We start from the raw sequence: 227,235 nt of genomic DNA, 5'->3' as shown, positions 1-227,235 counted from the left end.
CGGCCGTCCTGGCCGCCCTGACGACGACTGCTGCCTCGGCCGAGACGATCGGCGTGTCCATGCAGAGTTTCGACAATAATTTTCAGACGCTGCTGCGCGAGGGGCTTCAGGCAAGGGCATCGAAGCTCACCGGCGTCAATCTTCAGATCGAGGACGCGCAGACCGACGTTTCCAAACAGCGCAGCCAGGTGGACAATTTCATCGCTTCCGGGGTGGACGCGATCATCATGACGCTCGCCGATACCTCGGCCGCCACCGGCATCAGCGAGGCAGCCCGGAAGGCAGGCATCCCGCTGGTCTACCTCAACCTCGAGCCGGAAAATATCGACAAGCTGCCGGAAAAGCAGGCCTATGTGGGTTCGAAGGAAACCGACTCCGGAAGGCTCGGCGCCGAGGCCGCCTGCGATCTGTTGAAGAAAAACGGCAAGGCGAACGACGCGCAGGCCTATATCCTGATGGGCGATCTGGCGCATCAGGCATCGCGCGACCGCACCTCGTCGGTCAAGGCAACGCTGGCGGCAGGCGACTGCAAGGGCGTGACCATCGCCGACGAGCAGACCGCCGCCTGGACGCGCACCAACGCCATGGATCTGACCACCAACTGGCTGACGGCGGGTCGCCCGATCGACGTGATCTTCGCCAATAATGACGAAATGGCGCTCGGCGCTATTCAGGCGCTCAAGGCATCCGGCGTGTCGATGGACGATGTGATCGTCGTCGGCATCGATGCAACGCAGGACGCGCTCGCTGCCATGGCCGCAGGCGATCTCGATGTGACGGTGTTCCAGAACGCCAAGCAACAGGCGGCAAGCGCCGTCGACGCGGCCGTCGCACTCGCACACGGCAACAGCGTCGACAAGGAGGTCTGGGTGCCGTTCGAACTGGTCACACCGAAGAACATGACCGAATACGCCAAAAAGAACTGATCCTCCCCGGCCGGCGTCTCCTCCTCACGAGCGCCGGCCGCCTTTTTCACGGAGAAAACATGGACGGTATGGTCATCATCGGTGCCGGCGAATCCGGCACCCGGGCAGCCTTTGCCCTGCGCGAGGCGGGCTATTTCGGAGCGGTCACGCTGGTCGGCGCCGAGCCCCACCTGCCCTATGAACGGCCGCCTTTGTCGAAGACCGTCGACGGCGCGGTGCAGATGAAGCTGATCTGCGCGGCAGAAGCGCTTGATGCGGCCGGCATCACCTATCTCCAGGGCCTGTCGGCTTCGAAGCTCGATGCCGGTGCCGGCACAGTTGGGTTGAGCGACGGACGGGTGCTGCACTACGACAAGCTGCTTCTGGCCACCGGCGCGCGGCCGAGACGGCTCACATGTCCCGGCGCGGCGCGCGCACTCGACCTTCGCACCCACGCCGATGCCGAAGCGATCTTCGCGCGTGTCGTGCCGGGCCGGAGCGTGGCGATCATCGGCGCCGGTCTGATCGGGATGGAACTTGCATCGGTCCTTCACCGAAAAGACGTTTCGGTCGACGTGATCGAAGCCGCACCGAAACCTTTGGGCCGCGCTGTCCCTTCCCGCTTTGCCGAAAAGCTGCACGCCAGACATGCTGCCGAAGGTGTGCGCTTTCACCTCGATCGGGGCGTGGCGGCGATCGGCGACGACGGGGTCACCCTGACCGATGACAGGCTGGTGCATGCCGATCTCGTCGTCAGCGCCATCGGAGTCCTGCCTGATATCGCTTTGGCGGAAGCAGCCGGACTGGCGACCGGCAACGGCATTCTGACGGACGCCGGTCTTCGCACCAGCGCACCGAACGTCTTCGCCGCAGGCGATTGCGCCGCGGTGGCCCAGCCCGGCGGCGGACATATCCGCTATGAAAGCTGGCGGAACGCCAGGACGCAGGCCGAGACCGCGGCGCGAAACATGGCCGGAGCCGCCGAGACCTTCGGCGCCCTCCCCTGGTTCTGGTCCGACCAGTACGATCTTGGCCTGCAGGTGGCGGGACTGCCGCAGCCCGCCCATCAGATCGTCCTGCGCTCGGCCGCGGAGGGCGAATTGGAATTTTATCTCGATGACGGGCGCCTTGTGGCGGCGGCGGGCCTTGGCATCGGCAATGGCCTGGCCAGGGACATCAAGCTCGCCGAGATGCTGATTGCCGCAGGCATCAGCCCCAGCCTCACGGAACTGGCAGACCCTCGTGTGAACCTCAAAACCTTGCTGAAGAGCGCAAGGGCCGCGTGATGCAGAAGCTGCTGGTCTTCCAGTCGCTCTGGGCCATGGAGCGCCGACACACGGATGGGCTCGAGCGCACACTCGAAGAGAACATCGCGATGATCTCCGAAGCCGGCTTCGACGGCATCAGCGCGCATTACACCAACCGCCTGGATGTCGTTGCCCTCAACGAGGTAATCCAGGCCACCGGCTTGAAGATCGAGGCGGTCTGCTTTCCTCGCTGCGTCGAGGATCTACGCCTGCCGCTGGAACTGGCAGCGGAGTTTCCGGTCAGCCACATCAACCTGCAACCCGATATCCGCCCGCGCCGCATCGATGCCTGCCTGCCGCTTCTCGATGGCTGGATGCGGCTCGCTGAAGATGCCGGCATTCCCGTGTTCATCGAAACGCATCGCGACAGGATGACAGCGGACCTGTTCTTTACGCTGGATCTTCTGGACCAGCGCCCGGAACTCCCGCTGCTGGCCGACCTCTCGCATTTCCTGGTCGGCCGCGAATTCGCCTTTCCGGTCGATGAGGAGAACCATGCTCTGATTCGGCGCATCCTGCAGAATGCCCAGGCCTTTCACGGCCGGATTGCCTCGCGCGAGCAGGTGCAGATCGAGATCTCCTTTCCGCATCACCGGCCGTGGGTCGATCTCTTCCTCGAGTGGTGGGAGCATGGCTTCCGCCACTGGCGATCACGCGCCGCCGAGGACGCCGCGCTTGTTTTTACCTGCGAGCTGGGTCCCAAACCCTATGCGATCACGGGCAGAGACGGCAACGACCAGACGGACCGATGGGCGGAAGCGCTGGCGCTTCGGCAGATGGTGCATGAGCTGTGGACTGCCACAGCCTGAGCCTCTTATCTCAGCGCCCCAATCGTGCAATTCCCCCTTTTGGATCAGTGTAATGCGCCCTAGATCGCAAGCGTATCGGGAGAGGTTTGGGATTGTTAATCAGGCATGCCTAATGTAAATCTTGACGTGCACAAGTTGTGCGCCAGCTGATTTGCTACGATATCTGGTTAGGACATTCGATTGGAGAGGCCCGAAGATGCGGAAAATTCGTGCGGCCAGCTCGGCCCTCGGACAAACACAGGCAGAAGCTTCGAGTTCGATCGACCGGCTTTTGTTCTTTGACCGCGACTTCAATCCCGTCGAGAATTTGCTGGGCAATGAGCTGCCTGCATCCGTCAAACCGGCAGTCTCACTTTGGGAACATTTTCCACAGCTGGACAAATCGGCGATTACGCTCGCTTTCCGCTCACTGGATGACAGTGCCCAGCCGTTGCGAATATCGGGCGATCTGGGCGGGCCCGGGTCGCACGGGCTGACGATCTATCGGATCGGAGAGCTGTTTGCCGTGGTTCGCTCCGAGGAACTCGTTGACGACGAACGTGCGACCCTTTTGCATCTGGCGACCCACGATCCGCTGACGGGACTGCCGAACCGACGCCAGTTCAGCGACGACCTTGCTGTGCTGCTGCAGGAGACCGCGGGCTCGAACGAGACCCTGTCTCTGATGCAGCTAGACCTTGACGATTTCAAGCCGGTCAACGACACGCTTGGGCATCCGGCCGGTGACAAGCTTCTTCAATTTGCCGCAAGGCGCATTCAAGACTGCCTGACCAGCGATGACAGAGCCTATCGACTGGCCGGCGACGAATTCACGGTCATTTCCGTGGGCGCGGGACATCCGGCCAAAGCGCACCGGTTGGCGGACGCTTTGGTTGCCGCATTCAAAAAGCCGTTCACGATCGATGGCATCGCGGTCTTTGTCGGCACCAGCATCGGCATATCGACAGCTCCTCCGGACGGGACAAGTCCCGAGGCGCTGATGAAGGCGTCCGACCTCGCGCTTTATGCCGCCAAACAAGAGGGGCGCGGCCGGGCAAAAGCCTTCGATCCCGCAATGCTTGAACTGCTGGAGCAACGCGAATTGCTGCGCCGCAGCCTCCGCATGGCTTTGGACCAACAGCAATTCTTCGTCGAGTACCAACCCCTTGCCGAAGGCGGCCGCATCGTCGGCTTCGAAGCGTTGCTGAGATGGCACCACCCGCTGCTTGGAAAAATTCCACCGGCGGCATTCATTCCGATGGCCGAGGCTGACGGAATGATGCCTGACATCGGCGCGTGGGTTTTGGAACAGGCATGCCGCGAGGCAATGAAGTGGCCTGAGAATTACATCGTCGCCGTTAACGTCTCGGCGGCGGAATTCCTGACGAGCGGCCTCACGGATCGCATATCGCAGACACTGGACATGGTCGGGCTGCCGCCTGAGCGTCTGGAGCTGGAGATCACCGAAAGCGTCCTGCTCGAGCGCACCGTCAACAACATCGACACGTTGAATACGCTCAACGTGCTGGGGATACGGATCTCGCTGGATGATTTCGGGACCGAATATTCTTCGCTCAGCTATCTCAAGACATTCCCATTCGACACGATCAAAATCGACAAATACTTCATCACCGATCTGGAAAGCGATGCGAAAAGCCAGACGATCGTCCGCTGCGTCGTCAACCTCGCACATGGCCTCGACATGCAGGTGACGGCCGAGGGGGTCGAGACGCCGGCCCAGGCGGAATGGCTGCACAGCGTGGGCTGCGACAGGCTTCAGGGCTACCTGGTCAGCAGGCCGCTTCCGGTCGAGGCGATCGGAGAGTTCATCACCCGGGCCGAGACATCCGTGAGCCACGCGCTGGTATAGCAAACGACCGTTTTTCGCCGTGCTTGCTGAGAGCATCTGACGCTCCAGACGAACTGATGGAGGCTGTATTGGAAGAGGACGCATCCGGCTTCGATGACCATGCATTGGCGCCGATGGTGTCGCTGGAACTGAATGTTGCGATGTTCAAATCTCAATGGCAGTTCTGCGACAGGATTACCGAATATCTTTCTGACATCCTTGGCCAGGGTCACAGCGATCCGGCTCGATATTCGAATTTTCTTTCCGTCGCGGCCAACGAGCTCATCGAACTTGCTTTCCGTTCGACCGGCGAGCCGGGGCGGATCAGTTTCAGTCTCTATCGGAGCGCGACACTCAACCGGCTGAGAATTGCCTTTGCCCGCGAGGATCGCGAGAGCACCGGTTTGAGGTCGGGTGAACGCCAGTCTCCCCAAAGCGCCGGATCCGAGCTGAAGCCCGATGGGGCGATTTTGCTCAGCGATCTGGCGACCATATTCCGCGCCGCTATCCGCATTGAGAAGAACGGCGCCCAAGGGCTTCAAATCATCGCGGACTTCCCCTCTGCCGAGGATTTCCAATGAACATGCTTCCCCTGCCCTTCACCGTCCATTTTGATCCGACAAATCAGGAGCTGCTGCTGTCCGGCAAGCTGCGGCCGGAAAGTGCAAACGAGATTGCCGATGCCCTCAAACTGGTGCGGCAAAGTTTGGAAAAATACAGCGGCATCGTTTATCTGAACGTCAAACGCCTGACGCACATCAACATGACGGCTTTCTCGGCCCTATCCGATATTCTGACGGCACACTGCCGAACCAGGCCGGAGCGGAAGATTGTCATTATTACTTCGAGTGTCGTCGCCTGGTCGACTTCGCTGTTCCAGACCCTGGCGGCCTCGCAACCGAACCTGTCGGTTGAAGTCTACGATTCGGCATTTTATCCGGGCCAGAGCTTTGTCGAGGATGAGAGTTTCATTCCCATTCTGCGCACGCAGACGAAGATGACGTGGAGGCACGAACGCGAACTGCTGCCGCGCCACGGTCTGCGCAACGGTCTTGTCATGGCGGATATCTGTTGCGGAATTGGGGATTTCGCCGCCCTGGTCCAACGGGAATTCAAACCGGAACGGCTTGTCGCGCTGGATCATTCGGTGCGCAGCCTCGACTATGCGCGCAGGGTCGCCGCCGACTTCGACCTGCAGGGGATAGAGTACACCTATGGCGACGCCTCCCAGATGCTTCTTCGCGACAATCAGTTCGACTTTGTCACCTGCCGGCATTCGCTGCAGATTTTCAACCGTCCCGAGATGCTGCTGCGGGAGCTTTACCGCATCTGCAAGCCCGGCGGCCGTGTCTACATCACCAATGAAAAAAATTCGCATTGCCTGGGCGAGCCGCATGCGGAGACGATAAAATGGACGTATGAGGAGGTCGCCAAACTGTTCAGGCACTTCGACATGGATGTCGAGATGGGGCCGAAAAGCCGCCATCTCCTCGCCGACGCAGGATTCGACAGCATCAAGGTCGATTGCTTCATGGTGACGAACCTCGACGGGGATCCTCAGGACTTTGCCGACATCATCGAAGCCTGGGAGAACGTCTATGCCGGCGAGATGGCGGTGCGGCGCGGCGACTCCGTGGATTTTATCCGCAGGTTCCGGCAAGGGTTCAAGGATCACGTCTTTGCCGCCCTTCATCCCAAGGGTTATGCAGGCTGGCCGATCTGGGCAGCTTCCGGGCGAAAGCCGCTGTGATGGACGCGAGATCACCGAAGACCCCGGCAGGAATAGGCTTTCGGACGAAATTCATCCTGGTCGTCGGCGGAGCTGTGCTGTTCGACCTGCTGGTCAGCGGCGGGCTGGCGCTTTGGAACGTTCAGAGGCTATCGCGCGACGCAACGCTGGAGGTCGGTCAGGGTCTCGAAGCGGCAAGCCAGGAATATATCCGCACCTATGCCGATTCGACCGCCGCACAGGTCAGTCTGCTGCTGCGGCAGGTTCATAGCGACGTGAGTACGCTGGCAGGCGTGCTGCAGGCACAGATCGACGATCCCGCGCGCAACTCGGATGTCGGCGCAGCAATCGCCCGCACATCTCCCGGCAGCGTCAGTCTTTCTTACGATCAGCAGGGAAAGTGGTCTCAGAACGCTCCGGGCTCCGTCTCGGTCGTCAGCGTCTGGGGTTACCTGCTCGGACAAGACCAGAAGCCGAGACCCGACGTCGAGAACGATATCCGCACAAGCGCGGTTCTGGACCTTGTTGCGCCGAGCCTGCTGCAGCACGGCGCTTCGAAGCTGCAGATGTATTACATCGGCTCGAAAGAACGGCCGATCTTCCGAACGGCGCCCTATACCGACCAGGCCCAGACCTTCGACCGCCTTTATCCGGGCCACAACGAGGCCAATTTCTGGGATTTCTTTTTCCCCGGACTCTACGAATCCTGGCAGGGTTGGGCCAAGGATATGAAGACGCGGCCGGTCGCCGGCGATATCACCCAGACAGCGCCCTATACGGATGCCATTACCGGCAAGCTGATCGTCAGCTTCTTTCATCCGCTCTGGACAGCCGATCGGAAGGATGTCGCCGGAACGGCCGGCGCCGATATCACGCTCGATCAGCTGGCGCAGACGGTTGAAAATGTCAAAGTGGCGCAATCCGGCTTTGGGTTTCTGGCCATGTCCGACGGCAATGTCGTCGCGATCAACAGCACGGGCGAAAAAACTCTCGGCCTGCGTTCGGCCAGCGGTGCGAGCGGAACCGGCGTGACCGGCCTGGAGCGCTCGCTGAAGGGAAGCACCCAGCCTGCGATCGCCAAGCTGGCCCTGGACCGCGAACAGGGCATTCAGCATTTGCTGTTGCAGCAGGACGGCAACGAGGTCCCCTATATCGTCATCGTCAAGAAACTGCCCGCGACCAATCTCTGGATCAGCGGCCCGGTTCGGCAGGAGGCGATGCTGCTTGGGGTGGTTGTACCCGAGCGAGAAATCGATGCCTCGCTCTATGCGGCCCAAGCCAAAATCTCAGACGCGACGAACCGGATCGTGCTCTACCAAATTCTGGCGATCCTGATGTCGCTGCTGATCGTGACGATCGCGGTATTTGCCGCCTCGAAACGAATAACCAGCGGAATCAGCGCTCTTGCCGGTGCTGCCAAACGCATTCAGACGAAGGATTATTCGGTCAGGGTGGCCATATCGAGCAAGGATGAAGTCGGCGAGGCCGGTGAAGCGTTCAATCGCATGGCCGAAGAGATCAGCTATCACACCGAAAATCTCGAGCAGCTGGTTGAAGAGCGAACCGCTCAGATCGAAGATGCGAAGGAAGAGATTTCGACGCTGAACGCGCAGCTGCAGCGGGAAAACAGGCGCCTTGGAACGGAGCTCGCCGTCGCCGAGCGAATCCAGCTGATGGTTCTTCCGCTCGATCAGGAACTCGAGGACTATCAGGCGCTCGAGATCGCGGCCTATATGAGACCTGCGGAAGAAGTCGGCGGCGATTATTACGACGTATTGAAGAACGGCAGCCGGTTGAAGATCGGCATCGGCGACGTCACCGGGCACGGGCTGGAAAGCGGCGTGCTGATGTTGATGGTTCAGTCCGTCGCCCGCGCCCTGCAGGAAGCCGGCAACACCGATGCCGTGCAATTTCTGACAAATCTGAACAGCGCCCTGTTTAAGAATATCGTCAGGACAAAAATCGATAAGCACCTCACTCTGGCGTTTCTTGACTACGACGGAAAAGAGATGATCCTGTCGGGACAACACGAGGAAGTTGTCATCGTCAGGGCAAACGGCGAGGTCGAACGCATAGACACCATGGATCTGGGCATACCGATCGGGCTGGAGGCCGATATCTCAGCCTTCATCAAAACCCGTCAGATCGCCTTCGACAAAGGCGACCTTATCCTCTTGCATACCGACGGGGTAACCGAAGCCGAAAATGATGCCGGAGAACTATTTGGCATGGAACGCCTGTGCTGCGAAGCAGTTCGCCTGAAGGATCTGAGCGCCGAGAAAATCGTTGCCGAAATTGTCGCGACGCTCATGGTCTTTATTGGATCACAGAAGATTTACGACGATATCACGCTTCTCGCAGTACGGCATAGGTGAGACATGAGGCCAACGGTATTCGGGATCGAATCTCTGACAGATATAAGCCTGGATTCGGGCACCCGCCTCACCCTGACCGATGGACCGCTTCAGCTTGGATGGAAGCATTCGGGAATGACGGCCGACTTCATCGCCGAAGTCATGGCCCTGCCCTTTTCACGGTCGAGAAAAGACTACATGCAGGCGCACCACGATATCGGCTACCTCAGCAACGAGCTGATCGAAAACGCCGTCAAGTTTCGCCAGCCCGGCGAGATCCTCATTGAAGCCGGCATATCCGAAGGCAGCTTCCTGATACGAGTGCAGAACACCATCGACGGCGCGACAGCCTCGCGCTTTCAGCAACTGCTGCATCGCCTGCAATCGAAAGATCCCGGGGAACTTCTCCTTGAGCAAATCGAAACCAACGCCATATCGTCTGCAAGCGGTTCGGGCTTGGGTTTGCTGACCCTTCTCAGCGACTACGACGCAAAAATGGCATGGGCATTCGACGAAAATAATGGTGAACATATCACACTGACGACGACTGCAGCCGTGGCGATGCCGCCCTCCTCCAATCCGTGAGCGAAGAATGGAAATCAGCGACGAAAACTTCCGTGTATGGGCGGAACAAAACGAAGTCTATTTCGACGGCGTCTTCCGTCTGGCAGGACCGGACGCCTATGCGCCGATCTACTCGTTGATCTCAGCCCTTCTCCACGACGGGCACAAACAGGTGACGTTCAATCTGACGGGCCTCGAATTCCTCAATTCCTCCGGCATAAATCTCCTGGCCAAATTGACCATCGAAGCCAGAAAAATGGGTGACCTGCTGCTCGTCGTCAAAGGCACGCATCAATACCCCTGGCAAGCCAAATCCCTTCCAAACCTGAAGAAGCTGCATCCGCTTCTCGATTTGCGCCTGGCGTGAGTTGAGGAGCCTCTTCGGCTCTGCGGCGTGAATAGCTGCTTGTGCCCGCTGTCATGCTCGGCCTTTGAGCCGGCATCCACATGGCGCCCGCCGGCGTCGTGGCATGGATCCTCGGCTCAAGGGCCTGGGATGACGGAGAGTGGGGTCGGCCTCTCACCAAACCTCGCCGGCGCACGAGGCATGCCGCATCTCGGATGCTAACCGGTGCTCCGCTGCCACGTTATCCTCGCCGCCCCAATCTGTGATCGCCTTTCGGTGGATCGGGAGCTTTTCCATGGAACGGCATGCTGCATCGCCGGCACGATCCCTCACCCAACCGGATGATTGCAATCACTGGTCCGGACTATAGTTTAGAGCAAGTTTCCGGCGACCTCACCCGAGAATGTCGCCGGTTGGGGCTCGATCTTCGCGACGAACTCTTTGTTCAAAGAGCATGCCCGAGCAAGCAGATGTGGCTGGTGTAAAGGAACGTTCATGGCTGCCAGCCCTGATCGGTCCACAGGCTCATCGGACGATGTTCCAAGGGTAGCGACATGCGCAAAACGGTAGCAGTCGGCCTGGCCGCCTTGATCGCATTGTATTTTGTCGGCGGCGTGAGCGCGAGACATGAGGTCTTTCCCTGGCCGCAGCTTTCGGCGCTGAGGAAAATGGTTGTCGCAGAGAAGGCAGCGGCTCCAAGCCGGTATACTTTCGACGACAAGGAGCGACTCATCGGGGATGAATCAAAAACGCCTGTCGCCTGCCCGGCTCAAACGGATCGAACGGCTGTCTTGCTGCTTCTTGGCCAGTCGAACGCTGCCAACGACGGTGGACAACGGCACCGGTCAAATTATGGCGCTCGCGTCGTAAACGCTTTTGACGAACGGTGCTTCATCGCGGCGTCGCCGCTTCTTGGATCGACCGATACCAAGGGAGAGTACTGGACGCTTCTCGGGAACGAATTGATCGCGTCGGGACAAAATGACAGCGTCATCCTCGCACCGCTCGCATATTCCGGATCCGAGGTCGCCCGTTGGGCGGCAGGCGGCGACCTCAATTCCGTGCTGGTCGAAACCATGAAACAGCTTCGGGACTCCGGCTATCGGGTAACGAGCGTCCTCTGGGTGCAAGGAGAGAAAGACCTCGTTATCGGCACGACTGCGGAGGCCTATCGGGAATATTTCCTGTCGATGGTCGACACATTGCGTCAGCACGGCGTCGAGGCACCCGTTTACATTTCGATCGCATCGAAATGCCTCGAACCGAGCAACGGCGGCTTCAAGGAGCATATTGCAGACAATGCGATCGTACGGGCGCAACTGGCTCTGTCAAAAAGCGGCCACGGTATTCAAGAGGGCGTAAATTCCGACGCGCTGCTCGATGGCGACGACCGCTACGACGATTGCCATATCGGGGGCAATGGCGCGGAGAAATTGTCGCGGGCTTGGCTGAACCTTCTGCGCGGCGATCGCCACCTGGCAACCTCGCGATAGCCTGCCCCGAACCGGTTTTCGCGCCCGCCAGATCGGCCAGCCCGCACGCCAGCGGCCCGGAGCGACCGGGCGGGGACGAGGGCGAAGCCCGCCGTGCACAGCGGTACCTCTAAGACCATAGGCCGGGGCCTCTCACCGGACCTCAGTCCGATGTGCGATGCGCGATCCGCGTCTACTCTTTCAAAACTGCTTACGCCGTGCCGTGCACGACGCCTATTGATCTCATTCGGAGGAAATTATGCGGATAGCAACCTTAGCGTCCCTGGCCGCACTCTCGCTGGCTCTTGCCGCAGGCCCGGTCACGATTGCCGGTCTCGATATGGCCGCACTGGCGAAGGACGGCGGAAACGGTGGTGGCAATGGCGGCGGCAACGGTGGCGGCAATGGAGGCGGAAACGGAGGCGGCAATGGAAACAGCGGCAGCCATGGCGGCGGCAACCACGTCAGCGGCAACCACGGCAGCGGTTCGGCCAACAGCGGCTCCAAATCGACAGGCTTGAAAGGCAAATCCTCCGAGGCGGCAGGCAAGTCCAAGTCGGCAAAAGCAGACCGGCTGGCCGCCGCGCCAAAAGAGAAAAACCTGTCGGCGCAGCTTGCGGGCCTGAACTCCTTGAAGCGGAATTACAGGGCGTTGATGCATACGTCGGACCCACGCATGGCCGCCATCTCGGCCTATGCCGTGGCCTACGCCCAATATGAAATCGACAACGGTATCGAGCCTGCGGCGACCGACCCTCTGCTGGGGGATGCGGCGCTGGAGGAGGCATTGTCTTCCGCAACGAAATCCGGTCAGGTGAGCCCGGCGGTCCTGGCAGAAGCCAAAAACATTCTCGGAGTGGGCGAAGCGAACGGCAAGATCGATCAGATCCGCACCTCACTTGAGGACGCCGCGCCGGCGACGTCAGACGAATAGCCACGAGTGGGTTGCGTGAGGTGCGCCGCCGTTTCGGTTACAGCTGCGCACCAGACTATGAGAGCATTTCCGTCTCTGTTTGAGTGACGGAATGCTCTCTTTTTTTGAGCAATTTTCGGGCGCAAGACGTGCTCTGAGAGATCGGCAGGGATGCCCCTCATCCACCTGCCGGCACCGACCGGAGTCGAGCCACCGGCCTCGACTCCGGTCGGGTTAGGGTAACGGGCAGTTACCTGACGCACCGTTCGGCGCACAGGCGGGGTGGCGTCTCAAGCCGCCTTGCTCGACGGAGACGTCCGCTACGACGATTGTCATATCGGGGCCACAGGCGCGGAAAAATTGGCGCGGGCCTGGCTGAACCCGCTGCGCGGCGATCGCCGCCTGGAAACCTCGCGATAGTCTTCCCTCAACCGGTTTTTCGCGCCTTCGCGAGTTTCGGCCTCGGGCTTGCGCGAGAAGCCAGGCGGTTTACGTGCCGCCTGGCTACGAAAATCAAAATAGCAGCTATTCCACCGTAAGCGTTCCGCCCCCCTTGGAGTATCTCTTACCTCCAAGCGAATTGATCGTTGCGCATTTTTCCTTATCGAACTTCTCGCACATCTTGTTGCCTTTGATGCTCCATGTGCCCTTGTAAGTGGCCTTGTCCCCGTCGACAGTCGCTTCAATCGTTCCGTCTGGTTTATAAGTTGTAATGCCCGATTGCGTCTTTGACTTCCAGTGGATTGGGTGGCCTACCAACTCGCCTTTCAACTGCTCCCCGGTCAAGGTTGCGGCATATGCACCAGGTGCGAAGGCTAGCATAATGAGGCCAGAAACCGTGATCGCTTTCATCGTCCACTTCCTTCTTCCTAAGCCGCGTCTGCCGAAACCGCGATAGAGCACGGCGAACTCCCCGAGCGCGGTGAGCGTTGGACAAGGGTCGTTACTCGCACCAGTGATTCCTATGGTTAGGTCGCGTGTAGCCTTCCTGCGGTACGGGAGATCCGTAAGGAAATGCCCCGCCAGGACGGGGCATTTCGTATTACCTGATGCCGCTTTAAACAGCGATACCGCACGGAGGGGCGCGGCAGGTCGAAGGATGACAGAGTTCGGAAAATCTTCAATTTACCTGAACTTACTAATCCTGCTGCGGAGCCCGTTACCTTAGCCATGGCCGGATTGACGGGTCAACACAGAGGCGGCGCTCTCCGTAAATCCTTCTTTTTTAGCCGGAGAGATCGACCGAGACGATCGCCGCAGCGCGCTGGCGGTCAGGAGCGGCTGCGTAGCCTGGGACCGTAGCCGAGGCCCCGAACCCGACCTCAGCCCGATGTGCAATGCGCGACAGCAATCTATCTTTCATCAGCTTAAAATGGCATTCACATTGGGCGCCAAAGCAGCCGCCGACCAAGATCTTACATTTCGCCAAGATTATCTGAAATCGCTTAAAGAGACCGGCCGAGAGTTCGCATCTCGGCAAACACGTGAAAGAATTGCTCTCTCATGCTGTCAAAGCTGGACGGTAAATCGTCGCCGACCCTTGCCTCAAACTGATAGTCATCGGACGTATCCCTGGTGTGTCGCGTGAGCGAGCCCGAGATTTTCCTTCCACCGCTTTCAGCAGCGTAACTGCTTGACTGTTTATCGTCTGGGCTCGTGAAACGGTTCTTGATGAACTCACATTGAAGTCCGATGAGTGCTGCCGGCACGAATTTTCGTCCCAAGAAAATTGCGACCTCGCTTCCGGCGACGGTCTGAATGAGCACCTCGCTGCTGCTTGGATGGACAAATATCTTGTATTCGAGACGCGGGGGCAGTGCGTTCATAGGTTCCGCCCATGCTCCGTAAACGGAGCGTATCCGTTTAAGACGCCGCATCCGGGATTCCCGGTCGTAACCTGGACTTTCGTGCTCGTAGAAGCCAACATTGAAACGATGAACCGCCCTGGTGAACTCGATCCTGTCGGCAAGGTCCGGGCTTCGCGTCTGCTGCCAACTATCGAACTTAAGATGGTTCTCGGCCGCACCTAGCGCTGACAATAAGATCTCCATTGCGCTTTCGAAGACCTTGATCTCAGGTTCCGAGAGATCGTTATAGTGGGGGCGCTCGACAGAGGCCGGCCGATATCGCAGCACCGGTTCGAACGGCTTTCGACGCCTTTCCAGCTCACTCAAGCGCTGCAACAGCCTGTAGCCTTCTTGCCTATCCATCGGCACCTCCGCCTTTTATAGAACCGGCTTCGGTCAAGCCGCCTTCTCAACCACCGGCTCGCTCATCGCCTGCGGCTTGCCGAGCAGGTAGCCCTGCGCCTCGTCGCACTGTTCTTCAGACAGCGTATCGAGCTGCGCCTGGGTTTCCACGCCCTCCGCCAGCACCGGCACCTCCAGGCTGCGGCCGAGCGCCAGGATGGCGCGGACGATCGCCTTGGATTGGGGGCTGGTCTCGACCTCTGCCATAAAGCTCTTGTCGAGCTTGATCTTGTCGAAGGGGAAGGAACGCAGCGTCTCCAGCGACGAGTAACCGGTGCCGAAGTCGTCGATCGCGATCGAGACGCCGAGCGCCTTGATCTCTCGCATCGTCCGCAGGGCCTTGTCCTTGTCGACGATGATCGAGCTTTCGGTGATCTCGATTTCGAGGCGACGCGCGCTCAGACCGGTTTCCAACAGAATGCCAGCGATGACGGTCGCCATGTCGGCGTGACCGAGCTGGATGGGCGACAGGTTGACGGCGATCTTGTGGCTGTTGTTCCAGCTCGCCGCCTCCCGGCACGCTTCTCGGAGCACCCATTCGCCGATCGGCAGGATCGCGCCGCACTCCTCGGCAAGACCGATGAAATCCATGGGCGGGATGTTGCCGCGTTCGTGATGCCGCCAGCGCAGCAGGACTTCGTAGCCGGTGATCTCGCCCGTCCGCACCGATTTCTGCACCTGATAGTGCAGATGAAGCTGGCTGCGGTCGATCGAGGCCCAGAGGTCCTTGGCAAGCGCGCGGCGGCGGCGCGCATGCTCGTCCATGGCAGCCTCGTAAAAGCAGACCTTCTGCAGCAAGGAATGTTTGGCGCGGTACATCGCAAGGTCGGCATTGGCGAGAAGCCCGTCAACGCTTGCCGCGTCGCTCGGATAGACCGCAACACCGAGGCTGGCGCCGGTCTTGATCTCGAAGCCATCGATGGCGACCGTCCCGGTGAGAGCGCTTTCCAACCGCGCGATGAAATCGTGCAGGCTGCTCAGTTCATCGAAGCGCTTGGTCGCGGCAAACTCGTCCCCGCCGAACCGGGCGATGAACTCGCCCTCCTGCCGCGCCTCGTCGAGACGCCGGGCGAGCTCGACAAGCACCTTGTCGCCGGTCCCGTGGCCGTGCTGGTCGTTGATCTCCTTGAACTTATCGAGATCGATGCCGATGACGGCGACATTGCCCCTCACCCGGTCGGCGATCATCATTTCCTCCGAGACGCTTTCGCCGAACTGCAGCCGGTTCGGCATGCCGGTCAGGCCGTCGTGCTTGGCAAGGAAGGCCACCTGCTCCTCGGATTTCAGGCGGTCGGTGATGTCTTCGAAGGTAACGACCCAGCCGCCATTGGCGAGCATGTTGACATTCTGCTGGATGCATATGCCGCTCGGATATTTGTGAACCGCGCTGCCGGCGCCGGATCGGATCAGCGCCATGTTCCTGAGATAATGCGCCTCGGCCTGCGCGGCCGCCTCGGCCGCGTCTTCCGCATGGGCGGCATAGCCGACGTCGACGATCTGCCGGTAGCCCATGCCGGGACGCACCGACCCTTCCGGAAACCGGAAGATTTCGAGATAGCGCTTGTTGCAGAGCAGCAGGCGTTCGTCCCTGTCGAACATGCAGATGCCCTGCCCAATATTTTCCAGCGCGACGTCGAGATTGCGGGTGACATCCTCGATCCGGTCGGCATCCGCCTTCTGCTTGCTGTTGTCCTTGGTGATCTTGGCATAGCCGATCAGCGCGCCGGTCTCGTCATAGATCGGGTCGATGACGACATAGGCCCAGAAGGAGGAGCCGTCCTTGCGGTAACGCCACCCCTGCGCTTCGAACTTGCCCTCGGTGCGGGCCGTCTGAAGCGCCCGCTGCGGCAGCCCGTTGCGGCGATCCTCTTCCGAATAGAACAGCGAGAAATCCTTGCCGACGATCTCATCGGCGCCATAGCCCTTGGCGCGCTCGGCGCCGGCATTCCAGTTGCTGACCTTGCCATCCGGATCGAGCATATAGATCGCGTAGTCGGTCACCCCCTGCACCAGGAGCTTGAAGTTACGCTCCGCCCCGGCGGTCCTCGCCTGCGAGCGCACCGCAAAGATGGCGGCCGCAAAACCAGCCGCCAGCAGCGAAAAGGTGACGGCGGCGATCGTCACCGCCATCAGCGCCGGCGAAAGCAGCATGTCGGGGTCGAGCGCGGTGATGCCGGGAATGACCGTCACCCCCGCCGTCGCGGTGAAATGCAGGGCGACGACGCCTGATGTCAGCAGAAGGGTCGGAACCAGCTTGGCCAAAGTCGACCGGCCGCTCCTGTCGGCAAATCGAAAGGCGGCGATCGAAAAGGCGACGCCGAGAGCGACGGAGGCCATGATGTAGCCCGCGTCCCACGAAATCTCACCGGGGAATTCGATGGCCAGCATGCCGCTGAAATGCATCAGACCGATGCCGGCGCCGAAAAACACGCCGGCCAACATATTGGCCACCCACCTGCTATAGCCAATCTTGGCGGCGACCGCCACCGTCGTCGCCACGATCGCGACCAGCAGCGAGACCAGCGTCAAGCCGGCATGATACCCGACGACGACACCGGGGTCGTAGGCCAGCATGGCGATGAAATGCGTGGCCCAGATGCCGAAACCGCCCGCCGCCCCCGCCGTCAGCAGCCACACCCACCGAACCGCGCCATCGGACAACGTCGCCCGATCGAGCAGGACGAGCTCGCAATGGCTGGCGAGAAAGCAGATCAGACCCGCAAGCCCGACCAGCGTGAGATCATGCTGCTCGGTGATGCACGTCAGGACGGTGAACATGGAAGAGGCCCTCGATTGGAGGGGCACGCTAATCAGCGGTCGCTTAAGGAAGGTTGAAATGGGTGGGGTGGTTGGCGGGGAAATGGGGCTGTTCGCTGGGTTGTTCGGTGGGTTGTGGGATTAGGGTTTATGGTGGGTGTTTTGGTATGGTGAATGGATTTTCGACTGACGCGGAGGGCGAGGCCCCGCAAAAGAGGACTTCCCTGCCCCACCGCGACGGGGTCCAGGCAGATCCAATATGCGTCGATCCGGCCAAGTTCGGTCAGGCTGTGGGCGAGTTCGGGCCGGCGACTTCGATCTCCCCAATTTCACCCAAGCACGGTGGTAGCGCACTTGAATGAGGGGAATCTGGGATGTCGATCTTGCTAAGAAATCTGTCGCTACTGGTTGGAATAACATTGGCGGTGCCGGCCTTCGGCAATTGCGTAACCGCCAATGAGACCAAACAGGGCGTGCTGCTGACCAGAGAAGCGCCTTTCTATTCCGTATTCTACAAGCCGGACGGCCCGGGTCTCGCCGAACAACGGCTGATGGAGCGCGACGGCTCACTGCAGCCGGTGTCGGCTGTCTATGTGCACCCCTTGCTCGTCGAAAAGAGAGTGAGTGCCAGCGGAACGCATGAGCTGAAATACGCGAATGCGATTGCGTTAGACGATCTGCCACAGAAGAAGAACTGGAAATCAGACACGACGCTTTTCATCAATGGCAAAAAATCCGTTTCGGGCACGACTTTTATGAGGTTCGACGGCTTGGGAGAGGAAAGGATTGCATCTTGTTCCTACAAAGTCTGGGCCATCAACAGCCGCCTGGAACTGACGGAATTGCCGCCGATCATTTTCGAACAATACTATTCCCCCGAGCTTCATCTCGTTCTTCGTTCGGTAAGGCTGAGCACCGCCAATCGGCCGTTGAGCGAGGTTCGATTTGATCGGTTCCAAATTGGCTGGGGCAACTAGGCGGACGTCCCTCTATCATCCCAGAAAACCCGTTCTCTAAGGGCTTCTAAAGGGGTAGCGCGACTGGACAAAGACCGCTGAAAGTGCCTCGGAGACTCAGAGTCTACCTTGCCCCGTGGACAGACTGGCCTGCCGCAGAGGAATTCGAACGCCTGCTGGAGCAACGCACACGTTCCACTTGATGCCGCTGTTTAACGCATTATTGCCTCGATGTCACAGCCGAAGGAACCTCTCAGCCGAGGCCTTCCCCAATCCGCATTCACGCCAGAGCGACTGTACGCCGCAAATCTACGATGTTGCCTCATCAATCACACGCCCCATGGCATATGACGGCTGGTAACCTGGCAACACGTTGCCGGTGGGTCTGATGGAACGCATCAACGCGTCTCGGGACTTGCCTACGATTGCACCTGCTTTTCGCAAGCCAAAAACGTAAGGACCCACGTCAGCAGGCAGTGAATTGAGCGACAATCCCAACTCTTTATCGGAAAGATGGGCGACAGATGCTGCCAGTTCAGCGACCTTCCTTTCCATCGCCGCGTATTCCTTCGTCAGGAGGAGTACGATGTTGTCAAAATCGCTCCAAAACTCTTCCGGCAAATCACGACGAATCGCGGCCATGTCGTCCCCAGCGGCCATTGCTTCCCACAGTGCCAATGGCGTGCAGCGTGAGATCAATGCATGGATACGACGGTACTCGGAGCCTTTAAGTTTGAGGCGCAAGCCATCTGTGAATCTAACGACAAATCCCTCGTTGTCGCGTGGGAGCGTTGCAGTATGGAGCATCATGTCCGCCATATTCCCGAACTCATGGCGTTCGGCCGCACGCCATCCCAACGCTTGGCTGGTCGTTCGAACCTCGTCGTAGGTTACTTCAAGACCTGAAGCGTGGTAGGCCGCCAACATCACCATGGCAGGCTCCGCATATCGCACGACCATTCTGTTTTCCGGATATATCGCCTCGAACAGATATGTCGTATCCGGCGACAGACCGGAGAGATCGTGGGCATCCAAGCGTGCTTGAGCCCATAGGGCCTGCTCGGAGTCGAACGCGCCTTTGGTGGCTGCGTGCCATCGGCCAGCATCATTGAACACGATTATCAGACTACCATCGAGCTTTTCGAACGCCTCAAACGGCAGATCTGGTACTTCGCCATGCCGCTCGCCGACATTGAAAAACTTCGGAAACGGCGTGGCAACGACCCGACCAGCGCCCTCGTCCACAATGAGACCGCGAGCGATCAGCGAAAACTGATCCCAACCATCCTCATATACGCACCGGGGCGTATAGATGTAGAGCTGCAAAGTATTGGTTGCGTTCGGACGGCGATGGACATGGCCGAGCCCCTGGGCTCGCTTCAAGCCAGCGATAAGGTCGGGAAACGGGATTTGGCGTGCAGGGTGTATCGGGTCGTTCATCTTTTCACTTTTATCGCCTTCAGAATTAATTTTGGCCAATTTATCAATTGTTCAGCCGTTCCACGCCGTCAAACGCGATTTACTAATAGATTTGATCGTCCGCTCTGATGGATGCAACGCCTATCGGGTTCGGACCCAGCACAGCCTTTGCCAATGATTTCGCTGCTGGCGTTCGCGATCCCCGCCATCATCAGCTTTTATGTTGCCGCCTGAACCTCGCCCACGACCCAGTTGCGGAATGCTTTGACTTTCGGGTGGTCCCCATTTCCCGTTCGATAGACGAGATCATAGCCCCACTCGACGTCCAGCCTGGCTTTCGGGAACAGGGCAACGAGGCGCCCCTGGGCAAGGTCCTCGGCGACCAACACGCTTCGTCCCAGTGCGACGCCTTCGCCTCGAATAGCAGCTTCGATGGACATGCTGCCGTGGCTGTATCCCGGGCCGCGTGTTTTTGAATAGGGCAATCCCACCAACGCGAACCACCGCTCCCAAGTCGTGGTCATGCCGATCTCATGAATGAGCTGGCATTTGGCTAGATCGGCGGGATCGGAAAGCCCGCCCACCCGATCGAGATATGACGGGGCGCATACCGGCGACACCGTCTCGTTCATGATGCGCTCGGCCGTCGCTGCGGGATAAACGCCCGCTCCATAGCGGAGAGCAACATCAACCTGGCTCTTTGTGAAATCCACCCAGGTGTCCGTCACTTCCAGATGCACATCCAAATCAGGGTATTGCGCCATCAGCCTGTGAAGACGGGGCGTCAGCCACTTGCTGGCGAAAGAGATGCCGGAACTGACCACGAGACGCGTTGTATCGCTGCGGCTTCGGATGGACTCCGCCTCGCGGGCAAGCTCGGACAGTAGCCGCGTCACGGTGCTGAAGAAGGACGCGCCGGCTTCGGTCAACTCGATCTTTCGAGTCAGACGGCGGAAGAGCGGAACCCCCAGATGGACTTCCAGCGCCTTGATCTGTCGGCTGACTGCCCCGTGCGTCAGGTGCAGCTCATCGGCCGCTCCTGTCATGGAAAGCCGTCGCGCCGTCGCCTCGAAGGCGCGAAGGGTTTGTAACGGAGGGAGTTGATCGGCCATAGCATCCATGCGTGAACCAGGATCACGCATCCTGTGAGGAACAATCGTTTGTCAGCGGCAATTGAGCCGCGCATATGGATGATAGCTTTGCACGCTTCTTCCAACGATTGAAACCGCTTTATGACCCAAGACGTCGCCATTGCCTTCAAAGCGTCTGCTTCCACCAGAAGCATTTCAGCGATGTTGCTGCTTGCCGTGATGTGGGGGCTTTCGATCCCGATAACGAAGCTCGGCATGGAAACGGTCCCACCATTGATGTTTACGGCGATGCGCTTCCTCGTCGCTGTTCCCTTGCTGCTCATCCTGGCAAGCGGTCGCCTTCGGGTGCCGCTCCGGGCCGTGCCAAGCATCATCGCTCTTGGGGTGATGGGCATCACGCTCGGCAATGTCGCCCAGTCGTTCGGGGTGCAGGGAACGTCGGCTTCCGTCGGCACCATCGTCTCGGCGACAATACCCATCTTCATCGTGATCTTTGCCGCATTTCGGCTTGGTCAGCCTGTCGCCGGCAGGCACTGGGTCGGACTTCTCGCTGCCTTCGGGGGCATTGCTCTGGTAGCCGTCGGAAGCGGCTCGGGCGTCGACGATCTGTCGAAGACAACGGTGACAGGGGTCGCCTGGATGCTGGCTTCGGCGGTCGCAATTGCCTTCTACTACATTTGGAGCGCAGAACTGACGGACAGGTACGGCATCTTGCCGGTTGCAGCTTGGAACGCGCTGGCAGGCCTCATCGCGATCCTGCCCCTAGCGGCTATCGAGATGGCAAACTCGCCATACCAGCTCACCGTTCAGGCGCTTTGGACAGCCGTCTATCTTGGTGTCATGGTGACGGTCGCGGGGCTGTTGCTGTGGCTCTACATTCTTCGCGTTGTCCCTGCCCGCGTTGCGGCGAGCGTCCAATATCTTCAACCCGTATTCGGGATCGCCGCTGCGTCGCTCATGTTCGGCGATCGATTGGGCGTTTTGTTCGTTGCAGGCGTGATCGTGATTCTGGTTGGCTTGGCTCTCGCGGTGTCGAACAAGCGGTCCGTTCCGGAAGGAGTGGTCACGCACGCGTAATCCCAGTTCCCCTCGCTCTGTTATTCCAGGAGCGAATTGGCCTGCCCTTCGGGGCGGGCCTTTTTCATGCAGTTTTGCTTCGAGAGCCTCACTTGGGTGCTCCGAGGGGCTTAACAGGACAAGCCGCCGGAACAGGCGTCAGCCGTCACGCGCCCTCACCGCCCATGAGCCGGTATCGTGATCGGGGTGCTGGTTGTTGCTCTGCTTGATGGCCGCGGCCCAGTCGGCGCCGTTGGTTTCGGTCGCGCCGGTATTTTCGATGCTCGTGATCGTATCGAACCATGCCACCATGTTCTCGGTGCAGGTATTGGCATGCGGCGGGAAGAGGTTTGGGTCGTCGAGCGAGCCGATCATCAGGTTGGTGCGGCCATTTTCGAGGTGGTGGAAAAACAAGGGCGTGCCGCAATCGGCGCAGAAGCCACGCTCCACAAGCTCCGAACTCTTCCAGATGCCCGGCTTGCCGCGAGTCCAGGTGAGCACATCATCGGGCGCGGCGACGAGCGCGGCAAAGACGTTGCCCGAGGCTTTCTGGCACATGCGACAATGGCAGAGATGCGAATAGTCGAACATCGCGGTTGCGTGATAGCGCACGGCACCGCACTGGCAGCCGCCGCTCACCTCCATCTCGATGCGCTCCATTTTTCTTCTCCTTCAAGAGGCGGGTGGGGCTTCATCTCTTTTAGGTTGTCGTTTTTTGATCGTCCAGCCTGGCCTCCCACGAGAGCCTCATTCTGAGGCGCTCCGCAGGGGCCTCGAGGACGAGGCGGGCGCGCTGGTGGTGGATGGTGGAGCCCGTTTGTGTTGAGTGCTGCGGCGATGGCGGGATCGGCGGTGACGACGGTTGGTGTGACGCGGGGGGGGGAGACGTGAGGCGGTGGCCGCCTCCATTGTCACTGCTTGATGACGGGAGGCTGGCGGCGATATCGGTCGGACTTATAAGCGCCGGCGCGCCGTGTGGCCCCCTCATCCGGCCCTTCGGGCCACCTTCTCCCCGCTGGGGAGAAGAGAAGAGAATGCCGCTTCGCCATCGACCCCATTGGATCAAGTGCTTATGCGCAGGCGGGTTCGTTTGCCGGTTTCGGAGCGACTTGCTCCCTCTTCTCCCCAGCGGGGAGAAGGTGGCCCGAAGGGTCGGATGAGGGGGCCGCACGGCACAACTTACACCATCACTGTTCTGCGCCTCACCCCTCCAACTCGACAATCGCACAGCCGTACCCTTCAAGCTCCAACCTCCCCTTCACCGGCTTCTCCCCATCGAGCAGATCCCGCCCGGCCGGTACGCCGCCGATTGTCGCGGGCTGGTCGGTATAGTTCTGCACGAAGAGCAGCCGCCGCTCCGCGTTCATCCGCATCGTCACCTCCACGCCCTCCGGCAGCCCGCCGACCAGCGGTTCTATACCGGCCTGGGGGAAGAGGCGTTCGGTGAGTGCTTCGGTCAGTTCAGGCGTGAGGTAGGTGCCGAGATAGACCACCTGCCCCTTGCCGACCTTGCGGGAGGTTGCCATTGCCTGACCCTCGGCATAGCGGTTCGACCAGGCGGCGATCACCTCGACATCACGGTCGACGGTCAGGTTTTCGTAGAAATGGCCGCCAGTCAGTTCGCGGTTGCCGATCTTGAAGCGGCGCTGGCGGCGCTGGGATTCGGCCGGTTTGTTCGGTGGGATGACGAGGCCGCCCGAGCGCTCCATCACGTCGAACAGACCGTTGGCGCCGGGCGCGGTCAGACGGCCGAAATCCTCGACACGCACGCCGGTCAGCTTCGAAAGTGCTGCGCCCGGGGCGGTCTCGCGGATGACGTGGTTGTCTTCATTGCGGGTGCCGGTGCGGGCGCCGATGACGACGGTGCCGCCCGAGGCGGCGAAGGCTTCGAGCTTTGCCGTCCATTCGTCCTTCCACATCACCCAATGAGGGACATAAAAGAGCTTCAGCTTCGAGAGATCGTCCTCGGGATGGATGAAGCCGCAGGCGATGCCCCTGTCATAGCAGTGCTGGTGCATGAGGATCGCATCGTCCTGTGGGCTCGGCAGGCCGATCGGATAGGTCTTGTGGGCTTCCTGATTGTCGAAATCGGAGCCGGCAATGCCGACATCCATGCGCACATAGGTGCCGAGAATCCTGGGCTGCAGCGCGATCATCTCGGTCGCGAAGCGCTTGGCCTCCTCATAGCGGTGACGGCCGATATCGTCATGGTCGATGATGCCCATCCAGTAGATTTCGGCGCCGAAATGGGCCGGGCGCCAGCGGAAGAACATCAGGCCGTCAGCGCCATGCGCGACCGAGGAAAGCGCCATGCGGCGCAGTTCCCCCGGCTCCGGCGTCAGCGTGCAGAAACCCGGCTGGCTGCCGAAGCCCGACTGCTGCTCGGGCACGATGTAATTGCCGGAGAAGCCACGGCAGATATCGAGATGCAGCGCCTGCACCTTGGCGTGGTTGCCGAGCCGCATGAACTCGTCATAGAGCATCGGATAGATGTCGTAGCCGACGAAATCGAGATCCTTGCTGAACTGGCCGCGGAAATCGATATCCCTCAAGCCCCCGAGATTGTGGAAGACGAACCAGGAAGGTTTGACCGCGCGCAGGATCTCCACCTGGTCGTGCTGGAAGCGTGCCGTGGAGAAGGCGAGGAAGCGGTGGTAATCCTGCAGATGGCCGGGGCTCGGGAAGGTCGGGCCGAATTCGATCGGCAGCACCACCTGATCGAAACCGTCATAGGCCGTCGCCCAGAAATCGCCGCCCCAGGCCCGGTTGAGCCTGGCGATCTCGCCATATTTATCGGCGAGGAAGGCCTGGAATTCGCTGAGCGTCGCCTGGGAAAAGCTCTCCGGCATGCTGGTGTTCAGCTCGTTGTCGGTCTGCCAGCCGACGACATGCGGAGTGCCGCGATAATGCTCGGCCATCGCCCGGGTGATGCGCTTGCTGTGCTCGCGCAACACCGGGCTTGCCGTATCGCAATGCTGGCGTGAGCCGTGGCTCATCGGCCGACCCTTGCCGTCGACCCTTAGAATTTCAGGGTGGGCTGCGGTCAGCCAGCGCGGCGGCGTTGCCGTCGGCGTGCACATGATCGTATCGATGCCATAGCGCCCGAGCATTGCTATGGCGCGGTCGAAGAGATCGAAATCATAGGTGCCGAGCCTGGGTTCCAGAATGTGCCAGGCGAATTCGGCCATGCGCACGACATTGAAGCCGGCTTTCGCCATGCGCTCGGCATCGCGCTCCCAATAGCTTTCATCGACATGCTCGGGATAATGCGGCACGCCGACCAGGAAGCGGTCTGTTTTGACGGGGTTCCATACGGAGAGGGTCTTGTCGGACACGGGCGTGGTCTTTCCTGATTACTTGTCGAGGATGGTTTTGCGGGCGCTGATCGTGCGCCCGCCATCGGATGAAAAGAGATAGAGTTCGCGGGCATCGAGCTTCAGCGCCACTTTCTGCTCGGGGCCAAAGGGCGCGACGTAGCTGAGCTGCACGGTGATGTTGCCGGTGCCGCTTTCGGACGCGATGGTCTGGAGATTGCCGGCATCGACATAGAGAATGGTCTCGCGGCCGAGATGCTCGACGAGCCGCACGTCACCCTCGATCGCCGCGCCCTGCCCGCCGTCGGCGACCATCGATATGTTCTCCGGGCGAACACCGAGCGTCAGCCCGGCGCCCTTGGAAAGCGCCGTCGGTTCCGCCAATTCCACCGTCACCGGCACGAGACCGGGCGCCGAGACGGTAATGTTGCGGCCGGATACCTCATCGACGCTGACGCCGAGGAAATTCATGCGGGGCGCGCCGAGGAAACCGGCGACGAAGAGATTGTCGGGGTTGCGGTAGAGCTCCAGCGGCGAACCGACCTGCTCGATGATCCCGTGGTTGAGAACGACGATGCGGCTGGCCATGGTCATCGCCTCCACCTGATCGTGGGTGACATAGACCATGGTGGCGCCGAGTTCGGCATGCAGGCTGCTGAGTTCGACGCGCATCTGGGTTCTGAGCGCCGCATCGAGGTTCGACAGCGGCTCGTCGAACAGGAAGACCTCCGGCGAGCGGGTGATCGCCCGGCCGATCGCCACGCGCTGGCGCTGGCCGCCGGAGAGTTGCTTCGGCCGCTTGTCGAGCTGATCGGTGATCCGGAGGATCTTGGCGGCGCGGGCGACGGCCGCGTCGATCTCGGCCTTCGGGCGCTTGGCCATCCTGAGGCCGAAGCCCATGTTCTCCGCCACCGTCATATGCGGATAGAGCGCATAGGACTGGAAGACCATGGCGATGCCGCGATCGCCCGGCTCCTGGCTGCTGACGTCGCGGCCATTGATCAGGATCTGGCCCGACGAGATCGTCTCCAGGCCGGCGATCGACTTCAGAAGCGTGGACTTGCCGCAGCCCGACGGCCCCACCATGACGATGAACTCGCCTTGCGCCACGGAAAGGTCGATGCCGCGCAGCGCATGGTAGGCGCCGTAGTTCTTGTTGATCTCACGAAGTTCGAGACTGGTCATGCCCTGGCCCTCTCTGGTTGAAACGAAAGACGCAGCACTCATCCCTTCACCGCCCCCATGGTGAGGCCGGCGATGAAGTGCCGTTGCATCAGGAAGAACATCACCACCGGCGGCACGGCGACGACGATCGTGCCCGCGGAAATCAGGTTCCAGGCCGAGACCCATTCGCCGCGCAGATTGGCAAGGCCGGCCGTCACCGGCTTGACGCTGTCGCTGACGGTCAGCACCACGGCCCAGAAATAGTCGTTCCAGATGAAGGTGAAGATCAGGATGGCAAGTGCGGCGAGCGCCGGCCGCACCAGCGGGATCGCCACATGCACCAGCGTCTGGAAGGGAGAGGCGCCTTCGGCGCGAGCCGCCTGGAACAGTTCGTCCGGAAGGGCGGCGATGAAATTGCGCATGAACAGCGTCGCAAAGCCGGTCTGGAAGGCAATGTGGAAGATGATCAGCGCCGCCGTGGTGTCGATCAGGTCGAGCCGCACCATCAGGTCGCGCACCGGGATCATCATGATCTGATGCGGCAGGAAATTGCCGCCGACGAAGAGCGCGAAGATCAGCATATTGCCGCGGAAGCGGTAGCGCGACAGCACGTAGCCGGCGAGCGTCGACAGCGTCAGCACGCCGATCACCGAGGGGATGGTGATGATCAGACTGTTGAGGAAATAGCGCGCCATCGGCGTCTGGGTGAAAACCGCGGTGTAATTGTCGATGACGCCGATGCCGGTCGGCCAGCCCCACAGATTGCCGCCCATGACATCCTCGGTCGAGCGGAAGGAGGTGAGAATGATGGCAAACAGCGGGCAGAGCCAGAGCAGCAGCACGATGACGACGGCGAGCACATAGAGGCGGCGCTGCCAGACGGCGCTCTCGGGAATGGGACGAGGATACATCAGCCTCCCCTCTCTTCGGTTCGGATGATGCGGGAGAGATACCAGACGATGAAGACGGCCATGATCACGAACAGCACCGAGGCGATCGCCGCGCCGTAACCGAAGCGGTAGGAGAAGATCGACTGTTCGAACATCTGGTAGGCGAGGACCGAGGAGGAGCCGAACGGCCCGCCCGAGGTCATCACCGACACCATGTCGAAAGAGCGGAGTGCGCCTACGACGGTGACGGCAATGGCGATGAAGGTCACCTGGGTCAGCTGCGGCAGCACGATATGCCACAGCATGTTCCAGCCCCTCGCCCCGTCGACCCGGCCGGCGCCGATCAGTTCTTCGCTCAGATTGTTGAGGCCGGCGAGATAAAGCACCATGCAGAAGGTGACCTGCGGCCAAAGCGCGGCGATGACGATGGCGAAGGTGACGAAATGCTCATCGGATAGTACCGCCGGCGCCGTCGCCCCGAAGGCTTTGAAGATCAGCGCCAGCAGCCCGAATTCCGGCGTATAGACCCAGGTGAAGACGACGCCGACGGTGACCGACGCCAGCACCAGCGGAATGAAGAACAGCGACTTCAGGAAACGCATGCCGCGGATTTTCTGGTTGACCAGCAGCGCGATGGCGAGCCCGATCGGCGGCGCCGCCATGAACATGACGAGCCAGATCAGATTGTTCTTCAGCGACACATAGAATTGCGGATCGTTGTAGAGCTCGACGTAATTGCCGAGCCCGATCCAGACCATCTCGCCGAAACCGTCCCATTCGTGAAAGCTGATCCACACGCTCCGCACCGCCGACAAGAGGATGACGGTGAAGAACAGCACGATCGCCGGCGCGATAAGCAAAGTCGGGGTAAGCCACCAACGCTGGCGGCGCCATAATGTCTGCATGTCTGGAGCCTCATGTTAGAGGTGCGAGGTCTTTCCGCTCGAGCCGCCGGCAAAGCCCGCCAACCTCTCTTTCGTCATGCTCGGGCTTGTGCCCCAAGCATCTGCACACGTCGATGCGCAGCAGATCCTCGGCACAAGGCCGAGGATGACGTCGAGTGGAGGCGGGCGTCGCCGGGAGTAGAGCGACGCCCTCGGTTTGCTGGCAAAGCCTGCCAACTCCCCCTTCGTCAGGCTCGGGTTGTCCCGAGCACCTGCAACCAATCGATAGGGCAGCAGATCCTCGGCACGAGGCCGAGGATGACGTCGAGTAAGGAGCGCGGTCCGTCACCAAACCGGTTGCAAGCTCAGATCTTATAAATCCGCTTCCGCGTCCCCTCGAGGCGCGTGAGGATCGCCTTGCGCCGGTCGGGCTTGGCCATGAACTCCTGGAAACCGACGAGACCGGCCTGCGCCATATCCGGGTCGCTGTCGCGGTCGTAATATTGCGACGTGCCCTGCACCGTTTTCATCGTTTCCACGGCGACGTTGACGAGGTCGTCCTTGCTCGGCGGCAGGTCGTTGCGCGGCGGCACGTTGCCGCCGGGCTCCAGATAGGCCGCCAGGTTTTCCGGCCTGTAGAAATAGGCGAGGAAGTCGCGCGCGCCCTGCTTGTTCTTGGCCTTGGCGGGAATGTGGATCGAATTGACCGAGAATTCCTCGAAATGGCCGACCTTGGCGTCGAGCACCGGGAAGGTCGCGTAAGCGAGCTGCGGCAGATCCTCGGCAGTGAAGGCCGAGCGCAGGAAGGCGCCGAGGTTCATCATGCCGGCCTTCTTCTGTGCCAGAAGGGCAGCCGCCTCCTGCCAGCCGAAGGAGGTGTGGTTCGGAGTGAAGAAGCCCTTTGATATCATTGCTTCCCACTGGTCGAAGACAGGGGTCAACGACGGGTCGAGATAGCTCATCTCGCCGTTCATCAGCGCCATGTGCTTGTCGAGACCGCTGATGCGCAGGTTCATCTGGTCGAACCAGCCGGCCGCCGGCCAAAGCTCCTTGGTGCCCATCGCCACCGGCGTGATGCCGGCCGCCTTGCATTTTTCGCCATAGGCCATGAACTCTTCGGCCGTCGTCGGCACGGTCAGCCCATGCTCGGCAAACACGTCCTTGCGGTAGAACATGCCCCAGAGCGTGCCGCCTGTCGGCAGGCCATATTGCTTGCCATTGTCAGTGACGGCATTTGCCGTCGCACCGAGCACGTCCTTGTACTTTTCCTTCTCGAAAAGATCGGAAATATCGTCGAACAGGCCGCGCTTGACGAAGGCGCGCATGCGGTTGCCGGAAAACCAGGAGCAGACATCGGGGGCGCCGGCGACGAGATAATTGCGGATCGCCGTCTTGTGGGCCTCGTGATCCATATTGTTGATGACGACCTTGACGCCGGCTTCCTTGCTGAAGCCCGCAGCGATCGCCCTGAGCGCGTCGAGCGCGGCACCATTGTTTTCATCGGAGATCATCGTGACCTCCTGCGCCTGCGCGATCGCCGGGATCGGGAAGCTGCCGGTGACGGCCGCGGCGGAGACCAGGCCCGCGCCCTTCAGGAAGCGTCTGCGGGTGGTCGACGGAAATTGCTTCAAAAATGCCATTGAATTCCTCCCAGTTGATCGATCAAAACCGCCCGGCCCAAGCCGCCCCCTCCTTGGAACGCGCTCGATCAGGCATCGACGCCGATCCCTCCATGATCCCAAGCGTACATTTGGCCCGGCCTCGGTTGATCAGCGGCCGAACTTATGCATAGATTATTCTAGCCCGCAATAATTAATTTACAAAATTAAGGAATGCATCGTGAAGCTCAAAGGCGACCAGACCACGGCGAGAGCCATGAACCGACGCCTCATTCTCAACCTTCTCCGCCGCGAAGGGCCGAGGAGCCGGGCCGATATCGCGACGGTGATCGGCCTCAGCCCGGCCGCCGTCACCTTCGTCGTCGCCGATCTTCTCGAGGAGGGCATCGTCATCGAAGGCCAGGCCGTGCCGGGCCTCGCCGGCCGCCGGCCGATCCCGGTCGAGATCAATTACCAGCATGCGCTCGCCGTCGGCTTCAAGCTGATGGTCAATTCGGTGGAATGCGTGGCGACCGACCTTGCCACCAGCCCGGTCGCCGCCATGCGGGTCAATCTCGACGGCCACGATCCGGACGATGTCGCCGATCTTCTGGCCGGCACCGTCCCCGAGCTGGTGAAGCTCGCCGGCCGCCCGGATGCGAAGCTTGCCGGCATCGGCATCTCCATGCCCGGCGTCATCAATCACGAGCAGACCGCCTGCGTGCGCAGCCACCGCTTCCAATGGGATAACGTGCCGCTGGCCTCGCTGCTGGCGGCCCGCGTCCACGTGCCGGTCTGGCTGGAAGACGACACCAACGCCTATGCCATCGCCCAGCAGCTCTTCGGCCTCGGCCGCCAGCACCGCAACATGGCGGTGCTGGCCGTCGGCGTCGGCATCAGCTGCGCCCTCGTCATCGACGGCAAGCTCTATCGCGGCGCCAATGGCGCTGCCGGCAAATTCGGCCATACGCTGTTCGAGGAAGGCGGCCGGCTTTGCGAATGCGGCAAACGCGGCTGCCTGATGGCCTATCACTCGGAACTGTCGATGCTGCGCCGCTGGCGCGAAGCGACCGGCCGCGGCGAGGAGCTCGGCCTGCCCGAACTCTGCGAGGCGCTCGCCTCAGGCGATGCCACCGCCCTCACCCTCGTCGGCGATGCCGGCCGCGGCATCGGCACCGCCCTCGCCAACCTCGTCAACATCACCGACCCCGAAGTCATCGTCGCCGGCGGCGAAGCCGTTTCCCTCGGCGACCCTTTCCTGACGCCGCTGCGCGAGGCACTCGCCGCCCGCACCTTCCGCACCGCTCCGCCGCTTTTGCCCGATTGGGAAGACAATTCCTGGGCCCGGGGCGCGGCCGCGCTGGTGACCCAGAAGATCTTCGACTTCGAGTCCTCGGGCGGAGTGACGGATATTGCGACGCTGGCAGGGGTTAGAGGCTCGACGTCGGCGGCTTGAGCGGCGGGAGATAGGCCGGATAAGTCATTCCGTGCAAGCCCCGCTCTGCCCTGCCGGGCATCTCCCCACAGGTGGGGAGATCGGCTGGGCGTAAGGTCTTCGTAAAACAACAAACGTCACGAATGCCGAAACGGTTGAAGGGCGGGAAGGTTTAGCCACTTGCCGATCTCCCCACCTGTGGGGGAGATGGCCGGCAGGCCAGAGGGGGCTTGCACGGCACAACAGAGGGACAGCCCAAGCAACCCGCCGTATCCTGGATACATTCGCTTACAAAAATGCCGGTTTCCCGACACATCCCTGGTTCAATCATCGACTGAAATGCCAGTGCGGCCAACGAGCCGGCAATGGTCAATTCAAGAAGGATGACACGATGAAAATGATCCAGGCTATGGCGCTCGCCCTCGCTCTCGGTGCTGCCGCGACGGCGCATGCGGACCAACCGCTCCAGCGCACCGATCTGATCAAGAGCGATATCGACGTGCCCGGCCACGAGGCCGTTCAGGTGCGCGTGGATTTCGCCCCAGGCGTTCTCGCCCCCAAACATTCACATCCCGGCGAAGAAATCGCCTTCGTTCTCGAAGGCACGCTGGAATACCGGCTCGAAGGCAGGAAGCCGGTTACGCTCACGGCCGGCCAATCCCTGTTCATCCCCTCCGGCGTAGTGCACTCGGCCAAGAACGTCGGCAACGGCAAGGCTTCGGAGCTGGCGACTTATATCGTGCGCAAGGGCGAGGCGCTGGTCGTGCCCGCCAAGTGAGGCTGCGTCAGGATTGGGGCGGGCGCGGGCAGCGCTCGCCGCCCAGACTTTTAGCCCGCCCCATCGTTCCAGGTTAAGGCTACTGCTGCGGCTGCGCCGGCGGCGGCGTGCCGATCTTTTCCAGAACCTTCTTGGCCAGCGCCGGGTCGCTCTGGGCGGCCGTCAGGATCGAGGAATATTCCTCGACGGAGATATCTTTGGAGGCTTCGACGGTATCGACCATTTGCTTCTTGGCTTCTTCCTGCAGCTTTTGCTTGCCAGCCTCGTCCTTCGTCGCGCCGATCTTGGCCGAATATTCCTGCCTGACCTTGTCGACCTGCAGATAGGCGACGGCAAAGGCCTCGAGTTTCTGATCGCTGACGGCCGCCGGCGCAGCCGTGCCGCCGCTCTGGCCCTGCATCGGCGCCTGGCCTTGTGCGGCCGGCTGCTGCCCTGCCTGAGCCGTCTCCGCAGCCGATGCCGGGCTCAAAGCCAGCAGGCTGAAGACAGCAGCGGTCATCATTGCCAGGGATGTGTCACGAGTGATCATATTCGTTCCTTTTCACGTGCATGATTGATCGGCAGCAAAACCGCCTCGGTCGATCGCTCAGCCGCTAAAGGGCTGGCGAGGTCGCGACGATGGACCTTTAAGAGGGCACGGTGCGGCGGCAACGGGGCCATTTGCTGACGATTGCGCGGCGGCTTTGTGACGGGATTTGCCCGACCGCGCCGCCGCCCGGCGGCGTATGCATCACCTGACAGCAGCATTCTGGCTGTATTGAAAGGCGGAGTTGTTGGACCCGGGCGCCAATCGTATGGTCGTGTCCTAGGCCAAACGGAGAAGCCCAAATGTCCATCGCCGCTTTACCCGAACCGCCCTATTACATGGTCAGTTTTTCCTCTCAACGAACCAAGGTCGACGATGGCTATGGCGAGATGGGATATGCGATGACGGAACTCGCAAAACTGCAGCCCGGATATCTCGGCTTCGAAAGCGCGCGCGGCGCGGACGGTTTCGGCATACTCATTTCCTATTGGAAGGATGAGGAGAGCATTCGAGCCTGGAAATCAGTCGTCGACCACATCGAGGCGCAAAATCGTGGTCGGTCGGATTGGTACACCCGCTACGAAATTCGCGTTGGGCTCGTCGAGCGAGCCTATGGCTTCAACATTGAAGAAGCGTGAGCGGGCTTGGTGAAAGACACTCCGCGACCGGCCTCCCCGTCAGCGGATCCTTTCCTACCGCGCAAACCTCTTTGCACCGGCGACACACAGAATAACGGCAACCGTCACAGCCAGCATGCTCCACGTCACAGACTCGTGCAGCAGCGTGGCGGCGAGCGCCAGGCCGAAGAACGGCTGGAGCAGCTGCAACTGACCGACGGCGGCGATGCCGCCCTGCGAGAGGCCGCGATACCAGAAGATGAAGCCGATCAGCATTGAGAACAGCGAGACATAGGCGAGGCCGATCAGCGCCGGCGTTTCTATCCCCGCGAAACTCGCCGGCCGGTAAAGAAACGCCACGGCGGCCATCACCGGCAGCGACAGAGCCAGCGCCCAGGAAATCACCTGCCAGCCGCCGAGCGTGCGCGAAAGCCGGCCGCCCTCGGCATAGCCGAGGCCGCAGACGACGATCGCCGCCAGCATCAGAAGGTCACCGACCGGTGACGCCGTCAGACCCTGCATCAATGCGAAGCCCGCCACCAGCGCACTGCCGAGAACGGAGAAGAGCCAGAAGGCCGGCTTCGGCCGTTCTCCGCCGCGGATCACGCCGAAGATCGCCGTCGAGAGCGGCAGCAGGCCGATGAAGACGATGGAATGGGCCGAGGTGACGTGCTGCAGCGCCAGCGCCGTCAGCAGCGGGAAACCGACCACGACCCCGAGGGCGACGACGGCAAGGGAAAGGACATCGCGCCGGCTCGGCCGCTTCTCTCTGAAAGCGATCAGCAGGCCGAGCGCAAGAATGCCGGCAATCGCCGCGCGCGCAACGGTTAAGAAGACGGGATCGAACTGCATCACCGCCACGCGGGTGGCCGGCAGCGATCCGCTGAAGATCACCACCCCGATAAAGCCATTGATCCATCCCGATGCCATGCGGTCCATGATGCCTTGCACTCCCTAATTGCCGTCCCTTTATCGGCCAACACAGATGGTCAGGATAGTGACAGTCTGATACGGTTTGGCGAAACTGTTATGGTTCGGGAAGCAGTACAGATGGACGAAGCACGTACACGCGTGGAGACGGTCATTGCAACGATCCGGCAGCGCATCGCCGGCCGCAGCTTGACGCCCGGCGCAAAGCTGCCCTCTGTGCGGGGTCTGGCGGCGACACTGAAGCTGTCGACCTCGACGGTGGTCGACGCCTATGAGCGCCTCGTCGCCGAAGGCGCGATCCTGGCAAGGCCGGGCTCGGGATTCTACGTCGCCAACCAGGCAGCCCCCTTTGCCCTTGCCGAGGCGGGGCCGAAGCTCGACCGCGCCGTCGATCCGTTCTGGATATCGCGGCAATCGCTGGAGGCCGGCGAGAATGACCTGAAGCCCGGCTGCGGCTGGCTGCCGCCCTCCTGGTTGCCTGCGGAAGGCATGCGCCGCGGGCTGAGAACGCTTGCCCGCGCCGAGGGGGCCGCCCTTGCCGATTACGGCTCGCCCCTCGGACTGCCGCCGCTGCGCCAGCTGATTTCCCGACGCATGGGCGAACGGGGGATCGAAGCCTCCCCCGACCAGATCATGCTGGCCGATTCCGGCACCCAGGCAATCGATCTGCTCTGTCGTTTCCTGCTGGAGCCTGGCGACACGGTGCTGGTCGACGACCCCTGCTACTTCAATTTTCACGCGCTGCTGCGCGCCCATCGGGCAGAGATCGTTGGTGTGCCCTACACGCCCTCCGGCCCCGATATCGAGCTGTTTGCCCAAGTCGTCGCCGAACACCGGCCGCGGCTCTACATCACCAACTCGGCCATCCACAATCCCACCGGTGCAACGCTTTCCCCGGTGACGGCCCACCGGCTTCTGAAGCTTGCCGATCAGCACGATCTGACCATCATCGAGGACGATATCTTCGCCGATTTCGAATATACGCCGGCGCCGCGCCTGGCCGCCTTCGACGGCCTCGAGCGAGTCATCCACATCGGCAGCTTCTCGAAAACCCTGTCGGCCTCGGCCCGCTGCGGTTTCGTCGCCGCCAAACCGGAATGGATCGATGGCCTGATCGATCTCAAGATCGCCACCTCCTTCGGCGGCGGCCGGTTGACCGCGGAACTGGTGCTGAACGTCTTGAGCGACGGCAGCTACCGCAAACACGTGGAGACACTGAGACAGCGGCTCGCCCGGGCGATGGGCGATGTGTCGGCTCGGCTGAAGAGTCTCGGGATCGTGCCCTGGTTGGAACCGCATGCCGGCATGTTCCTCTGGTGCCGCCTGCCCGAGGGGATCGATGCGGCCGACGTGGCGCGGGCCGCGCTGGAAAGAAAGATCGTGCTGGCCCCCGGCAACGCCTTCAGCCTGTCGCAAACGGCAACGAATTTCATGCGGTTCAATGTGTCGCAGACGCTCGATCCGCGGGTGTTCGAGGTGCTGGGGGATGTGTTGGGGAGGCGCGGGACTTGAGGTGGGGAACCGAGACGCTGCGGCAACGGCTTGCGGCATCCACGGTCAGCTTGCACCGACCTCTCCTCCGTCATTCCTGTGCTTGTCACAGGAATCCAGCGCGCCCAAGTCCTTGGGCGCGGGAGACTCTTCTTCAAGGTCGCGTTGAATCATTCACGGCGCAGACGCGCCGTGGCTGGATTCCTGTGACAAGCACAGGAATGACGGAGGAGAGGTGAGGCGCCAGTCGATGCTGCCCGGCCAGGGCCTCGCGCGGCACGCCCCTTCATCATCCCCCACACCTCAAAACGATCGATTGACCGCCTTGTCGTTTTCCAGCCGCGTCACGCAGCCTTCGAGTTTGGCGAGCAGCAGGTCGAAGTCGAGCGGCTTGGTGAGGTAGTCCGCCGCCCCGGCGCGCAGGCCGGCGAGCGTGTTTTCCCGGTCGGTCAGCGCCGTCAGCAGGATAAAGGGAATGTTGGAGAGTTCCGGGTGGTTGATCTGAATTTCGGCCAGCAGCTGGTGGCCGTCCATGACCGGCATCGAAATATCGCTGATGACGATGTCGGGCCACTTCGACAGGATCATCTCCAGCCCTTCGGCGCCGTTCGAAGCCTCGAGCGTCCTGTAGCCGGCTTCGTTCAACTCTTCGACGAGGAGGTTCCGGATCTCGACTTCATCTTCTATGCACAGGACTGTAACCATAAACTTTCCCTAAGCTGCAACGTGTTGGTCTGCCGATAGAAACTCTATTGGCAGAAAAATGGTAAATGATGTGCCCTTGCCGAGTTCGCTCGTCACCTCGACGGTGCCGCCATGCAGTTCGACGACCTGCTTGACGACGTTGAGGCCGATGCCGGTTCCGGCAATGCCCGTGGCGCTGCGGGCGCGATAATAGGGCTGGAACAGCTTCGGCAGATCGTCCGCATCCATGCCGATGCCGCTGTCGGCGATCGAGATCTCCACCGTCTTTTCATCAACCCGGGCGCGAACATGGATATCGGGCGCATTGGGCGAATATTTGACGGCGTTCGAAATCAGGTTGGTGAAGACCTGTTCCATCGCGCTGCGGTCGAAGGTCAAACGATCCGGTATCGGCTCGAGATCGAGATGGAAGAGATGCGAGCGGCTGAGGTGGCGCTGTCTGTCGCAGCACGTCACCAGCAAGGCTTTCAGATCGCCTTCGCTCCGCTTCAGCGTAATCTGTCCGGTTTCGAGCCGGCCGCTGGCGAGGATGCTCTCCATCAGGTCGACCATCCGCACCACCGCGCTGCGGATCACGCCAGCCTTTTCGTGAACATAATCGCCGCTGACATTGGCGGTCGAGCGGCAGAGTCGCTGGGCGGCGGCGTCGATGATTGCGAGCGGCGTGCGAAACTCGTGCGACGCCATGGCGACGAACTGGCGCTGCAGCGCATTCACCTGGCGTTCGTGCGCCAGCAGCCGGTCCAATTCCTCCCGCTGCCGTTCGATCTCGGCCGTACGATCGGCCACCATTTCTTCCAGATGATTGCGGTGGTGGGTGAGCTCAGCCTGGCTGTCCAGCAGGGTCAGCGAGGTGCGATGCAGACCGCGCCCGAGCCAGAAGACCACAGCGATCAGCAGCGCCAGGCAGCCAAGGCCCGCCGGCGCGATCTGTTGAAGCAGCATGAATCCGGGCAGGATCGGCGGCCATACGAGATAGCCGATCGTGCCGCCGTGATGAGACGAAACCGGCACCTGCGCCCGCTCGTCCTCGCCTTTCGTAGGCGCGAAATGCAAGCCTTCGAGCCGCGCATAATGGGCGATGCTTTCGGCGGCTTTTCCATCGATGAATTTGACTGAGACGGCGATGAACTCCTGGCCCGCCTCGACCTGCATTCTGGCTGAGCTCGGCAGAATGGGACGCGCGCTTGCGATCGCCGGCCTGTTGCCGATCATCATCGTGCGAACCGTCGCCAGTTGGCCAAGCGGTTTGGTGCCGGGCTTTTGAGCCTGCTCGACAAGAACTACGCGCATCTCCCCGGCGAGAGCGGTCATTTCCTGGCCGTCGTCGCTGCCAAGCCGCGGCGGCATGGCATCCGCCCCGTCGCGAAACGCAAACATCAGGCGATTGCTGTCGTCGAAGATATAGGTCCGGTCATGCCCGAAATACCGGCTGGTCCACAGGCCGACATTGTCGAGCAGCCATTCATGGTTCCGCTGCTTGGCGTAAAGGAAGGCGTCGTCCCATTTGGCAACGCTTTCCTGTTCCCGGGGAAGCGCTGCGATCTGCTCTTCCAATCCTTGGGTGACAAAGTCTGCCTGCCGGCGCAACGAGAGATCGTCGACCTTCACGGCGGCAAGCCAGGCAAATCCGCACAGCAACACAGCCGCAGCACTGGTGAGCGTCACCAACACGAATGTAATGTGGGATGTTAGCCTGACCTTCAATATCTGCAACCTTTTGACGGCGCCCGCTGCCGAGAAATTGACACGCAAAGGTTGACGGACCGTGAATTGTGCGCTCCCCTCAGGTCTGCGGGATGTCTTTTGAACGCGCATAGCCTTTAAGAGAGCCTCATCCTGTGCCCCCCGCAAGTGGCCTCGAAGGACGAGGCGGGTGTGGCCGCGTCAGATGGATGCAAGAAGCAGCGTTGGAACGTGTCCTTCGAGGCTCCGCCCTATGGGCTGCGCGCCTCAGGATGAGGGAGGTTGGAGGATGCCGCGCCCCAATAAGAGGCAGTGGAATACCGTGATTTTGCTCTCACCTACTGTTAGGTCGCCGCTCGCGCCAGCGCCCCAGAGAGCCTCATCCTGAGGTGCCCCGCAGGGGCCTCGAAGGACGAGGCGGGTGTGCCGACATCAGACGAATGCAAGGAGCACCGTTGCGGCGTGCTTCGAGGCTCCGCCCTGCGGGCTGCGCACCTCAGCATGAGGGAGGTTGGAGGGTGGCGCTCCGCCCTACCGCGCCGGCACCACCCTCACGCCGGCCGGCGCACCGCGCGGATCTTGCCGCTGCCGCCGCCTCCGCAGAAGAAGCGGTCGGCGCCGTCGGATTCGAGGCCGGAGACGCCGGTGCCTTCGGGCATGTCGAGCCGCTCCAGCACCTCCCCTGTTTCGGGGTCGATGCGCCTGACGTCGCTGTCGTCGCCCTCCCAGGTGCCGTGCCAGAGCTGGCCGTCGACCCAGCTGACGCCTGTCACGACGCGGTTGGATTCGATGGTGCGCAGGATCTTGCCGGTTTCCGGGTCGATCTGATGGATCCTGCGGCCGCGGTGCTGGCCGACCCAGAGCGTGCCCTCGGCCCAGGCAAGGCCGGAATCGCCGCCATTGCCGGGTGCGGGAATGGTGGAAAGGATACGGCCAGTCTTCGGGTCGATCTTGTGAATGACATCCTCGGCGATCTGATAAAGGAATTCGCCGTCGAAAGCCGTCCCCGCGTGCGACGCGACCTCGATCGAGCGTACCACCTCGCCGCTTGCGGGATCGAGCGCGTTCAACCGGTCGCCCGAGGCAAACCAGACGTGCTCGCCGTCGAAGGTGACGCCGTTGACGCGCTCGGCGCCGGGAAAGGGTCCATATTCACGCAGAATATTCGCAGCCGATTTCTTCATCTTTTCCATCCCTGTGGTTCGAGCATCACGATCAGTCAGCCCACATTAATCGCTCGGCAGCGGCCCGGGGAGTAACAAGATCGTCGGGAAACCCGGCAGCGGCGGGCTCATCCAGCGCCGTGCCCGCCCGCGCCCCAGCGATTGCACCTTGCCTTCTCCAGCCAGGGAATCCAGCGCCCGCTGCACGGTGCGGGGGCTGGCGGCAAGCGCGATCGCCAGCGCCGAACTCGACCACGCCTCCCCGTCGGCCAGAAATGCGAGCACCGCCCCGTGAGGACCTTCGACGAGCGGCGCCAGCACGGCAATCTCTAGGGCACCGAGCGGCGAAAGCGCAAAGCCGCGCTTCGTCGCCGAAACTTCCGCCAGCCCCCGCAGTTCGGCGCGCAACCGGCCGATCTCGACCCGCAGCCGGGCGCGATGCGATTCATCGGCGTGTTTGCCGCGGAAGGCACGCGCAATCAGCGTGCCCCTTGCCACATCCCCCGGCCAGGCTTCGGCCAGCGTACGGGCAAGTGCAAACAGCACCGGCCGCGTCGCCAGCGACACGGCGGTGCCCGCGTTCCACACAACATGGCGGCAGGCATCGACGACGAGCGTGCCGGAGGAAAGCAGCGCTTCCACCTCGGCCAGCAGCAGCGGCCGTTCCCGCCCGCGCGACATCAGCCGCGCCGCCGGAGTGTCGAGCACGAGCGCGGCGGCTTCGACCTCCGCCGTCAAAGCGGGGATAGCGGCCGCGCGCGCCGCAAGCCCCGCCCGATCGAGGGCGGCGCGAGCGGCCTGCGTCTGCAGCCGCCGGGCGGCGATGCCGGCCGCCACCAGTTCGTGGGCAGCCCGCAGAGCCGGCGGCAGCGGTGTCGGATCGAGCGCTGCGAGCGCGCGTTCAGCCTCGTCGAGGCGGCCGATCAGCACCAGCCGGCGGATCGTGACATTGCCCGCATGGGCGGCATTGACCCTGTCGCCATGCGCTTCCAGCACCCTGCGCGCAGATTCCAACGCCTTCGGCGGCCAGATGAGATCGCGCGAAACGAGCGCGATCTCGGCCTCGGCGACCACGCAGCGCGCCCGCGCCACCGCCTCCCGCGGGCCAAAGGCACGCGCCGCACTCTTCAAAAGCGCCTTGGCGCGGACGAGATCGCCGAGCTGGGCCATCGCGATGCCGCGCAGCGCCAGCGCCGGCGCATCGTCACGCAATGCCACCCGCTTCAGCGCGCCGAGTGCATCGCCCGTCGCCAGCGCTCGCGCCGCGGCCGTGATCAGCGAGTCCATTCAAATCCCGTCACACTTGTCACTCCCGCCATATCCCTGCCCGGCCGTAATCTGCATGAGACCGGCAGGCAACACTGCGCCGGATGCTACGACGATAGACAGGCAAAGGAGAAGACCCCATGACGGCACAGCTCAACGCAACACGCCAGCAATGGCTGGCAGCCAGGCTCGATCTGCTCGAGGAGGAGAAGGAATTGACGCGGCGGAGCGACGCGCTGGCGCTGAAGCGCCAGCAATTGCCGCGTGTCGGGATCGATAAGGAATACAGCTTCGACACTGAAGGCGGAAACATCTCGCTGAAAGACCTCTTCGGCGGCCGTTCACAGCTTCTCGTCTATCACTTCATGTTCGGGCCTGATTATACCGCCGGATGCCCGTCCTGCTCCTCGATCGCCGACGGTTTCAACGGCGTCTTCGTTCATCTCGAAAACCACGATGTCGCCTTTTGGGCGGTGTCGCGCGCGCCGCTCGCGAAGCTTCAGACTTTCAAACAGCGCATGGGCTGGAGCTTCCCCTGGGCCTCGTCCTTCGGCAGCGATTTCAACGGCGATTTCAGCGTCTGGTTCAGCGCCGAAGATCAGCGCCGGGGCGATATAGAATACAACTACCGGCGTGAGCCGCCCGCCCCTGAACCGCTTGCTGGTAAAACAGTGCAGGAATGGCAGTCGAGCGGCGGCGAAGGTCCGGTCGGCCAAATCGCATCCATGACCGGCACCGACGTCATGACTTATACCCGCGACCGGCCCGGAGTCAGCGCCTTCGAGCTTATCGACGGCGCCGTCTACCACAGTTATTCCAGCTATGCCCGCGGGCTCGACGGGCTCTGGGGCATGTACCAATGGCTCGACCGCGCACCCAAGGGCCGCAACGAAACCGGCATCTGGTGGCGCCATCACGACCGCTACGGCAAGGAGTAACGGCGATGCTGCGTTCGGCCCACACTCCAAAGAGAGGCGACGGCAACGCTTCTCTCAACAGCGCCGAATGGCTCTCGCTGGCCGCCGCAGCAGACGGATCAGCTGCTAAGTCGAGCGCTGCTCGCCCAGGCGGCGGGATCGTCGCCCATGCTGCGGATTGGCTATCACTCGCCGCCGCCCCAACCTTCGCGCTTATGGCGCTGCTGACGGCCGCCACCGGCAGCGCCGACATGATCTGCACCACGACGCGGAATGCCTTCCCGATCGACGGAATGGTTGCGATGTACCTGTTGATGAGCAGCTTCCACCTCACGCCCTGGCTACGTCTGGCTGTCGGCTGGCGAGGTTTGAGCGGGCGGTGATTGCGCCAAGCGCCGCCACATCCTCCTCCGTCATTCCTGTCCTCGGGCTTCGACCCGAGGAGTGTCACAGCAATGACGGAGATTGCGTGTGCTTGCCAAACCTTCTTCTGGCGGGCCAGGGCGGGGCGATAGATTCCTCGTTCCGCACTGCTCCACTCCGCCGTCTCTGGCTCTCCACCTTACCGACGCGCCGCATTCATGCCTTTATCTCGATGAAGTCGATCGGCCCGCCGGCAACGTCATCATTAAAGACCGCGCATGATAGCTTGCCGCCGAAGACGCAGCCGCTGTCGATGTTGGTGCGGCTTCCTGTCGTCACCGGATTGGACAGTGAGGGAGTATGGCCGTGGACCAGATGTTTGCCCCAATAGTCGCTGGACCCACCGGGAGGGAACCGTAGCCAGAGAAGATCGCGCTTGGTCTGCCGTTCCAGCGGAAATTCCGGAACAACGCCGGCATGGACAAAGATGCGATATCGATCAACATGCATAAGGGGACGATCGTCAGCCCATTGCAAATGCTGAGGCGGAACCCTGCCATCATAGGACATTTCGGTTTCAAGTCCGCCGTTGCTGATCCACAAGTCTCTGCTGTCGCTGTCGGCATAAGCGGCAACCATCATGTCCTCATGATTGCCTTTGAGGCAGATCCATCGCCACCGGTCGGACGCACCGGCAATGACCCGGTCGAGGACACTTTTGCTGTCTGGCCCGCGATCGATATAATCGCCAAGGAAGACGACCGTGCCTTCGGACGCATAAGCCTCGATACGATCGATCATCCTTTTCAGTGGATCGATACAGCCGTGGATATCACCGATGGCGAACGTGTAGCGCATGTTCCAAGCCTCTTGGCTGCAATGTAACCGCCGGCGGCCAAGGCTGAGAATGCGGCAAGCACATGGCACGGAGGCGCACCCTCGCCGTCCGCCGCATCATAGCAAACCCAAACCCCGCCGCCATCGCGAAAACCGACTCCATATCCGGCATTTACCGCAATTGCTTCTCCTTCCGCTTGAGGAGATCGGCCGGCGCGCCTATGGGCTCTTTCCGACTTCATCTTGAGGTGCCCATGAGGATCTCGAAGGACGAGGGCTGATCGGTGTGCCCCAGGACGGCAGAGAATTGCAGCAACCGGCGTTTGGCGTGCCCCGCCGAAAGGCCAACTCGCGGCACGCCGATACATCACACCCTGCCAGTTCCGATTGTCTTCCGGGCCAAAACTGTGCGATGACCCATCGACCACAAATGCAATCGCTCAAGGTGCGGCATCGGCATGAAGAAGATCGGTTTCCTCTCGTTCGGGCATTGGACGCCCTCGCCTCAATCGCAGACGCGCTCGGCAGGCGACGCGCTGCTGCAATCGATCGACCTTGCCGTCGCGGCCGAGGAACTCGGTGCCGACGGGGCGTATTTTCGGGTGCATCATTTCGCCCGCCAGTTGGCCGCGCCCTTCCCGCTGCTATCAGCGGTCGGCGCAAGAACCAGCCGGATCGAGATCGGCACCGCCGTCATCGACATGCGCTACGAAAACCCGCTCTACATGGCCGAGGATGCCGGTGCCGCCGATCTCATCGCCGGCGGCCGGCTGCAGCTCGGCATCAGCCGCGGCTCCCCCGAGCAGGTGATCGATGGCTGGCGCCATTTCGGCTATGGCCCGCCCGAAGGCCAGAGCGAGGCCGACATGGCGCGGCGCCACGCCGAAGTATTCCTCGAAGTGCTGCGCGGCGAAGGTTTTGCCAAACCCAATCCGCGGCCGATGTTTCCCAATCCGCCCGGCCTCCTGCGCCTCGAGCCCCATTCCGAGGGCTTGCGCGAGCGGATTTGGTGGGGCGCAAGCTCCAATGCCACCGCCGTCTGGGCGGCCAAGCTCGGCATGAACCTGCAGAGCTCGACCCTGAAGGACGACGAGACGGGAGAGCCGTTCCACGTCCAGCAGGCCGACCAGATCCGCGCCTACCGCGAGGCCTGGAAGGCAGCCGGTCACACGCGCCAGCCGCGCGTCTCGGTTAGCCGCAGCATCTTCGCGCTGGTCGACGACCGCGACCGCGCCTATTTCGGCTACGGCAACGACGAGGGCGACAAGATCGGCTTCATCGACGAGAAGACCCGGGCGATCTTCGGCCGCAGCTATGCCGCCGAGCCCGATGCGCTGATCAAGCAGCTCGCCGAAGACGAGGCGATTGCCGAGGCCGACACGCTGCTGCTCACCGTCCCCAACCAGCTCGGCGTCGCCTACAACGCCCATGTCATCGAGGCGATCCTGACCCACGTCGCCCCGGCGCTCGGCTGGCGCTGACGCCCGCCATTCTCAAACCCGCGGATATCGCGCACGGAACTCACGGGGACTGCAGCCCTCGCGTTCGTGAAAGATACGCGAAAAATAAAATGGATCGTCCAGGCCGATCATGGCGGCAATCGTTTCGATCTTTTCGTCGGTCGTTGCCAACAGCTGTTTGGCATGATCCATGCGCGCCCGAAGCTGAAATGCTTTGGGAGGCAATCCGGTTTGAAGCGTGAACCGCCGGCGCAACGTGGCCGGCGACATGTCGTGCTCGGCGGCAAAGGCAGCGAGATCGAGCGGCTGCATCGCCCGCCGCCTGAGCGTTTCGACGATATCGGCCATGCCAGGCCCTGCCTGGCGCCGATCGGTCGCGCCGCTTGCCTGTCTGGCCGCTGCGATGACGATGTGATGCAGCGTCAGTGCCGCCGAAGCCTGCCCGAGATTGGTATCGTCAAGCAGATCGGCATGAAGCTTGCCGAAGAGCCGCGCCAGCTCATCGAGATGATGCAGCGCCACGATAGGATGGCGCTCGGCAATGATCCTTAGCCTCACGAAATCCCGCGTGAAGGATCCTTCGAAAAGCGCCCAGCGCTCGTCCCAGCCGCCTTCGTCGGGAGCGTAGGAATGCACACGGTTGGGAAACAGCCAGAACAGAGCAGGCCCACTCAGGCTGAGGTGGCCGTTGGCCTGGGTTTCCAGCCAGCCCTGCCCGCGCTCGACCAGCACGACGGCGAAACTCGGGAGTTTTCGGTCGGTCACCGCATGGCGGGCATGCTGCCTGCCGCTGCCTGTGACCGCCAGTCCACCGGCCGCGTCGAGCGGCGTTCTATAAATGGCCTCGGCGTCTCTCATGGTGAGCGAAAAGTCCAGCTACCAATTTCGTCCATGTCAGTTATCCCTGCAGATCAGCTAATTAATGGCAAATCAATTCAGACCGAGGAAGGCTGAAATGTCGGTTGCCGACAAAATCACGCAGTCAAGAAAGCCGGATTTTCCCCTTGCCGCCCACGGCAGGACCTTGCCTGCGGAACGGACGGGCTGGCTCAGGCCGACCGACCCCGCCATCGGTGTCGACGCCATCCGCCGCCGTTACCAGAATGATGGCTATGTCTGGCTGAAAGGTCTTCTGCCGCGGACCGACGTCATCGACTTCCGCGGCTGGGTGTTCGAACGCCTCGCAGTGACGGGACTGGTCGAGCCCGGCAGCGATTTTTCAGAAGGGATCGCGTCGGCCGCCGGCCTCGACTGGAGCCTGGCAAACCGCCGCCTGATGTCGCTTGTCCGCTCCGCCGCCTATGAGGGCTTTTGCGCGCAACCGCCGCTCACCCGCTTCATGGACGAATTTCTGCAGGGCATCTCCTATCTGCACAAGCGCAAGATCATGCGTTTCACCCAGCCGGCATCGGCGACGGCCACACCTGCCCATTACGATCTCGTCTATCTCCGCGGCGGCACCAGCCGCCTGGTGACGGCCTGGATCCCGATCGGCGATATCCCGGCCGAGATGGGCGGCCTCGTCTACCTCGAAGGCTCGCACGCGCTGGGCGTCAAGATGGAGGCCGAGTTCCAGGCCGCAAGCGGCGATCTTTCGCCTGAAGAGCGGATCAGCGCCTATAACAGCCATATGACCGAAGGCGGCTGGGTCTCGAAGGATCTCCCCGATATGGCGGAGCGTTTCGACACCCGCTGGCTCGCCGCCGATTATGAGGCCGGTGACGTGGTGCTCCACTCGCCCTACATGATCCACGCTTCGACCACCAACCAGGATCGCGGCCGGCGGCTCCGCCTCTCCACCGACATCAGATATCAGAATGTCGACGACGAGATCGACGCCCGATGGAACAACCATTGGAGCCTCGGCGATATGCTGTAGCCCGTTCCAACACCTCAGTTGCGAAGTGTCGGGACCTTACTGGCGCGGTGAGCGTTGATGGTCCGAGCCTTGAATCGGTTGCATGACTGACCGACTTATGGCTGGGACCGAAACGCTCGAGTTGCCTGATGCCGCGCACGAACCTGAACGATATCCTGATCTTCATGGCCGTCGTCGATGCCGGAAGCTTTATTGCCGGCGGCCAGGCCATGGGCCTGTCCCGCTCGGCGGCGGGAAAGGCCGTCATCCGCTTAGAAGAGCGGCTCGGCGCACGTCTGCTCAACCGCACGACGAGAACGCTGGGCCTGACCGATGAGGGACGGGTCTTCTACGAGCGCGGCCTGCAGATCCTCGCATCGGTCGACGAGGCGGAAGCGAGCGTGGGAGGCCAGAGCGGCATGCCGCGCGGCGTTCTCAGGCTCACCCTCCCCGATGCCTTCGGACGGCTCGTCGTCCTGCCGCTGCTGGAAAAATATCTTCGGACCTGGCCCGATATCCAGGTGGAGATGAGCTTCACCGATCGTCTCGCCGACATCATCGAGGAAGGCTTCGATCTGGCGATCCGGATCGGCGCAGCGGCGTCGGACTCCCGGCTGGTCTCGCGCGTGATTGCCTCCTACAGGACGCGCCTCTGCGCCTCGCCCTCCTATCTCGCCGCGCGCGGCGAGCCGCGCGATATCGATGATCTCGCAGCCCACGACTGCCTGATTTTCACCAGCCGCAACCAGAGGCAGGGCTGGCGTTTTCGCGGCAACAGCAGTTCCTGGATCAAGGCGCAGGGGCGCAGCCGCCTGAGGCTTGACAGCGGCGAGGCGATCCGCGACGCTGCCCGGGCGGGATTGGGCATCGCGCTCCTGCCCGATTTCCTCATCGCCGGCGATCTCGCCGCCGGGCATCTTCGGCAGGTCCTGCCCGAGCTGGAAGCCGATGACACCAAGATCGTCACGCTTTATCCCGACAAGCGCCTGCTGGAACCGCGCATCCACCGTTTTATCGATCTGTTGGTCGAGGCGCTGGGGCAAGAGAGATCGGGCGCGCGCTCATCGCCTTGATACGGAAGCACCGGCATCGGCAACCGATCTGTCGAAACCGCGGAAACTTTTCAGGCCAAGGGGAAGGAGGGTTGCGGCGAGATAGGCAAACCCGGTGAGCAGCAGCGCCGCGGCAAGACCGATGGTGCTGATCAGCGCGCCGCCGACGAGGCCGCCGAAAGGAATGAGGGCGAAGCAAAGAGCGGCGTTCATTGAGGTGACGCGGCCGGTCAGCGGCTTGGGGACGCGCTCGAAGATCACCGCCGAGAGGATTGGGTTGAGGAAGCCCGAGGCGAATCCCGCGATGGCCAGGGTCGTAAAGACAAGGCCGAGCGGCGCATCCAGCGCAGCAACGAGAAAACGCGGAAAACCGGTCAACAGAAACGCCACGGTGTAGACCATCAGGCGCGGCATGCGTTCGCCGATTGCTGCGGCAATCGCCGCACCTACGATCGATGCGCCGGCGAATGCCGCAAACATCGCCCCCAGCAATTCCGGACCATGGCCGGAATCGCGTGTCCAGACAGGCAGCAGCACGGCATGATAGGCCTGGTCCAGCAGATTGGTGATCGCCACCATGGCGACGATGCTGACAAGCACGACATCGCCGCGAAGAAAGCGCCAGCCTTCCCGGAGATCGCCGAGATAGGAAGTCTTTTCGGCCGGTCGGGCGCCGGGTGCGCCGGATAGCTCGGGCGCGCGCATCATCCCGGGGATGCCGACTGCGACGATCAGCGCGGCGGCGACAAAGGTGGCGGCATTGACGAGCAGCGCCTGGCCCGGGCCGATCAGCCCGATCAGCGCGCCGGCGCCGGCGGCACCCGCCGTCGAGGCCAGCCGCTCGATGGCGCTGGCGACGCCGGTCACCCGTTCGAGCGGCACGTTCGCGAGCCTGGCGATATCGGGAACCATTGCCTGCTTGGCGGCGTCGGAAGGCCCACGCAGCACGCCCATGGCAAAGACAACGGGCAGCAGCACCGGCATGCCGAGCAGGCCGAAAAAGTCGAGCAGCGGCACCAGCCCTACCACGGCCACCGACGCGGTATCGCAGATGATGGCGATGCGCCTGGCGCCGACGCGGTCGATCAGCGGCCCGCCGAGCGCCTTGGCGACGACATAGGGCAGCATCTCCATCATCGCCGTCAGCCCTGCCAGGACGGGGCTGCCCGTCGTGCTCAGCACCAGCCAGGGAATAGCGATCGTCGATAGCCGCGTGCCGGAAAGCGAACACGTCTCGGCAGCGGCGAGCGCCAGGAAAGGCCCGCCCCTCCTCACGGCTCATCCTCCCCCTCGCGATGCGGAAGACGGCCCGGATAGGGGAAGGCGTGCAGCATCACACAGAACGGAACCATGCCGGGACCGAGAGACGCCGCCTCGCCCAGCGGCGGGGCGGCCCGCATCGCCTCCAGGATCACGTCGGTCAGCCGCTTCGTCAGAGCCTCGGCCTGATCAGCCGTCATCGGAATAATGATGTCGTCGGCTGCCGTCGCCTTGCGCCACTCGGCCGGCAGTTCGGCATATTCCTCCAGCGCCTGCTGCATCTGGCCGACCTGCAGCGAAAGTGCCGCCTGATTGAAGGCGAGGTCGAGATCGAGCCCCTCCCCTTCGGCTTCGCTTGGCGGCACCGAGGTCAGCTCATGGCTGGCGCGCCACCAGCGGTCGCGACGCGAGGCATGCGGCGCCTCCTCGATGAAGCCGTATTGGGCAAGCTGGCGCAGATGATAGCTCGTCGCGCCGCTGTTCAGGCCGAGCCGCGCGGCGAGCTGCGTTGCCGTGGCAGGCCCGTCGATCCTGAGCATGCCGAGCATGCGCAACCGGACGGGATGGGCCAGCGCCTTCAGCGCGGTCGGGTCGGGCACGACCCGGCTGACGGTACGGGAGGCGGCGGCATCTGGTTTCGGCTGCGGATGTTTCATGAGCTAAGCATATAATCGCAAACATATCTTTGCAAAGATTTATTTGCGAAGATAGTGGAGCGCCGAAAGACGCTTGAAAAGCAAGCTCATGATCTAGCCAAGCAGGATCACGCCCCCTAAGACCGTCACCGAATCCGCATGAAAAAGAGGGCAAGGGATGGCTGAGGAAGCGCAAAAAAACATCGGCACGTGGTATATCGACCCCGACGCCGAAGACAGGATGGCCGATGGCCATGCGCCGATCTGGCGCCACCTGATCGACCTCATGCTCGAGCGAGACCTGACCGACAAGAGCGTGCTCGATTTCGGCTGCAATCAAGGCGGCCTGCTGCGGCATCTCTATGCGATCCGCCCCTTCCGCAAGGCGCTCGGCATCGACATCGCCGAAACCTCGATCGCCAAGGCCGAGACGCTGAAAGGCAATTTGCCGATCCAGCATCAAGTCGGCGCCCGGCTGGACGGCTGGAGCGAAGAATTCGATCTCGCCCTCAGCCATGAGGTCATCTATCTCATTCCCGATATCGACGCCCACGCCGCCGATATCAGGCGGGCGCTGAAATCCGGCGGCGTCTATTATGCGGTGACGGGATGCCATACGGACAACCCGCTGTGGCCGAAATGGCGCGAACTGGTCGCCAACCGCACCAACACCGTCGTTCAGGACCGGTCGATCACCGACTACGGACGCGCCTTCAAAAAAGCCGGCTTCGAGGTCTCTGCCCGCAAGCTCGAATATGGCGGCTTCATCCCCTTCGTGGCGGACGGCTGGACGCCGGATTTTGCCGATGCGCTGAACTATTATACCCAGACGAAAATCGTCTTCAGGCTGGTAAAGCGCTGAGTTCCGGTGTCGCCCACGGCTGAAGCTTCGTCAGCTCGACGTCAAAATGCGGCGGACTATCAGGCGCAACCTGGACAAAGCGGCCCCTGACGCGGAAGATCTCCTGGATCAGCCCGCGTTCGGCAAGCTCGCGCGGGGCGCCGTCAAATCTCAGCTGGCCTTTTTCCAGTAGCGAGATGCGGTCGCTGACGGCGATGGCCTGGTTGATGTCATGGATCGCCATGACGACGGTCACGCCCTTTTCCCGGCTCAGCCGATGAACGAGATCGAGCACTTCGACCTGGTAGCCGATATCGAGGAAGGAGGTCGGCTCGTCGAGCAGCAGGATCTCCGCTTCCTGGGCGAGAGCCGCCGAAATCCAGGCCCTTTGCCGCTCACCGCCGGACAATTCGCTGAGGCTGCGATCGGCAAGCCCGGCAAGGCCGGTGCTTTCGAGCGCCCATTCGATGGCTTTCTCGTCGCCGCTGCCATAAGAGCGGAACAGGCCGACGTGTGGATAACGGCCCTGCCGGACGAGCTGGGCAACGGTCATTTCATCCGGGGCAGCCGGCTGCTGCGGCAGGAAGGCGAGCTGCTTTGCCAGCATCCGGCGCGACATCGAGGCGACGGCAACACCGCCCAGTGACGTCGTGCCCGTCGAAGGCTTGATTAGGCCCGCCAGCGCATGCAGCGCCGTGCTTTTGCCCGAGCCGTTCGGGCCGATCAGCGCCCGGATCTCGCCTTTTTCGAGCGAAAGCCTGAAACCATCGAGGGCCTTTCGCTGGCCGTACATCACCGAGAGGTCGGAGCAGGACAATGGCATTTCGGCCTCACATGGATTTGCGCAGCAGCGCGAGCAGAAGCGGCACGCCGAAAACCGCCGTGACCACGCCGATCGGGATTTCCTCGGCCTGTCCGAGCAGCCGGCCGATGAGATCGCCAAGCGTGACGATGACGGCGCCGAGCACGATCGTTAGAACAAGCGACAGCGTGAAATTCCGCCCCGCCAGGAAACGGGCGAGATGCGGCACGATGAGGCCGACGAAAACAACAGGGCCGACAGCGCCGACGGCGCTCGCCGCAAGCGCTGAGGACACGATCAGCACGAGCGAGAACTGTCTTTTATAGGCAAGGCCGAAGGATCGGGCGACGGGCGCATCGAACTGCAGCAGCATCAGCGGCCGGAAGATGACCGGCAGCGTGACGAGCCCCGCGATCGTGAATGGCAGCAGGAAGAGCGCGTGATCCCAGCTGCGGGCGTAAAGGCTGCCCGACAGCCATTCGAGAATGATCTCGATACGGGCCGATCCCCATCCGGCGATGAGGCCGATCGCCACCGCATGCAGCACCGCACCGACAGCGACGCCGCAAAGCGTAATGCGCAGGGCGCTGAGGCCGAGACGGAAGGCCAGCAAATAGATGACGCCGCCGGCAAGCAGGCCGCCGGCAAGCCCCGCTGTCGGCAGCCAGGCGACCGGCAGTTCGGCCAGCGTATTCGAGCCGGGCTCGAAGATGTAGACGGTGAACAGCAGGAAGATCGTCACCGACAGCGTCGCCCCCTGCGACACGCCCATCAGCGACGGATCGGCCAGCGGATTGCGGGTGACGGTCTGCAGCAGATATCCGGCCAGCGAAAAATGGATGCCGGCCAGAATGCCGGTGGCGATGCGCGGCAGCCGGATATCGAGAATGATCAGTCGCGCTTCCGCCGAGCCGCCGCCGGTCAACACGGCTGCGACATCGGCCATCGGAATATCGGCAACGCCGAGGAAGATCGCCGCCGCAAGCAACAGAATCGCCAATACGGCCAGCGCCGCCGCCATCCAAGGCGTTGCCGCGCGCGTTGGTAGCGATGCCGGAGCGTTCATCGCGTCTCACCCGCAAGGTTCAGCCGCCCGCGCTGGACGAGGTAGATGAAGACGGGACCGCCGATAAGCGCGGTGACGATGCCGACCGGCAGCTCGCGCGGGATGGCGATGCTGCGCGCGAGAAGATCGCTGACCGTGACGATCAGCGCGCCGAGCGCAGCGCTCAATCCGATCTCCCATCCGGTGCCGCGCGGCTTGAGCAGCCGGGCGATGTGGGGAGCGGCGAGACCGACGAAGGCGACCGGTCCGGCCACCGGCGCAACGCCTGCGACCGGGATGACGGCGAGAATGAGGATCAGCGGCTTCCACAGGCTAAGCTGCAGGCCCATGCCGGCCGCCGCATGGTCGCTCAGCATGAACATGCCGATGATGCGCCGGAGCAGGAGCGCGCCGACGACGCCGGCGATCGTCCAGGGCAGCATATAGAAGAGATGCGACCAGCTGCGCCCCTGGAAGCCACCCGCCAGCCAGAACAGCAGCGATGCCGATTGCGGGCCGGTCCGCAGCAGCACATAGGTGGTGATCGCACCGAGGAACAGCGAGACGCTGACGCCGCCGAGCGCAAGCTGCAGCGGCCGCCCCTGCCCGCCGCGCGACACCCAGAATGTCACCGCGGCGGCCGCAAGCCCGCCCGCAAGGCCGATAAAGGGATAATAAGCTGGCGACATCAACGGCATGAAGACGAAACAGCAGACGATCGGCGCAACCGCCCCTGAAGTCACGCCAGTGATGCCGGGATCGGCCAGCGGATTGCGTGTCAGCGTCTGCAGCACATAACCGGAGACCGCTAGCCCCGCCCCGCCAGCTGCCGCCGTCAGGCTGCGCGGCAGCCGCAGCGTCCAGACGAGGATGGAGTCGATCTTGCCGTCGGGCGACAGCAGCACGCGCATGGCCGTCTCGATCGACAGCGTCTTGGCGCCGACCAGCAATCCGAGCATCACCGCCAGCAGGGCGGCGATGATGATGAGCCCTATGGCCAGGGACGATTGCCGGGGGCTCATCGCAGGTCTTGTCCTGAGCTTAATTCTGCAGGTCGGCCGGGATCAGCTTGGCGGCTTCCGCCTTGACGTCTACCGCCGGGAACGTGTCGGGATAGAGATAGTGCGCGGCCTCGCGCAGCACGATTTCGCGGGCGATCGGGCCGTTGGTTTCGACCCACTGGTCGCCGACATAGAAGACCCGGTTGTTCTTGACCGCCGACAGCTGCGACCAGATCGGATTGCTCTCATGCGGGCGATCCGGGCCGGAATCGTAGACGAAAATGACCTCGGGGTCCTTTTCCAGCATGGTTTCGAGGCTGAGATCGATGCCGAACTCGCCGCCCGGGCTCTTCGGCCCCGGAATATTGTCGCCGCCGATCGCAGCGACGATCGAGGCCGAGGTGTTTTCGGTGTGGAAGGCGAAAGGGGTGGCTCCGCCCCACATGATCAGGAAGCGCGGATGAACATCCCTGGGCGCCTTGGTGGCGAACTCCGCCAGATGCTTGCGGAAATCGGCATTCAGCTGCTCGCCGCGCTCGGGCTTGCCGAGCAGCTTCGAAAGGGCGGCGGTTTCGCTGTAGCTCTCTTCGAGCAGTTCCATATTGTAGGCGACATAGGGCGCAATGTTCTGAAGTTGCGCCGCGTTGCCGACGGTATAGCGGCGGATCGCGATGATCAGGTCCGGCTTGGCTTCGGATAGAAGTTCGAGATTGGGCTTGGCACGCTGGCCGATCTGCTTCATCCCGGCCGTCAGGCCGAGCAGGAAGTCCGGCTCGCGGCCAGCCGTCATATAGGTGCTGGCAACCGGCTTGATGCCGAGCGCCAGCCCGACGTCATCGGCGAAATAGGAAATCGAGGCAATGCGCTTCGGCTGCGCCGGGACGTCGACGGTCACGCCGCGATCATCTACGATGACGCCGCGGTCGTCGACGATCGAGACCTTTTTGTCTTCAGCATGCGCCGCCCCCGCCGCCAGCATCGCGGACAGTCCCAGGATGGAGAAAAATCTAGGTGCGTATCGAGTCATGTCTGAAAACTCCCCTCTCGTGCGCAGAGGCTTTAGCCAAAAAAGCGGAGTTTCACAATCATGATTCTTTTGCGCGTTTTCTGAGAAGCACCCTCTTGGGCTCAATCCTCCCGCAAGGTGAAGACCGCGCAAGGATCGGCGATGCCGCGCAAGCTGTGCTCTCCGAGCGGCGTCAGCGTCGTCGCCGTGTTCGCCGCCACCGCGCCGGAGATCAGCACAGTTCGGCCGAGCGGTTTGCAGAGCCCTTCCAGGCGGCTGACCAGATTGACCGCCGGGCCGATGGCGGTGAAGTCCAGCCGGTCGGCAGCGCCGATATTGCCCCAGAGGATCTCGCCGAAATGCAGCGCCGCCCCGAACGGCAGCGCCGCCAGCCCCTGCGCCTGGCGCAGCTGATCAAGATGAACCATGCCGGCACGGCTGGCGGCGACCGCCCGCAATGCTGCCTCGCAGGCCTCACGATCCCCCTGGGCCTCGCCTGCCGCAGCCGCCACCGGAAAGATCGCGAGCACACCGTCGCCGATGAATTTCAGCACCTCGCCGCCAAAGGCGTGCACGGCGCCGGCGACGCGGTCGAAATAGGCGTCGAGGGTCGCGATCATCGCGTGCGGTTCGGTCGCCTCGGACAGCGCGGTGAAGTCGCGCAGATCGGCACAGAGAAGAGCGGCGCGGATGGTCTCGCCGGTGCCGCGGGCAAGCGCGCCGGCCTGCACCCGGGCCGCACTGCGCCGGCCGAGATAGGCCTCGAGCAGCGCGGACCGCGCCTCCCGCGCAGCGAGTGCGGCGAGCGGTGCTGCAGCAAAACGCGCGACCTCGCGCAGCAGGCCGATTTCGGCCGGGCCGAATGCGCTACGCCCTGCCCCGCCGGCTCCCCCCGCCCAGCCGAGCAGCGGGCAGTCCGACGCCTGATTATCCCTTGCAGGCCCGATCCTCTCCTCCCACACCGGCCCGAGCCCGGCCAGCCACTCGCGCCCGGCCTCGTTCTGCGGAGCCGCAGCAAAGGCCAGCGCCTCGATGACGGCCCCGGTCTCGGCCCGCCACAGCCAGGTGCGCCGCGCGATGATCGGATGCGGCACCGAGAGCGTCAGCGCGCCGCCCGATAGCGGCAGGCCGTCCGCCAACAGCCGTCGCCCGAGCTCGGCCAGAAACCGTTCGGGACCGGGCGAGGCCGCGGCCTCGTCAACCAGCCAGGCAAGGGGAGACGGCAGATCCATGCCCTAACATGACATCGCTCCGGGACATCAGCAAGAACGCCTCCCGCGGCCCTCTTCCGGTCGGGAATTCCATCACGGCGCAAAACAGAAAATAACACTTTAAACTTGCGCAGTTTTGCTTTCATTATGCGCCGTTCATCATCGTGTGATTGAGGGGTACGATGGGCACGATATTCTGGCCGAAAGATCCGCTGGATGGCAATGACATGAGGCTGCTGACGTCGATCCTTCGGCGGTGGTGCGAAAGATATCAGGTCGAGCTGACCGCAGAGGAGAGCAGCCGCAAGGCGAAGGAACTCGTCGAATGGTATGAATTCGGCGTCAAGGATCCTGTCGAACTCGAAGAACTGATCGACAGCCAACACTGGCGCGTCAGCACGGTCTGACGCCAAGGCGCCGAAGAAACGTCGATAAAAAGGGCCGGCGAAGATTGCGCCGGCCCCATCGATCTGTCTCTGACTGCGAGCTTAATAGTCATCCCGCCAGCGGCGGCGATACTCGCCGCGCCGCTCATCGCGCCAGCGCGGACCATCCCAATCCCGGTGACGCCGCTCCCAGCCCCAGCGGGGCGGACCGCCGTAGAAGGCCACCGGCGGCGGGCGTCGCCAGTTTCGCCGGCATTCGCCCCAGCGGGTCAGATGCCAGCCGCGGCCGCACGCATAGTCGACCTTTGTAACATCGCTTGTGACATTGCTCTGGACATTGATTGTCCCCATCGGCATCGCCTCAGCTGTGCCGATCGAAAGGCTGCCAGCGAGCAAGGCAGCCGCGATAGAAAGTGCCTTCATCGGAAACTCCATTTCATCCAGCCGCCCTCACCCTAGGGCGGCCAAATTGAACTGGAGATGAATTGCGCGTTCATGTTTGCGGGCAAAAAAGAAGCGCTTTCGGACGGCCGATCGTAGCGCCGGCCAGCCGTTTTCCCGCAACGGCAACCGCTTCGGGACAAGCCTCCGGCCTGCAAAAACCGTTCATGTTCTGCCAGAAAATGAGTCGGGACCCGGGTCACGCCCGGCGGCGACCTCGATCAGCCGCCCGAGGTAATGCGCCCAGCCTTCCGCATGGCCGGCGCATTGATCGGCGCTCGGCAGGCCGCTATGGGTGAGCCGCAGCAGTGTTCCGCCTCCCTGCTCGATCAGGTCGATCTCGACCAGGCTCGACCCCGGCGGCACCACCTCGCTGCCGTCCCAGCCGAAGCTGTAGGCAAGGCGATGAACCGGCACCACTTCGCGAAACGAGCCGCGCGCAAAGCGGGCGCCGGTGACGTTGACGAGATAGAGCCCGCCCGGCTGCGGCTCGACCTGAGCCTCCGTTCCCATCCAGCGCAGGATCTTTTCCGGGTCGGTCATCAACGCAAACACTGCGGCCGGCGGCGCCGCGATATGCGCCTCGCGGTGAACGACGAGGGGCTCTTGCATATCTCTCTCCCATGGTTTGCTATGGTCTTCCCTCGCCTTGCGCGGGAACGGCGCGCTGCTGTTTTGACGGGGTGTCCTCATCGGAAGCATGTAGGCAAAAGTGCACATTCAGCAAGGGCGATGGAGACATTCCCTCCGACGCTGGCTCGTCACCGTGCCCTTCGCGTGCGCCCAATGCACTCGCTCCTGTCGTCGCTCGCCCCCTCAACTGCCTTGCCCTTCGGGCCACTCGCGCCATTCCCATTCCCACACCACAATGAAAGCATTTCACCCTATTGCCAGCCGGCCACCTTCCCCCTATTGTCCCCGCCGTTCTCAGGGCGGGGTGAAAGTCCCTACCGGCGGTATGCAGTTTCGATTGCGAGCCCGCGAGCGCCTTCTAAGGAAGGGTCAGCAGATCAGGTGAGATGCCTGAGCCGACGGTCATAGTCCGGATGAAAGAGAACGCGCGTTCCCACCGCCCTTGCGGCTGTCGGGGACGTTCGTGATCGCCTTGGGTGATGTGTCTGTTCGCCAAAGGAGATTACCATGACACCCACCCGCTACGCCTTTATCAAAGCCAGCTGGCACGCCGACATCGTCGACCGCGCCCTTGAGGGCTTCTATCAGCTCGTGCCGCCCGAACAGGTCGATGTGTTCGATGTTCCCGGCGCATTCGAGATGCCGCTGCTTTCCCGTGATCTTGCCGCAACCGGCCGCTATGGCGCCGTCGTTGCGGCCGCTTTCGTCGTTGACGGCGGAATTTACCGCCACGAATTCGTCGCCCAGGCCGTGGTCGACGGGCTGATGCGCGCCGGCATGGATACCGGCGTGCCGGTGCTGTCTGTTTCGCTAACGCCGCATCAGTATCAGGAAACCGACCACCATAAGCAGATCTACCGCGCGCACTTCATCGAGAAAGGGCGGGAGGCCGCAAAGGCCGCGCTCACCATCGGGAAGACACGCGCCGCTCTTGCCGCGTAAGACGGTTCCTCGGAACCGAGGCGGCGGGACCGATCCCGCCGTCTTCATCAGGTCGGTTACGACAGAATAATTGATTCGACGCCCCCGCCGCGCTGTGATCCACTCGACCGCGACATGTATCGCCATTCTTAATGCATCCAGAACCCCAAGGAGCTGAAGATGAGCAATGCAATGCGCAGTGAACCCCCTATGGCAAATCCGAAAACACGGCCGGTCGACACCAAGCTCGAAGTGGTCGTCATCCCCGTTTCCGACGTCGACCGCGCCAAACGTTTTTACAACGGCCTCGGCTGGCGGCTCGACGCCGATTTCGCCAATGACGCCGATTTCCGGGTGATCCAGTTTACTCCGCCCGGCTCCGGCTGCGCGATCATCTTCGGCCAGAACATCACCGCCGCAGAGCCCGGCTCCGCCCAGGGGCTCTACCTCGTCGTCTCCGACATCGAGGCCGCCCGCCGCGATCTCATTGCCCGCGGCGTCGAGGTCAGCGACGTGTTCCATGACGCATCAGGCGTCTATGCCGGCAGAGACGAACCCTATCTCTTCGGACGGCTCAGGCTCGCCGGCCGCGATCCCGAACACCGCAGCTATCGCTCCTTCGCCTCGTTCAAGGATCCCGACGGCAATGGCTGGCTGTTCCAGGAAGTCACGGAGCGCCTGCCCGGACGCATCGACGCCGACGAGACAGCCTTTGCGACCTCGAGCGACCTTGCATCAGCACTGCGCCGCGCGGCCACCGCCCACGGCGAACACGAAAAGCGCAACGGTGGCAAGCACGACGAGAACTGGCCGGACTGGTACGCCGAATACATGGTCAGCGAACGGGCCGGCCGGGAACTGCCGTTATAGATGGCGGTAGAGGGACGCAGACGCTCGTCGCGTCTGTGTTCCCTCTTGATAATGATGCAATCCGCTTGCCTTTCGCTTGCCGCTCAAGGCGAGGCGAAGGACAATGGAGGACGTGCAGTGTGGCCCCCTCATCTGCCTGCCGGCATCTTCTCCCCGAGGGGAGAAGCGGAATCGCGGCGGCGCCTCGCCTCCCTTGAAACCTCAGCTTGCGAATGAAGGTCGTCCGGCTTGCCCCCTTCTCCCCAGCGGGGAGAAGATGCCGGCAGGCAGATGAGGGGGCCACACAGCACGTCTTTCATTGTCTCTCGCGTCACCCCGAGCGAAAGTGATGGCAAAAAAACCCGTCACCGCTCGAAAAAATCCCGCCACTGTTTCTCGCCAACCAGGCAATCCGTCACGGGCGCATCCCCCGCTATCTCCCGCACCGTCGCCGGCGGCGAAAGGCCGCTGATTTCAAGCACCAGCTTGCGGCGCACGGCAACGGCGAAATCCTCGATCTTGTGGACCGGCAGCACGAAGGCGCCGGGGCCGCCGATGACGCAATCGGCGTAATATTTGTCGAGCCCGTCGGGCGCATCGGAAGGCCGCAGCATGATGGCGAGGCCGTTGATGACCATGCCCGCTTCCACGGCCCTGTCGCGGGCTGGCGTCACGGGATTGCCGGAATTGTTCGGGCCGTCGCCGGAGACGTCGATCACCTCCCGCCGGCCCCGGAAGGGACCAGCGATGATCATGCTGGCGCCTTGGGCGATGGCGGTGGAGATCGATGTGCGCCGCTGCGTGGCGATCGGCCGGGCTTCGAGCTTGCCGGCAAAGGCGATCGCGTCCTCTTCCGTTTCGATCACCTGCCAATCGATCACCGAATCCTGGACGACATAGCCTGCCCATTCGAAATAGCTGATGGCGATGCGGCCGGTCAAGCCGCCCTTCACCGCATCGATGAATTCCTTATGCTTGAGCGCCTCGACATACCCCTCGCGCTGAATGCCGATCTCCTCGAAATCCATCGACCGCGAGGTGTCGACAGCAAGCACGAGGCTGACGTCGACCTCGTTTGCGCCGGCCTGCGCTGCAGGGACGAGGCCGGAAAGACCCATAAGCACCGCAACTGTTGTCAGCATCGGTCAATCCCCACGCCATCCAAGCCCGGCAACTCTAACACAGCTTGATCGAGGAAGGACGCACCGCCACGCGCGCGGCTTCAATTTTCGGTGATGAAGTTGCTCAATGCAGCGGAAGCCACAAGGGGGTTTTCCATGCTTTCAGCGCGTCGAGGAAGACCTGCAGCCTGGCGGGCATGAAGCGGCGTGTGGGATAGACGGCATGGACGAAAATTTCCTCGGACGACCAGTCGGGCAGCAGCCGGATGAGATCGCCGCTTCTGATCTTATCGTCGCAATAGGTGGAAGGCAGCAGACCGATGCCATGTCCACGGTAGGTGAAGGCGCTCACCGCTTCGAAATCGCGGCTCGAGACCGGCCCCGAAACCTGCTGGCGAACCAGCGTGCCACCGCTGACAAGCTGCCACTCCGCTTCGCCGTTGCGGCCGTTCAAAAGCACGCATTGATGCTCTTTCAGGTCATCGGGCCTTGATGGAAGCGTCCTGCCCTTCAGATAGTCCGGCGCGGCAACCAGATAGCGCACGCTTTTCCCGAGCCGCTGCGCGACGATGGAGGAATCCTTGAGTTCACCGAAGCGGATGGCGAGATCGATATTCTCGGCGATCAGATCGAGAAACAGGTTGGTGACGAAGAGATCGACCTGGATCTCGGGATAGGCCTTCAGGAAGGACGAGACGAATTCGTAAAAGACCTCCTGGCCGAAGATGACCGGCACGGAGATCTTCAACAGGCCTTCCGGCTTTCTCTGTGTTTCCGTCAGCGCCTGCTCGGCGTCGATGAGATGGGCGAGCGGTTCGCTGCACCTGTCGTAATAGGCCCGGCCCTGCGCGGTGAGGCTGAGCTTGCGCGTCGTCCTCTGAATGAGCGTCACGCCGAGCTGCTCTTCGAGCGAGGTTACCTTCCGGCTGACGGTCGAGACCGGCATGCCGAGGGAATGGGCGGCGCGGCTGAAGCTGCCATACTGCGCCACCCTCACGAAAACCGCGATGTCATTCAGGTCTGCCACGCAGCCATTTTTGCATGGGTGCAAAAGAGAATCCAGACATTTCCATCTAATCGAAGAATGGGGTTTTCGCCATATTCACCTGGCGAAAACGATCACAATTCGATGGAGGCGCATTCGCAGCAGCCCCATCCCGAGCGACCCCGCCTTCGTGAGGCCCGCGTGGCCCGGCCAAACTATGGAGTTCAACATGACTACCGGAAAGACTGTCATCGTCACGGGCGCGTCCCAGGGTATCGGAGCCGGGCTCGTCAACGCCTTCATCGAGCGGGGCTATAACGTCGTCGCCACCTCGCGTCAGGTCAGCGCCTCGGACGCCTTGCAGGCGTCGGACCGGCTCGCACTCGTCGACGGCGACATCGGCGACGCCGAAACCGCCGCGCGGGTAGCGCAGACGGCAATCGACCGGTTCGGCGCGATCGACGCGCTCGTCAACAATGCCGGGATTTTCTTGGCCAAACCGTTCGTCGATTTCACGATGACCGACTTCAGGCAGCTGTCCTCGACCAATCTCGAAGGCTTCATTCACCTGACCCAACTGGTCGTCGGGCAGATGCTCGCCCAGAAATCCGGCGGCAGCGTCGTCAGCATCACCACACCATTGACGGATCACCCGATCGCCGGTTTCTCCGCCTCGGTGTCGATGATGACGAAGGGCGGCATCAACGCCATCTCCAAGAACCTGGCGATGGAATATGCGAACGAGGGAATCCGATTCAATACGGTGGCTCCCGGCGTCGTCGACACGCCTTTGCACAAGGACAATCCCAAGGCTTTCCTCAGCACGCTGTCTCCGATGCCGGGCATTTCGAACGTCGGGGAAATCGTCGATGCGGTCGTCTTCCTAACCGAAGCTTCGCGCGTAACCGGGGAGGTGCTGCACGTCGACGGCGGCGCGCACCTGGGCAAATGGTAAACCACCCCGCGCGCGCCGTCGGCGCAGAACGACGGCTGCAGGAACTTGGCATCACCCTTCCCCCGCCGCCGACACCCCTAGGGGCCTATGTCGAGGCGGTGAGGGCCGGCAACCTGGTCTTCTTCAGTGGGATGCTGCCAGTTATCAACCGCCAGCCGCGCTTCATCGGCCGTGTCGGCGGCGCGCTGACAACCGAGAACGGCATAAAGGCCGCCGAAACGGCGACGCTCAGCGCATTGGCGGCCGCCAGGGACTATCTCGGCTCGCTGGACAGGGTCGCAAAAGTCGTCAAGCTCGGCGTCTACATCGCCACCGAAGGCGATTTCCGCGATCACCCGAAGGTCGCGGACGGAGCGTCGGAAATGCTGCTCCAGGTCTTCGGCGAGGAAAAACTCTCCGGCCGCGTCGTCCTCGGCGTCGCCAGCCTGCCGCTCGGCGTACCGATCGAACTCGAGCTCGTTCTTCAGGTCGAAGATTAAAAAATGCAGGGCGCGCTTCGGCGCGCCCTGCATTCTTGGCTTAGCTTACCCTCAGCGCCGATCAGGGTGCTTCACCACACACATTCACATCGCCACCAACAGCAGAACGTAAGCGATGACACTCACCATCAGGCCGCGAAACGCAAAGGTGACGCAGCGGTATTTGCTGCGGGCGATGGCGGAGAGGATATTGGCGTTTTCCAGATATTGGTCGAAGAGGTAGCGTTCGTCGCGCCTGAGTGCCGCGTCGAAGAACAGGTCGCGGTGGTTGTGCCAGGCGCCCCAGAACAGCGAGGTCGAGCTATCGAGACGGCGCGGCAGCACGACGAGGATCGCCGACAGGATGGAAAATACCGAGGCTGCGGCAAGCAGGCCCGAGAACAGCATGTTGCCTGACGTGCCGGCGACATAACGTGCCGGGTTGAAAACCGCCCTTACCTCGCTGGAGCTCACCAGGAAGGCCAGCATGAATGTAAAGATATACGCTGCCTTTTGATCGGATATCTTGATCTGATCGTAGAATATATCATTGATTTTCTTGATATGGTCGAAATACTCGACGCCGATATCCGCGCTGGACGGCTGACTTAGCATAACCTCAGTTGCAGTTTCGAATTCGCTCACGTGAATACTCCACCCTCAAGTGTTTCCCTGATATTACACTTGGCGACGAAAGCAAGAACACGTGTGCAACATGCTTGACTTTTCCACGCTACACGGACAAACGGGATGTGGGGATGGGGTCTGGGTCATGCGGGGTTATTCCAAGAACATCTGTCGCGCGGGGATGGCGCTGGCGCTTGCTCTGCCCGGTTTCGGGCCGTCGGCGATGGCCGAGCCGGTGCAACGTGCAACACCGGTCGCCGGTTCGGTCATCGCCCGCAAGGCAGGCGAAGAGGTTCGTTTCATCGACGTGTCGAACTGGCGTGTCGTCGATATCAATCAGGATCTCCTGACCGGGGACGTGCTGCGCACCAATGCCAACGGCCAGCTCGCCATTGTCTTTTCCGATCACACCCAGGTTCGCCTCGGCCGCAATTCCTCGCTGCAGGTCAAGAAAATGGCGGCCACCGGCGACACCACACTGGAGTTGCAATCGGGAACGATCTGGGCGCGCGCCGAGCGCGGCGGCCAGGGATTGACAGTCGAGACCCCTGCGGCAGCAGCCGCCATCCGCGGGACGGACTGGACGATGACCGTCGAGGGCTCCAGGACCTCGATGATCGTGCTGGAAGGGCGCGTGGCGCTCAGCAACCCGCAGGGCAGCGTCGAGGTGAACGAGGGCGAAGGCGCGGTCGCCACCATCGGCCAGGCACCGCACAAGCTCATCAGCGTCAATCCTGATGATCGCGAACAGATGCTCTTCTATCTGGACCTGCGCGACGGCTTCAGCCTGATGCCGACCTCGCCGCTGCGGGCCGACCGCATGGCGACCGAACGGCACCGCCTGCTGGCGCTGCCGCCGGAGCGCCGCAGCATCGAAGACTGGCTGGAACTTGCCGAAGTGCAGAGCGCCTTCGACGGGCGGCAAGCCGCAGCTGCGACGTTGCAGAACATTCGCGGCCGGAAGCTGACACTCGCCCAGCAGGCCCGCGTCGACCTGCTCGATGCCACCATCGCCGGCTCGGAAAAACGCTATGGCGATGCCGCCAGGCTCTTCCAGAAGGCCCTGCCGCATCTCGACCCGACACGCCGCAACATGGCGCAATATGGCGGCTATTTCGCTCGTTCGCTGGCCGACCCCGCCCATTCCGAACTGCCGCCGGCCACCACTGCCGGCCCCTATGGCGCGATCATGCAGGCCTATACGGCAGGCTTCCTGAAAAACCCGCGTGCCGCGATCGACATCATCAGAAAGGCCGAGCAACGCTATCCCGATGATCCGACCCTGCCGGCGGTCCGCGCCGAGCTGGCCCAACTCATTGACGACCGGAAGCAGATGAAGGAAGCGATAGAACGCTCGCTGGCGCTCGACCCCGATCATCCAATGGCGTTCTCCTCTCGCGCCGGCTACAAGGCAGCCTATGAGAGCGACATCGACGGTGCGCTTGCGGATCTGAACCGCGCGATCGAGCTTGCACCCGGCGCATCCGGCACGCTGAATTCGCTCGGCCTGCTGCAGAGTTCGCGCGATGCTAATGGCGAGGCGGAAAAGGCCTTCAAAAAGGCGATCGAACTGGACCCGCAGGATCCGCTGCTGCACGCCAATCTCGCGATGCTCTATCTCGATCAGGCGCGCATGAAGGAAGCCAAGCGCGAGATCGACACCGCGATCGCCCTCGATCCGTCCTTCGACATCGCCCTGCTTGTCCGCGGCCGCTACTACCTGCAACGCGGCGAGAGGGACAAGGCGCTAGAAGACCTGCTCGCCGCCAGCACCGCTAATCCGGCACACTCGCAATCGCAGCTGATGCTCGCCGCCTCCCATTACGAAAAGGGCGACCGGCTTCCCGCCGAGCAGGCGCTCGAAAATGCCGATCGGCTCGATAAAAACGATCCCGTCATTTCCGCCTTCCGCACCGCTGTCGATATCGACGATTACGACGCCGACGGCGCAATCCGCAACGCCCAAGAGTTTCTCCGCCGATCCCGAGCGCGCGGGGGCGATTACAGCGGCCTCGGCGCCAATGCGAGCGCTGGTTCGACGCTCAACAACGCTTTTCGTCTGCAGGGCCTGGACGCCTGGGGCCGCTATTACGGCGATGCGGCATTCGACCCCTTTAAAGGCACCGGCTATATCGACCAGTCGATCAAGGGCAGCATCTTTCCTTACGTGAACGCGACGAGCTTCAGCGATGACAATGTCATCCAGTACCGCGGCAACGCGTCGAGCTACTCGTCCTTCATCCAGGGCCTGCTGCTCTCTCCGCACATGCTGTCGGGCCGTTCGCGCTCGGCATCGCTGTTCGATGTGCCCTTTATCGAAGGCTCGCTCGGCGGCGGCATCAACAGCATCGACGGCCACAGCCGCCGCATCGGCGAAGCCGATATCCAGGGCTATTCAAACGAGACGATCCCGATCAGCTTCTATGGCAACCTGACCTGGGAGGAGCTGGCGCTCGATCGCGACTACCGGGATTTCGGCGGCGTCCAGACGGACAACAAGCTGTTGAGCGCCAACGGTTACCTCACCGCGACCGTCACGCCCGACGATCGCGTGGTGGCCTTCGTCAACCATGGCAAGAATGATGGAACACTGAGCGCATTATCCTCAAACACCGGGTTCATGGAACTCGTGTTCGGTGTTCCTTTCCCGCTGCCGCTCTACACAACAGAAGAAACCGCACGCGAAAGCACATATGCCGGCCTCGGCTGGAGCCACACGTTTGCGTATGAAAACGTGTTGAATGGAGCACTGCTTTATTCAGGAAGCAAGTCGAAGACGAGCAGCGCGCTTGATGTCGACCTGGACCCGCTGTTTATCCGCGCCGGGGTTCCCTTCATCATCCCCTTCACCGACGTCACTCAAGAGACCGAATCCAAAACCTATATCGGCGCTCTCAGCCATTCCATAGGCGCCGGACCTTTGACATTGCGCTACGGCATCGAGGGCGGCTGGATGGACGTCAGCAGCACGGTCGATACGACTCTCCTAGGCTTTACAGCTCCTCCCGATCACACCGAGAATACCATCGATATCGGCCGCGCCTATGTCGATGTGCTGCATGAGATCACGCCCGATCTCAAGGGCGAATACGCCTTGTTCGCCACGCGTCTGGAGGGCGACGGCATCGATATCAGCCGGCTGGAGCCGCGCTTCGGCCTCGCCTGGGCGCCGGTTCAAAACCACTGGCTGCGGGCCGCCTTCATGCGTCAGAGTTTCGATACGGCCGTTCCGACCCTTGCCCCGATCGGCATACTCGGCCTGCAGGCCAATCAGTTTTCCGCCAATCCGCAGGGCTATACGGATACGGTCGCCCTGCAATGGGATGCCGAATGGACTGACCGCTTCTTCACGTCGGTCGAATACCAGCATCAGGAACTGCACGATTTCTCCGTGGATTTTCCGCTGATCTCGCTTCCCTCCGATACCAGCCTGCCGATCTCGCGCGGCAGCATCGATCGCGCCGCCGTCACCGCCAACGTCGCGCTCGGCAACGGGTTCGGTCTTTCGGCCACCTATGCCTATATGGATTCGGAGAACAGGGACCCGCTCGAGCCGATCTATGGCGGCCCCCTTCCCTTCATACCGCAGAATTCAGGGCAGATTGCGCTGACCTGGGTCAACGAAGCCAAGGTCAAGGCCACCGTTGCCGCCAACTATGTCGGCGAGCGCGACGGCGATCGCTTCGGCACCAAGCTCGACGATTACTGGAGCCTCGACGCCCACCTCGTCTGGGAACCCTTCGACAAGCGCATCGAGCTCGAGGCGGCCGCCTATAACCTGCTCGACGAGGATTTCGAGGTTACGCCCGGCGTGCCCGGCTGGGGCCGCGCCTTCAAGGGCACGCTCAAAGTCCGCTTCTGATGCGGGCGGAACACAAGCCTCGGCAGGCCGGGCTGGATGGCGGCCAGGCTGGAAGCCGCCGCCTCCGGCTGCTGGTGCTGTCGCTCGCCGTGCTGATCGCCATTTCGCTGCTGTCGCGCCTGCCCGCCTGGTCGCTGCTGGAGCTCAGAAGCTTCGACTATCTCTCGACCGTCGACGATCCGCGTCCGCCGCCGGGCGGACCCGTCATCGTCGCGATCGACGAGCCCTCGCTCGCCGATATCAACGCGCAATGGCCCTGGCCGCGCAGCCTGCATGCAGAACTTGTCAGCCAACTGCGGGCAGCCGGCGCCCGCGTCATCGGCCTCGACATCATCATGGCCGAACCCTCCAACCCCGGCAATGACGCCGCGATCGCCAAGGCGGTCGGTCCCGACACCGTGCTTGCCGGCGATGAAACACTGATCGAGACGCCGCAGGCCTCGCAGCTGATCCGCGCCACGCCACTGCCGGCGCTGACGCAAGCGGGTGCTGTGACCGGCATCGCCTCGATCGATCTTAGCGGCGACGGCATTTTCCGCCGCATTCCCGGCTATGAGGACGGCTTTGCCGCCATGCTCGCCAAGGCCTCGGGCGCGGAGGCGGAGATCCTGCCGGCCGGGCGGCTGATCCAGTCCTTCGGCCCGGCCCGCAGCTACCCCACGGTCTCCTATTACCAGGCGCTCGACCCTGAAAACCTGCTGCCGCCGGGTTATTTCAAGGACCGCGTCGTGCTCGTCGGGCTCAGCCTGCAGAATGCGCCTGAAATCGACAAGGGCGGCGTCGATGCTTTCGCGACACCTTACACGGTTCACACCGGCAAGCTCGTCCCCGGCGTCGAAATCCAGGCGACGATTTATGACAATATCCGCTACGGCCTGTCGATCCGCGACGCACGCCTGCCGGCGGTCGCCGCCTGCATCCTGATCTCGGTGCTGCTGGCCGCCACGACCGTCTGGCGCTCGACGGGATGGCTGACGATCGTCACCAGCGCGGCCGCCCTCCTCGCCTTCGCGGCCGTCAGCTTCGCCGGCATCCGGCTTGCCCATGTCTTCGTCTCGCCGCTCGGGCCGACGGTCGCCTATATCGCGGTCGCCTTCGGCCAGGCCGCCTTCGACTATGCCGAGGAGCGCCGCAACAAGCGCCAGATCATCCGCGCCTTCGCCCAGTATATTTCGCCTGATCTCGTCCGGCGCCTGTCGAACGACCCCTCGCAGCTGAAGCTCGGCGGCGAGCGGCGCACGCTTTCAGTGCTGTTTTCCGACGTGCGGGGCTTCACCACCATCGCCGAGACGCTGAAGGACGATCCGGAACAGCTGACCGGCCTGATCAACCGACTGCTGACGCCGCTCTCCGACGTGGTGATGGATCACGGCGGCACGATCGACAAATATATGGGCGACTGCATTATGGCCTTCTGGAACGCGCCGCTCGACGATCCCGACCATGCGCTCCACGCCGTGCGCGCCTCGCTCGCCATGCAGGCGGCGATCTCGCGGCTGAACAATCAGCTGGAGCGGGAGGCGGCGACACGCGGCGGCAAGCCGCACGTGCTGAAGATGGGCGTCGGCATCAACACCGGCGAATGCATCGTCGGCAATATGGGCTCGACCCGCCGCTTCGACTATTCCTGCCTCGGCGACAGCGTCAACCTCGCCTCCCGCCTCGAAGGCGCCTCGAAGAATTACGGCGTGGCGCTGCTGCTCGGCGAAGAAACTGCAAGACAGGTCGCCGCCAACTACACGGTGATCGAACTCGACCGCATCATCGTCAAGGGCCGCACCGTGCCCTCGCCCGTCTTCACCGTCGTGCACAAGGCCGACGCGAAAGCGCTGACCAACCACCAGGCTTTCATCGAGGCGAAATATGCCGGGACGCTCGCCCCGTCCGATCCCGTCTTCGACAAACTGGCCGCCGACATTCCCGAGCTTGCCGGCTATTACGCGATCGCGCGGCAGGCGCTGCTTGGCGATGGCGGAGAATGATCGGGCAGCATTCTCCCAGGGCTGAGATTTGTGCCCGGATGCTCAGCTACGAACCGCTCGTTTTACCAAACCGTACATATTGGTGGGTGCGCCGTGCAGCATCACCTCGCGTTCGAAGCTGAAGCCACATGTCTCGAGGATGCGCCTGGACGCGGCATTGACGGGACGAACCAATCCGATCACCCGGTCCGCACGCAGGTCGTCGAAGGCAAAGGTCAGCGTTTCCCGCACCAGCTCCGTGGCATAGCCATGCCCCCAGCTTTCGGGATGCAAATGGTATGAAATATTGAGGCTGCCGAATTCCTTGGAAACGGTCACGCCGCCAAAACCGATCAGCCCCGCCTTCGTCTCGACCGCCCAGCGTCCGAAGCCGTGCTCTCTCCAATGCTCGGTGTCACGCGCAAGCCGCGCGGTGCTTTCTTCCAGCGAGTCCGGCCGGGGCACAGGCCGATGTGCCACCAGTTCCGGCCGGGAAAAAAGGCCGGCGAGGAAATCAATATCTGCGGCCACGGGAATCCTAAGCTGCAATCTCGCGGTATGGCGAATTGCCGGCGGCGCGGCACCATTGAATTCTTTTTTGAACATATCCTCGGCACCTCTCATCCAGACGCGGCATCCTCCAACGCTCCTCACCCTGATCAGGCTGAGACTATCTTGGGCGTTGCCATTCTCTGTTGGCGAAGATTTGCGGGAGACGATAACATTCTTTCGCGCTATGAAAGGTAATCATAATTCCCGCCAATAGCCCTCCGAGGTCACTCCCATGACTTTGAAAATTCTCTTCATTGGCGGCACCGGCCAGATCTCCTATCCATGCGTCGAGCGTGCCGTTGCCGAGGGTCATCATGTCAGCGTCTACAATCGCGGCTTGAGAAGTGCTGCCTTGCCCGCGGGGGTGACCTCGATCGTCGGCGAATTGGGATCGGGCACCTATGCGGATCACGCCAAGGACAATTATGACGTCGTCTGCCAGTTCATCGCCTTCACCCCGGATCAAGTGGAGCGCGACATCGCGCTGTTCTCGGGCAATTGCGGCCAGTATATTTTCATCTCCTCGGCCTCCGTCTATGAAAAGCCGCCGCGTCACTACGTGATCACCGAGGAGACGCCGGCGATCAATCCCTACTGGCCTTACAGCCAGGCCAAGATCGCCTGCGAGGAACTGCTCAAACAGTCTGCGAATCTGGCCTGGACGATCGTCCGCCCCAGCCATACGGTTCGCACCGGCCTGCCGATCATGATGGGCGACAGCGATGTCATGGCGAGACGCATGCTGGACGGTGAACCCATCATCGTAGCGGGCGACGGCCACACGCCCTGGACGCTGACCCGCTCAATCGATTTCGCCGTGCCTTTCGTCGGGCTTTTCGGCAAACGGGCCGCGCTCAACGATATTTTCCACATCACCTCCGATCGCGCGCACATCTGGGACGATATTCAAAAGACGATCGCAAGATTGCTGGGCGTCGAGGCAAAGATCGTCCACGTGCCGACGGACACGCTGATCCGGTACAATTCGGAATGGGCAGGCCCGCTGCTCGGCGACAAGGCCTGGACGGCGATCTTCGACAATTCGAAAGTCAAGCGCGTCGCGGGCGACTTCACCTGCGCCGAGAGCCTCGATGAAATCCTGGCCGAGCCGATCATGCACCTCAAGCAGCGTCTGGCCACAAGCCGTCCGCCGAGGGGTGAGCTCGATGCTCTGATCGACAGGATCTGCGCGGCCCAAGGCGCACTCGGCTAGGATCAGGCTCCGGAGCGCTGGCGCCTGGCAGCCTGGTTATTCCAAGCGCCGTGCCTCCAGCGGCGCGTCCTGCCTGAAGCCTTCGAAATAGCGGCCGCCATGCAAGGCAAGCTCGCCGTCGGCGAAAGCCAGCAATCTCGCGCCCTCGCCCCCTGCGGCCAGCCTGAAGGCCGCGTCGAATTCCGCCGCCAGTTGCGCATCGAGCTTCCCGATAAGACGCGGCGCCCACTTTCCGCGACCGGCCCATTCGCCGCGTCCGAGGAGAATGAGATCGGCGAGCTTCTGATAGAGTTGCGCGGCGATCGCCGCGATTTCTTCGGGCGGGCGCGTCCCACGCAGATCATCGGCAAGATCGCTGACCTGATAGCGCAGCATGTCGTAGCGCGCCCCGGCAAGCGGTTGCGGCCCTGCCGCCAGCATTGCCGCCGCCTTAGCCTGCACGAAATGCGCGCGCTTGATATCCGGTCCCACTACGCGACCCGTGGCGACCATGTTGGCCATGACAGGACAGCCGCTTTCCGCGTCGGCATGGATATAATGCGCCAGCGTCTCTTCATCGTGGACGAAGGCCTCGACCGGGAAGCCCTCATGGGTGAAGGATTCTCGCCAGGCTCGTTCCACCGACGAAAACACGACGACGAGGTCGATATCCGAAAAGGCTGTACCTTCGCCGCGCAGCAGCGAGCCGGTGGCGTAAGCGAAAGCGGCCCCGGTATAACGGTTGGCGAAGCAGCGGCGGGCGGCGGCGAGCGCCCGCTCCGCAAGAATATGTTTCTGGATATCGTCCACGATCTCGTCCTCGAATGGCCACAGACGAGCGGACATGAAAAAACCCGCTCGTTTCCGGCGGGTTGGGTCTCGGCAGCAATGAACGGAATTCAATTCACGCGCCTGCTACCCACCGCCCAGGCGGTGGTGCTAGACATCATCGAAACTGCAAAAATCCCGTTCATGCAGGCAAGGATATCCCCTGCCGGCGGGAGCGTCAATCTGCTGAGAATGCTTCCCCGCCCCGCTGTTTTCCGTCTAAGATGCCGCAAGACTCGTCAACCAGGAAGAGCCCGCCCATGTCCGATCCCGCCACTGTCATCCCGCTTCCCAAACCGGTTCTGCTGCCGGTCCAAGGCAGCGATGAGCGCTTTCCGGTGCGTCGCGTCTATTGCGTCGGGCGCAACTATGCCGACCATGCGATCGAGATGGGCCATGATCCCACCCGCGAACCTCCCTTCTTCTTCCAGAAGAATGCCGAGAACCTGCTGCCGGCAGGCAGCGCTTTTCCCTATCCGCCCCTCTCAAAGGACGTGCATTACGAGGTCGAATGCGTGCTGGCGCTGAAATCCGGCGGCGCGAATATCGAGGCCGGGCAAGCGCTCGACTGCATTTACGGCTATGCCGTCGGCATCGATTTCACCCGGCGCGACCTGCAGGGCGAGGCCAAGAAGCTCGGCCGCCCCTGGGAAGTCGCCAAGGCCTTCGAACATTCGGCCCCCGTTTCGGCCATCATACCGGCGAGCCGCCTCGGCCACCCCGGCGAAGGCCGGATCTGGCTGGAGCAGAACGGCAAGCGGGTCCAGGACGGCAATCTCAACCAGATGATCTGGAAGGTGCCGGAGATCATCGCCGCGCTGTCGAAGCTCTTTACCCTGGCGCCCGGCGATATCATCATGACGGGCACGCCCGCCGGCGTCGGCGCGGTTATCAGGGGCGACCGCATCAGTTGCGGCATCGACGGCGTCGCCACCCTATCGGTCGAGGTCGTCTGAGGAGAGAGCCATGCCCGTCTATGCGCTCGGCGGATCGACGCCGAAACTGCCCGCCGCCGGCCTCTATTGGATCGCACCGGACGCCAATATCATCGGCCAGGTCGAACTCGGCGAGAATGTCGGCGTCTGGTTCGGCGCCGTGCTGCGCGGCGACAATGAGAAGATAACCGTCGGCGAAGGCACCAATATCCAGGAAGGCGTGATGGCTCATACCGACATGGGCTTCCCGCTGACCACCGGCAAAGGCTGCACCATCGGCCACCACGCCATTCTCCACGGCTGCACGCTGGGAGACAACGTGCTGATCGGCATGGGCGCCACGATCCTGAACGGCGCGAAGATCGGCAACAATTGCCTCGTCGGCGCCAATGCGCTGGTGACCGAAGGCAAGCACTTCCCCGACAATTCCCTGATCGTCGGGGCGCCTGCCCGCGCCGTGCGTCTGCTCGACGACGCCGCAATCGACGCCATCCGCCGCTCGGCGGAAAACTACGTGGCCAACTGGCAACGCTTCGCTCGCGATCTCAAGCAGATCAGCTGATCGGGCAATTTGAGAAATGGTGGTCAGCCCCTCCTGCGGGGTGCACCTCCAGATGAGGCCGGAGAGAGGTGGCAGTCCACAGCGCCGGCGTCTTTTCAGACGCGCAAGGGAGGCTGCGGCATTTCGAATTGCTTTCGAGGCCAGGCATCCGGCTGACGGCTTCAGGCCGATCTCGTTAAAGAGCCTTATTCGGCAGCTTCGAGAAACTGGCTGTTTCGCGAGGAAGAGGCAAGCGCCTGAACCCTGGCTTCGGCCTTGGCGATCAGCTGATAGAATTCGTCCTGCGCTTCGACATCCAGTTGAATGACGGCATTGACGTCATCGGGCGTATCGCAAACGCAGGCGACGGCCGAAATGGGACAGATGCCGCCGGGGTAACGCTTGCCGGTTCCGGTATAGGCGCGACGGCCCCAACGCTCGGAATAGACCGTTTCTTCCCGCTCGAGATGAAGGATCGTTCCCTTGCAGGCAGTCACAATCGCCGCCTTGCCGTAGGCGAACCAATGATAGTTCAGCCTCCGGAGAATATATTTGCCGGTGATATCTTCGCCAGCCAGTTCGGCAGGGTTTTCAATCATTCTGATCATGAAGGCTTCCCTCAACGTTTGCAGAATATCCTTCATCTCTGCTTACGCGGCAAGTCAAAAAACGCTGATTTTGGAGGCACTTAGTCACAAAGTGTTTCCGATTCTTACATCAGGCGCGCACCAGGCGCCGGGTTGGACACACAATTCTTCGTCGAATTTACCGCTATCTGCACCCAATTTTGGCGTTATTCGCGGTGGCGCCGGGCATCTTGGCGTCTGAACGGCGACGCGCCTTAAGAGAACTCACCCGCGCGGGGACCGGCAAGCGTCACACGCCAACTCGTCCGCGATTGGAAATCCTGAGTGGCCAGAAACGTATAGCCCGTCGTGCGCCAGGGCCTGACCGCGCTGCTCAGATTGTCGAGCACAAAATCGCCGCCATCCGTCCGGGCAATGAGAACGACATGGTTTTGATCATGCGGCCCAATGACCACCGAAAGCGCCAACCGGTTCGATGGAAAACCAGCCTCGACCAGGTCCTTCATCTTCTGGAGGGCGTAGTCCTCACAGTCGCCACGGCCGGCAACCGGGAGCGACCAGACATCTCCGTGGGAAGACGGACGGTCTTCTGCGGGAACAATGCGTCCGTTTACGGCACGGTTGACCTTTTGAAGAAGCGCTATGCCTGCCGTGTCGTTCCGCTGTAGCCCCGCCGTCCTGCCGCACAGCCACTTGTACTTGGCACAGGCCGCCGCGAAGCCAACGGGCGCGCCGATGCTTCGCGTCACAGGCAGCGACGACCCGGCAACAGCCTGAAAAGGCGCAAGAAAACATAAAATCGCAGCAAGAGAAAAGAGGCGCTTCATAGCCGATTCTCCTTATTTCCTCGCGGACAATAACACGGCAGGAATAAAAATTTATTAAAATTTTATACTTGCGAATTTAACCGTATTATAGGAGCGACACAGATTAACCATCGATTATTCTTCACGTTAATTCATTGTTAGTATAAAAACCCTCCCCATTAACATTCGGTTAACCTTGGGAGACGGTTGAAATGATCAGCAGAGCATCGAAATTCAGCGTCGCCGTTGCTTTTCTTCTGGCAAGCAGCAGCCTGGCAACGGCAGCCCCGGCAGTCGTGAATTGCAATACCGCCGTGCGCGGCACACTCGAATACCGGCTGTGCATGCCGACGCGATCCATCCCGGCCGGCAGCAAGTTCAGCCCGAGGGATAGCGACCCCAACAGCCAGGGCACCGGCGGCGGCAAGAAGTCATCGAGCACCAGCTCGACTTCCGAGAACAGCGGTAAAGGCGGCGGTGATCAGGTTGCGGACGGCGGCGGAAACGGCACTGGCGACAACGGTAGCGACGACAACGGCGACAACGGTGGCGAGGACACCGGCAACAATGGTGGCGACGACAACGGCCACGGCCATGGCCATGGCCACGACCATCATGGCGATGGCAAGGGCGGCAAAGATCATGATCATGGCAAGGGCGGTCATGGCAAAGACAACCACGGCGGCAAGGACCACGACCATCACCGCGGCGACAAAGGCGGCAAGGATCACGGCCACGGCAAGGACGGCCCGGGCAAAGGCGACAAGGAAGGTCACGGCAAAGGTGGCAAGGACGGCCGTGGCAAGGGCGACAATGACGGCCCGGGCAAGGGTGACAAGGACGGTCCGGGCAAGGGTAGCAACGACGGTCCAGGCAAGGGCGACAGTGACGGCCCTGGAAAGAGCGATAACGGCGGCTCTGGCAAGAGCGACAATGGCGGCTCTGGCAAGAGTGACAACGGCGGCTCTGGCAAGAGCGACAATGGCGGTTCCGGAAAGGGCGATAATGGCGACTCCGGCAAGGGCGACAATGGCGGTTCCGGCAAGAGCGACAATGGCGGCTCCGGCAAGAGCGACAATGGCGGCTCCGGCAAGGGCGACAATGGCGGTTCCGGCAAGAGCGACAATGGCGGTTCCGGCAAGGGCGACAATGGCGGCTCCGGCAAGGGCGACAATGGCGGCTCCGGCAAGAGCGACAATGGCGGCTCTGGAAAGAGCGACAATGGCGGCTCCGGCAAGAGCGACAATGGCGGCTCTGGAAAGAGCGACAATGGCGGCTCTGGAAAGAGCGACAATGGCGGCTCCGGCAAGAGCGACAATGGCGGCTCCGGCAAGAGCGATAATGGCGGCTCCGGCAAGAGCGACAATGGCGGCTCCGGCAAGAGCGATAATGGCGGCTCCGGCAAGAGCGACAATGGCGGCTCCGGCAAGAGCGACAACGGCGGCTCTGGCAAGAGCGACAATGGCGGCTCTGGCAAGAGCGACAACGGCGGCTCTGGCAAGAGCGACAATGGCGACTCTGGCAAAGGCGGTTCCGGCAAGGGTGGATCGAACTGAACTTGCCATTACAGCAGCGTAAAAGGTGAGGCCGGTCTCCGGCCTCACCTTTCTCGGCTTCAGCGTCAATCAGCGGCCATTGCCATTCTGAAAAGGAGAAATGGCGACAAACCCGGTAGGCTTGGCTTCTCCCGGCAGATTATTCCCCCGACCATAGCCTGACGATGACCTATGTTTTGCCGCTCGATATGAGTCTGATCAGCCACCACATTCTGTGGAATGGTGTGCCTGGGCCCGGCTCGCAGGCGACTCTCGTGGTCGAGGCTATCGACCCTCCGCCACCCCACGCCCGAACTCGCCAAGGTCGGCACCTCGATCGGTTCGGAACCGCACCTTCGATGACGACACGCCCTTTGGTAAGCGTGAGGCAATTGTCTGGTCTACGGTATAAGGGCTATCTCCCCCCGCCAACAGAAGATCTGGCGGAAAACACCCACCCCACCCTCCTGTGCTCGTCACAGGAATCCAGCGCGCCCAAGGCCTTGGGCGCGAGACACTCTTAGAAAATTAAGGAAGTCATTCACCGCGCGGACGCGCGGTGGCTGGATTCCTGTGACATCCCTCGGGCGAAGCCCGAGGCCACAGGAATGAGGGTGGAGGGAGCGGCGCTCTCCGCCAACTTTCCCCCGTCACATTTCTCTTCTGCTGCCTGTCAGCGAGATGCGACCTGCTAAAGAACGCCGCACGCCCTACGCCGCACAGGCCTCGCACAAACCGCGGATCTCGATCGTCGTCTTCTCGGGCTTGAACTTCTGCCGTCGCACCCAGCCCATCAGCCGGTGGTCGACCTCGTGGTCGTGGAACTCCATCACCTGGCCGCAGCTTTCGCAGATGGCGAAGGCGACGATGCCGTGGCTGTGGCAGTCGTCGCCCGGATGGGCGCAGGCGACGAAGGAATTGATGCTCTCCAGCCGGTGGACGACACCGTATTCGAGCAACTTTTCCAGCGCCCGGTAGACCTGCAGCGGCGCGCGAAAACCGTGATCGCGCAGCTTGTCGAGGATGGTATAGGCGCTGAGCGGCCCTTCGGCCTTTTCGAGCACGTCGAAGACCAGCGACTGGTTCTTGGTGAGTTGCGGTGTCGTCATGAGCCTTGTCCTTGCATGACTGCGCGGTGCCGCCTGAGGGGAAGCAGGCTGAGCATGAAGAGGATCAGCGCCGCGACCACGATCGAGGGACCGGAGGGCGTGTCGTAGGTGAGCGAGCCGAACAGCCCGCCGACGACGGCAGCCGCCCCGATGACCGAGGCGAGCACCGCCATGATCTCCGGCGTCGCCGAAAAGCGCCGCGCCGCAGCCGCCGGAATGATCAGCAGCGAGGTGATCAGCATGATGCCGACGATCTTCATGGCGATGGCGATTACCACGGCCATCAGAAGCATGAAGAACAGCCGCGCCCGCTCCGGCTTTAGCCCCTCGGCCTCGGCAAGCTCGGCATTGACGGTTGCCGCCAGCAGCGGCCGCCAGAGCCAGGCCATCGCCACGAGCACGAAGAGCCCTCCACCCCAGATCAGCGCGATGTCGGTCGTTGAAACAGCAAGGATGTCGCCGAACAGGAAGGCGATAAGATCGATCCGCACCCAGCTCATGAAGGCGACCATGACGAGGCCGATCGCCAATGTGGCATGCGAGAGGATGCCGAGCAGCGCATCGGCCGACAGCGCCTGGCGCTTCTGCAGGAAGAGCAGCAACACCGATACGAGGGCTGCGACGGCAAAGACGGCCAGCGTCAGATTGATTTCGAAGAGCAGCGACAGCGCGACGCCGAGCAGCGCCGAATGGGCGATCGTATCGCCGAAATAGGCCATGCGCCGCCAGATGATGAAGCAGCCGAGCGGCCCTGTCGTCAGTGCCAGCCCGACGCCGGCGAGGATGGCGCGAACGAAGAAATCGTCAAGCATGGCGGCCCTCCCCACTGTGGGAATGAACGTGCGGGTGCTCATCTCCATGATGATCATCATGATCATGGGCGTGAGCGTGACCGTCACGCGCATGATGCCCGTCAAGCTTGTGGTCCCGATCGGGACCATGAGCGGCCTGGCAATGATCGGTGACCGTGCCGTCGGCATGCTGCACGCGACCATCCGGCAGATGGGTATGGTCATGATGATGGCTGTAGACGGCGAGCGTCTGCGCCGCGCGGCTACCGAACAGGCGCACATATTCCGGGCTGCGACTGACGGCTTCGGGCGTACCGCGGCAGCAGACATGGCCGTTGAGGCAGATGACCGTGTCGGTCTCCGCCATGACGACGTGCAGATCGTGCGAGATCAGCAGGATGCCGCAGCCGCTGGCATTGCGGATCGATTTGATCAGATCGTAGAGCGCGATCTCGCCGGAGAAATCGACACCCTGCACCGGCTCGTCGAGCACCAGCAGATCGGGTTTGCGGGCAATGGCGCGCGCCATCAGCGCCCGCTGGAACTCGCCCCCGGAGAGATGCTGCACCTCGGCATTCAGCATATGGTCGATGCCGGCGGCTTCGAGCGCGGCACGCATGTCACGTTCCGGCAGGGGCCCGGTCAGCGTCATCAGGCGGCGCACCGAAAGCGGCAGCGTCCAGTCGATCGCAAGCTTCTGCGGGACATAGCCGACCTTCAGGCCGGCCAGACGCTCCACCCTGCCCTCATTCGGCGTCAGCACACCGATCGCCGCCTTGGCGCTCGTCGATTTACCCGAGCCGTTCGGCCCGATCAGCGTTACGATCTCGCCGCGCGAGACAGAAAATTCGACGCCGCGCACAAGCCAGCGGCCGTTGCGCAGAACGCCGACATTCTCAAGCGAAACCAGCGGTTCGCCCTTCGTATTTGCGGGAGAGAGCATCAAATTTTCCGACAGCGCTGTTGCATCCTGCTATTGCACACGTTATAGCATAACGCAATTGATGTAATAACATAACATCTGCAATTCAAGCGGAGCATCCGATGATACGCGCCCTGGGCCCAGCCCTGAAGACCTTGGCCTTTAGAATTCCAGCCGCCCTCGCCCTCCCGGCGCTGGCCGTGCCCGCCCTGCTCTTTGCCGGCACCATGCGGGCGGCCGACGCGCCCGTGATCGTCACTTCGATCAAGCCGATCCATTCGCTGGTTGCAGCGATCATGCAGGGTGTAGGCGAACCGGAACTGATCGTCGATGGCGCCGCCTCCCCGCATACCTACAGCCTGAAGCCGTCGAATGCGCGCGCGCTGCAGGAAGCCAAGGTGATCTTCTGGACCGGCCCCGGTCTCGAGGCTTTCCTGGAAAAGCCGTTGCAGGCGCTCGGCTCGAAGGCCAGCATCGCCGAACTCGACAATGCCCCCGGCCTCGTCAAGCTGCCCTTCCGCGAAGGCGGCGCCTTCGAGCCGCATGAGGATGGCGATGAGCACCATGGCGCTTCGGCCGAAGGTGAAGACCACGATCATGCCGCCGATACCGGGCACGACCATGACCATGGCGCCTTCGACACGCATCTCTGGCTCGACCCGATGAATGCCAAGGCGATGGCCGCCATGATCACCACGACGCTGGTCGCCGCCGATCCCGCCAATGCGCTGACCTACCAGGCCAATGCCAAGGCGCTGGACGACGAACTGACGGCGCTTGACAAGGAGATCGCCGCCACTGTCGCTCCCGTCAAGAACAAGCCGTTCATCGTCTTCCACGACGCTTACCAGTATTTCGAGCACCGCTACGGCATCCGCGTCGCCGGCTCGATCACCGTCAGCCCGGAAACCATTCCCGGTGCGGAGCGCGTTTCGGAGATCCACCGCAAGGTCGGCGAACTCGGCGCCACCTGCGTCTTTGCCGAACCGCAATTCGAGCCGCGCCTCGTCAGTGTCGTCACCGAGGGCACGAGCGCCAGGTCCGGGGTGCTCGACCCCGAAGCGGCAACGCTGAAGGCCGGCCCCGATCTCTACTTCACCCTCATGCGCGGCATCGCCGAGAGCATGAAGGATTGCCTCTCCAGCGCATGATTGTCATGCGGCACCGCAGGGAGAGCTGAGGCGAAAAGAGGCGGATGACCCCGTTCCGCCTTTTTTCGGGTCAATTGATGTAATGATATAACATTAATAAGTGAGGTTTCATGGACAACAGACTTCCGGTCACGGTGCTCTCCGGCTTTCTCGGCGCCGGCAAGACGACGCTGCTCAATCACGTGCTCGCCAATCGCGAAGGCATGCGCGTTGCCGTCATCGTCAACGACATGAGCGAGGTGAATATCGACGCCGCGCTTGTGCGCGATGGCGGCGCCAATCTCTCTCGCACCGAGGAGCAACTGGTCGAGATGACCAACGGCTGCATCTGCTGCACGCTGCGCGACGACCTGTTGAAGGAAGTGCGCCAGCTCGCTGATCAGGGCCGCTTCGATTACCTGCTGATCGAATCCACAGGCATCGCCGAGCCCCTGCCGGTCGCCACCACCTTCGAATTCCGCGACGAGAACGGTCAGAGCCTTTCCGACATCGCGAGGCTGGATACGATGGTGACCGTCGTCGACGCCGCCAACCTGCTCGCCGATTATGCCTCCGCCGACTTCCTCGCCGACCGCGGCGAAACGGCAGGCGATGGCGATACCAGAACTATCGTCGACCTGCTGGTCGAGCAGATCGAATTCGCCGATGTCGTGGTGCTGAACAAGATCGGCAGGGCAAGCGAAGCGGAACGCGACGCCGCGCGGAAAATCATCACCGGCCTCAACCCGGATGCGCAGCTGATCGAGGCGGATTTCGGCAAGGTGGCGCTGAGAGAGGTACTCGGCACCGGCCGCTTCGACATCGACAAAGCCGAGACCCATCCGCTCTGGTACAAGGAACTGCACGGCTTCAAGGACCATATGCCGGAGACCGAGGAATACGGCATCCGCTCCTTCGTCTATCGCGAAAAGCGGCCCTTTCATCCGGCAAAATTGCAGGCCTTTCTCGACAGGACATGGCCCGGCGTGGTGCGCGCCAAAGGCTTCTTCTGGCTGGCGACGCGCCCGCATCATGTCGGCGAGATCAGCCAGTCGGGCGCGCTCGTGCGCACCGGCAAGATGGGTCTTTGGTGGGCGGCGGTGCCGCGCGAACAATGGCCGCTGGATCCAGGCTTCCTGAACGCCCTCGGCCCCTATCTCGACCCCGTCTGGGGCGACCGCCGCCAGGAAATCGTCTTCATCGGCGCCGATCCGATGGACGAGGCTTGGATCAGGCGAGAACTCGACGCCTGTCTTGTCGAAACCGAAGCCTTCACGCCCGACCGCTGGCGCAACCTGCCCGACCCTTTCGCCAGTTGGAACAGGCAGGCGGCATGAAGGCGACGGCAATCAAATTCTACCGCTGCATCTGCACGGAATGTGAACCGCTGCCGCCGATCGACGGGCTGCATCCGTTGACGCATGAAGGGAATGGCGAGGTTGATCGAACACCAAAGGGATTGCTTGGTATTATTGCCAAGAGGATAACGGCTGCACGGCGGCAGAATTAGGTGGGGCCGCTCCCAATCTCCCTCATCCCTGTGCTCGGGAGCCCGAGGACAGGGATGAGGGAGCATGGGGAGAGCAACGACGCTGGTCGAGACGGCGTTGCACCAGACGGTGTCTTCAGACAAGTCACCAGCGGAAGCTCTACACCCCTCCCAGAATCGGAAAGGGCGGCCAAAGCCGCCCTCCCGCAACCCCCATCAGCGACCCGCAATGATGCTGGAGATCACACCGCTGGTGACGCCGATCAGCAGGTAGTCGTTGTCGGCGCGGACCCAGCGATAGCCGCGCGGCGGCGGTGCCAGCCGGTAACGGCGGTAGTCGTTGACGTCGTGAAAGCGGCGACGCTCGCTGGCGTTGACGCGATAGCCCTTCTTCCAGTGCGGCCGCACGACCGTTTTCTCGACGATCACCTTCTTCTGCACGACGACAGGCGGACGGCGATAATCATCAGCGCTGGCCTGGGAGACAACCATCGGGGAGAGAAGGAAGGAAGCGGATAGGAGAGCTGCAAAAATCTTTTTCATGTCGGGTTCCTTATGTTTGGCGCAGGAGGAAACTAGGCCCGAAAAGATGAACTGAAACTGAAATTTAAATTAAACTTTCGTAATGGAATCCGAGGCCTGGGACACAGGGCTTATATTTCAGGTTAGACTTTTGCACCTTTCTAAACGGGGCTGTGAGCGGCAAGGCGCCCTGAAGATCAGATTCGATTTTCGGAAGGATTGGGCGCAGATTCCATTCATGGAGCATCCTTTGCGCGTCCGATCCAGCGCCCGGCGCTGTCGGATCATCGTGTGGGATCGCTCGATCTAACAATGATGGAGGAAATCATGCCCGGCATCAGCATGCGCTACATCGTCGACGACGTCGACGCTGCCCTGGAATTCTACACGAAACATCTTGGCTTCTCGGTCGCTCTTCATCCCGCGCCCAGCTTTGCCATCCTGACAAGAAATGGTTTTCGTCTGCTCGTCAGCGGCACGACCGGTCCGGGCGGCGCGTCCCAGGCAATGCCCGACGGGCGAAAACCTGAACCCGGCGGATGGAATCGCATCCAGATCGAAGTCGCCGACTTGGAGGCGGAAGTTGCCACGCTGCGCCAGGCGGGCGCTCGTTTTCGCAACGAGATCGTGCAGGGCATTGGCGGCAAGCAGATCCTGCTCGAGGACCCGGCCGGAAACCCGATCGAACTCTTCGAAGCGCCGAAGAGATAAACGCCAGGCGCATCAATCATGCGTGCGACTGCGCATTCTTGCGCGCAGCACCAAGAAACCGCGCATATCATCTGACGACAGCCGGCATCGGCATCACCGCTGGAAGAATGGCGACCCGCGCCTTGCTACCTGTGTGCGAGCGTGTAGTTTCGGGCGAGCAGCAATTCAGAGGTAGGGAAATATGTCCGAATCCGCGGGCGGCGTCTTCGACTATGTCGGGATACTAGCCGTGCTTCTTCTCGTCGCCGCCAACGGCTTCTTCGTCGCCGCCGAATTCGCATTGGTTTCGGTCAGGCGCAGCCGTGTTACCGAACTTGCCGCGGCAGGCCGCATGAACGCCTCCGCCCTCCAGCGCGCCGTCGACAATCTCGATGCCAACCTTGCCGCCACCCAGCTCGGCATCACCATCTCGTCGCTGGCGCTCGGCTGGGTCGGCGAGCCGGCGCTTGCCCACCTGATCGAGCCGCTGCTGTCCTGGCTGCCCGGGCAATGGGCGGCAACCGGCGCGCATACCGTCGCCATCGTCATTGCCTTCGTCATCATCACGGCACTCCACATCGTGCTCGGCGAGCTGGCGCCGAAAAGCCTGGCGCTTCAGCGCAGCGAAGCCACTTCGCTTGCCGTGGTCCGTCCGCTCGGGCTCTTCCTGGTGCTGTTCAAGCCGGCGATCTTTGTTCTGAACGGCATGGGCAATCTTGTGCTGCGGGGCGTCGGCCTTCGCGCCGGAACCGGGGAATCGTCGTTCCATTCACCGCAGGAACTCAAGCTGCTGGTCGCCGAAAGCCAGGAGGCCGGCCTTCTCAACCAGGTGCAGCAACAGCTCGTCGAGCGGGTGTTCAATATCGGCGACAGGCCGATCTCCGACATCATGACCCCGCGTCTCGATATCGAATGGTTCGACGCCGACGACAGCGAGGCCGAGATCCTGAAGACCATCCGCGAATGCAGTCACGAACAATTGCTGGTCGCCCGGGGCTCGATCGACGAACCGATCGGCATGGTGTTGAAGAAGGACCTTCTAGACCAGGTTCTCGACGGCGGCAAGGTCCGGCCGATGGAGGTGATCAAGCAGCCGCTGGTGCTGCATGAGGGCACCTCGGTCGTGCGCGTGCTCGACAGTTTCAAGGCCTCACCTGTGCGCCTCGCCATCGTCATCGACGAATATGGCAGCCTGGAAGGCATCGTCACCCAGACCGACCTGCTCGAAGCCATCGCCGGCGACCTGCCGGGATCCGACGAGGAGCCCGACATCGTCGTCCGCGAGGACGGGTCGCTGCTGATCGACGCAATGATGCCGGCCTTCGACGCCTTCGAACGGCTGGGGCTGCGTGATCGTCCGGATGCCGATTTTCATACGCTTGCGGGCTTCGCGCTGCACCAGCTTCAGCACATCCCTGAAGCCGGCGAAACCTTCGTTTTCGATAGTTGGCGCTTCGAAGTGCTCGATATGGACGGCATGCGCATCGACAAGATGCTGGCGACGCGCATCCCCGCGGAAGGGCCGGAAGGCTGATGCATGTCGCCCAGGATAACGACATGCATAAAATAAGCGTTAGCTGACGGCCAGCGTCCAGAGCATCCCCGATATCGCACAGGCAAGCAGCGTGGTGATGACCGACGTCTTGAACCGGAAGATCGCGATGGCGGCGGCGGCCGACAGCGCCATTGCCGCCGGCACGGCCGATTGCAGCACGGGAATATCGAGCCGCAAGCCGACAAGATGGACGGTCGCGACCTCGGCAAACAGCGTGTGCAGGCCAAACCAGATGGCAAGGTTGAGAATGACCCCGACAACCGCCGCGGTAATTGCCGACATCGCGCCGGCGAGCGCCACATTGCCGCGCAATTTTTCGATGAAGGGCGCGCCGAGAAAGATCCAGAGAAAACAGGGCACGAACGTCACCCAGGTCGTCAGGATCGCGGCAAGTGTGGCGGCCAGCATCGGATCGAGCGATCCGGGATTGCGATAGGCGCCCATGAAGCCGACGAACTGAAGCACCATGATCAGCGGCCCCGGCGTCGTCTCGGCCATCCCCAAACCATCGAGCATCTCGCCGGGTTTCAGCCAGCCGAAACGCTGCACGGCCTCCTGTGCGACATAGGCGAGCGCTGCATAGGCACCGCCGAAAGTGACGACCGCCATCTTGCTGAAGAACAGACCGATCTCGGTGAAAACGTCGTGTGCCCCGAAAGCCGCATAGAGGGCGGCGACGGGCACGAGCCAGAGCGCCAGCAGCATCGCCGATATGCGCAGCGACCAACCGAGATTGGGGCGCGCATGATCGGGTATGCCCTCCCCGAGCGCGGACTCGGCATCGGACAGCACCGCACCGCTTCCGGCCTTATGCCCGCCGCCGGTTTGAAAGGCGGCCAACCCGAGCCTGCCGCCGAGGAAGCCGGCGATGGCGGCTGCAAGCACGATCAGCGGGAACGGCACATGGAAGAAGAAGATGGCGACGAAAGCGGCCGCCGCGATCGCAAGCATGACCTTATTTCTGAGCGCGCGGCTACCGATGCGGATAACGGCCTGTACGACCACGGCAAGCACCGCCGCCTTCAACCCGAAAAACAGGCCGGCGACGATGCCGACGCTGCCATAGGCCGCGTAGATATAGCTGAGGCAGAGGATCGACAGGAATCCGGGCAGGACGAACAGCAGACCGGCAACCAGACCGCCCAGCGTGCGGTGCATCAGCCAGCCGATATAGACGGCGAGCTGCTGCGCCTCGGGTCCGGGGAGCAGCATGCAGTAGTTCAGCGCATGCAGAAAGCGGTGCTCGCCGATCCATCGCTTCTCATCGACGACGATCCGGTGCATGACGGCGATCTGGCCGGCTGGACCACCGAAGCTCAAGGCGGCGACGCGCAGCCACACTTTGAGGGCCTCGCCGAAGGAGACGCCGTGGTGATGCCCCTCGCCCGCATTTCTCTCCATCATTTTGCCCGCGGGGCCGTTGTCCATCATCTCGGCCATCTCATGCCCTCTTCTTCGGATTGGGCCAGTTGTGGGTTTCCTCGGTCGCGTCCCGGCACCAGCGGAAGAAGGCATCGTAGAGAAGCATTCCGGCCTCGAGTTGCTCCAGATCGTCGGAATACATGCGCGACAGGCCGAGTGATGCGGCAAGCAGCCCAGGCGCCTCGGGCGCGAGATCGAGCCTTGCGGTATCCGCCGCCCTGACGATCCGCGCCAGACGAAGGAGCGGCTCCGAAGCCAGGCCGAATTCCTCGACCATCACGTCGAAAGTACAGAACTCGCCGCGATGGCTCCAGAACACCCCTTCGATATCGAAGGGCGCCGCCCCGAAACGCTCGCCGACCGCTAAAACCTCGGGCGCCGGCACGAACAGGAAGACTGCGTTCGGATCGACGAAGCGCCGGATCAGCCAGGGACAGGCGATGCGGTCGATCTTCGGCCGCGCCCGCGTCACCCAGACGGTGCGTCCCTTCGCGTCGCGCCCCGGCAGCTTTTCCTCAGGCACCGCCGCTCCCCCGGCGATCCAGGCTTCGAAGCCGCCTTCGAGGCTCTCGGCAGCGATCCCGGCATGGCGCAGATAGGCCGCCACACCGTGGCTGAGTTTGCTGCCCTTTTGACAGACCACAACGACTGCATCGGCATCGACGCTGCCCACCCAGGACGCGACTTCGGCATGGTCGCGCCGGACCGAGCCCGGAACCAGGCGCGGATCGAGCCCGAAGTCCTCCTGAGCGCGGACATCGATAATGCAAGGCGCACCCGGGGTTCCGATGAGGCGGCTGAGTTTGTCGGCAGAAATTTCCAGAAATGACGGCATGACGCGTCCCTCCGTTGATCGGCAATAGTGGACGCGATTCTTCAGCATGGCGCCTCGTGGGGTGATCGCAACCCCATGGCAAAATCATGCGCAAACAGACCCCATCGTGTCAAGGCGGCGCTTGAAGGGAACAGAGACGCGCAGCCCATTCGGGTCGGTTGCAGCCCGAAAACCCCTGATATCAACCGCTTCCCGGCACCCTCACGGAACAAAATGCGCACTTCCGCATTCTTCCTTCACCGAAAGAGGAGAAAGTACCATGACGTACGACCCCAATAATGCCAACGATCCAAACCGCCCGCTGAACCCTAATCTGGATCTGCGCACCACGCCGAGCGCGCGCAGCAATAATACGTGGGTTGTCTGGGTCGCTGCATTGGCCGTGATCGCTGTCGCTGCATTCGCCTATTCGCAGTGGAGCACCCCCGGCACATCCCCGGATACGACAGCCTCCACGACTCAATCAGAACCGGCGCCGGCACCGGCCAAGCCGATCGCCCCGACCGACAACAGCGCAACGCCCGCACCGGCACCAGCACCGGCCACGCCGCCGGCTGCCCCTGCCCAGCAGTAAGCGCCACTCAGCGAAAGGAAGCCGGTCAGCACCGGCTTCCTTTTCTGCCGTGGGCTCTTGAACATCGTCAAATCGCGATTATATTAGAGACATTGAATTTGTCTCTGACGGCTGACCACGGAGGTACTGGCAGCCGTTATCGAGACAGATTGAGGAAGGGTCGGTGCGAGTTTCGCCCGGCCTTTTTTCTTGACCTGATCATCGATGAATCGAAGTCGGCGCTTCAGACCTGAGCGGCCGCGCTGATCGGCTGTTACTTCGGGATGCGATTATAGAAGGACTGGGGGTCGTATACACACTCGTAGTCGAGAAGGCAGATCTTGCCGTTGGCATCCCTGATCCTTGCCGTGTCGTACTTGTCGCCGAGATTGCACCTGGCCGGCGGATAGCGAAAGCTGCGGCCGCCAAAGCCCATGCGCACGAACACTGCTTTGTCTTTGCGGATGATCTGTGCAAGCGCCTCGCAACTATGATCCCTGGCGTTGACCTCCACCGCCTCGACGGCAAGGGCTGCGGAGGGAAACAGCAGCGCAGCCGCCAGAACAATGCTTTTCATGAAAACTCCTGAATGTGGGAGGACGTTGCGACCAAAGATCATCCCGCTCTATGGAAAATTATAGGGCGACGCGGGGTCGTAGACGCAGGCATAATCGAGAATGCACTGCTTGCCTTGAGCATCGCGGAAATTCGTGCTGGTGCGCTTGTCGCCCATGCTGCATTGAGCCGGCGGATAGCGGAAACTACGGCCGCCGAAGCCGACGCGGACAAAGACCTTTTTATTCTGACGGATGATCTGCGCAAGCTCGCCGCAGCTATACGCGCTGGCCTTGACCTCTTTCGCCCCAGCGGCAAAGGCCGGCAGCGGCAGAGACAAGGCGACAATTACAATGAAGCTTCTCATGGAACCCTCGGTTTGTGAGAGGGAGATAGGGCGTGGTGGTCGATGCGGCGAGCCTTGCTGACGATACGAACGACACCGCCCGTTTATCAAACAGTTTCCGCCGGGCCTGAATATCCGGCTCAACTGCAAAATGTATCGATCTTTCGCGAAATTTGGAGATGGCGACCACGCGGAGAGATCACGAGACAATGTCCCTTCTTGCGAGACCCGCTCACGGACAACGCTGTTTTGCCGCTTGCCGCTGGAATTTCGTCGCCTCTCAGCATGCTCCGGAAACCGCACCTGTCCGTGACGGGTTTAGGACGCGTTTTCTTTCAACGCTTCTACAAAACGGATCACGTCCCCGACCATGCTATCGTTCAAGATATCGTTGTGACCCACGCCATCATAAATCAACATGCGCTTGGGCTCAGGTGCGATGCGGTACAACGCCTGCCCCGACGAAAGCGGGATGCTGTCGTCAAGCCGGCCGTGAAGGAACAACTTCGGCTGATTTACTTTGCCTATCTTGAGGTCCGAGCGAAAGGGATCCTTGAGAAGAAGCTCGACCGGGAGGAACGGATAACACGTCTGCGCAACCGAGAGAACCGACAGGTACGGAGACACGAGAATGACGCCCGCGGCCGGCCGCTGCCCGGCCGTATTCACAGCGACGCCGGTGCCAAGTGACCGGCCCAGCACAACGATCTTGCTGCCGGCGCGTGCCGCAAGCCAGTCGAACGCCGCGAGACCGTCTGTCAGCAGCCCGTGCTGACTGGGCGAGCCGGTCGATCCGGGATAGCCGCGATAGGAAATCGCCAGCAATCCAATGCTCCGCGTGGCCAGCGCCCGTGCGAGAAACGCGTAATTGTCGACGCGGTCACCGTTTCCGAAAAACAGGAGCACGCAGGGCTTGTCGCTGCTGCCCTGGCTGTACAATCCTTGAAGCATCTCTCCGTCGGGCGTCTTGATGTGGACCGTTTCGCCCCAGCTCACGGGCTCCGGAACAGGCGTGGCGCCGGCTCCGGGATAAAGCAGGGCGCGCTGAGAAAGATAGACGAGACTGACAAGCGCCATGTAGGCGATGACCGCCATCAGCGGCAAGATCAACAAGTGCCTTGTAACGCTCACGAAGAATGTACCAGCCGGTTTGGCAATGTCAGAATTCTTTGCAGCAACCGCAGTTGCGGCGTGGTGTGCTCAGCCGAGCAGCGAATATATGCACAAAGCGTTGTCTTAGAGAAGACGGCACCTCCCGTGAACGTCCCGAACGAGATCCCGGGTCCCTGCCATTAAAGCCATGCCGGTCGGCTGATCGCCAGGACAGCGTCGCTCCGAACCGGTCCGAGGAACAGGCTGTCTCCGTCCATCCGTCGGCCATCGCGAGAAGTGCCAAGTATGCGTGGAAAAGAGCGCTTATGCGATGCCGCGCGAGGGGTTTTGATGCCCTCTTTACGCGACGCAGCCTGCACATCAAATTGAGAATTTGGTGGGTGATGTAGGGCTCGAACCTACGACCCGCTGATTAAGAGTCAGCTGCTCTACCAACTGAGCTAATCACCCGTCCGCGCTTGGCTGCGCGGTGTGACGGGGCGTATAAACAGGATCGGCAGGCTTGTCCAGCGCATCGGCGAAATTTCTTTGGTTAATAGCGAAGATTTTTCGGCATGGCTGAAATGCAGGGCATAAGCCGGCAAACCGCAATCGAGTTTCGGCAAGGATTAAGCGCAGATTCAAAGCGATAGAGGGCCACGCGTCTGTCGGACGCGCGGCGTTACGATGAAATCAGAGGTCGAGCGTGCCGCTCGCCAGCCGCACCGCCTGGCCGCCGATCCGGGCATTGGAGATCGCCCCGCCGTCGACATCGATATGCAGGTGGATGAAAGACGGCCGGCCCATCTCGACGCCCTGCTCGATCATGATCGGGTGATGCCCGTCCGTCAGCCGGTCGAAATAGTGGATCGCGCCGGAAAGTGCGGCCGCCGCCGAACCGGTGGCCGGATCTTCGACGATCCCCATGCCACTTGCAAACATGCGCGCATGGAACTTCGCCACGTGGTTGACCCCGCCGCGGCAATAGACATAGGCCGAGGCAAGCGCTCCCTCGACGAAGGGCACGATTTTTTCCCAGAGCTGCGGATCGAATTCCACCCGCTGCGCGGCTCCGACATCGTGCACCGGAATGAGCAGGAAGGGAACGCCGGCGCTCCAGACCGACGGCACGTGATTTTCGAAGCCGATCTCGGTCACCTTCAGCGACAGCGCGTCGGCCATGCCGAGCTTGTCGAGCGGCATGACGGCCGGCTGGGATTTTCGTGGCAGGTCGAATTCGGCAAAGCTCGCCTCGCCCTCCCGCAGCCGCACCGCGCAACGCACCGGCCCGACATTCTCCTCAAGCACCGTCACCAGATCGAGCGTCGACGCGCCGTGCGCCCGCTCGGCCAGCGCCACCGCCGTGCCGACCGTCGGATGGCCGGCAAACGGCAGCTCGCGCCCCGGCGTGAAGATCCTGAGCTTCGCCGCATAGGCGGGATTGCTCGAAGGCTGCACGAACACCGTCTCGGAGAGATTGATCTCCCGCGTGATCGCCTGCATCGCCTCGTCGCTGAGATCGTCTCCGTCGAAGATCACCGCCAGCGGGTTGCCCGCAAGCTTTCGATCGGTGAACACGTCATAGACGCTGTAGCTTCGCGCCACATCGGCCTCCTTGAATCGGTCATCGCGCCGCCAACCTGCCCGACCAAACGGCCGAGTGCAAGGCGCTAAGTCGGATGGAGACAAGGACCAAGCTGGAGTCTGCCCTTCGAGGCTCCCGCTTGTGGCCTCCTATGCGCCAGTCTTGCCGAAATACCAGCTAATCACCGGCAGCATGGAGATGTTATAAGGATGCGCCGAGGGGTCTGCCGAGCGGATCGCCACCGCACCAGCGATCTCCTTGTCCTCGGCGACCAGCATATGGGCCTCGATCCGCTTCACCATCTCATCCGCCGTCATGTCGAAGCGGAAAAGCCGCATGAGCGTTACCGTGCGTCTGGAATAGCTGGCGTAGAGCCGCTGACCTGCCACGGAATCGGAAAGGTCGAGGCCGGTCTCCTCATGGACTTCACGGCGCATATTGGCCTCGATGTCGCAGCGCCCGTCGACGATATCCTCCGGTTCCAGCGATCCGGCGGCGAAATAGACCTGGCCGGGATTGGCGGTATGGGCGCCCATGCGGATCGCCACCAGCGCGCCGTCTGAGCTTTCGAGCACCGGATAGGCAAAGATATGCAGGCCGCCCTGGCGCTGCGGCTGCCGGCGCCACCACATGAAAGCGGAAAAGGGCGTGACATAGCCCTCGCCCGCAATCCCGTCTTCGCCGAACGACAGCCGCTGCTGGAACACCAGGCGGCCGTCGAACAGCGCCGGGTTGGCGGCGGTTTCCTTTGCCCAATTGTCGCGGATCGCCGCTTCCTCGGCGAGGACGAAGGGATGACTGCCGGGCAGCACACGCAGATCGACGCCGGCGATCGGGAAAACCGTCGCTTCCGGCGGCCAGCCGGCGAAATCATCGGAGAAATCGCTGTTTGCAAAATTCATCTTCAAATTGGTTTTCATGTTCGCCTTCAGGGGAGATCCAGTGTCATGACGACGGGGCAGTGATCGGATGCTTTCGGCCGGTCCCAGCCAGTGCGTGGATACCGCTCCACCTCCTGGCCTGGCGGAAAAATAGTGCGATAGGGTTGGCCGCTACGGATGATTTCCGGTAGCCGGCCGGCATTATGGGCGGCGAGCTCCGGCGACAGCCAGAGATAGTCGAGCTGGCAGAGCCACTGCTCCTGCGGCCCGCGCGCATGATAGAGGGTCCAACGGTCAAGGGGCTGGCGGCGGCGCACGACATTTTCGGCAAAGCCGTCATGGCTGAAAACGTCGAGCGCGCTCTCGGCCTCATTGTGATGCTCGAAACGATAGCCGGTCCCGCGGCGGCCGATGACATCGACGCGCTCCTGGTAATCGTTCATGTCGCCGCAGATGGCGAAGCTTTTCTTGCCTGCGTGACCGGCGCGGAAGCGATCCTCGATGATGCGGCGCACGGCGCGCGCCTCGGCGCGGCGGATCGGCATCGTTGATTGCCGCCCGTCCAGCCCGTCGCGCGGATTGCCCATCGACTTGAAATGCACGACATAGAGTGAGAACGGCCGGCCGCCGATCAGCAAATCAAGTTCCAGGCAGTCACGCTTGAAGACCTTGTCGTCGATGCGGTTGGTCAGCGCCAAATCCTCGTCGAACAGATCGAGATCGCGATAGGTCGTCATCGCATGGCTTCTGATGTCCTTGACCTCGATCTTCTGGCCGTCGCGCGTTTCCTCGCGCATCAGCACCGCGACATCGATGCCGCGGCTGTCATTGCCCTCGACCAGATATTTCTGCCGGTAGCCGTTTCCGACCATGCGGAAGAGATAGCCGTATTCGAAAGCCTGAAGCGCGGCCATATTGTCGATTTCCTGCAGGCAGAGGATATCGGCATCCGCGTCGGCGATCGCCAGCGCCGTCATCTGACGGGTATCGTCGGTGGCCGCAATCACCCGCGCCTGCTCGAGCTGCTGATAGACGCCCTCGCTGTTCACCTCGAAAAGCTTGATGACCCGGTCCTGGCGCAGCTGGTTGCGGAAGCCGGTGAAATCGAACCGGGTCAGCAGGTTTTCGACGTTGAAGGTGGCGAGGCGAAGCGACATGGCGGGAGTCCGGTTGCGGAGCGTACCTTAACCGGCAATCGCCGCAGGGAAAGACGGCGGGCCAAGAAAAATGCGGACAAGCGCCGTCTGCGCCTAGATATGGCTGGGCGGGCTTGAAGTGGCGTTGTCGTGAGGTTGGCTGTGCCCGCCATCAGGACTGCTCGACGAGCTCCTATTGCTCGAACCGCGGTATAAGTCATTTGGGCTAAATGCCTTGGTTCGTTCGCCTCGCTCCAGAGACGGGCATCCCTGTAGAACGCTCGCTGCGCCCAACAACGCCGCCGAAAGCAAGAAAACGGATCGAATACGCTTTACTGGAATTGGCATACCAATATGTCCTTTCAACCAATCGATTATCGCGCGAGTTTTACTCTTCTCATGCGCTTCTATTAATTTAGCCCGTTGCAAGGGACCACGAAGCCGGAAGAACTATTCAACTTTATGGTGATTCGAAAGAAGAGAAGGGCAATTTTCAACTTCTACTATCGAGCTTCACTTGCTGTCGTAGACGCCGACTCTCTCTATCCATCAAAGCCGCCAGCCCGCGCGAATGACGACGCGCACCGCTTCACCGGGCACGACGGCCACGCGGCTGTAGGCGCGCAGCGTCTGGCCGTTGCCGAGCGTCAGCTTCACGGCGTAGCGCTCGCCCTCGAACAGCACGGATTCGACTGTTGCCGGAGCCCCCTCGCCGCCGATGATCACGTCTTCCGGCCGCACGAGAATATCGGCGCCATCGGTGTTGGCCGCCTGGAGCGCGTCCTGCAGTTCATCCCATTCCAGCTGGCGTTCGCCGCCCATCGCAGGCAGCCTCAGGATCGCGCCGCGCCCGATCAGACCGCCGACGATGCGGCCCTCCGGCCGGGCATAGATTTCGGCCGGCCGCGCCACCTGCAGCAGGCGGCCTTCAGACATGACGGCGACGTCGGTCGCGAGCGCCATCGCCTCGCTCTGGTCATGGGTGACGTAGATCATCGTCGCGCCCGAGCGCTGGTGGAACTCGCGGAAGGTTTCTTCCATCTCCTGTTTCAGGTGCCGGTCGAGATTGGCGAGCGGCTCGTCGAGCAGCACGACGTCGGGCGATGTCACCAGGCAGCGGGCGAGCGCCACGCGCTGGCGCTGGCCGCCGGAAAGGTCGGCCGGACGCCGCTCGGCGTAATCGGCAAGCCGGACGGTGGAGAGCGCCTCGCCGATCTTCGTCCGGTAAGCCTCGCCCGAAATGCCGCGTACCTTCAAGGGGTATCCGACGTTGTCGGCAACACTCATATGCGGCCAGAGTGCATAGGATTGGAACACCATCGCCATGTTGCGCTTCTCAGGCGGCAGCGCCTGGGCGGCATCGGCCAGCAGCCGCTCGCCGAGATGGATGGAGCCGTCGGAGGGCGTCTCGAAACCGGCAATCATCCTGAGAACCGTCGTCTTGCCGCAACCGGAAGGCCCGAGCAGCGCCAGGAAGCCGCCCTCGCGCACATCGAGCGAGAAATCGCTGACCGCCGCCCGTCCGGTGCCGAAATCCTTGGCCAGCCGGTTGATGATCAGTTGCGCCATGGGACCACTCCCTTCGGCAGGCGTTTCGCCAGGAGTTCCAAGAGCAGCATCATGACGACCACCATCAGGACGACGAGCACCGACAGCGCCGAGGCAAGGTCGGAGCTGCCGCTATCGTCGAGATTATAGATTGCGACACCGAGCGTCTGGGTGCCGGCCGACCAGAGGAGTGCGGAGATCGTCAGCTCGTTGCAGGCGATCAGGAAGACGAGGATGACGGAAGCGCCGGCGGCCGGCGCAATCAGCGGCACGATGATATCGCAAAGCCGGCGGAAGAAGCCGGCACCGGAAAGCCGTGCTGCCTCCTCCAGCGCCGGGTCGAGTTGGTGAAAGGCGCTGACGACGGGCTTCAGGCTGACGGCGAAGAAGGAGGAGAAATAGGCAATCAGGATGATCCAGATCGTCCCGTAGAGCGACACGTGCAGGAACGGGATGGGTGCGGCGAAGACCAGGATGAAGGCAACCGCCATGACGATGCCGGGAAGCGAATAGGGTATCTCGATCAGGCTCGCAATAATGCGGGAAGCCGCATCGTTCCGCCGCGTCAGCATATAGGCCGCAAGCACGGTCACCACCAGGAGACAAACAGCGGTGGCGCCCGCAAGCGAGATCGAGTTGACGAAGGCGATGCGCGTCACCGCCTGCCGGAAGAGGATCTCCTCGAAGGCATGCAGCGACATGGTCTTGAAGGTCAGCGGCACGCCATAGGCCGGAACCAGTGCGCCGGCGACGAGCGCGAAGAAGGGCGCGGCGAGCATGAAGAACAGGATTGCCAAGAGGACCGGCGTGAAGGCGAACCGCCAGGCGCCGAGCACGAAGGCGGCACTCGCCCCGGACAGACCGATGACGCGGTAATCGCGGCCGCGCAGCGCTCGCTCCTGGATCATCAAGCCCGCCACCGAAATCATCGCGATGATCGTCGACAGCACGGCGACATCGCCGAAGGTGCGGCTGGTGAAGGCGGAAAATTTGGTAAAGATCAGAGTCGGCAGGGTGAAAATCGAGGCCGGAATGCCGAGAATGGCGGGAATGCCGAAATTGCCGGTGCAGGAGACGAAGGAAATTGCGGCGCCTGCGATGATGCCGGGCAGCGACAGCGGCAGAATGATGTCACAGAACACCCTGAGGCTGGAGGCGCCGGAAAGGCGCGCCGCTTCGACGCCGTCTCGCGGCAGCGTCATCAGCCCGGCGCGAAGCGCCAGATAGACCAGCGGCGCGTGCTGGACGCCATAAAGCAGCGCGATGCCACCGATCGAATAGAGCGGCTGTGGCGTACCAAGCGGCGGAGCGATGGAGAGCGCCTTCAGCAGCGGGCTTGATGGCCCCGACATCTGCACCCAGGCAAGCGCCGTTACCTGCGGCGGGATCATCATCGGCAGCACGAAGAAGAAGCTGAGCGGGCCCTTGCCGCGAATATCGGTCAGCGTCAGCAGGAAGGCGAAGAGGCAGCCGATGACGAGCGAGATCATTGTGCCAAGAACCGATGTGACGATGGTGTAGTAGGTCGCCGACCAGAGCGACGGCGCGCTCAGCACATCGATCACGCCGCCATTGGCGAAGGCCGCGATACCGACCATGGCGAGGCGGGCGAGCGGCAGCACGCTGAGGATCAGGACGGTGATGACGACAAAGGGAAACAGCCAGGCGGGCTGGCTGTTTCCGGCTCTAACATATCCGTGCATGGAAGGATCAGTTCGAGCCGTAGATGCCCGAGAAGGTCTTCAGATCCTGATCGCTATTCTTGAGCGCATCTGCGGCATTGATCGGCAGGACCTTGATGGTGTCGCGCGCCGGGAAGCCTTCCGGAACCTTCATGCCGTTGCGGGCCGGAATATAGCCGAGCTTCAGGAAGCCCTCCTGCCCCTTTTCAGAGAGCACGTAATCGACGAACTTCTTGGCGGCCTCGGCATTCTTGCTGCTCGCCAGGATGCCGACCGGTTCGGTGACGGCCGAAACGCCTTCGCTCGGGAAGACGAACTCGACCGGAGCGCCCTTGGCCTTCTCGCGGATCGGCAGATAGTCGACGACCATGCCGTAAGCCGTTTCGCCCGAGGCAACCGACTTCAAGACGGCGCCGTTGCCGCCGGCGGCGATCGCACCGTTTTCGGCAAGAGACTTGTAGAAATCCCAGCCGAGGCCGGGAACGGCGGCAAGCGTCTGAGCGTGGATGAGGGCCGCGCCCGAAGCGAGCGGGCTCGGCATGGTGACGAGGCCCTTGGCTTCCGGCTTGGTCAGGTCCTTCCAGCTTGTCGGCTTCATCGCCGCCGACGTGTTGTACATGATGCCGGTGGTGATCAGCTTGGTCGAATAATAGTAGCCGTCGGCGTCATAAAGGGCGGCGTCGTACTGTGCGGCCTCCGGCGACTTGTAGGCCAGCAGCTTGCCGTCTTGCTTCAAGCGCTCCAGCGTCACCATGTCGGCGATCAGCAGGACGTCGGCGACCGGGTTGCCGGCCTGGATCTCGGCCTGCAGCTTGGCGACGATCTTCGGCGTGCCGTCGCGCACCCAGTCGACCTTGATATCGGGATTGGCGGCCATGAAGCCATCGACCGTCGCCTGCGCGTCTTCGTTCGGCTGGCTGGTATAGAGAACGAGGTTTGCGGCCGAAGCCGGGATGGCGAAGAGGCTCGCGGCGACAAGGGCGGCGGAAACGATCGTTTTCATCGGAAGAGTCCTCGGGATTGCGTCACCCCCTCCCTTATTAGGGGTCGTTGACAGAGATGTGACAGGGCGCCGCAACTGCCGAGGCCGCTCGCGACCTCGTGGCAAAGCCGGTCGATCGTGTCCGCATCTTGAGAAGCAGACCGTTTGATCATCCTCGCCTGGACGTGATCGAAAGCGTAAGCTCCAGCAGGCCGAGTGCTTCACGCAGGCGTGAACGTCCCGCCATTTGCCATCGGGCCACTTTGCGGTACGTCATTGACGTTTCGATCAGGCACATTTCGATGAAGGAGGAGTTTCAATGGAATATCGTTCGCTCGGCCGTTCCGGCCTAAAGATCTCCACATTGACCATGGGCACGATGACCTTCGGCGGCGTCGGATGGGCAAAGACCGTCGGGGACCTCGGCGTCTCCGAGGCGCGCAAGATGATGGATATCTGCATCGATGCCGGTATCAATCTCATCGACACCGCCAATGCCTATTCCAACGGCGAATGCGAAAATATCATCGGCGATGTGCTCTCCGGCAAGCGGCCACAAGGCGTGCTGCTCGCCACCAAGGCCCGTTTCGGCATGGGTGACGGTCCAAACGACCAGGGCCTGTCGCGCTATCACCTGATCCGGGAATGCGAAGCGAGCCTCAAACGCCTGAAGACCGACGTCATCGATCTCTATCAGGTGCATGAGTGGGACGGCCAGACGCCGCTCGAAGAGACGATGGAAGCCTTGGACACGCTGATCAAGCAGGGCAAGGTGCGTTACGTCGGCTGCTCGAACTATTCCGGCTGGCACATCATGAAGGCGCTCGGCATCGCCAACGAGCACCGCTACCAGCGCTTCGTCAGCCAGCAGATCCATTATACGCTGGAGGCCCGCGACGCCGAATACGAGTTGCTGCCGATCTCGATCGACCAAGGCCTCGGCGTGCTGGTCTGGAGCCCGCTTGCCGGCGGCCTGCTTTCCGGCAAACACCGCCGCAACCAGGCCGCGCCCGAAGGCACGCGCCAGTTCGCCGGCTGGACCGAACCGCCGATCCGCGACGAGAACCGCCTCTGGAACATCGTCGAGACGCTGGTGGCGATCGGGCAGGAACGCGGCGTCTCCGCCGCTCAAGTGGCGCTCGCCTGGCTGATCGGCCGCAAGGCGGTGACCTCGGTCATCATCGGCGGCCGCACCGAAGCCCAGTTCCGCGACAACATCGCCGCCGCCGATCTGAAGCTCACGGATGAAGAACGCAAGCGCCTCGACGCGGTCAGCCTGCCGCCGGTGATCTATCCCTACTGGCACCAGCTGAACACCGCGAGCGACAGGCTTGGTGAAGCCGATCTCGAACTGTTCGGCCCGCATCTAGAGCGATAGGTGACCCTGACGGCGCCGTAGCCAACCGCATCGACTGCGGCAAGAGCGAAACGACGATCTTCTGATTGGCGCTCTGGCTTGCTCCCTCTTCTCCCCAGCGGGGAGAAGGTGGCCCGAAGGGTCGGATGAGGGGGCCACACGGCACGCCTTTGCTTGCCTTCGCTTACGCACAGTGCACTCGCGGCTGTGCCGCTCACCCCCTCATCTGCCTACCGGCATCTTCTCCCCGCTGGGGAGAAGGGACTCGTGGCAACGTCTCGCCTAACCTACAACGATCAGCCGCTGATCTCGGCCGAGATCAGCGCGCCCAGCCGGCCAATGCCATCCTCGATCATCTTCTCGTTGGCGCAGGAGAAGCTGAGGCGGAAAGTGTTGGCGCCGGAGCCGTCGGCGAAGAAGGCCTTGCCGGGCACGAAGGCGACCTTGGCGGTTTCCAGCGATTTCGCCAGCAGCTTGGCGCCGTCCATGCCCTCCGGCAGCGTGATCCAGATGAACATGCCGCCTTCCGGCTTCGTCCAGCTGGTGCCTTTGGGCATGTATTTCTCAAGCGCCGCCAGCATGCAGTTACGGCGATGGCTGTAGGCGGCCTTGATCTTGGCGACCTGCGCATCGAAGCCGCGCTCGGCGACATCTGATATCGCCATCTGGTTGATCGTCGAGGAATGCAGGTCGGCCGCCTGCTTCATCAGCACCAGCTTGCGGATAACAGGCGCATTGGCGACGATGAAGCCGACGCGAAGGCCGGGCGCCAGCGTCTTGGAAAAGCTGCCGCAATAGATCGTGCGGGTCTCGTTGATGTGGCCCTTCTCGGCGATTTCCAGCGCCAGAATCGGCGGGATCGGATCGCCGTCGTAACGCAGCGACTGATAGGCCGCGTCCTCGATGACGGCGATGTCGAGCTCTTCGGCCAGCGCCAAAACCTTGCGGCGGCCATCGAGATCGACCGTTTCGCCGGTCGGATTGGAGAAGTCGGCGGAGAGATAGGCGAACTTCACCTTGCCGCCGGCTGCCGCTGCGGCCGCACGGTAGGACTCAGGCGTCCGGTTCCCGTTCGGCGTCAGCTGATCGTAGGCCGGTTCATAGGCATTGAAGGCCTGCAATGCGCCGAGATAGGTCGGCCAGGTCACCAGCGCCGTATCACTCGGCGACAGGAACAGCTTGCCGAGATAATCGAGGCCTTGCTGTGAGCCGGAGACGATAAAGACATTGTCGAGGTCGCAGGGGACGCCGAGATCGCCCATCTGCCGGACCAGCCATTCGCGCAGCGGCTTGTAGCCTTCACTGACCGAATATTGCAGCGCCGAATTGACGGCAGCGCCATCGAAGATATCGGCATAGGCCTGCTTGAACTCGCGATCAGGAAACAGCGCCGGATCCGGAATGCCGCCGGCGAAGGAGATGATGTCGGGCCGGTCGAGAAGCTTCAGGAGCTCGCGAATTTCGGATGCGCGCATGCGCGACGAGCGCGATGCAAACATGGTGTCCCAGTTCAGCATGGAGTTTCCTCGTATTTTCTTCTAGACAGCCGACAAACCACGCGGCGAAAATTATGTCAATAATACTGACCTATTTTCTTGTCACGGTGACATGTGGGAAATCTAAGGTTTTGGATGTTCGGGATTTCACTTGAGGTAGACGCCATCCGATACCGAAGACGCTCGGTTGCGAATTTGCTGCTCGACGGCAGCCACAGCAAAGGATTATTCCTCTGATCAAAACCGAAACCGGCTGATTCAGACCTTTCCAAGACCAGCTCGGCGGCGGTAGTGTCGCCGCCACTAATCAATTTACTATCAAGGTGCCAGCAATGAGCGTGACGTCGGCCTCTCCTGAAATCAAAATCGAACTCCACAAGTCTCCCGTATCGGACGCCGATCGCATCCAGGCACTGGAGGCGCCCGGCTTCGGCAAGCTCTTCACAGATCATATGGTTCTGGCACGATGGACTGCCGAGAAGGGCTGGCACGATGCAAAGGTTACGCCCCGGCGGCCGCTGGAACTCGATCCTGCGAGCGCCGTGCTGCACTACGCTCAGGAAATCTTCGAGGGCATGAAAGCCTACAAGGCGGATGATGGCCGGATTCTGCTCTTTCGGCCTGAAGAGAACGCACGCCGCTTCGCGCAGTCGGCGACCCGCATGGCGATGCCTCCCGTGCCCGAAGAACTCTTCCTGAAGGCGGTCGAAGAACTGGTCCGCGTCGACAAGGCCTGGATACCCACAGGCGACGCCAGCCTCTACCTTCGCCCTTTCATGTTCGCCAACGAGGCGTTTCTCGGCGTTCGTCCGGCTCAGGAATATGTCTTCTGCATCATCGCTTCTCCGGTCGGCGCCTACTTCAAGGGTGGCGCGAAGGCAGTCTCCCTATGGGTCGAGACCGAATATACTCGTGCAGCCGCCGGCGGCACGGGTGCCGCAAAATGCGGCGGAAACTACGCAGCCAGCCTCGTGGCACAAGCCGAGGCGACGAAGAAGGGTTGTGATCAGGTCGTCTTTCTTGATGCCGCAGAGCATCGCTGGGTCGAAGAACTCGGCGGCATGAACGTCTTCTTCGTGATGAACGATGGATCGGTGGTGACCCCGCCCCTTGGTGGCACGATCCTGCCGGGCATCACCCGGGCCTCCGTGATTGTGCTCGCAGAAGAAAGAGGCTTGCGCGTCGAGCAGCGCCCCTACTCGTTCGCGGAATGGCAAGACGACGCTGCCAGCGGCAGGCTCGTCGAAGCCTTCGCTTGCGGCACTGCCGCAGTCCTGGCGGGCATCGGCCTGGTTCGACATGCCGGCGGCGAGTTTCTGGTCGGAGACGGACAGACCGGCAAGTTGACCAGCGAACTGCGCCAGCAACTCGTCAGTCTGCAGAAGGGCGTAACGAACGATGAGCATGGCTGGACACGCCTGATCCCGGCCTGAACTTCGGACATTCCACGTAAACGGCGGCGTCAACCAACAGGGTGGGCGCCGCTCTCCGTCGCCCGCAACGCCGTCGGGCCAGAGATATATTCCGGAGCAAGCCTATACCGCGATATGCATGGTGGTGCCTCCGACACGACGCTTGCCCACCGTGCCGCGGAGACAGCCCGCGCACCATGATGCGGATATTCTAACCTGCGACGCCGATTTCAAGGATTTCGAGAGGGTCCTCCATATCGATAAAAAGACTGACCTTGATGTGACCCAAGTGTTCGACGGCGGCGCATTACGCTTCTATCATAAAGCGGGAAATGGTAATCTGGCATCGGGGACGCCGAAACCGGCATGCACGGACGGCACTGAATTCAATGGCGAAAATGACGATCTCTCTTCCGGATGATCTGGCGGACTACGTCGCACGCCGTGTTGCAAGCGGCGGATATAGCGGTGCCGGCGCCTATCTGGCGGAACTCGTCCTGAAGGATCAGAACCACCGCAAGCTCGATGACGAAGAAGTACGCGAGATCCTGAGGCTGGCTGAGGAAAGCGGCATCAGCGACCGGCGCATTGCCGATATTCTGATGGAAACGAAGGCGAAGCTGCGTGACCACCTATAGGCTGACCCGAACCGCAGATGCCGTTTTGTCGGGCATCGACGAATATGCCAGCCTGCATTTCGGCGAGGCGCAGGCGGATGCCTATCTTCTCGATTGGGACAGGATTTTCGTGCTTCTTTCGCGCGTGCCCTCCATGGGAGACGAGTGCGACGAACTTGGCTCCGGCCTCCGCCGCCTCCTCCACATGCGCCACGTCGCCTTCTACCGCGAAATACCGGACGGCATCCTCGTCATCGACATCATCGGCGCCGACCGGCTTCCCGAAAGACATCTTCAATCCAAACGACGCTCCCCAACGGCCGACCCGCATGCCTCGTGACAGCACCTCCACCTTTTACGAAGAAAACGCCGAGACATACGCCAACCGGGCGCGCAGCCTGCCGAAGCAGCAGCTCGATGCCTTCCTCGCCGGTATAACACCGGGTGGCGCAATCCTCGAACTCGGCTGCGGTGGCGGCCAGGATAGCGCCTACATGCTGTCGCAAGGTTTCGATGTGACACCGACGGATGGCTCCGCCGAGCTTGCCAGACAGGCGGAAGCGCTGATCGGCAGGCCGGTGAAGGTCATGCGGTTCCAGGAGCTCGACACCGACAGCGCCTTCGACGGCGTCTGGGCGCATGCGAGCCTTCTCCATGTCCCGAGGCCCGAACTGCCCGATGTCTTCGCCCGCATCCGCCGGGCGCTGAAAATCGGCGGCCGCCTCCATGCAAGCTTCAAGGCGGGCGAAGCGGAAGGCCATGACGGCTTCGGGCGCTACTATAACTACCCCTCCGCCGAGTGGCTGTCGGAGCTTCTGACCAAAGACGGCTGGCGCAACCTCGCCATCGCCGAACACGACGGCGGCGGCTATGACGGCAAGCCGACACGGTGGATCACCGTGAATGCGGAGCGCTAAAGCGAGTCTCGGGCGACAATTCACCGTCGCCGCCGACTCAATCCTGTCGTCCCGTCGATTCAATACGAGAAGGCAAACGCCGCAACTCTGCGATTTCGTCGATCAGACGCTCGACGAGCCAGTGCCGTTGCGGTGGTATCGCATCAATCAAGCCGATGAACGCATTTTCAATGAAATCGCCCTTAAACCATTCAAGGAGGCGAAGGCGCTTCTCAGACGCGATATCATGCCAGTAGCCATTTGCCCTGTGGAGGCTTTTGAGATCTGCTCCGGCGAGTTGCAGGAAAGCGTTCGGCGTCGGCTGCTTTAGCCACAGATTAAGGCATGGCTGGAACTGAAGATCGAGCATCGCCATAGCCACGATCCAGTCCCAAGCCGATGCGCCGGAATCGGGATCCTGCAGCCTCTTATAGGCCCAGGCCGAATAGAAGAAGTTCGCGATGGCTGTCTGCTGGGCAATCGGCCATTGCTGCCAGTCACACAATAAAAGCTTGGAAGCGATGGTCGGCGGCTCGAAGCCAGGTGCGGAAGTATTGAAGAGAGCGCAGTGGAGAATACGTGGCAGAAAGTGCCTGAAGTCATCGACCGAGCCGACCGTCGTTATCGCACTTGCTGCATATGGGCCAAGCTCCGCCGCATTTAATTCCCGCAAAGGCGCCGATTTGAGCGCGGTGAGGATCTTCTCTGCGTCGCGCAACGGCGATGCGTCCAGCGAAGAGGGGAAAGGATATTCTAGGAATGCGGGATAGAGCGCCCCGAGGCTGTCTTCCAAATCCTGCCTTGCAGACCGCATAATCGCTTCAAACACATCAAATCCCAATATGGCGGCGTCGACAACGGAGCCAGCAATAACAAAAGAGGCCGGAGCTTTCACTCCGGCCTCTTGTGCTCAATTCATCGGAACCGCTTAGTTCACGGACTTGTCGACCAGCTTGTTCTTGCCGATCCAGGGCATCATGCCGCGCAGCTTGGCGCCGACTTCCTCGATCTGGTGGCTGTCGTTGTTGCGGCGGATGCCCTTGAAGCGGGCAGCACCGGAGCGGTATTCCTGCATCCATTCGGAGGTGAACTTGCCGGTCTGGATGTCCTTGAGGACGCGCTTCATCTCGGCCTTGGTTTCTTCGGTGATGATGCGCGGACCCGTGACGTATTCGCCCCACTCGGCCGTGTTGGAGATCGAGTAGTTCATGTTGGCGATGCCGCCTTCATAGATCAGGTCGACGATCAGCTTCACTTCGTGCAGGCACTCGAAGTAGGCCATTTCAGGCGCATAGCCAGCTTCGGTGAGCGTTTCGAAACCGGCGCGGATCAGCTCGACGAGACCGCCGCAGAGAACGACCTGTTCGCCGAAGAGGTCGGTTTCGCACTCTTCGCGGAAGTTGGTTTCGATGATGCCCGAACGGCCGCCGCCGACGCCGCAGGCGTAGGAGAGCGCGAGTTCAAGCGCATTGCCGGACGCATTCTGGTGAACGGCCACGAGGCAGGGAACGCCGCCGCCCTTTTGGTATTCGCCGCGAACGGTGTGGCCCGGGCCCTTCGGCGCGATCATGACGACGTCGACCGAAGCCTTCGGCTCGATCAAGCCGAAGTGAACGTTGAGGCCGTGAGCAAAGGCGATGGCTGCGCCGTCGCGGATGTTCGGCGCGATGTCGGCCTTGTAGATGTCGGCCTGCAGCTCGTCCGGCGTCGCCATCATCATCAGGTCGGCCCAGCCGGCAGCTTCGGCAACCGTCATGACCTTGAAGCCGTCGGCTTCGGCCTTCTTGACCGTGGGCGAACCGGCCTTGAGGGCGATGACGAGGTTCTGGGCGCCGCTGTCCTTGAGGTTCAGCGCATGGGCACGGCCCTGCGAACCGTAGCCGATGACGGCGACCTTCTTGGCCTTGATGAGGTTGAGATCGGCATCACGATCGTAATAGACGCGCATTTGAAGTTCCTTCCCTTGTGCTTGTCTTGTTGACTGTCATTAAGGCGAAATCAGCCGAGAACCGGCATTTCCGCCAATACCTTCTCCGTGCCGTAAAGCCGGAGGAAGGCGGTCACCGCCCTCTCCGCCTGGCGCGCGGTATCCTTGAGGCCGGGCTCTCCGAGCAGCATGCGCACATGCAGGTCGGAAACAACCAGGCCGTAAAGCGTGTGATAAGCTTCGTCGGCATCGGAAAACCGCAGCAGCCCTGCCCTCTTGCCGGCGTCGATCAACGCCATGGCGCGGCGGTCGATCTGCCGGCGGCCGCGTTCGAGCAGAAGCTTGCCGAGCTTGGAGCCGTCGCGGTTGGACTGGCCGATCGCCAGCCGGTTCAGCGCCAGCGAGACGTCGCCGGCCAGAACCTCCAGCAGATCGCGCGCGAAGATGACGACATGGTCATGCAGGCTTGCCGCCGTCAGCCGCTCGCCGTTGCGCTCGAAGGTGCGCACCTTGCTCGCCTGATAGGCGATCATCGCCGAGAGCAGCCCGTCGCGGTCGCCGAACCACTTGTAGAGGCTTTCCTTGGAGCAATTGGCGGCGCGCGCCACACCCGAGGTCGTCAGCGCCTTCTCGCCGCCATCGACGAGCAACCGCAGCGCCTGCTCCAGAACGGCGTTCTGGCGCGGCGAAAATTCGCTCGGCTCTGCAGTATCGACAGACAAGAACAGGGCTCCCATGTACGTACCGTACGGTACGGTTCGCGAGCTTTATGCGGCAAACCGATCGAGCCGTCAAGCGGGCTCGGCAGATTTTTATACGGGAAAGCCCGGCACCGCACCAGAATTGGATAGGCGGAGACGCTGCGGGAACTGCATAATGTTGCGGAACCCTATTTGCCGGAGCCTCTATGTCGCGCCTTTCTGCTGCCCTTCTCCTGGCCGGAGCGATGCTCCTCGCCGCGACGCCCTTCACCGGTCGCGCCGCCGCGCAGTCCGACAACGAGGTCTATAATCGCATCGAAGAGCTGCACGGCGATGCCGCGGGCTTCGACCGGCCGCTGCGCCAGCTCGTGCTTGCGATGCGCTCCGGCGATGCCGAGACCGTCGCCGGCCTTGCCGAATATCCGCTAACCGTCAAGGCCAATGGCGAGACCTATGATGTCGAGAACGCCGACGATTTCATCGAGAATTTCGATGATCTGGTGACGTCGGAGACCCGCCGCGCCGTCGGCCATCAGCAATATCAGGACCTCTTCGTCAACAGCGACGGCGTCATGCTCGCCAACGGCGCCGTCTGGATGGGCGCGGTCTGCGACGGCAACGCCTGCGAGGAGAGCCATTGGGCGATCATCGCCATCAATAATTAGCCCCGAAGCGTTTGTCGTGCAGCGATGTCAGGCATCGCTGCGAAGCTTGCGCGCGAGCGCCTGAAGCTCCTTGAAGGCTTCGTAGCGTTTGCCGTGGAGATCCGAAATCTCACCCTCAGATGGCTGAAAGCGTGTTTCCACCCTGGTGAGTTCGCTCATCGCCGCGCGCACATCGGCAAATTGGCGGCCGGCGACGGCGCCGAGGATGGCCGCCCCGAGCAGCACCGGCTCTTCGGCCTTCGTGGCGACCACCGGCTTGCCGCTCGCATCGGCGAGCACCTGGCGCACGAAATCGTGCTGGCCGGCGCCGCCGCTGATGACGATATTCTCGACGGTGACGCCCGCCCCGGCCTGCGTTTCGATGATCTGCCGGAGGCCGTAGCCGATGCCGCAAAGCCCAGCGATATAAAGGCAGACCAGGCTGTCGACATCCCGCTCCATGCCGAGACCGGCAATAACAGCCCGGGCATGCGGATCGGCAAAGGGCGCGCGGTTGCCGAGGAATTCGGGAACGACATGCAGCCCCGCCGCCAGCCTGACGGCATCGGAAGCACGGCCCGCCTTGGCGGCGGCCATGTCGGCAAGCAGGACCGGCAGGGCAACGCCCGAACTCTTCGCAAGCTCCCTCGCCTCGCCGGCTGCCGGATGAAAGGAGAGGAGGTGATCGATGGCGGCGCCGGCAGCACTCTGGCCGCCCTCGTTCAGCCATAGGCCCGGCACCATCGCCGAATAATAAGGCCCCCAGACGCCGGGAACGAAAGACGGTTCTGCCGTCGAGGTCATCGTGCAGGAGGAGGTCCCGAAGACATAGGCAAGATTGGCCTGCGGATCGGCGCCGACGGTACCGACGCCGCCGGCATGGGCATCGATCAGCCCGGCCGCGACGGCCGTGCCCGGCACCAGGCCGAGCTCTTCCGCCGCTGCAGCGGTCAGTCCCTCGCCGAGCGCCGAACCGGGCTCGACGATCGCCGTGCCGATGCGGGCAAAACCTTCGTCTGCCAGCACGCCGAGCCCGATCTGATGGAAATAGCTGCTGTCCCAGCGCTTCTCATGGGCGAGATAGGTCCACTTGCAGGTGACGGTGCAGGTCGAGCGCGAGAGGTCGCCAGTTGCCCGCCAGGTCAGGAAATCCGCAAGGTCAAAGAACTGCCAGGCCGCATCGAACACCTGGGGGCGGTTTTCCCTGAGCCAGAGAAGCTTGGGCGTTTCCATCTCGGGCGAGATGCGGCCGCCGACATAGCGCAGCACGTCATGCCCGAAGGCGTTGATACGCTCCGCCTGCGGGACGGCGCGGTGGTCCATCCACACGATGATGTCCCGGTCCGGATCTTCCGAAGGCCCCACGGGCAGCGGCTTGCCGCCTTCGCCGAGGACGACGAGCGAGCAGGTGGCGTCGAAACCGAGCCCGACCACAGAGGCCGGATCGACCCCGGCGGCAGCTACCGCCTCCCGCACGGCCGCGCACACGGCGCGCCAGATTTCGCTGCTCGATTGCTCGACGATGGAACCGGCTTCACGAAACAGGCTGATATTCCGCTTGGCGGAGGCCAGCATGCTGCCGGCCATATCGAACAGGCCGGCCCGGGCGCTGCCGGTGCCAACATCGACGCCGATGACATATTGGGCATCCGCTTCCGGAGTGTGGAATGTATCGCTCATGGTCTCTCGCTTCAGATCGCCTGTAGTCGGGTTGACGGCAGTTTTCAGCCGGATTTCAAACTCTGTGTCTGGAAAGATCGCCTCCAGGGAGGCTGACATTACGCAGTCGCGGCGCCATGACAAGGAGGCCAACATGCTGGGAAGACGCCGTCACAGTCTTCCTCCGACATTTTCAAGAATGGCGGTAAGTTCCCCCGCCCCTGTCGCGACGGCGGCGGCTCCGGCGGCATCGAGCACCGCGCGGCGGCCGGGCCTCGGATCGGCCGGATCGACGAATCCGATGGCCGTCATGCCCGCGGCAATTGCCGACGCCACGCCGTGGACGCTGTCATCGATCATGACGCATTTGCCCGGACGGGCCCGGAAGCGCTCGGCGCAATGCAGCAGCAAATCCGGCGCCGGCTTCGGCCGCGAGACGGCTTCGGCGCTGAACACATCCTCGCCGAAGGCGCGCCAGAGATCGAGCTTGCCCAGGCTGTTGCGCAGCCGCCGCATTGTGCTGTTCGAGGCGACGCATTTCGGACGGTCGAGGCCGTTGACGACCTCGGCAATGCCGGCAATCGGCGTCAGGGAACGGGCGAATTCGTCGAACAGATGAAGATGCCACCTCTCGAACAGCGCGGTGACATCACTGATCCCGTATTCGCGCCGGCACATCTCGGCAATGATGCTTTCCGAGTTGCCGGTGAATTTGAAATGGGCTTCCGCCGCGCTGATGGCAATGCCGGCGCCTTGCAGCGTGTCCGCAAGCGTACGGCTGGCGATCGGCTCGCTGTCGATCAGCACACCGTCGCAATCGAATATCACGAGGTCGATGCTGTCCATGGCGCCTGGCATGTTGGGATGATCGATGCGGCTATCGAGCATGCCTCACCTCCGTGCCTGCAGGGCGAGATCCGGCCGGTCCGTGGTGATTTGCCGGATCGGTTTGGAGAGCCAATATTCGAGATCGCGCGTTTCGTTCGGAACCCAGGCCCCGAGCCGGTCGACCGGCACGAGCCGGGTGATCTCGTCCCACTTCGCCTCCAGCAGCGATTTTTCCACGGCGATGATGTCCGAATATTGCTTCATCAGGTTGAGGCCGCTCGCAAGGCCGAGGCGCTCGGCCGACTTGGCGTCGAAGGACGACAATGTGCGAACTCCCGGAGCGGCGTTGCGAATATCGGCAAGCACGTCGGGATGAAAGCTCGTCAGGATTGAGCGCTCCACAAGACCAAGCCGCTCGACGGCGGCAAATGCCTTGGCCGCCAGCCCCTCGTAAGGCGTCCCATCGGCATGGTTCTTCAATTCGATATGCAGCTCAAGCGGCCTGTCCTTGAAGACAGCAAGGACCTCTTCCAGGGGCGGGATCGTCTCCGCGTCGCTGTCCTTGAGGCGGATTTCCCGATGTTTTCCGGGGCCTAGGTCGGCAACCGGCCCGCGCCCATCCGTGGTGCGCTCCAGCGTCGGGTCGTGGATGACGAGCATTTCGCCAGACCGCGTCAGGTGGATGTCGAATTCCACGCCCTCGACCGGCATTCGCGCAAGGTTGCGGAAGCCCGAAAGACTGTTTTCAGGCCAGAGATTGCGGCCACCGCGGTGGCCGATGATATGCACCATCGTCTGAATATCCTTGAGATCTTCGTGTTACTTTCCGGAGTCCACCAGCCCCTTGGTGAACCAGCGTTGCATGAAGAGGATGACGGCCGCAGGCGGCAGCATGACGAGCAGCGCAGCGCTCATCGCAATGTTCCAGGCAGGCGCGGAGTCCGAGACCGGAACGAGCTGCTTCAGCCCGAGGACCGCCGTTCCCATGTCCTTGTCGGTGGTGAAGAGCAGCGGCCACAAATACTGGTTCCAGCCGTAGAGAAACAGGATGATCGACAGTGCCGCGATATTGGCACTCGACAGCGGCAGCAGGATATCCTTGAAGAATTTCAGCGGACCGGCGCCATCGAGCTTGGCCGCCTCGCAAAGCTCGTCGGGAACGGTGAGGAAGAACTGCCGGAACAAGAAGGTTGCCGAGGCCGAGGCGATCAGCGGCAGGATCAGGCCGCTATAGCTGTTGACCATGTTCCACTTCAACGACGCTTCGATGCTATATCCCGTCAGCCGCTCGACGATACCGGAAAGGCCGATCGTCCCGGCCAGCCAGCGAAGCGGCCCGGCGGCATCGGCGACCGCTTCATAGGTCGGGATGATGCGGACCTCGACCGGAAGCATCAGCGACACGAAGATCAGCCAGAACGCCGTCATGCGAAATGGGAAGCGGAAATAGGTGACGCCGAAAGCAGCGATCAGCGAGATCGCCAGCTTGCCGACGACGATGCCGGCGGTGACGATGATCGAATTCAGGAACAGTCGGGAAAACTCGCCCTGCTGCCAGGCGGCGGCCAGGTTTTCGAAGAAATGCGAGCCCGGCAGGACCGGGAACGGCGCCTGCTGTACCTCCTGCAAGGTGAGCGAGCCGGCGACGAAGGCGAAGTAGAGCGGCAGGCAGACGAAGACCGCGCCGATGAGCAGCACCGCGTGGCAGAAGATCGATAGACCGAGATGGCGTTCGGGCATGACTACACCTGGTAATTGACCTTGCGCTCGAGCGCACGGAATTGGACGATGGTGAACAGGATGGCGATGAGCATCAAAAGCACCGACTGGGCGGCCGACGAGCCGAGGTCGAGCTGCACGAAACCATCCTGATAGACCTTGTAGACCAGGCTGTTCGTCGCCCCCGCCGGACCGCCGCGGGTGACCGCGTCGATGATGCCGAAGGTTTCAAACAGTCCGTAGACGAAGTTCATCACCACGAGGAAGAAGATCGTCGGCGAGATCAGTGGTAGCGAGATGGTGAAGAAGCGCCGCACGGGCCTTGCGCCGTCGAGCTTTGCGGCCTCGAGGAGAGATACAGGCACAGCCAGCAATGCGGCGACAAGAAATATGTAGTCGTAGCAGACATTCTTCCAGACCGAGGCGATGGTGACCAGCAGTTGCGCATCGAGCGGACGCCGGTTCGGATCCCATTCGAGACCGAGCCCATGCAGGAATTGCGCAATCGGCCCAACCGCAGGATTGAACAGGAAGGCGCAGATCACCCCTGAAATGACCGGTGCGATCGCATAAGGCAGCAGGATGATGCTCTTATAGATCCCCCTGCCCCTGATCACGAAATCGGTCGCGAAGGCAAACAGGCCGGCAAGCAGAAGCGTTGCTGCATTCTGCGCGACGGCGAACCACAGCGTGAACAGCGCGCTGCCGCGATACTCCGGACTGGCGAACAGATTGTAGAAATTCTCCAACCCGACGAAAATCTGCGTGCCGCCGAAAGGATCGACCTGAACGAAGGCCAGCGACAGCGCCTTGTAGGACGGGATGAAAAAGAAGAACAGGAGGATCAGCAGCTGCGGTGCGACCAGGCCGAAGGCGAGCCAAGGCTTGTTGAAATGAGCCGACTTCAACCCGGCCTCAGAGGGCTGCGCGCTCCTCCGGCCTGTCCACGGAAGATCCGGGATGCGAAGGCGCCTGGCGGCGCCCTCCATCTTTCCGAAGGTCCTACTTTGCTGCATGAAGCTGCTCATACTGGCGAAGGATCTGGTTTCCGCGAGCCGCCGCCGCGTCCAGCGCCTGCTGCGGTGTCTTCTGGCCGGTCCAGACACCCTGGATCTCTTCCACCAAAAGCGCCATCGACTGGTTATGGTTGCCGAAGCGGAAGCCGCGCGAATTGTCGGTCGGCGTGCCACGCGTGAGCTGGAGAATGGCGATTTCGCGGGTCGGGTGATCCTTGAAATAGCCTTCGGACTTGGCCTGCTCATAGGCGGCGTTGGTCACAGGCACATAGCCGGTCTGCTTGCTCCACCAGACCTGCGTCTTCGGTGAGGCGATGAAGTTGAGAAAGGCGGCAGCACCGGCATATTCCTCCTCCGACTTGCCTTTCAATACCCAGAGCGCGCCGCCGCCGATGGTGCTGTTCTTGGGCTCAATGCCCTCCTCATGCGGCAGGAACGTTGCGCTCCAATTGAATTTTGCGCCGCTCTCGACGGCAGCATGCGCCGCGGTGGAGGCCACATAGGTCGAGCAGGTGCCAGACGTGAACAACTGGTCGGGCGAGAGGCCCTGGCCGGCGATCTGCAGGATGCCGGCGTCGAGCCACGTCTTCAGGCGCGTCACCTGACCGACGACCAGCGGGCTCTTGTTGAAGATGAACTCGGTATCGAGGCCGCCGAAACCGTTCGCCTTGGTGCCGTAAGGCTGATCCTGGATTGCCGCGTAGTTTTCGATCAGGCTCCAGTAGAAGTCGTTCGCCAGCGCCATCTGGCACTTCGAAACGCCCTTCTCCTTGATGGCGCTGAGCTGCTTGTCGAGCTCCTGCCAGGTCTCGCCCGGCTTGTCGAAACCGGATGCCTTGAACTGATCGGCATTGTACCAGAAGATCGGCGTCGAGCTGTTGAAGGGCATCGCCGCCGGCTTGCCGTCGACGAGATAGAAGCCGGCCACCGGGGCAAGGAAATCGTTCCAGTCGATCTTGTAGCCTTCCTTTTCCATAAGCTCCGGCACCGGAATGACGGCGCCGGAATTGTACATGGTCAGGAAGCCCCGCTCGGCCGCCTGGATCAGCACCGGCTGCTGGTGAACACGGTAGGCGGCCACCATCGCCGCCATGGTTTCCTCATAATTGCCTTTGCCGATGCCGACGACCTCGTATTTGTCCTGCGAGGCGTTGAAGTCGGCAATCAGCTTGTTGGTGATCTCGGCGAGGCGCCCGCCGGCCGCGTTCCACCATTCGACCTTGACGCGATCGGCCGCGCTGGCGTCACCCGCTGCTGCAAATCCGAGCGTCGCCAGTGCTGCACCCGCCGCGAACGAGCGGATCGTCCGCCGCAAACGGGCGCCCATCGAAGACTTTGCCGTCATTTCGTTTTCCTCTCCATAGCCGTTGTTCGCCGACCGGCGCGTTAGCCCCGATCAACCCCTCCCAGAGTGGCGATAAAACAAGGTTGGGGTTACTTGTTACAAATGTCAATAGCGTGTTACAAATGCATGACGACGGCGAAGGAGGATGCCATGGCAGCGATCGAACTCATCGATTTGAAGAAGAATTACGGCGCGGTTCCCGCAGTGAAAGGGATCAATCTCAGCGTCGCCGACGGCGAAATGATCGTGCTGGTCGGGCCTTCGGGATGCGGGAAGTCGACCTTGCTGCGGATGATTGCCGGCCTTGAAGCCATAAGCTCCGGGCATTTGAGAATCGCTGGAAACGACGTCGGCCATGTCGATCCGGCCGATCGCAACATCGCCATGGTTTTCCAGAACTACGCGCTCTATCCCCACATGACCGTCCGGCAAAACCTCGAATACGGGCTCAAGAACCGCCGCGTGCCGCGCGGCGAGATCGACCGGCGGATCACCAACGCCGCCGGCATTCTGGAGATCGGCGAGTTCCTCGAGCGGCGCCCTCGCCAGCTTTCCGGCGGCCAGCGCCAGCGCGTCGCCATGGGCCGCGCCATCGTCCGCGATCCCGCCGCCTTCCTGTTCGACGAGCCTCTGTCCAATCTCGATGCGAAGCTTCGCGTGCAGATGCGCGTCGAAATCCGTAGGCTTCAGCGGCAGCTGAAGACGACGAGCCTCTACGTCACGCACGACCAGCTCGAGGCCATGACGCTGGCCGACCGGCTGGTCGTCATGAATGGCGGCCGGATCGAGCAGATCGGGACGCCGATCGAGGTCTATCGCCGCCCCGATACCATCTTCGTTGCCGGCTTCATCGGTTCGCCGCCAATGAATCTGATCGATCTCGATGAGCTCGCCCCCTGTGACCTCGCGCTTCCCCGAGACACGGATCTCATCGGCATCAGGCCGGGTGCGATCAATCTCGGAGATGGATCGGCGCATGATCTCCGGTTCGACGCTCATGTCGAGTTGATCGAGACCGTCGGTGACGAGAACAACGTGCATCTGCGCATCGACGGCAGCGATAAGCGCATCGTCGCGAGCGTCCCTACCGATCGACATATGCAGGAAGGCGATCGCACTTCGTGCCATGTACGAAGGGACGGTTTGCATCCCTTCAACAGGACGACAGGGCGGCGAACCGATTGAGGGGAGTGAAGCAGATGACGGCTGGCGCTTGCAATTGACAAGCGTCAGGGATTTGAGATCCATGGCCATCGAATTGGAGGCGCAGATTATTGCATGTCACAGAACAGAGGTGCTTCTTTCCAGCCCACCGCGCTCCCCGACGAGCAATTGCAGGTGCGTGTGGTCTGGCTTTATTACATGGAGGGACGCACCCAGGGTGAGATTGCAGAAGCGCTTTCGACCAACCGGCTTCGCGTCAACAAGATCATCGCCGAGGCGCGCCGATCCGGCCTGGTGACGATCACCCTCAATTCCCGGCTGACATCCTGCGTCGCCCTGGAACAGCAGTTGGCGGCGGAATTCAACCTCAATCGGGCGATCATCGTGCCGACGCCGGAAGATGCGGAACTCATTCCCGTGCTGCTCGGCCAGGCCGCCGCCGATTATCTCGTGCAATTGCTGAACGGTGGCAACATTCGCGGCGTCGGCGTCGGTTGGGGCGCGACGTTGCGCGAGATGGTGCGTCACATGCCGTCACTCCGGCGCCCTGATCTCTGCGTCAATTCGGTCATGGGCGGGCTGACGCACGGCATCGAGATCAATACGTTCGACATTGCGAGCGATCTCGCCCGCCAGCTCAACGCGGAATGCGCCTATCTCGCAGCGCCGATCTATGCCGGCAGCCCGGAGTCGCGCGCCGCGATCATCAAGCAGGACGTTTTTGAAACCGCCTTTCGGCAGATCGAGGCCAATGACGTCATCGTGCTCAGCATTGGCGACATGACCGAACGCTCGCTGCTGATGCGCTACGGTCTGCCGAGCAGCATCGATATCGAGGAACTGGTCACAGCCGGCGCCTGCGGCGATGTTCTCGGCCAGTTCGTCGACAAGACAGGGCGGCCGATCGAACACGCGATCAACAGATGCGCGATCGCTCCCGAACTCGAAGCCCTGCGCGCCATTCCGAACGTCGTCTTCGCCTCTGGCGGCCTGAACAAGGCGCAGGCTATCGCCGCCGTGCTGCTGTCAGGCCTGGGCAACGTGCTGATCTGCGATGAAGAGACGGCCCGGCAAGCCCGACAGCTTGCGCTAAATCTCCAGGCAGCTGGCGATTCATAGAGCGGCCGCGCAACCGGCAGGCACCGAAGTGGGCTCCGCCGGCACCGCTTTGTCGATCGCGTAGAGCTTGGCGAAACCGGCATCCTCGACTAGCGTCAGACCGGCCGGCATCAAGGCCCCGACATAGCGGTCGGGAGCATCCGCGTTGACCACGAGGATGAAATCGAAACGTCCCCGCCAGTCCGACAGATAGGGTGTGAAGTTTTCATAGGCCTGCATCATTGCCGGGCACAAAAGCACGCCGATCGACAACAGATTGCCTTCGGGGACCGCGATCTCAGACCATGGCGCCAGAACCGATAGCGGCTGCTTGCCTTTCGCGGTGAAGAGCGTCGGCACGAACGCATGCGCGAAGGGCGTGGCAAGCGTCGGCAGGTGCCAGAAGGTCTCCTCTCTCAGGAAAAAATACCGGCTGGAGTGCGCAAGGCCGCTCACCGTCTTGGGATCATGCTCCAGAGGCAGAACGGCCGCGCCGACCGGCACCTTTTTGAGTACCGTCTCGACGGCAGCAACGTCCTTTTGTGCAAGCCACCAGTTCCAACCGATCCAGCCCGTCCGGCCGAAAACCGCGAGATTGACGACGAGCGCCAGCAACAGCGCCTGGCGGCGCGTCAGATTGGCGAAGGGACATACCATCGCCATGGCGACGAGCGCCGTCATGATCGGAAAGCGCCAACTGATCCATCCGGTTCCGAGCATGTGGCGAGGCGAAACACAAGAGAGCAACAGCAGTCCGCTGGCGGCCACGGCAAGCCCCGCATGCACGCGGATATCGCCCGCGCGTGAGGCACGTGTGCAGATGAGGATAAACGGTAGAACCATCACCACGTCTACCACCGGGATGTATGTGGTGATGGCGGAGAGCAAATTGATGACAATCAGAACGACGCCGTCGTTCCACGCAAGGGCAAGGCCGTTGCCACCGGCATTGGGCAAAGCTGGCGCACGGAGATAGAGTGCCAGCAGCGGCAGGACGCAGGCACCCAGCGCCAGCGTCACCCGGCTGGCGAGCCTCATCAGCCCTGTCTTCGATCGCAGGACGTCGAAACGCCAGGAAAATTCGAGGCCGCAGACAACAGCCATATAGAAGCCGAGCGAGAAGATATGCATCACCGTCAGCATCAGCGCGGCGGCAAGCCGCCAGGCAAAAAGCAGAGCGAAACTTCCGCGCTGCAGCCGCAGGTCGACGCAGCCGAAGACCAAGGCCATGCCGAGGCCGATCTGGAAATTGATGAAGCCGCCGATCATGGTGGCGCACCAGCCAAGCGACAGCATGGCGATCTGCCAATAGTGGCGGCCGCCGAAAAGCGCCCGGTGCAGGCTGATCGCGCCAAGCGACGGCAGCACGATCGCCAGGAAAAGCAACGTCCGTGCCAGCCTATCGGCGCCGACAATAGGTCCCAGCCAGATGGCGAGAAGATCGATGCCGACGTTGGTGAAGGTGCGGCTCCAATCGATCGCGTAGATCTCCGGAAACGGCTGCTCGCTGATCCCGCCGGAAAGGAGCCAGATGCGGGCATAATGATTGGCGTAGTCGAGCACCGGCGGGAAGGGAAAGAGCACGACCAGGATCGCAACAAACCCGACGAAAACGACGATCGCAACGGTAGAATCCTGTCGGGTGATCAATTCCCCAGGCTCGGCCGTGGCAAGACGAGACTCCGCAATCCGGTCCATCAGCCGATCCGACTGTTCTTTTGCAAGCTGCTCTTCTGCTGCGCAGGCGGCTCACCGGCTACGAAGGCCGCATCCAGCGCGGCGCGCTTGTCGCCGGCGCTCATTTCCGAAAAAGCCGTCGGCAGCTCGGCATGTTCGCCTCCGCGCAGGATGGTCTCGATCATGAACATCGGCCGCCTCTTGCTCTCCTGCACCAGACGGCCGAGATATTCGCCGATGATGCCGATGCAGATCAGCTGGATGGCGCTGAAGGCGCTGACGGTAGCCATGATCGACGACCAGCCGGTGACCGTCTCGTCCTGCAGCCAGCGCACGAAGGTATAGACGAGCAGCGCCATCGCGACGCCGGCGCTGATCATGCCGAGCCATGTGGCGATGCGCAGCGGCGTCGTCGAAAAGCTGGTGATCGCATCGAGCGCGAAATTGATCATCTTGCGCAGCGGATATTTCGTCGTGCCGGCAAAGCGGGCGTCGCGCTCGTAGGGCAGCGCCACCTGCCTGCCGCCGATCCAGCTGACCATGCCGCGAATAAAGCGATCGCGCTCCGGCATCGCCAGCAGAATATCGACGACGCGCCGGCGCATCAGCCGGAAATCGCCGGTATCGCGCGGGATGGTCACGGAAGCGAGCCTGGAGAGAGCACGATAGAAAAGCGAGGCGGAGGCGAGCTTGAACCAGGTTTCGCCTTCGCGGCGCGTGCGCTGGCCGTAAACGACATCGGCGCCGCGCTCCATGATCGGCATCATCATCAAAAGCAGCTCGGGCGGATCCTGAAGATCGGCGTCGATCAAAAGAACACGCTCGCCGCGCGCGGCGGAAAGACCGGCCGTTGACGCCAACTGGTGGCCGTGATTGCGCAACAGACGCACGCCGAGGACCTGCGGCACTTTTTCGGCCAGTTCCGAAATGATCTCCCAGGTGCCGTCGGACGAGCCGTCGTCGACGAGAATGAGTTCGAAGGCGTCGCCTGCGACGCTCTGCGCGGCCGCGCCAGCGCGGCGGCAAAATTCGCGCAGGCCCTCTTCCTCGTTGTGGCAAGGCGCGACGATGGAAAGAGATGGTGCTTGAGTCATGCGGCGCAGACTAGCCACGAAACGTCAAACATCCTTTAATGACAGGATGTCGATCGCGCCGAGCGCCCGCGGCGCTTCGTCCCGCCAAACCCGCGGAGCCCTATTCCGCCGCCATGACCTCGCGTGCGCCGTCGACGTCGCGAGCCGGTGAAGCGCCGTAGAGGCGGCTGTATTCGCGGCTGAACTGCGACGGACTTTGATAGCCGACGCGGTGGCCCGCCGTGCCGGCATCGAGCCGCTCGACGAACATCAGCCGGCGCGCTTCATGCAGGCGGAGCTGTTTCTGATACTGCACCGGCGTCATCGCCGTGACTGATTTGAAGTGGTGATGGAAGGACGAGACGCTCATGTTGACGCGGTCGGCCAGTTCTTCGATGCGCAGCGGCCGGGCGAAATTCTCCTTCAGCCAGGCGACGGCGCGGGCGATCCTGTTGCTGTGGCTGTCTGATGTGGCGATGTTGATCAGACGGGCGCCATGCGGGCCGGTCAGCACCCGGTAGAGAATTTCCTGCTCGATCAGCGGCGCCATAGCGGGAATGTCGCCTGGACGATCGAGCAAGCGCAGCAGGCGGACGGCAGCATCCATCAGCTCCGGCGGCGCGACGTTCACCACCATGCCGCGCTGCCCGTCGGTATGAGCGGCCGGGCGGGGAATATCGATGCGGCTGAGCAGCTCCAATAGCTTTTCGGAATCGATCGCCAGCCCCAGGCAGAGATGCGGAAGCTCGGGGCTTGCCTCCGTGACGCGCCAGGCGACCGGCAGGTCGAGCGAGGTGAGCAGATAGTCCCCCGTCCCGTAGCTGATCTGTTCCGTGCCGAGCTGCAGGCTCTTGGCTCCCTGCAGCACGAAGGCAAAACAGGGCCGGTAGCTGCTATGTAAGGGATCGCTGGGCCTGGAGCGGCGGCTGACGTGAAGATTGCCGATGGCAGTGGAAAACTCACCGTCGCGAGGCGCAAAGCGCATCGCGATATCGACGATCTCCTGATAGGGGCTGAAGGGCAAAGTCATGCGGCAACTCTCTCTGTCAGGTGTCTGACTGTCAGCTGTCTGGCGCGGGCGATACCGCCCTTATCTAGAGTGTCTTTGCCATTTCGCAAACAGGCCGGCGTCTGACTTTTGCAGGATTGTGCAAGAAGCTGAGAGGATCGCTCTAACGCCCTTGCCAACATCCGGGCAATAGTCCGCCATCCCGCTCGACCCCTCCCAACCCCAAAGGAAGCTTCAGATGGCTATCGCAAAAGGCTATGCCGCAACCGACGCGTCGCAACCGCTGACCCCCTTTACCTTCGAACGTCGCGAGCCCAACGATGACGACGTCGTCATCGCGGTTCAATATTGCGGCGTCTGCCATTCCGACATTCACCAGGCCCGCAATGAATGGGGCAACTCCATATTCCCGATGGTGCCGGGCCACGAGGTTGCCGGCGTCGTTTCTGCCGTCGGCTCCAAGGTCACGAAATTCAAGGTCGGCGACCGCGTCGGCGTCGGCTGCTTCGTCGATTCCTGCGTCGGCTGCGCCGCGCGTGACCTGGATTACGAACACTACCTGCCCGGCCTCGTCCCGACCTATAACGGCTACGAAGCCGATGGCACGACCCCGACCTTCGGCGGTTATTCCGACTCGATCGTCGTCAAGGAAGGCTATGTGCTGCGCTTCCCCGACAATATTCCGCTCGATTCCGGCGCCCCGCTGCTTTGCGCCGGCATCACGCTCTATTCGCCGCTCGCGCACTGGAAAGCCGGTCCCGGCAAGAAGATCGCGATCGTCGGCATGGGCGGTCTCGGCCATATGGGCGTGAAGATCGGTGCTGCCATGGGGGCCGACATCACCGTGCTTTCCCAATCGCTGTCGAAGAAGGAAGACGGCCTCAAGCTCGGCGCCAAGGACTATTATGCAACGAGCGACGCCGAGACTTTCACCAAACTCGCCGGCACCTTCGACCTGATCATCAACACGGTCGGCGCGGCAATCGATTGGAACGCCTATCTCAACCTGTTGAAGTCTGACGGCACCATGGTTCTGGTCGGCGTTCCCGAGCACCCGGTTCCGGTCCACGCCTTCTCCGTTATCGGCGGGCGCAAGAGCCTTGCTGGCTCAATGATCGGCTCGATCAAGGAGACCCAGGAAATGCTCGACTTCTGCGGCAAACACAACATCGTCTCGGAGATCGAGAAGATCGACATCCAGAATATCAACGAAGCCTACGAGCGAGTCGTCAAGAGCGACGTCCGCTACCGCTTCGTCATCGATATCGCCTCGCTGGCGGCTTGAGGACATCAGAGGCGGCTCCTTCGGGGGCCGCTTTTTTATTGATGGGCCGGCATCCGCCATTCGTCCCCATGCTGAGGTGGGTAGCCCTTAGGGCGAAGCCTCGAAGCATCACCCGCCAACGCCGCCTCTGCCGCCATGTCAGAGCGCCCGCCTCCTTTCTCCGAGGCTCCGGCCTTCGGCCGGCGCATCTCAGCATGAGGCTCGCGTGGACCGCAACCGCAGCAGATATTCGACCGGGTTGAACGGATCAGGCCCTGAACGCCGGCGCAGGCGCGGTGCCCCGGCCATAGCAGCATGGTGATCGAAAGCGGTGTCCATTGTCCCTGCGCCGCTCGTCAGGCCCGGCAATTGCTGCTGGACGCTTTGAACCATCTGAGACGCCAGAGTGCCTTCGAACCGCACCACGCCATCGGCGATCACGGAATGCGACGTCGCCGCAGCGGATTTCGCCAGCAAAGTGAGCACACTGCTCAGGCTCTCGACAGGCGCTTCCAGGTGAAAGCGATAGAAGGGCTCGCAGACGACCGTTTGCGCAGCCGAGAGCGCCGTCGCCAGCACTAAGGGCGTCAACTGCCGGAAATCGGCGGCGGTGCTTGCGGGCGAACTGTGCCGCGCCGCCGTCATCACCACGTGGCAATCGATGACCTGCCAGCCGAAAATGCCCTGTTTCAGCGTCTCGAACGCGGTTTCCTCGACCGCTCGGTAAAAAGCGATGGGCATCTGGCCGACTTCCACCTCCAGCGCGAAGCTGTTGCCGGCGCCGGCAGGACGCGGCTCGACCCGCAAACCGACGGTGGCCAGAAACGGATTCGGCTCCTTGAAGAGGATCTGCAAGCCGGCCCCAGTGCCGGCGGGTCTCTCGACCAGGATGACCGTGCTTTCCTCGAAAGCTGCTTCGAGGCCGAAATCCGTCAGCAGCGTCGATTGGATAACTTCCTTCTGCACCTCGCCATAGAGCGAGACAAAGACCTCATTCGTCTCCTCGGTCCGGCGCAGATTGATCAACGGATCCTGCTCAGCCATCTGGTTCAGCGCCAGCCAAAGCGCCGCGCTGTTCGAGGGCCGCCGGGCAAGCACGCGGGTTTCGAGCGTCGGCGAGGCAAAGTAAGCCCGCCCACCCGAAGCCGGATCGCCGCCCACCGCATCGCCGATCCGGACACCGGCAAGGCCGCTGACGCGGGCGATCTGGCCGGCGCAGAAGCTCGCGACGCCACGGCTGCGGCCGGCTTCAAACACATGGATCGCAGTCACCCGGTCGGCGCCCTTGGGCAGATCCAGATATTGCCGCAGCCGCACGGTGCCCGAAGTCAGGTAGAGATAGGCGTGCTTTTCACCACTCCAGCCACGCTCGATCTTGAAGATCTTGCCGGCGACCGGCCCGTCCGGATCAAGCCGCCGCTCGGGCAACAGCGTCGCGATAGCAGAGCTTAGTGCCGGCACGCCGGCGCCGGTCATAGCCGCCCCTGCGAAGACGGGATGCACCAGGCCCCTTGCCACCTGATCGGCAAGGCTGCGCCCGAGCCTTTCCGTCGTCAGTCGTTCGGGGGCGAGCACATAATCGTCGAGCAGCGTCTCATCGTTCTCGCCGAGCGCCTCGCAAAGCGCCGAAAAAAGCGGCTCGTTTCCCGGCGCCAGTGCCTCCACCCGGGTAAACTTGCTGCCGGCACCGATGACGGAAGACATGGCGATGGGACGCACCGCCAGTTGAGCGGCAAGCGCCTCCAGCACCTCGTGATACCGGGCGCCGAGGCGATCGACCTTATTGACGAAGAAGACGAAGGGAACGCCGAGCCACCGCAACGCCCGCACCAGCACACGCGTCTGCGCCTGCACGCCTTCGATCGCCGAAACGACGACGACCGCGGCATCGAGCAATCCAAGCACCCGCTCGACCTCGGCGATGAAGTCCGGGTGACCGGGTGTGTCGATCAGATTGACGGTCCTGTCGTCGATCGTAAACGAGACCACCGCCGCCCTGATCGTGATGCCGCGTTGTCGTTCGAGTTCGAGCGTATCCGTCTGTGTATTGCCGGTATCGACACTGCCAAGCTTGTCGATGACGCCGGCGTCAAAAAGCAGTCTTTCGGTAAGGCTAGTCTTGCCTGCATCCACATGGGCGAGGATGCCCAGATTCAAAGTGCGCATGAACCACCAACTTCTCAGAAATTCGGATGTGATTTTCGTGAGAAATGAGTCGGCGCATTGGAACCTCTATCCGTTGATGCGGCTGGATGCGGGCACCCCAGGTGGTGGTTGGGAGACGCGGCGGGATGCTAAGGCGGTGTGGGGAGATGTGTCAAGGTTGGGTGTGCGCCCCGGGCACAACGATCAGCCCTCATGGTGAGGGTGAGGAGCAAGCAATCGATCCAGTGAATCGATTGCAGCCTACGAACGCAGGGCCGTCTCGAACCACGAGGGCGGGTGGCTGCATGCCTATCCCTCGGTGAAACGTCGGTGGCCGGCCTCGTCCTTCGAGGCCCCTTCAGGGCACCTCAGGATGAGGCCGGAGAGACGGCACAGGACCCCTACCCCTCCTCCCGCATCGTCTCCCGCTGGGTGATCAGCCGGGCGCTGTGCTGGCCGCTGAGATAGATCCACAGCCAGCTCCAGGCGACGGAGAAACGGGAGCGGGTGCCGATCAGGAAGTAGATATGGGCAAGGCCCCAGATCCACCAGGCAATCCAGCCCTTCAGCTTGATGCGGCCGAAATCGATGATCGCCGCACTCTGGCCGATCGTCGCCAGGCTGCCTTGATGCCGGTAGCGGAAGGGTGCGGGCGCCGGCTTGCCCGACAGGCGGGCGCGGATGACCTTGGCGACGTAGCCGCCCTGCTGCTTGGCAGCCGGCGCGATACCCGGCACCGGTTTGCCGTCCTCACGCATGACCGAAGCCGTGTCGCCAATGACGAAGACGTCCGGCAGACCCGGCGCGCTCAGATCCTTTTCGACGACGACGCGCCCTGCCCGGTCGGCCGGCACGTCAAGCCAGCGGGCCGCCGGCGAAGCGGTGACGCCGGCCGCCCAGACGATCGTGCGGCTGGCGATAAATGTCTCGCCGATCCGGACGCCATCGGCGCGGCATTCGGTAACCGGCTTGCCGAGATGGATCTCCACCCCAAGCTTCTCCAGCGCCTTTTGAGCATAGGCCGAAAGCTCCTCGGCGAAGGCCGGCAGCACCCGCGGACCGGCCTCGACAAGCACGACGCGGGTCTTGCGCGTATCGATGTTGCGGAATTCCTTCGGCAGGGTGAAATGCGCCAGTTCGGCGATGATGCCGGCAAGCTCGACGCCGGTCGGCCCGGCGCCGACGATGGTGAAGGTCAGAAGCGCGTCGCGCACGGCGGGATCGGCCTCCATCTCCGCCTTCTCGAAGGCAAGCAGCACGCGCCGGCGGATTGTCGTCGCATCCTCCAGCGTCTTCAGGCCCGGCGCCACCGGCTCCCATTCGTCGCGGCCGAAATAGGCATGGGTCGCCCCGGTCGCCAACACCAGCGTATCGTAACCGAGAGTCATACCGTTGCGTAGCGACACCGTCTTGGCGCCGGTGTCGACATCGGTGACCTCGCCGAGGAGCACCGTCACATCGGGCCGATCGGCATAGAGGCGGCGGATCGGCCAGGCGATCTCCGAGGTGGAAAGAATGGTGGTCGCCACCTGATAGAGCAGCGGCTGGAAGAGATGATGATTGCGCCGGTCGACGAGCGTGACCTTCACACCCGCCCCCTTCAACCCGTTGACGAGTTGCAGCCCGCCGAAACCGCCACCGACAACGACGACATGATGATCGCTCACGCACTGCCCCTTTTGCGCCATTTCGCTCGAAACCAATGTGGCTTTTGCCGCGAATGTTGCAACCGCCGTTTCGGCATGCCTGCCCTGCGCCGCCGACGGCAGTCGGGGCGCACAGGATTATTGGTTTTCAGGTAATCGGGTCCGGCGAAGCTTATGGAGCGGAGATCAGAAAGAGTTATAGCTGCCCAGGCCGGGCCTCGGTTGAGGTGCAGCCTGGAACCAGTTCACAGCACAGATGCATAACCCGCCGATCAATAGGAACCGACGCACTGGCGACGGGGTCCATGATAGGGCTGGAAGGTATTGTCATAAGCCCTGTACGAACGATAGCGCGCATAGCACCAAGCCTCGTGGCTCCCGCCGCCTCCATAATAGGCTGACGATGCATAGGCGCGATAGGGCCGGCCGTAATAGCGGTAGGGCGCACCGTAATAGCCATAGGGCCGACCGTAGTAACCGTAGGGCCGACCGTAGTAACCGTAGGGCCGACCGTAATAGCCGTATGGCGATCCGTAATACGAGCCGTAATAGGGCTGGGCCAATGCGCCGCCTATGATCGTACCAACGGCCAGACCACCTAAGGCCCAGCCCCAGCCCGATCCATGCCCATGATGATAGCCGCCGTGATGGCCGCCACCCCAGTGGCCGCCTCGGCCACGCCATTGCACCTGCTCTATCTGCTGCTGAGGTTCGATCCTGGGTGGATTGATAGCCGGAAATGCCTGAGCCGGCGTGACGCCGGGGATCCCTATGATCAAGCATAACGCAGCGACGGTTAGCTTTCTCATGACTGTCCTCCTCTACTCCTCCAAGAGGAGAGAGTATCCTCCCCTCCTCCTGAACCAAAGGTGAACGTAGTATGTCAAAAAACTTCCATATAGCCACGAATTAATCGCTATCGATGGCGCGGAGAACTATCGGTTTCTCCTCTGGAGCATGATGCCGAGAAATGTGAGCGGTTTCGGATGGCGCCATGCCCAACTATTTAATGTAGAACAGGATTCAGATTTAGGCCGACCTGGCCTGAAATCATGCTGTTCTGGGCAACGATCACCGGGCATAGCCCACGGGTATCGCCATCCCATGTTTCAATTCTTCCATCGAGATCGACGCTGAGACGTCGAAGAGTTCCAGCTTGCGCACGATCTGCTTATAGATGACGTCGTAATGCTCGACGCGCGGCAGCGCGATCTTCAGGATGTAATCGTGATTGCCGGTCAACCGGTGTGCCTCGACGATCTCCGGGATGTCGCCGATGATCCTGCGGAAGGTTTCCGTCCATTCGTCGGAATGATGCGCTGTCTTGACGAGCGCAAAGACCGTCGTCGGCACGCCCATCCGCTCGCGGTCGAGCACGATGATGCGCCGAAGGATATGGCCGCTTTCCTCCAGCCGCTGGATGCGCCGCGAACAGGCCGAGACCGACAGCGCCACGCGCTCGGCCAGATCGGTCACGGATATGCCTGCATCCCTCTGCAGCATGTCCAGTATGCGTCTGTCGCGGTCATCCAGCATGTGTGTAAATCGTACCTCACGCGGTGATTTTGCGTAATTTACCGAAATTGCGCAAAATCATAGCATACATCCTCCATGGAGGACAAACAACGCAAACACCCCGCGCCGTCATTGCGGCATCATTTTCGAAAGTTCAATGCATAGGAGCATGAAGAGATGGAAACGATCGGCCTGATCGGCGGCATGAGTTTCGAAAGTTCGGCGGTTTATTACCGCCTGGTCAACGAGATGGTGCGCGCCCGCAAAGGCGGCCTTGCCTCGGCCGAACTCATCCTGCATTCGGTCAATTTCGAGGAGATCGTCGCTCTTCAGAAGGCCGGCGACTGGGCTGGAGCGGCCCGCCGCCTCGGCGAGGTGGCGGAACGCCTGGAGGCGGCGGGCGCCGGCTGCGTTCTGATCTGCACCAACACCATGCATCTGATAGCTGACGAGGTTGCGGCCAAGGTATCCGTGCCGCTGATCCATATCATCGACGAGACGGCGAAATCGCTGCGTGCCGCCGGCCGCAAGCGCCCGCTCTTGCTCGCCACCCGCTACACGATGGAGCATGGCTTCTACGCCGACCGCATGAAGAGCCACGGCCTGGATATCCTGGTGCCCGACGCCGCCGACCGCACCACCGTGCACGACATCATCTTCAATGAACTCTGCGCTGGCAGGGTGCACGACAGTTCGCGCGAAAAGCTGATCGACATCATCGACCGCGCCATGGATAACGGCGCCGACAGCATCATCCTTGGCTGCACCGAAATCTGCCTGATCCTCGATCCTAATCGCCTGCCATTGCCGGGCTTCGACACGACCACGATCCATGCCCGGGCGGCCGTCGAGTTCGCACTTGGCGCGGAGGACGCGGAAACGGAAGAGGCAGCGTGAGTGCGCAGTTAATTTAGTTGACCCAGTCAACCAAATGCATGACAAAGGTTTCCATCAGGAGATTTTAGTCAGTTGTTCGGACAGTCGCCAACCTCTCTTCCGTCATGCTCGGGCTTGTCCCGAGCATCTGCCTCCGTTCGATAGGGCAGCAGATCCTCGGCACAAGGCCGAGGATGACGCCGAGCGAGGAGCGAGCCTTATCACGTCTGGCCAGATCTCCATCTGGAGATCACCATGCGCGATATCGCCCTCATCGAAACCGCTCGCGATTTCAACCGCTTCTATACCAATTTCCTCGGCCTGCTGAACAAGGCCTATCTCGACTCTCCCTACACGCTGACGGATGCCCGCATCCTGTTCGAGATCGGCTCGCATGACGGCATCAGCGCCGCAGCCCTTGTCCGCGACCTGCATCTCGACCCGGCCTATCTCAGCCGCATCCTCAAGCGCTTTCGCGCGGAAGGGTTGATCGAGACCAGCCCTGATCCGGCCGATCTGCGCAGCCAGATCATCACTGTCACCGATCGGGGACGACAGCAGTTCGAGGAATTCGGCCGGCGCGCCAATGCCCAGATCGCCGCCCGTTTCGACAATCTGGCGATCGGTGAGCCACAAGCCGTCGTTTCGGCCATGGACACGATCCGCGCGCTGCTCGACCCGGCGGCGAAGCCCGCCCCCGCCATCATCCGCGCCCATCGCGCCGGCGATATCGGCTGGATCGTGCAAAGCCAGGGCCGCTTCTATGCCGAGGAATATGGCTGGGACCTGCGTTTCGAGGCACTGGTCGCCGAGGTTGCCGGCAAATTCCTCGCCAATTTCGATCCTGAAAAAGAATATTGCTGGATCGCCGAGCGCGGCGGCATCAATGTCGGTTCGGTCCTTGTCGCCAATGGCGGTGACGGCATCGCTAAACTGCGGCTGCTTTATGTCGACAAATCAGCCCGCGGCCTCGGGCTCGGCAAACTGCTGGTCGACGAATGCATCCGCTTCTGCAGGAAAAAGGGCTACAGCGAACTCCAACTCTGGACCAACGACATGCTGGAGACTGCCCGCGCCATCTACGTCAAATCGGGCTTCCGCCTTGTCTCCGAGGAGAGACATTGCATGTTCGGCCCCGAGGCGAACGGCCAGAACTGGGCCCTCCCCCTCTGACTTGCTGCGCTGCAAAAATTTCGCTTGATTTGGAAACGATCATTTCCTAATTAGGCGGACATGAACGCAACACCCCTTCACGAGAAGACTCGAAGCCGCGGCCGCCCGCGGGAATTCGACGCGGAGACCGCACTCGATGCCGCCCTGCTTGTTTTTTCCGAGCGCGGCTACCACGCCGCCTCGATCAGCGAGCTTACCGAAGCCATGGGGCTTGCCGCCGGCAGCGTCTATAAGGCCTTCGGCGATAAGCGCGGCATCTTCCTCGCCGCCTTCGACCGCTACCGCGCCGTGCGCCGAGGCTTGCTCAGAGCCGAACTGGATCGTGTCGAAACCGGCCGCGACAAGCTGCGTGCACTCGTCACCTTCTTTGCGGCCTCCTCGCACGGGCAGATCGGCAGGCAGGGCTGCCTCGTCGTCGGCAGCGCCAGCGATCTCGCCCTCTTCGACGAAGAGGCGGCCGAGCGCGTCGCCGCCGCCTTTGCGACCGACGAGACGCTTCTCGCAGACCTGATCTGCCTCGGCCAGTCCGACGGCTCGATTTCGGCGGAGCTCGATATATCAGCGACGGCACTTGCCCTCCTCTGCCTCACCAAGGGCATGCGCGTCATCGGCAAGACAGAGCGCAGCGGCGAAGAAATGGCCGCCGCTGCCGAAGCCGCGATGAAGCTGGTGACCTGACATTCCCCCCAGGGGAATGCCAGCGCCCGGAAACGGGTGGCCGCCGGCAGACCGATTTGCGATTAATCCTTTCAATCATACCGGAGTTTCCGATGAGCATTTCAGCCGCCGCACCGGATAAGGCCATTCCACGGGCACTCTCCCCCTGGCTCACCTTTCTTTTCGCCGCCGCCTGCGGGCTGGTGGCCGCCAATCTCTATTATGGCCAGCCGCTTGCCGGACCGATCAGCGCCGAGCTCGGCTTCACGCCGGCCGCAACCGGACTGATCGTCACGTTGACGCAGATCGGCTACGGCCTCGGCCTGCTGCTGATCGTGCCGCTCGGCGACCTCACCGAAAACCGCCGGCTGGTGCTGATGCTTGTGGCCGTCTCCGCTGTTGCGCTGATCGGCGCGGCGCTGTCGACGACGCCGACAGCCTTTCTCGTCGCCTCGCTCTGCATCGGCCTCGCCTCGGTCGCCGTTCAGGTTCTGGTTCCCTTCGCCGCCAACATGGCGCCGGATGCCACACGCGGGCAGGTCGTCGGCAATGTCATGAGCGGCTTGCTCTGCGGCATCATGCTGGCCCGCCCCTTCGCCAGCTTCGTCGCCGAGGCCTCCTCCTGGCACGTCGTCTATTACCTCACCGCGGGGCTGATGATCGTGCTCGCTATCGTCCTGCGCGCCAACCTGCCGGTCCGCCGGCCGAAGACGAAGCTGCGGTATAGCGAGTTGCTCGCCTCCATGGCGCATCTCGCGCTGACCTCCCGCGTGCTGCAGCGCCGCGCGCTTTACCAGGCCGGCATGTTCGGTGCCTTCAGCCTGTTCTGGACGACGACGCCCTTGCTGCTCGCTAGCCCGGCCTTCGGCCTGACGCAGAACGGCATCGCCCTCTTCGCGCTCGCCGGTGCTTCAGGCGCCATCGCCTCGCCGATCGCCGGCCGGCTTGCCGATCGCGGCATGACCAAGATCGCCTCGACGATCGCCATGCTGCTCGGCATGGCCTCCTTCCTGATCAGCCATTTCGCCGCCGACGGCTCGCTTGCCGCCCTGATCCTTCTGACGGTGGCGGCGATCATGCTCGATTTCGGCGTGACCACCAATCTCGTCTGCGGCCAGCGCGCCATCTATGGGCTGAACCCGGAACATCGCAGCCGGCTGAACGGCCTGTTCATGGCGACTTTCTTTGCCGGCGGCGCCCTCGGCTCGGCGCTCGGCGGCTGGGCCTATGCAACCGGCGGCTGGACAATGACCGCCTGGATCGGCTTCGCCTTCCCGGCGCTCGCCTTCCTGCTGTTCCTGACGGAAGGGCGCAGCAAGTAGGAAAGTCGGAGCCGATTCGGAACTATGCTCGGGTTAAAATAAGAGAACCGCAAGATCTCTCATTTTGACAAGGATGCTTCCCCGCATGGAAATGGATGAAGAAAAGATCGACGATGCCGTACTCGCATTGCTCTGGCTGACGCTGCATGACGGGGATCGGGCCTGGAAGGGTTTCGACTGGGACGTGATGGATCGTCTGCATCAGAAAGGTCTGATTGCCAATCCCGCCGGCAAGGCCAAATCCGTCGTTCTGAGCGACGAAGGCTTGCAGCGATCGGAGGAATTGTTCCGCACGCTGTTCATGCGACCGGAACGATAGTCGCCGGCCAAGGCCGCCCAGCCGCGCTAAAGATCGCGTCGCGCTTTAGCCATCGGCGGAATCGAAACGCGAACGGGCGGCGCGGACGGCATCGTGATTGGCTTCCGCCCAGTTCAACAACTGCGACAGCGGCAAGTAGAGCGAGCGGCCGAGCTCGGTCATCGAATATTCGACGCTCGGCGGCTTGGTCGGGAAGACCTCGCGGGCGATATAACCGTCCCTTTGCAGATCACGCAGCGTCTGCGTCAGCATGCGTTGGGAAATGTCGGGAAGCATCCGCCTGAGTTCGCCGAAGCGGCGGGGCTCGGCGGCCAGCACTTCGAGCAATAGCGTCGACCATTTGCCGCCGATCTGCTGCATCATGTCCCTGACCGGGCAATTGGAAAAATCGAGGCCGGCAAGATTGATCTCGCGCCGCGCCCCCGGCATCCTGTTCTTCAGACTGACGACGGCGCCGCTCATGTGCTGGTTCCCTTTTGGTAACGTAGAGCCGAAAAACTGCCTCCTTTACACCGCCAAGTCAATTCCTATTCTAGTGCTGCTCTCTTTTTGAGACCACCTATCAACACAGAGGCCAACGCAGAAGGAACTATCCATGAGCGAAACCATCTTGGTCACCGGCGCTGCCGGTCAGCTCGGCCAGCGTGTCATCCATCACCTCCTCGAGACCTACAAGGTCGCCCCAGGCACGATCGTCGCGGCCACCCGCAGCCCCGAAAAGCTCGCCGAGCTCGCAAACAAGGGCGTCCTCACCCGCAAGGCCGATTTCGATGACGCCGCCGGTCTGGAAAAGGCTTTCGCCGGCATCGACCGGCTGCTGATCATCAGCACCGATGCGCTGGATACGCCCGGCAAACGCCTCGCCCAGCACCAGGCGGCCGTCGCTGCCGCCGTCAAGGCAGGCGTCAAGCACATCGCCTATACCTCGATGCCGGCGCCGGACGATTCGCTCGTTACCTTCGCACCGGACCATCTCGGCAGCGAAAATGCTATCAAGGCGAGTGGCATCGCTCACGCGATCATCCGCGACGCCTGGTATCACGACAACTACATGCATAGCATGCCGCACAACCTGCAGGGCGGCAAATGGTACAGCGCCACGGGCGACGGCAAGGTCTCGACGATCTCGCGTGACGACTGCGCCCTGGCGATCGCCGCAGCGCTTGCCTCCGCCACATCGGACAGCGCCACCTACACGCTGACCGGTGCGGCGTCTCTGAACAACCGCCAGATCGCCGCCATCATCTCGGACGTCGCCGGCAAGCCGCTCGAAGTCGTCGACGTCAATGACGAACAGCTCGGCCAGGGCATGCGCGGCGCCGGCCTCCCCGGCTTCGTCGCCGACATGCTGGTCTCCGCCGACGCCAACATCCGCGCCGGCAAGTTCGACATCATCACTGGGGATTTCACTAAGCTGACGGGCAGGCAGCCGCAATCGCTGAAGGAGTTCTTTGTCGAGCAGAAGGCTGCTTTGACGGCAGCTGGAGGTAGTGGGCACTAACGCATTTGCGGACAGTGGCTTCCGACGCCCTCTTTCCGCTTTTGCGGAGAGAGGGTTTCATTGCAAGCGGAATTGGCGCGAGGCGTTGCTACACACCTCTTCTCCCCGTTGGGAAGAAGAGGGAGAAAACAGCATCGAGTCTTCTCAAACCGCCTGCCCACACGCCCGGCAGAAGCGCCGCACCGTCTCGGCCATACCATACTCAAGCGCATCGGCGGTCAGCCCATGGCCGATCGAAACCTCGGTAAGCGCTGGAATGCGCTTCACCAGACCCGGCAGGTTTGCGACCGTCAGATCATGGCCGGCATTGACGGCGAGGCCGATCGCCAGCGCCGCATCCGCCGTCCGGCCGAGCGCTTCGAGGATCGGGGCCGCCCGTTCCGGCGCGTCGTAACAGCCGCCATAGGGGCCCGTATAAAGTTCGATCCGGTCGGCGCCGACGGCCTTGGCGATCTCGACGGCTTCAGCATCCCCGTCTCCGTCGGCAAACAGCGAGACCCGGCATCCCATCGTCTTCAGCCGCGCGACGGCATCGGTGAGAAACGCCCGATGTTTGCGGAAATCCCAGCCGTGGTCCGAGGTCGCCTGCGCGGGATCGTCCGGCACCAGCGTCACCTGCTCCGGTGCTGCTCCGGCGCAGAGGTCAAAAAACTCCTCCGTCGGATAACCTTCGATATTGAACTCGGCCTCGGGGAATTCGTCGTCGATAAGGTTGCGGATGATGGGCAGGTCGGAAAAACGGATGTGCCGCTGGTCGGGGCGCGGGTGCACCGTCAGGCCGCTGGCGCCCGCGGCAAGCGCTATTCGCCCGAGCGCTTCGACGCTCGGCCATGGCAGGTCGCGCCGGTTGCGCAGCATGGCGATCGCGTTGAGGTTCACGGAGAGTTTGGCGGGCATGGCTGATATCCATCGGTGCTGAAACAGAGGCCTTGCTTTTAAGCCAAGTGCCTTGAGATGACCAACGAGATTCGCAGATGGATGCGATGTCGATCGTTGATGAGCATTGCTGTCGGTGGGGCATTACCCCTCCCCGCGTACCGCAAATAGTAATTCCCGTCACCCGTGAAGACAGTCGACCCACGCTGCAATGCAGCGCATGTTTTGCTGCAGCACACCCAGAAATCCGGTCGTTACGTTGCTATCCCATTTAAAAGAGATTACTTTTAGCACTTATAAAAAAGATCGTTCACGCATAACGTGGGCATTGTATCGCGTAAACGTAGGCCGCGTACTGCTTCTTTTCCCAATGACAAGAACGCCCAGAGGAAAACCCCACTCGCCGCGCCTGGGAAGCAACTGGCAAATCCGCATGAGGTGCAACACGATGCCCTAGGAGGGTTCATGCCAGACGGTTCCAAAAGCCTGTTTGCTGCCGCCGGTATCGCTTCGGAGGCCCGGTCGAAATACCGGTTCCTGCCTTCGGCCGCGCTGCCGCCGGATCTACCGGACGGTCCGGTGCCGATCGCCGATATGGCCAACGCATTCGGCGTTACGCACAGGACACTGCATTTCTACGAAGAAAAGGGGTTGATTTCCGCCAATCGCATCGGCCTGATGCGGGTCTACGGCCAGGATGACGTGATGCGCATGGCAGTCATCACCGTCTGCCGCGAGACCGGCATGCCGATCGCCGTCATCCAGGAATTGATGGACGAGCTTCGCAAGGCCGATTCGCAGGAAAGGGCCGAGGCGATGTTCCGCGAGGTGCTGCAGGTGCGCAAGCGCGAGCTGACGGCCGAGATGTCGACGCTGCACCGCCAGCTCCAGCAGGTCGGCGACCTTCTGGATTACGACGAGAATATCGAAGAGCCGCCGCTCAACGACAACCAGCACAGCGCAAGCCTGACCCCGCAGGAGCGGCGTTGCCTGGAACTGATGGCGGAGGGCTATTCCACCCAGCGAATCGCCCGGGCGCTCGACCTGAAGCATGATGAGACCAGGGATCTCGAAGCCGGAATCATCCTGAAATTCCGTGCCAACAACCGCTTCCAGGCAATCGCCAAGGCCGTGCTGCTGGGAATCGTGCAGGCCTAGTCCGATACGCGCCCGACGGCCGCCACCGTCGCCTTCCCAGATCGCGAGGCGCGATCGAGGTCAGCGCACGATCGTCAGCGTCTCCGCCGCGCGCGTGATCGCCGTATAGAGCCAGCGTTCCCGCGTATCGCGAAAGGCCCAGCTCTCGTCGAAGAGCACGACGTCGTTCCATTGCGAACCCTGCGCCTTATGAACGGTCAGCGCGTAGCCATAGTCGAACTCATCGTAGCGTTTGCGGGTGTTCCAGGGAATCTCGCCCTCGACATCCTCGAAGGCCTGTTTCAGGAGCTTGATCTTGGCAGCCCCCCGATCCATGTCGTCGTCCTCAGGCCGGACGAGCAGGTTGATGCCGGGTTTCGTCGTTTCCTTGGACGAGGTCATCACCTGCCAGAGCGAGCCGTTGAGCAGGCCTTTGGCGGGATCGTTGCGGAGGCAGACGAGCTTGTCGCCGGTCTGCGGATACTCGGCATTGAAGCCTTTCAACTCGCGCAGGCGCTGATTATAGCGCCGCCGCGTCCTGTTGGTGCCGACGAGCACCTGGTCGGCATCAAGGACCAATTGCTGCGTCACCTCGTTCTTCGAGATCACCTTGGCCGTACCGTAATCGCCATACATCACCTCATTGCCCTCACGCACCTGCATGGCGAGCTTGATGATCGGATTGTCGCGCGCCTGCCGGTGAATATCGGTGAGCAGGTAATCCGGATCCTGATTGGTGAAGTATCCGCCGCCGCTGACGGGCGGCAACTGGCCGGGATCGCCGAGTACCAGGATCGGCGTGCCGAAGCTCATCAGATCCTTGCCGAGCGCCTCGTCGACCATCGAGCATTCGTCGACGATGATCAGCGCCGCCTTGGCGACCGGGCTCTGCCGGTTGATCGAAAACATCGGCGCGATCGAGGTCTTGCCGGTTTCCTCGTCCTCGACTGCCTCCTCGCCGCGCGGCCGGTAGATCAGCGAATGGATCGTCTTCGCATTGGAGGCGCCGCGCGAACGCAACACTTGCGCCGCCTTGCCGGTAAAGGCGGCAAACAGCACGTCGCCGTCGACATTCTCGGCGAAATGCTTGGCAAGCGTCGTCTTCCCCGTTCCGGCATAGCCGAACAGGCGAAAGAGCGGCGAGCGCCCCTCATTCAGCCATTTCGAAACAGCCTTGAGGGCTTCGTCTTGTTGCGGCGCAAATTGCATGATCGGACGACTTGGCAGGATTCGCGGACGTTAGGCAAGGCGGAAAACCGCAAATCGCCCGGCGGGACGATCATCCGTCCCACCGCCGGTCCATGCCGCTGGCGCACATCGACGGGTTCTGCCCGATCGCGTCGGTCAAAAAATCCAGAACCGTCTTGACGCGCAGCGGCATGTTTCGTCTTGAGGGATAGACGACGGTGATCGGCAGCCGGCTCGGCTGAAAATCCTCCATCACGGGGATCAGCCGGCCGGCGGCAATATCGGGCAATGCGATGATATGGGAGAGCACCGCCAGACCCGCGCCGGCAAGCGCCGCCCGGTGAATGGCAACCGCGCTACAGGCGGTCAGCCGCGGCGCGATCCGAACCGAAATGTCTTCCGACCCATTGGAGAACGACCATGTCGCAACATCGCCAGCCCTGTCGTAGCACAGGCACTCATGCTCCTTGATGTCCTTCGGCGTCCTCGGCGGCGCCTTGCGCGCGAGATAGGCGGGCGATGCGGCGAGGAAGGCCGTCGTCCAACCGATCCGCCGGCAGACGAGGCTGCTGTCGGCGACCGAGCCAAGGCGCACTTCGAGGTCGAGGCGCTCCTCGATCATATCGGAACTTTGTTCCCTGAAGAGCAGTTCCACGGAGAGTTTCGGATGGGCGGCGAGAAGATCGCCGAGCCGCTCGCTGAGATAGAGGCCGAGCGGTGCCGGAACACTGAGCCTGACCTTTCCGGAAGCCATGGCTCCATCCGATCCAGTGGCATCGCCGAGCTCCTCCACCGCTGCGAGAATTTTGAGCGCCATCGGCAGCATCCGTTCCCCTTCCGCCGTCAGCGACAGGCCACTGGTCGTGCGGTGCAGGAGGCGGGTATTGAAATGGCCTTCGAGGGATGCGACCTGCCGCGAGACCGCCGGCTGCGTCACATCGAGATCATGTGCCGCCGCCGAAAACGAGCCCGTCTCGACGACGCGCTGGAAGGTCCGCAATGCCGAAACGATATCCATCTCTGCCCCTCATACTTTTGCGCATAGGCTTTATGCAGGCAGCCTAGGCGAGAATGGCTTTACAGTCCAGCAATTAAGGATATCTTTTATCCATAAGGATATTAAACATCCTTAATTAGAGGAGAAATGACATGAGCCAGCGATTGAACTATGCCCAGCAGTCCCCCGAGCTTTTCAAGAAATTCATGGAATTCAGCATGGCGCTGAGAAGCAGCGTCATCGACGAGAAGCTGCAGGCGCTCATCGAAATCCGCGCCTCGCAGATCAACGGATGCGGCTTTTGCCTCGATATGCATGTGAAGCAGGCAAAGATCCACGGCGAGACGGAGCTGCGGCTCCACCACGTCGCCATCTGGCGGGAATCGAACCTGTTCGTTCCCCGCGAGCGCGCCGCCCTTGCCTGGACCGAAGCGCTGACGAAACTTCCAGAAGGCGGCATTCCCGACGAGATTTACGAACGGGTTCGCGGCCAGCTTTCCGAAAAGGAAATCTCCGACCTGACCTTCGTCGTCATGGCCATCAATGCCTGGAACCGCGTCAATGTCGGCTTCAAGACCGTGCCCGGTTCGGCCGACAAGGCCTACGGCCTCGACAAGGCTGGCTTGAACTAAACCTTACAATTTATTGAGAAGATTCACCTTTGACGCCGCCGCACCCCGGCGGCGAACGGAGACCTGTTATGAAAATCGTTGTCATCGGCGGAACCGGCCTCATCGGTACGAAGACTGTCGCCCGCCTGCGCCAGAAGGGACATGAGGTGATCGCCGCCTCGCCGAACTCAGGCGTCAATACGATCACGGGAGAAGGGCTGGCAGAGGCGCTCGAGGGTGCCGAAATCGTGCTCGATCTTGCCAATTCGCCCTCCTTCGAAGACAAGGCCGTGCTCGAATTCTTCGAGACGTCGGGGCGCAATCTTCTCGCCGCCGAGAAAGCGGCAGGCGTCAAGCATCATATCGCGCTCTCCGTCGTCGGCACCGAGCGTCTGCAGGACAGCGGTTATTTCCGCGGCAAGCTTGCCCAGGAAAAGCTGATCAAGGCGTCGGGCATCCCCTATACCATCGTGCATTCGACGCAGTTCATGGAATTCCTGAACGGCATCGCCCAGTCGGGCACGGTCGGCCAGACGGTTCGCCTGTCGCCGGCCTATGTGCAGCCGATCGCCTCCGACGACGTCGCCGACGCCATGGCAGATGTGGCGCTCTCCGCGCCCGCCAACGCCACGATCGAGATATCAGGTCCGGAACGGGCGCGCTTGAGCGAACTGGTCGCCCGATATCTGAAGGCCATGAACGACCCGCGTGTCGTCGAGGCCGATCCGGAAGCGAAATATTTCGGAGTTCGGCTCAACGACCAGTCGCTCGTTTCCGACGACAGGCCGCGGCTCGGTTCGATCACCTTCGAACAATGGTTCGCGAAATCCGCCCAGCCGAAGTGATTTTGTCCCTGGACGCGGCCACTGGGACGCGTCCTGCCACCCCAGCAAAGTTGGAGATTCCCATGATCAGAGCTTCATTCCTCGCCGCCGCCCTCGTCTGCCTGGCGGCCACCGGCGCCGGCGCCCACGACAGCAGCAAATCTGCCAAGGTCACCCTCGTCTATGAGCACCCGCTTCCGAACGTGCCCGGCAAGAGCATCAAGGGCGTGCTGGTCGAATATGGTCCCGGTGGCTTCTCCGAAGGCCATACCCATCCCGACTCGGCTTTCATCTACGCCACCGTGCTTGAAGGATCGATCCGCAGCAAGGTCAATGACGGCCCGGTCAAGGTCTATCAGGCCGGCGAGAGTTTTTCCGAAATGCCGGGCGACCGCCACGGGGTCAGCGCCAACGGCAGCGAAACGAAACCCGCCCGCCTGCTCGCCGTGTTCGTGGTCGACACCAACCAGAAAGAACTGACCTACCCCCTCAAGAAATAAGGCGCCGCCAAACCCGTCCGCGCCGGGCCGATGCTTGCGCGGGCGGCCGACATGCTCAATCATATGCCGCCCGCCCCTCCCGGAGACAGAGACCGATGATCTACGACGCGCTCTTCGGCAAGCCTCTGACATCCCTGATAACAGTCGGCTTCGCCGGTATTGTCGTCTGGTACTGCCTCTCCAGCCAGCGACCGACCACCCGGCTGGTGGTGCAGATCCTCTTTTTTGCCGTGATGACGTTGATCCTCGTCGGCAGCGGCATCGAACCCCACCGGTTTCAAGGATATGGGGCCGAGGATCCGCAGGCCTTGCTCGTCATCGTCGCGAAAACGCTCTGGTGGATTCATCTGGCGTGGGCCGTCATCGGTTTCATCAGGCTGTATCTGGTTCTGGAAGGCAGCCCTCGGGAGGCCCGCCTGCTGCAGGATCTCGTCATCGGCGTCGTCTATATCGGCATGGCGCTGTCGGTTCTGGCCTTCGTCTTCGGCGTGCCGATCGGCACCCTCGTTGCGACCTCGGGCGTGGTCGCCATCATTCTCGGCCTTGCGCTGCAAAATACGCTCGCCGACGTCTTCTCCGGCATCGCGCTGACACTCGGCCGGCCCTATGTCATCGGCGACTGGATTCTTTTGAGCGATGGCACGGAAGGGCGCGTCGTCGAGAGCAACTGGCGCGCGACCCATATCCTGACCAGCGCCAACAATGTCGTTGTGCTGCCGAACAGCTTTCTGGCCAAGCTCGGACTGACCAATGTCAGCCGGCCGGACGAGAGCCATCTGCTGATCCTCACGATCCGCATCGCTCCGACACGGATGCCGGCATCGGTTCGCCACGTCATGGCAACGGCGCTGGCAAGCTGCAATTCCATCGTGCGCGAGCCGCCGCCGGTCGTTGCGTTGAAGGGACTGGACGCCACGGCGCTGGAAGTCGAGCTGCAGTTCCGGGTAACGAGCCCCAGCCAGCGTGTGCCGGCGCGAAACGAAGTGCTTGATCTCGTCTATCGCCACTGCAAATCGGCCGGCCTGCTTCTCGCCGTTCCGGCGGCGGCCTCGGTCCTGACCGGCGATCCGCCGACCGAAGAGAGCGCACGGCCGGCGCGTGTGACGCCGCTCGAACTGATCGAAGCCATTCCGATCTTTGCGACGCTGACGGCCGATGAAAAGCAAAAACTCGCCGAGACCGCCGCCGTGCGTGAATTCCGCAAAGGCGACGTGATCGTGCGGGAGGGCGAAATGCTGCCATCGCTGATGATGGTGCGGGCCGGCATTGTTGCGGCGCGGCACCAAGATGGGGAACGCGGGCGGCTCGCGCCGGGTGATTTTTTCGGCGAGACCGGACTGCTCGCCGGCATGCAGGAAGTCTGTACCCTGGAGGCTCTAACGCCGGTGACCGTCTATGAAATAGATCAGCAGGCCTTCGCGCCGCTGCTGAACGAGCGTCCGGCGTTGGCTGAGGAAATTGCCGAAGATCTCGCCAGCCGCGCGGAGCGCTTTCGCAACGGCGCCGCCCTGCCGGCGGAACCCGCCGCCCACAGCCCGCGTGCCATTCTGAAAACCATCAGGACCATCTTCAGGGGGTAATCAGCCGGCGCGCTTGAGAACCCATTCGAAGGTGCTCCGCCAGAGGTCAGCCGGCACTTCCTCGGACAAGGTGCCGACCAGGTCGGAAAGCCGGACGCGCCTCAGCGTATCGCGCCAGGCCTCGTCGGCTTCCCACATGACGCGGGCGACCGCGCAAGGCTTGCTGTCGCAATAGCCGGCCGGCCGGCAGGGATTGTTCTCCCGGATATTCGTGCAGGTGAAGCTGCGCGCCTTGCCCTCGACCGCCTCGACGATCTCGAGAAAATTGATCTCCGACGGCGCCCGGGCAAGCCTGTAGCCGCCGCTCGGGCCGAGTGTGGTCTCGACCAGCGATGCCTGCGACAGGCTCTGCAGCGCTTTGGAGAGATATTCCTTCGGCAGGCCATGAAGCTCGGCGAGCGCCTTGGTGGAAAGATACCTGCCCTCGGGCAGGCTCGCGAGAATGGCGCAGCAATGGAGCGCCCACTCGACCTGGCTTTTCAGGATCATTCAGCAACTCGCGTGATACTGGTTCTGCGACGGAATTAAGGATATACACTATCCGCAAATCGGCATGATGTAAATGACCGCGCAAACAGGCCTCCGCCCCTGCCCGCGGAATGTCGGCACGGGCTCCCGCGCGCCTCCTGCCCTAAAACTTTCCATGCGTCGGGAATAAAACCGCCGCGTCTCGTGTCTCATCTGAGGTATCGCAAAATTGCGTGCCCAGTTCTCAAGGAGAGACATCATGAAATCCGTGAAATTCCTGTCCGTCGTGGCCGCCGCGGCCCTCGCCGCAACCGCTGCTTTCGCAGCCGCTCCCGTCAAGGAAGTCGAATCGGCCAAGGGCAAGGTTCTTGCCGGCGAAAACGGCATGACCCTCTACACCTTCAAAAAGGACGCCAAGGGCGTTTCCAACTGCAATGACGATTGCGCCAAGAACTGGCCGCCGCTGATGGCCGCTTCCGGTGCCAAGGCCGATGGTGCATATTCGATCATCGATCGTAAGGATGGCACGAAACAATGGGCCAAGGACGGCATGCCGCTCTATTACTGGGTCAAGGACAAGAAGTCGGGAGACATCACCGGCGACGGCGTCGGCGGCAACTGGGACCTTGCCAAACCTTGATCGCGGGGGCCTTGATCATCAGAAAGCGGCTGGCGTGAAAACACCCGCACCCGAAAGTTTCGAGGGCCAGATCCTGGCCCTCCTCCCCTCGCTCAGGCGCTATTCGCGCAGCCTGACGAGTTCGGATGCCGATGGCGAGGATCTGCTCCAGGATTGCGTCGAGAAGGTGCTGGCGCGCCGCGGGCAATGGCGCGGCCTGAACCTGCGCGGCTGGGCCCTGACCATCATGACCAATCTCTACCGCAACGGCCGGCGCGGCAAGGCGCGCGACGCTGTCGTCGAACTCGACGCCGCAGGGGACCTCGCCGCACCCGAACCGCCGGCCGATCCGCTGGCGCGCGCCCGGCTCGACGATGCGCTGAACAGCCTTTCGGAGGAGCACCGCGCCGTGCTGATGCTCGTGGTCATCGAGGGCTACACCTACGGCGAAGTTGCCGCCGCCCTCGACATCCCGATCGGCACCGTCATGTCCCGGCTGTCGCGCGCCCGCCAGCGCGTCGCCGAGCGGCTGAAAGCCGATAACGTCATTACGCTTCGGAGACCGAAATGAACGAGACCAACCCGATCGTCACCGAAGCCGATCTTCACGCCTATGCCGACGGCCAACTGGCCGAAGCGGCGCGCGCGCGCATCGAAGCCTATCTTGCCGACAATCCCGACGAGGCGGCCCTGGTCGCTGAATGGCAAGCGCAGAATAGCGGCATCCGGTCGCTGTTTTCAGGGTATGAACAGGCGAAAGACACCGACGCCCTGCTCGTATCACCCCCGCGCACCGTCTCGTCGGCGTGGAGACGCCTGGCGATCGCCGCCGCGGCCCTCGTCGTCTTCGCGCTCGGCGCCGTCAGCGGCCATTACGGCCCGGCACTTCTGACAAAGCCGGAGCTGCAGCTTGCCGGCTCCGAAACCCTGCCGAAGCAGGCCGAGACCGCTTTCTTGGTTTATGCCGCCGAGGTTCGCCACCCGGTCGAGGTCTTCGCCGACGAGGAGGCTCATCTCGCCACCTGGCTCGGCAAGCGCCTCGCCATCCAGAACCTGAAGATCCCGAACCTGCAGCCGCTCGGCTTCAAGCTGGTCGGCGGCCGCCTGCTGCCCGTCGATGACAGACCGGGCGCCATGTTCATGTACGAGAACCAGGCCGGCGAGCGACTGACCGTCATCGTCGGCCGCAACACCGAAAACCGTACGACGAGCTTCCGCTTCGCCTCATCGGGCAATCTCGAGACCTTCTACTGGATCGACGGCGAACTCGGTTATGCCGTCACCGGCGAAATCACGCGTGAGACCCTGCGCGGTGTGGCCGAGGAATGCTATCGGCAGTTCCCTTCGTGAGAATCAGCGCTTTGGATCGTTGGCAAGTTCGATCGGCTGCCCATGCGGCGTGGCTTCGGCGGCCCGCTGCCAGCTCTGCTGCAGGTCGAGAATGGCAGATGCATCCGCTATGCCGCGGCTGACGAGCAGTTCGGAAAGGGCCACCACCCAGCAGTCGAAATAATCGCTGCCATCCTCGGCGCGATGAGGCTTGTGCAATTCCTTTGACAGGACTTCCGCCCATTCGCCCCAGGCGAACAGCCCCTTCTCGTGCAGATGCACCGTCATGGCGAAGGCGTCCGCCGCCCAAGGCTCGGGAAAGACCGGATCCCCCTCCGGCGACTTCGGTAACCCAAGCGATTGCGCCAGCTGAGACGGCGTCTCACAAATGCTCAAGATAACACTCCCACGCATCGATGGAGACCGTCAGCGACGGATCCGCGTCCTCGCCCCAGATCTCACCGCCGCCGAAGACGACCGTATAGAGCCATTGCGGATTTTCGCCGCGGCCATGCGCATTATCGTCGGGGAAGACGAAAGCGCCTTGCACCGCCTCGACGACGCCCGTCTTGGCGCGCGCATAACGCGGCAGCCGCGTATGGGTGGCCGGATTGAAATTCTTCGTCCTCACCGCCTCGCCGACCGCAAAGCGCGGGGCGGTTTCGACTGAACGATCGCAAGGCCCCCCTTTCGCCAGCGCGCCCGGCACCATCTCTGCCTTCAGCACCCGCTTCGGCACCGTGCCTGCCTGCAGCTTTCGCCCGGAGACCAGCTCCTCGAGCGTAGCAAAACCGTGCCTTGCGAGCAGCGTCTCGACACCGCGGATCCAGATCTCGTAATAGCTGGCGGCGAGATAATCGGCCGGCGGAATATTTTCGCGCGCATGCCGACTTTCATCGATCGTCCAGGCGCCGAAAGCGCCGCAGGAAAGTGTGATGCCGAGCGCCCGCTTTTCCCATTCGGCGTGGAAACAGGGCTCGTCCTTTTCGGGCGCGACAGGCCCGAAACCCATCTGCCCGCCGAGATCGTGCGGTCCGTTCATGTCAAAGCCTCCGGGCTGCCGGCAGCTGAAATCTTCGAGCTGCCGGCAATGGCCGTGCCGATCATCGCATCGCGGCTGACGAGGCCGGCCAGTGCGGCTTCGTCCATTCCGTCCGTGCCCTCAGGCCGCTCGGGGATCACGAGATAACGCAGCTCCGCCGTCGAATCCCAGACACGGATCTTTTTCCCCTCCGGCAGCGTCAGGCCGAATTCGGCAAGCACGCCGCGCGGATCGATGACGGCGCGCGAGCGATAGGCCGGCGCCTTGTACCACACCGGCGGCAGCCCGAGCACCGACCAGGGATAACAGGAGCAGAGCGTGCAGACGATGAGATTATGGGTCTCGGCCGTGTTGAAGACGGCGCGCATATGCTCGCCCTGCCGGCCGGTATAACCGAGGCTCGCAATCGCCGCTGTCGCATCACGCTTCAGCCAGTCGGCGAAATCGGCATCGCTCCAGGCCTTGGCGACGACATGCGCCCCGTTCCTCGGCCCCACCTTGGTCTCATAGGTCTCGACAATCGCATCGATCGCCGCCGGATCGATGAGACCCTTCTCCGTCAGCAGCGTTTCCAGCGCTTTGACGCGGGCCTGCATGTCGGAATAGTGGTTGTCGTGGTGGTGGCCGTGGTCGTCATTTTGGTCGTGGTCGTCGTGCATCGCAATATCCTCCCGGAACGCGGATAAGCGCCCCGTTTCCTCAAAGCTTGCGGCTTGCTCCCTCTTCTCCCCAGCGGGGAGAAGGTGGCCCGAAGGGTCGGATGAGGGGGCCGCACGGCACACCTGTCATGATTGCCCTTCGCTTGCGCTACGAGCATTCGCGGCTCTGCCGCTCACCCCCTCATCTGCCTGCCGGCATCTTCTCCCCGCGGGGGAGAAGGGAATCGTGGCAACGTCCCGCAAAACCCTAAGGCATGCTCATAAAGTCATCTTCCTCTTTCTATCATACACCACAACCCCGCCAAGCCCTTCTATGCGCTCTGATCTTTTCCGCTAATCTCCCGCCATGAACATTCTGATTCTCGGCGCAACCGGCTTCATAGGCTCCGTCGTCGCGGCCCGGCTCGTCGCCGATGGGCATTCCGTGACCGGGCTCGGCCGCAACCCCATGCGTGCCCGTCTGAAACAGCCGGCGATCGAATGGCGGCGCGGCGATCTCTCGCGCATGACAAAGCCCGAGGACTGGCAAGACCTCCTCAAAGACCGGCAAGCTGTCGTCAATTGCGCCGGCGCGCTGCAGGATGGGCTCTCGGACGATCTCTCGGCCACGCAGGCCGAAGCGATGCTGGCGCTCTATGCCGCCGCCAAACGGACATCGCAGCCTCTGATCGTGCAGATATCGGCAAGGACGGCGGGCGCGGCGGGCGACCTGCCCTTCCTCGCCACCAAACGGCGGGCCGACGAGGCGCTGGCAGCAAGCGGCCTGCCGCATCTCATCCTTCGCCCTGCCCTCGTTCTCGGCCGCAATGCCCATGGCGGTTCGTCGCTGCTCAGGGCGCTTGCCGCCCTCCCCCTGGCGCTGCCGCTCGTCCATGCCGAAAGCCCGGTCGAAACGCTGCCGGTGGACGATGTGGCGGAAGCCGTGTCGCGGGCGGTTGCAGTCGGCCTCCGCGGTGATATCGATCTCGCCGCCGACGAGACCCTGACGCTTGCCGATCTCGTCAGCCTTCACCGGCAATGGCTGGGCCTGCCCCCCGCCCGCGTCTTTTCCCTTGCGCCGTGGCTTGCAAAGCCCGTCATGTGGCTTGCCGATGCCGCAGGGCTGCTCGGCTGGCGTTCGCCGCTGCGTTCGACGGCGATGGCAGTCATGTCGGAGGGCATACGAAACGTAAAGGGAGAAAGCGGCCTCGTCGCGACATCCGCTGCGGCAACCCTATCAGCCAATCCATCCGGCGTGCAGGATCTCTGGTTTGCCCGGCTCTATCTGCTGAAGCCGCTCGTCATATCGGGGCTCTCCGCCTTCTGGCTGCTCTCCGGCCTGATCCCGCTGCTGGCGTTGCAGAAGACATCCGCCCATTTCCTGCCGTTCATGCCGGAGTCCACGGCCACCGCGCTGACGCTTGCAACTTGCCTGATCGACGTGACGCTCGGCGCTGCCGTGCTTTTCCGTCCGCTCGCCAAACGCGCGCTTCTCGGCATGCTGGCTGTCTCCTTCGCCTATCTCGCCGGCGCCAGCCTGCTCGAACCGATGCTCTGGCTCGATCCGCTCGGTCCCCTCGTCAAGGTGCTGCCGTCGATCTTACTGACGCTGACGGCCCTTGCCACACTGGATGAACGCTGATGCTCGAGCAATGGCTGCTGCTTGCCCATGTCATCGGCGCGACCGTGCTCTTCGGCACCGGCGCCGGCATCGCCTTCTTCATGGTGATGGCGCATCGCACGCGTGATTCCGTTCTGATCGCCCACGTCGCTGGAACCGTCGTCATTGCCGATACGATCTTCACCGCTACGGCCGCCATTTTTCAACCCGTGACCGGATATCTGCTGGTGCGCTCGATCGGCTGGGAGCTGACGGAGGGCTGGATCGCGCTGTCGCTGCTGCTTTATCTTCTCACCGGCCTGTTCTGGCTGCCGGTCGCCTGGATCCAGATCCGCCTGCGCGATTTCGCCCGCGCCGCAGCAGCATCGGGAGGCGCCCTGCCGCCGGCCTATTTCAGCCTCTACCGCATCTGGTTCGCCTGCGGCTTCCCGGCCTTCTCAGCCGTCATCGGCATTCTCTGGCTGATGCTGGCGAAGCCGTCGATCACCCTATTTTAGCATCGGCCAGAGGCTCGCCACCAGAAGCACCGCCATACTGATATTGAACCATTTCAGCCGCACCGGATCGGAAAGCCATTCCCGCAATGCCGAGCCGAAGCCTGCCCAAGTCGAAACGCTCGGCACGTTGACCGCCGCAAAGGCGAGGCCGACGAGAAGCACGCTGACGAGATAGAGTTCGGGATTGGTATAGGTCGCCATCGCGGTGACCGCCATCACCCAGGCTTTTGGATTGACCCACTGAAAGGCCGCCGCCGAAAAGAAAGACATTGGCTTGACGGCGCTCTTGCCTTCGCTAAGCGATCGCGACGAGGCGATCTTCCAGGCGATCCAGACGAGATAGGCGCCGCCGGCAAATTTCAACGCCGTATAGACTGCCGGCATCGTATGCAGCACCGCGCCAAGTCCAAGACCGACGCCGATGAGCAGCGAGAAGAACCCGACACCGATGCCGAACATATGCGGGATCGTTCTGCGGAAGCCGAAATTCACGCCCGAGGCAAAGAGCATCATATTGTTCGGCCCCGGCGTGATCGAGGTCGTGAAGGCGAAGAGAACGAGGGCGACAAACGTATCCAGCGGCATGAGACCTCCCGAACCGGCCTTTTCCAGCCTGTTCATTTAGGTCAGCATAACTGTCCAAAATTATCCATGCCATTGCATCATTGTCATGGTGACAGGATTACTGGAAAGATGGCGACACAGCCCAATCTTTTGCCGAGGAAGAAACCCATGCAGGACGACCCGATTCCATCCGTCAAATTCCCGAACGGCGCTGAGGTGCCTGCGCTCGGCCAGGGAACATGGGCCATGGGCGAGGATGCCGGCCATGCCAGGGCCGAGATCGAAAGTCTCAAGGCCGGCATCGATCTCGGCATGACGCTGATCGACACCGCCGAAATGTACGGTGACGGTGGCGCCGAGGAGATCGTCGGCCAGACGATCAGCGGACGGCGCGACGAGGTCTTCATCGTCAGCAAGGTCTATCCCTGGAATGCCAGCCTGAAAGGCACGATCGAAGCCTGCGAGCGCAGTCTGGAACGGCTCCGCACCGACCGCATCGATCTCTATCTCCTGCACTGGCGCGGCAGTCATCCGCTGGCCGAAACCGTCGCGGCCTTCGAAATGCTGAAGGCCTCAGGCAAGATCGGCGCCTGGGGCGTTTCCAACTTCGACACCGACGACATGGAGGAATTGCTCACCGTACCCGACGGCGCCAATGTCGCCGCCAACCAGGTGCTCTACAATCTCTCCCGCCGCGGCATCGAATTCGATCTCCTGCCCTGGTGCCAGAGCCGCCGCATCCCGGTTATGGCCTATTCACCGATCGAGCAGGGACATATCCTGCACCATCCCGAGCTGATCCACATCGCCAAGGCCTATCAGGCGACACCGGCGCAGCTGGCGCTGGCCTTCCTGCTCGAACGCGACGGCGTTATCGTCATCCCGAAAACGTCGAATCCCGAACGCGCGGCTGAGAACCGCGACTGCGTCTCGCTTGAGATCACCGATGAGGACTGGCAGGCATTGGACGCCGCCTTCCCGCCGACGGAAAGGAAAAAGCCGCTGGAGATGCTTTGATCTCCAGCGGCTTTCGGCACGATTGCACTGCCGGGCTTACATTCCCTGTGCACCACGGTTCATCGCCGCGATGCCGGTGCGGCAGACCTCGATCAAGCCGAGCGGCTTCATGATCGCGATGAACTGATCAATCTTGGAAGACTTGCCGGTGATCTCCAGAATGAAGTGATCGATCGTCGCATCCACCACCTTGGCGTGGAAGGCATCGGCAAGGCGCAGCGTCTCGGCGCGCATCTCGCCCTCGCCGATCACCTTGACCAGCGCCACCTCGCGCTCGATCGGCCGGTCCTGGCCGAGTTCGCGGGCGCGCACTGTCAAATCGACGACGCGGTGTACCGGTACGATGCGCTCGAGCTGCGCCTTGATCTGCTCCAGCACCTGCGGCGTGCCGCGCGTGACGATGGTGATGCGGGAAAGATGCGCCTGATGCTCGGTCTCTGAAACCGTCAGGCTCTCGATATTGTAGCCGCGGCCGGAAAACAGGCCGATGACCCGGGCAAGGACGCCCGGTTCGTTATCGACGAGAATGGAAAGCGTGTGGCTCTCGATCGCCGCCGTTTCCGGCGAGATGAAGTAGGCGGAGCCCGTGGGCTGTAGGTGTGCGTTCATGGTCTTGAGTTTCCTCTTCCCTGTCGCATAACCCCGAAAATGGAAAACGATTTTCGGAAAGGATTATGCGCAAATTAACAATATCAGACGAGCGCGCGGCCCTTGGCGTCGATCGCATTGGCGACCGCTTCGTCGGTGGCTTCATCAGGCAGCAGCATTTCGTTATGCGCCTTGCCCGAGGGGATCATCGGGAAGCAGTTGGCGAGATTGGCGACCCGGCAATCGAAGATCACCGGCTTCCTGACCTCGATCATCTCGACAATGGCGTCGTCGAGTTCATCGGGCTTTTCGCAGCGCAGACCGACGGCGCCATAGGCTTCCGCCAGCTTGACGAAATCGGGCATCGCTTCCGTATAGGAGTTCGACAGACGGTTGCCGTGCAGCAATTGCTGCCACTGGCGCACCATGCCCATATACTGGTTGTTCATGATGAAGATCTTGATCGGCGCGTCGTGCTGGATCGCCGCCGACATTTCCTGGATGCACATCTGGATTGAGGCGTCGCCGGCAATGTCGATGACGAGGCTGTCGGGATGGGCAATCTGGACGCCGAGGGCCGCCGGCAGGCCGTAGCCCATCGTGCCGAGGCCACCCGAGGTCATCCAGCGGTTCGGCTGCTCGAAGCCGAAGAACTGCGCCGCCCACATCTGATGCTGGCCGACTTCGGTGGTGATGTAGGTATCGCGGTCCTTGGTATGCGCATAGAGCCGCTCCAGCGCATATTGCGGCATGATGACGTCATTGCTCTTCGTATATGCGAAGGAGTTGCGCGCCCGCCAACGAGCGATATCGGTCCACCACTCTTCGAGGCGGTTCTTCTCCGGCTTCTTCGGCAGCGCCCGCCACAGGCGGACCATATCTTCGAGGACATGGCCGACGTCACCGCGGATGCCGATATCGACACGGACATTCTTGTTGATCGAAGAGGGATCGATATCGATATGGATTTTCTTCGAATTCGGGGAGAAAGCATTGAGGCGGCCGGTGATGCGGTCGTCGAAGCGGGCGCCGATGCAGACCATGACGTCGCAGTCATGCATCGCCATATTGGCTTCGTAGGAGCCGTGCATGCCCAGCATCTTCAGCCAGTTCTTACCCGAAGCCGGATAGGCGCCGAGCCCCATCAGCGTCGAGGTGATCGGGAAACCGGTGAGTTCGACCAGTTCGCGCAGCAGCTTCGAGGCCTCCGGACCGGAATTGATGACGCCGCCGCCGGAATAGATGATCGGACGGCGCGCCGTCGCCATCAGCTCGATCGCCGCATGGATCTGGTTGAGGTCGCCCTGGATCTTCGGCTGATAGCTCTTCTGGATCATGTAATCGGCGGGCGGCGTATAGGTGCCGGTGGCAAACTGCACGTCTTTCGGAATATCGACGACGACAGGGCCCGGACGGCCGGACTGAGCGATACGGAAGGCCTCGTGAATGATGGCGGCGAGCTGGTTGACGTCCTTGACCAGCCAGTTGTGCTTGGTGCAGGGCCGGGTGATGCCGACCGTATCGCATTCCTGGAAGGCGTCGGAGCCGATCAGCGGAGTCGGAACCTGGCCGGTCAGGCAGACGAGCGGGATCGAATCCATCAGCGCGTCCTGCAGCGGCGTGACCGCATTGGTGGCGCCCGGACCCGAGGTGACCAGCATGACGCCGACCTTACCGGTGGAGCGGGCGTAGCCTTCGGCCGCATGACCTGCGCCCTGCTCGTGACGGACGAGGATGTGCTTGACCTCTTCCTGCTGGAAGATCTCATCATAGATCGGCAGAACCGCGCCGCCGGGATAGCCGAAGATATGTTCGACGCCGTTGTCCTTCAGCGCCTTGAGAACGATCTCCGCTCCCGTCATCCGATTGCCTGCCGCCTGATTGTCCGTGCTCATCTGTCTGTTCCGTTTATGCTGGGATTTGCGTTTGTGGCCGGAAGCCCGAATTTCGGGCATAAAAAAAGGCCCCGGAGGAGCCTGTCATCTAGCGCATGGGTGGCTACCGCCGGATGGTTACACCATCCTGCCCATGCGCTTTCCCACCACGATAAGAGCCATTGCGATTTTCATGGTCGGAAGTGATAGACAGAAAATTTCGCAGCGTCAACGCATGCCGCAATAAAAATCCGCCCGCAGCCTTTACCCCCTGAAATCCGTGGCCTGAAGAATTTGTTAAAGGATTAACTTTATTCTTTTCCCCCATTGTAGGGAGTAGCCCTTTGCTCAACAACGACTTGCGCGTGTCTGGCAAGGCAGGCGAGCACGATCGCCGCGATGGCCATGCGCCGGGAAATCGCTTTCTCGGCCGCGTCGTTGCGTGCAGCGGATCCAGGGCGACGATCGCCGCCGTCGCCGAAGACGGCGGCACCGATCTGACCGAGCTCTGGTCCGTCGGCCGGCTGATTTCGATCAGCGTCGGCCGCAACCGCGTCGTTGCCCTCGTCTATCAGATGAACACCGGCGGCCATGCCTGGGGCGAAGGCGAGGACAATACGTTCAAGATCGAGACCGAGCTGCTCGGCGAAGTCCGTGTCCATGAGGACGGGCGCGAGGAATTCTCCACCGGCATTTCGCGTTATCCCTATCTCGGCGCCATCGCCCACCGCATCCGCGCCGCCGACCTGATGCGCATCTACGATGCCGGAGAGGGTACGACCGCTGTAATCGGCAAACTGACGCAGGACGAAAGCATCGACGCGGCGATCCACATCCCCTCGATGCTCTCCAAGCATTTCGCCGTCGTCGGCTCCACCGGCGTCGGCAAGTCGACGGCCGTGTCGCTGCTGCTGCATAAGGCGATCGCGGCCAACCCGAAGCTGCGGGTGCTGATCCTCGACCCGCATAACGAATTCGCCGCCGCTTTTCCCAAGCACGCCGTCACCATCGATACCGATACGCTCGACCTGCCCTTCTGGCTGATGCGGCTGGAGGAATTCGCCGAAGTCGTCTTTCGCGGCCGCCCGCCGGTGCCGGAAGAGCTCGACATGCTGCGCGATATCCTGCCCGAGGCCAAGCGCGCCTTCCGCGGCAGCGACAACTCGCTGGTGCGCCGCACCACGGAAAAGAGCTCGATCACTGCCGACACGCCGGTTCCCTATCGCATGGCCGATCTGCTGGCGCTGATCGACGAGCGCATCGGCCGCCTGGAAGGCCGCACGGAAAAGCCTTTCCTGCGGTCGCTGAAAATGCGCCTCATCGCCGCGATCAACGATCCGCGCTATCACTTCATGTTCTCCAACAATACGATCAGCGACACGATCACCGAGACCATCGCGCAGATTTTCCGCATTCCCGGCGAGAACCGGCCGATCTGCACCTTCCAGCTGGCCGGCATTCCCTCCGAGGTGGTCAATTCGGTTGCCTCCGTGCTCTGCCGCATGGCCTTCGAAGTGGCACTGTGGAGCGAAGGCGCCATCCATATGCTGGTCGTCTGCGAGGAAGCCCACCGCTACATCCCCTCCGATCCCAGCCTCGGTTTCGTGCCGACGCGCCAGGCGATCGCCCGCATCGCCAAGGAGGGCCGCAAATACGGTGTCTCGCTGGGGATCATCACCCAGCGGCCGGGTGAACTCGACCAGACGATCCTGTCGCAGTGCTCCACCCTCTTTGCCATGCGCCTGGCCAACAACCGCGACCAGGAAATCATCCGCTCGGCCATCCCCAACTCGTCGATCTCGACGACGAGCTTTATCTCCTCGATCGGCAACGGCGAGGCGATCGCATTCGGCGAGGCGATCAGCGTGCCGATGCGCATGCGCTTTTCCCGCGTCGACGAGAGCTTGCTGCCGAAGGCTGCCAGCGCCAACAGCAAACACAGCGAGGAAGATCCCGATACGGTCGATCTGCGCAAGATCGTCACCCGCATGCGGGCGGTGACCGTCGGACCCGACATTTCGAATTTCCAGCAGAGCTATGCTGCCTCAGCGGCAGCCCCCGAGGAGTTTGACGCGATCGACGAGGATATCGACGACAAGCCCTATGCATCGCCTGCCCCCTCGTCTGCTCCGCTCGAATCCTACCGGCGTGAGCTGCTGCCGCAGGCACCGCGACTCGACCCCGCCGCGCCGCCGGCGATCGATCCCCGGCTGGACGCGCTCCGCCGCGAGATGCGCCGCGAAGAACCGGTCTTTCCCCGGCCGGCACCGCCAACGGATCAGCCCGCGGTCACCCGCCGGGAGCCCGGCACGTCGCTCCGCGAAAGCATCCTGAAGAAACCGCTGAGCAGCCTCTACAACAAGGATTGACGTTCCAGCGCGATCAGCGGCTCGGCCACCTCAAGGACACGCTGCCGGTCCGCGGCTCCGAGCGGCATGAGAGGCCGCGGCAGCTCCGCCCGGGTGAGCAAGAGATACTCGACCAGCATATAGACCACGCGGATGCTTCCGAGTTCCTTGAACATCCTCCAAAGCGGCTCAAGGAGCCCATCGAGCCTGCGTGTTTCGTTGCTGTCGCCTGTAATCGCCGCCTTGGTCAGGGCAAGGGCTGTGCGCGGCAGCAAGCCGCCGACGACGCTGTACCAGGCATCGGCGCCAGAGAGCAGCGCCTCGGCCGCACCCCAGTCGCCGCTATAGCCGATCGCGAGATCGGTCTTCTCGCGCAATGCCGCGAGTTCCCCTCGCACATCGCCGTCGGCCGGCAGAGGCATCTTCACCGCCTTGATCGTCTCGATATCGGAGAGGCGCCGCAGTAGCTCGCGGCTGAAGGTGAAGTGGGTCGTGCCGGGATTGTTATAGATGCAGAGCGGCAGCGCCGCCGCCTTCGTGACCGCCAGGAAATGCTGGTAGGCCTCTTCCTGGGTCAAGGGCGTGTAGGACACCGGCGCCAGCAGAAGCGCATCCGCGCCGGCCATTTCGGCATCCCTCGCAAGGTCGCAGGCGCTGTCTGTCCGCAGAGCGCCAACACCGACAACGATGGGAACACGCCCTTTGACGCATTCGACCGCCGCCTCGATGGCCCGCAACCGTTCCTCGCGCGTGAGGTAGGCATAAATCCCAGTGCTGCCGAGAAGGCCGATGGAGGAGACGCCCGCATCACACAAAGGCTCGAGCAGACGGCAAAGGGCTTCGGTGTCCACCCGGCCATCCGCATCGGCGGGGGTTGGCGGAAAGGCCGAAAGAACATGAAACGGAGATGATGAAGACATGATGCGATCCTGAGAAAAGCGGTCAATGGGAGAACAGCAGGCGCGATCCAGCGCCCGCGAAGAAGATGGCGAGGCTCCCCTCGATCCAGCGGCGCGCCCGAGCATAACCGCGCACCATAGGCGCCGTCGAAAACAGCACGGCATAACCGGAAAATATCGAGACCCCGAGGAGCACGCATCCGCCGAACGCCGTGACGGCGGTCTCGGGCGAGGCGCCGGGCTTCAGACCGAGCGACATAATTGCGACCCAGGCCAGAACCGCCTTCGGGTTTCCGAGGTGCATCAGGATCCCGCGGCGATAGAGTGCGCCGAACTCCGCAGCAGGCCGGGCGAGTTCATCCGCCGGCGCATCCCGGGCAGTCGCCGAGCGGGCTGCTTTCCAGGCGAGCCAGAGGAGGTACAGCCCGCCCGCGATCTTGAGGACCAGCAGCGCGTGGGCGTAGCGAACAAGCAGTGTCGAGATGCCCGTAACCGCGATCAGCCCCCAGCATGTCGACATTGTTATCACTCCGGCGGCAAGCGCCAGAGCCGGCCGGCGTCCTTGCCGCATCGCCACGTTCATGATGGCCATGTTGCTTGGCCCGGGGCTGCCTGCCGCGATGACATAAGCGATATAGACGACGAGAAGATCTTGCATGTCCATGTTTCCGAAATCGGCCAATTCACTTCCTTCTGCGCTAGAATTGGTCCACCATGAAGCACCATTTTCAACAATCTTCATGGACCATTTTATCATGTCCAAGCGGCGCAACTCCATCGAGATCCCATCGCTCAAAGCCATCGACCGAACCGCCGATGTCGGCCGCCAGCTTGCCCAGGCTCTGCGCAGCGCGATCTCACGCGCAGAGCTCAGGCCTGGCGAGCGTCTCCCTTCGACGCGCACCCTTGCTGCTTCCTTGAAGATAGCCCGCGGCACCGTCGTCGGAGTGTTCGATCAACTGACTGCCGAAGGCTACCTCGAAGCGAGGGTCGGGGCCGGAACAAGTGTCGCCTCGGCTCTGGTGGACGCAACGCCGCCGCTTCCCCCCGCTCAGGCAGCGCCGCCGGGCGCGGATGCCTTCGACCTGCCCTCCCCGGCGACCCGGCTGATATCGATCGCCCGCGCCCTCACCCCTCACCCGCCCATTCCCTTCGCCATCGCCGTCCCGGCTGCCGGTATTGCGCCGGACGACAACTGGCGCCGTCTCGGCAATCGCGTGCGCGCATCGAAACAGGCAGCCCCCGCTAGCTATCAAAATCCCATGGGACTGCACGAGCTGCGGGTCGCCATCGCCGACCATGTCCGCCGCGCCCGGGCCGTTCACTGCGAGCCGGAACAGGTGATCGTCACGTCGGGTACCCAGCAGGGCCTCTATCTGGCGGGGCGTGTCCTGCTGTCGCGCGACGATCCGGTATGGACCGAGGATCCGGCCTATCCCGGGCTCACGGCCGTGCTCGACGATCTCGGCGCACGGACGCATCGCATCCCGGTCGATGCGCAGGGAATGAACGTGGAACGCGGCCTCGAACTTTGTCCGCAGGCGCGCGCCGCCTTCGTCACCCCTTCGCATCAATATCCGGTCGGCATGCCGCTCAGCATGGCCCGGCGCAACGCCCTGATCGCCTGGGCCGACCAAAACCGCGCCTGGATCGTCGAGGACGATTACGACAGCGAGCTGCGTTATGCCGGGCACCCCTTCCCCTCGATGCAGGGATTGCGCCCCTCCCGCGTCATCTATCTCGGCACTTTCAGCAAGGTGCTCTTTCCATCGCTGCGGCTCGGCTATGTCATCGCCCCTGCTGCGCTGACGGAAGCCTTCGCCGGCGCGCGCGCCATTCTCGACCGGCACTCGCCGACCGCAGAACAGCACGTCCTCGCCGCTTACATGAGGGAAGGCTATTTCGAAGCCCATATCCGGCGCATCCGCGGCCTCTATGCCGAACGCCGCGCAATCCTGCTCTCAAGCCTCGAGCGAGCCTTGCCTGAGGGATGCCGTATTCAGCCGAGCGACCAGGGCATGCACATTCTTCTATGGCTGCCCGAGGGGACCGACGACGTACAGCTCGCAGCCCAGGCCCTGTCGGCCGGCCTCGCGGTGCGCGCGATCTCGCCCATGTATGCCACGCGGCCGGCGCGCCCCGGCCTGATGCTGGGCTTCGGCGGATTTCTGCCGGACCGGCTGCAGGCGGCGGTTGGCGAACTCGTCAAATTGCTGAACCTGCAGATCTTCGGAGGCGGAGGCGAACGCCGAGGCTAAAGCATCAGCCGTTCCCAGCTCTCGTCCATCTGGTTGCGGAACCATGTCATTTGACGCTTGGCATATTGCCGCGTCGCCGCTGCCCCCATCTCCAGCACCTCGTCACGCATCATCCCGCCATTGAGCATCGCCGCGATCTGCGAGACTCCGATCGCCTTCATCACAGGCGCCTCGGCCGGCAGGTCGAGCGCAAGCAGCGCCCTCACCTCGTCTTCCGCGCCTTGGTCCAGCATCTTTTCGAAACGCCCGTTGATGCGCTGATGCAGCACTGCCCGGTCCGGCAGCACGACGATCTTGCGAGCTTGGCCAGCGTCGATCACCACGGGTCCCGACCGGCCCTGGAAATCGGCGATTGACCGTCCCGTCGCCTTGAACACTTCAAGCGCCCGGACGATGCGCTGCCCGTCCTGGCGATTGAGGCTTGCCGACATGGCAGGATCGATAGCCTCAAGTTCGGAATGGAGCCCCTCCGGCCCCTCCGCAAGCAGCCGCGTCCTGAGTTCCTCCCGCAGGTCCTCCGGGATCTGCGGCATGTCGGAGAGGCCGCCGGTCAGCGCCTTGAAATAAAGACCGGTGCCGCCGACGAAGACCGGCAGCCGGCCGGCGGCCCTGAGCGACGGCAGCAGCGTCGAGACATCGCGCAGCCAGCTGCCGGTGGAATAGGGCGCACCTGCCGGCACGTGGCCGTAGAGATGATGCGGCACACCCTGCATCTCCTCTTCCGACGGGCGCGCGGTCAGCACCCGCAGCGTATCGTAGACCTGCATGCTGTCGGCGTTGACGACCACGCCGTCATGGCGCTTGGCCAATTCGACGGCGAGCGCGGACTTGCCGCTGGCGGTCGGCCCGGTTATCAGGATCGCGTTCACTGTGCTCAGAAGGTTTTCCATCATGGCTCTCGTTGCCACGCTTGTTGCCAATCCGTCAAATCCCGTGCTGACACCCAAGATCGCCGAACAGGCGGCCGAAGCGGTGAACGCTTCCGGCCTCTACTGGCTGGCAGACGGCATCGCCTGCGACATCGCGCTGCGTGACGGCACCGAAGCGCCAGCGGCCGAGGCTAATATTCTTGCCGTCATATCAGGCGCGCCGATCGACCTCGTGATCCAGGAGCAGGAGAGCCGCCGCAAGAAGCTGCTGATCGCCGATATGGATTCGACGATGATCGGCCAGGAATGCATCGACGAACTCGCTGCCGAAGTCGGCCTGAAGGAGAAGGTCGCGACCATAACCGCCCGCGCCATGAACGGTGAGATCGCCTTCGAGCCCGCTTTGCGCGAACGCGTCGCCCTCTTGAAGGGCCTGCCGATATCGGTGGTCGACGGAGTGATCGCCAAGCGCATCACGCTGACGCCGGGCGGCCCGGAACTGATCGCCACCATGAAGTCGAAAGGCCATTACACCGCCCTCGTCTCCGGCGGGTTCACCGTCTTCACCAGCCGCATCGCCGCCACCCTCGGCTTCGACGAGAACCGTGCCAATACGCTGCTCGAAGAGGGCGGCATCCTCTCCGGCTTCGTCGCCGAACCGATCCTCGGCAAGCAGGCGAAGGTCGATGCGCTGAACGAGATTTCGGCTCAGCTCGGCATTTCGCCTGAAGACGCGATCGCCGTCGGCGACGGCGCCAACGACCTCGGCATGCTGCACCTCGCCGGCGCCGGCGTCGCCCTCCACGCCAAGCCCGCCGTCGCCGCCGAGGCCCAGATGCGCATCAACCACGGCGACCTGACGGCGCTGCTCTATATCCAGGGCTATCGGAAGACGGATTTCGTGACGGGTTGAATGTTCAATCGTGCTACAGAAAATGAATGAGAAAGCGAGCTTTGACTGACGAACAGCTAGCAGAACTTCGCGCCTTGGAAGCGCTTGAGGATAAACATATCGTCCGGAAATAAAGGATGACCGCTGGCGGTTCGCGCGAAAGGGCAATCTCCGAAGGCCCTCAAATAGCTCACCATCTCTGGACGGCTAATCCCCCCGGTCGATCCGAGCCATTCGGCACGCTATCCAACGCGTCGGCATGGAATTTGGCGCGAACGCTTACCCCAATCTCCCTCATCCCTGTGCTCGTCACAGGGATCCAGCGCGCCCAAGTCCTTGGGCGCGGGAGACTCTTTCTCCGTGCAGAAGCGTCATTCACGGCGCCGACGCGCCGTGGCTGGATTCCTGCGAGCACAGGAGGGAGGAAAAGTTGCGCGAGAACAGGAAACGCGGCGGCTCGGCACCGCCGCAGTCCCCCTTACTCCATCGGCACCGCCACAAAGCGCAGATCGCCATTCGCCGATGCGATCATTAGCTGGGCGTTCCGGCGGCCCTCCTGCTTCAGCGATTTCACCTTGGCGGCGACCGCGTCCGGCGACTTCATGAACTCCTGCGCCACCTCGACGATCACGTCGCCGGGCTTCAGCCCTTTTTCGGCCGAGGCGGAGCCGGGCGTCACCTCGGTCACGACGACACCGTCGACGCTTTCGGCGATGCCGAAAGCCTTGCGCGTCTCGGCGCTCAAAAGCGACAACGACAAGCCGAGCACATTCTTCGGCGTTGATGCATCCGGTGACACCTGGCCCTGGCCCTGGTGCTGGTCCGGCGCGCCCGGTGCAGGCTGGGCCTGATCGCCGGAATCCGGCTGGTCCATGTCGTTGTTCTCGTCCGGATCCGGGGTGATCACGCCGTCATCCTGCGAACCGTCGGGCGCCGCGTCGCCGGATGCCGCCGCCTGATCGCTGTCCTCGAGCCGGCCAAGTTTCACCTTGACGGTCTGCTCCTTGCCGTCGCGCAGCACCACAACGTCGACTTCCTTGCCGACCGTGCTTTCCGCCACGACGCGCGGCAGATCGCGCATTTCGCTGACGGTCTTGCCGTCGAATTTCAAAATCACGTCGCCCGCCTTGATCGAACCGTCGTCGACCGGGCCGCCCTTGATGACGCCGGCGACCAGTGCGCCCTTGGCACTGTCGAGCCCGAGGCTGTCGGCGATATCGTCGGTCACTGGCTGGATGCGCACGCCGAGCCAGCCGCGCCGCGTCTCACCATATTCACGCAATTGGTCGACGACGCCGGAGGCAAGCTCGGAGGGGACCGAAAAGCCGATGCCGATCGAGCCGCCGCTCGGCGAAATGATCGCCGTGTTGATGCCGATCACCTCACCCTTCATGTTGAAGAGCGGCCCGCCGGAATTGCCCTTGTTGATCGCCGCATCCGTCTGGATGAAGTTGTCATAGGGGCCGGCATTGATATTGCGGCCGCGCCCGGAAATGATGCCGACCGTCACCGAACCGCCGAAGCCGAACGGGTTGCCGATCGCCATCACCCAATCGCCGATCCGCATCGTGCTGGAATCGCCGAATTTCACCGATTTCAGCGGCGTCTTCGGCTCGACCTTCAGCACCGAAAGGTCGGTTTTCGTATCCGTGCCGATCAGCTTTGCCTTGAGCTTCGAACCATTGGCGAAGTTGACTTCAATATCGTCGGCGCCCTCGATCACATGGTTGTTGGTGACGATATAGCCGGTCGGGTCGATGACGAAGCCGGAGCCGAGCGAGCTGACATTGTGGTTGCCGCCCTTGTTGCCCTGCTTCTTGTCGAAGAAGTCGTTGAAGAACTCCTGGAAAGGCGAGCCGTCGGGGGCGCGCGGCGCCGGGCCGACGCCCTCGTCGTCCTTCACGTTCTGCGAGGTGGAGATGTTGACCACCGCGTCGAGCAGCCCCTCGGCGAGATCGGCGACCGACGCCGGGCCGTTGTTCGGCACGCCGGCTTGAATTGGTGCGGCCGGCTGCGGTGCAGGCGGCGTGGGCGCAGGAGCAGTCGTTTCCGGGGTAGCCGGAGCGGGTGCGACAACAGCTGGTGCTGTCGTTTCAGGCGCGGTTTGCGCATAGGCGACCCCGTTCATGCCGGCATGCGCAAGAATTGCAGCGCTGGCCATAAGCGCGAGCGTTCGTCTGAAGGGCGAGCGATTCGTGGGGGCCATCAAGCTTCCTCTTAGGGGGTAAATGCGCACATTGAGCACCAGCATAAGGCGGAATGATGGAGGGCGAAATCACCTTTTCGCGAAATCCCCGTGCAATATGACGTACCCTCGCAAAAGCCTGATTATCTCGACCTTTTCACGAAAAAAAGGCCGGCACTCGGGCCGGCCCTTTCAGGATTGTCGGGATGCCAATGGCATCCCTTTGCCGTCAGTTCGCCGGCTGCGCGGGTGCTGTGGGAGCAGCCGCGCCGGGAACTGCCGCAGCCGGATTTGTCGGCGCTTGCAGGGCGCCGGCGGCATCGTCGAAATAGCGGAAGAATTCCGTATTCGGCGACAACACCAGCGTCGTATCCTGCGACGAAAGCGCCGAGGAGTAGGCAGCCATCGAGCGATAGAACTCGAAGAAAGCCGGATCCTTGCTGAAAGCGTCGGCGAAGACGCGGTTGCGTTCCGCATCACCTTGACCGCGCAGGATTTCCGCATCGCGCTGGGCGCCCGCGGTGAACTCGACGACCTGGCGGTCGGCGACGGCCCGGCGCCGCTGACCTTCTTCATTGCCCTCCGCGCGGATGCGCTCTGCTTCGGCCAGGCGTTCCGAGCGCATGGCGTTGTAGGTGTTGGGCGCAACCTCGGGCGAAAGGTCGGTGCGGCGGATGCGAACATCGTCGATATGCAGGCCGAGATTTTCGGCATCCGTGCGCAGGTCGTCCCGGATCTCCAGCATCATCGCGACACGTTCTTCCGAGAGTGCGGCATTGTAGTCACGCAAGCCGTAGACGCGGCGAAGCGATGAATCGAGCTGCGCCCTCAGCCGCGCTTCCGCGGCCTCGCGATCGCCCGACACCGTTTCGCGGAAGCGGCGAACATCCGAGATATTGTAGATCACGAAGGCATCGACGTCGAAGGTCTGGCCGTCCTGAACCTGAACGCGGATATTGTCGAGATCGAGCCTCAGCGCCTGCTTTTCCACCAGTTGGACGCGGTCGGCATCCATGAAGCCGAAGGGCAGCTTGAAATAGATGCCGGGTTCGGTCTTGACCGACTGGATCTGGCCGAAGCGGACGACGATCGCCTGTTCGCGTGCATTCACCACGAAGATCGACGAATAAAGCCCGACCAGCACGATGGCCAGGATGACGAGAATGATGGGAAGTCTGTTCGATGTCATGGTTCAACCTCCCTGCTGCGCCGGCTTGCCGATCTCGTTGAGCGGCAGATAGGGCAACACACCCTGCTTCTCGTCGATGATGACCTTCTTCGAGTTCTTCAGCACCTGTTCCATCGTTTCGATGAACAGCCGCTTGCGGGTCACTTCGGGAGCCTTCGAATATTCGTCGTTGATCGCGGTGAAGCGCTGCGCCTCACCTTCCGCCTCCTTGACGACACGGTTCTTGTAGGCAGCCGCATCTTCACGGATTCGTGCCGCATCGCCTCGCGCCTGGCCGAGCTTCTGGTTCGTGTAGCGGTTGGCATCTTCGATCGTGCTGTCGCGGTCACGGCCGGCACGCTGCACTTCTTCGAAGGCATCGGCGACTTCGCGCGGTGGCGCCACGTTCTGGATCGTCACGCCGGTCACGGTCACGCCCGCGCCATAGCGGTTCATCGTATCCTGCACGATATTGAGCACATCCACTTCGATCGGCTGACGATTGCTGCGGAAGGCGTCCTGTGCCGGACGGCGCCCGACGATTTCGCGCATGGCGCTGTCGGAAACCTGCTGCAGGGTCTCTGCCGGATTTTCGACGTTGAAGAGATAGGCCTTGGGATCGCTGACCGTGTAGAACACGGCGAACTGCACATTGATGACGCTCTTGTCGCTGGACAGCATCAGGCCGTTCGAGGACGATGCAGAGGTCGCGCCGATATTCAGCTGTTGCACGGTCACCTTCACCGTCTCGACGGATTCCATCGGCCAGAAATGGAAATGCAGGCCGGGCATCGAAATCTCTTCCTTCGGCTTGCCGAAGCGCAGCTCGACGCCGCGTTCGTCCGGCTGCACCACGTAGACGCACTGGATCAGCCAGAAAACCGCAACGACCGCCGCGACGATCACCGCCACGCCGCCGTTGAAACCGCCGGGAACGATGTTGCGCAGCTGGTCCTGACCGCGCCGGATGATATCTTCCAGATCGGGCGGTCCGCCCTTGCCGCTGCCACCGCCCCGCGGGCGGTTCGGCCCCTGGCCCCATGGTCCCTGATTATTACCGCCGCCGCCGCCCCAAGGGCCGCCGCCGCCATTCTGATTGCTCCAGGGCATCAAAACCTCGTTGTTCGTTAAGTCTTCCACGCATCCGGAACCGTGGGGGCTGACCGGTGGATGCGTTGGTGACCGTTATAGGTATCGCCGCATCGGCTTTCAACGCAACGTGAGAAACTTGGTCAATTTAATTGGAAAATAGTTCATTTAGGACCGTCAGCCAAACAGCTTGGATTACCGGTACCGGCTTACTCGAAAAAGTCCAACTGATCGGTATCATCCTGCTCCAGCTTGGCCTCGTATCGATCAAGCAAAACTGCGAAATCAGGCTCCCGCCCCATAAGCTCTTCCTTCACCCGATACCGATGGAAAGGTTTACGACGAACGTATTGAGTTATGCGAAATGCATATTGGTCAAAGTCCGTCTTCGGAAAATCGTCTTCGGACCTGACAATCCATTCGGTTTTTGCGTCGTCATCCCTCTGACCGAAATCAAGCTCGAACTTGGCATCGCCGTTTATGTTTCCGCAAAAAACATCCGTAACAAATATACTGTTAATATATTTCTCGAACACTCTATAAATCTGATCTCCACCAATAACGAAAAACTTCATGTTACCAGTAATAATTGACTCAATATCAGCCAGAAGCAACGCAGTCTCTGGGTCTCTTGCCCACTTAATAGCCGGGAATTCATTGAGAAAGACAGGCTTCGAACGAGATAGTATTATATTAGTTCGTTTCGGCAGAGGCTTCCCAATGGATTCAAATGTCTTGCGTCCCATAATCACTGCATGACCTTGGGTGCGCTGCTTAAAGAGCTGCAAATCCGTGCGCAAATGCCAAGGAAGTGAGTTCTCGATACCGATTATCTTGTCGGGATAGCTGCGCGCAACGATAGATGCGGCGGAAGGCATCCGCACCCTCTTCTCCTTTTTTTTCATAAGCTTAGACCGCACAATCTACCCGTCGACTACGAACAAGACGTCCATAGTCCCCGGACGCATGCACTGCAAGTTAAAATCCAAAGGTTTAGACGGCGATCGGCGCCTTGATGCTGGCATCGGCCTCGTAGCCGATCAGCTCGAAATCGTCGAAGGTGAAGCCGAAGATATCCTTCACATCGGGATTGATGCGCATGAAGGGAAGCGGCTTCGGCCGGCGCGCCAGTTGCAGCTTCGCCTGGTCGAAATGGTTGTGATAAAGATGGGCATCGCCAAGCGTATGAACGAAATCGCCGGGCTTCGACCCCGTCACCTGAGCCACCATCATCGTCAAAAGCGCGTAGGAAGCGATGTTGAACGGCACGCCGAGGAAGATGTCGGCCGAGCGCTGATAGAGCTGGCAGGAAAGCTTGCCGTCGGCGACATAGAACTGGAACAGGCAATGGCAGGGCGGCAGCGCCATCTCGTCGACCTCGGCCGGATTCCAGGCCGAGACTATGTGGCGGCGTGAATTCGGGTTGTTGACGATGCCTTTGACGAGATTGGCGATCTGGTCGATATGGCCGCCGTCAGGCGCCGGCCAGGAGCGCCACTGGGCGCCGTAGACCGGCCCGAGATCGCCGTTTTCGTCGGCCCACTCATCCCAGATCGAAACGCCGTTCTCCTTGAGATAGCGGATATTCGTCTCGCCTTTCAGGAACCATAAAAGCTCATGGATGATCGAGCGCAGATGCAGCTTCTTCGTGGTCAGCACGGGAAAACCTTCCTGCAGGTCGAAGCGCATCTGGTAGCCGAAAACCGAGCGTGTGCCGGTGCCGGTGCGGTCGCCCCGGTCGGAGCCCTTTTCCATCACATGGTTGAGGAGATCGAGATATTGCTTCATGGCGCGCTGATTCCGTTTCGGCCAATTTAAGCTGCCGGCAGCAGGAAACCAATCACCGGTGAGTATTATCCCAATGTTTCTGATGCGGTCCATAACGCTTTTATGACGTTGGCCCTTTCCTTGGGCTGAGGAAACCACTATATCAACCCTGCCGGCTTTCGGGCCGGCTATGGCGATAAACGAGCGGTGTAATAAACCTATTGGACCCGGGGGCGGTACCCGGCGCCTCCACCAAAAACCGGCGGGCTTGAAGGCCGGCTTTTGATGGGGGCGAAACAGGATCGACAAGGGTGTAAAGATCGTCTTTTTGCTCGGCATTGTACCGCCGTTATCGGGCTAAAATTGTAGTTGCAAACGACAACTATGCGGAAGCTCGTCTCGCTGCTTAATCGCGGTGTGACACTTCAATCAAAGCCCTAGTGGTTCGCACCTCTAGGCGGGGTCCGAAGGCACCTGGCAACAGAAGCCTTCACCTTCTCCCTGCCGCCGAAATCATGTATGCTGCTGAAAAACGTGACTCGGCTCCGGTCTTTCCCAAGGCGCCCGGACGTGGCATATAACCTTGTGAAAAGACTTCCGAACCGACGAAAGACAGGAAAAGCATGGGGCAGGATCATATCCGCTACGACATTCTGGCACAGGATGCACTTCGCGGCGTCATCCGCAAGGTTTTGGCGGAAGTCGGAGCGACGGGCCGTCTGCCCGGCGACCATCACTTCTTCATCACCTTCCTCACGGGTGCTGCCGGCGTGCGCATCTCCCAGCACCTGAAGTCGAAATATCCCGAGCAGATGACCATTGTCATCCAGCATCAGTTTTGGGACCTGAAGATCACCGAAACGCATTTCGAGATCGGCCTTTCTTTCTCCGACGTTCCGGAAAAGCTGGTGATCCCGTTCAATGCGATCCGCGGCTTTTACGATCCCTCCGTCAATTTCGAGCTCGAATTCGACGTGCCGCTCGCCGATGGCGAGGAAGCACCGTCCGGCGAGATTACCGCCTATCCCGTCGACGCGGCTGGAAAGCCGGATGAGGCTGCGGGCACAAAACCCGCCGACGGTGAAGAGAAGAAGCCGGGCTCGGTCGTCTCGCTCGACTCCTTCCGCAAGAAGCAGTGATTTCAAAGGGAGGCCTGGTCTCCCTTTTTCATAAGGATTCAGGCCCGCATGAGCGCCGAAATCGTCAATCTGCGCCAGTTCCGCAAGCAGCAGGCCCGCTCCGAAAAGGAGGCGCAGGCCGAGCAGAACCGCATTTCCTTCGGTCGCACCAAAGCTGAAAAGCAGCTCACCCGCAGTCTGAACGAGAAGGCCGACAAGGCCCATCGGGCCGGCCGGATCGAGACGGATGACGACGGAGCCTGACACCTTCATGCAGAGCGTGAGCAGCCGGAATCGATTCCAAAATCAGCCACTTATGCGGTTTTACTGAATCAATCCGCGAGAACCAAACCGAGATGCCGCTTCATGATCCGCAAGCATTCGGCGACATTACACGGCCATCGCACCAGTTTTTCGCTCGAAGACGAGTTCTGGGCTGAGCTCAAAACGATCGCCGCAGGCCGTTCCATGCCGCTTGCTGCACTGATTTCCGAGATAGATGATCATCGACCGCCGGACAGCAACCTGTCCTCGGCACTCCGGCTGCATGTGCTCGCCTGGGCGAAAGCCGGCGCTGCTGCATGAGCGCAACAGCGCCCCGCGCTGTAATGCGTGTTCATTGCGCCTGAACGCCCGGCACCTGGTCGAAATTGAGCGAACCGGGCTGCGGCCCGCTGCGCCGGGCCGCTTCCGCCTCGGCGGCTGCCCTTGCCTGCGCATCCGCCTTGTCTTTGGCCTCAGCCGCGCGTGCCGCCTCCGCTTCCGCCAGAGCCTTCCGCGCGGCCGCGGCCTGCGCCAAGGCGCGCAGCCGCTCTTCCTCGGCCTGCCGTTGCTGCTCGATTTCGGCCGCCCTGATGCGCTCGGCGTCGTTGAACCGGTAGAGCGCCGCCTCGCGCCGCAGCCGCTGCTTTTCGAGCACAATCGCCTGCAGGCGCTCGACGCGCCGGCGTTCGCGCTCAAAGGCGCGCAGCGACAGGAAGCTGGTGATATCTGTCACATCCATCGTCTTGCCTGGCGACGGCAGCATGCCGGAAAAATTCAGCCTGAGCGCCGGCTCGGCGCCGGAAAGCGCTTCCGTTCCGGGAATGAGCCCGACGCCCAACGTCGCGCTGATCCGTTCCTCCGGCAGCGCGATCTGCGCATCGGCGGTAATGCGGGCAAGATCGTTGGCGACGGTGACATTCTGCACGCGCAACGTCCCGTCGGCGATATTGAAGGGGATGCCGAGCGGCGGCAGCTTCGCCTCTCCGTTGCTGAGCAGCGTCTCGACGATCGGATGCACCTTGCCGGCATTGATCTGCTCCTGCATCGTATCGGTCGCGGCAAGCAGCGGCGGGAGGATCGCAAGGTTCAGTCCGCGTATGCTGGTATCTCCGAGCCTCAATTCACCCGAACCATTCAGCGAGCTGGCGATCTCGCCGATGGTCTTGCCGGAGGCTTCCATCGACAGCGACAATCCGAATTTGCCGCTGGCGATCGGCGCCCCGTCGCGCAGCCAGACGACGCCGGCCAGATCGGAGTCGGCAAGCGCAAGCTTCGTCTGCACGAAGCCGGTGCCGTCGGCATTGGTGAACAGCAGATTGCCGGAGAGCTTTCCGCCGTCCCAGTTGCCGGCCATGTCGTTGAGCTGCAATTCGTCGCCCTTGTAGGCGACGTTGCTGGTGAAGTCGGTGACCGCCGTTTCCGGCAAGCCAGGCCAGAACTGCTTGGCCGTCAGCTTCACGTTGACGTCGAGATCCTTGAAGACGGGCAGCCCGAGCGGCGCCGTCGTTAGCGCGCCACTGGCGGGATCGACGATCTGCCCGAATACCGCCTCGCCAAGCCAGCCGGCATCCGCCTTGGAAAGCGTCAACGCGCCGCTCGCCGTCGTCTTCGCAGCCTTCCGGTCGAAGCTCAGCGCGCCTGAAAACTCGTTGTCGGCCGCATGGCCCTTGAGATCGGAAAAAACGATCTTGTCGCTATCGACGCCGGCATTGACCTGCAGGCCGAACGGGAGCCCGGTTCCCGTCTGCGGCAGGGCGATCCCGTTCATGATCAGATAGGGGTCGATATCGGCGCTGTCGAGCGAAAGCGCGATCTGGCCGTGCATGAAAGTCTCCGGCCGGACATCGACCTTGCCGTTGGCGGTAAACGAGGTCCGGTCGGTCGCAAAGGTCAGCGCAGCATCGGCCGGATCGTTGCCCGATGCCTTCACTTTCAGAGTCAGGCGGCCGTTGGCACCGACATCGACCGGCAGCGGGTCGAGCCCGGCCTGGCCGAACAGGATGGACGGCACGGCGTTTTCGAGCGTCGCCTCGAGGCTCGTGGTCCCGTTGCCGGTCAGCGCCAGCAGGTCGGACATGCGGTAATCGAGATTGACGCGGCTGCCGTTCGCCACACCGGCAAGCGTCACTGTCAGGGCATCGCCCTCGTCGCCGCCGAGCGTCAGCGCGCCGCGCAGCGCCGTATTCCCGTACCAGCCAGCATTGCGCACCAGCCGGTCGAGCACCGGATGATGCGGCAGATGCTCGCGCAGCATGGTGAAAAAGCCACCGGGATCGGCCGATTTGAAGGTGATCTCACCCGCACCCTTGTAGTCGAGCAGCGAGCCTTCCGCCCTGCCCGTGGCCGTCAGCTCTGCGCCCGCGATATTCTTGATCGACAGCCGGTCGACGGCAAGCGCCCCGTCGGCGATCGTGAAGGTGGTCTCGACATTCTCGGCCTCGACGCCGAAGGCGGTGAACTTATCGGCCTTGAGCTGGGCGGCAATCTTGTGATCGAGCACATTGTCGCCGGCATCCTGGCCGGTCATCAGCCCGCTCAGCGCCTGTAGCGCGTCCAGATCGAGCGTATCGCCGTTCAGGGCCACCGACAGGGTCGGCGTCTGGCCGGAGATCGCCTGCCGCTCCAGCCGGCCCTTCAGCGTCGCCGGTCCCATGGCGATCTCGAGATTTTCGAAACGCTGCAATTCAGGTGTCAGGCTGACATTGGCGGAAAAGCCCGCCTGCCGCAATTGCCGGATGGCCGGATCGACCGAGCCGGCAAGCCAGGAGGCAAGCCCCGTCGGCTGGCTGGAAGCCACCACGATCTGGCCGTTGAAAGAGGCTTCGCCCTGCAGCAGGAGCTTGCCTTTGCCTTCCACCTGCGTGCGCCCCGGCAACGTGCCGGTGGCGCTGTCGATCATCCAGCCGGTACCGGCCGGTTCGAGTTCCAGCTGCACGTCGCGCAGCGTCGTATCGCCGGCGACGATCGCCGGCAGCTTGACACTCGCCTTTCCAGGCACTTGCGGGATCGGCACCTGCCCGATGACATCGATCAGCGAGTTCAGCCGCTGGCGTGCCGAAACGGCCGCATCGCGCGTCGTCTTGCCGGCCGCGCCCTGATTGCCGATGCGGTTGACGTCGATCTGCTGCCCGTCGGCAGTCAACAGGAATTCCGGTGCATTGCCGGTATCGAGCGTCGCCTCGCCGGTGATGACATAGGGATCGTCCGTCGGGCCGATCTCCATCCGGTATTCGGGAATGCGGATGCGTTCGTTGGTGAGTTCGAAGCGGCCCTTGACGCGGGGCGGCTGCTCTTTCTTGTTGGCCGGTTTGGCGCTGTTGCCGCTTTCGATCGCCGCCGAAAGCTGGCCCTGATAGTTCGGCTTGCTGTCGACGAGTTTCAACTCGCCATCGAGATCGACGCTGACAGGATGTTTGTCCGGCGAAAGCTTCGTGCGCATGCGCAGCACGCCCTTCTCGTCCGGCTGGCTGCTCGCGATCAGAAAGCTGCCGTGCTCGCCGTCAAGCGCCGCATCGCCTTCGATGCGCCAGGGGCCGGCCAGCGACTTGGCCGACATTTCCGCATTGAGGCCGGTGATCCGGCGCGAGCGGCCGGACTGGTCGTCGATGAACTCGACTTCGCCGCCATTGACATGCACGTTTTCGAGAACGACGGTTTTCGCCGGTATTTCGGCATGGCTGCCGCGCATCCAGTCGAGCGTGCCGTCCTTGAGCAATCTCAGGCGCACCTTCGGATTGACGATGCGCATGTCGAAAATCAGCGCCTCGCCCGACAGGAAAGGCGCAAGCTCCGCATCCATGGAGAACTGCTCGACCTTGACGATCGGCGTGCCATCCGCTTCCTGGCCGACGCGCACGTCATGCAGCGTCACCGACGGAAACGGCAGGAGCCGCGCGTCCACGGTGCCGTAGACGGTGACTTTCTTGCCGATGATGCGGCTTGCCTGATCCTCGAAATTCTTGCGGAAATCCGTCCAGTCGATGAATAGCGGCGCAAGCAGCGCCACAAACAGCACTACGACGATCACTCCCCCCAGAAAGACGAGGAACCGGCCTACCAATGCAAGGATTCTCCATTCGGGATACTATTGCCGACACTACCGCTATTCATGCCGGGGGCAAGGCCCAAGTTCATGAGAATATTCCGTTTTCAGCCCTGGTGGAAAATCTTGCCGGGATTGAAGATATCGTCCGGATCGAGCGCCTGTTTCACCTGTCGCATCAAATCCACCGTGCCCCCCAGCTCCTGTTCGAGGAACGCCATCTTGCCCTGCCCGATCCCGTGTTCGCCGGTGCATGTCCCGTCCATGTCGAGCGCCCGCCGATTGAGCCGTTGCACGAAGCTTTCGGCTTTGGCGATGTCTTCGGCGCTTTTGTCATCGAACAACAGCAGCACATGGAAGTTCCCGTCTCCGGCGTGGCCGACGATCGGACCGAGCAGTCCATGCGCCTCGATATCGGCCTGCGTTTGCGAAACACAATCGGCAAGCCGCGATATCGGAACACACACATCGGTCGAAAGTGCGGCAAGCCCGGGCGCCAGCGCCCTTGCAGACCAATAGGCATCGTGGCGCGCCTTCCAGAGCTTGGTCCGCTCCTCGGCATTGGCGGTCCACAGGAACTCGCCCCCGCCGCATTCCGCCGCGATCTCGCCAAAGGCTGCCGATTGCAGCGGCACCGTCTCGTCGGTGCCGTGGAATTCGAGGAAGAGCGTTGGGCTTTCAGCATAGGAAAGCTTGGAATAGGCATTGCAGGCCCGCATCTGCACCGTATCGAGCAGCTCGATGCGCGCCACCGGGATGCCCATCTGGATCGTCATGATGACAGCGTCGCAAGCGGCCTTGACGCTCGGAAAGGCGCAGGCGCCGCCGGCGATCTTCTGCGGGATCGCCTGCAGGCGCAGCGTCACCGAGGTCAGGATGCCAAGCGTGCCCTCGGCGCCGACGAAGAGCCGCGTCAGGTCGTAGCCGGCGGAAGATTTGCGGGCGCGCCGGGCCGTGCGGATTTCCTCGCCATTGGCGGTGACGGCGGTGACGGCAAGCACATTGTCCTTCATCGTCCCATAGCGCACGGCATTGGTGCCGGACGCCCGGGTCGAGGCCATGCCGCCGATCGAGGCATTGGCGCCGGGATCGATCGGGAAGAACAGGCCGGTATCGCGCAGGTGGATGTTCAGCGCCTCGCGCGTCACACCCGGCTCGACGGTGCAGTCGAGATCCTCGGGATTGACCTCGATCACCCGGTTCATGCGGCTGAAATCGATCGAAATTCCGCCATTGGCGGCGTTGACCTGGCCCTCCAGCGAGGTGCCGACGCCGAAGCCGATCACCGGCACCTTATGCGCCGCGCAGACCCTGACCGCCGCCTTCACATCCTCGGCGCTCTCGGCAAAGAGCACGCCGTCCGGCAGCTGCGGCGGGATGTAGGTAGTCGTATGGGCATGCTGTTCGCGGAAGGATTGGCCGGTCTGGAAGCGCTCGCCGAAGCTCTGCTTGAGAATGCCGAGCACGGCTGATATCCCCGCCTCGTTGCGTGTGCCGGCCTTCGCGTCCTTCAGCGCCATCCCTTTGATCTCCCTGCCGTTTCACAGAAACCACATCGTGTCCTGCAGGCTAAAGCACCGCGCATCTTTTCAGACGCGCAAAGGCCGCTGTAGACCTTTAAAATTACTGGATAATTTCATCCTTAAATCGATTCCGGTTCAAGGAATTATCCAGCAGGCTGGGTATGGGGCAAGTCAAAGCGGCTGTCCAGTTAAGTTTGCCAGAAGATTTCATTCCCCCTTTGTTATAGGCCCATCGGCACATACAAGTCCGCCGTCCCCGGCGCCTCAGACGATCGGTGGGTTGAGCCGCGCAAAAACCTCCTGCCGCCGATAGGGGAAATAGGGATAGGGCGCTGTAACGGCGCTGACGGCGTCGAGCCTTGCGATCTCATCCTTCGAAAGGCTCCAGCCGACCGCGCCAAGGTTCTGCCTGAGCTGCTGCTCGTTACGGGCTCCAATGATGACGCTCGAGACCGTCGGCCGGCCAAGCAGCCAGTTGATGGCGATCTGCGGCACCGTCCGGCCGGTCTCCTCAGCGAGGGCGTCCAGCACCTCCACGATGTCGAACAGCTTCTCGTCGTCGACAGGCGGCCCGTACTGCGCCGTATCATGCAGCCGGCTTGCCGCAGGCAGCGGCTGGCCGCGGCGGATCTTGCCGGTCAGCCGCCCCCAGGCAAGCGGGCTCCAGACGAGAGCGCCGACACCCTGGTCGGCGCCGAGCGGCATCAACTCCCATTCGTAATCGCGCCCCGCCAGCGAATAATAGACCTGATGGGCGACATAACGGGGATGGCCGTGGCGCTCGGCGGCGGCAAGCGACTTCATCAGCTCCCAGCCGGCAAAGTTGGAAACACCGACGTAGCGGATCTTGCCTGCGGAAACGAGCCCGTCGAGCGTCGACAGCACCTCCTCGATCGGCGTCGAGGCATCGAAGGCGTGCAGCTGCAGGAGGTCGATATAATCGGTCCCGAGCCGGCTGAGCGCTGCCTCGGTGGCGCGGATCAGCCGGGTTCGCGAGGTGCCCCAGTCCTGCGGCCCCTCACCCATCGGCAGCGCTGTCTTCGTCGAGATCAGCACGGCGTCGCGCCGGCCGCGGATCGCCTGACCGAGCACCTCTTCGGAAGCGCCGGCCGAATAGACATCCGCCGTATCGAACAGCGTCACACCCGCCTCCAGGCAGATATCCACCATCCGCCGCGCCTCTTGCGCATCCGTCGTGCCCCAGGCGCCGAACAGCGGACCGCTGCCGCCAAATGTGCCGGCCCCGAAGCTTAAGACCGGCACCCTCAAGCCCGATGCGCCAAGATTTCTGTATTCCATGGTGCAATCTCCTGTTTGTTTTGCAGAGATAGACCTGGTGGAAACGATGATATAGATTACCTAAAAGCATATCATCTGTGATTTGAATTCATCATGAGCCGTCAGGACGTCAATCGATCAGGCGAAATGGAAGTCTTCGTCAGCGTCGTCGAGCGCGGTGGCTTTTCAGCTGCCGCGCAAATCCAGCGCATGACGCCATCGGCCGTCAGCAAGCTGGTCGCCCGGCTGGAAGCGCGCCTCGGCGCCCGCCTCGTCAACCGCTCGACCCGCAAGCTGCAGCTGACGCCGGAGGGCTGCGTCTTTTATGAGCGCAGCATCGCCATCCTTGCCGACATCACCGCGGCCGAGCGGCAGGCCTCGACTGGCGAGGAGGTCTCGGGCCGCATTCGCATCAACACCAGCGGCTCCTTCGGCAATCATGTGCTGGCGCCGCTCGTTCCCGCCTTCATGACGGTTCATCCCGCCGTGACGCTGGATATTTCCCACACCGACAGGATCGTCGACCTGATGGAGGAGCGCGCCGATGTCGCGATCCGCGCCGGCCCTTTGAAAAATTCCAGCCTGATTGCCCGCAAGCTCGGCGCCACCGGCAAGATCATCGTCGCCTCGCCCGATTATCTCGAGCGTCACGGCGAGCCGCTGAGCGTCGCCGATCTCCGCCGCCATTACCGCATCGGCTTTTCCTACGCCCGCGCCGTCGAGGGCTGGCCGATGCGCGAGGACGGCGAAACGGTGACGGTCCCGATCACGCCGGGCGTGCAGGTAGCGGACGGCGAAGCCATGCGCCATCTCGCGCTCGCAGGCGCGGGCCTCGCCCGCCTTGCCGCCTTCACCGTGCGCGCCGATATCGATGCCGGACGGCTGGCGCCGGTGCTGGAAGAGGCCAATCCCGGCGATCTCGAGGAATTCTACGCCCTCTATATGGGCCAGGGCGGCCCGCTGCCGGCGCGCGTGCGCGCTCTGCTCGACTTCCTCGTCAGCCATGTGCATCTCTGATGAGATAACAAAGACTTGAAGCGGCCGCTTGAATCACATTCGCATGACAGGCCGCCGCAAAGCCAGATTTCGCAATTGACCGCGCACGCAGCGCCCGCCTATACGAGCCGTACCGACCGGCCCTTGCCGCCGGCCTCTCTTCGTCATGCCGGAGCCTCCTCCCATCTTCAGCCTCGGGGCTTGGCGCCGGCCAGGAAAGATACGGGGATCATGCCATTCAGCGACGCACGCCGCCTGCTGCGCGATACCGCCCTGCCGAAATGGGCGCTGCTGCTGGCGCTCTCCACCGCCCTCACCCTCTTCCTTGAACTCTTCGCCCTGCCCGCCTCGCTGCTGATCGGGCCGATGGTCGCGGCCATCCTGCTGGCGCTGACAGTCGGCAAGGGAAAGCTTCGCGTGCCGCTCTGGCCGCTGCAGTTCGGCCAGGTTCTTGTCGGCCTCATGATGGCGCGCACCATCACCGCTGATATTCTCGGCGCCATGGCGAAGGACGCGCCGCTCTTCCTGCTGTTCGTCTTCTCCGTCATCGCCATCGCCACCGGCCTCGGCTGGCTGCTGACGCGCTGGCAGGTGCTGCCGGGAACGACCGCCGTCTGGGGCTCCTCGCCGGGTGCTGCCTCCGCCATGATGATCATGTCGGAGGCCTATGGCGCCGATGCCCGCCTCGTCGCCTTCATGCAGTATCTGCGTGTCGTCTTCGTCGCCTTCGGCGCCTCGGTGGTCTCGCGCCTCTGGGTGGCGGCTGACGGCGGGGAGCCGCCACCGCTCATCCTCTTTCCCGCAGTCGACTGGCCGGCCCTTGCGACGACCGCCGCCTTTGCCGGCTTTTGCGCCTATGGCGTGCGGCGCCTGCGCATCCAGGGCGGCATGATCATCGTGCCGCTTTTTCTCGGCGCCTTCCTGCAGGGTGTCGGCCTCTTGAAGATCGAGCTGCCGATGTGGCTGCTCGCCATCGCCTATGCGCTCGTCGGCTGGAGCATCGGCCTGCGTTTCACCCGCTCGATCCTCGAGCACGTGGCGCGCGCCCTGCCGCGGGTGTCGGCCTGCATCGTGCTGCTGATGGCGCTCTGCGGCTGCATGGCGGCAGCCCTTCACGTCTTCGCCGGCATCGATCCGCTGACGGCCTATCTCGCCACCAGCCCCGGCGGCGCCGATTCCGTCGCCATCATCGCCGCCTCCAGCGATGTCGACGTGCCCTTCGTCATGGCGATGCAGACCGGCCGTTTCCTGGTGATCCTGATGATCGGCCCGGCGCTCGCCCGCTTCATCGCCCGCCGCTCCGGCCTTGCGGAAAATCCCGTATAAGGCGCCGCGGGTTATGCGCCAGCGTTGCCCACTGCCCAAGCGTCATTCCGTAAGCCTTCTTGAAATGCCGGTTGAGATGGCTCTGGTCGGCAAAGCCGGTCGCCGCCGCCGCGTCCGAAATCCCCTCTCCCGCGCCGATCATGGTGCGGGCCCGCTGCAGGCGCCGCATCAGCAGATAGCGGTGCGGGCTGGTGGCGAAGGCCGCCCGGAAATGCCGCGACAGCGCGAAACGGTCGAGCCCCGTCACCGCTTCCAATTCGCCGGAGCGTACCGGCCGCGTCGTATGCGCCTCGAGATAGTCCCGTGCCGCCCGCGCCTGCCGCCAGGCGACACCGCCGAGCGGCCGGCGCGGCATCAGCGCATGCCGGGACAGACCGCCCGCCACCTGCGACAGGAAATCGTCGACGAAAAGCTCGTCCAGTTCGCGGTCGAGCTCGCCGAGCGCGGCGAGCAGCACGGCGGCCAGCGCCGGATCCCCAATGACGGGCTGGTCGACGAAAGGCAAACCGATGCCATCAGCCTCCAGGCATTCAAGCAGCAGTGACGGCTCCAGGTAGAGCATGCGGTAGTGCAGTCCGTCCTCGGTCCCGGCCCCGCCGTCATGCTCCTCATCGGGATGCAGCACAATCACCTGGCCCGGCAGGCTGAAGCGCCGCTCGCCGCGATAGCCGAAAGTCTGCACGCCCTTCAGCGTCACGCCGAGTGCATAGGTGTCGTGGCGGTGCGGCTCGAAGGCATTGCCTGAAAACTGCGCCTCGATGCGCTCGATGCCGGGAAAAGCCGGCGCCGCCAGGATGACGTCGCCGGATGGTCCCGCGCACAAACGTTCAAGACCTTCGAAGGCCTGCGGATGTAGATCCTGGCTCAACGCGCCCGAGACTCCATAACCCGAGATGAAAGACTATCCGATGTTTGATACCAAAATTGCCGTCGTCCTGCGAAACAATCTTGCCGGCTGGCAGAAACTGAACGTCACCGCCTTCCTGATGACCGGCATCGCCGGCGGCCATCCCGAAATCATCGGCGAGCCCTACAAGGACCGCGCGGGCAATCTCTACAATCCGCTGTCGATCCAGCCGATCATCGTGCTTTCCGCCGACAAGGCGACGATGTCTGCCATCCACCGCCGCGCGCTGGAACGCGACGTTACCGCCTCGCTATTCATCGAGGAAATGTTCGCCACCGGCCATGACGCGGCCAATCGCGCCGTGTTTTCCGAATATGCACCCGACGATGCCAAGGTCGTCGGCATCGCGCTACGCGCCGACAAGAAGATCGTCGACAAGATCACCAAGGGCGCGGCGATGCAGCAGTAACAAAAACGGCCGGGCTTAGCCCGGCCGCTTGAATGACGGAAAAATTCCAATTCAGCCCTGTGTGATCGGCGCGATCTGGATTTCGACGCGGCGGTTCTGGGCGCGGCCGGCCTCGCTGGCGTTGGAGGCGACCGGCTGTGACGGGCCGAAACCAACAGCCGAAACGCGGCGCTGGTCGATGCCCTGGCCGCCGAGATAATCGGCGACCGAAAGCGCGCGGCGCTGCGACAGATCCTGATTGTGCTGCAGGCTACCGGTCGAATCCGTATGGCCGTTGACGTCGATCAGCGTGCGGTTGAACTTGCGCAGCACGATCGCCACCGAATTCAGCGTCGGATAGAAGCCCGGCTTCACCGCATCCTGGTCGACGTCGAAGGTGATGTTCGACGGCATGTTGAGAATGATGTTGTCGCCGTTACGGGTCACGGAAATACCGGTGCCTTCGAGCTGGGCGCGAAGCTCGGATTCCTGCTGATCCATGTAATTGCCGATCGCGCCGCCGGCGAGCGCGCCGACGCCGGCGCCGATCAGCGCTGCGTTGCGCTTGCCGTGTCCGCCGCCGCCGACAGCCACACCGACCAGAGCGCCGCCAAGCGCGCCGAGCGCCGCGCCGCCCGCCGTATTGGAAACCTTCTGTTCACCGGTATAGGGGTCGGTCGTTGTGCAGGCGCTGAGATAGCTTGCTGCAACAGCCAAAAGTACGAATTTCTTGATCATGGACAGGATGGTCTCCGTTCGAAGCTGATGCGAGCAAATGGCAAGGATTGCGGCAAGAAAATGAAGATGCTTTCGTGATAGGGGAATTTCAGGCGCCGAAATAGGAGCCATGTTGCCGGAATGCGCTGATACCAACAGTTTTAATGGATCGACCGCGCCCATAGGCAGCAGACACGACGATCAGCCCTCATGGTGAGGGGGCCCGCGGGCCCGTCTCGAACCACGAGGGCGGGTGACGGCTCACAACCTTAGAAATTCTGGAACAACTGTCTGACCGTATCATAAGTCGCGTTGGCAATATTCAGCGATTGCAGGCCGAGCTGCTGCTGCGTCTGCAGCGCCTTGAGCTTGCTCGACTCTTCCTCCATGTCAGCATCGACGAGCCGGCCGATGCCGGCGGTGTTGTTGTCGTGCAGTTTGGTGGCAAAGTCGTTCTGCAGATTGATGCGCTTCTCAAGCGCGCCAAAGGCCGAACCGACCGTCGTCAGCTGCGTCAGCGCGGCATCGACGACACTGATCATTTCGCCGATCTGCCCCTGCGTCGTGGCGGCCGAAAGCGAGATCACCACCTGCCCGGTTGTGGTACCGTTCTTGCTCGTCATCAATACGTAGTTCTGCGCGGCGCCGAGCTCGGTGGCAAAATAGGACGAGGTCAGCACGCCGTATTCGCCAGAGCCGGTGGCACGGTCGTCGATCAGATAGCGCGCGTCCTTGGAGGTCGTCGCTCCGACCGGCGTGTTGTCGATATGATAGCTCAGCATGCCGACCGAGACCGTGCCGTCGGCATTGCGGATGAAGGAAGCCGGGATCTGGCGCGGCTGCGTCGGCGTCGCGTCGTTGTTAAGGATCACCCAATTGTCGCTGTTGAAGGTCGCTGATTCCGAAACGCTGCGCAGCTGTTCCTGCAGCTGCTTGATCTCTTCGTTGACCTTGTTCTTATCAACGCCGTCTTCGGTCGCGGCAACCAGCTTGGCCTTGATCTCGGAGACGACGTCGATGACGTTCTCGACGCCGGTATAGGCTGTGCCCATCGTCGCCGCCGCCATGCCGAGCGCATCCTGGATCGCCGAAACAGCCTTGTTGTCGGTGCGCGCCGTGGTGGCGACCGACCAGTAGACGGCATTGTCGGCAGCTTTTGCGACACGCATGCCGGTCGTGATGTGATTTTGCGTGACCGTCATATTGCGGTTGATATCGCGCAGCACATGAAGCGCCGCGTCCACGGAGACGCGCTGATAAATACTCACGGGAACTAAACTCCAAAACGCAAACAGGACGCAAACTGCACAAGAAATGAACCGTTGCCGCGCGGACATTCATGTCCGGGGTCGCTGAAAATCCAGCGCGTTGCAGCCTTCGAGAAACGAAGAAGACCAGCCGGTTGCTGCCCACGATCATTGCCGTTTATGCTTAACAAACGGCTAAACTTCAGAAGTAATTTATCTTATTTCGCAAGGTTTCATACACCATAGGAAACGCCGCCGAATGGCGATCCGGCGGCCTGTTCAATTCGGATAGAAGACCTATTCGGCGGCCTGCAGCTGTTCCTCGTCGGGTGCGGCGCGTGGGCGCGTGGCGACGGCCATCTCCTCGTGCAGCCGCGCTTCCTCATGGGCATGCGGCTTGCCGAAGCGGGCGAGCAGCAGATAGGCGACCGGCGTGATGAACAGCGTCACCAGCGTCGCGAAGCCGAGACCGCCGACGATCACCCAGCCCAGCGCCACGCGCGCTTCGGCACCGGCGCCATGGGCAAAGACCAGCGGCACGCCGCCGAGGATGGTGGCGATCATCGTCATCATGACAGGGCGAAGGCGCAAAGCGCAGGCCTTTTCGATCGACGAGCGCACGTCCTCGCCCCGGTCGCGCAGCTGATTGGCGAATTCGACGATCAGAATGCCGTTCTTCGCCATGACTCCTACCAAGAGCACCAGTCCGATCTGGCTGTAGATATTGAGGCTGGAGCCGGTGATCACAAGTGCGAAGATGGCGCAGGCAAGGCCGAGCGGCACCGTCGACATGATGATCAGCGAGGACAGCACGCTTTCGAACTGCGCCGCCAGCACCAGGAAAATAATGACGATGGCAAAGCCGAAGGTCAGCGCCATACCGCTTGAATTCTCCTCCAGCGTCGCGGCTTCGGCAAGCGGCAGCAGGCGCGCGCCGGCCGGCAGCAGCGGCTGCGCAAGCTCGGTTACCTGCTTGACCGCATCGCCGAGCGACATGCCGTCCTTCAGGCCGGCGGTGATCGCGACGGAGGCGAGCTGCTGTTCGCGGTTGAGCTGCGGCGCAACCGAACCTTCCTTCATCGTGGCGATGACCGACATCGGCACGATCTTGCCGTCGCCGGTTTTCAGGAACACGTTTTCCAGGTCGGTCGGATCGTCGATCGGCCGCGTCGTCGAGGTCAGAAGCACAGGATAGGACTCGCCGTCGACAAAGACGTCGACCACCGAGCGCCCTTCGAGCAGCGACTGGATCGCCGTCGAAAGCCCCGTAATGTCGATGCCGAGATCGGAAGCACGCTCGCGGTCGATCGCCACCGACACCTGCGCCTGGCTAGGCTCGTTGGTCAGGCGCGGCGTATCGTACCGGCCGGTGGCGTCGAGTGCCTGGACCAGCTTGGCGGCAGCTGCCGTCAGCGCGTCGTGATCATTGCCGATCAGCGCCATCTGCACGCCGCTGCCGGCACCGCGGATGCGCAGGCTGTTGGAGGAGATGGCATTGCCGCGTAGGGCCGGCACCCTTGCTGCCGCCTGATTGATGTCGCCGACGATCTCCGCCTGTGTCCTGTGGCGCTCTCCCCAGGGGGCAAGTGTGAGCACCATGAAGCCGCTATTCAAAGAGCCGCCCTGGCCGGAGATCGAGAAAATGTTGCGGATGTCGCCGCGGTCGACGAGCGGCTGCAGATTTTCCTCGACGAGCTGCATCTTGTCGCGAGTGTACTCGAGGCTCGATCCCTGCGGCGTCGTCAGCCGCATCATCACCATCGACCGGTCCTCTTCCGGCGTCAGTTCGCTCTTGACGCTCGAGAAGGCGACGAGTGCCGCGCCGGCAAAGATCACCGAGAACAGGAGGACGACGAAGGGGGCGTTGAGGCAGCCATGCAGCGCCCATTTGTAGAGCCGGGCGAGCGCCCCGCCCAGACGGCCGAGCGCGCCGTGATCTTCTATCATCGGCTTCGTCAGCATGCGCGAGGCCAGCATCGGGCAGAGCGTCAGCGCCACAAGCGACGACAGGCCGACGGAGAAGGCGAGCACGAAGCCGAATTCACGGAAGAGGCCGCCGACCTGTCCCGGAAGGAAGGAAAGCGGGATGAACACGGCCGCAAGCGTCGCGGTCGTGGCGACAACCGCGAAGAAAACCTCGCGGGTCCCGAGCACGGCGGCGGCGCGCGGCCCCATGCCTTCGGCGCGCCGGCGCACGATGTTTTCGAGCACCACGATCGCGTCGTCGACGACGAGGCCGGTCGCCAGCACGATCGCCAGCAGCGTCAGGATGTTGATCGAGAAGCCGACCATATAGATCGCCGCCAGCGTGCCGATCAGCGCCACCGGCATGCTGACCGCCGGGATCAGCGTCGCCCGCCAGTCGCGCAGGAAAAGATAGATGACGGCGGTGACGATGACGGCGGCAAGCACCAGCGCCAGCACCACCTCGTGGATCGCGCCCTGGATGAAGACGGCGTCATCGCTGGTGATCGCGATCGTCGTGCCCTCGGGCAGCGTCTTCGACAATTGCTCGACGGCGGCCTTGATGCCGGTCGAGATATTCAGCGTGTTGGATTGCGCCTGGCGGATGATCCCGAGGCCGATGCCCGGCTTGCCGTTCGATCGCAGCGCCGTTTCCCCGTCGCGTGGGCCCAGCGTCACCGTCGCGACGTCGCCGAGCCGGACGCGGTCCTGCAGCATGACGTTGGAAAAATCCGCCGGCGTCTGCAGGTTGGCGGTGGCGCGCACCACGATATCCTGCGTATTGCTCTTCAGCGATCCCGCCGGCACGTCGAGCGCGGCATTGTCGAGCGCCTTGGTCAGGTCGCCGATGGTCAGCCCGCGGCTCGCAAGAGCCCCCTGATCGACATCGACGCGGAAGACCTTCTCCTGGTCGCCATATTCCTCGACATCGGCAACGCCGTCGACGGAGGCAAGGCGATCGATCACCTCGTTTTCGACGAGCTGCGTGAGATCGTCCATATTGAGTTTGGTGGAGGTGACGGCAAGGCGCATGATCGCCGAGGAATCCGAATCCGCCTTGACGATCTGCGGCGCATCCGCCTCATCGGGCAGGTTCTGGGTGATGCGGCCGATCGCGTCGCGCACGTCGTTGGCGGCGACGGCGAGATCGATCGTATCCGAGAATTCGAGCGTCACCCGGCTCTGGCCGAAGGAAGAGGTGGACGAGATCGATTTCAGCCCGCTGACGCGCGCGACCGCGCCCTCGATCACTTTGGTCAGTTCCTGGTCGATCGTCTGCGGCGATGCGCCGTCGAAAGTGGTGCGTACGGTGACGACGGGACGGTCGACATCCGGCAGTTCGCGCACCTCCACCCCGACATAGGCCGCAAGGCCGGCGACCACCATCAGCGTGTTGAACACCAGCGCCAGGATTGGCCGGCGAACGAAAAGTGCGGTGAAGCTCTGCTTGCCCGAGGCCCTGTCCTGATGAATCTCGGTCACACTCATTGCGTGGCGACCTCCGCATTCGCGGCCGCGTCGGCGGAAACGCGCACCGCCCCGCCCTCACGCACCCGCTGCAGGCCCTGCGTCACAATCTTGTCGCCGTCCTTAAGATCGGCTTTGACGAGCACGAAATCCGGGTTGCGCTGCACCACGCTGACCCGCACCTTATGTGACTTGTCGTCGTCAACCAGCCAGACGAAGGACCCTTGCGAATCCCACTGAACGGACTGCGGATCGACCGCCGGATATTTGTCACCTGGGAATTTCATGCTGACGCTGAAGGACATGCCGGCGCGCAGCTCATCGGAAGAGTTGTCGATGCGGGCGCGCAATCGAAGCGTACGGCTTGCCGCGTCTATGCGGTTGTCGACGGCCTCGACCACGCCGGCAAACATCTGTCCCGGTTTTGCCACCGACATCGCCTCGACCGGCTGGCCGACCGATACCGTGTTGGAGAAGCGCTCAGGGACCCAGAAGTCGACGAGGATTTCCGAACGGTCGTCGAGCGTGACGATCGGGATGCTCGTCGTGACGTTGTCGCCGATATTGACCGGCACGATGCCGACGATGCCGTCGATCGGCGCAATAATGTTGCGCCGTGCGAGATTGAGTTCGGCGGCCTGCAACTGCAGCCGCGCGCCCTGCTCGGCGATCTCGGAATCGAACACGTCCATGCGCGACACGCTGGATTTGATGTTGTGATAGAGATTGGATTTCTCGACCGCGGCCTTGACCGCCACATCGGCCTGGCCGCGGGCGATCACCTGCTCCTCGCTGTCGAGCTTGGCGAGCACTTGGCCGGCCTTGACCCTGTCGCCCGACTTGATGAGGATTTCGCGGATCGTACCCGATGCCTGCGGTGTCACTGCAACCGAGCGGATCGCGTCGCCCGTGCCGATGGCGTTCAGCCGGTCGTTGACGACGCCCTGAACGACCGCCTGCGTCGCAACGAGAATGGCGCCGTTGCGCGCCCCGCCATTGCGGCGGTTCTGTCCCTGACCCTTGCCCTGTCCTTGGCCCTCGCCACGCTGCTGGCCTTGCGCCCGGGCGGGAGCCTCGGCATCCGCCGTCTCCTCAGTCTTCGGCGCGATCCTGGAAACGATGCTCTCTGGAATACCTGCATCGCGCATCGTATCGCCGGCGCCTGGGACAAAGAAAACCCACGCGGCAAAGCCGGCAATAATGACGATGAGCGAAAGTATAAACTGCTTCCAAAAGGCCATTCACGTCTCCAGAGGGACTCGAGGTTGGACCAGGGTCGGTCGAAAGAGGCGCTGCGGGAAGATCCCGTCTGATGCGACAATATCGCGCGTTTGAAGCTTACCGGCAAGCATAAGCAGCCGGCATTACCGATTTGTAATTTCAGCAAAGAATGGAAATAACCCGGCCGCTCACTTTTGCTTGAACGAAGCTCGCAAACGTCTCGGACGCTCCTGAAAAAACAGCCGGGATCGCCGATTTACCGGCGCATCGACCATCGCAAGCCCATGACGGCCGCAATCCCCGGTATCGGCCACACCGCCCAGAACTGCCCCGTCCAGGTAAAGAGGTTGATGCCGACCATGCCGAGGGCCACGATCGCCAGCGAGGTGACCTTCCGGTTGAACAGGGTCTGGCTGCGATTCCAGGCCAAGGCTGCGACGACGGCGAGCGCAAGCACCGGAAAGCGCGCCCAGAAAACGCCCTGCCACGATAAAAGATTGATGCCGATCAGCACAGCCGCGATGACACCGAGCACACCGAACAGCCTGCGTCTGCCAGGCACTGGGCTTGCTTCGGCGATTTGAGCCGCCGGCTGCGGCCGCGGGCCTGGTCGTTGGGGCGGCGGCGTCTCGTCCTTGGCATCGCCGATCTTCACCGCGTAGCTCGGCACGCCTTCATCGACGTTCTTCACCATCAGCGGCCCGAGAAACTCAAAACCGACCGCCACCTTGTTGCGGACCTGGTCGTAAACGGTGCTTGAGATGACGATGCCACCGGCCGAAGCCGAAGCCTGCAGTCGTGCGGCGATATTGACGCCGTCGCCGTAGATGTCGTCGTCTTCGACGATCACATCGCCGAGATTGATACCGATGCGGAACAGCATGCGTCCGTCTTCCGGGCGGCGGGCGTTGAAACCGGCAAGTTCGTTCTGGGTATCGACGGCGGCGCGCACCGCCTCGACCACGCTCGGGAAATCGGCGATCAGTCCATCGCCCCAGGTGTTGATGACACGCCCGCCATGGCTTTCGATCAAGCGCCCCATCGCTTCGCGGCAACGCTTCAGCGCCGCAAGCGTCCCTTCCTCATCGGCCCCCATCAGCCGCGTATAGTCCTGCACGTCAGCACAGAAGATCGTCGTCAGCTTGCGCCGCGTTTCACTCATGGTGTCTCGTCTCCGCGCTCTCCGCCGGAAAGATCGCTGCAAAGGCCGAATTTGCTTGAGTGGAGATCAATAGCGACGATTGCAGCGCCGATAAATTACGCAGCCTTTGTGTTTGTTACCATCGATAATTATAGATCACCGTCCTTCACGTTCCGGCCCTCGAACGGATCACGATCATACGAAGGCGGTCGGCCGGCCCCATGAAATCATCCGGAATCGGATCTTTCTCATGGGGTCGAAAAGGTCGTCCCGTGACTCCGGCTTGCGTGACAGAATGACATCGCCGGTCTTCGGATCACGACGAACGAACACCTCGCTCTCCTCGAAGCGAAATTCGGCGGGAAGCCTGACCCGTCCACCTTGCGGTAGCTATCATGATACATACCGCTGACCAGCAGCCAGCAAGAGCGTCACCCGGCCCTTCCACGTCCGGCGCCTTAAAGAAAAACGTTGGATTACTGAACGATCTTGCGCGGGCTCGCAGTGTGCTCTCTCGCCACCGTGCTCGAGCTATCGATTTCCTGCAGCAAGACGTCGTAGCCCCAGAGATCGGCGAGATGCTGGAGGACGAGCTTCGTGTCGTTTTCCTGAAGATAGCAGCCATTCATTACGATGTGCTGCAGCAACAGCCGGCGGTCGCCGGCGAGGTCGACGTCGACGATATCGATGGCCGGATCGGTCCAGCCGATATCGTATTCCCGGGAGAGTTGGCGGCGGATGCGCAGGTATCCGCGCTCATTGTGGATCGCCGAAACCAGCACCCCTTCGGTCTGTTCCGGATCGTCGTAGAGATGGAACAGCCGCAACTGGCGAATCAGGTTCGGGCTCAGGAACTGGCTGATGAAACTCTCGTCGCGATAGTTGGCCCAGATGTCGCGCAGGATCGCCATCGCATCGCCGCGTCCGGCGATATCGGGAAACCATGCGCGGTCTTCTTCGGTCGGCGTCGTCACGATCCTCTCGATATCCTGCATCATCGCAAAACCAAGCGCATAGGGATTGAAGCCCGAGAACCGCCGGTCGTCATAGCTCGGCTGGAACACGACGTTGGAGTGCGACTTCAAGAATTCGAGGAAGTTTCCGTCGCTGATCTGTCCCCGCTCATGAAGCCGGTTCATGATCTGGTAGTGGACGAAGGTGGCGGTTCCCTCGTTCATCACCTTGGTCTGCCGCTGAGGATGGAAATATTGCGCGACATGGCGGACGATGCGAAGAATCTCGCGCTGCCATGGCTGCAGCCGCGGCGCCGTTTTCTCAAGAAAGTAAAGGATGTTGTCCTGCGGCAGGCCGAGGGCGGCGCGGCGCTTTTCCAACCCGATGTCGCCCGTCTTTTTGGTTTTGCCGACGGGAACCGTCCGCCAGAGGTCATTGAACATCTGCTCCTCGTGGGCGCGGCGCTCCTGCTGGCGCTTCTCCTCCTGGCGAAGATCGATGGTGGTCTTGCCCGCGAATCGATGCACCCCGTGCGACATCAGCGCATGGGCTGCGTCGAGTGTGCGCTCGACGGCCGTCTCGCCGTAGCGTTCTTCGCAGCGGGTGATGTAACCCTTGGCGAAGTCGAGGTAATCGAGGATGCCCTCCGCATCGGTCCAGAGCTTGAAGAGATAATTGTTCTTGAAGAAATGGTTGTGGCCGAAGGCTGCATGCGCGGTGACGAGCGTCTGCATCGTCGCCGAGTTCTCCTCCATCAGGTAGGAGATGCAGGGAGAGCTGTTGATGACGATCTCATAGGCAAGGTCGCGCATCCCGCGGCGATAGAAAGTTTCGTGATGCGCGAAATGTTTGCCGAAGGACCAATGGCGGTAGAAGAGCGGCATGCCGGTCGAGGAATAGGCATCCAGCATTTGCTCCGAGGTGATAACTTCGATCTGATTTGGGTAGACGTCGAGGCCGAGTTCGTTGAGCGCGATCTCCTCGCAGGCGTCGTGGATGCGTTGGAGTGTTGAAAAGTCCCAGTCGGCACCCTCGAACAACAGCCGCTCTCTGGGCCTCATCGTCACGGTCATGGTGTCACCCTCGGCTGTGCGTCACGTTTCTGGAAGAGATCATGGAAAACCGGGAATATTTCGTTTCGCCGGCAGACCTTGCGCATCGAAAGCGGCTGCAGCTCGGAACGGATCCCGTCATAGAGCATCCAAAGCGGTGAACGGGATATCGAGGAGTCGCCGCCTTCCTCGCCGACCTCGATATAGGCGAAATACTGACACAGCGGCAAAATCTCGCGCAGCAGCTGCCCGCTCAAATTCCCGTCCGAATGGGCGTTGTCGCCATCGGAGGCCTGGGCGCCATAAATATTCCATTCGGCCGGATCGAAACGCGCCGCGATGATCGACCGCATGGCCGCAAGGGCGCTGGAAACCAGCGTACCGCCCGTCGCCGGGCCATAGAAGAAGGTTTCCTCGTCGACTTCCTCCGCCTTGTCCGTGTGGCGGATGAAGACGATCTCCACTTTCTTGTAGCGCTTCGACAGGAAGAGATAGAGCAGCAGATAGAACCGCTTGGCCAGGTCCTTCATGTGTTCCGACATGGAGCCGGAGACGTCCATCAGGCAGAACATCACGGCTTTGGCCACGGGCTTCGGCTCGTTTTCGAAGCGGCGATACCGCACGTCGAGCGGATCGATATAGGGAATACGCCGGCTTTTTTCCGTCAGGGATTTAAGTTTTGCTTCAAGGGCCAGGCGGCTCTCGTCGTCCTCGCACTCCTCGATCTGTCGCTGCAGGGCTTCGATCTCTTCGCGGCGCGGACGGTGAAGTGCGACACGGCGCATCATCGCCAGCCTGGTCGTGCGACCGACGGCGATATTGGACGGCGATCCCGATACGGAATAGCCGGCGCGGAAGGGCGTTTCCTCTTCGGTTTCGGCCAGACGCCGCTTGGCAAGGTCGGGCAGTTCCAGATCGTCCAGGAACACATCGAGGAATTCCTCGCGCGTCAGCACGAAACGGAAGCCGTCCTCGCCGTCGCCCTCGCCCGCATCCTTGGGTTTTCCGCCCCTGCTCCCCGGCGGGCGCGGAAGAATGTCGCCTTCGACGAAGGCCCTGTTTCCAGGCAGGATATGATCGCGGATGCCGCCATCGCCCCTCCGCAAGTTCGGCTCGGCCATCCCGTCGATCGGCAGGCTGATTTCCCCGCCGTCGAGCACATCGCGAATGTTGCGGTTTTGCAGAGAACGTTTGACCGCCTGCTGCACGGCGCCCTTCATGCGTCGAAGGAACCGCTGCCGATTTTCCAGACTTTTACCGCGCGGATTTAACCGCCGGTCGACAATGTGCATAATGGCTCCGCATTAACTTGCCTGTTTGACGCGCATGTACCATTCCACAAGGCGTCGAACCTGCCTCTCGGTGTAACCCCGCGCTGCCATGCGCGAGACGAATTCGCTGTGCTTCTTCTCTGTCTCCGAGTCCTTCTTCGATCCGAAGGAAATGACCGGCAGAAGATCTTCGACCTGCGAGAACATACGTTTCTCGATCACTTCCCGGATTTTCTCGTAGCTCGTCCATGACGGATTTTTTCCGCCGTTGGCTGCCCGCGACCGCAATGAGAACTTGACGATTTCGTTGCGGAAATCCTTCGGATTGGCAATTCCCGCCGGCTTTTCGATTTTCGTCAGTTCCTGATTGAGGAGCTCGCGGTCGAGAAGCTGGCCTGTATCGGGATCCTTGAAGTCCACGTCTTCGATCCAGGCATCGGCATAATCGACATAGCGGTCGAACAGGTTCTGTCCGTAGTCCGCGTAGGATTCAAGATAGGCCTTCTGAATCTCGTTGCCAATGAACTCTGCATAGCGTGGCGCAAGATCGGCCTTGATAAATTCCATATAACGCTTCTCGACATCGTCGGGAAACTGCTCGCGGCGGATCGCCTGCTCCAGCACATACATCAGATGCACAGGATCGGCACCGATATCCGTGGTGTCGTGATTGAAGGTGGAGGCGAGCACTTTGAAGGCGAAGCGGGTCGAAATGCCGTCCATACCCTCGTCGATGCCGGCAGCATCCCGGTATTCCTGAACGCTGCGGGCGCGCGGATCGGTTTCTTTCAGGCTCTCGCCGTCATAGGTGCGCATCTTCGAGAAGAATGTCGAGTTCTCGTGTTTGCGCAGCCGTGACAACACCGAAAAACGGGCTAGCATTTCGAGCGTTGCCGGGGCGCATGGCGTATCGGCGAGTTCCGATCCCTCGATCAGCTTTTCGTAAATCTTCTGCTCTTCCATCACCCTCAGGCAATAAGGCACCTTGATCACGCAGATGCGGTCGATGAAGGCCTCGTTGTTCTTGTTGGCCTTGAAGGTCTGCCATTCCGCTTCGTTCGAATGCGCGAGCACGATGCCCGAAAAGGGTATGGCGCCGATATTCTCGGAGCCGATATAGTTCCCCTCCTGCGTCGCCGTCAGCAGCGGATGCAGCATCTTGATCGGCGCCTTGAACATTTCGACGAATTCGAGAATGCCCTGGTTGGCGCGGTTGAGGCCGCCCGAATAGCTGTAGGCATCGGGATCGTTCTGGGAGTAGGTCTCCAGCTTGCGGATATCGACCTTGCCCACCAGCGACGAGATATCCTGATTGTTCTCGTCTCCGGGCTCGGTCTTGGCGATGGCGATCTGGCGCAGCCGCGACGGCTGAATTCTGACGACACGGAAGCGGGAAATATCGCCGCCGAAGTCGTCGAGCCGCTTCAGGCACCACGGGCTCATCAGCCCGTTCAGACGCCGCAGCGGGATGCCGTATTGCTCCTGCAGCAGCGACCCCATCGTTTCCGAATCGAAAAGGTTGAGCGGGCTTTCGAAAACCGGGCTGATCTCGTCGCCCGCCTTCAGCACGTAGATCGGATGAACCTCCATCAATTGCTTCAGCCGCTCCGCGAGCGACGACTTGCCGCCGCCGACCGGGCCGAGCAGATAGAGGATCTGTTTGCGTTCCTCGAGCCCTTGCGCCGCGTGCCGGAAGAAGGAAACGATTCGTTCGATCGTCTCTTCCATGCCGTGGAAGCCGGTAAAGGCCGGATAAATCCGGATCGTCCTGTTCATGAAGATCCGGCCAAGCCGCGCATCCCTGGCGGTATCGACCATCTGCGGCTCGCCTATCGCCGCGAGCAGACGCTCCGTCGCATTGGCATAGGCGATTGGGTCCTTTTTACAGAGATCGAGATACTCGGCCACCGACATATCGGTTTCGCGGCGCGCTTCGTAACTGCGCGTAAAGGCATCGAATACGGATTCGTTCAGCATGGGCCCTCCAGTAAGGTTATGCCGCAGGCTTCAAAGTCGTATAACCATCGAGATGGCTACGACGTTCCTAAGAATCAATAATTTCGTAGGTATATTCGACGCTCACCGGACGTTTCTTGCAACGCACAAAAGCGTGCATGCACCGGTTATTTTTACTCTACGAAACTGTTTCTCATTATAGTTGAAAAAAGCACCCGTGCGGTATCAGCACATTTCGCGACGTGACAGAAAGATGAAAAGGGTGTGCAATGTCGCCCGTGATTCGAACTCTCGAAAAATCGACGATTGCCAGCCAAATCTGCGCAGAGTCGATGCCGGGCAGCATGTGCGGATCCTTCTGAGATGACGAAAAACGGGCGCATCCGCGCCGATCATTGAGATCATGCGCCCGCCGGCGAATTCAGCCGTTGAATGCCTTTTCCAGCGCAGCGACATCGATCTTGACCATGCCGAGCATCACCTCGGTCACGCGCTTGGCCCGCTCGCGGTTGTCGTCGGCAATCATCTCGGAAAGTATGCGCGGCACGATCTGCCAGGACAGGCCCCAGCGATCCCTGAGCCAGCCGCAGGCCTCCGCCGTGCCGCCATTGGCGAGGAAGGCGTCCCATATCCGATCGATCTCGGCCTGACTTTCCAGGAGAATCGCGATCGAGAAAGAATGATTGAAGCTGTCGAGCGGGCCCGCCTTCATCGCCAGGAAGGCCTGATCGCCGAGCGTGAACTCGATCAGCTCGACGCTGCCGGGAGGCCCGCTCGGCGTTTCCGCCGGAAGGATGGTGGTGCGGCCGATGCTGGATTCCGGGATGACGGACACATAAAATTCGACGGCTTCGCGCGCTTCCTGCGCGAACCAGAGATTTGAAACGACCTTCGCCATGATGCAGCCTCCTTGTTGACGGTAGATCCGGACCATTGTCCGATGATCCAAGGACGCCCCGCCGACGCGGTTTCCGACAAGTGCGGCTGAAATTTTCCGTCGGGTCGCCTTTCTCTATCAAGCAGCCTTGCCGCCATGCGCAAACCCCTTGGGATAGCGGCGGCTTGGGAATGAAAGCAGAACATCTTTTCTGGTCTTTCCTTCCCGAATCACTACATTACGCGCCATGAGCAATAGTTTCGACGATATTCCCTTCTTCGACGAAGAGCCGGGCGAGATGGCGCGCAAGCCGCAGCCGCCTGCCGCCCCGGCTGGAAGGGCGCCCGCCACCGGTGGCATTGCCGCCCGCGCCATGGCGGCGCGCGACGGCGGCAGCCGGCCAGATTATCTCGCCGGGCTGAACCCCGAACAGACCGAAGCCGTCGAAACGCTGGAAGGCCCGGTCCTCGTGCTTGCCGGCGCCGGCACCGGCAAGACGCGCGTGCTGACGACCCGTATTGCCCATATCCTCAATACCGGCCGCGCCTTCCCCTCGCAGATCCTCGCCGTCACCTTCACCAACAAGGCCGCCCGCGAGATGAAGGAGCGCATCGCGCTGCTCGTCGGCGGCGCCGTCGAAGGCATGCCCTGGCTCGGCACCTTCCACTCGATCGGCGTCAAGCTTCTGCGCCGCCACGGCGAGCTCGTCGGCCTGCGTTCCGATTTCACCATTCTCGATACCGACGATGTCGTCCGCCTGATCAAGCAGTTGATCCAGGCCGAAGGCCTCGACGACAAGCGCTGGCCTGCCAAGCAGTTCGCCGGCATGATCGATACCTGGAAGAACAAGGGTCTCGGCCCTGCCGACATCCCCGAGGGCGATGCCCGCGCCTTTGCCAATGGCCGCGGCCGCGACCTCTATTTCGCCTATCAAGCGCGCCTGACGACGTTAAACGCCTGCGATTTCGGCGACCTGCTGATGCATCCGATCGCGATCTTCCGCAAGAACCCGGATCTCCTGAAGGAATATCACGGCCGCTTCCGCTACATCCTCGTTGACGAGTATCAGGACACCAACACCGCGCAATATATGTGGCTGCGGCTGCTCGCCCAGCGCGCCAAGGGCGAGCCGCAGAACGTCTGCTGCGTCGGCGACGACGACCAGTCGATTTATGGCTGGCGCGGCGCCGAGGTCGACAACATCCTGCGCTTCGAAAAGGATTTCCCCGGCGCCAAGGTCATCAAGCTTGAGCGCAACTACCGGTCGACCGAACATATCCTCGGGGCTGCCGCCCATCTGATCGCCCATAATGAAGGGCGGCTCGGCAAGACGCTGTTCACAGACCGCTCCGATCCTGATGACGTCAAGGTGCAGGTGCACGCCTCCTGGGATTCGGAGGAGGAAGCCCGCGCCATCGGCGAGGAGATCGAGCAGCTCCAGCGCGGCAAGCATCTGCTGAACGACATGGCGATCCTCGTGCGCGCCTCCTTCCAGATGCGCGAATTCGAAGACCGCTTCGTCACCCTCGGCCTCAACTACCGCGTCATCGGCGGCCCGCGCTTCTACGAGCGCCTGGAGATCCGCGATGCCATGGCCTATTTCCGCCTCGTCGCTCAGGCCTCCGACGATCTCGCCTTCGAGCGCATCATCAACACGCCGAAGCGCGGCCTCGGAGATACGACGGTGCGCGCACTGCATGATTATGCGCGTGCCCGTGATATCCCGATGCTGGCGGCCGCCGCCGACATCATCGAAACCGACGAGTTGAAGCCGAAGGCGCGCAAAGCCCTCTTCGACGTGATTCAATCTTTCCGCCGGTGGCAGGAACTGCTTGAAAACACACCGCATACCGAACTTGCCGAGCAGATCCTCGAAGAGTCCGGCTATACCGATATGTGGAAGAACGACAAGAGCGCCGAAGCGCCCGGCCGCCTTGAGAACCTCAAGGAACTGATCCGCTCGATGGAAAGCTTCGAGTCGATGCGCGGCTTTCTCGAGCATGTCTCTCTCGTCATGGATGCCGAGACCAACGAGAACCTCGATGCCGTCTCGATCATGACGCTGCACTCGGCCAAGGGCCTGGAATTCGACACCGTCTTCCTGCCGGGCTGGGAGGAAGGCCTCTTTCCGCATCAGCGTTCGCTGGATGAAAGCGGCCGTGCCGGCCTGGAAGAGGAACGCCGCCTCGCCTATGTCGGCATCACCCGTGCCAAGCACCGCTGTCACATCTGGTTCGTCTCCAATCGCCGTATCCACGGCCTCTGGCAATCGACCCTGCCCTCGCGTTTCCTCGACGAGCTGCCGGAAACCCATGTCGAGGTCGCTGAAATGGAGCAGAGCTATGGCGGTTACGGCCGCGGCGGCTACGGCCAGTCCCGCTTCGACAAGGCCGAGCCCTTTGCCAATTCCTATTCCACTCCCGGCTGGAAACGCGCCCAGGCCAACAAGACCGATGCCACGCGCGACAATTGGGGCTCCCGCTCCGGCCATGCCGTCGAACGCATCGGTTATGGTGAAAGCGGCCCCAAGGGCCGCATGATCGAAGGCGAATTGGTGGCGAAATCCACATCCTCGGAGCCGTCGCGTTTCACCGTCGGCGACCGCGTGTTCCACCTGAAATTCGGCAACGGCAATATCACCGGTATCGAAGGCAACAAGCTGACGATCGAGTTCGACCGCGCGGGACAGAAGCGGGTGCTGGACGGCTTCGTCGAGCGCGTATGATAGCGCGTCAGCGCGGAGCGAGAAGGTTCATCCGAGCATCCGCATGCTTCCAAGACCGAGCATGTCGTTGACGAGCGCGATGCCGATTCCTGCGGCGACGATTCCCAATCCGATCAGAAAGAGCCGGCGCGACCGATCATATTTGACGGCAAAGAGGGAGTCGCGCGCCAGCAGATCGGCGAAGACCTTCACCTGAATGGCTATGCCGATGGTCAGGAACAACATCGGCAGGATATCGATGCGGCTCCAGTCATTGGGATTGGAAACCCAGACACTGATGAAATTAAGAGAGAAACCGAGGATGATCCCGGCCGCCGTCAGCGACCCGTTGCGGAACGTCGCATCGATCTTCTCGTTCGGCTCTGGCTCGGACATGGCTTCGCTTCCGGCTTGGGTCTGAGCAAGAAAGGCAGAAATCGCGGCCGGGAGCAAGATCGGCCTCGCATCGCGCTTCCGCGACCGGTGCAGAACTCCATCCGATCGAACCCATCTGCCTATAAAAACACAATAATTCCAAAAAGATACCTTTGGTAACCGAAAAGTTAACGTGTCAAAACGTCGCTTTGACGCTTGGCGCAAATCAGCTTAGCCCGGAATCTGCCCGCCCATGAAAGGCGGGCTTCACGACGAACTTTTCGAAGGAGGTTCAAGTGACCAGTGTTTCATCTCTCGGCAGCGCCTTATCCCAATACCAGTCTCCGCTTTCCAGCCTCGACAAGAATGGCGACGGCGTCATTTCCCCGGATGAGCTCGCCGCCGCATCGCAGTCCTCGTCATCCGGCACGGCTGCGACATCAGACGACGGCGACGATAGCAGCGCCGATATCGTCAAGAAGATCACCGCCGACATTCTGTCGCTGATGCTGTCTCTGCAGAAGACCGACGGCACGGATGATCAGAGCGACGGCAGCGATCAGGGCGACGACGATTCCAAGGGCGTCTTTGCCGCGATGGATAGCAATGGCGACGGCAAGTTGACCGAGTCCGAATTCCTCGCCGCCGATCCGAACAAGATTAATACGTCAGGCGATAGCGACCCGCTCCTCACCAAAGTGCTGAGCGACATGCAGACGGCCCTCCAGGCCCACCGCAATACCTACGGCGCTTCCGCCGCAGCGGATGATTCCACAGCCGATGGCGTGACCGCGGCATAGTTCGGCGTGGGGCTCCGCCGGGGGAGCCTCGGTCCGCCGGACGCAAGAGCGTCTTGCGCCGTCCTCCCATTTCGACACAAGAGTCACCTCCACCTATCGCACTGATTGTATTAGCACATTCTTTTTCAGCCGATTGCTACCGCTAGTGCCAGATTTAACACTTGCGCGTCCGCGCCCGGAAATCCACAAGTTGATATTGCGATAAAGCGAAGGGACTGGCCTTGATGAAAGCGCTGCTGCTCGTCGACATTCAGAACGGCTTCTGTCCGGGCGGCAATCTGCCGGTGCCGGATGGCGACAGGGTGGTTCCCGTCGCAAACAGCCTGATCGACAGCGGCAAATACGACCTGATCGTCGCCTCACAGGATTGGCACCCGCCGGGCCACGGCAGCTTCGCCTCGGCCCATCCGGGCGCCGCGCCTTTCGAGATGGGCGAGCTGTCGGGCAAGCCGCAGATGATGTGGCCCGACCACTGCATTCAGGGCACGCTCGATGCCGAACTGCATCCGAAGCTGAAATCGGAAGAGATCGACCTGATCCAGCAGAAGGGCGAGGATCCCGATATCGACAGCTATTCGGCCTTTCGCGACAATGACCGCGATGCCTCGACCGGCCTTTCCGATTTTCTCGAGGACCAGGGTGTCACCGATCTCGACGTCTGCGGGCTGGCGACCGACTATTGCGTCAAGTTCTCCGCGCTCGACGCGCTGGAGATGATGCCCGGTGTGCGCGTCCGCTTTATCGAGGACGCAAGCCGCGGCATCACCCCCGAAGGCGTCGCCGCCGCCGTCGACGAGATGCGCGCGCATGGCATCGCCGTGGTCAACAGCGTGGACGTGCTTCTGCGCGAATAGATCGGCGCCCTATTTGAGCAGGTACACGTCGAAATCTCATCCCTTCCGGCAACCGGGCCGAAGCGCTTGATGAGGCCTGATTGACCTTTCCATCCCGGACACGACCTGTAGAGCAGCAGGATAACCGAAGCGCAGATGCCCCAACTTATGATGTGGGCGGACTTACGCTTGCGCAGGTAGGGAATCTGAAAGGTCGCGACGCTCTTCAGAATTTTTCCTCCCTCTCAAGCAGATGGATATCCTCGGCAAGGTCTTCTACTCTCTTCAACAAGGCGGCCTGGGCATCTCTCAGCCCTCGATTGTAGAAGTACGGCCCGATCTCCTCGGCGAAGAAATCGAGCAGGAATTCAGCCGGCAACGCACCAATGGGATCGAGTTCTCGATCGAAATAGGCGCGGATGCGCAAAACGATCTCAGCCTTTTCGTCCTTCGAAAATTCAATCTTCTTCATGAGGTTCTCTCCGGTCGATGTGATCAGGACTTTGATGCTTCAGCGAAATCGATCGGTCAATCAACGAAATTCAATTGCCGCAGCAGGCCATAGCCCATAAGTGAAAGCTGAATTTCCAACAGGATCATTCCCATGAATCGCGCCGACTTTGTTGAAGGTTTGCGGGGCGGCTCCGCCGTTGCGCTGGCGTCGGCACCCTTCGGCGCTCTGTTCGGGGCGCTCGCGGTCGAAAACGGCCTGTCGCTTTCTGAGGTCGCGTTTATGAGCGCCACCGTCTATGCCGGCGCCAGCCAGATGGTCGGCATCGAGCTATTCGGTCACCATGTCCATGCCTGGCTGATCGTGCTGTCGATCCTCGCCGTCAATTTCCGCCACGTGCTCTACTCGGCGGCCTTGGCGCGCTATATCGGCCATTTCACGCCGGTGCAGAAATTCTTCACCTTCTTCCTGCTCGTCGATCCGCAATTTGCCGAGGCGGTGAAGCGCAGCGAGGCCGGCAAACCGCTGACCTTCGCCTGGTATTTCGGCTTCGGCATCATCATCTACATCCCCTGGGTGCTGATCAGCGTCGTTGGCGGCATGCTCGGCGGCTTCATCGGTGATCCCAAGGCCATCGGCCTCGATATCCTGCTGCCGGCCTATTTCCTCGGCATCGTCCTCGGCTTCCGCAAGCGCGACAATTTCCTGCCGGTGGCGCTCGTCAGCGCGGTGGCTTCCGTGCTCGCCTATCGCTATGTCGGCTCGCCCTGGCATGTGAGCCTCGGTGCGGCCGCCGGCATCGTGCTCGCTGCCCTGTTGCCACTGCCGCCGCAGGAGCCCGATCTTGAAGTCGACGCCCTGCAACCCGAAGTGCGGGAGGTCTGAGCCATGGAATTCGATCTTCACATGGCGCTCGTCATCCTCGCCGCCGCGGTCGCCACCTTCGCCACACGCATCGGCGGCTACATCCTCATCACCCGGATGAAGAGCATCCCTCCGCGCATGGAGGCGGCGTTGAATGCCGTGCCGGCCGCCGTGCTGACGACGCTGGTCGCGCCTGCCTTCTTCATCGGCGGCTGGGACTCGAAGCTGGCGCTGATCGTCGCCCTCTTCGTCGGCCTGCGTTTCAGCCATACATGGATGCTGGTCGCTGCCTGGATCACCGTGATGATCTGGCGCCATAGCGCCGGCGTCTGAGTCCGGCGGCAGACGCCATTATCCTAATATTCCAGCGGCAGCGTCGCGTTTTCGAGCCACGCTCTGACGTCGTGGTCGTGGATCAGCGGCATCAGCGCCTCGCGCGTGCGGCGGTGATAGTCGTTGAACCAGTGCAGCTCGTCATGGGTCAGAAGCTCCGGAATAACGAGGCTGCGGTCGATCGGGCAGAAAGTCAGGGTTTCGAAGCCGAGCATGGCCGCATCGCCGCCGTCGATCTCCTCTGCCCCGCGCACATAGATCAGGTTCTCGATGCGGATGCCGAAGCTGCCGGGCCGGTAATAGCCAGGCTCGTTCGACAGGATCATGCCGGGCAGCAGTTCCTGCGTCGAAAGCCTGGAGATACGCTGCGGCCCCTCATGCACCGAGAGATAGGAGCCGACGCCATGGCCCGTGCCATGCGCGAAATCGGCCCCTGCCCGCCAGAGCGCAATGCGCGCCAGCGGATCGAGGTCGCAGCCGCGCGTGCCCTTCGGGAAACGCGCCGTGCTGATCTGGATCATGCCTTTCAGCACCAGTGTGAAGAACCGCCGATGCTCCTCTGAAACCGCCCCGATGCCAACTGTGCGAGTGATGTCGGTCGTGCCGTTGATATATTGCGCGCCGGAATCGATCAGGAAAAGTTCGCCGGCCTCGATCGTCCGGTTGGTCTCGGTCGTCACGCGGTAGTGCATGATCGCCGCATGTTCGCCGGCCCCGGAAATCGTGTCGAAGGAAATCTCCTTCAATGGGTTCTGCATGTTTTGGCCGACCCGGGCGCGCGCCGCTTCGAGGTGCTCGGCGGCGGCAATCTCGCTCACCGTGCCGGGTTTTTCCTGCGACAGCCAATAGAGGAACTCCACCATCGCCGCTCCATCCTGCAGATGTGCTGCGGCCGAGCCATTGATTTCGACGTCGTTCTTGACCGCGCGCGGCAGCTTGGCGGGATCGGCGCCCTCCACCCCTTCGCCGCCCGCCTTGCGGATGATCTCGGCCAGCGCATAGGAGGCGATATCAGGGTCGATCAGCACCCGGCCGCCATCCCTGGAAACAGCAGCCAGCCTCTCCTCCAGCGCCGAGGGCGGCAGCTGCGTGCAGATCTGCGCGAGATAGGCCTCCGGCTCGATGCCGGTCTTGCGCTTGTCGAGGAAGAGCTCGGCCCGCCCGTCGGCATGGACGATGGCGCGCGCCAGCGGATGCGGCGTATGCGGCACGTCGGCGCCGCGGATGTTGAAGATCCAGGCAACCGAGGAGGGATCGGCGATCAGCACCGCCGCAAGGTTTTTCTTCGAAAGATCGGCGGCGATCGTAGCGATCTTTTCCCTTGCCAGCACCCCGGCTTGCGCGACATTCTGGATGCTGACGGCACCGAGCGGCTCGGCCGGCCGGTCGCTCCAGAGCCTGTCGAGCGGATTGTGCGGCAGGAAGGTGAGCGTGCCGCCGATCTGCGAAAGCGCTCGTTCCAGACGGCGCACCTCAGCACCGGCATGCAGCCAGGGATCGATGCCGAGCCGAAGACCCTTGGCTCCGTTTGCGGCCAGCCAGAGATGCGGCGGCTCATTGACGAGATCGCCGCCCGAGAAGACCGAACCGTCGACCTGTTCTGCAAGCTGCGTCACATAACGCCCATCGACGAAGACGATCGCCTGGGTACGCAGGATCATCGCAACGCCTGCCGAGCCCGTGAAACCGGTCAGCCATGCCAGCCGCTCCGAACAGGCGGGAACATATTCGCCGTTGAACTCGTCGGCGCGCGGCACGAGGAAGGCGTCGATTACAAGCGAATCGAAAGCGGCGCGCAACGCCGATACGCGATCCCTGCCGAATTGGGGCGTGGAGGTGACTTCGAAGGACTGGAACATGCTGGAAACCCGAATGGTTGAGACGAATCCGGTAAAGGGGATGCCGGCCATGTTAGCGAAATTTCAATCGATGGGGAGAAAAAGCGACGAAACGAGTCGAACCCTGGGTGCCGCCCAATATTTTGACAGAACTGTGACGCCAAAAGTTAATTTGGCACGCTTTATGCATTGGCCGCATGGCTCCCATGAGGGAAACCCTCTGCCTCGGCTTTTCAGAATAGCTATATAGGCGGCATCGAACGGTTCGCGATGAACCCGCAACAAAGGAATTTTTGAAATGACCGCCTCTCTCTCGCGCTTCGCATACAGCAGCCCGGTGCAGGCTGGCGAACGCCAGACCGTACGTCACGTTATCGGCGCCCGCCGGCCGCAGAACGACGACAGCCTCAAGCTGCTCGGCGCCAGCCAGCGCGCCACGCGCCACAACGGCGCTCCCAGCTACGCGTTCTAAGTCTGAAAGCCCGTCCGTCTCCTCCCTCCCGGACCGGCCTATTGGAATGCAGTAGAGCCCGCTCGAGCGCTCCTCCCCTTGAGCTCGCGGGCATTGGCCGGATAGACCGGTCCAAGGCGGTGCCATCGGCACCGCCTTTTTAGTTGTGTTGAGGCGAGTTTGATTATTTTCGGGGCGGTGCAAAGAATGGTTTCGCCTCGGTGAAATGCACAACCTCTCCTCCCTCATCCCTGTGCTCGTCACAGGGATCCAGCGCACCCAAGTCCTTGGGCGCGGGAGACTCTTCAAAGTCTGCTGGAGTCATTCACGGCGCGGACGCGCAGTGGCTGGATTCCTGTGACAGGCACAGGAATGAGGGTGGGGAGGAGGCGGAGCGGCGACAGCAGGCGTGCTGCAGACCCAGCCTCAGAAACTCACGGCCGATCGAAATGGATCGTCACCCAGCCGTTCCGCCAGATCGTCCTGACATGCCGAAGCTTCGCGCCGCTATAGGCGGCGATCACCTTCCAGCGCTGCGCGGCGAGAATGCCCGAAAGGATCACCGAGCCGCCCGGTGCCAGATGCGTCGCAAGCTTCGGCGCCATGCGGATCAGCGGCCGGGCGAGAATGTTGGCGATGATGAGATCGAACGGACCATGCTCGGAAAAGGCCGTCGAATGAAAGCCCGGCGCAGTCCGGGTGGCGATGCCCGACGCGATGCCGTTGCGTCGCACATTCTCCGCCGCCACCCGCGTCGCGATCGGATCGATATCGGTGGCGAGCACCGGTATGTTCTTGAGCTTGCGCACCGCAATCGCCAGCACGCCGCTGCCGGTACCGAGATCGAGGGCGTTGCGGACCGGGCGCGAGCGCACCACGCCGTCGATGGCCTCGAGGCAGCCGGCAGTCGTACCATGATGGCCGGTTCCGAAGGCCTGGCCGGCATCGATCTCGATGGCGATATCGCCGGGGCGCACCTTGTCGCGGTCATGCGAGCCATGCACGAGGAAGCGCCCGGCCCTGACGGGTTTCAGCCCCTCCAGCGATTTCACCACCCAATCGACATCGGGGATGACCTCCCGCTCCAACCGGGCATCGGGGAAAGAGGCCCTCAACGCGTCCTCGACGCGAGAATGCACCTCGGCCTCGTCCTCGGCCATCATATAGATCGAGGCTTCCCAGATATCCTTCTTCTCATCGATTTCGGTGGTGCCGATGGCAAAGTCTTCTTCGCCGAAGACTTCGCTCAAAAGGTCGAGGATCTCTTCGGCCCGGCTTTCGGTCGTCGTCACGTAAAGGCGGATTTCACTCACGATAGGCGGTCTTTCCCGTTTCCGTTGCCCGCCACCGGTCGAGCCAACGCCCCATCACGCTGAAACCATCACCCCTTGTTGACGAGATTCTCCAGCTTCTTTACCGCCGTGTCCGGGTTTTCGCCATAGGCGATCGTTCCGGAAAACCGCCCGGCCGAATCGAGCAGGAAGACCGAAGCCGTATGATCCATCGTATAGTCGCCGTTCGGATCCTTCTCGTCGACCGGCACCTTCTTGGCGTAGACGCGGAAACCCTTGATGACCTCGGCAATCTTGTCCGGCGGGCCCGAAATGCCGGTAATGCGCTTGGAAACGTTGGAGACGTACCCATTCATGATCTCCGGCGTGTCGCGTTCCGGATCGACGGTCACGAAAAAGGCCTGCAGCTTGTCACCCTTCGGATCGACCTTCTCCATCCAGCCATTCAGCTCGAAAAGCGTCGTCGGGCAGACTTCCGGGCAATGGGTGAAACCGAAGAACAACGCCGTCGGCTTGCCGCGCAGCGCCTGCTCGGTGATCGGCTGCCCACTCTGCGAGACCAGGGTGAAAGGAACACCGAAGGGCGCCTCCACCGCCACATCCCCCGATTTCAAAGGATACCACCTGATAAAGCCTAGAACCCCGGCAAGTATCAGGACACCGACCCAAACGGCAATGCGGAATGTCTTCATTGGCGAGATCCTCGATCCAGGCGGATGTGCCGCCCGCCTCTGCCGGCGTGATTATAGTCTCGACCGAAGGCGCGCAACTCAACAATATGTTTTCTGACCCGTGATTAATTGTCTCATCGGTCAGGCCGTCCCCGACCGGAAATCGGCCCCCCAGAAATCAGCACGGATCAAAAAAGCAATGTTTGTGAACAGCTTGCCTTCACAGCGACGGGCAATCTCAAAATACATATCGTTAGGAAAGACTTAAGCCGTCACATCTATATTTAACGGCGGTTCTGCATCGCTACTCCGCCGGGGATAACTGGGAAGAATTCTGACCATGAACAACAACAACGCCATCAAGCAGTCGGGCGCTTATCTCGAAATCGTCTCGTTCCACCTGGGCGACCAGGAATTCTGCATCGACATCATGGCCATCCGCGAAATCCGCGGCTGGGCGCCGGTAACGCCGATGCCGCACACCCCGCCCTACGTGCTCGGCCTCATCAACCTGCGCGGCGCAGTCATCCCCGTCATCGACATGGCCTGCCGCCTCGGCATGAAGATGACCGAGCCCTCCGAGCGCTCGGCGATCATCGTCACCGATATCGCCGGCAAGCTGGTCGGCCTGCTGGTCGAGCAGGTTTCCGACATGATGACCATCAAGAGCGAAGACCTGCAGCCGCCACCGGAAATTATTCCGGAAGCCCAGCGCGCCTTCTGCCGCGGCATCGTCGCCCTCGAAAAGACCATGGTCTGCTTCCTGAACCTCGATACCGTCATCGCAGACGAACTGACTCAGGCCGCTTGATACTTTTCCATTCTGGTGTTGGAAGGCCCGGCTCGTCCGGGCCTTTTGTTTTGAAGACCGATTCCCCGCCAATCTCTCCAAGGGCATGGCACACCCTCTCCTCCCTCATCTCTGTGCTCGTCACAGAGATCCAGCCACCGCGCGTCCGCGCGGTGAATGACTCGATGCGGTTTGAGGAAGAGTCCTCCCGCGCCAACGACTTGGGTGCGCTGGATCCCTGTGACGAGCACAGGGATGAGGGAGTTCCGTGAGAGGCCTCAGCCAAGAGAAACTGTGCCCTGCGGTACCAACCTGCAGGCGACTACGGCTTCCCATTCTTCCATGTCACATTCTGCCCATAGAGCGGAATCGTCGAAATAGACATCTTCGCCGAACCATCCGTCAGCTCCCGCGAGTGAGCGAGATAGATCAGCGTATCGTTGGTCTTGTCGTAGATGCGGTTGACGACCAGCGTCTTCCAGATCAGCGACATGCCTTGGCGGAACACTTCGCTGCCATCCTTGGACAGGTCGATATTGCCGATCTCGATCGGTCCAGTCTGCCGGCAGGCGATGGAATTGTTGGACGGATCTTCGAACCAGTTACCGTTCTTGAACCGGTCGATGAGGCTGCGGTCGAAATAGGTGACGTGGCAGGTAACGCCCTTGACCTCCGGATCGGAGACCGCCTCGACGATGATGTCGTTGCCGATCCAGTCGACCCCGACCTTGCCGACGACTTCGGCCGCGGCGGCGCCGGCCGAGAGGGCAGCGAAGGAGAAGGCGGTGAGGAGAAGATTGCGCAGCTTGGACATGACGGCTCCTGAGAGCGCCGCGTGTCCGACCGGACGCGCTAAGGACGCTCTATCGCTTTGAATCTGCGCATAATCCTTTCCGAAAATCGATTCCGATTTTAGGTGTTGTGCGCTGATCCGCATTCTAGATAAGTACGTCCCGATGCTTTGCAAGAAAGGCCGACTGCGGGAAACGATCAGCCTTTCCGGCAGGTGCAGGGCTCATAGGCCCGCGCCGTCAGCCGGCCGGGCTTCATGCCGATCAGCGCCGGTATGGCGTGAACGGCATTGGCCTTGACCGCTTTCGCCATCTCGATGGCAGCGGCCGCGCAGACGACGGCGTCCTCGGCGGCGTTGTGGTGCACGAAACGCAGGCCGAGATGCTCGGCGATCAGGTTCAGCCGATGCGAGAGGAAGTGCGGCCAGATCCGCTGCGCCATCTTCAGGCTGCAGAGATAGGTCAGTTCCGGATAGGATTGCCGGTAGAGATCGAGGCACGCCCGCCAGACGCTGAAATCGAAGGCGGCATTATGCGCGATCATCGTCGCGCCGCTGATATCCTCGTGGAACTCGTCCATCACCTCGGGAAATTCGGGCGCATCCTCGACGTGCTCCGGCCGGATGCCGTGGATAGCGATGTTCATCCCGGAAAAACGCATGTCCCGCGGCCGGATCAGCCGCTCCTCGACACGAGTGACCCTGCCCTCCTCGATCCAGGCAAGGCCGACGGAACAGGCGCTGCCGCGCTGTTCGTTCGCCGTCTCGAAGTCAATCGCGATGGTCTTCAAATTAGTACCCGAATCATTTCCTCGGGAACAGAAATACCGCCCCGCTCCCGGCCGCGCAAATTCGGCACGACGGACGGTTGACATTTCACCCCGCATATCCAAACCTGCCGCCATGATCGGCTCAGTGACCATGGCAGCGCTTATTCATCACACCACGACCCTTGAAGGGTACGCGGGAGCGATGGCGCGTTAGCAGCGATCCGATCATCCCGAAAACCCTGCCGAGGCGAGCAGGGTTTTCCAAAACTCGGGCTCTCCTCCTGAAACGAACGGAGAGTAGCCAATGTCTGAAAACGAAGAGACTGAGCCTGGCCGCCGGGCGCGCCTGCCGGAAGGCGTCCTCGTGCGCGCCGTCCGCCTTGCCGATGCGGAGGAAATCACCGATCTGATAAATCTGCCAGGCTATCGGGCCGGCACCCTGCGGCCGCCGTACCAGAGGGTCGAAGAGGTACGCAAATACATGGAAAACCCGTCGCCGGGTGCGCTCAACCTCGTCGTCACCCTGAATGGCAAGATCGTCGGCAATTGCGGCCTCAACCGCCTCTCCGGCCGCAGACAGCACGTCGCCAGTCTCGGCATGGGTGTGCATGACGATTTCACCGGCCGCGGCTTTGGCCGCATCCTGCTCGGCGCCATGGTCGAGGCCGCCGACGACTGGCTGGATGTCAAACGGCTGGAACTGACCGTCTACTCCGACAACGACGCCGCCATCGGCCTCTACGAGACGTTCGGCTTCGAGCGGGAGGGCCTGCTTAAAGCCTTCGGCTTTCGAGCAGGAAAGTATGTCGACGCCTATACGATGGCGCGGCTCAGGTTGTGAGTGGACGAGGCTGGCGGCTTGCCGTCAGCCTCTCACCCGCTGATCAATGCCAGCCACTCGTCCTCGTCCATCGTCTGCACGCCGAGTTCGCGCGCCTTGTCGAGCTTGGAACCGGCGCCGGGGCCGGCGACGACGATGTCGGTTTTCTTCGACACCGATCCCGCCACCTTGGCGCCCAAGCTTTCCGCCCTCGCCTTCGCCTCGTCGCGGGTGAATTTTTCCAGCGAGCCGGTAAAGACGACGGTCTTACCAGCCACCGGACTGCCTGAGGTGACCGGCTGTTCGGCTTCCGCAGGCGTCACTTCCTCCAGCAGGAGGCCGATCACCTCGACATTGCGCGGCTCCTTGTAGAATTCGACCATGGCGCGCGCCACGACCTCGCCGATGCCCTCGATGGCGTTGAGATCGTTCCAGGCGTCGCCGGACAGCGGTGCTGCTTCCTTCATCGCCGTCGCAAAGGCTTCGTAGGTGCCGTAGGAGCGCGCCAGCAGCTTCGCCGTGGTCTCGCCGACATGGCGGATGCCGAGCGCATAGATGAAACGGTGCAGCGCAATGCTGCGTCGCTCATTGATCGCCGCATAGAGCTTGCCGACACTGACCTTGCCGAAGCCGTCGATATTCTCCAGCTTGGTCAGCGATTGCTGCTGGCGCTTCTCCAGCGTGAAGATTTCGGGGGCCGTGCGGATTTGCAGCGACGCATCCTCGTGTTCGAAGAAGAAGTCGATCTGCTTCGAACCGAGCCCCTCGATGTCGAAGGCGTTGCGCGAGACGAAGTGCTTCAGATGCTCCGTCGCCTGGGCCCGGCAGATGAAACCGCCGGTGCAGCGGCGCACCGAATCCATCTTGCCGGTCTTCTCGTTGACCTCGCGTACCGCATGCGAACCGCAGACCGGGCAGGTCTTCGGAAACTCGTAGGAGCGGGCATCGGCGGCGCGTTTTTCCATCACCACGTCGAGGATCTGCGGAATGACGTCGCCGGCACGCTGGACGATGACGGTATCGCCCTCGCGGATATCGTGGTCCTCTGGCCGGATGCGCTCGCCGCTATTGCCGATGCCCTTGATGTAATCCTCGTTGTGCAGCGTCGCATTGGTAACGACCACACCGCCGACTGTGATCGGCTTCAGCCGCGCAACCGGCGTCAGCGCGCCGGTGCGGCCAACCTGGATCTCGATTTTCTCGACCTCGGTGAAGGCCTGTTCCGCCGGAAACTTGTGCGCCGTCGCCCAGCGGGGGCTGCGCGAGCGGAAGCCGAGGCGCTGCTGCAGCTCGAGGTTGTCGACCTTATAGACGACACCGTCGATGTCGTAATCGAGATCCGGGCGCTCGAGACCGATCTCGTCGTAATGCGCCAGGATGTCGGCGACCGAATTCAGCCGCTTCATCAGCGGATTGACCGGAAAGCCCCATTTCTTGAAGATCTGCACCATGCCGAACTGGGTATCTTCAGGCATCTCCGCCATTTCGCCCCAGGCATAGGCGAAGAATTTCAGCTTGCGGCTCGCCGTCACCTTGGCATCGAGCTGACGCAGCGACCCGGCCGCCGTATTGCGCGGATTGACATAAGTCTGCTTGCCCTCCGCCTCCATCTGCCGGTTCAGCGCCAGGAAATCGCTTTTGGCCATATAGACCTCGCCGCGGATCTCCACCACGGCAGGCACACCCTTCGGCAATTCGTTGGGTATCTCGGCGATGGTGCGAATGTTGGCAGTGACGTTCTCCCCCGTCGTGCCGTCGCCGCGTGTGGCAGCCGTCACCAGCCTGCCGTTTTCGTAACGGATCGACATCGACAGGCCGTCGATCTTCGGCTCGGCGGTAAAGGCGATCGACTGGTCCGGCAGGCGGCCGAGGAAGCGATAGACGCCGGCGACGAAATCCTGCACGTCCTCCTGCGAAAACGTGTTGTCGAGCGACAGCATCGGCCGCGCATGGACGACGGGTGAGAAGGTGACCGAAGGCGCAGCCCCCACCCGCCGCGACGGGCTATCCGCGCGGATCAGCTCGGGAAACCGCACTTCCAGCGCATCGTTGCGGCGTTTCAGCGCGTCGTAATCGGCATCCGATATCTCCGGCCGGTCCTTGCCGTGATAGAGCGCGTCGTGATGCGCGATCTCCCTTGCCAGCCGCTCGAGCTCGGCGGCAGCCTCTTCGATCGTCAACGTGTCGACGGCGGAACCTTCGGTGGACATGGAACATCACTCCAGAGAATCTGGCATTGTTTTTAGAGCAAAATTGCCGGATGAAAAGAGAGGGGGAAGATGCCGCGTCGGGAAGTTTCTCTATTCTCAGTCCCAGGCATGACGCAGCCAGAGCTCGCAGGATGCAGCGCTTGGCATGCCGGATAGTCCCATCATCGGACAGGGCCGCCTACCTCTCTACCCTCATCCCTGTGCCTGTCACAGGGATCCAGCCACGGTGCGTCTGCGCCGTGAATGACTGACGACAGGCAAGGAGCTTCCGCGCCCAAAGACTTGGGCGTGCTGGATCCCTGTGACGAGCACAGGGATGAGGGAGATTGAGGTGAGCGTTCGCGCAAAATTTCAAGCCAGTGGAACGCTCATCACCGCCGTCGACCGAGGCAACGGCGAACACTGCCTTCAGCGTCAGGAGGAAGTGGTACAGCTCGCCGCACTCCCCGCCCTATTCCCACTCCCGCGCATTGCGCAACCGGATACCGCTGACATGCAGGCCCGTGTTCCACAGATCCTTCAGCGGCCGGAGACTATCGACCACCCGAAGTTCCGCCCCACGCGGCGCAAACTCCCGATCGAGCCGTGATATGGCAATCCGCTCCGTCGGAATGAAGCGCCGGCGGCACACCCACATGCCCGCATCGCCGAGGTCTTCGAAATCCTCAGCCGGCATCTCATAACGATAGATGGCCTCTGCCTCGAGCCTTTCCAACCAATGGCGTTCGACGAAGGCGACAGCGCGCCAATCACCGAGCCAGCGCCGCCGTTCGGCCTCCGACGTATCCGGCGTTGCCCAGATCAGGATGCGCGGGCAGTCGCGCGGAAAGAGATACATGAAGTCGTGATCGCCATCGATCGCCCAGACGAGCGGGCCATTCAGCCATTCCTGGCCGGCGGGGCGAATGGAGGGGATGCGGACCGGGCGCGGTTCGAACACGGCAATATCGGTATCATCGCTGAAATGGAAAAGACGCATCGTAAGAGATCACCGCTGATCGAGTGATTCGCATAATGTGGATCGGAATGCCTGTCACGGCGGCCGGTCTGGCGATCAGCCGTTGCCGGCCAGCAGCCGCTTCGCGGCCGCCCTCGCCTCTTCGGTCACCGAAGCCCCGGCCAGCATCCGGGCAATTTCCTCGGTGCGGTCCTTCTGCGCCATCGTCGCCACGCGTGTGGCGATCTTTTCAGATCCCTCGGCCGCCGGCCCCTTGGAAATCAGGAGGTGCGTTGCTGCCCTTGCGGCAACCTGCGGGGCATGCGTGACCGACAGCACCTGCACTCGCTCCGACAGCCGCTTCAGCCGCTGGCCAATCGCATCGGCCACCGCCCCGCCGACGCCGGTGTCGATTTCGTCGAAGACGAGCGTTGGGGCGGATCCGCGATCGGCGAGCGCCACCTTCAGCGCCAGCAGGAAACGCGACAGCTCGCCGCCGGAGGCGACCTTCATGATCGATCCCGGCCGCGTGCCCGGATTGGTCTGGACATGGAACTCGACGACGTCGATGCCTTCGGCAAGCGCCTCCTGCGCATCCGTGGTGATCTCGACCATGAACCGGGCGCGTTCGAGCTTCAGCGCCGGCAGCTCCGTCATGACGGCCGCAGCCAGCGCGGTGCCGGCGTGATGGCGCTTTGCGGAGAGCGAGCGCGCCGCCGTATCGTAATTCTCGTGCGCCAGCCCGACCTCGGCTTCGAGCCTGGCAAGCCTCTCCTCGCCCGCGTCGAGGTCGGCCAGATCGGCGATCATCCGGACGGCAAGCGCCGGCAGTTCGGTGACGGGTACGGAATATTTGCGCGAGGCGGCCCTGAGGGCGAAAAGCCGCTCCTCCACCCGCTCCAGTTCCCTTGGATCGTATTCGGTCTTGCGCAACGCCGCCTCGACTTCCATCTGGGCGTTGGAAAGCTGGTCGAGCGCGGCATCGAGCAGCGTCACGGTGTCTTCGAGCAGGCCGGGCGCCTCATGGCTCTTACGCTCCAGCCGGCGCACCAGCGAGGCGATATGCGGCACTGGCGAGGCATTGCCGTTCAGGAACTCGGACGCCTCGGCAATATCGCCGGCGATCCGCTCGGCCTTCATCATCTTCTGCCGGCGGTCCGCGAGTTCGTCCTCCTCACCATCCTGCGGCGAGAGCTTCTCGAGTTCCGCGACGGAGGAACGCAGATAGTCGGCTTCGCGCGCCGCGCCTTCCACCTTCTCACGGTGCTTCTTCAGCGCCCGCTCGCTGTCGCGCCACAGGCGATACAGCCGGGAAACCTCCGAAACCTCATCGGTAAGACCGGCGAAGGCATCCAGTAGCGTGCGGTGGGCATTGGTGTCGACAAGGGCGCGGTCGTCATGCTGGCCATGGATTTCGACCAGCAGCTGGCCGGCCTGGCGCATCAGCTGCACGCTGACCGGCTGGTCGTTGACATAGGCCTTGGTGCGCCCGTCCGCCGATTGCTGGCGGCGGAAAATCAGGTCACCCTCATCATCGATGCCGTTTTCACGCAGCAGCTTGCGAGCGCCGTGATCCATGCCGACGTCGAACACCGCCGTCACCTGGCCCTTGTCCTCGCCGTGGCGCACCAGGCCGCCGTCGCCACGCCCACCGAGCGCCAGCGACAGGCTGTCGAGCAGGATGGATTTGCCCGCCCCGGTTTCGCCCGTCAGCACGGAGAGGCCGGTCTCGAAGGCAAGATCCAGCCGCTCGATCAGGACGATATCGCGGATCGAAAGCTGGATCAGCATTGGCCTCAGGAACCGAGAAGAAGTTTCTTGCCTGCCGCAGCGATCCACGAGCCCTTGTTCTCACGCGGCTCGGCACCGCCGCTCTGCAGCAGCTTGTAGGAATCGGCGTACCACTGGCTGTCGGGATAATTGTGGCCGAGAACGGCAGCTGCCGTCTGCGCCTCTTCGACGATACCCATGGAATAATAAGCTTCGACGAGACGCGCCAGGGCCTCTTCGATCTGGTTCGTGTTCGGATATTTCTCGACGACGATGCGGAAGCGCGAGATCGCGGCGAGATATTCCTTCCGCTCCATATAGTAGCGGCCGATCTGCATTTCCTTGCCGGCGAGCTGGTCGCGCGCAAAGCGGATCTTCGCCTGCGCGTCGTCGACATATTCGGAGTTCGGATAGTTGTCGATGACCGCCTGCATCGCTTCGATCGTCTTGGCCGAGGCGCGCTGGTCCTGCGTCACGTCGACGATCTGTTTGGAATAGGTGAGACCGATGAGATACTGCACATAGGCGGCATCCTGCGATTTCGGATATTGCGACATATAGCGGTTGCCTGAGGCAAGCGCATCGTCGAGGCGGCCCTGGCGGTATTTGACGAAGGTGCTCATCACAAGCGCCTTGCGCGCCCATTCGGAGAACGGGTTCTCGCGGTCGATCGCGTCGAACTTGCGCGCCGCTTCCGCCATGTTGCCGGCCTTCATATTGGCAAGGCCCTGGGTGTAGAGTACGTCAGGCGGATCGGTTTCGAGGCCGAGTTTGGTGATGTCGATATCGGGATCCGACTGGCAACCGGATATCGAGGCGCCTGCGCTGAGCACCAGAAGCGATGCGAACAAAGCACGCGCTGTCTTCATCATACCTTCAGATCCTGCATAACCCATTCGAAAGAACCCCACTGCCGCCGCTCGCTCCACGGCAGCCACGCCTCGCTGGCGTTTCTAGCCATAAATGTGCATCAAGAGCAACGCAATGATAAGGCATTAACGCATTTTTGTGGCAGCAGCCGGGGAATGGCCGGCTTTTCCTCTTCTTCCCGGACCTGTGGCAGGAAAGCATCTGACCCGCGCACATAAAAAAACCGCCTCCGGGAAAGAGGCGGCCTGGTCTTTAGAATGTGCTGGAGGTCATGCCGACCAGGGAGCGAATTCCGAAGCGCTGACCGCGATCATTTCGCGGGCGGCAACGCGCTGGCGTGGCGTCGACGTCTCCACAACCTCATAGGCGGAGGGATCGGCGAGCAGCGCCTTCAGCGCATTGGCATTCATCTTGTGACCGCCGCGATAGGAACGGTAGCAGCCGATGAACGGGGCGCCGGCAAGCGACAGATCGCCGACGGCATCGAGCGTCTTGTGGCGAACGAATTCGTCCTTGGCGTAACGCAGCCCTTCGACGTTGATGACGGTGTTGTCGTCAGAGATGACGACGGAATTTTCGAGCGAGGAGCCAAGCGCATGGCCCGAGGCCCAGAGCCGCTCGACATCGCGCATGAAGCCGAAGGTGCGGGCACGGGAAAGCTCGGCCTTGAAGACGGCGGCGGTCATGTCACCGGCCCATTTCTGCCGGCCGATCAGCGGGCAGTCGAAATCGATCTCGACTTCGAAGCGCGTGCCGTCATAAGGACGGAATTCGCTCCAGGAGCCGCCATGCTCGATACGCACCGGCTTGGTGATACGGATATAGCGGCGTTTGACGCCGAGCGAGACGAGGCCCACCTGCTCGATCGCCTCGACGAAGGGCAGCGAGCTGCCGTCCATAATCGGCATTTCCGCGCCCTGCACCTCGATCACCACATTATCGAGGCCGAGCGCATAGATCGCCGCCATGACATGCTCGATCGTCGCGACCGAATGGGCCGGCGAGAAACCAAGTACGGTGCAGAGGTCGGTATTGCCGACCTGCGAGGAGACGGCCTTCAGTTCGGTGATGTCGCCATTGGCATGCAGGCGCTGGAAAACGACGCCGGTATCCGATTCGGCCGGGTTCAGCGTGATCGAAACATTCGCGCCCGAATGGACGCCGATGCCCGAAAGCGTCACGGGACGCGATACCGTCGTTTGAAAACCCAGCAAGCCAATTGCCATAAATTCTGCCTTTATTCTCCGCGCCTGCAGTCTGCCCAGTCGGCGCGGTCATCGTTTCATTCTGTACAAGGAGCCCGTCGAAAGGACTCCTGGGGCAGTTTCCTTACATCATACTTACGTGCGCCGGCGCTCCAATCCAAATCACTGTTTCTTTCGCTTTGTTACGAAGTCACGCGATTGAAATCGCTTGCGAATCACCAGCCGAAAAACAGCAATGCCCGGGACCTTGATCCCGGGCATGAACGGTACTGAGTGAGCCGCTCAGTTCGACTGGCGACGCAGGAATGCCGGGATTTCCAGCTGGTCGTCTTCCTGCATCATCCGGGCCTGCGGAACCGCCCGGCCCTGGTCGTCGAGATTGCCGCGGCGCGGTGCGTAGAGGCTTGCCTCGGGCGACAGCGGCCGGCGCTGCTGCGAAGCGGCCGGCGGAGCGGCCGTCATGTCGGCGGCAACGGCTTCGTCGTCGCGGCGGCCAAGCGAATTGGTGATTCGCTTCAGCAGGCCCATTGGACCGCGCTCTTCCACTGCATGCGCCGAAGCCGGCTGCGTGCGGTGGTCGAGTTCGGCCTGGACGACCGGCGGGAAATCCTCGACCTTCGGCATGCGCATCGGTTCGGGCGCCTGGCGGATGATCGGCTCCTGCCGGACCGGCTGCTGCTGGACGGGCTGGCTCATGACCGGCTGGTTCATGACGGGCGCCGGAGCCTGCTGCTGAACCTGCGGACGCATTGCCGGAGCTTCCGGTGCAGGCGCGAAGATCTTGCTCTGCGGACGGAAGGTTTCCTGCTGTACCACCGGCTGCTGCACCGGGGCGCTGGCACGCGGGGCCGGGAATTCGAGTTCGCGTTCCATCTCGGCTTCACGGATGGTCTGCGCGATCGGATCCACGGCCTTCGGTGCCTGCATCACGGGGGCAGGCTGAACTGCGGCCGCTGCCGGAGCAACAGCCGCGGAGGGACGGATAGCAGGCCGTGCGACCGGCTGCAGGTTGCGCTCGGCGGCTTCGCTGATTGCCCGGTCGATGCCGGTTGCGACGACCGAGACGCGGATGATGCCTTCAAGCGATTCGTCGAAGGTGGCGCCGAGGATGATGTTGGCGTCGGGATCGACTTCCTCGCGGATGCGGGTCGCCGCTTCGTCGACTTCGAAGAGGGTAAGGTCGCGACCGCCGGTGATGGAGATCAGCAGGCCCTGGGCGCCCTTCATCGAGGTCTCGTCGAGCAGCGGGTTGGCGATTGCAGCCTCGGCGGCCTGCAGCGCGCGGCCGGAGCCGGAAGCCTCGCCGGTGCCCATCATCGCGCGGCCCATTTCGCGCATCACCGAGCGGACGTCGGCGAAGTCGAGGTTGATGAGACCTTCCTTCACCATCAGGTCGGTGATGCAGGCAACGCCCGAATAGAGAACCTGGTCGGCCATCGCGAAGGCATCGGCGAAGGTCGTCTTGTCGTTGGCAATGCGGAAGAGGTTCTGGTTCGGAATGACGATCAGCGTATCGACAGACTTCTGCAGCTCCTGGATGCCCATCTCGGCCAGGCGCATGCGGCGCCCGCCTTCGAAATGGAACGGCTTGGTGACGACGCCGACCGTCAGGATGCCCTTGTTGCGGGCGGCCTGTGCGACAACGGGCGCTGCACCCGTGCCGGTGCCGCCGCCCATGCCGGCGGTGACGAAGCACATATGCGTGCCGTTCAGGTGATCGATGATCTCGTCGATGCACTCTTCGGCGGCCGCGCGGCCGACTTCCGGCTGCGAACCTGCGCCGAGGCCTTCGGTGACGTTGGCGCCGAGCTGGATGACCCGTTCGGCCTTCGTCATGGTCAGCGCCTGGGCATCCGTGTTGGCGACGACGAAGTCGACGCCCTGGAGACCGGCGGTGATCATGTTATTGACGGCGTTGCCGCCACCGCCGCCGACGCCGAATACGGTGATGCGCGGCTTCAGCTCTGTGATGTCAGGCTTTTGCAGCTTGATGGTCATGGTACCTGTTCCTTCTCTCTCTGGCCGCATCGCCACGCCGGCCAATCACTCAATTTCAGAAGCTTTCCTTCAGCCACTGGCCCATCCGGGCTATGCGGCTGTTATTTCCTCCAAGCGACATGAGCAGACCGCTCTGTGACGCATGTGTCTCCATGTCCGCGACCTGCGGATAGATCATCAGTCCTACAGCCGTCGAAAAGGCCGGACCCTTGGCCGCCGTCGGCAGTCCCGAGACGCCCATCGGACGGCCGATGCGGACGTTGCGGGCAAGGATGCGCCGCGCCACATCGGCAAGGCCTGTCAGCTGGCTGGCGCCGCCGGTCAGGACGACGCGCTTGCCGACGATCGGGCTGAAGCCGGAGCGCTGGATGCGGTCGCGGATCAGTTCCATCGTCTCTTCGATTCGGGCCGAAACGATGCGCGAAACCAGCGCCCGCGGCACCTGTGACGGCTGGTCGCGATCGTCCTCGCCGATCGGCGGGATCGAGATCAGCTCGCGCTCGTCGGAAGAATTCGAAAGGGCCGTGGCATGAACGACCTTCAAACGCTCCGCATCCTCGATGCGGGTCGAAAGGCCGCGCGCCAGATCGGTGGTCACGTGATGGCCGCCGAGGCCGACGGCGTCGGTATGAACGAGCTTGCCTTCGGCAAAGACCGAGATCGTCGTCGTGCCGCCGCCCATGTCGATCGCCGCGCAGCCAAGCTCGACCTCGTCGTCGACGAGAGCCGCAAGGCCCGATGCATAGGGCGTCGCAACGATGCCTTCGACCGACAGGTGCGCACGGTTGACGCTGAGCTCAAGGTTCTTCAGTGCCGAGCGCTCCGCCGTCACGACATGCATGTCGACGCCGAGCGCATCGCCGTACATTGCCAGCGGATCGCGGATGCCGCGCTCGCCGTCGAGCGAAAAGCCTGTCGCCAGCGAATGCAGCACCGAACGGTCCTGGCGCAGCGACTGCTGGCAGGCGGCCGACAGCACCTTCTTCAAATCGTTGAGTTCGACTTCCTGGCCGCCGAGATCGATCGTCGCCGTGTAGATATCGCTGCCGAGACGGCCGGCCGTCAGATTGACGATCAAGCTCTCGACAGTCAGCCCCGCCATGCGCTCCGCCGCGTCGACGGCGAGTCGGATGACGCCTTCCAGCGCGTCGAGATCGGCGATCACGCCGGTCTTGATGCCGCGGGACCTCTGGTGGCCGATGCCGATGATCTCGATATTGTGCGTGCGGCCCGGCAGGATCTGGCTTTCCTCACGCGGCGTCAGCCGGCCGATCATGCAGACGACCTTGGTCGAGCCGATGTCGAGCACGGAAACGACATGCGACCGCTTCGACGAAAGCGGCTTAAGACGCGGCAATCCGAAATGGGACGAACCGAACAAGCTCATATATTCTGCCCCGTCTTCTTCAATTCTTTCGTGCGCTCCGTCACAGCCGTCTGCCGGCGCACTGCGGCCTCCGGCGTCAGCTGGATCGCGGTTCTGTCGGACAGCCTGAGATCGACCGCGGCAATGTCGCGCTCCAGGAGCTGATGCTCCTTGTCGAACTTCGAAAGCGTCGCCAGCGCCTGGTCGATCCCCTCTTCCGGCAGCTTGACGACGACGCCGTTATCCATGTGCAGATCCCAGCGACGGCCCGATATCCAGACATAGGCCTTCACGCGGGCCTTCACGTCGGGCCATTTCGAGAAGGCCTCGTCGAGCGACGCCGCCGCCGTTTCCGCATCGCGGCCGACGACCAGCGGCAGCGCCGAAAATTTGTTGTCGCGCAGCGGCGCAATGACGCTGCCGTTCTTCTCGATCAGCGAAAGCTCCTGCCCGTGCTGCCAGATCGCATAGGCCTGACGCTCCTTGAGCTTCACCTCGATCGTCTTCGGATAGATCTTGCGGACTTCGACATTCTCGACCCAAGGCAGATGCGCGATCTTCCGGCGCGCCGCGTCGACATCGAGGGCGACCAGCGAGGTCGTGCCGTCGAGGCCGATCAGTTGCAGGATTTCGATTTCGGACGTCTCCGAATTGCCCGAGACCTTCACATCTTCGATCGCAAAACCCGCCGCCGTCGTCGTCGCCTGCGCGACGGCTTCGGTGTGACCGCCGAGCGACATGCCGTAAAGCCCAGTCGCAGCCAGGAATGCGACCGCCGAAACGGTGCCCGTATGGGCCGGAATGTAGATGCGGCCGCTGCCGAGGCTGGTCAGGAAACGGGTGACACGGCGCAGCGGACGCGGCAGCACGAATCGCTCCTCGGCTTCCATGACCGGAAGCACGGCATGATGGCTGGGGCGCCCTATCCTCTTGACCGTCAACGCAAACAAGACGCGTCCTCCACCATCCACCGGAGAAACTCACCAAAGGAATAGCCGGCATGGCCGGCCATTTCGGGCACAAGCGAGGTTGGAGTCATGCCTGGCTGGGTATTGACTTCCAGCCAGATGATTTCGCCGTCTTCGGAGAAACGATCGTCGTAACGAAAGTCGGACCGACTGACGCCGCGACAACCGATTGCCTGATGCGCCCTTAGAGCCAATGTTTGTATTTTTTGGTAAATATTCGGTGAAATTTTCGCCGGGATGACGTGTTTTGAACCGCCCGCCGCATACTTGGAATCGTAATCATAAAAATTGTGTCCCTGCGGCACCACCTCGGTGACGCCGAGCGCCGTCTCGCCCATGACGCCGCAGGTGAGTTCGCGGCCATGGACATAGCGCTCGACCAGCACTTCTTCGCCGTAGTGCCACTCGGACGAACTGACCACCTGGGGCGGATGCGCCTGATCTTCCGTGACGATCACGACACCGAAGCTCGACCCCTCCCGGACAGGCTTCACCACATAGGGCGGCTTCATCGGATGCGTCGAGGGAAAGGCGAAACGGTTGACCACCTGCGATTCGGCGACCGGAATGCCGGCAGCGGCAGCGACAAGCTTGGCCTTGTCCTTGTCCATCGCCAACGCCGAGGCAAGCACGCCCGAATGGGTATAGGGGATCTCGAGATATTCGAGAATGCCCTGAATGGTGCCGTCCTCGCCGAACGGGCCATGCAGCGCATTGAAGACCACATCGGGCTTCAGCGCGGCAAGCTTTTCGGAAACATCGCGCGCCACGTCGATACGCGTCACGTCGAAGCCTTCCGCTTCGAGAGCTTCTGCGCAAGCCTTTCCCGAGGAAAGGCTGACAGGCCTTTCCGAGGAAAATCCGCCCATCAGGACAGCGACATGCTTGCGACTCATCAATACCCCCAAAAATAACTTTCATTCTCGAAATCGACGCTTGCGCGAAGCTTTCGGCGCCGTTTCAGGCCTTTGTCCGACCCGCATGCATTAGAGCATCATTATGGTTAATGAAGTGTTTACTTTCGTTAACTTCATCTTGCCCAGTGCGGCATTTGTCCCTGCTGCCGACTTCAATTTTCCGAGCTTCGCTTCTCGGCCGATCGATCACAACGGAAAGATCCAGCGTTGAAAAACCATGCGGGCTCAATGAGATAATCTCAAGTCTTGCAGTCAGTCCTCCATGCGAGGGAGACTGCTGTCCTGGGACAACCGTCACGGCCACCAGCGTGGCTTTTTTATTGATGCGGTCGGCACTTCCGGCTAACCGGAGCACTCAAGGGAAAGCGGGGAACAGATCATGCGATGCCTCATTACCGGCGCGGCCGGCTTTGTCGGTAGGCCTCTTGTCGAAAGACTGCAGGGCGAGCGGCTGTGGGAGCTTCAGGTGACGACGCGGTCCGCAGCCGCCGGCCTTCCGGCAGATATGCCGCATTTCCCCATCGACATAACCGGCGAAACGGACTGGGCGGCCGCTCTCGACGGTGTCGATGTCGTCGTCCATCTCGCCGCCCGCGTCCATATCATGAACGACCGCGCAGCCGATCCCCTGACGGAATTCCGCCGGATCAACACCGCCGCCACGCTGAACCTGGCCGAGCAGGCCGCACGCGCCGGGGTAAAAAGGCTCGTGTTCCTCAGCAGCATCAAAGTCAACGGGGAAGAGAACGACCGGCCCTTCCGCCACGACGACACGCCGATGCCGCTGGATCCCTACGGCGTTTCGAAGCTGGAAAGCGAAATCGGCCTGCATGAAATCGCCGCCCGAACCGGCATCGAAACTGTCGTCATTCGGCCGCCGCTCGTCTATGGGCCTGGCGCCAGGGGCAACTTCGCCCTGCTCGTCGGGCTTGTCAGGAAGAAGGTACCGCTCCCCTTCGCGTCCCTGAAGAACCACCGGACACTGGTTGCGCTTCCAAATCTCGTCGATCTGATCGTCACGGCGATGACGCATCCGGATGCGGCCGGCCAGACCTTTCTCGCAGGCGACGGAGAAGACCTCTCCACTCCCGGGCTGATCGAAGGCATTGCGGCAGGGTTGGGCGTCAAGCCGATGCTGCTCCCCTTCCCCCCCGCCTTGCTGCAGCTGGGGGCGAGATTGACGGGGAAAGACGCCGTCTACCAGCGTCTTTGCGGTTCGCTGCAGGTCGATATATCGCACGCCCGCAATGTGCTCGGCTGGTCGCCGGTCGTCACGCCACGCGAAGGTCTGAAGCTCGCCGTGAAATAAGAGCTATTCGCTGGTGACGCCGTGGAATGGGCGCACTTCGCGGCCGGGCATGAAGACGCCGAGGCGCTTGATTTCCCATTCGAGCTTGATGCCCTCTTTCTCGAAAACCTCTCGGCGCACCTGTTCGCCGAGATATTCGAGATCGTAGCCGGTCGCCTGCCCCATATTGATCATGAAGTTGCAATGAAGCGACGACATCTGCGCTCCGCCGATGACGAGACCGCGGCAGCCTGCCTCGTCGATCAGTTTCCAGGCCGAATGGCCCTGAGGATTCTTGAAGGTCGATCCGCCGGTCTTTTCGCGCACCGGCTGCACCGTCTCGCGGTGATTGCGCACGGCGTCCATCTCGGCTCGGATCTGGGCACGCTCTTCCGGATAGCCCTCGAACAGGACGGAGGTGAAGATCAACTCGCCGGAGGCCGTCGAATGGCGATAGGAATAACCCATTTCGGCATTGGACAGCACGTGCTTGTTGCCCTTGCGGTCGACCGCGTTGACCTCGATCAGCCGCTCGCGCGTTTCGACGCCGTTGGCCCCGGCATTCATGCGCGCCGCGCCGCCGATGCTGCCTGGAATACCGTAGAAGAAATGGAAGCCGCCGATGCCGTTATCCATCGCCATCGCCGCCACATGTTTGTCGGGGCAGATGGTGCCGGCCAGAATACGATTTTCGCCCGCAAGCTCGACAAAACCGAAGCCCTTGGCCGACAGGCGCAGCACGACGCCGGGAATGCCGCCGTCGCGCACCAGGATGTTGGAGCCGACGCCGATCACCGTCAGCGGCACCTCTTCCGGCAATATTTTCAGGAAGGCGACAAGATCGTCGATGTCATGCGGCTGGAACATCAGCTCGGCGAGACCGCCTGCCCTGAACCAGGTGACGCGGTCCATGGGGGCATCCGGCGTGATGCGACCGCGGATATCCTTTACACCGTCTCCGAGAGACGCGAGCAGCTTTTCCCCATTCACCTGTTTCATACGGACTTTCCCGATAGGCCTTCCAATTGCTTGGGCAGCGCGGCTGCCCAGGATGTGATGCTCCCAGCCCCCAACAGAACCACGAAATCGCCCGGCTTTGCAACCTCCGCAACCATCTGCGGCAGAAGCTCGGCGGAGGAGAGGAAGCGAGCGTCGCGATGGCCGCCGGATTTTATCCGCGAGACCAGCGACACGGAATCGATACCCGCGATCGGATCTTCGCCCGCCGCATAGACCGGCGCCAGGAAAATGCTGTCGGCATCGTTGAAGCAGGCGGCGAATTCCTCGAACAGGCTTGCCAGGCGGCTATAGCGATGCGGCTGGTGGACTGCGATCACACGCCCCTTGCAGGATTCGCGGGCCGCGCGCAGCACCGCCTTGATCTCCACCGGATGGTGGCCGTAATCGTCGAAGATCTGCACCCCGTTCCATTCGCCGGTCAGCGTGAAACGGCGCTTGACGCCGCCGAAGGAGGCAAGCCCCTTGGCGATATCAGCGCTCGATATGCCGAGCCGGTTGGCAACGGCGATCGCCGCCGTCGCGTTGGAAATATTATGCCGTCCGGGCATCGGCATGACCAGCCCCTTGAGCTCGATCACCTGGCCGGTGCGGCGGCGGCGGATTTCGACGTCGAAGATCGAGCGCGTGCCGTCGATGCGCACATTGGCGAAGCGCACGTCGGCCTGCGGGTTCTCGCCATAGGTGATGATCTTGCGGTCCTCGATGCGGCCAACCAGCGACTGCACCTCGGGATGGTCGAGGCACATGACGCCGAAGCCGTAGAACGGCACGTTCTCGACGAACTGCCGGAAGGCGGCGCGCACGGCATCGAAATTGCCGTAATGGTCGAGATGCTCCGGATCGATATTGGTGATGACGGCGACATCGGCGGGAAGCTTCAGGAAGGTGCCGTCCGATTCGTCGGCCTCGACCACCATCCACTCGCCCTCGCCCATGCGGGCATTGGTGCCGTAGGCGTTGATGATGCCGCCGTTGATGACGGTCGGATCGAGCCCGCCGGCTTCGAGCAGGGTGGCGACCAGCGAAGTGGTCGTCGTCTTGCCATGCGTGCCGCCGATAGCGATCGCATTGCGGAAGCGCATCAGCTCGGCAAGCATTTCAGCGCGGCGCACCACCGGCAGCAGCTTTTCGCGCGCTGCGATCAGTTCCGGGTTGCTCTTCTTGATCGCCGTCGAGACGACGACGACTTCGGCATCACCCAGGTTCTCGGCCCGGTGGCCGACGAACACTTCGATGCCCTTGTCGCGCAGGCGCTGGACATTGGCGCTGTCGGCCTGGTCGGATCCCTGCACCTTGTGGCCGAGATTGTGCAGCACTTCGGCAATGCCGCTCATGCCGATGCCGCCGATGCCGATGAAATGAACGAGACCGATCGCCTTCGGCAGTTTCATGCGCGTGTCCTCTTCAATTCCGCAATTGTCCGTCCGGCGGCAATAGCCTCAACCATGTCGGCAAGCAAGTTCGCGGCATCGGGTTTTCCGGCGAGCTTTGCCGCCGCTGCCATATGCGAAAGCTTTTCCGGATCGTTCATGACAGCCGTCAGGATCGCCGCGATCTTCTCCGGCGACAGCTCCGACTGGGCAATCACCTTGGCCCCGCCGGTCGCAGCCAGCGCTGCCGCATTCGCCGCCTGGTCATGATCGAGCGCGTGCGGGTAAGGCACCAGAACCGCCGGCCGGCCGATGACCGAGATCTCCGAAACCGTTGAGGCGCCCGAGCGGCAGATGACGAGGTGGGCTTTCGCCAACCTCTCGGCCATGTCGGTGAAGAAGGGCGCGATATCCGCCCCCATCTCCAGCTTGGCGATGCAACCGCCGACCATTTCCATGTCCTCGGGACGCACCTGCTGGGTGACGCGCAGCCGCAGGCGCAGCGCATCGTCGAGCAGGCTAATCGCCGTCGGCAGCGCCTTGGAGAAATATTGCGCGCCCTGGCTGCCGCCGAAGACGACAAGGTTGAAGGCTTCGCCGGGATGCGACGGCGTGTAAGGCACCTCGGCGGCGGCGATGATTGCCGGGCGAACCGGGTTGCCCGTCGTCACCGTCTTGTCCGGGAAGGCGCCGCCGCCCTCCGGCAGGAAACCGCCGGCGATACCCTGTACCCGGGTCGCAAGGGCCTTGTTGGCGCGGCCCATGACGGCATTCTGCTCGTGGATCATCGCGGGCACGCCGAGCCTCGTGGCGGCAAGCAGCGGCGGCACCGTCGGATAACCGCCGAAACCGACGACGATGACGGGCTTCAGCCGCTGGATCAGTTTCTTCGCCGCCCGCATGCCGCTCCAGAGCGTCCACAGCGAACGGGCGACGGCGACTGGGTTCTTCGAGCCGATCGTCGCAGACGGCACGACATGGATCTCCTCGGCCGGAAATTTGCCGGCATAGCGCTCGGCCCGGCTGTCGGTGACGAGATGCACCGAGTAGCCGCGCTCCTTCAGCTTGAAGGCCAGCGCCTCCGCCGGGAATACGTGGCCGCCGGTACCCCCGGCTGCAAGCAGCACGATGCCTTTGCTCATTGCCTTTTACTCCGCCGGCATGCCGTGCGGGACGCGGAAAAGACTCCGGTCCTGCGCGCGTTTTTCCGGTCGATGGCGCGTCAGCGCCAGAATGAAGCCCGCGGTGACGCAGATCGCCACCATCGACGAGCCGCCGTAGGAAATCAGCGGCAGCGTCATGCCCTTTGCCGGCAGCAGCTCGAGGTTGACGCCGATATTGATGATCGACTGGATGCCCATCTGCAGCACCAGGCCGGCAACGGCGAAGCGATTGAAGTCGTTGCGCTCGCGGTAGGCATGCGAGAGGCCGCGCAGCACCAGCACGGTAAACAGCGCCACCAGCGCCATGCAGAAGACGATGCCGAACTCCTCGGCCGCGACCGAGAAGATGAAGTCGGTATGCGCATCCGGGATGATGCGCTTGACGATGCCCTCGCCCGGTCCCTGGCCGAACCAGCTGCCGCGGATGATCGCCTCACGCGCGGTGTCGATCTGGAAGGTGTCGCCCTCGCCGGTCATGAACTTGTCTATGCGCAAGGCCACGTGCGGGAAGACGTAATAGGCGCTGAGCAGGCCGCCGGCGCCACCGATACCGAGCAGCATGATCCATATCCACGGCATGCCGGCCATGAAGAACATCCCGCCCCAGACGGCCGTGGTCAGAATGGTCTGGCCGAGGTCGGGCTGCGCGACGAGCAGAGCGGCGACGATGGCAAACAGGATAATGGCGAAGAGATTGCCGGGAATTTCAGGCTGGCGGGCATGTTCGGCAAACAGCCAGGCGCAAACCACCACGAAGGCGGGCTTCATGAATTCCGACGGCTGGATCGAAAGACCGGCGATCCAGATCCAGCGCCTGCCGCCCTTGACCTCCTGGCCGACGAACAGCACCAGCACCATCATGGCGAGCGAAACGATCAGCAGCAGGATCGCCGTTCGCCGCACCTGCCGTGGGGTCAGGAACGACAGCCCGAGCATGACGGAGATCGAAGGGATCATGAAGGCCGCATGGCGCTTGACGAAGTGGAAGGGCTCGAGCCCGATGCGCTCGGCAACGGCCGGAGATGCCGCAAAGGACAGCATGAAACCAATGCCCATCAGGAAGATGAACATTGCCAGGAAGAAGCGGTCGATGGTCCAGAACCAATCGGCCAGAGGCCCACGTTCCGCGCGGCTTACCATGTCATTTCTCTCCTGTTGCCGAACCGATCAGCATCGCGATCCCGTCAAGCGCCGCCACGTGTCCGACGAAGGCCTCACCCCTGACTTCGAAATTCTTATACTGATCGAAGCTTGCGCAAGCCGGGGACAACATCACGGCCGAAGCGGCGGCCTCGTCGCGCTCGGCATCGGCCGCCGCATGCACGACCGCGCGCTCCAGCGTGCCCGAGATCTCGTAAGGTACAGCCTCGCCGAGGGTCGCTGCGAATTCCGCCGCCGCCTCACCGATCAGATAGGCCTTGGCAATGCGCGGAAAATAGGGAGCGAGCGTCGTGATGCCGCCTGATTTCGGCAGCCCGCCGGCAATCCAATAGATGCGATCATAGCTCGAAAGAGCCGGAGCCGCAGCATCGGCATTGGTCGCCTTGGAATCATTGACGAAGACGACGCGGCCACGCTGCCCCACCGGCTGCATGCGGTGCTTAAGGCCGGGGAACGAGGCAAGACCGGCGCGAATCTCGTCGGCGGAAACACCGACGGCAAGACAGGCGGCAACGGCTGCGGCGGCGTTCTGTGCATTATGGCCGCCGCGCAGCGTCTGGATGCCGTCGAGATCAGCGAAGGGCAGCATGGCGCCGCCTCCGGCCTGAATGAGCCTGCTTCCCTCGGCATAAATGCCCGATGCCACAACGCTGCGGCGCGAAATGCGCACCACCTTGACTTCCGCCCGCTCGACGCGGTCGGCAATCAGCGCCGAATGGCTGTCGTCGACGCCGATGATCGCGACATCGCTGCCGGCGACCAGTCGTTCCTTGACATCGGCATAATGCTGCATGGTGCCGTGACGGTCGAGATGATCGGGCGTCAGGTTGAGCAGAATGCCGGCGGACGGGTTCAGCGTCGGCGCCAGGTCGATCTGGTAGGAGGAGCATTCGACGACGTAATAGCGCCCGGCCTTCGGCGGATCGAGCGTCAGAACCGCAGTGCCGATATTGCCGCCGAGCTGCGTATCGTAGCCCGCGGATTTCAGGATATGGGCAATCAGCGCCGTCGTCGTCGACTTGCCGTTGGTGCCGGTGATGGCGATGAACGGGCAATCCGGCGCATGGGCGCGGCGCTCGCGCACGAAGAGTTCGACGTCGCCGACAATGTCGACGCCGGCGGCGCGCGCAAGATCGACGGTCCAGTGCGGCTTCGGATGGGTCAGCGGCACGCCTGGTGATAGCACGAACAGCGCCTGCTGGCTCCAGTCGATGGTGTGCAGATCCTTAGTGCGGATGCCTTCGGCTGAAGCCTTGGCGACGCTGTCGGGATTGTCGTCCCAGGCGGTCACCTCGGCGCCGCCTGAAACCAGCGCCCGGGCGGTGGCAAGGCCCGAGCCGCCGAGCCCGAAGAGCGCGACCTTCCTGTCCTTGAGCGTCGTGACCGGGATCATCGCCGCCTCACCGCAGCTTCAGCGTCGAAAGGCCGAGCATGGCAAGGCCGACAGCGATGATCCAGAAACGGATTACCACCTGGCTCTCGGTCCAGCCCTTCTTCTCGAAGTGATGATGGATCGGCGCCATCAGGAAGACGCGGCGGCCGGTCATCTTGAAGAAGCCGACCTGGATGATGACCGAGAGCGTCTCCATGACGAAGAGGCCGCCGATGATCGCCATGACGATCTCATGCTTGGTGGCGACGGCAACGGTGCCGATCGTGCCGCCGAGCGCAAGCGACCCGGTATCGCCCATGAAGATGGCGGCCGGCGGCGCGTTGAACCAGAGAAAACCGAGACCGGCGCCGATGACGGCGCCGAGGACGACGGCGAGCTCGCCGGTGCCGGGCACGAAATTGATCTGCAGGTAGTTCGCAAACACCACATTGCCGGCGAGATAGGCGATGACGCCGAAGGAGGCCGCCGCAATCATGACAGGCACGATGGCAAGCCCATCGAGGCCGTCGGTCAGGTTGACGGCATTGCCGGCGCCGACGATGACGAAGCCACCGAAGACGACGAACATGATGCCGATATTGATCATGAAGTCCTTGAAGAAAGGAAAGGCGATCGACGAGCCGAAGGTCGAACCGGCAACGCCCGAGGCAAGGGCAGTGCGCATCATGAAATAGACGGCGATGCCGGCGATGACGAACTCGATCCCGAGACGCGCCTTGCCGGAAAAGCCCATATGGCTCTGCTTCGTCACCTTGAGATAGTCGTCGTAGAAGCCGATCGCGCCGAAGCCGAGCGTCACCAGCAGCGTGGCGACCACGTAGACGTTGGAAAGATCGGCCCAGAGCAGCGACGCGCCGACGATGCCGGCCAGGATCATCAGCCCGCCCATGGTCGGCGTGCCGGCCTTCTTGAAGTGCGTCTGCGGGCCGTCGGCGCGGATCGGCTGGCCCTTGCCTTGCCGGATGCGCAGCGAGTTGATGATGGTTGGCCCGAACAGGAAGACGATCAGGGCCGAGGTGAACAGAGCAGCGCCTGTACGGAAGGTAATATATCTGAACAGGTTCAGAAATTTGAAATATTCCGACAGTTCGACAAGCCAGATCAGCATTCAGGGCCCCTTGTTTACCCGATCAAAGTTCGCGTTGCGTGTCGGAAAATGGCGAGAACTTGTCAAGCAGCGCGGCGACGATCTTGCCGAAACCGATGCCCAGAGACGATTTCACCATCAACACGTCGCCCGGAGCGACCGAGTTCAATACATAATCCGTCAATTCGCCGGTGTTCTCGCGATACTCGACATGGACGCTTTCCGGCAATGATTCCTTGAGCGCAGCCATCTCTGTTCCTGCGAGCCAGACATATTCGATGCCGGCCGCAAGCAGCGGCACGGCGAGATCGGTATGAACCTTCTGCGCATACTCGCCCATTTCAAGCATGTCGCCGAGCACGGCGATACGGCGTCCGCGGCCGGCCGGCTCCGAAGCCGCCAGCAGCGCGATCGCCGCCCGCATCGAGGCCGGATTGGCATTGTAGCTTTCGTCGATCAGCGTGAAGTTGCCGCTGCCGATCGAAAGCCGGTGGCGCTTGCCCCTGCCCTTTTCCGGCTTCAGCGTCGCCAGCGCCGCGATCGCCTTCTCCATGTCGGCGCCGACGATCCTGACGACCCCGAGCGCAGCAAGCGCATTTTCGGCGATATGGCGGCCGGGCGCGCCGATCGCGACCTCCAGCGTCTCGCCGCCGATCGTCAGCCACAGCGTCGAACTCTCGTCCGCGCCGTTGAATTCCGCCAGCCGGAATTCGGCCTTGGCATGCTGGCCGAAGGAATGGATATGCTCGATACCGAGCGACTGTGCCGTGCGGTCGAGGAAATTGAACTGATCGTTGTCGCGGTTGAGCACCACATGGCCGCCCGGCTCGAGTCCCTCGAAGATCTCCGCTTTGGCGGCAGCGATCTCCTTGATGTTCTTGAAATTGCCGAGATGCGCCGGCGCGATCGTCGTAATGATGGCGACGTCGGGACGGATCATCTCGACCAGCGGCCGAATCTCGCCGGGATGGTTCATCCCGACTTCGAAGACACCGTAATCCGTATCGTCAGGCATGCGCGCCAGCGTCAGCGGTACGCCCCAATGATTGTTGAAGGAGGCGACGGAGGCATGCACCTTGCCGGAGGGCGACAGCACATGCCGCAGCATTTCCTTGGTGGTCGTCTTTCCCACGGATCCCGTCACCGCGATGATCCGGGCCTTGGAGCGCTCGCGCGAGGCAAGGCCGAGCCGGCCGAGTGCCGCGAGCACATCCTCCACGACGATCATCGGCACCGTCAGGCGGCCCATGGCCGGAAGCCTCGCCTCACTGACGACGAGAAGGGAGGCGCCGTTCGCCACCGCCATCGATGCGTAGTCGTGACCGTCGACACGGTCGCCCTTGATCGCGAAGAAGGCTTCGCCTTGAGCAATCGAGCGGCTGTCGATGGAAATGCCGGTGATGCCTTCAGGCAGAGTGCCGAAGGGGCGTCCCGCCATTGCTGCGATCATGTCTTCGGACGTCCAGAGCCAGCTCAAGATTGCAGTTCCTCCAAGGCCTTGCGCACCTCCGCATGATCGGAGAACGGCAGGGTCACGCTGCCGATCGTCTGCCCCTCCTCATGCCCCTTGCCGGCGACGATCAGCGTATCGCCGGATCGCAACATACCAACCGCCTCGCGGATCGCGGTGGCGCGATCGGCGATTTCCGAGGCGCCGGATGCTGCCGCCATGATCTCCGCCCGGATCGAGGCCGGCTCCTCCGAGCGCGGATTATCGTCGGTGACGATGACGACGTCGGCAAGCCGGCAGGCGATTTCGCCCATGATCGGCCGTTTGCCGCGATCGCGGTCGCCGCCGCAGCCGAAGACGACGACGACGCGGCCGGTGGTGAAGGGTCTGACCGAGCCCAGCACATTTTCCAGCGCATCCGGCTTATGGGCGTAGTCGACATAAGCGAGCGCGCCGTCTTTCGTATGGCCGACCAGTTCGAGACGGCCGGACGCGCCGACGAGCTTCTCGAGTGCGGCCATCGCCACCTTCGGCTCGACGCCGGTCGACATGGCAAGCCCTGCTGCAACAAGCGCGTTGGCGACCTGGAAATCGCCGGCCAGCGGAATGTCCACCTCGAAAATCTCGCCGCCGATATGGATCTCGGCGGTCTGCTTGTGGCGGAAGTGCTCGACCCGTTTCAAGGCGAGGTAATCGCCCTTGCGCCCGACGGTGCGCACATCGTGACCGGCATCGGCGGCGGCGTTGATCGCCTGCGCCGACCACGGGTCGTCGGCAAAGATCACCGCCGGCGAGCCCTTCGGCAGCAGCACTTCGAAAAGCCGCATCTTGGCGGCCATGTAGGCCTCGACCGTCGGATGATAATCCATATGGTCGCGGCCGAGATTGGTAAAGGCGGCCGCGGCTAGCTTGACGCCGTCGAGCCGGCTTTGGTCGAGGCCGTGGCTGGAAGCCTCCATCGCCGCATGCGTGACACCTTCGCCGGCAAGGTCGGCGAGCAGCTTGTGCAGCGATACCGGATCGGGCGTCGTTAGCGAACCATAGTCGTTGCGTGTCGGCGAGACGACACCTGTTGTGCCGATCATCGCCGCCGCATGGCCCGCATGCGCCCAGATCTGCCGAGTGAAGGAAGCCACCGAGGTCTTGCCCGCGGTGCCGGTGACGCCGACCATGGTCTCGGGCTGTCTGCCGAAGAAACGCGAAGCGGCGATGGAAAGGAAACGGCGCGGCTCCTTGACCGCAAGCACCGGGATGGAAGCCTCGACGGCCTGGGAGGCGATCGCGACGGCAGCCCCCCGGCCGGCCGCATCGGCGATGAAGCCCGCGCCGTCCGCCTTGGTGCCGGCGACCGCGACGAAGGCATAACCCGGCGCCACGTGTCGGCTGTCCGAAGACAGGCCTGAAATATCAAGCAGGCCTGCCGGGCCTTCGAGCTGTGCTTCAATTTCCGGAAACTGATCTCCGGCCAGGTCTCGCAATTTCATCGAATGCACTTTTCTCTCTTGAAGCCGGTCCACCCCTCGCGAATCGGCGCCGATATTCATTCACACTCAATAAGACACCAGCAAGGCCGATCCGCCCTCCCCGAATTTCGGCTCGATACCGAGAATGGGAGCCGCACGGCTGATGATCTCGCGGGCGATCGGGCCTGCGGTACCGGCCGAGATCGTTCCACCATATTGCTTCTCGCCGGTTTTCGGCTCGTCGCAGAAGGTGATCACCGCATATCTTGGATCGTTGATCGGGAATGCGGCAATAAAGGAATTGAAGTTCAGGGTCGCCGAATAGCGGCCGTTCACCACCTTGTCGGCCGTACCGGTCTTGCTGCCGACGGCAAAGCCCGGCACGCGGGCGACGCGGCCCGATCCCTTGTACCCGTTGAAATCGAGCAGGTAGCGGATTTCGTCGCTGGTCGTCTTTTTGATAACCTGCGTGGCGATCTCGTCGGCCTGTTCGCGGCTGCGCGGCAGGAATGTCGGTTCGATCAGCTTGCCGCCGTTGACGAGAGCGGCAGCCGCCACCCCTGTCTGCAGTGCCGTCGTCGAGACCCCGTGGCCGAAGGAAATCGTGATCGAATTGATCTTCTTCCAGACGCGCGGCTGGCTCGGCATCTTCACCTCGGGCAGTTCGGTCTGCATCTTGGTCAGCAGGCCGAACTTGGTCAGATAGTCCTTCTGCGCGTCGATGCCGACGATGTCGATGACGCGCGCCGTGCCGATATTCGAAGAATACTGGAAAATCTCAGGCACGGTCAGCCAGCGGCGCTGCCCGTGGAAATCGTGGATGGTGAAGCCGCCGATGTAGATCGATTTGCTGGCATCGAATGTGTCGGTCATCTTCACCTTGCCGGTGTCGAGCGCCATCGCCAGCGAAAAAGTCTTGAAGGTCGATCCCATTTCGAAGGTGCCGTTGGTCATGCGGTTGAGCCAACCCTCCTTGGCTCCTTCCTGCGGATCGTTCGGATCGAAATCCGGCGCCGAGGCCATGGCCAGGACCTCCCCGGTATGCACGTCGATGACGGCAGCACCCGCCCCCTTGGACTGGAAATTGTTGACGGCGTTGACGACCGCGTCCCGGACGATGTTCTGCACACGCAGGTCGATCGAAAGCCGCACCGGCTCGAGCGGCTGATCGCTGGTCATGCCGACCGAGGCGAGGTCGGCTAGCCCCTGGTCGTCGATATATTTCTCCATGCCGGCGACGCCGCGGTTGTCGATGTTGACATAACCGAGGATATGCGCGGCGGTCGAACCGCCCGGATAGAAGCGGCGCTTCTCCGGCCGGAAGCCGATGCCGGGAATGCCGAGCGCCAGAATCTGACTCTGCTGCTTCGGTGTCAGCTGCCGGCGCAGCCAGGCGAAATGCGAGGTTTTGACCGAAAGCTTCTTATAGGTATCCCGGACGTCGAGCTCAGGCAGAACAGTGGCAAGCTTTTCGACCGCCTCGTCGGCATCGACGATCTTATTGGGCTCGGCAAACAGCGAGACGGTGCGGATGTCGGTCGCCAGCACTTCGCCGTTGCGGTCGAGAATGTCGGGGCGCGAGGCCATCAGCCGATCCGGCGGCAGGATGCTGGAGACGACCTCCTGATCCTTCATCGCATATTCGACGAGACGGCCGCCGATAATGACGTAGACGCCCATGAAGCCAAGGATCAGCAGGCCGACGCGGCTCTTTGCCTGCCCCGATTTCTTCTTGCGCGATCCCTCGATCGCCAGGCCGGCGGGGGACGGACCGCCGAAACGATTGTAGACTCCGGCGGAGAAATGCGCCTGGCTCTTCAAGACCATGATGCGGGAAAGAAACGACATTATTCCACCGACCCCGTTTCGATCTCGTCTGCTTCATCCTCCTCCGCGGCGCGCGGCGCAGGTTTTGGAACGGGCTGCGCCTTCGTCGTGACGGTCGCACCGGCCAGGGCCGCGCCTTTAGCGCCGCCTGCGGTCGCGCCTTTGGCGCTGGCCTCGGTCGCGCCTTTGGCGCTGGCCTCGGTCGCGCCTTTGGCGCTGGCCTTGGCCTCCGTCACGTCAGGCACGGGAACCTCGGATTTCAACATCGGCAATTCCTTGGCATGCACCAGCGCCGTCGATTGCGTCGGCTGCAGTTGCAACTCGTCATCATAGGCTTTCACCAGCCGCTCCAGCCGGTTCGGCTGCGATTGCAGCGCCCAGTCGGCCTTGAGAAGGTCGATCGTATCCTCCTCGAGCTTGATCTCGGCTTCGAGGCGATGAACCTCCTCGAGCTTCAATTCGGCGCGATGCTTGATCGTGTAGGTGACGGCGGCGGTGGCCGTCATGACGCCGATGAGCACGAGATCGAACGTTTTCAGCATATCAACCTCCAAGCTTTCCGAGACTGGCGAGATTGGGAAACCCGAAGAGCGACATATCCGCAGCTTCGGCGGCGGCCTCCGTCCTCAGGCCGGCGCGCAATTTGGCGGAGCGGGCGCGCGGGTTTGCCTCCGCTTCCGCTTCGCTTGCCGAAACCATCGGCTTGCCGATCGCCGCGAATGTTGCCGCCCGTTGATGCGCAACCGGCAGATGCCGCGACCCCGACGCCTTGCCGGCGCGGTCGGAGAAGAATTTCTTGACGATGCGGTCTTCGAGCGAATGAAAGGTGACGACGACCAGCCGGCCGCCCGGCTTCAGCGCTGCCTCAGCGGCAAACAGCGCCTGGGCGAGTTCGCCGAGCTCGTCGTTGACGAAGATACGCAAGGCCTGAAACACCCGCGTTGCCGGATGGATCTTGTCCTTCATCTTGCGAGGAGTGACCAGCTCGATGAGACCGGCAAGATCGCGTGTCGTCTCGAACGGCTTTTCCTCGCGGCGTTTCTCGATCGCATGCGCGATGCGCGGCGCCTGGCTTTCCTCGCCGAGAAAATGGAAGATACGGATGAGATCGGCGACCTTGGCGCGGTTGACGACATCGGCGGCCGAGACACCTGCGGCCGACATACGCATGTCGAGCGGCCCCTTCTTCTGGAACGAGAAACCGCGCTCGGCCTCATCGATCTGCATGGAGGAAACGCCGATATCGAGCACGACGCCGTCAAGCCCGCCTTGCGGCGCATGATCGGCAA

211 protein-coding genes, 1 tRNA gene, 1 other RNA gene, 1 pseudogene and 1 riboswitch (2 of these 215 running past the window's edge) are annotated in these 227,235 nt (G+C 62.2%); of the genes and pseudogenes, 86 read left to right on the top strand and 128 right to left on the bottom strand.

Translation table 11 applies throughout. From position 1 onward, the window contains the following. From ATY75_RS26155 to ATY75_RS26100, 11 genes are all read left to right on the top strand, one after another. Window positions 1–926 carry the 3' portion of a substrate-binding domain-containing protein gene (locus ATY75_RS26155; protein WP_088939787.1) on the top strand. It extends 19 nt beyond the left edge of the window, so only the last 926 of its 945 coding nucleotides appear in the window; its start codon lies off the left edge, out of view; its stop codon occupies window positions 924–926. 59 nt (window positions 927–985) lie between these two features. Next, on the top strand, window positions 986–2,191 hold the full coding sequence (locus tag ATY75_RS26150; protein WP_088939786.1) for an FAD-dependent oxidoreductase: 1,206 nt from the start codon (window positions 986–988) through the stop codon (window positions 2,189–2,191). Continuing rightward, window positions 2,188–3,021 (top strand): sugar phosphate isomerase/epimerase, encoded by an 834-nt coding sequence (locus tag ATY75_RS26145; RefSeq protein ID WP_190241426.1) that lies wholly within the window; start codon window positions 2,188–2,190, stop codon window positions 3,019–3,021. The genes ATY75_RS26150 and ATY75_RS26145 overlap by 4 nt, the downstream gene beginning before the upstream one ends. Window positions 3,022–3,217: 196 nt before the next feature. Then, complete coding sequence (locus ATY75_RS26140; RefSeq protein ID WP_088939784.1) at window positions 3,218–4,870, top strand: EAL domain-containing protein; 1,653 nt, start codon at window positions 3,218–3,220, stop codon at window positions 4,868–4,870. A gap of 68 nt (window positions 4,871–4,938) precedes the next feature. After that, window positions 4,939–5,430 carry a hypothetical protein gene (locus ATY75_RS26135; RefSeq protein ID WP_088939783.1) on the top strand — a complete coding sequence of 164 codons (492 nt, stop codon included), beginning with the start codon at window positions 4,939–4,941 and terminating at the stop codon, window positions 5,428–5,430. Continuing rightward, window positions 5,427–6,599, top strand: a complete 1,173-nt coding sequence (locus ATY75_RS26130; RefSeq protein WP_088939782.1) for a methyltransferase domain-containing protein — start codon at window positions 5,427–5,429, stop codon at window positions 6,597–6,599. Before ATY75_RS26135 ends, ATY75_RS26130 begins: the two co-directional genes overlap by 4 nt. Then, window positions 6,599–8,953 carry a SpoIIE family protein phosphatase gene (locus ATY75_RS26125; protein WP_088939781.1) on the top strand — a complete coding sequence of 785 codons (2,355 nt, stop codon included), beginning with the start codon at window positions 6,599–6,601 and terminating at the stop codon, window positions 8,951–8,953. The genes ATY75_RS26130 and ATY75_RS26125 overlap by 1 nt, the downstream gene beginning before the upstream one ends. A 3-nt stretch (window positions 8,954–8,956) precedes the next feature. Beyond that, on the top strand, window positions 8,957–9,517 hold the full coding sequence (locus tag ATY75_RS26120; protein WP_088939780.1) for a hypothetical protein: 561 nt from the start codon (window positions 8,957–8,959) through the stop codon (window positions 9,515–9,517). A 7-nt stretch (window positions 9,518–9,524) separates the two neighbouring features. Continuing rightward, window positions 9,525–9,863 carry a hypothetical protein gene (locus tag ATY75_RS26115; RefSeq protein ID WP_064839243.1) on the top strand — a complete coding sequence of 113 codons (339 nt, stop codon included), beginning with the start codon at window positions 9,525–9,527 and terminating at the stop codon, window positions 9,861–9,863. Between the two features lie 533 nt (window positions 9,864–10,396). Further along, window positions 10,397–11,335, top strand: coding sequence for a sialate O-acetylesterase (locus ATY75_RS26105; protein ID WP_088939779.1), 939 nt, complete (start codon window positions 10,397–10,399; stop codon window positions 11,333–11,335). A 238-nt stretch (window positions 11,336–11,573) separates the two neighbouring features. After that, entirely contained in the window at window positions 11,574–12,248 is a 675-nt protein-coding gene (locus ATY75_RS26100; protein ID WP_088939778.1) for a hypothetical protein, read from the top strand. 504 nt (window positions 12,249–12,752) lie between these two features. On the opposite strand, the gene ATY75_RS26095 is transcribed toward ATY75_RS26100, so the two are convergent. The 4 genes and pseudogenes from ATY75_RS26095 to ATY75_RS35595 form a co-directional block, all read right to left on the bottom strand. Further along, window positions 12,753–13,079: a hypothetical protein gene (locus ATY75_RS26095; protein ID WP_088939777.1), complete on the bottom strand. Its 327-nt coding sequence runs from the start codon at window positions 13,077–13,079 to the stop codon at window positions 12,753–12,755. Window positions 13,080–13,672: 593 nt separating this feature from the next. After that, window positions 13,673–14,437 (bottom strand): hypothetical protein, encoded by a 765-nt coding sequence (locus ATY75_RS26090; protein ID WP_088939776.1) that lies wholly within the window; start codon window positions 14,435–14,437, stop codon window positions 13,673–13,675. 33 nt (window positions 14,438–14,470) lie between these two features. After that, window positions 14,471–17,254, bottom strand: a complete 2,784-nt coding sequence (locus ATY75_RS26085; protein WP_088939775.1) for an EAL domain-containing protein — start codon at window positions 17,252–17,254, stop codon at window positions 14,471–14,473. Between the two features lie 194 nt (window positions 17,255–17,448). Then, a pseudogene (locus tag ATY75_RS35595) lies at window positions 17,449–17,558 on the bottom strand (dihydrofolate reductase); the annotation flags it as partial. Window positions 17,559–17,607: 49 nt separating this feature from the next. Between ATY75_RS35595 and ATY75_RS26080 the strand changes: the two are divergent. Continuing rightward, on the top strand, window positions 17,608–18,210 hold the full coding sequence (locus ATY75_RS26080) for a hypothetical protein (RefSeq protein WP_088939774.1): 603 nt from the start codon (window positions 17,608–17,610) through the stop codon (window positions 18,208–18,210). A 288-nt stretch (window positions 18,211–18,498) separates the two neighbouring features. Here ATY75_RS26080 and ATY75_RS26075 read toward each other — a convergent pair whose 3' ends face one another. Together ATY75_RS26075 and gcvA are read right to left on the bottom strand one after the other, a co-directional pair. Then, window positions 18,499–19,668 carry a T4 RnlA family RNA ligase gene (locus tag ATY75_RS26075; protein ID WP_245317633.1) on the bottom strand — a complete coding sequence of 390 codons (1,170 nt, stop codon included), beginning with the start codon at window positions 19,666–19,668 and terminating at the stop codon, window positions 18,499–18,501. Between the two features lie 158 nt (window positions 19,669–19,826). Next, window positions 19,827–20,720, bottom strand: coding sequence for a transcriptional regulator GcvA (gcvA, locus tag ATY75_RS26070; protein ID WP_064841377.1), 894 nt, complete (start codon window positions 20,718–20,720; stop codon window positions 19,827–19,829). A 180-nt stretch (window positions 20,721–20,900) separates the two neighbouring features. On the opposite strand from gcvA, the gene ATY75_RS26065 reads away from it, so the two are divergent. Then, the gene (locus tag ATY75_RS26065; protein ID WP_088939812.1) at window positions 20,901–21,776 is read left to right on the top strand and encodes a DMT family transporter; all 876 of its coding nucleotides are present in this window, start codon (window positions 20,901–20,903) and stop codon (window positions 21,774–21,776) included. A 138-nt stretch (window positions 21,777–21,914) separates the two neighbouring features. Here ATY75_RS26065 and ATY75_RS26060 read toward each other — a convergent pair whose 3' ends face one another. The 6 genes from ATY75_RS26060 to ATY75_RS26035 all read right to left on the bottom strand — a co-directional run bounded on the left by ATY75_RS26060 (window position 21,915) and on the right by ATY75_RS26035 (window position 29,647). Beyond that, window positions 21,915–22,415 carry a GFA family protein gene (locus tag ATY75_RS26060; protein WP_088939772.1) on the bottom strand — a complete coding sequence of 167 codons (501 nt, stop codon included), beginning with the start codon at window positions 22,413–22,415 and terminating at the stop codon, window positions 21,915–21,917. Window positions 22,416–22,957: 542 nt separating this feature from the next. After that, window positions 22,958–25,090, bottom strand: a complete 2,133-nt coding sequence (locus tag ATY75_RS26055) for a beta-galactosidase (protein WP_088939771.1) — start codon at window positions 25,088–25,090, stop codon at window positions 22,958–22,960. 18 nt (window positions 25,091–25,108) lie between these two features. Continuing rightward, entirely contained in the window at window positions 25,109–26,254 is a 1,146-nt protein-coding gene (locus ATY75_RS26050; RefSeq protein ID WP_190241425.1) for an ABC transporter ATP-binding protein, read from the bottom strand. Between the two features lie 38 nt (window positions 26,255–26,292). After that, the gene (locus ATY75_RS26045; RefSeq protein ID WP_088939769.1) at window positions 26,293–27,144 is read right to left on the bottom strand and encodes a carbohydrate ABC transporter permease; all 852 of its coding nucleotides are present in this window, start codon (window positions 27,142–27,144) and stop codon (window positions 26,293–26,295) included. Further along, window positions 27,144–28,028: a sugar ABC transporter permease gene (locus ATY75_RS26040; protein ID WP_088939768.1), complete on the bottom strand. Its 885-nt coding sequence runs from the start codon at window positions 28,026–28,028 to the stop codon at window positions 27,144–27,146. Before ATY75_RS26040 ends, ATY75_RS26045 begins: the two co-directional genes overlap by 1 nt. Before the next feature lie 344 nt (window positions 28,029–28,372). Continuing rightward, window positions 28,373–29,647, bottom strand: a complete 1,275-nt coding sequence (locus ATY75_RS26035) for an ABC transporter substrate-binding protein (RefSeq protein WP_088939767.1) — start codon at window positions 29,645–29,647, stop codon at window positions 28,373–28,375. Window positions 29,648–29,846: 199 nt separating this feature from the next. Between ATY75_RS26035 and ATY75_RS26030 the strand changes: the two genes are divergently transcribed. Continuing rightward, the gene (locus ATY75_RS26030) at window positions 29,847–31,061 is read left to right on the top strand and encodes an ROK family protein (RefSeq protein ID WP_088939766.1); all 1,215 of its coding nucleotides are present in this window, start codon (window positions 29,847–29,849) and stop codon (window positions 31,059–31,061) included. Window positions 31,062–31,431: 370 nt separating this feature from the next. Continuing rightward, window positions 31,432–31,818 carry a cupin domain-containing protein gene (locus ATY75_RS26025; RefSeq protein ID WP_088939765.1) on the top strand — a complete coding sequence of 129 codons (387 nt, stop codon included), beginning with the start codon at window positions 31,432–31,434 and terminating at the stop codon, window positions 31,816–31,818. A 79-nt stretch (window positions 31,819–31,897) separates the two neighbouring features. On the opposite strand, the gene ATY75_RS26020 is transcribed toward ATY75_RS26025, so the two are convergent. Next, window positions 31,898–32,347, bottom strand: a complete 450-nt coding sequence (locus ATY75_RS26020) for a DUF4168 domain-containing protein (RefSeq protein ID WP_088939764.1) — start codon at window positions 32,345–32,347, stop codon at window positions 31,898–31,900. A 299-nt stretch (window positions 32,348–32,646) separates the two neighbouring features. Between ATY75_RS26020 and ATY75_RS26015 the strand changes: the two genes are divergently transcribed. Next, window positions 32,647–32,982 (top strand): antibiotic biosynthesis monooxygenase, encoded by a 336-nt coding sequence (locus ATY75_RS26015; RefSeq protein WP_088939763.1) that lies wholly within the window; start codon window positions 32,647–32,649, stop codon window positions 32,980–32,982. 54 nt (window positions 32,983–33,036) lie between these two features. Here the strand turns inward: ATY75_RS26015 and ATY75_RS26010 are convergent, their stop codons facing one another. Then, window positions 33,037–33,900, bottom strand: coding sequence for a DMT family transporter (locus ATY75_RS26010; RefSeq protein WP_088939811.1), 864 nt, complete (start codon window positions 33,898–33,900; stop codon window positions 33,037–33,039). 90 nt (window positions 33,901–33,990) lie between these two features. On the opposite strand from ATY75_RS26010, the gene ATY75_RS26005 reads away from it, so the two are divergent. Beyond that, window positions 33,991–35,403, top strand: a complete 1,413-nt coding sequence (locus ATY75_RS26005) for a PLP-dependent aminotransferase family protein (RefSeq protein ID WP_088939762.1) — start codon at window positions 33,991–33,993, stop codon at window positions 35,401–35,403. 282 nt (window positions 35,404–35,685) lie between these two features. Here the strand turns inward: ATY75_RS26005 and ATY75_RS26000 are convergent, their stop codons facing one another. From ATY75_RS26000 to ATY75_RS25985, 4 genes are all read right to left on the bottom strand, one after another. Continuing rightward, window positions 35,686–36,087, bottom strand: coding sequence for a response regulator (locus tag ATY75_RS26000; RefSeq protein WP_049735160.1), 402 nt, complete (start codon window positions 36,085–36,087; stop codon window positions 35,686–35,688). 9 nt (window positions 36,088–36,096) lie between these two features. Further along, window positions 36,097–37,842: an ATP-binding protein gene (locus ATY75_RS25995; protein WP_190241424.1), complete on the bottom strand. Its 1,746-nt coding sequence runs from the start codon at window positions 37,840–37,842 to the stop codon at window positions 36,097–36,099. Between the two features lie 482 nt (window positions 37,843–38,324). Next, window positions 38,325–38,957 (bottom strand): PQQ-binding-like beta-propeller repeat protein, encoded by a 633-nt coding sequence (locus ATY75_RS25990; RefSeq protein ID WP_088939761.1) that lies wholly within the window; start codon window positions 38,955–38,957, stop codon window positions 38,325–38,327. Window positions 38,958–39,002: 45 nt separating this feature from the next. Beyond that, window positions 39,003–40,223 carry a helix-turn-helix domain-containing protein gene (locus ATY75_RS25985; RefSeq protein ID WP_088939760.1) on the bottom strand — a complete coding sequence of 407 codons (1,221 nt, stop codon included), beginning with the start codon at window positions 40,221–40,223 and terminating at the stop codon, window positions 39,003–39,005. 119 nt (window positions 40,224–40,342) lie between these two features. Between ATY75_RS25985 and ATY75_RS25980 the strand changes: the two genes are divergently transcribed. Beyond that, window positions 40,343–41,140, top strand: a complete 798-nt coding sequence (locus ATY75_RS25980) for a DUF899 family protein (RefSeq protein ID WP_088939759.1) — start codon at window positions 40,343–40,345, stop codon at window positions 41,138–41,140. Window positions 41,141–41,145: 5 nt separating this feature from the next. Continuing rightward, window positions 41,146–41,502, top strand: a complete 357-nt coding sequence (locus ATY75_RS25975) for a hypothetical protein (RefSeq protein ID WP_088939758.1) — start codon at window positions 41,146–41,148, stop codon at window positions 41,500–41,502. Between the two features lie 196 nt (window positions 41,503–41,698). Here the strand turns inward: ATY75_RS25975 and ATY75_RS25970 are convergent, their stop codons facing one another. Further along, window positions 41,699–42,340 (bottom strand): metallophosphoesterase family protein, encoded by a 642-nt coding sequence (locus tag ATY75_RS25970; RefSeq protein ID WP_088939757.1) that lies wholly within the window; start codon window positions 42,338–42,340, stop codon window positions 41,699–41,701. Between the two features lie 437 nt (window positions 42,341–42,777). On the opposite strand from ATY75_RS25970, the gene ATY75_RS25960 reads away from it, so the two are divergent. Further along, the gene (locus ATY75_RS25960; protein ID WP_064839282.1) at window positions 42,778–43,800 is read left to right on the top strand and encodes an LLM class flavin-dependent oxidoreductase; all 1,023 of its coding nucleotides are present in this window, start codon (window positions 42,778–42,780) and stop codon (window positions 43,798–43,800) included. Window positions 43,801–43,812: 12 nt separating this feature from the next. Here the strand turns inward: ATY75_RS25960 and ATY75_RS25955 are convergent, their stop codons facing one another. Continuing rightward, window positions 43,813–44,637, bottom strand: coding sequence for an AraC family transcriptional regulator (locus ATY75_RS25955; RefSeq protein ID WP_088939755.1), 825 nt, complete (start codon window positions 44,635–44,637; stop codon window positions 43,813–43,815). Window positions 44,638–44,734: 97 nt separating this feature from the next. Here ATY75_RS25955 and ATY75_RS25950 point away from each other — a divergent pair, with 97 nt between their 5' ends. Then, entirely contained in the window at window positions 44,735–45,658 is a 924-nt protein-coding gene (locus tag ATY75_RS25950) for a phytanoyl-CoA dioxygenase family protein (protein ID WP_088939754.1), read from the top strand. Between the two features lie 128 nt (window positions 45,659–45,786). Beyond that, window positions 45,787–46,710: a LysR family transcriptional regulator gene (locus tag ATY75_RS25945; protein ID WP_088939753.1), complete on the top strand. Its 924-nt coding sequence runs from the start codon at window positions 45,787–45,789 to the stop codon at window positions 46,708–46,710. Here ATY75_RS25945 and ATY75_RS25940 read toward each other — a convergent pair. Then, window positions 46,699–47,964, bottom strand: coding sequence for an MFS transporter (locus tag ATY75_RS25940; protein WP_088939752.1), 1,266 nt, complete (start codon window positions 47,962–47,964; stop codon window positions 46,699–46,701). The genes ATY75_RS25945 and ATY75_RS25940 overlap by 12 nt on opposite strands. After that, window positions 47,961–48,605, bottom strand: coding sequence for a helix-turn-helix domain-containing protein (locus ATY75_RS25935; protein ID WP_064839291.1), 645 nt, complete (start codon window positions 48,603–48,605; stop codon window positions 47,961–47,963). The genes ATY75_RS25940 and ATY75_RS25935 overlap by 4 nt, the downstream gene beginning before the upstream one ends. A gap of 157 nt (window positions 48,606–48,762) precedes the next feature. Between ATY75_RS25935 and ATY75_RS25930 the strand changes: the two genes are divergently transcribed. Beyond that, window positions 48,763–49,446, top strand: coding sequence for a class I SAM-dependent methyltransferase (locus tag ATY75_RS25930; protein WP_088939751.1), 684 nt, complete (start codon window positions 48,763–48,765; stop codon window positions 49,444–49,446). Here the strand turns inward: ATY75_RS25930 and ATY75_RS25925 are convergent. From ATY75_RS25925 to ATY75_RS25905, 5 genes are all read right to left on the bottom strand, one after another. Beyond that, on the bottom strand, window positions 49,427–50,248 hold the full coding sequence (locus ATY75_RS25925) for an ABC transporter ATP-binding protein (RefSeq protein ID WP_088939750.1): 822 nt from the start codon (window positions 50,246–50,248) through the stop codon (window positions 49,427–49,429). The genes ATY75_RS25930 and ATY75_RS25925 overlap by 20 nt on opposite strands. Before the next feature lie 7 nt (window positions 50,249–50,255). After that, entirely contained in the window at window positions 50,256–51,293 is a 1,038-nt protein-coding gene (locus ATY75_RS25920) for an iron ABC transporter permease (protein ID WP_088939749.1), read from the bottom strand. Then, on the bottom strand, window positions 51,290–52,294 hold the full coding sequence (locus ATY75_RS25915; RefSeq protein WP_088939748.1) for an iron ABC transporter permease: 1,005 nt from the start codon (window positions 52,292–52,294) through the stop codon (window positions 51,290–51,292). The genes ATY75_RS25920 and ATY75_RS25915 overlap by 4 nt, the downstream gene beginning before the upstream one ends. 19 nt (window positions 52,295–52,313) lie before the next feature. After that, window positions 52,314–53,300, bottom strand: coding sequence for an ABC transporter substrate-binding protein (locus tag ATY75_RS25910; protein WP_088939747.1), 987 nt, complete (start codon window positions 53,298–53,300; stop codon window positions 52,314–52,316). Between the two features lie 101 nt (window positions 53,301–53,401). After that, window positions 53,402–54,511: an adenylate/guanylate cyclase domain-containing protein gene (locus ATY75_RS25905; RefSeq protein ID WP_088939746.1), complete on the bottom strand. Its 1,110-nt coding sequence runs from the start codon at window positions 54,509–54,511 to the stop codon at window positions 53,402–53,404. A gap of 161 nt (window positions 54,512–54,672) precedes the next feature. On the opposite strand from ATY75_RS25905, the gene ATY75_RS25900 reads away from it, so the two are divergent. Next, entirely contained in the window at window positions 54,673–54,897 is a 225-nt protein-coding gene (locus ATY75_RS25900; protein ID WP_088939745.1) for a hypothetical protein, read from the top strand. An 81-nt stretch (window positions 54,898–54,978) separates the two neighbouring features. On the opposite strand, the gene ATY75_RS25895 is transcribed toward ATY75_RS25900, so the two are convergent. Beyond that, entirely contained in the window at window positions 54,979–55,299 is a 321-nt protein-coding gene (locus ATY75_RS25895) for a hypothetical protein (RefSeq protein ID WP_049735192.1), read from the bottom strand. 183 nt (window positions 55,300–55,482) lie between these two features. After that, complete coding sequence (locus tag ATY75_RS25890) at window positions 55,483–55,929, bottom strand: SRPBCC domain-containing protein (protein ID WP_088939744.1); 447 nt, start codon at window positions 55,927–55,929, stop codon at window positions 55,483–55,485. A gap of 307 nt (window positions 55,930–56,236) precedes the next feature. Continuing rightward, window positions 56,237–56,379, top strand: a riboswitch (FMN riboswitch). 78 nt (window positions 56,380–56,457) lie between these two features. Between ATY75_RS25890 and ATY75_RS25885 the strand changes: the two genes are divergently transcribed. After that, window positions 56,458–56,892, top strand: a complete 435-nt coding sequence (locus ATY75_RS25885; protein ID WP_088939743.1) for a 6,7-dimethyl-8-ribityllumazine synthase — start codon at window positions 56,458–56,460, stop codon at window positions 56,890–56,892. A 159-nt stretch (window positions 56,893–57,051) separates the two neighbouring features. Then, window positions 57,052–57,741 carry a VOC family protein gene (locus ATY75_RS25880; RefSeq protein ID WP_088939742.1) on the top strand — a complete coding sequence of 230 codons (690 nt, stop codon included), beginning with the start codon at window positions 57,052–57,054 and terminating at the stop codon, window positions 57,739–57,741. Between the two features lie 344 nt (window positions 57,742–58,085). Here the strand turns inward: ATY75_RS25880 and ATY75_RS25875 are convergent, their stop codons facing one another. Both ATY75_RS25875 and ATY75_RS25870 read right to left on the bottom strand, forming a co-directional pair. Further along, window positions 58,086–58,862 (bottom strand): DUF1194 domain-containing protein, encoded by a 777-nt coding sequence (locus ATY75_RS25875; protein WP_088939741.1) that lies wholly within the window; start codon window positions 58,860–58,862, stop codon window positions 58,086–58,088. 103 nt (window positions 58,863–58,965) lie between these two features. After that, the gene (locus tag ATY75_RS25870; RefSeq protein ID WP_088939740.1) at window positions 58,966–59,868 is read right to left on the bottom strand and encodes a LysR family transcriptional regulator; all 903 of its coding nucleotides are present in this window, start codon (window positions 59,866–59,868) and stop codon (window positions 58,966–58,968) included. A gap of 187 nt (window positions 59,869–60,055) precedes the next feature. On the opposite strand from ATY75_RS25870, the gene ATY75_RS25865 reads away from it, so the two are divergent. After that, a complete protein-coding gene (locus ATY75_RS25865) occupies window positions 60,056–60,781 on the top strand; it encodes an SDR family oxidoreductase (RefSeq protein WP_088939809.1) in 726 nt (241 codons plus the stop codon). Beyond that, a complete protein-coding gene (locus ATY75_RS25860; protein WP_088939739.1) occupies window positions 60,775–61,260 on the top strand; it encodes a RidA family protein in 486 nt (161 codons plus the stop codon). The genes ATY75_RS25865 and ATY75_RS25860 overlap by 7 nt, the downstream gene beginning before the upstream one ends. An 84-nt stretch (window positions 61,261–61,344) precedes the next feature. Here the strand turns inward: ATY75_RS25860 and ATY75_RS25855 are convergent, their stop codons facing one another. After that, on the bottom strand, window positions 61,345–61,884 hold the full coding sequence (locus tag ATY75_RS25855) for a Pycsar system effector family protein (protein WP_064839324.1): 540 nt from the start codon (window positions 61,882–61,884) through the stop codon (window positions 61,345–61,347). Between the two features lie 127 nt (window positions 61,885–62,011). On the opposite strand from ATY75_RS25855, the gene ATY75_RS25850 reads away from it, so the two are divergent. After that, entirely contained in the window at window positions 62,012–65,728 is a 3,717-nt protein-coding gene (locus ATY75_RS25850; RefSeq protein ID WP_088939738.1) for a FecR domain-containing protein, read from the top strand. Next, a complete protein-coding gene (locus tag ATY75_RS25845) occupies window positions 65,728–67,710 on the top strand; it encodes an adenylate/guanylate cyclase domain-containing protein (RefSeq protein WP_088939737.1) in 1,983 nt (660 codons plus the stop codon). Before ATY75_RS25850 ends, ATY75_RS25845 begins: the two co-directional genes overlap by 1 nt. 42 nt (window positions 67,711–67,752) lie before the next feature. Here ATY75_RS25845 and ATY75_RS25840 read toward each other — a convergent pair whose 3' ends face one another. Then, complete coding sequence (locus tag ATY75_RS25840; RefSeq protein ID WP_088939808.1) at window positions 67,753–68,295, bottom strand: GNAT family N-acetyltransferase; 543 nt, start codon at window positions 68,293–68,295, stop codon at window positions 67,753–67,755. A gap of 178 nt (window positions 68,296–68,473) precedes the next feature. On the opposite strand from ATY75_RS25840, the gene ATY75_RS25835 reads away from it, so the two are divergent. Beyond that, the gene (locus tag ATY75_RS25835) at window positions 68,474–69,454 is read left to right on the top strand and encodes an SDR family oxidoreductase (protein ID WP_088939736.1); all 981 of its coding nucleotides are present in this window, start codon (window positions 68,474–68,476) and stop codon (window positions 69,452–69,454) included. 36 nt (window positions 69,455–69,490) lie between these two features. Here the strand turns inward: ATY75_RS25835 and ATY75_RS25830 are convergent, their stop codons facing one another. Next, window positions 69,491–70,243, bottom strand: a complete 753-nt coding sequence (locus tag ATY75_RS25830; protein ID WP_088939807.1) for a nucleotidyltransferase domain-containing protein — start codon at window positions 70,241–70,243, stop codon at window positions 69,491–69,493. Between the two features lie 278 nt (window positions 70,244–70,521). Here ATY75_RS25830 and ATY75_RS25825 point away from each other — a divergent pair, with 278 nt between their 5' ends. Both ATY75_RS25825 and ATY75_RS25820 read left to right on the top strand, forming a co-directional pair. After that, a complete protein-coding gene (locus tag ATY75_RS25825; RefSeq protein WP_088939735.1) occupies window positions 70,522–71,217 on the top strand; it encodes a fumarylacetoacetate hydrolase family protein in 696 nt (231 codons plus the stop codon). A 10-nt stretch (window positions 71,218–71,227) separates the two neighbouring features. After that, the gene (locus ATY75_RS25820; RefSeq protein WP_088939734.1) at window positions 71,228–71,758 is read left to right on the top strand and encodes a gamma carbonic anhydrase family protein; all 531 of its coding nucleotides are present in this window, start codon (window positions 71,228–71,230) and stop codon (window positions 71,756–71,758) included. Between the two features lie 185 nt (window positions 71,759–71,943). Here ATY75_RS25820 and ATY75_RS25815 read toward each other — a convergent pair whose 3' ends face one another. Both ATY75_RS25815 and ATY75_RS25810 read right to left on the bottom strand, forming a co-directional pair. Then, complete coding sequence (locus ATY75_RS25815) at window positions 71,944–72,345, bottom strand: hypothetical protein (RefSeq protein WP_012558183.1); 402 nt, start codon at window positions 72,343–72,345, stop codon at window positions 71,944–71,946. 233 nt (window positions 72,346–72,578) lie between these two features. After that, window positions 72,579–73,151, bottom strand: coding sequence for a transglutaminase-like cysteine peptidase (locus ATY75_RS25810; RefSeq protein WP_088939733.1), 573 nt, complete (start codon window positions 73,149–73,151; stop codon window positions 72,579–72,581). Between the two features lie 191 nt (window positions 73,152–73,342). Here ATY75_RS25810 and ATY75_RS35200 point away from each other — a divergent pair, with 191 nt between their 5' ends. After that, entirely contained in the window at window positions 73,343–74,686 is a 1,344-nt protein-coding gene (locus ATY75_RS35200; protein WP_245317632.1) for a hypothetical protein, read from the top strand. Between the two features lie 689 nt (window positions 74,687–75,375). Here the strand turns inward: ATY75_RS35200 and ATY75_RS25800 are convergent. Genes ATY75_RS25800 through ATY75_RS25790 form a run of 3 tightly spaced genes read right to left on the bottom strand, consistent with a single transcriptional unit; the run spans window position 75,376 to window position 77,508 of the window. Continuing rightward, on the bottom strand, window positions 75,376–75,774 hold the full coding sequence (locus tag ATY75_RS25800; protein WP_088939732.1) for a Fur family transcriptional regulator: 399 nt from the start codon (window positions 75,772–75,774) through the stop codon (window positions 75,376–75,378). Next, window positions 75,771–76,586, bottom strand: a complete 816-nt coding sequence (gene znuB / locus ATY75_RS25795; RefSeq protein WP_088939731.1) for a zinc ABC transporter permease subunit ZnuB — start codon at window positions 76,584–76,586, stop codon at window positions 75,771–75,773. The genes ATY75_RS25800 and znuB overlap by 4 nt, the downstream gene beginning before the upstream one ends. Next, entirely contained in the window at window positions 76,579–77,508 is a 930-nt protein-coding gene (locus ATY75_RS25790; RefSeq protein WP_088939730.1) for a metal ABC transporter ATP-binding protein, read from the bottom strand. Before ATY75_RS25790 ends, znuB begins: the two co-directional genes overlap by 8 nt. Window positions 77,509–77,609: 101 nt before the next feature. Here ATY75_RS25790 and ATY75_RS25785 point away from each other — a divergent pair, with 101 nt between their 5' ends. The 3 genes from ATY75_RS25785 (at window position 77,610) to ATY75_RS34745 (ending at window position 80,127) form a co-directional block, all read left to right on the top strand. Next, the gene (locus ATY75_RS25785) at window positions 77,610–78,638 is read left to right on the top strand and encodes a zinc ABC transporter substrate-binding protein (protein ID WP_088939729.1); all 1,029 of its coding nucleotides are present in this window, start codon (window positions 77,610–77,612) and stop codon (window positions 78,636–78,638) included. A 110-nt stretch (window positions 78,639–78,748) separates the two neighbouring features. Next, window positions 78,749–79,954 carry a zinc metallochaperone GTPase ZigA gene (zigA, locus tag ATY75_RS25780; protein ID WP_088939728.1) on the top strand — a complete coding sequence of 402 codons (1,206 nt, stop codon included), beginning with the start codon at window positions 78,749–78,751 and terminating at the stop codon, window positions 79,952–79,954. Beyond that, window positions 79,951–80,127: a hypothetical protein gene (locus ATY75_RS34745; protein ID WP_190241423.1), complete on the top strand. Its 177-nt coding sequence runs from the start codon at window positions 79,951–79,953 to the stop codon at window positions 80,125–80,127. Before zigA ends, ATY75_RS34745 begins: the two co-directional genes overlap by 4 nt. 195 nt (window positions 80,128–80,322) lie before the next feature. Here the strand turns inward: ATY75_RS34745 and ATY75_RS25775 are convergent, their stop codons facing one another. Further along, the gene (locus ATY75_RS25775) at window positions 80,323–80,649 is read right to left on the bottom strand and encodes an RcnB family protein (RefSeq protein WP_088939727.1); all 327 of its coding nucleotides are present in this window, start codon (window positions 80,647–80,649) and stop codon (window positions 80,323–80,325) included. A 306-nt stretch (window positions 80,650–80,955) separates the two neighbouring features. Between ATY75_RS25775 and ATY75_RS25765 the strand changes: the two genes are divergently transcribed. Together ATY75_RS25765 and ATY75_RS25760 are read left to right on the top strand one after the other, a co-directional pair. Then, window positions 80,956–81,339: a VOC family protein gene (locus tag ATY75_RS25765; protein WP_088939805.1), complete on the top strand. Its 384-nt coding sequence runs from the start codon at window positions 80,956–80,958 to the stop codon at window positions 81,337–81,339. Window positions 81,340–81,520: 181 nt separating this feature from the next. Continuing rightward, window positions 81,521–82,852 (top strand): hemolysin family protein, encoded by a 1,332-nt coding sequence (locus ATY75_RS25760; RefSeq protein ID WP_088939725.1) that lies wholly within the window; start codon window positions 81,521–81,523, stop codon window positions 82,850–82,852. A gap of 39 nt (window positions 82,853–82,891) precedes the next feature. Here the strand turns inward: ATY75_RS25760 and chrA are convergent, their stop codons facing one another. Both chrA and ATY75_RS25750 read right to left on the bottom strand, forming a co-directional pair. Beyond that, the gene (chrA, locus tag ATY75_RS25755; RefSeq protein WP_088939724.1) at window positions 82,892–84,313 is read right to left on the bottom strand and encodes a chromate efflux transporter; all 1,422 of its coding nucleotides are present in this window, start codon (window positions 84,311–84,313) and stop codon (window positions 82,892–82,894) included. A gap of 1 nt (window position 84,314) precedes the next feature. Next, on the bottom strand, window positions 84,315–85,130 hold the full coding sequence (locus ATY75_RS25750; protein ID WP_088939723.1) for a sulfurtransferase/chromate resistance protein: 816 nt from the start codon (window positions 85,128–85,130) through the stop codon (window positions 84,315–84,317). 259 nt (window positions 85,131–85,389) lie between these two features. On the opposite strand from ATY75_RS25750, the gene ATY75_RS25745 reads away from it, so the two are divergent. After that, window positions 85,390–85,704, top strand: a complete 315-nt coding sequence (locus ATY75_RS25745) for a hypothetical protein (protein WP_064839359.1) — start codon at window positions 85,390–85,392, stop codon at window positions 85,702–85,704. 253 nt (window positions 85,705–85,957) lie between these two features. Here the strand turns inward: ATY75_RS25745 and ATY75_RS25740 are convergent, their stop codons facing one another. The 10 genes from ATY75_RS25740 to ATY75_RS25695 form a co-directional block, all read right to left on the bottom strand. Further along, on the bottom strand, window positions 85,958–86,260 hold the full coding sequence (locus ATY75_RS25740; RefSeq protein WP_064839360.1) for a hypothetical protein: 303 nt from the start codon (window positions 86,258–86,260) through the stop codon (window positions 85,958–85,960). A gap of 48 nt (window positions 86,261–86,308) precedes the next feature. After that, window positions 86,309–86,605, bottom strand: a complete 297-nt coding sequence (locus tag ATY75_RS25735; RefSeq protein ID WP_088939722.1) for a hypothetical protein — start codon at window positions 86,603–86,605, stop codon at window positions 86,309–86,311. A gap of 297 nt (window positions 86,606–86,902) precedes the next feature. Beyond that, complete coding sequence (locus ATY75_RS25730; RefSeq protein WP_088939721.1) at window positions 86,903–87,715, bottom strand: alpha/beta hydrolase; 813 nt, start codon at window positions 87,713–87,715, stop codon at window positions 86,903–86,905. Window positions 87,716–88,071: 356 nt separating this feature from the next. Continuing rightward, window positions 88,072–88,147, bottom strand: a tRNA-Lys gene (locus ATY75_RS25725). Between the two features lie 222 nt (window positions 88,148–88,369). Next, window positions 88,370–89,281 (bottom strand): PhzF family phenazine biosynthesis protein, encoded by a 912-nt coding sequence (locus tag ATY75_RS25720; RefSeq protein WP_088939720.1) that lies wholly within the window; start codon window positions 89,279–89,281, stop codon window positions 88,370–88,372. Window positions 89,282–89,410: 129 nt separating this feature from the next. After that, window positions 89,411–90,181: an NUDIX domain-containing protein gene (locus ATY75_RS25715; protein ID WP_088939719.1), complete on the bottom strand. Its 771-nt coding sequence runs from the start codon at window positions 90,179–90,181 to the stop codon at window positions 89,411–89,413. A gap of 8 nt (window positions 90,182–90,189) precedes the next feature. Further along, on the bottom strand, window positions 90,190–91,299 hold the full coding sequence (locus tag ATY75_RS25710) for an endonuclease/exonuclease/phosphatase family protein (RefSeq protein ID WP_088939718.1): 1,110 nt from the start codon (window positions 91,297–91,299) through the stop codon (window positions 90,190–90,192). A 528-nt stretch (window positions 91,300–91,827) separates the two neighbouring features. Then, window positions 91,828–92,847 (bottom strand): ABC transporter ATP-binding protein, encoded by a 1,020-nt coding sequence (locus tag ATY75_RS25705; protein ID WP_088939717.1) that lies wholly within the window; start codon window positions 92,845–92,847, stop codon window positions 91,828–91,830. After that, the gene (locus ATY75_RS25700) at window positions 92,835–94,529 is read right to left on the bottom strand and encodes an iron ABC transporter permease (RefSeq protein ID WP_088939716.1); all 1,695 of its coding nucleotides are present in this window, start codon (window positions 94,527–94,529) and stop codon (window positions 92,835–92,837) included. Before ATY75_RS25700 ends, ATY75_RS25705 begins: the two co-directional genes overlap by 13 nt. 7 nt (window positions 94,530–94,536) lie before the next feature. After that, window positions 94,537–95,511, bottom strand: coding sequence for an ABC transporter substrate-binding protein (locus ATY75_RS25695; protein ID WP_088939715.1), 975 nt, complete (start codon window positions 95,509–95,511; stop codon window positions 94,537–94,539). A 298-nt stretch (window positions 95,512–95,809) separates the two neighbouring features. On the opposite strand from ATY75_RS25695, the gene ATY75_RS25690 reads away from it, so the two are divergent. Then, complete coding sequence (locus tag ATY75_RS25690) at window positions 95,810–96,868, top strand: aldo/keto reductase (RefSeq protein WP_088939714.1); 1,059 nt, start codon at window positions 95,810–95,812, stop codon at window positions 96,866–96,868. Window positions 96,869–97,143: 275 nt separating this feature from the next. Here the strand turns inward: ATY75_RS25690 and ATY75_RS25685 are convergent, their stop codons facing one another. Beyond that, a complete protein-coding gene (locus ATY75_RS25685) occupies window positions 97,144–98,364 on the bottom strand; it encodes a PLP-dependent aminotransferase family protein (RefSeq protein WP_088939713.1) in 1,221 nt (406 codons plus the stop codon). Between the two features lie 311 nt (window positions 98,365–98,675). Between ATY75_RS25685 and ATY75_RS25680 the strand changes: the two genes are divergently transcribed. From ATY75_RS25680 to ATY75_RS25660, 5 genes are all read left to right on the top strand, one after another. Beyond that, a complete protein-coding gene (locus ATY75_RS25680; protein WP_088939712.1) occupies window positions 98,676–99,776 on the top strand; it encodes a branched-chain amino acid aminotransferase in 1,101 nt (366 codons plus the stop codon). A 142-nt stretch (window positions 99,777–99,918) separates the two neighbouring features. Beyond that, the gene (locus ATY75_RS25675) at window positions 99,919–100,176 is read left to right on the top strand and encodes a hypothetical protein (RefSeq protein WP_190241429.1); all 258 of its coding nucleotides are present in this window, start codon (window positions 99,919–99,921) and stop codon (window positions 100,174–100,176) included. After that, window positions 100,145–100,393 (top strand): transcriptional regulator, encoded by a 249-nt coding sequence (locus ATY75_RS25670; protein WP_088939711.1) that lies wholly within the window; start codon window positions 100,145–100,147, stop codon window positions 100,391–100,393. The genes ATY75_RS25675 and ATY75_RS25670 overlap by 32 nt, the downstream gene beginning before the upstream one ends. After that, complete coding sequence (locus ATY75_RS25665) at window positions 100,380–100,712, top strand: type II toxin-antitoxin system RelE/ParE family toxin (protein WP_088939710.1); 333 nt, start codon at window positions 100,380–100,382, stop codon at window positions 100,710–100,712. The genes ATY75_RS25670 and ATY75_RS25665 overlap by 14 nt, the downstream gene beginning before the upstream one ends. Continuing rightward, window positions 100,702–101,289 carry a class I SAM-dependent methyltransferase gene (locus tag ATY75_RS25660; protein WP_088939709.1) on the top strand — a complete coding sequence of 196 codons (588 nt, stop codon included), beginning with the start codon at window positions 100,702–100,704 and terminating at the stop codon, window positions 101,287–101,289. Before ATY75_RS25665 ends, ATY75_RS25660 begins: the two co-directional genes overlap by 11 nt. 37 nt (window positions 101,290–101,326) lie before the next feature. On the opposite strand, the gene ATY75_RS25655 is transcribed toward ATY75_RS25660, so the two are convergent. The 3 genes from ATY75_RS25655 to ATY75_RS25645 are packed head-to-tail and all read right to left on the bottom strand — an operon-like array spanning window position 101,327 to window position 103,932. Continuing rightward, window positions 101,327–102,163 (bottom strand): hypothetical protein, encoded by an 837-nt coding sequence (locus ATY75_RS25655; protein WP_088939708.1) that lies wholly within the window; start codon window positions 102,161–102,163, stop codon window positions 101,327–101,329. Between the two features lie 33 nt (window positions 102,164–102,196). Next, window positions 102,197–103,216 (bottom strand): ketol-acid reductoisomerase, encoded by a 1,020-nt coding sequence (gene ilvC / locus ATY75_RS25650; RefSeq protein ID WP_004668557.1) that lies wholly within the window; start codon window positions 103,214–103,216, stop codon window positions 102,197–102,199. Window positions 103,217–103,266: 50 nt separating this feature from the next. Then, window positions 103,267–103,932, bottom strand: a complete 666-nt coding sequence (locus ATY75_RS25645; protein ID WP_190241422.1) for a TetR/AcrR family transcriptional regulator C-terminal domain-containing protein — start codon at window positions 103,930–103,932, stop codon at window positions 103,267–103,269. 170 nt (window positions 103,933–104,102) lie between these two features. On the opposite strand from ATY75_RS25645, the gene ATY75_RS25640 reads away from it, so the two are divergent. Further along, the gene (locus tag ATY75_RS25640; protein WP_088939707.1) at window positions 104,103–104,561 is read left to right on the top strand and encodes a hypothetical protein; all 459 of its coding nucleotides are present in this window, start codon (window positions 104,103–104,105) and stop codon (window positions 104,559–104,561) included. A 27-nt stretch (window positions 104,562–104,588) separates the two neighbouring features. Here the strand turns inward: ATY75_RS25640 and ATY75_RS25635 are convergent, their stop codons facing one another. The 6 genes from ATY75_RS25635 to ATY75_RS25610 all read right to left on the bottom strand — a co-directional run bounded on the left by ATY75_RS25635 (window position 104,589) and on the right by ATY75_RS25610 (window position 111,107). Further along, on the bottom strand, window positions 104,589–106,220 hold the full coding sequence (locus ATY75_RS25635; RefSeq protein WP_088939706.1) for an FGGY-family carbohydrate kinase: 1,632 nt from the start codon (window positions 106,218–106,220) through the stop codon (window positions 104,589–104,591). Window positions 106,221–106,370: 150 nt separating this feature from the next. Continuing rightward, window positions 106,371–107,087, bottom strand: coding sequence for an HAD-IA family hydrolase (locus tag ATY75_RS25630; RefSeq protein WP_088939705.1), 717 nt, complete (start codon window positions 107,085–107,087; stop codon window positions 106,371–106,373). A 3-nt stretch (window positions 107,088–107,090) separates the two neighbouring features. Then, a complete protein-coding gene (locus tag ATY75_RS25625) occupies window positions 107,091–107,819 on the bottom strand; it encodes a glycerophosphodiester phosphodiesterase family protein (RefSeq protein WP_088939704.1) in 729 nt (242 codons plus the stop codon). 27 nt (window positions 107,820–107,846) lie between these two features. Then, window positions 107,847–108,767: an ABC transporter permease subunit gene (locus ATY75_RS25620; protein WP_088939703.1), complete on the bottom strand. Its 921-nt coding sequence runs from the start codon at window positions 108,765–108,767 to the stop codon at window positions 107,847–107,849. A 2-nt stretch (window positions 108,768–108,769) separates the two neighbouring features. Then, a complete protein-coding gene (locus ATY75_RS25615; protein WP_190241427.1) occupies window positions 108,770–109,735 on the bottom strand; it encodes an ABC transporter permease subunit in 966 nt (321 codons plus the stop codon). 13 nt (window positions 109,736–109,748) lie between these two features. Next, window positions 109,749–111,107: an extracellular solute-binding protein gene (locus ATY75_RS25610; protein ID WP_088939702.1), complete on the bottom strand. Its 1,359-nt coding sequence runs from the start codon at window positions 111,105–111,107 to the stop codon at window positions 109,749–109,751. 150 nt (window positions 111,108–111,257) lie between these two features. Between ATY75_RS25610 and ATY75_RS25605 the strand changes: the two genes are divergently transcribed. Then, the gene (locus tag ATY75_RS25605; protein ID WP_088939701.1) at window positions 111,258–112,292 is read left to right on the top strand and encodes a sn-glycerol-3-phosphate import ATP-binding protein UgpC; all 1,035 of its coding nucleotides are present in this window, start codon (window positions 111,258–111,260) and stop codon (window positions 112,290–112,292) included. Between the two features lie 93 nt (window positions 112,293–112,385). After that, complete coding sequence (locus tag ATY75_RS25600; RefSeq protein ID WP_088939700.1) at window positions 112,386–113,390, top strand: sugar-binding transcriptional regulator; 1,005 nt, start codon at window positions 112,386–112,388, stop codon at window positions 113,388–113,390. Here ATY75_RS25600 and ATY75_RS25595 read toward each other — a convergent pair. From ATY75_RS25595 to ATY75_RS25585, 3 genes are all read right to left on the bottom strand, one after another. Next, window positions 113,385–115,067, bottom strand: a complete 1,683-nt coding sequence (locus tag ATY75_RS25595) for a hypothetical protein (RefSeq protein ID WP_088939699.1) — start codon at window positions 115,065–115,067, stop codon at window positions 113,385–113,387. The genes ATY75_RS25600 and ATY75_RS25595 overlap by 6 nt on opposite strands. Then, complete coding sequence (locus ATY75_RS25590) at window positions 115,067–116,140, bottom strand: glycosyltransferase family 2 protein (RefSeq protein WP_088939698.1); 1,074 nt, start codon at window positions 116,138–116,140, stop codon at window positions 115,067–115,069. The genes ATY75_RS25595 and ATY75_RS25590 overlap by 1 nt, the downstream gene beginning before the upstream one ends. Before the next feature lie 100 nt (window positions 116,141–116,240). Then, entirely contained in the window at window positions 116,241–117,149 is a 909-nt protein-coding gene (locus ATY75_RS25585; protein WP_088939697.1) for an AraC family transcriptional regulator, read from the bottom strand. Window positions 117,150–117,366: 217 nt separating this feature from the next. Between ATY75_RS25585 and ATY75_RS25580 the strand changes: the two genes are divergently transcribed. After that, window positions 117,367–118,413, top strand: coding sequence for an NAD(P)-dependent alcohol dehydrogenase (locus ATY75_RS25580; RefSeq protein WP_088939696.1), 1,047 nt, complete (start codon window positions 117,367–117,369; stop codon window positions 118,411–118,413). A 189-nt stretch (window positions 118,414–118,602) separates the two neighbouring features. On the opposite strand, the gene ATY75_RS25575 is transcribed toward ATY75_RS25580, so the two are convergent. The 4 genes from ATY75_RS25575 to ATY75_RS25560 all read right to left on the bottom strand — a co-directional run bounded on the left by ATY75_RS25575 (window position 118,603) and on the right by ATY75_RS25560 (window position 123,719). Continuing rightward, complete coding sequence (locus ATY75_RS25575; protein WP_088939695.1) at window positions 118,603–120,558, bottom strand: TetM/TetW/TetO/TetS family tetracycline resistance ribosomal protection protein; 1,956 nt, start codon at window positions 120,556–120,558, stop codon at window positions 118,603–118,605. A 380-nt stretch (window positions 120,559–120,938) separates the two neighbouring features. Then, window positions 120,939–122,204 carry an NAD(P)/FAD-dependent oxidoreductase gene (locus ATY75_RS25570; RefSeq protein ID WP_088939803.1) on the bottom strand — a complete coding sequence of 422 codons (1,266 nt, stop codon included), beginning with the start codon at window positions 122,202–122,204 and terminating at the stop codon, window positions 120,939–120,941. Window positions 122,205–122,455: 251 nt separating this feature from the next. Continuing rightward, a complete protein-coding gene (locus ATY75_RS25565; RefSeq protein WP_088939694.1) occupies window positions 122,456–122,992 on the bottom strand; it encodes a BA14K family protein in 537 nt (178 codons plus the stop codon). Between the two features lie 262 nt (window positions 122,993–123,254). Beyond that, on the bottom strand, window positions 123,255–123,719 hold the full coding sequence (locus ATY75_RS25560; RefSeq protein WP_088939693.1) for an Lrp/AsnC family transcriptional regulator: 465 nt from the start codon (window positions 123,717–123,719) through the stop codon (window positions 123,255–123,257). Window positions 123,720–123,875: 156 nt separating this feature from the next. Between ATY75_RS25560 and ATY75_RS25555 the strand changes: the two genes are divergently transcribed. From ATY75_RS25555 to ATY75_RS25535, 5 genes are all read left to right on the top strand, one after another. Further along, on the top strand, window positions 123,876–124,595 hold the full coding sequence (locus ATY75_RS25555; protein WP_088939692.1) for an aspartate/glutamate racemase family protein: 720 nt from the start codon (window positions 123,876–123,878) through the stop codon (window positions 124,593–124,595). Between the two features lie 234 nt (window positions 124,596–124,829). Continuing rightward, window positions 124,830–125,747 (top strand): bifunctional helix-turn-helix transcriptional regulator/GNAT family N-acetyltransferase, encoded by a 918-nt coding sequence (locus ATY75_RS25550; RefSeq protein WP_088939691.1) that lies wholly within the window; start codon window positions 124,830–124,832, stop codon window positions 125,745–125,747. A gap of 60 nt (window positions 125,748–125,807) precedes the next feature. After that, window positions 125,808–126,425, top strand: a complete 618-nt coding sequence (locus ATY75_RS25545) for a TetR/AcrR family transcriptional regulator (RefSeq protein WP_088939690.1) — start codon at window positions 125,808–125,810, stop codon at window positions 126,423–126,425. A 92-nt stretch (window positions 126,426–126,517) separates the two neighbouring features. Further along, window positions 126,518–127,726 carry an MFS transporter gene (locus tag ATY75_RS25540; protein ID WP_088939689.1) on the top strand — a complete coding sequence of 403 codons (1,209 nt, stop codon included), beginning with the start codon at window positions 126,518–126,520 and terminating at the stop codon, window positions 127,724–127,726. 85 nt (window positions 127,727–127,811) lie between these two features. After that, the gene (locus ATY75_RS25535) at window positions 127,812–128,045 is read left to right on the top strand and encodes a DUF6429 family protein (protein WP_088939688.1); all 234 of its coding nucleotides are present in this window, start codon (window positions 127,812–127,814) and stop codon (window positions 128,043–128,045) included. 45 nt (window positions 128,046–128,090) lie between these two features. Here the strand turns inward: ATY75_RS25535 and ATY75_RS25530 are convergent, their stop codons facing one another. Continuing rightward, window positions 128,091–128,507, bottom strand: coding sequence for a helix-turn-helix domain-containing protein (locus ATY75_RS25530; RefSeq protein WP_088939687.1), 417 nt, complete (start codon window positions 128,505–128,507; stop codon window positions 128,091–128,093). Between the two features lie 133 nt (window positions 128,508–128,640). Here ATY75_RS25530 and ATY75_RS25525 point away from each other — a divergent pair, with 133 nt between their 5' ends. Beyond that, window positions 128,641–129,546 (top strand): SDR family oxidoreductase, encoded by a 906-nt coding sequence (locus ATY75_RS25525; RefSeq protein ID WP_088939686.1) that lies wholly within the window; start codon window positions 128,641–128,643, stop codon window positions 129,544–129,546. Window positions 129,547–129,690: 144 nt separating this feature from the next. Here the strand turns inward: ATY75_RS25525 and ATY75_RS25520 are convergent, their stop codons facing one another. Continuing rightward, window positions 129,691–130,443 (bottom strand): pyridoxine 5'-phosphate synthase, encoded by a 753-nt coding sequence (locus tag ATY75_RS25520; RefSeq protein ID WP_088939685.1) that lies wholly within the window; start codon window positions 130,441–130,443, stop codon window positions 129,691–129,693. Window positions 130,444–130,887: 444 nt separating this feature from the next. On the opposite strand from ATY75_RS25520, the gene ATY75_RS25515 reads away from it, so the two are divergent. Continuing rightward, window positions 130,888–131,580 (top strand): MerR family transcriptional regulator, encoded by a 693-nt coding sequence (locus tag ATY75_RS25515; RefSeq protein ID WP_088939684.1) that lies wholly within the window; start codon window positions 130,888–130,890, stop codon window positions 131,578–131,580. 60 nt (window positions 131,581–131,640) lie between these two features. Here ATY75_RS25515 and ATY75_RS25510 read toward each other — a convergent pair whose 3' ends face one another. Together ATY75_RS25510 and ATY75_RS25505 are read right to left on the bottom strand one after the other, a co-directional pair. Then, window positions 131,641–132,768, bottom strand: coding sequence for an ATP-dependent RecD-like DNA helicase (locus ATY75_RS25510; protein ID WP_071087645.1), 1,128 nt, complete (start codon window positions 132,766–132,768; stop codon window positions 131,641–131,643). Between the two features lie 70 nt (window positions 132,769–132,838). Then, window positions 132,839–133,765, bottom strand: coding sequence for a LysR family transcriptional regulator (locus ATY75_RS25505; protein ID WP_088939683.1), 927 nt, complete (start codon window positions 133,763–133,765; stop codon window positions 132,839–132,841). A gap of 131 nt (window positions 133,766–133,896) precedes the next feature. Between ATY75_RS25505 and ATY75_RS25500 the strand changes: the two genes are divergently transcribed. The 4 genes from ATY75_RS25500 to ATY75_RS25485 all read left to right on the top strand — a co-directional run bounded on the left by ATY75_RS25500 (window position 133,897) and on the right by ATY75_RS25485 (window position 137,259). Continuing rightward, window positions 133,897–134,376, top strand: a complete 480-nt coding sequence (locus tag ATY75_RS25500; RefSeq protein WP_064839436.1) for a carboxymuconolactone decarboxylase family protein — start codon at window positions 133,897–133,899, stop codon at window positions 134,374–134,376. 68 nt (window positions 134,377–134,444) lie between these two features. Next, a complete protein-coding gene (locus tag ATY75_RS25495; protein ID WP_088939682.1) occupies window positions 134,445–135,200 on the top strand; it encodes an SDR family oxidoreductase in 756 nt (251 codons plus the stop codon). Between the two features lie 62 nt (window positions 135,201–135,262). Next, on the top strand, window positions 135,263–135,679 hold the full coding sequence (locus ATY75_RS25490) for a cupin domain-containing protein (RefSeq protein ID WP_088939681.1): 417 nt from the start codon (window positions 135,263–135,265) through the stop codon (window positions 135,677–135,679). Between the two features lie 95 nt (window positions 135,680–135,774). After that, the gene (locus ATY75_RS25485; RefSeq protein ID WP_088939680.1) at window positions 135,775–137,259 is read left to right on the top strand and encodes a cyclic nucleotide-binding domain-containing protein; all 1,485 of its coding nucleotides are present in this window, start codon (window positions 135,775–135,777) and stop codon (window positions 137,257–137,259) included. Here ATY75_RS25485 and ATY75_RS25480 read toward each other — a convergent pair whose 3' ends face one another. After that, a complete protein-coding gene (locus tag ATY75_RS25480; RefSeq protein ID WP_088939679.1) occupies window positions 137,260–137,748 on the bottom strand; it encodes an Rrf2 family transcriptional regulator in 489 nt (162 codons plus the stop codon). A 238-nt stretch (window positions 137,749–137,986) separates the two neighbouring features. Between ATY75_RS25480 and ATY75_RS25475 the strand changes: the two genes are divergently transcribed. Genes ATY75_RS25475 through ATY75_RS25465 form a run of 3 tightly spaced genes read left to right on the top strand, consistent with a single transcriptional unit; the run spans window position 137,987 to window position 139,696 of the window. Next, on the top strand, window positions 137,987–138,367 hold the full coding sequence (locus ATY75_RS25475; RefSeq protein ID WP_088939678.1) for a hypothetical protein: 381 nt from the start codon (window positions 137,987–137,989) through the stop codon (window positions 138,365–138,367). Window positions 138,368–138,401: 34 nt separating this feature from the next. Next, entirely contained in the window at window positions 138,402–138,917 is a 516-nt protein-coding gene (locus ATY75_RS25470; protein WP_088939802.1) for an RNA polymerase sigma factor, read from the top strand. Continuing rightward, entirely contained in the window at window positions 138,914–139,696 is a 783-nt protein-coding gene (locus ATY75_RS25465; protein WP_088939677.1) for an anti-sigma factor, read from the top strand. The genes ATY75_RS25470 and ATY75_RS25465 overlap by 4 nt, the downstream gene beginning before the upstream one ends. A gap of 3 nt (window positions 139,697–139,699) precedes the next feature. On the opposite strand, the gene ATY75_RS25460 is transcribed toward ATY75_RS25465, so the two are convergent. From ATY75_RS25460 to nthA, 3 genes are read right to left on the bottom strand one after another with little or no spacing between them, the layout of a single operon-like run. Beyond that, the gene (locus ATY75_RS25460; RefSeq protein ID WP_088939676.1) at window positions 139,700–140,071 is read right to left on the bottom strand and encodes a nitrile hydratase accessory protein; all 372 of its coding nucleotides are present in this window, start codon (window positions 140,069–140,071) and stop codon (window positions 139,700–139,702) included. After that, window positions 140,058–140,717 (bottom strand): nitrile hydratase subunit beta, encoded by a 660-nt coding sequence (nthB, locus tag ATY75_RS25455; RefSeq protein ID WP_088939675.1) that lies wholly within the window; start codon window positions 140,715–140,717, stop codon window positions 140,058–140,060. Before nthB ends, ATY75_RS25460 begins: the two co-directional genes overlap by 14 nt. Beyond that, window positions 140,714–141,376 (bottom strand): nitrile hydratase subunit alpha, encoded by a 663-nt coding sequence (gene nthA, locus ATY75_RS25450; protein ID WP_088939674.1) that lies wholly within the window; start codon window positions 141,374–141,376, stop codon window positions 140,714–140,716. Before nthA ends, nthB begins: the two co-directional genes overlap by 4 nt. A gap of 346 nt (window positions 141,377–141,722) precedes the next feature. Between nthA and ATY75_RS25445 the strand changes: the two genes are divergently transcribed. Together ATY75_RS25445 and ATY75_RS25440 are read left to right on the top strand one after the other, a co-directional pair. Beyond that, entirely contained in the window at window positions 141,723–142,997 is a 1,275-nt protein-coding gene (locus ATY75_RS25445; protein ID WP_088939673.1) for an SDR family oxidoreductase, read from the top strand. Then, on the top strand, window positions 142,997–143,473 hold the full coding sequence (locus ATY75_RS25440) for a DUF2269 domain-containing protein (RefSeq protein ID WP_088939672.1): 477 nt from the start codon (window positions 142,997–142,999) through the stop codon (window positions 143,471–143,473). The genes ATY75_RS25445 and ATY75_RS25440 overlap by 1 nt, the downstream gene beginning before the upstream one ends. Here ATY75_RS25440 and ATY75_RS25435 read toward each other — a convergent pair. Continuing rightward, entirely contained in the window at window positions 143,465–144,058 is a 594-nt protein-coding gene (locus tag ATY75_RS25435; protein WP_064839467.1) for a LysE family translocator, read from the bottom strand. The genes ATY75_RS25440 and ATY75_RS25435 overlap by 9 nt on opposite strands. Window positions 144,059–144,205: 147 nt before the next feature. On the opposite strand from ATY75_RS25435, the gene ATY75_RS25430 reads away from it, so the two are divergent. Continuing rightward, window positions 144,206–145,054 (top strand): aldo/keto reductase, encoded by an 849-nt coding sequence (locus ATY75_RS25430; protein WP_088939671.1) that lies wholly within the window; start codon window positions 144,206–144,208, stop codon window positions 145,052–145,054. Window positions 145,055–145,090: 36 nt separating this feature from the next. Here the strand turns inward: ATY75_RS25430 and ilvN are convergent, their stop codons facing one another. Beyond that, complete coding sequence (gene ilvN, locus ATY75_RS25425) at window positions 145,091–145,663, bottom strand: acetolactate synthase small subunit (protein ID WP_064839471.1); 573 nt, start codon at window positions 145,661–145,663, stop codon at window positions 145,091–145,093. Between the two features lie 83 nt (window positions 145,664–145,746). Further along, a complete protein-coding gene (locus ATY75_RS25420) occupies window positions 145,747–147,537 on the bottom strand; it encodes an acetolactate synthase 3 large subunit (RefSeq protein WP_088939670.1) in 1,791 nt (596 codons plus the stop codon). 323 nt (window positions 147,538–147,860) lie between these two features. Between ATY75_RS25420 and ATY75_RS25415 the strand changes: the two genes are divergently transcribed. Further along, window positions 147,861–149,885 carry an ATP-binding protein gene (locus tag ATY75_RS25415; RefSeq protein WP_088939669.1) on the top strand — a complete coding sequence of 675 codons (2,025 nt, stop codon included), beginning with the start codon at window positions 147,861–147,863 and terminating at the stop codon, window positions 149,883–149,885. Here ATY75_RS25415 and ATY75_RS25410 read toward each other — a convergent pair. Beyond that, window positions 149,870–150,784, bottom strand: coding sequence for a dihydrodipicolinate synthase family protein (locus ATY75_RS25410; RefSeq protein WP_088939668.1), 915 nt, complete (start codon window positions 150,782–150,784; stop codon window positions 149,870–149,872). The genes ATY75_RS25415 and ATY75_RS25410 overlap by 16 nt on opposite strands. A gap of 22 nt (window positions 150,785–150,806) precedes the next feature. Beyond that, window positions 150,807–151,421 (bottom strand): LysE family translocator, encoded by a 615-nt coding sequence (locus ATY75_RS25405; RefSeq protein WP_088939801.1) that lies wholly within the window; start codon window positions 151,419–151,421, stop codon window positions 150,807–150,809. Window positions 151,422–151,518: 97 nt separating this feature from the next. Here ATY75_RS25405 and ATY75_RS25400 point away from each other — a divergent pair, with 97 nt between their 5' ends. Further along, window positions 151,519–153,021: a PLP-dependent aminotransferase family protein gene (locus tag ATY75_RS25400; RefSeq protein ID WP_190241421.1), complete on the top strand. Its 1,503-nt coding sequence runs from the start codon at window positions 151,519–151,521 to the stop codon at window positions 153,019–153,021. Here ATY75_RS25400 and miaA read toward each other — a convergent pair. After that, window positions 153,018–153,914, bottom strand: coding sequence for a tRNA (adenosine(37)-N6)-dimethylallyltransferase MiaA (gene miaA / locus ATY75_RS25395; protein ID WP_190241420.1), 897 nt, complete (start codon window positions 153,912–153,914; stop codon window positions 153,018–153,020). The genes ATY75_RS25400 and miaA overlap by 4 nt on opposite strands. Here miaA and serB point away from each other — a divergent pair. After that, a complete protein-coding gene (gene serB, locus ATY75_RS25390; RefSeq protein WP_088939665.1) occupies window positions 153,913–154,803 on the top strand; it encodes a phosphoserine phosphatase SerB in 891 nt (296 codons plus the stop codon). The genes miaA and serB overlap by 2 nt on opposite strands. A 457-nt stretch (window positions 154,804–155,260) precedes the next feature. On the opposite strand, the gene ATY75_RS25385 is transcribed toward serB, so the two are convergent. The 5 genes from ATY75_RS25385 to ATY75_RS25365 all read right to left on the bottom strand — a co-directional run bounded on the left by ATY75_RS25385 (window position 155,261) and on the right by ATY75_RS25365 (window position 161,012). Next, window positions 155,261–156,988, bottom strand: coding sequence for a Do family serine endopeptidase (locus ATY75_RS25385; RefSeq protein WP_088939664.1), 1,728 nt, complete (start codon window positions 156,986–156,988; stop codon window positions 155,261–155,263). A 208-nt stretch (window positions 156,989–157,196) separates the two neighbouring features. Next, complete coding sequence (locus ATY75_RS25380; protein ID WP_088939663.1) at window positions 157,197–158,156, bottom strand: protease modulator HflC; 960 nt, start codon at window positions 158,154–158,156, stop codon at window positions 157,197–157,199. A 3-nt stretch (window positions 158,157–158,159) separates the two neighbouring features. Continuing rightward, a complete protein-coding gene (gene hflK / locus ATY75_RS25375; RefSeq protein ID WP_064839485.1) occupies window positions 158,160–159,245 on the bottom strand; it encodes an FtsH protease activity modulator HflK in 1,086 nt (361 codons plus the stop codon). 188 nt (window positions 159,246–159,433) lie between these two features. Next, window positions 159,434–160,102, bottom strand: coding sequence for a dihydrofolate reductase (locus ATY75_RS25370; protein WP_190241419.1), 669 nt, complete (start codon window positions 160,100–160,102; stop codon window positions 159,434–159,436). Between the two features lie 115 nt (window positions 160,103–160,217). Then, entirely contained in the window at window positions 160,218–161,012 is a 795-nt protein-coding gene (locus ATY75_RS25365) for a thymidylate synthase (RefSeq protein WP_088939661.1), read from the bottom strand. A 111-nt stretch (window positions 161,013–161,123) separates the two neighbouring features. Here ATY75_RS25365 and ssrA point away from each other — a divergent pair. The 4 genes from ssrA to ATY75_RS25345 all read left to right on the top strand — a co-directional run bounded on the left by ssrA (window position 161,124) and on the right by ATY75_RS25345 (window position 162,694). Beyond that, window positions 161,124–161,486: a transfer-messenger RNA gene (gene ssrA, locus ATY75_RS25360) on the top strand. A 128-nt stretch (window positions 161,487–161,614) separates the two neighbouring features. Further along, window positions 161,615–162,130: an SspB family protein gene (locus ATY75_RS25355; protein ID WP_088939660.1), complete on the top strand. Its 516-nt coding sequence runs from the start codon at window positions 161,615–161,617 to the stop codon at window positions 162,128–162,130. Between the two features lie 48 nt (window positions 162,131–162,178). Further along, window positions 162,179–162,373, top strand: a complete 195-nt coding sequence (locus ATY75_RS25350; protein WP_049733600.1) for a DUF4169 family protein — start codon at window positions 162,179–162,181, stop codon at window positions 162,371–162,373. A 102-nt stretch (window positions 162,374–162,475) separates the two neighbouring features. Further along, the gene (locus ATY75_RS25345; RefSeq protein ID WP_088939659.1) at window positions 162,476–162,694 is read left to right on the top strand and encodes a ribbon-helix-helix domain-containing protein; all 219 of its coding nucleotides are present in this window, start codon (window positions 162,476–162,478) and stop codon (window positions 162,692–162,694) included. Window positions 162,695–162,725: 31 nt separating this feature from the next. Here the strand turns inward: ATY75_RS25345 and ATY75_RS25340 are convergent, their stop codons facing one another. From ATY75_RS25340 to ATY75_RS25330, 3 genes are all read right to left on the bottom strand, one after another. Then, window positions 162,726–166,433, bottom strand: a complete 3,708-nt coding sequence (locus ATY75_RS25340) for an AsmA-like C-terminal region-containing protein (protein ID WP_088939658.1) — start codon at window positions 166,431–166,433, stop codon at window positions 162,726–162,728. Between the two features lie 89 nt (window positions 166,434–166,522). After that, window positions 166,523–167,935 carry an FAD-linked oxidase C-terminal domain-containing protein gene (locus ATY75_RS25335; RefSeq protein ID WP_088939657.1) on the bottom strand — a complete coding sequence of 471 codons (1,413 nt, stop codon included), beginning with the start codon at window positions 167,933–167,935 and terminating at the stop codon, window positions 166,523–166,525. 267 nt (window positions 167,936–168,202) lie between these two features. After that, window positions 168,203–169,237: an aldo/keto reductase gene (locus tag ATY75_RS25330; RefSeq protein WP_088939656.1), complete on the bottom strand. Its 1,035-nt coding sequence runs from the start codon at window positions 169,235–169,237 to the stop codon at window positions 168,203–168,205. 93 nt (window positions 169,238–169,330) lie between these two features. On the opposite strand from ATY75_RS25330, the gene ATY75_RS25325 reads away from it, so the two are divergent. Together ATY75_RS25325 and ATY75_RS25320 are read left to right on the top strand one after the other, a co-directional pair. After that, window positions 169,331–170,233: a LysR family transcriptional regulator gene (locus tag ATY75_RS25325; protein ID WP_088939655.1), complete on the top strand. Its 903-nt coding sequence runs from the start codon at window positions 169,331–169,333 to the stop codon at window positions 170,231–170,233. A gap of 210 nt (window positions 170,234–170,443) precedes the next feature. Next, a complete protein-coding gene (locus tag ATY75_RS25320; RefSeq protein ID WP_088939654.1) occupies window positions 170,444–171,538 on the top strand; it encodes an AbrB family transcriptional regulator in 1,095 nt (364 codons plus the stop codon). On the opposite strand, the gene ATY75_RS25315 is transcribed toward ATY75_RS25320, so the two are convergent. Continuing rightward, window positions 171,498–172,406: an AraC family transcriptional regulator gene (locus ATY75_RS25315; RefSeq protein ID WP_088939653.1), complete on the bottom strand. Its 909-nt coding sequence runs from the start codon at window positions 172,404–172,406 to the stop codon at window positions 171,498–171,500. The two genes, ATY75_RS25320 and ATY75_RS25315, sit on opposite strands and share 41 nt — an antisense overlap. A gap of 40 nt (window positions 172,407–172,446) precedes the next feature. On the opposite strand from ATY75_RS25315, the gene ATY75_RS25310 reads away from it, so the two are divergent. Then, window positions 172,447–172,854: a DUF2000 family protein gene (locus ATY75_RS25310; protein ID WP_088939800.1), complete on the top strand. Its 408-nt coding sequence runs from the start codon at window positions 172,447–172,449 to the stop codon at window positions 172,852–172,854. Between the two features lie 51 nt (window positions 172,855–172,905). On the opposite strand, the gene ATY75_RS25305 is transcribed toward ATY75_RS25310, so the two are convergent. From ATY75_RS25305 to ATY75_RS25260, 9 genes are all read right to left on the bottom strand, one after another. After that, window positions 172,906–173,571 (bottom strand): OmpA family protein, encoded by a 666-nt coding sequence (locus tag ATY75_RS25305; RefSeq protein ID WP_049733608.1) that lies wholly within the window; start codon window positions 173,569–173,571, stop codon window positions 172,906–172,908. Between the two features lie 248 nt (window positions 173,572–173,819). Then, a complete protein-coding gene (locus tag ATY75_RS25300; protein WP_088939652.1) occupies window positions 173,820–174,818 on the bottom strand; it encodes a flagellin in 999 nt (332 codons plus the stop codon). Between the two features lie 276 nt (window positions 174,819–175,094). Continuing rightward, a complete protein-coding gene (locus tag ATY75_RS25295) occupies window positions 175,095–178,250 on the bottom strand; it encodes an efflux RND transporter permease subunit (protein ID WP_088939651.1) in 3,156 nt (1,051 codons plus the stop codon). Then, window positions 178,247–179,470 carry an efflux RND transporter periplasmic adaptor subunit gene (locus tag ATY75_RS25290; protein WP_088939650.1) on the bottom strand — a complete coding sequence of 408 codons (1,224 nt, stop codon included), beginning with the start codon at window positions 179,468–179,470 and terminating at the stop codon, window positions 178,247–178,249. The genes ATY75_RS25295 and ATY75_RS25290 overlap by 4 nt, the downstream gene beginning before the upstream one ends. A 236-nt stretch (window positions 179,471–179,706) precedes the next feature. Then, window positions 179,707–180,612 carry an adenylate/guanylate cyclase domain-containing protein gene (locus ATY75_RS25285; RefSeq protein WP_088939649.1) on the bottom strand — a complete coding sequence of 302 codons (906 nt, stop codon included), beginning with the start codon at window positions 180,610–180,612 and terminating at the stop codon, window positions 179,707–179,709. A 455-nt stretch (window positions 180,613–181,067) separates the two neighbouring features. Then, window positions 181,068–182,618, bottom strand: a complete 1,551-nt coding sequence (locus ATY75_RS25275; protein ID WP_064839637.1) for a SpoVR family protein — start codon at window positions 182,616–182,618, stop codon at window positions 181,068–181,070. Beyond that, a complete protein-coding gene (locus ATY75_RS25270) occupies window positions 182,615–183,889 on the bottom strand; it encodes a YeaH/YhbH family protein (RefSeq protein ID WP_064839639.1) in 1,275 nt (424 codons plus the stop codon). The genes ATY75_RS25275 and ATY75_RS25270 overlap by 4 nt, the downstream gene beginning before the upstream one ends. Window positions 183,890–183,901: 12 nt before the next feature. Continuing rightward, a complete protein-coding gene (locus tag ATY75_RS25265; protein WP_088939648.1) occupies window positions 183,902–185,845 on the bottom strand; it encodes a PrkA family serine protein kinase in 1,944 nt (647 codons plus the stop codon). Between the two features lie 400 nt (window positions 185,846–186,245). Beyond that, window positions 186,246–186,722 (bottom strand): VOC family protein, encoded by a 477-nt coding sequence (locus tag ATY75_RS25260; protein WP_088939647.1) that lies wholly within the window; start codon window positions 186,720–186,722, stop codon window positions 186,246–186,248. A 226-nt stretch (window positions 186,723–186,948) separates the two neighbouring features. Between ATY75_RS25260 and ATY75_RS25255 the strand changes: the two genes are divergently transcribed. Further along, entirely contained in the window at window positions 186,949–189,426 is a 2,478-nt protein-coding gene (locus ATY75_RS25255) for a UvrD-helicase domain-containing protein (RefSeq protein WP_088939646.1), read from the top strand. A 27-nt stretch (window positions 189,427–189,453) separates the two neighbouring features. On the opposite strand, the gene ATY75_RS25250 is transcribed toward ATY75_RS25255, so the two are convergent. Further along, window positions 189,454–189,801 carry a hypothetical protein gene (locus ATY75_RS25250; protein WP_088939799.1) on the bottom strand — a complete coding sequence of 116 codons (348 nt, stop codon included), beginning with the start codon at window positions 189,799–189,801 and terminating at the stop codon, window positions 189,454–189,456. 275 nt (window positions 189,802–190,076) lie between these two features. Here ATY75_RS25250 and ATY75_RS25245 point away from each other — a divergent pair, with 275 nt between their 5' ends. Beyond that, window positions 190,077–190,580 carry an EF-hand domain-containing protein gene (locus ATY75_RS25245; protein ID WP_088939645.1) on the top strand — a complete coding sequence of 168 codons (504 nt, stop codon included), beginning with the start codon at window positions 190,077–190,079 and terminating at the stop codon, window positions 190,578–190,580. 224 nt (window positions 190,581–190,804) lie between these two features. After that, window positions 190,805–191,434, top strand: a complete 630-nt coding sequence (pncA, locus tag ATY75_RS25240; RefSeq protein WP_088939644.1) for a bifunctional nicotinamidase/pyrazinamidase — start codon at window positions 190,805–190,807, stop codon at window positions 191,432–191,434. A 205-nt stretch (window positions 191,435–191,639) separates the two neighbouring features. On the opposite strand, the gene ATY75_RS25235 is transcribed toward pncA, so the two are convergent. Next, window positions 191,640–191,885 carry a DUF2164 domain-containing protein gene (locus ATY75_RS25235; protein WP_088939643.1) on the bottom strand — a complete coding sequence of 82 codons (246 nt, stop codon included), beginning with the start codon at window positions 191,883–191,885 and terminating at the stop codon, window positions 191,640–191,642. Between the two features lie 132 nt (window positions 191,886–192,017). Between ATY75_RS25235 and ATY75_RS25230 the strand changes: the two genes are divergently transcribed. Both ATY75_RS25230 and ATY75_RS25225 read left to right on the top strand, forming a co-directional pair. Beyond that, window positions 192,018–192,749 (top strand): AzlC family ABC transporter permease, encoded by a 732-nt coding sequence (locus ATY75_RS25230; protein ID WP_088939642.1) that lies wholly within the window; start codon window positions 192,018–192,020, stop codon window positions 192,747–192,749. Window positions 192,750–192,752: 3 nt separating this feature from the next. Continuing rightward, on the top strand, window positions 192,753–193,061 hold the full coding sequence (locus ATY75_RS25225; protein ID WP_088939641.1) for an AzlD family protein: 309 nt from the start codon (window positions 192,753–192,755) through the stop codon (window positions 193,059–193,061). A 23-nt stretch (window positions 193,062–193,084) separates the two neighbouring features. Here the strand turns inward: ATY75_RS25225 and ATY75_RS25220 are convergent, their stop codons facing one another. Beyond that, window positions 193,085–194,920 carry an aminopeptidase P family protein gene (locus ATY75_RS25220; RefSeq protein WP_088939798.1) on the bottom strand — a complete coding sequence of 612 codons (1,836 nt, stop codon included), beginning with the start codon at window positions 194,918–194,920 and terminating at the stop codon, window positions 193,085–193,087. 277 nt (window positions 194,921–195,197) lie between these two features. Here ATY75_RS25220 and ATY75_RS34740 point away from each other — a divergent pair, with 277 nt between their 5' ends. After that, window positions 195,198–195,371, top strand: coding sequence for a hypothetical protein (locus ATY75_RS34740; protein WP_172599188.1), 174 nt, complete (start codon window positions 195,198–195,200; stop codon window positions 195,369–195,371). 413 nt (window positions 195,372–195,784) lie between these two features. Here the strand turns inward: ATY75_RS34740 and ATY75_RS25215 are convergent, their stop codons facing one another. Next, window positions 195,785–196,663, bottom strand: a complete 879-nt coding sequence (locus ATY75_RS25215) for a 50S ribosomal protein L11 methyltransferase (RefSeq protein WP_088939640.1) — start codon at window positions 196,661–196,663, stop codon at window positions 195,785–195,787. Window positions 196,664–196,731: 68 nt separating this feature from the next. Continuing rightward, window positions 196,732–197,334 (bottom strand): SCO family protein, encoded by a 603-nt coding sequence (locus ATY75_RS25210; RefSeq protein ID WP_064839661.1) that lies wholly within the window; start codon window positions 197,332–197,334, stop codon window positions 196,732–196,734. 319 nt (window positions 197,335–197,653) lie between these two features. On the opposite strand from ATY75_RS25210, the gene ATY75_RS25205 reads away from it, so the two are divergent. Next, entirely contained in the window at window positions 197,654–198,124 is a 471-nt protein-coding gene (locus ATY75_RS25205; RefSeq protein WP_003541378.1) for a chemotaxis protein CheW, read from the top strand. Window positions 198,125–198,425: 301 nt separating this feature from the next. Here ATY75_RS25205 and ATY75_RS25195 read toward each other — a convergent pair whose 3' ends face one another. Then, window positions 198,426–198,917: a CreA family protein gene (locus tag ATY75_RS25195; protein ID WP_064839663.1), complete on the bottom strand. Its 492-nt coding sequence runs from the start codon at window positions 198,915–198,917 to the stop codon at window positions 198,426–198,428. Between the two features lie 176 nt (window positions 198,918–199,093). Further along, window positions 199,094–199,684 carry a 3'-5' exonuclease gene (locus tag ATY75_RS25190; protein ID WP_088939638.1) on the bottom strand — a complete coding sequence of 197 codons (591 nt, stop codon included), beginning with the start codon at window positions 199,682–199,684 and terminating at the stop codon, window positions 199,094–199,096. Window positions 199,685–199,967: 283 nt separating this feature from the next. Between ATY75_RS25190 and ATY75_RS25185 the strand changes: the two genes are divergently transcribed. Beyond that, window positions 199,968–200,504: a GNAT family N-acetyltransferase gene (locus ATY75_RS25185; protein ID WP_088939637.1), complete on the top strand. Its 537-nt coding sequence runs from the start codon at window positions 199,968–199,970 to the stop codon at window positions 200,502–200,504. A gap of 32 nt (window positions 200,505–200,536) precedes the next feature. Here the strand turns inward: ATY75_RS25185 and ligA are convergent, their stop codons facing one another. The 9 genes from ligA to ATY75_RS25140 form a co-directional block, all read right to left on the bottom strand. Beyond that, entirely contained in the window at window positions 200,537–202,693 is a 2,157-nt protein-coding gene (ligA, locus tag ATY75_RS25180; protein WP_088939636.1) for an NAD-dependent DNA ligase LigA, read from the bottom strand. Between the two features lie 451 nt (window positions 202,694–203,144). Then, complete coding sequence (locus ATY75_RS25175; RefSeq protein WP_088939635.1) at window positions 203,145–203,672, bottom strand: DUF6886 family protein; 528 nt, start codon at window positions 203,670–203,672, stop codon at window positions 203,145–203,147. A gap of 75 nt (window positions 203,673–203,747) precedes the next feature. Further along, window positions 203,748–205,421 carry a DNA repair protein RecN gene (recN, locus tag ATY75_RS25170; protein WP_088939634.1) on the bottom strand — a complete coding sequence of 558 codons (1,674 nt, stop codon included), beginning with the start codon at window positions 205,419–205,421 and terminating at the stop codon, window positions 203,748–203,750. Window positions 205,422–205,426: 5 nt separating this feature from the next. After that, complete coding sequence (locus ATY75_RS25165) at window positions 205,427–206,296, bottom strand: outer membrane protein assembly factor BamD (protein WP_171899790.1); 870 nt, start codon at window positions 206,294–206,296, stop codon at window positions 205,427–205,429. A gap of 243 nt (window positions 206,297–206,539) precedes the next feature. Continuing rightward, the gene (gene lpxC, locus ATY75_RS25160; protein WP_064839677.1) at window positions 206,540–207,496 is read right to left on the bottom strand and encodes a UDP-3-O-acyl-N-acetylglucosamine deacetylase; all 957 of its coding nucleotides are present in this window, start codon (window positions 207,494–207,496) and stop codon (window positions 206,540–206,542) included. A 261-nt stretch (window positions 207,497–207,757) separates the two neighbouring features. Continuing rightward, on the bottom strand, window positions 207,758–209,473 hold the full coding sequence (gene ftsZ, locus ATY75_RS25155) for a cell division protein FtsZ (protein ID WP_088939633.1): 1,716 nt from the start codon (window positions 209,471–209,473) through the stop codon (window positions 207,758–207,760). A 55-nt stretch (window positions 209,474–209,528) separates the two neighbouring features. Further along, on the bottom strand, window positions 209,529–210,860 hold the full coding sequence (gene ftsA / locus ATY75_RS25150; protein WP_003565034.1) for a cell division protein FtsA: 1,332 nt from the start codon (window positions 210,858–210,860) through the stop codon (window positions 209,529–209,531). Next, window positions 210,857–211,789 (bottom strand): cell division protein FtsQ/DivIB, encoded by a 933-nt coding sequence (locus ATY75_RS25145; RefSeq protein ID WP_088939632.1) that lies wholly within the window; start codon window positions 211,787–211,789, stop codon window positions 210,857–210,859. The genes ftsA and ATY75_RS25145 overlap by 4 nt, the downstream gene beginning before the upstream one ends. Continuing rightward, window positions 211,777–212,703 (bottom strand): D-alanine--D-alanine ligase, encoded by a 927-nt coding sequence (locus ATY75_RS25140; RefSeq protein WP_088939631.1) that lies wholly within the window; start codon window positions 212,701–212,703, stop codon window positions 211,777–211,779. Before ATY75_RS25140 ends, ATY75_RS25145 begins: the two co-directional genes overlap by 13 nt. A gap of 400 nt (window positions 212,704–213,103) precedes the next feature. Between ATY75_RS25140 and ATY75_RS25135 the strand changes: the two genes are divergently transcribed. Further along, window positions 213,104–214,033, top strand: a complete 930-nt coding sequence (locus tag ATY75_RS25135) for an SDR family oxidoreductase (RefSeq protein WP_088939630.1) — start codon at window positions 213,104–213,106, stop codon at window positions 214,031–214,033. 3 nt (window positions 214,034–214,036) lie between these two features. On the opposite strand, the gene murB is transcribed toward ATY75_RS25135, so the two are convergent. The 11 genes in view from murB to rsmH are tightly spaced (at most 22 nt apart) and all read right to left on the bottom strand, a layout consistent with a single transcriptional unit that may run on beyond the window. After that, window positions 214,037–215,011, bottom strand: a complete 975-nt coding sequence (gene murB, locus ATY75_RS25130) for a UDP-N-acetylmuramate dehydrogenase (protein ID WP_088939629.1) — start codon at window positions 215,009–215,011, stop codon at window positions 214,037–214,039. After that, window positions 215,008–216,423: a UDP-N-acetylmuramate--L-alanine ligase gene (gene murC / locus ATY75_RS25125; protein ID WP_088939628.1), complete on the bottom strand. Its 1,416-nt coding sequence runs from the start codon at window positions 216,421–216,423 to the stop codon at window positions 215,008–215,010. Before murC ends, murB begins: the two co-directional genes overlap by 4 nt. Beyond that, window positions 216,420–217,544, bottom strand: a complete 1,125-nt coding sequence (murG, locus tag ATY75_RS25120; RefSeq protein ID WP_088939627.1) for an undecaprenyldiphospho-muramoylpentapeptide beta-N-acetylglucosaminyltransferase — start codon at window positions 217,542–217,544, stop codon at window positions 216,420–216,422. Before murG ends, murC begins: the two co-directional genes overlap by 4 nt. Window positions 217,545–217,550: 6 nt before the next feature. After that, a complete protein-coding gene (gene ftsW / locus ATY75_RS25115) occupies window positions 217,551–218,705 on the bottom strand; it encodes a putative lipid II flippase FtsW (RefSeq protein ID WP_049733640.1) in 1,155 nt (384 codons plus the stop codon). 1 nt (window position 218,706) lies between these two features. Next, window positions 218,707–220,119, bottom strand: a complete 1,413-nt coding sequence (gene murD / locus ATY75_RS25110; RefSeq protein WP_088939626.1) for a UDP-N-acetylmuramoyl-L-alanine--D-glutamate ligase — start codon at window positions 220,117–220,119, stop codon at window positions 218,707–218,709. 7 nt (window positions 220,120–220,126) lie between these two features. After that, window positions 220,127–221,227: a phospho-N-acetylmuramoyl-pentapeptide-transferase gene (mraY, locus tag ATY75_RS25105; RefSeq protein ID WP_003593357.1), complete on the bottom strand. Its 1,101-nt coding sequence runs from the start codon at window positions 221,225–221,227 to the stop codon at window positions 220,127–220,129. 22 nt (window positions 221,228–221,249) lie between these two features. After that, window positions 221,250–222,683, bottom strand: coding sequence for a UDP-N-acetylmuramoylalanyl-D-glutamyl-2,6-diaminopimelate--D-alanyl-D-alanine ligase (locus ATY75_RS25100; RefSeq protein ID WP_088939625.1), 1,434 nt, complete (start codon window positions 222,681–222,683; stop codon window positions 221,250–221,252). After that, on the bottom strand, window positions 222,680–224,200 hold the full coding sequence (locus tag ATY75_RS25095; RefSeq protein ID WP_088939624.1) for a UDP-N-acetylmuramoyl-L-alanyl-D-glutamate--2,6-diaminopimelate ligase: 1,521 nt from the start codon (window positions 224,198–224,200) through the stop codon (window positions 222,680–222,682). The genes ATY75_RS25100 and ATY75_RS25095 overlap by 4 nt, the downstream gene beginning before the upstream one ends. A 6-nt stretch (window positions 224,201–224,206) precedes the next feature. Continuing rightward, window positions 224,207–225,967, bottom strand: coding sequence for a penicillin-binding protein 2 (locus ATY75_RS25090; protein ID WP_049733644.1), 1,761 nt, complete (start codon window positions 225,965–225,967; stop codon window positions 224,207–224,209). After that, the gene (locus tag ATY75_RS25085; protein WP_088939623.1) at window positions 225,967–226,488 is read right to left on the bottom strand and encodes a hypothetical protein; all 522 of its coding nucleotides are present in this window, start codon (window positions 226,486–226,488) and stop codon (window positions 225,967–225,969) included. Before ATY75_RS25085 ends, ATY75_RS25090 begins: the two co-directional genes overlap by 1 nt. Window position 226,489: 1 nt before the next feature. Next, on the bottom strand, window positions 226,490–227,235 hold the 3' portion of the coding sequence (rsmH, locus tag ATY75_RS25080; RefSeq protein ID WP_088939622.1) for a 16S rRNA (cytosine(1402)-N(4))-methyltransferase RsmH. Its footprint extends 280 nt past the window's final position; only the last 746 of its 1,026 coding nucleotides appear in the window; the start codon falls outside the window, past its right edge — the gene reads right to left on this strand; it ends in the stop codon at window positions 226,490–226,492.

The sequence above is a fragment of the Rhizobium sp. N122 genome (assembly GCF_002211295.1).
Lineage (GTDB): Bacteria > Pseudomonadota > Alphaproteobacteria > Rhizobiales > Rhizobiaceae > Rhizobium.
This window is presented reverse-complemented; position numbering and strand designations above follow the sequence as displayed.

Coding starts and splice junctions, on each gene's coding strand:
- ATY75_RS26150 (WP_088939786.1), top strand. CDS start 986: ATGGACGGTATGGTCATCATCGGTGCCGGCGAATCCGGCACCCGGGCA.
- ATY75_RS26140 (WP_088939784.1), top strand. CDS start 3,218: ATGCGGAAAATTCGTGCGGCCAGCTCGGCCCTCGGACAAACACAGGCA.
- ATY75_RS26130 (WP_088939782.1), top strand. CDS start 5,427: ATGAACATGCTTCCCCTGCCCTTCACCGTCCATTTTGATCCGACAAAT.
- ATY75_RS26125 (WP_088939781.1), top strand. CDS start 6,599: ATGGACGCGAGATCACCGAAGACCCCGGCAGGAATAGGCTTTCGGACG.
- ATY75_RS26120 (WP_088939780.1), top strand. CDS start 8,957: ATGAGGCCAACGGTATTCGGGATCGAATCTCTGACAGATATAAGCCTG.
- ATY75_RS26115 (WP_064839243.1), top strand. CDS start 9,525: ATGGAAATCAGCGACGAAAACTTCCGTGTATGGGCGGAACAAAACGAA.
- ATY75_RS26105 (WP_088939779.1), top strand. CDS start 10,397: ATGCGCAAAACGGTAGCAGTCGGCCTGGCCGCCTTGATCGCATTGTAT.
- ATY75_RS26100 (WP_088939778.1), top strand. CDS start 11,574: ATGCGGATAGCAACCTTAGCGTCCCTGGCCGCACTCTCGCTGGCTCTT.
- ATY75_RS26095 (WP_088939777.1), bottom strand. CDS start 13,079: ATGAAAGCGATCACGGTTTCTGGCCTCATTATGCTAGCCTTCGCACCT.
- ATY75_RS26090 (WP_088939776.1), bottom strand. CDS start 14,437: ATGGATAGGCAAGAAGGCTACAGGCTGTTGCAGCGCTTGAGTGAGCTG.
- ATY75_RS26085 (WP_088939775.1), bottom strand. CDS start 17,254: ATGTTCACCGTCCTGACGTGCATCACCGAGCAGCATGATCTCACGCTG.
- ATY75_RS26080 (WP_088939774.1), top strand. CDS start 17,608: ATGTCGATCTTGCTAAGAAATCTGTCGCTACTGGTTGGAATAACATTG.
- gcvA (WP_064841377.1), bottom strand. CDS start 20,720: ATGGCCGATCAACTCCCTCCGTTACAAACCCTTCGCGCCTTCGAGGCG.
- ATY75_RS26065 (WP_088939812.1), top strand. CDS start 20,901: ATGTTGCTGCTTGCCGTGATGTGGGGGCTTTCGATCCCGATAACGAAG.
- ATY75_RS26060 (WP_088939772.1), bottom strand. CDS start 22,415: ATGGAGCGCATCGAGATGGAGGTGAGCGGCGGCTGCCAGTGCGGTGCC.
- ATY75_RS26050 (WP_190241425.1), bottom strand. CDS start 26,254: ATGACCAGTCTCGAACTTCGTGAGATCAACAAGAACTACGGCGCCTAC.
- ATY75_RS26045 (WP_088939769.1), bottom strand. CDS start 27,144: ATGTATCCTCGTCCCATTCCCGAGAGCGCCGTCTGGCAGCGCCGCCTC.
- ATY75_RS26040 (WP_088939768.1), bottom strand. CDS start 28,028: ATGCAGACATTATGGCGCCGCCAGCGTTGGTGGCTTACCCCGACTTTG.
- ATY75_RS26035 (WP_088939767.1), bottom strand. CDS start 29,647: ATGGCATTTTTGAAGCAATTTCCGTCGACCACCCGCAGACGCTTCCTG.
- ATY75_RS26025 (WP_088939765.1), top strand. CDS start 31,432: ATGAAAATGATCCAGGCTATGGCGCTCGCCCTCGCTCTCGGTGCTGCC.
- ATY75_RS26020 (WP_088939764.1), bottom strand. CDS start 32,347: ATGATCACTCGTGACACATCCCTGGCAATGATGACCGCTGCTGTCTTC.
- ATY75_RS26015 (WP_088939763.1), top strand. CDS start 32,647: ATGTCCATCGCCGCTTTACCCGAACCGCCCTATTACATGGTCAGTTTT.
- ATY75_RS26010 (WP_088939811.1), bottom strand. CDS start 33,900: ATGGACCGCATGGCATCGGGATGGATCAATGGCTTTATCGGGGTGGTG.
- ATY75_RS26005 (WP_088939762.1), top strand. CDS start 33,991: ATGGTTCGGGAAGCAGTACAGATGGACGAAGCACGTACACGCGTGGAG.
- ATY75_RS26000 (WP_049735160.1), bottom strand. CDS start 36,087: ATGGTTACAGTCCTGTGCATAGAAGATGAAGTCGAGATCCGGAACCTC.
- ATY75_RS25990 (WP_088939761.1), bottom strand. CDS start 38,957: ATGAAGAAATCGGCTGCGAATATTCTGCGTGAATATGGACCCTTTCCC.
- ATY75_RS25985 (WP_088939760.1), bottom strand. CDS start 40,223: ATGGACTCGCTGATCACGGCCGCGGCGCGAGCGCTGGCGACGGGCGAT.
- ATY75_RS25980 (WP_088939759.1), top strand. CDS start 40,343: ATGACGGCACAGCTCAACGCAACACGCCAGCAATGGCTGGCAGCCAGG.
- ATY75_RS25975 (WP_088939758.1), top strand. CDS start 41,146: ATGCTGCGTTCGGCCCACACTCCAAAGAGAGGCGACGGCAACGCTTCT.
- ATY75_RS25970 (WP_088939757.1), bottom strand. CDS start 42,340: ATGCGCTACACGTTCGCCATCGGTGATATCCACGGCTGTATCGATCCA.
- ATY75_RS25960 (WP_064839282.1), top strand. CDS start 42,778: ATGAAGAAGATCGGTTTCCTCTCGTTCGGGCATTGGACGCCCTCGCCT.
- ATY75_RS25955 (WP_088939755.1), bottom strand. CDS start 44,637: ATGAGAGACGCCGAGGCCATTTATAGAACGCCGCTCGACGCGGCCGGT.
- ATY75_RS25950 (WP_088939754.1), top strand. CDS start 44,735: ATGTCGGTTGCCGACAAAATCACGCAGTCAAGAAAGCCGGATTTTCCC.
- ATY75_RS25945 (WP_088939753.1), top strand. CDS start 45,787: ATGCCGCGCACGAACCTGAACGATATCCTGATCTTCATGGCCGTCGTC.
- ATY75_RS25935 (WP_064839291.1), bottom strand. CDS start 48,605: ATGAAACATCCGCAGCCGAAACCAGATGCCGCCGCCTCCCGTACCGTC.
- ATY75_RS25930 (WP_088939751.1), top strand. CDS start 48,763: ATGGCTGAGGAAGCGCAAAAAAACATCGGCACGTGGTATATCGACCCC.
- ATY75_RS25925 (WP_088939750.1), bottom strand. CDS start 50,248: ATGCCATTGTCCTGCTCCGACCTCTCGGTGATGTACGGCCAGCGAAAG.
- ATY75_RS25920 (WP_088939749.1), bottom strand. CDS start 51,293: ATGAACGCTCCGGCATCGCTACCAACGCGCGCGGCAACGCCTTGGATG.
- ATY75_RS25915 (WP_088939748.1), bottom strand. CDS start 52,294: ATGAGCCCCCGGCAATCGTCCCTGGCCATAGGGCTCATCATCATCGCC.
- ATY75_RS25910 (WP_088939747.1), bottom strand. CDS start 53,300: ATGACTCGATACGCACCTAGATTTTTCTCCATCCTGGGACTGTCCGCG.
- ATY75_RS25905 (WP_088939746.1), bottom strand. CDS start 54,511: ATGGATCTGCCGTCTCCCCTTGCCTGGCTGGTTGACGAGGCCGCGGCC.
- ATY75_RS25900 (WP_088939745.1), top strand. CDS start 54,673: ATGGGCACGATATTCTGGCCGAAAGATCCGCTGGATGGCAATGACATG.
- ATY75_RS25895 (WP_049735192.1), bottom strand. CDS start 55,299: ATGAAGGCACTTTCTATCGCGGCTGCCTTGCTCGCTGGCAGCCTTTCG.
- ATY75_RS25890 (WP_088939744.1), bottom strand. CDS start 55,929: ATGCAAGAGCCCCTCGTCGTTCACCGCGAGGCGCATATCGCGGCGCCG.
- ATY75_RS25885 (WP_088939743.1), top strand. CDS start 56,458: ATGACACCCACCCGCTACGCCTTTATCAAAGCCAGCTGGCACGCCGAC.
- ATY75_RS25880 (WP_088939742.1), top strand. CDS start 57,052: ATGAGCAATGCAATGCGCAGTGAACCCCCTATGGCAAATCCGAAAACA.
- ATY75_RS25875 (WP_088939741.1), bottom strand. CDS start 58,862: ATGCTGACAACAGTTGCGGTGCTTATGGGTCTTTCCGGCCTCGTCCCT.
- ATY75_RS25865 (WP_088939809.1), top strand. CDS start 60,056: ATGACTACCGGAAAGACTGTCATCGTCACGGGCGCGTCCCAGGGTATC.
- ATY75_RS25860 (WP_088939739.1), top strand. CDS start 60,775: ATGGTAAACCACCCCGCGCGCGCCGTCGGCGCAGAACGACGGCTGCAG.
- ATY75_RS25850 (WP_088939738.1), top strand. CDS start 62,012: ATGCGGGGTTATTCCAAGAACATCTGTCGCGCGGGGATGGCGCTGGCG.
- ATY75_RS25845 (WP_088939737.1), top strand. CDS start 65,728: ATGCGGGCGGAACACAAGCCTCGGCAGGCCGGGCTGGATGGCGGCCAG.
- ATY75_RS25840 (WP_088939808.1), bottom strand. CDS start 68,295: ATGTTCAAAAAAGAATTCAATGGTGCCGCGCCGCCGGCAATTCGCCAT.
- ATY75_RS25835 (WP_088939736.1), top strand. CDS start 68,474: ATGACTTTGAAAATTCTCTTCATTGGCGGCACCGGCCAGATCTCCTAT.
- ATY75_RS25825 (WP_088939735.1), top strand. CDS start 70,522: ATGTCCGATCCCGCCACTGTCATCCCGCTTCCCAAACCGGTTCTGCTG.
- ATY75_RS25820 (WP_088939734.1), top strand. CDS start 71,228: ATGCCCGTCTATGCGCTCGGCGGATCGACGCCGAAACTGCCCGCCGCC.
- ATY75_RS25815 (WP_012558183.1), bottom strand. CDS start 72,345: ATGATCAGAATGATTGAAAACCCTGCCGAACTGGCTGGCGAAGATATC.
- ATY75_RS25810 (WP_088939733.1), bottom strand. CDS start 73,151: ATGAAGCGCCTCTTTTCTCTTGCTGCGATTTTATGTTTTCTTGCGCCT.
- ATY75_RS35200 (WP_245317632.1), top strand. CDS start 73,343: ATGATCAGCAGAGCATCGAAATTCAGCGTCGCCGTTGCTTTTCTTCTG.
- ATY75_RS25800 (WP_088939732.1), bottom strand. CDS start 75,774: ATGACGACACCGCAACTCACCAAGAACCAGTCGCTGGTCTTCGACGTG.
- znuB (WP_088939731.1), bottom strand. CDS start 76,586: ATGCTTGACGATTTCTTCGTTCGCGCCATCCTCGCCGGCGTCGGGCTG.
- ATY75_RS25790 (WP_088939730.1), bottom strand. CDS start 77,508: ATGCTCTCTCCCGCAAATACGAAGGGCGAACCGCTGGTTTCGCTTGAG.
- ATY75_RS25785 (WP_088939729.1), top strand. CDS start 77,610: ATGATACGCGCCCTGGGCCCAGCCCTGAAGACCTTGGCCTTTAGAATT.
- zigA (WP_088939728.1), top strand. CDS start 78,749: ATGGACAACAGACTTCCGGTCACGGTGCTCTCCGGCTTTCTCGGCGCC.
- ATY75_RS34745 (WP_190241423.1), top strand. CDS start 79,951: ATGAAGGCGACGGCAATCAAATTCTACCGCTGCATCTGCACGGAATGT.
- ATY75_RS25775 (WP_088939727.1), bottom strand. CDS start 80,649: ATGAAAAAGATTTTTGCAGCTCTCCTATCCGCTTCCTTCCTTCTCTCC.
- ATY75_RS25765 (WP_088939805.1), top strand. CDS start 80,956: ATGCCCGGCATCAGCATGCGCTACATCGTCGACGACGTCGACGCTGCC.
- ATY75_RS25760 (WP_088939725.1), top strand. CDS start 81,521: ATGTCCGAATCCGCGGGCGGCGTCTTCGACTATGTCGGGATACTAGCC.
- chrA (WP_088939724.1), bottom strand. CDS start 84,313: ATGGCCGAGATGATGGACAACGGCCCCGCGGGCAAAATGATGGAGAGA.
- ATY75_RS25750 (WP_088939723.1), bottom strand. CDS start 85,130: ATGCCGTCATTTCTGGAAATTTCTGCCGACAAACTCAGCCGCCTCATC.
- ATY75_RS25745 (WP_064839359.1), top strand. CDS start 85,390: ATGACGTACGACCCCAATAATGCCAACGATCCAAACCGCCCGCTGAAC.
- ATY75_RS25740 (WP_064839360.1), bottom strand. CDS start 86,260: ATGAAAAGCATTGTTCTGGCGGCTGCGCTGCTGTTTCCCTCCGCAGCC.
- ATY75_RS25735 (WP_088939722.1), bottom strand. CDS start 86,605: ATGAGAAGCTTCATTGTAATTGTCGCCTTGTCTCTGCCGCTGCCGGCC.
- ATY75_RS25715 (WP_088939719.1), bottom strand. CDS start 90,181: ATGAAAACCAATTTGAAGATGAATTTTGCAAACAGCGATTTCTCCGAT.
- ATY75_RS25710 (WP_088939718.1), bottom strand. CDS start 91,299: ATGTCGCTTCGCCTCGCCACCTTCAACGTCGAAAACCTGCTGACCCGG.
- ATY75_RS25705 (WP_088939717.1), bottom strand. CDS start 92,847: ATGGCGCAACTGATCATCAACCGGCTGGCCAAGGATTTCGGCACCGGA.
- ATY75_RS25700 (WP_088939716.1), bottom strand. CDS start 94,529: ATGCACGGATATGTTAGAGCCGGAAACAGCCAGCCCGCCTGGCTGTTT.
- ATY75_RS25695 (WP_088939715.1), bottom strand. CDS start 95,511: ATGAAAACGATCGTTTCCGCCGCCCTTGTCGCCGCGAGCCTCTTCGCC.
- ATY75_RS25690 (WP_088939714.1), top strand. CDS start 95,810: ATGGAATATCGTTCGCTCGGCCGTTCCGGCCTAAAGATCTCCACATTG.
- ATY75_RS25685 (WP_088939713.1), bottom strand. CDS start 98,364: ATGCTGAACTGGGACACCATGTTTGCATCGCGCTCGTCGCGCATGCGC.
- ATY75_RS25680 (WP_088939712.1), top strand. CDS start 98,676: ATGAGCGTGACGTCGGCCTCTCCTGAAATCAAAATCGAACTCCACAAG.
- ATY75_RS25670 (WP_088939711.1), top strand. CDS start 100,145: ATGGCGAAAATGACGATCTCTCTTCCGGATGATCTGGCGGACTACGTC.
- ATY75_RS25660 (WP_088939709.1), top strand. CDS start 100,702: ATGCCTCGTGACAGCACCTCCACCTTTTACGAAGAAAACGCCGAGACA.
- ilvC (WP_004668557.1), bottom strand. CDS start 103,216: ATGCGCGTCTATTACGATCGTGATGCCGATCTCAACCTCATCAAGGCC.
- ATY75_RS25645 (WP_190241422.1), bottom strand. CDS start 103,932: ATGGGAGCCCTGTTCTTGTCTGTCGATACTGCAGAGCCGAGCGAATTT.
- ATY75_RS25640 (WP_088939707.1), top strand. CDS start 104,103: ATGTCGCGCCTTTCTGCTGCCCTTCTCCTGGCCGGAGCGATGCTCCTC.
- ATY75_RS25635 (WP_088939706.1), bottom strand. CDS start 106,220: ATGAGCGATACATTCCACACTCCGGAAGCGGATGCCCAATATGTCATC.
- ATY75_RS25630 (WP_088939705.1), bottom strand. CDS start 107,087: ATGCTCGATAGCCGCATCGATCATCCCAACATGCCAGGCGCCATGGAC.
- ATY75_RS25625 (WP_088939704.1), bottom strand. CDS start 107,819: ATGGTGCATATCATCGGCCACCGCGGTGGCCGCAATCTCTGGCCTGAA.
- ATY75_RS25620 (WP_088939703.1), bottom strand. CDS start 108,767: ATGCCCGAACGCCATCTCGGTCTATCGATCTTCTGCCACGCGGTGCTG.
- ATY75_RS25615 (WP_190241427.1), bottom strand. CDS start 109,735: ATGGAGGGCGCCGCCAGGCGCCTTCGCATCCCGGATCTTCCGTGGACA.
- ATY75_RS25610 (WP_088939702.1), bottom strand. CDS start 111,107: ATGACGGCAAAGTCTTCGATGGGCGCCCGTTTGCGGCGGACGATCCGC.
- ATY75_RS25605 (WP_088939701.1), top strand. CDS start 111,258: ATGGCAGCGATCGAACTCATCGATTTGAAGAAGAATTACGGCGCGGTT.
- ATY75_RS25600 (WP_088939700.1), top strand. CDS start 112,386: ATGTCACAGAACAGAGGTGCTTCTTTCCAGCCCACCGCGCTCCCCGAC.
- ATY75_RS25595 (WP_088939699.1), bottom strand. CDS start 115,067: ATGGACCGGATTGCGGAGTCTCGTCTTGCCACGGCCGAGCCTGGGGAA.
- ATY75_RS25590 (WP_088939698.1), bottom strand. CDS start 116,140: ATGACTCAAGCACCATCTCTTTCCATCGTCGCGCCTTGCCACAACGAG.
- ATY75_RS25585 (WP_088939697.1), bottom strand. CDS start 117,149: ATGACTTTGCCCTTCAGCCCCTATCAGGAGATCGTCGATATCGCGATG.
- ATY75_RS25580 (WP_088939696.1), top strand. CDS start 117,367: ATGGCTATCGCAAAAGGCTATGCCGCAACCGACGCGTCGCAACCGCTG.
- ATY75_RS25575 (WP_088939695.1), bottom strand. CDS start 120,558: ATGCGCACTTTGAATCTGGGCATCCTCGCCCATGTGGATGCAGGCAAG.
- ATY75_RS25565 (WP_088939694.1), bottom strand. CDS start 122,992: ATGAGAAAGCTAACCGTCGCTGCGTTATGCTTGATCATAGGGATCCCC.
- ATY75_RS25560 (WP_088939693.1), bottom strand. CDS start 123,719: ATGCTGGATGACCGCGACAGACGCATACTGGACATGCTGCAGAGGGAT.
- ATY75_RS25555 (WP_088939692.1), top strand. CDS start 123,876: ATGGAAACGATCGGCCTGATCGGCGGCATGAGTTTCGAAAGTTCGGCG.
- ATY75_RS25550 (WP_088939691.1), top strand. CDS start 124,830: ATGCGCGATATCGCCCTCATCGAAACCGCTCGCGATTTCAACCGCTTC.
- ATY75_RS25545 (WP_088939690.1), top strand. CDS start 125,808: ATGAACGCAACACCCCTTCACGAGAAGACTCGAAGCCGCGGCCGCCCG.
- ATY75_RS25540 (WP_088939689.1), top strand. CDS start 126,518: ATGAGCATTTCAGCCGCCGCACCGGATAAGGCCATTCCACGGGCACTC.
- ATY75_RS25535 (WP_088939688.1), top strand. CDS start 127,812: ATGGAAATGGATGAAGAAAAGATCGACGATGCCGTACTCGCATTGCTC.
- ATY75_RS25530 (WP_088939687.1), bottom strand. CDS start 128,507: ATGAGCGGCGCCGTCGTCAGTCTGAAGAACAGGATGCCGGGGGCGCGG.
- ATY75_RS25525 (WP_088939686.1), top strand. CDS start 128,641: ATGAGCGAAACCATCTTGGTCACCGGCGCTGCCGGTCAGCTCGGCCAG.
- ATY75_RS25520 (WP_088939685.1), bottom strand. CDS start 130,443: ATGCCCGCCAAACTCTCCGTGAACCTCAACGCGATCGCCATGCTGCGC.
- ATY75_RS25515 (WP_088939684.1), top strand. CDS start 130,888: ATGCCAGACGGTTCCAAAAGCCTGTTTGCTGCCGCCGGTATCGCTTCG.
- ATY75_RS25510 (WP_071087645.1), bottom strand. CDS start 132,768: ATGCAATTTGCGCCGCAACAAGACGAAGCCCTCAAGGCTGTTTCGAAA.
- ATY75_RS25505 (WP_088939683.1), bottom strand. CDS start 133,765: ATGGATATCGTTTCGGCATTGCGGACCTTCCAGCGCGTCGTCGAGACG.
- ATY75_RS25500 (WP_064839436.1), top strand. CDS start 133,897: ATGAGCCAGCGATTGAACTATGCCCAGCAGTCCCCCGAGCTTTTCAAG.
- ATY75_RS25495 (WP_088939682.1), top strand. CDS start 134,445: ATGAAAATCGTTGTCATCGGCGGAACCGGCCTCATCGGTACGAAGACT.
- ATY75_RS25490 (WP_088939681.1), top strand. CDS start 135,263: ATGATCAGAGCTTCATTCCTCGCCGCCGCCCTCGTCTGCCTGGCGGCC.
- ATY75_RS25485 (WP_088939680.1), top strand. CDS start 135,775: ATGATCTACGACGCGCTCTTCGGCAAGCCTCTGACATCCCTGATAACA.
- ATY75_RS25480 (WP_088939679.1), bottom strand. CDS start 137,748: ATGATCCTGAAAAGCCAGGTCGAGTGGGCGCTCCATTGCTGCGCCATT.
- ATY75_RS25475 (WP_088939678.1), top strand. CDS start 137,987: ATGAAATCCGTGAAATTCCTGTCCGTCGTGGCCGCCGCGGCCCTCGCC.
- ATY75_RS25465 (WP_088939677.1), top strand. CDS start 138,914: ATGAACGAGACCAACCCGATCGTCACCGAAGCCGATCTTCACGCCTAT.
- nthB (WP_088939675.1), bottom strand. CDS start 140,717: ATGAACGGACCGCACGATCTCGGCGGGCAGATGGGTTTCGGGCCTGTC.
- nthA (WP_088939674.1), bottom strand. CDS start 141,376: ATGCACGACGACCACGACCAAAATGACGACCACGGCCACCACCACGAC.
- ATY75_RS25445 (WP_088939673.1), top strand. CDS start 141,723: ATGAACATTCTGATTCTCGGCGCAACCGGCTTCATAGGCTCCGTCGTC.
- ATY75_RS25440 (WP_088939672.1), top strand. CDS start 142,997: ATGCTCGAGCAATGGCTGCTGCTTGCCCATGTCATCGGCGCGACCGTG.
- ATY75_RS25435 (WP_064839467.1), bottom strand. CDS start 144,058: ATGCCGCTGGATACGTTTGTCGCCCTCGTTCTCTTCGCCTTCACGACC.
- ATY75_RS25430 (WP_088939671.1), top strand. CDS start 144,206: ATGCAGGACGACCCGATTCCATCCGTCAAATTCCCGAACGGCGCTGAG.
- ilvN (WP_064839471.1), bottom strand. CDS start 145,663: ATGAACGCACACCTACAGCCCACGGGCTCCGCCTACTTCATCTCGCCG.
- ATY75_RS25420 (WP_088939670.1), bottom strand. CDS start 147,537: ATGAGCACGGACAATCAGGCGGCAGGCAATCGGATGACGGGAGCGGAG.
- ATY75_RS25410 (WP_088939668.1), bottom strand. CDS start 150,784: ATGTCTTCATCATCTCCGTTTCATGTTCTTTCGGCCTTTCCGCCAACC.
- ATY75_RS25405 (WP_088939801.1), bottom strand. CDS start 151,421: ATGCAAGATCTTCTCGTCGTCTATATCGCTTATGTCATCGCGGCAGGC.
- ATY75_RS25400 (WP_190241421.1), top strand. CDS start 151,519: ATGTCCAAGCGGCGCAACTCCATCGAGATCCCATCGCTCAAAGCCATC.
- serB (WP_088939665.1), top strand. CDS start 153,913: ATGGCTCTCGTTGCCACGCTTGTTGCCAATCCGTCAAATCCCGTGCTG.
- miaA (WP_190241420.1), bottom strand. CDS start 153,914: ATGATGGAAAACCTTCTGAGCACAGTGAACGCGATCCTGATAACCGGG.
- ATY75_RS25385 (WP_088939664.1), bottom strand. CDS start 156,988: ATGGCCCCCACGAATCGCTCGCCCTTCAGACGAACGCTCGCGCTTATG.
- ATY75_RS25380 (WP_088939663.1), bottom strand. CDS start 158,156: ATGACATCGAACAGACTTCCCATCATTCTCGTCATCCTGGCCATCGTG.
- hflK (WP_064839485.1), bottom strand. CDS start 159,245: ATGCCCTGGAGCAATCAGAATGGCGGCGGCGGCCCTTGGGGCGGCGGC.
- ATY75_RS25370 (WP_190241419.1), bottom strand. CDS start 160,102: ATGCCTTCCGCCGCATCTATCGTTGCGCGCAGCTATCCCGACAAGATA.
- ATY75_RS25365 (WP_088939661.1), bottom strand. CDS start 161,012: ATGAAGCAATATCTCGATCTCCTCAACCATGTGATGGAAAAGGGCTCC.
- ATY75_RS25355 (WP_088939660.1), top strand. CDS start 161,615: ATGGGGCAGGATCATATCCGCTACGACATTCTGGCACAGGATGCACTT.
- ATY75_RS25350 (WP_049733600.1), top strand. CDS start 162,179: ATGAGCGCCGAAATCGTCAATCTGCGCCAGTTCCGCAAGCAGCAGGCC.
- ATY75_RS25345 (WP_088939659.1), top strand. CDS start 162,476: ATGATCCGCAAGCATTCGGCGACATTACACGGCCATCGCACCAGTTTT.
- ATY75_RS25335 (WP_088939657.1), bottom strand. CDS start 167,935: ATGGCGCTGAAGGACGCGAAGGCCGGCACACGCAACGAGGCGGGGATA.
- ATY75_RS25330 (WP_088939656.1), bottom strand. CDS start 169,237: ATGGAATACAGAAATCTTGGCGCATCGGGCTTGAGGGTGCCGGTCTTA.
- ATY75_RS25325 (WP_088939655.1), top strand. CDS start 169,331: ATGAGCCGTCAGGACGTCAATCGATCAGGCGAAATGGAAGTCTTCGTC.
- ATY75_RS25320 (WP_088939654.1), top strand. CDS start 170,444: ATGCCATTCAGCGACGCACGCCGCCTGCTGCGCGATACCGCCCTGCCG.
- ATY75_RS25310 (WP_088939800.1), top strand. CDS start 172,447: ATGTTTGATACCAAAATTGCCGTCGTCCTGCGAAACAATCTTGCCGGC.
- ATY75_RS25305 (WP_049733608.1), bottom strand. CDS start 173,571: ATGATCAAGAAATTCGTACTTTTGGCTGTTGCAGCAAGCTATCTCAGC.
- ATY75_RS25295 (WP_088939651.1), bottom strand. CDS start 178,250: ATGAGTGTGACCGAGATTCATCAGGACAGGGCCTCGGGCAAGCAGAGC.
- ATY75_RS25290 (WP_088939650.1), bottom strand. CDS start 179,470: ATGGCCTTTTGGAAGCAGTTTATACTTTCGCTCATCGTCATTATTGCC.
- ATY75_RS25285 (WP_088939649.1), bottom strand. CDS start 180,612: ATGAGTGAAACGCGGCGCAAGCTGACGACGATCTTCTGTGCTGACGTG.
- ATY75_RS25275 (WP_064839637.1), bottom strand. CDS start 182,618: ATGACCGTGACGATGAGGCCCAGAGAGCGGCTGTTGTTCGAGGGTGCC.
- ATY75_RS25270 (WP_064839639.1), bottom strand. CDS start 183,889: ATGCACATTGTCGACCGGCGGTTAAATCCGCGCGGTAAAAGTCTGGAA.
- ATY75_RS25265 (WP_088939648.1), bottom strand. CDS start 185,845: ATGCTGAACGAATCCGTATTCGATGCCTTTACGCGCAGTTACGAAGCG.
- ATY75_RS25260 (WP_088939647.1), bottom strand. CDS start 186,722: ATGGCGAAGGTCGTTTCAAATCTCTGGTTCGCGCAGGAAGCGCGCGAA.
- ATY75_RS25255 (WP_088939646.1), top strand. CDS start 186,949: ATGAGCAATAGTTTCGACGATATTCCCTTCTTCGACGAAGAGCCGGGC.
- ATY75_RS25250 (WP_088939799.1), bottom strand. CDS start 189,801: ATGTCCGAGCCAGAGCCGAACGAGAAGATCGATGCGACGTTCCGCAAC.
- pncA (WP_088939644.1), top strand. CDS start 190,805: ATGAAAGCGCTGCTGCTCGTCGACATTCAGAACGGCTTCTGTCCGGGC.
- ATY75_RS25235 (WP_088939643.1), bottom strand. CDS start 191,885: ATGAAGAAGATTGAATTTTCGAAGGACGAAAAGGCTGAGATCGTTTTG.
- ATY75_RS25230 (WP_088939642.1), top strand. CDS start 192,018: ATGAATCGCGCCGACTTTGTTGAAGGTTTGCGGGGCGGCTCCGCCGTT.
- ATY75_RS25225 (WP_088939641.1), top strand. CDS start 192,753: ATGGAATTCGATCTTCACATGGCGCTCGTCATCCTCGCCGCCGCGGTC.
- ATY75_RS25220 (WP_088939798.1), bottom strand. CDS start 194,920: ATGTTCCAGTCCTTCGAAGTCACCTCCACGCCCCAATTCGGCAGGGAT.
- ATY75_RS34740 (WP_172599188.1), top strand. CDS start 195,198: ATGACCGCCTCTCTCTCGCGCTTCGCATACAGCAGCCCGGTGCAGGCT.
- ATY75_RS25210 (WP_064839661.1), bottom strand. CDS start 197,334: ATGAAGACATTCCGCATTGCCGTTTGGGTCGGTGTCCTGATACTTGCC.
- ATY75_RS25205 (WP_003541378.1), top strand. CDS start 197,654: ATGAACAACAACAACGCCATCAAGCAGTCGGGCGCTTATCTCGAAATC.
- ATY75_RS25195 (WP_064839663.1), bottom strand. CDS start 198,917: ATGTCCAAGCTGCGCAATCTTCTCCTCACCGCCTTCTCCTTCGCTGCC.
- ATY75_RS25185 (WP_088939637.1), top strand. CDS start 199,968: ATGTCTGAAAACGAAGAGACTGAGCCTGGCCGCCGGGCGCGCCTGCCG.
- ligA (WP_088939636.1), bottom strand. CDS start 202,693: ATGTCCACCGAAGGTTCCGCCGTCGACACGTTGACGATCGAAGAGGCT.
- ATY75_RS25175 (WP_088939635.1), bottom strand. CDS start 203,672: ATGCGTCTTTTCCATTTCAGCGATGATACCGATATTGCCGTGTTCGAA.
- recN (WP_088939634.1), bottom strand. CDS start 205,421: ATGCTGATCCAGCTTTCGATCCGCGATATCGTCCTGATCGAGCGGCTG.
- ATY75_RS25165 (WP_171899790.1), bottom strand. CDS start 206,296: ATGGGTTATGCAGGATCTGAAGGTATGATGAAGACAGCGCGTGCTTTG.
- lpxC (WP_064839677.1), bottom strand. CDS start 207,496: ATGGCAATTGGCTTGCTGGGTTTTCAAACGACGGTATCGCGTCCCGTG.
- ftsZ (WP_088939633.1), bottom strand. CDS start 209,473: ATGACCATCAAGCTGCAAAAGCCTGACATCACAGAGCTGAAGCCGCGC.
- ftsA (WP_003565034.1), bottom strand. CDS start 210,860: ATGAGCTTGTTCGGTTCGTCCCATTTCGGATTGCCGCGTCTTAAGCCG.
- ATY75_RS25140 (WP_088939631.1), bottom strand. CDS start 212,703: ATGAGTCGCAAGCATGTCGCTGTCCTGATGGGCGGATTTTCCTCGGAA.
- ATY75_RS25135 (WP_088939630.1), top strand. CDS start 213,104: ATGCGATGCCTCATTACCGGCGCGGCCGGCTTTGTCGGTAGGCCTCTT.
- murB (WP_088939629.1), bottom strand. CDS start 215,011: ATGAAACAGGTGAATGGGGAAAAGCTGCTCGCGTCTCTCGGAGACGGT.
- murC (WP_088939628.1), bottom strand. CDS start 216,423: ATGAAACTGCCGAAGGCGATCGGTCTCGTTCATTTCATCGGCATCGGC.
- murG (WP_088939627.1), bottom strand. CDS start 217,544: ATGAGCAAAGGCATCGTGCTGCTTGCAGCCGGGGGTACCGGCGGCCAC.
- ftsW (WP_049733640.1), bottom strand. CDS start 218,705: ATGGTAAGCCGCGCGGAACGTGGGCCTCTGGCCGATTGGTTCTGGACC.
- murD (WP_088939626.1), bottom strand. CDS start 220,119: ATGATCCCGGTCACGACGCTCAAGGACAGGAAGGTCGCGCTCTTCGGG.
- mraY (WP_003593357.1), bottom strand. CDS start 221,227: ATGCTGATCTGGCTTGTCGAACTGTCGGAATATTTCAAATTTCTGAAC.
- ATY75_RS25095 (WP_088939624.1), bottom strand. CDS start 224,200: ATGAATATCGGCGCCGATTCGCGAGGGGTGGACCGGCTTCAAGAGAGA.
- ATY75_RS25090 (WP_049733644.1), bottom strand. CDS start 225,967: ATGTCGTTTCTTTCCCGCATCATGGTCTTGAAGAGCCAGGCGCATTTC.
- ATY75_RS25085 (WP_088939623.1), bottom strand. CDS start 226,488: ATGCTGAAAACGTTCGATCTCGTGCTCATCGGCGTCATGACGGCCACC.